Annotated in this window: 189 protein-coding genes and 1 pseudogene (2 of these 190 only partly in view); 87 read left to right on the top strand and 103 right to left on the bottom strand. The window is 73.9% G+C overall.

Annotation, left to right across the window (positions count from 1 at the left end; translation table 11 throughout):
• Positions 1 to 1276, top strand: partial view of a SpoIIE family protein phosphatase gene (locus OG802_RS32370; RefSeq protein WP_329416318.1) — the 3' portion only. It extends 443 nt beyond the left edge of the window; the window shows 1276 of its 1719 coding nt (coding positions 444–1719); its start codon lies off the left edge, out of view; its stop codon occupies positions 1274 to 1276.
• A 196-nt stretch (positions 1277 to 1472) separates the two neighbouring features.
• On the opposite strand, the gene OG802_RS32365 is transcribed toward OG802_RS32370, so the two are convergent.
• Entirely contained in the window at positions 1473 to 1964 is a 492-nt protein-coding gene (locus OG802_RS32365; protein ID WP_329416316.1) for a hemerythrin domain-containing protein, read from the bottom strand.
• Between the two features lie 238 nt (positions 1965 to 2202).
• On the opposite strand from OG802_RS32365, the gene OG802_RS32360 reads away from it, so the two are divergent.
• Positions 2203 to 2760, top strand: a complete 558-nt coding sequence (locus OG802_RS32360) for a hypothetical protein (RefSeq protein ID WP_329416314.1) — start codon at positions 2203 to 2205, stop codon at positions 2758 to 2760.
• A gap of 47 nt (positions 2761 to 2807) precedes the next feature.
• On the opposite strand, the gene OG802_RS32355 is transcribed toward OG802_RS32360, so the two are convergent.
• On the bottom strand, positions 2808 to 3569 hold the full coding sequence (locus tag OG802_RS32355; RefSeq protein ID WP_329416312.1) for a ZIP family metal transporter: 762 nt from the start codon (positions 3567 to 3569) through the stop codon (positions 2808 to 2810).
• Between the two features lie 232 nt (positions 3570 to 3801).
• Here OG802_RS32355 and ctaD point away from each other — a divergent pair, with 232 nt between their 5' ends.
• The 3 genes from ctaD to OG802_RS32340 all read left to right on the top strand — a co-directional run bounded on the left by ctaD (position 3802) and on the right by OG802_RS32340 (position 7141).
• On the top strand, positions 3802 to 5493 hold the full coding sequence (ctaD, locus tag OG802_RS32350) for an aa3-type cytochrome oxidase subunit I (protein WP_329416309.1): 1692 nt from the start codon (positions 3802 to 3804) through the stop codon (positions 5491 to 5493).
• Positions 5493 to 5879, top strand: a complete 387-nt coding sequence (locus tag OG802_RS32345; RefSeq protein WP_443055411.1) for a cytochrome C oxidase subunit I — start codon at positions 5493 to 5495, stop codon at positions 5877 to 5879. Before ctaD ends, OG802_RS32345 begins: the two co-directional genes overlap by 1 nt.
• Before the next feature lie 191 nt (positions 5880 to 6070).
• Positions 6071 to 7141 (top strand): polyprenyl synthetase family protein, encoded by a 1071-nt coding sequence (locus tag OG802_RS32340; RefSeq protein ID WP_329416306.1) that lies wholly within the window; start codon positions 6071 to 6073, stop codon positions 7139 to 7141.
• A 62-nt stretch (positions 7142 to 7203) separates the two neighbouring features.
• Here the strand turns inward: OG802_RS32340 and ligA are convergent, their stop codons facing one another.
• Positions 7204 to 9390, bottom strand: a complete 2187-nt coding sequence (gene ligA, locus OG802_RS32335; RefSeq protein WP_329416304.1) for an NAD-dependent DNA ligase LigA — start codon at positions 9388 to 9390, stop codon at positions 7204 to 7206.
• Positions 9391 to 9496: 106 nt separating this feature from the next.
• Here ligA and OG802_RS32330 point away from each other — a divergent pair, with 106 nt between their 5' ends.
• Positions 9497 to 9892 carry a TOBE domain-containing protein gene (locus OG802_RS32330; RefSeq protein WP_329416302.1) on the top strand — a complete coding sequence of 132 codons (396 nt, stop codon included), beginning with the start codon at positions 9497 to 9499 and terminating at the stop codon, positions 9890 to 9892.
• A gap of 308 nt (positions 9893 to 10200) precedes the next feature.
• Here the strand turns inward: OG802_RS32330 and OG802_RS32325 are convergent, their stop codons facing one another.
• A complete protein-coding gene (locus OG802_RS32325; protein ID WP_329416300.1) occupies positions 10201 to 11037 on the bottom strand; it encodes a 5,10-methylenetetrahydrofolate reductase in 837 nt (278 codons plus the stop codon).
• A 3-nt stretch (positions 11038 to 11040) separates the two neighbouring features.
• Positions 11041 to 12711, bottom strand: coding sequence for a choline dehydrogenase (betA, locus tag OG802_RS32320; protein ID WP_329416297.1), 1671 nt, complete (start codon positions 12709 to 12711; stop codon positions 11041 to 11043).
• Between the two features lie 202 nt (positions 12712 to 12913).
• On the opposite strand from betA, the gene OG802_RS32315 reads away from it, so the two are divergent.
• Positions 12914 to 13660, top strand: a complete 747-nt coding sequence (locus OG802_RS32315) for an IclR family transcriptional regulator (protein ID WP_329417577.1) — start codon at positions 12914 to 12916, stop codon at positions 13658 to 13660.
• On the opposite strand, the gene OG802_RS32310 is transcribed toward OG802_RS32315, so the two are convergent.
• The 3 genes from OG802_RS32310 to OG802_RS32300 form a co-directional block, all read right to left on the bottom strand.
• Positions 13632 to 14813 carry an aromatic ring-hydroxylating oxygenase subunit alpha gene (locus tag OG802_RS32310; RefSeq protein WP_329416293.1) on the bottom strand — a complete coding sequence of 394 codons (1182 nt, stop codon included), beginning with the start codon at positions 14811 to 14813 and terminating at the stop codon, positions 13632 to 13634. The two genes, OG802_RS32315 and OG802_RS32310, sit on opposite strands and share 29 nt — an antisense overlap.
• A gap of 145 nt (positions 14814 to 14958) precedes the next feature.
• A complete protein-coding gene (locus tag OG802_RS32305) occupies positions 14959 to 16119 on the bottom strand; it encodes an NAD(P)/FAD-dependent oxidoreductase (RefSeq protein WP_329416291.1) in 1161 nt (386 codons plus the stop codon).
• Positions 16116 to 16478 (bottom strand): bifunctional 3-phenylpropionate/cinnamic acid dioxygenase ferredoxin subunit, encoded by a 363-nt coding sequence (locus tag OG802_RS32300; protein WP_329416289.1) that lies wholly within the window; start codon positions 16476 to 16478, stop codon positions 16116 to 16118. Before OG802_RS32300 ends, OG802_RS32305 begins: the two co-directional genes overlap by 4 nt.
• A 434-nt stretch (positions 16479 to 16912) precedes the next feature.
• On the opposite strand from OG802_RS32300, the gene OG802_RS32295 reads away from it, so the two are divergent.
• The 10 genes from OG802_RS32295 to OG802_RS32250 all read left to right on the top strand — a co-directional run bounded on the left by OG802_RS32295 (position 16913) and on the right by OG802_RS32250 (position 27230).
• Positions 16913 to 18031, top strand: coding sequence for a sugar ABC transporter substrate-binding protein (locus tag OG802_RS32295; RefSeq protein ID WP_329416287.1), 1119 nt, complete (start codon positions 16913 to 16915; stop codon positions 18029 to 18031).
• 34 nt (positions 18032 to 18065) lie between these two features.
• Positions 18066 to 18845, top strand: coding sequence for an ATP-binding cassette domain-containing protein (locus OG802_RS32290; protein WP_329416284.1), 780 nt, complete (start codon positions 18066 to 18068; stop codon positions 18843 to 18845).
• Between the two features lie 56 nt (positions 18846 to 18901).
• A complete protein-coding gene (locus OG802_RS32285) occupies positions 18902 to 20197 on the top strand; it encodes a sugar ABC transporter permease (protein ID WP_443055471.1) in 1296 nt (431 codons plus the stop codon).
• Positions 20198 to 20473: 276 nt separating this feature from the next.
• Positions 20474 to 21697, top strand: coding sequence for a PP2C family protein-serine/threonine phosphatase (locus OG802_RS32280; RefSeq protein WP_329416282.1), 1224 nt, complete (start codon positions 20474 to 20476; stop codon positions 21695 to 21697).
• A 115-nt stretch (positions 21698 to 21812) separates the two neighbouring features.
• A complete protein-coding gene (locus OG802_RS32275; protein ID WP_329417572.1) occupies positions 21813 to 23384 on the top strand; it encodes a sensor histidine kinase in 1572 nt (523 codons plus the stop codon).
• 1 nt (position 23385) lies between these two features.
• The gene (locus tag OG802_RS32270; RefSeq protein WP_329416280.1) at positions 23386 to 23835 is read left to right on the top strand and encodes a response regulator; all 450 of its coding nucleotides are present in this window, start codon (positions 23386 to 23388) and stop codon (positions 23833 to 23835) included.
• A gap of 161 nt (positions 23836 to 23996) precedes the next feature.
• Positions 23997 to 25226, top strand: a complete 1230-nt coding sequence (locus OG802_RS32265) for a PP2C family protein-serine/threonine phosphatase (protein WP_329416278.1) — start codon at positions 23997 to 23999, stop codon at positions 25224 to 25226.
• 90 nt (positions 25227 to 25316) lie between these two features.
• Entirely contained in the window at positions 25317 to 25748 is a 432-nt protein-coding gene (locus tag OG802_RS32260) for a hypothetical protein (protein WP_329416276.1), read from the top strand.
• A 213-nt stretch (positions 25749 to 25961) separates the two neighbouring features.
• Positions 25962 to 26771 carry a hypothetical protein gene (locus tag OG802_RS32255; protein WP_329416274.1) on the top strand — a complete coding sequence of 270 codons (810 nt, stop codon included), beginning with the start codon at positions 25962 to 25964 and terminating at the stop codon, positions 26769 to 26771.
• 51 nt (positions 26772 to 26822) lie between these two features.
• On the top strand, positions 26823 to 27230 hold the full coding sequence (locus OG802_RS32250; RefSeq protein WP_329416272.1) for a DUF3224 domain-containing protein: 408 nt from the start codon (positions 26823 to 26825) through the stop codon (positions 27228 to 27230).
• Here OG802_RS32250 and OG802_RS32245 read toward each other — a convergent pair.
• Positions 27212 to 27733: a GNAT family N-acetyltransferase gene (locus OG802_RS32245; protein ID WP_329416270.1), complete on the bottom strand. Its 522-nt coding sequence runs from the start codon at positions 27731 to 27733 to the stop codon at positions 27212 to 27214. The genes OG802_RS32250 and OG802_RS32245 overlap by 19 nt on opposite strands.
• Before the next feature lie 43 nt (positions 27734 to 27776).
• Positions 27777 to 28124, bottom strand: coding sequence for a VOC family protein (locus OG802_RS32240; protein ID WP_329416267.1), 348 nt, complete (start codon positions 28122 to 28124; stop codon positions 27777 to 27779).
• 185 nt (positions 28125 to 28309) lie between these two features.
• On the opposite strand from OG802_RS32240, the gene OG802_RS32235 reads away from it, so the two are divergent.
• The 5 genes from OG802_RS32235 to OG802_RS32215 all read left to right on the top strand — a co-directional run bounded on the left by OG802_RS32235 (position 28310) and on the right by OG802_RS32215 (position 34780).
• Entirely contained in the window at positions 28310 to 30121 is a 1812-nt protein-coding gene (locus OG802_RS32235) for a methylmalonyl-CoA mutase family protein (RefSeq protein WP_329416266.1), read from the top strand.
• Positions 30121 to 32295, top strand: a complete 2175-nt coding sequence (gene scpA, locus OG802_RS32230) for a methylmalonyl-CoA mutase (protein WP_329416264.1) — start codon at positions 30121 to 30123, stop codon at positions 32293 to 32295. Before OG802_RS32235 ends, scpA begins: the two co-directional genes overlap by 1 nt.
• Positions 32296 to 32300: 5 nt before the next feature.
• Complete coding sequence (meaB, locus tag OG802_RS32225; RefSeq protein ID WP_329416262.1) at positions 32301 to 33311, top strand: methylmalonyl Co-A mutase-associated GTPase MeaB; 1011 nt, start codon at positions 32301 to 32303, stop codon at positions 33309 to 33311.
• 150 nt (positions 33312 to 33461) lie between these two features.
• Positions 33462 to 33974 carry a carboxymuconolactone decarboxylase family protein gene (locus OG802_RS32220; protein ID WP_329416260.1) on the top strand — a complete coding sequence of 171 codons (513 nt, stop codon included), beginning with the start codon at positions 33462 to 33464 and terminating at the stop codon, positions 33972 to 33974.
• Between the two features lie 83 nt (positions 33975 to 34057).
• Entirely contained in the window at positions 34058 to 34780 is a 723-nt protein-coding gene (locus OG802_RS32215) for a FadR/GntR family transcriptional regulator (protein WP_329416258.1), read from the top strand.
• Between the two features lie 73 nt (positions 34781 to 34853).
• Here OG802_RS32215 and OG802_RS32210 read toward each other — a convergent pair whose 3' ends face one another.
• The 4 genes from OG802_RS32210 to OG802_RS32195 form a co-directional block, all read right to left on the bottom strand.
• Entirely contained in the window at positions 34854 to 35723 is an 870-nt protein-coding gene (locus OG802_RS32210) for an SCO6745 family protein (protein ID WP_329416257.1), read from the bottom strand.
• Between the two features lie 96 nt (positions 35724 to 35819).
• Positions 35820 to 36845: a LacI family DNA-binding transcriptional regulator gene (locus OG802_RS32205; protein WP_329416255.1), complete on the bottom strand. Its 1026-nt coding sequence runs from the start codon at positions 36843 to 36845 to the stop codon at positions 35820 to 35822.
• A gap of 10 nt (positions 36846 to 36855) precedes the next feature.
• Positions 36856 to 38001: a zinc-dependent alcohol dehydrogenase family protein gene (locus OG802_RS32200; RefSeq protein ID WP_329416252.1), complete on the bottom strand. Its 1146-nt coding sequence runs from the start codon at positions 37999 to 38001 to the stop codon at positions 36856 to 36858.
• A gap of 70 nt (positions 38002 to 38071) precedes the next feature.
• Complete coding sequence (locus OG802_RS32195; RefSeq protein WP_329416251.1) at positions 38072 to 38425, bottom strand: ArsR/SmtB family transcription factor; 354 nt, start codon at positions 38423 to 38425, stop codon at positions 38072 to 38074.
• 136 nt (positions 38426 to 38561) lie between these two features.
• On the opposite strand from OG802_RS32195, the gene OG802_RS32190 reads away from it, so the two are divergent.
• Positions 38562 to 39542: a quinone oxidoreductase family protein gene (locus OG802_RS32190; protein ID WP_329416249.1), complete on the top strand. Its 981-nt coding sequence runs from the start codon at positions 38562 to 38564 to the stop codon at positions 39540 to 39542.
• A 73-nt stretch (positions 39543 to 39615) separates the two neighbouring features.
• On the opposite strand, the gene OG802_RS32185 is transcribed toward OG802_RS32190, so the two are convergent.
• The gene (locus OG802_RS32185; protein ID WP_329416247.1) at positions 39616 to 40116 is read right to left on the bottom strand and encodes a GNAT family N-acetyltransferase; all 501 of its coding nucleotides are present in this window, start codon (positions 40114 to 40116) and stop codon (positions 39616 to 39618) included.
• 137 nt (positions 40117 to 40253) lie between these two features.
• On the opposite strand from OG802_RS32185, the gene OG802_RS32180 reads away from it, so the two are divergent.
• Positions 40254 to 40772 carry a hypothetical protein gene (locus tag OG802_RS32180; RefSeq protein WP_329416245.1) on the top strand — a complete coding sequence of 173 codons (519 nt, stop codon included), beginning with the start codon at positions 40254 to 40256 and terminating at the stop codon, positions 40770 to 40772.
• Positions 40773 to 40862: 90 nt separating this feature from the next.
• On the opposite strand, the gene OG802_RS32175 is transcribed toward OG802_RS32180, so the two are convergent.
• Together OG802_RS32175 and OG802_RS32170 are read right to left on the bottom strand one after the other, a co-directional pair.
• On the bottom strand, positions 40863 to 42050 hold the full coding sequence (locus tag OG802_RS32175; protein WP_329416244.1) for a cytochrome P450: 1188 nt from the start codon (positions 42048 to 42050) through the stop codon (positions 40863 to 40865).
• Positions 42051 to 42214: 164 nt separating this feature from the next.
• The gene (locus tag OG802_RS32170) at positions 42215 to 43732 is read right to left on the bottom strand and encodes a hypothetical protein (RefSeq protein ID WP_329416242.1); all 1518 of its coding nucleotides are present in this window, start codon (positions 43730 to 43732) and stop codon (positions 42215 to 42217) included.
• Positions 43733 to 44186: 454 nt separating this feature from the next.
• Between OG802_RS32170 and OG802_RS32165 the strand changes: the two genes are divergently transcribed.
• On the top strand, positions 44187 to 44759 hold the full coding sequence (locus tag OG802_RS32165) for a dihydrofolate reductase family protein (RefSeq protein ID WP_329416240.1): 573 nt from the start codon (positions 44187 to 44189) through the stop codon (positions 44757 to 44759).
• Positions 44760 to 45030: 271 nt separating this feature from the next.
• On the opposite strand, the gene OG802_RS32160 is transcribed toward OG802_RS32165, so the two are convergent.
• The 3 genes from OG802_RS32160 to OG802_RS32150 are packed head-to-tail and all read right to left on the bottom strand — an operon-like array spanning position 45031 to position 47518.
• Complete coding sequence (locus tag OG802_RS32160) at positions 45031 to 45411, bottom strand: STAS domain-containing protein (protein WP_329416239.1); 381 nt, start codon at positions 45409 to 45411, stop codon at positions 45031 to 45033.
• Positions 45408 to 46715: a PP2C family protein-serine/threonine phosphatase gene (locus tag OG802_RS32155; RefSeq protein WP_329416238.1), complete on the bottom strand. Its 1308-nt coding sequence runs from the start codon at positions 46713 to 46715 to the stop codon at positions 45408 to 45410. The genes OG802_RS32160 and OG802_RS32155 overlap by 4 nt, the downstream gene beginning before the upstream one ends.
• Positions 46715 to 47518, bottom strand: coding sequence for an alpha/beta fold hydrolase (locus tag OG802_RS32150; RefSeq protein WP_329416237.1), 804 nt, complete (start codon positions 47516 to 47518; stop codon positions 46715 to 46717). Before OG802_RS32150 ends, OG802_RS32155 begins: the two co-directional genes overlap by 1 nt.
• A gap of 293 nt (positions 47519 to 47811) precedes the next feature.
• Here OG802_RS32150 and OG802_RS32145 point away from each other — a divergent pair, with 293 nt between their 5' ends.
• Both OG802_RS32145 and OG802_RS32140 read left to right on the top strand, forming a co-directional pair.
• Positions 47812 to 48288 (top strand): DUF2243 domain-containing protein, encoded by a 477-nt coding sequence (locus OG802_RS32145; RefSeq protein WP_329416235.1) that lies wholly within the window; start codon positions 47812 to 47814, stop codon positions 48286 to 48288.
• Positions 48285 to 49139: a cytochrome c oxidase assembly protein gene (locus OG802_RS32140; RefSeq protein ID WP_329416233.1), complete on the top strand. Its 855-nt coding sequence runs from the start codon at positions 48285 to 48287 to the stop codon at positions 49137 to 49139. Before OG802_RS32145 ends, OG802_RS32140 begins: the two co-directional genes overlap by 4 nt.
• A 375-nt stretch (positions 49140 to 49514) precedes the next feature.
• On the opposite strand, the gene OG802_RS32135 is transcribed toward OG802_RS32140, so the two are convergent.
• From OG802_RS32135 to OG802_RS32105, 7 genes are all read right to left on the bottom strand, one after another.
• A complete protein-coding gene (locus OG802_RS32135; RefSeq protein WP_329416232.1) occupies positions 49515 to 51824 on the bottom strand; it encodes a prolyl oligopeptidase family serine peptidase in 2310 nt (769 codons plus the stop codon).
• A complete protein-coding gene (locus tag OG802_RS32130) occupies positions 51797 to 53581 on the bottom strand; it encodes an N-acetylglutaminylglutamine amidotransferase (protein ID WP_329416231.1) in 1785 nt (594 codons plus the stop codon). Before OG802_RS32130 ends, OG802_RS32135 begins: the two co-directional genes overlap by 28 nt.
• 124 nt (positions 53582 to 53705) lie before the next feature.
• Complete coding sequence (locus OG802_RS32125) at positions 53706 to 54884, bottom strand: carboxylate-amine ligase (RefSeq protein ID WP_329417570.1); 1179 nt, start codon at positions 54882 to 54884, stop codon at positions 53706 to 53708.
• Positions 54885 to 55160: 276 nt separating this feature from the next.
• Positions 55161 to 55607, bottom strand: coding sequence for an SPW repeat protein (locus OG802_RS32120; protein WP_329416229.1), 447 nt, complete (start codon positions 55605 to 55607; stop codon positions 55161 to 55163).
• A gap of 110 nt (positions 55608 to 55717) precedes the next feature.
• The gene (locus OG802_RS32115) at positions 55718 to 57844 is read right to left on the bottom strand and encodes a SpoIIE family protein phosphatase (RefSeq protein WP_329416228.1); all 2127 of its coding nucleotides are present in this window, start codon (positions 57842 to 57844) and stop codon (positions 55718 to 55720) included.
• 230 nt (positions 57845 to 58074) lie between these two features.
• Positions 58075 to 58947, bottom strand: coding sequence for an SDR family oxidoreductase (locus OG802_RS32110; RefSeq protein WP_329416226.1), 873 nt, complete (start codon positions 58945 to 58947; stop codon positions 58075 to 58077).
• A gap of 150 nt (positions 58948 to 59097) precedes the next feature.
• The gene (locus OG802_RS32105; protein ID WP_329416224.1) at positions 59098 to 59781 is read right to left on the bottom strand and encodes a HemK2/MTQ2 family protein methyltransferase; all 684 of its coding nucleotides are present in this window, start codon (positions 59779 to 59781) and stop codon (positions 59098 to 59100) included.
• Positions 59782 to 59967: 186 nt separating this feature from the next.
• On the opposite strand from OG802_RS32105, the gene OG802_RS32100 reads away from it, so the two are divergent.
• Complete coding sequence (locus OG802_RS32100; RefSeq protein ID WP_329416222.1) at positions 59968 to 60438, top strand: DUF6098 family protein; 471 nt, start codon at positions 59968 to 59970, stop codon at positions 60436 to 60438.
• Between the two features lie 152 nt (positions 60439 to 60590).
• Here OG802_RS32100 and OG802_RS32095 read toward each other — a convergent pair whose 3' ends face one another.
• The 3 genes and pseudogenes from OG802_RS32095 to OG802_RS32085 all read right to left on the bottom strand — a co-directional run bounded on the left by OG802_RS32095 (position 60591) and on the right by OG802_RS32085 (position 65024).
• Positions 60591 to 61082, bottom strand: a complete 492-nt coding sequence (locus OG802_RS32095; RefSeq protein WP_329416220.1) for a hypothetical protein — start codon at positions 61080 to 61082, stop codon at positions 60591 to 60593.
• Positions 61079 to 63601, bottom strand: coding sequence for a molybdopterin oxidoreductase family protein (locus OG802_RS32090; protein WP_329416219.1), 2523 nt, complete (start codon positions 63599 to 63601; stop codon positions 61079 to 61081). Before OG802_RS32090 ends, OG802_RS32095 begins: the two co-directional genes overlap by 4 nt.
• 167 nt (positions 63602 to 63768) lie before the next feature.
• Positions 63769 to 65024: pseudogene (locus tag OG802_RS32085) on the bottom strand (MFS transporter).
• Positions 65025 to 65632: 608 nt separating this feature from the next.
• On the opposite strand from OG802_RS32085, the gene OG802_RS32080 reads away from it, so the two are divergent.
• The 3 genes from OG802_RS32080 to OG802_RS32070 all read left to right on the top strand — a co-directional run bounded on the left by OG802_RS32080 (position 65633) and on the right by OG802_RS32070 (position 68333).
• Positions 65633 to 67702 (top strand): SpoIIE family protein phosphatase, encoded by a 2070-nt coding sequence (locus OG802_RS32080; protein WP_329416217.1) that lies wholly within the window; start codon positions 65633 to 65635, stop codon positions 67700 to 67702.
• Between the two features lie 77 nt (positions 67703 to 67779).
• On the top strand, positions 67780 to 68136 hold the full coding sequence (locus OG802_RS32075; protein WP_329416215.1) for a PRC-barrel domain-containing protein: 357 nt from the start codon (positions 67780 to 67782) through the stop codon (positions 68134 to 68136).
• Between the two features lie 23 nt (positions 68137 to 68159).
• On the top strand, positions 68160 to 68333 hold the full coding sequence (locus tag OG802_RS32070; RefSeq protein WP_329416214.1) for a hypothetical protein: 174 nt from the start codon (positions 68160 to 68162) through the stop codon (positions 68331 to 68333).
• A gap of 133 nt (positions 68334 to 68466) precedes the next feature.
• Here OG802_RS32070 and OG802_RS32065 read toward each other — a convergent pair whose 3' ends face one another.
• Both OG802_RS32065 and OG802_RS32060 read right to left on the bottom strand, forming a co-directional pair.
• Positions 68467 to 69714 (bottom strand): cytochrome P450 family protein, encoded by a 1248-nt coding sequence (locus OG802_RS32065; RefSeq protein WP_329416211.1) that lies wholly within the window; start codon positions 69712 to 69714, stop codon positions 68467 to 68469.
• A gap of 285 nt (positions 69715 to 69999) precedes the next feature.
• The gene (locus OG802_RS32060) at positions 70000 to 70683 is read right to left on the bottom strand and encodes a ScbR family autoregulator-binding transcription factor (protein ID WP_329416208.1); all 684 of its coding nucleotides are present in this window, start codon (positions 70681 to 70683) and stop codon (positions 70000 to 70002) included.
• Between the two features lie 420 nt (positions 70684 to 71103).
• On the opposite strand from OG802_RS32060, the gene OG802_RS32055 reads away from it, so the two are divergent.
• The gene (locus OG802_RS32055) at positions 71104 to 73056 is read left to right on the top strand and encodes an acyl-CoA dehydrogenase family protein (protein WP_329416206.1); all 1953 of its coding nucleotides are present in this window, start codon (positions 71104 to 71106) and stop codon (positions 73054 to 73056) included.
• A gap of 116 nt (positions 73057 to 73172) precedes the next feature.
• Here the strand turns inward: OG802_RS32055 and OG802_RS32050 are convergent, their stop codons facing one another.
• From OG802_RS32050 to OG802_RS32015, 8 genes are all read right to left on the bottom strand, one after another.
• Positions 73173 to 73997 carry an SAM-dependent methyltransferase gene (locus OG802_RS32050; protein WP_329416205.1) on the bottom strand — a complete coding sequence of 275 codons (825 nt, stop codon included), beginning with the start codon at positions 73995 to 73997 and terminating at the stop codon, positions 73173 to 73175.
• 151 nt (positions 73998 to 74148) lie between these two features.
• Positions 74149 to 75255, bottom strand: a complete 1107-nt coding sequence (locus tag OG802_RS32045) for an NAD(P)/FAD-dependent oxidoreductase (RefSeq protein ID WP_329416204.1) — start codon at positions 75253 to 75255, stop codon at positions 74149 to 74151.
• A gap of 153 nt (positions 75256 to 75408) precedes the next feature.
• Positions 75409 to 75882 (bottom strand): carboxymuconolactone decarboxylase family protein, encoded by a 474-nt coding sequence (locus tag OG802_RS32040; RefSeq protein WP_329416202.1) that lies wholly within the window; start codon positions 75880 to 75882, stop codon positions 75409 to 75411.
• A 97-nt stretch (positions 75883 to 75979) separates the two neighbouring features.
• Positions 75980 to 78148 carry a glycoside hydrolase family 127 protein gene (locus OG802_RS32035; protein ID WP_329416200.1) on the bottom strand — a complete coding sequence of 723 codons (2169 nt, stop codon included), beginning with the start codon at positions 78146 to 78148 and terminating at the stop codon, positions 75980 to 75982.
• A 647-nt stretch (positions 78149 to 78795) separates the two neighbouring features.
• Positions 78796 to 80766: a glycoside hydrolase family 127 protein gene (locus OG802_RS32030; protein WP_329416197.1), complete on the bottom strand. Its 1971-nt coding sequence runs from the start codon at positions 80764 to 80766 to the stop codon at positions 78796 to 78798.
• Between the two features lie 117 nt (positions 80767 to 80883).
• On the bottom strand, positions 80884 to 81738 hold the full coding sequence (locus OG802_RS32025) for a carbohydrate ABC transporter permease (RefSeq protein ID WP_443055410.1): 855 nt from the start codon (positions 81736 to 81738) through the stop codon (positions 80884 to 80886).
• Positions 81735 to 82697: a carbohydrate ABC transporter permease gene (locus tag OG802_RS32020; protein WP_329416194.1), complete on the bottom strand. Its 963-nt coding sequence runs from the start codon at positions 82695 to 82697 to the stop codon at positions 81735 to 81737. The genes OG802_RS32025 and OG802_RS32020 overlap by 4 nt, the downstream gene beginning before the upstream one ends.
• Before the next feature lie 172 nt (positions 82698 to 82869).
• On the bottom strand, positions 82870 to 84189 hold the full coding sequence (locus OG802_RS32015) for an ABC transporter substrate-binding protein (protein ID WP_329416191.1): 1320 nt from the start codon (positions 84187 to 84189) through the stop codon (positions 82870 to 82872).
• A 205-nt stretch (positions 84190 to 84394) separates the two neighbouring features.
• Between OG802_RS32015 and OG802_RS32010 the strand changes: the two genes are divergently transcribed.
• The 4 genes from OG802_RS32010 (at position 84395) to OG802_RS31995 (ending at position 91514) form a co-directional block, all read left to right on the top strand.
• Positions 84395 to 85423: a LacI family DNA-binding transcriptional regulator gene (locus OG802_RS32010; protein ID WP_329416189.1), complete on the top strand. Its 1029-nt coding sequence runs from the start codon at positions 84395 to 84397 to the stop codon at positions 85421 to 85423.
• Positions 85424 to 85595: 172 nt separating this feature from the next.
• Positions 85596 to 88856: a discoidin domain-containing protein gene (locus OG802_RS32005; RefSeq protein ID WP_329416188.1), complete on the top strand. Its 3261-nt coding sequence runs from the start codon at positions 85596 to 85598 to the stop codon at positions 88854 to 88856.
• Positions 88853 to 90352: a family 43 glycosylhydrolase gene (locus OG802_RS32000; RefSeq protein ID WP_329416187.1), complete on the top strand. Its 1500-nt coding sequence runs from the start codon at positions 88853 to 88855 to the stop codon at positions 90350 to 90352. The genes OG802_RS32005 and OG802_RS32000 overlap by 4 nt, the downstream gene beginning before the upstream one ends.
• 4 nt (positions 90353 to 90356) lie before the next feature.
• Positions 90357 to 91514, top strand: coding sequence for an RICIN domain-containing protein (locus tag OG802_RS31995; protein ID WP_329416185.1), 1158 nt, complete (start codon positions 90357 to 90359; stop codon positions 91512 to 91514).
• Between the two features lie 52 nt (positions 91515 to 91566).
• On the opposite strand, the gene OG802_RS31990 is transcribed toward OG802_RS31995, so the two are convergent.
• The 3 genes from OG802_RS31990 to OG802_RS31980 form a co-directional block, all read right to left on the bottom strand.
• Positions 91567 to 92403 (bottom strand): hypothetical protein, encoded by an 837-nt coding sequence (locus tag OG802_RS31990; RefSeq protein WP_329416183.1) that lies wholly within the window; start codon positions 92401 to 92403, stop codon positions 91567 to 91569.
• A gap of 30 nt (positions 92404 to 92433) precedes the next feature.
• The gene (locus OG802_RS31985) at positions 92434 to 93588 is read right to left on the bottom strand and encodes a PP2C family protein-serine/threonine phosphatase (protein WP_329416181.1); all 1155 of its coding nucleotides are present in this window, start codon (positions 93586 to 93588) and stop codon (positions 92434 to 92436) included.
• A 109-nt stretch (positions 93589 to 93697) separates the two neighbouring features.
• The gene (locus tag OG802_RS31980) at positions 93698 to 94456 is read right to left on the bottom strand and encodes an IclR family transcriptional regulator (protein WP_329416177.1); all 759 of its coding nucleotides are present in this window, start codon (positions 94454 to 94456) and stop codon (positions 93698 to 93700) included.
• A 130-nt stretch (positions 94457 to 94586) separates the two neighbouring features.
• Here OG802_RS31980 and OG802_RS31975 point away from each other — a divergent pair, with 130 nt between their 5' ends.
• Positions 94587 to 94910: an antibiotic biosynthesis monooxygenase family protein gene (locus tag OG802_RS31975; protein WP_329416173.1), complete on the top strand. Its 324-nt coding sequence runs from the start codon at positions 94587 to 94589 to the stop codon at positions 94908 to 94910.
• 205 nt (positions 94911 to 95115) lie between these two features.
• Here OG802_RS31975 and OG802_RS31970 read toward each other — a convergent pair whose 3' ends face one another.
• Complete coding sequence (locus OG802_RS31970) at positions 95116 to 95553, bottom strand: ATP-binding protein (protein ID WP_329416171.1); 438 nt, start codon at positions 95551 to 95553, stop codon at positions 95116 to 95118.
• A gap of 315 nt (positions 95554 to 95868) precedes the next feature.
• Here OG802_RS31970 and OG802_RS31965 point away from each other — a divergent pair, with 315 nt between their 5' ends.
• The 5 genes from OG802_RS31965 to OG802_RS31945 all read left to right on the top strand — a co-directional run bounded on the left by OG802_RS31965 (position 95869) and on the right by OG802_RS31945 (position 99775).
• Positions 95869 to 96744 (top strand): helix-turn-helix domain-containing protein, encoded by an 876-nt coding sequence (locus tag OG802_RS31965; protein ID WP_329416168.1) that lies wholly within the window; start codon positions 95869 to 95871, stop codon positions 96742 to 96744.
• The gene (locus OG802_RS31960; protein WP_329416166.1) at positions 96741 to 97007 is read left to right on the top strand and encodes a DUF397 domain-containing protein; all 267 of its coding nucleotides are present in this window, start codon (positions 96741 to 96743) and stop codon (positions 97005 to 97007) included. Before OG802_RS31965 ends, OG802_RS31960 begins: the two co-directional genes overlap by 4 nt.
• An 85-nt stretch (positions 97008 to 97092) precedes the next feature.
• A complete protein-coding gene (locus OG802_RS31955; protein WP_329416164.1) occupies positions 97093 to 97899 on the top strand; it encodes an SAM-dependent methyltransferase in 807 nt (268 codons plus the stop codon).
• Positions 97900 to 98258: 359 nt separating this feature from the next.
• Positions 98259 to 98837, top strand: coding sequence for a hypothetical protein (locus tag OG802_RS31950; RefSeq protein ID WP_329416162.1), 579 nt, complete (start codon positions 98259 to 98261; stop codon positions 98835 to 98837).
• Between the two features lie 131 nt (positions 98838 to 98968).
• On the top strand, positions 98969 to 99775 hold the full coding sequence (locus OG802_RS31945; protein ID WP_329416160.1) for an SAM-dependent methyltransferase: 807 nt from the start codon (positions 98969 to 98971) through the stop codon (positions 99773 to 99775).
• A 144-nt stretch (positions 99776 to 99919) separates the two neighbouring features.
• Here OG802_RS31945 and OG802_RS31940 read toward each other — a convergent pair whose 3' ends face one another.
• The 5 genes from OG802_RS31940 to OG802_RS31920 form a co-directional block, all read right to left on the bottom strand.
• Positions 99920 to 101371 (bottom strand): WGR domain-containing protein, encoded by a 1452-nt coding sequence (locus OG802_RS31940; protein WP_329416156.1) that lies wholly within the window; start codon positions 101369 to 101371, stop codon positions 99920 to 99922.
• A gap of 163 nt (positions 101372 to 101534) precedes the next feature.
• A complete protein-coding gene (locus OG802_RS31935; RefSeq protein WP_329416153.1) occupies positions 101535 to 102638 on the bottom strand; it encodes an MASE1 domain-containing protein in 1104 nt (367 codons plus the stop codon).
• A 50-nt stretch (positions 102639 to 102688) separates the two neighbouring features.
• The gene (locus tag OG802_RS31930; RefSeq protein ID WP_329416151.1) at positions 102689 to 103537 is read right to left on the bottom strand and encodes a PP2C family protein-serine/threonine phosphatase; all 849 of its coding nucleotides are present in this window, start codon (positions 103535 to 103537) and stop codon (positions 102689 to 102691) included.
• Positions 103538 to 103796: 259 nt separating this feature from the next.
• Complete coding sequence (gene pgm / locus OG802_RS31925) at positions 103797 to 105437, bottom strand: phosphoglucomutase (alpha-D-glucose-1,6-bisphosphate-dependent) (RefSeq protein ID WP_329416148.1); 1641 nt, start codon at positions 105435 to 105437, stop codon at positions 103797 to 103799.
• 134 nt (positions 105438 to 105571) lie between these two features.
• Entirely contained in the window at positions 105572 to 105748 is a 177-nt protein-coding gene (locus tag OG802_RS31920; protein WP_329416146.1) for a hypothetical protein, read from the bottom strand.
• A gap of 397 nt (positions 105749 to 106145) precedes the next feature.
• Here OG802_RS31920 and OG802_RS31915 point away from each other — a divergent pair, with 397 nt between their 5' ends.
• A complete protein-coding gene (locus tag OG802_RS31915; protein WP_329416142.1) occupies positions 106146 to 106799 on the top strand; it encodes a lysophospholipid acyltransferase family protein in 654 nt (217 codons plus the stop codon).
• Positions 106800 to 106997: 198 nt separating this feature from the next.
• Here OG802_RS31915 and OG802_RS31910 read toward each other — a convergent pair whose 3' ends face one another.
• Positions 106998 to 108047, bottom strand: a complete 1050-nt coding sequence (locus OG802_RS31910) for a LacI family DNA-binding transcriptional regulator (RefSeq protein WP_329416141.1) — start codon at positions 108045 to 108047, stop codon at positions 106998 to 107000.
• 237 nt (positions 108048 to 108284) lie between these two features.
• Between OG802_RS31910 and OG802_RS31905 the strand changes: the two genes are divergently transcribed.
• The 5 genes from OG802_RS31905 (at position 108285) to OG802_RS31885 (ending at position 115892) form a co-directional block, all read left to right on the top strand.
• Entirely contained in the window at positions 108285 to 109211 is a 927-nt protein-coding gene (locus OG802_RS31905; protein ID WP_329416139.1) for a carbohydrate ABC transporter permease, read from the top strand.
• A 4-nt stretch (positions 109212 to 109215) separates the two neighbouring features.
• Positions 109216 to 110139, top strand: a complete 924-nt coding sequence (locus OG802_RS31900; protein WP_329416137.1) for a carbohydrate ABC transporter permease — start codon at positions 109216 to 109218, stop codon at positions 110137 to 110139.
• Between the two features lie 98 nt (positions 110140 to 110237).
• The gene (locus OG802_RS31895) at positions 110238 to 111575 is read left to right on the top strand and encodes an ABC transporter substrate-binding protein (protein ID WP_329416135.1); all 1338 of its coding nucleotides are present in this window, start codon (positions 110238 to 110240) and stop codon (positions 111573 to 111575) included.
• 117 nt (positions 111576 to 111692) lie between these two features.
• A complete protein-coding gene (locus OG802_RS31890; RefSeq protein WP_329416133.1) occupies positions 111693 to 113738 on the top strand; it encodes a beta-galactosidase in 2046 nt (681 codons plus the stop codon).
• A gap of 126 nt (positions 113739 to 113864) precedes the next feature.
• A complete protein-coding gene (locus OG802_RS31885) occupies positions 113865 to 115892 on the top strand; it encodes an RICIN domain-containing protein (protein ID WP_329416131.1) in 2028 nt (675 codons plus the stop codon).
• Between the two features lie 141 nt (positions 115893 to 116033).
• Here OG802_RS31885 and OG802_RS31880 read toward each other — a convergent pair whose 3' ends face one another.
• The 3 genes from OG802_RS31880 to OG802_RS31870 all read right to left on the bottom strand — a co-directional run bounded on the left by OG802_RS31880 (position 116034) and on the right by OG802_RS31870 (position 121748).
• Positions 116034 to 116756 carry an FAD binding domain-containing protein gene (locus OG802_RS31880; protein WP_329416129.1) on the bottom strand — a complete coding sequence of 241 codons (723 nt, stop codon included), beginning with the start codon at positions 116754 to 116756 and terminating at the stop codon, positions 116034 to 116036.
• Between the two features lie 158 nt (positions 116757 to 116914).
• Entirely contained in the window at positions 116915 to 118033 is a 1119-nt protein-coding gene (locus OG802_RS31875) for a M23 family metallopeptidase (protein ID WP_329416127.1), read from the bottom strand.
• Between the two features lie 340 nt (positions 118034 to 118373).
• Positions 118374 to 121748: a pyruvate carboxylase gene (locus OG802_RS31870; RefSeq protein WP_329417568.1), complete on the bottom strand. Its 3375-nt coding sequence runs from the start codon at positions 121746 to 121748 to the stop codon at positions 118374 to 118376.
• Positions 121749 to 122027: 279 nt separating this feature from the next.
• Between OG802_RS31870 and OG802_RS31865 the strand changes: the two genes are divergently transcribed.
• Positions 122028 to 127205, top strand: coding sequence for a family 43 glycosylhydrolase (locus tag OG802_RS31865; protein ID WP_329416125.1), 5178 nt, complete (start codon positions 122028 to 122030; stop codon positions 127203 to 127205).
• 160 nt (positions 127206 to 127365) lie between these two features.
• On the opposite strand, the gene OG802_RS31860 is transcribed toward OG802_RS31865, so the two are convergent.
• On the bottom strand, positions 127366 to 127731 hold the full coding sequence (locus OG802_RS31860; protein WP_329416123.1) for a hypothetical protein: 366 nt from the start codon (positions 127729 to 127731) through the stop codon (positions 127366 to 127368).
• Complete coding sequence (locus tag OG802_RS31855; protein ID WP_329416121.1) at positions 127728 to 128306, bottom strand: STAS domain-containing protein; 579 nt, start codon at positions 128304 to 128306, stop codon at positions 127728 to 127730. Before OG802_RS31855 ends, OG802_RS31860 begins: the two co-directional genes overlap by 4 nt.
• A 126-nt stretch (positions 128307 to 128432) precedes the next feature.
• Here OG802_RS31855 and OG802_RS31850 point away from each other — a divergent pair, with 126 nt between their 5' ends.
• Together OG802_RS31850 and OG802_RS31845 are read left to right on the top strand one after the other, a co-directional pair.
• Positions 128433 to 128780, top strand: coding sequence for a helix-turn-helix transcriptional regulator (locus tag OG802_RS31850; RefSeq protein WP_329416119.1), 348 nt, complete (start codon positions 128433 to 128435; stop codon positions 128778 to 128780).
• 232 nt (positions 128781 to 129012) lie between these two features.
• The gene (locus tag OG802_RS31845; RefSeq protein ID WP_329416117.1) at positions 129013 to 130941 is read left to right on the top strand and encodes a C40 family peptidase; all 1929 of its coding nucleotides are present in this window, start codon (positions 129013 to 129015) and stop codon (positions 130939 to 130941) included.
• A 19-nt stretch (positions 130942 to 130960) separates the two neighbouring features.
• Here OG802_RS31845 and OG802_RS31840 read toward each other — a convergent pair whose 3' ends face one another.
• Positions 130961 to 131134 carry a hypothetical protein gene (locus OG802_RS31840; protein ID WP_329416115.1) on the bottom strand — a complete coding sequence of 58 codons (174 nt, stop codon included), beginning with the start codon at positions 131132 to 131134 and terminating at the stop codon, positions 130961 to 130963.
• Positions 131135 to 131238: 104 nt separating this feature from the next.
• Between OG802_RS31840 and OG802_RS31835 the strand changes: the two genes are divergently transcribed.
• Positions 131239 to 131922 (top strand): class I SAM-dependent methyltransferase, encoded by a 684-nt coding sequence (locus tag OG802_RS31835; RefSeq protein WP_329416114.1) that lies wholly within the window; start codon positions 131239 to 131241, stop codon positions 131920 to 131922.
• A 46-nt stretch (positions 131923 to 131968) separates the two neighbouring features.
• On the opposite strand, the gene OG802_RS31830 is transcribed toward OG802_RS31835, so the two are convergent.
• The 4 genes from OG802_RS31830 to OG802_RS31815 form a co-directional block, all read right to left on the bottom strand.
• Positions 131969 to 132544: a phosphatase PAP2 family protein gene (locus OG802_RS31830; RefSeq protein ID WP_329416112.1), complete on the bottom strand. Its 576-nt coding sequence runs from the start codon at positions 132542 to 132544 to the stop codon at positions 131969 to 131971.
• Positions 132537 to 133928 (bottom strand): diacylglycerol/lipid kinase family protein, encoded by a 1392-nt coding sequence (locus OG802_RS31825; RefSeq protein ID WP_443055409.1) that lies wholly within the window; start codon positions 133926 to 133928, stop codon positions 132537 to 132539. The genes OG802_RS31830 and OG802_RS31825 overlap by 8 nt, the downstream gene beginning before the upstream one ends.
• 200 nt (positions 133929 to 134128) lie before the next feature.
• Positions 134129 to 136267: a DUF1996 domain-containing protein gene (locus OG802_RS31820; RefSeq protein ID WP_329417566.1), complete on the bottom strand. Its 2139-nt coding sequence runs from the start codon at positions 136265 to 136267 to the stop codon at positions 134129 to 134131.
• A 193-nt stretch (positions 136268 to 136460) separates the two neighbouring features.
• Positions 136461 to 137384, bottom strand: coding sequence for a hypothetical protein (locus tag OG802_RS31815; protein ID WP_443055470.1), 924 nt, complete (start codon positions 137382 to 137384; stop codon positions 136461 to 136463).
• Between OG802_RS31815 and OG802_RS36050 the strand changes: the two genes are divergently transcribed.
• Together OG802_RS36050 and OG802_RS31810 are read left to right on the top strand one after the other, a co-directional pair.
• Positions 137265 to 137612, top strand: coding sequence for a hypothetical protein (locus OG802_RS36050; protein ID WP_443055469.1), 348 nt, complete (start codon positions 137265 to 137267; stop codon positions 137610 to 137612). The genes OG802_RS31815 and OG802_RS36050 overlap by 120 nt on opposite strands.
• An 80-nt stretch (positions 137613 to 137692) precedes the next feature.
• Positions 137693 to 138400 (top strand): cupin domain-containing protein, encoded by a 708-nt coding sequence (locus OG802_RS31810; protein ID WP_329416109.1) that lies wholly within the window; start codon positions 137693 to 137695, stop codon positions 138398 to 138400.
• A 318-nt stretch (positions 138401 to 138718) separates the two neighbouring features.
• Here OG802_RS31810 and OG802_RS31805 read toward each other — a convergent pair whose 3' ends face one another.
• From OG802_RS31805 to rpmG, 3 genes are all read right to left on the bottom strand, one after another.
• On the bottom strand, positions 138719 to 140143 hold the full coding sequence (locus tag OG802_RS31805; protein ID WP_329416108.1) for an alkaline phosphatase family protein: 1425 nt from the start codon (positions 140141 to 140143) through the stop codon (positions 138719 to 138721).
• Between the two features lie 305 nt (positions 140144 to 140448).
• Positions 140449 to 140985 (bottom strand): cysteine hydrolase family protein, encoded by a 537-nt coding sequence (locus OG802_RS31800; protein ID WP_329416107.1) that lies wholly within the window; start codon positions 140983 to 140985, stop codon positions 140449 to 140451.
• Positions 140986 to 141104: 119 nt separating this feature from the next.
• Positions 141105 to 141269, bottom strand: a complete 165-nt coding sequence (gene rpmG / locus OG802_RS31795) for a 50S ribosomal protein L33 (protein WP_329416106.1) — start codon at positions 141267 to 141269, stop codon at positions 141105 to 141107.
• 242 nt (positions 141270 to 141511) lie between these two features.
• Between rpmG and OG802_RS31790 the strand changes: the two genes are divergently transcribed.
• Entirely contained in the window at positions 141512 to 142162 is a 651-nt protein-coding gene (locus OG802_RS31790; protein ID WP_329416105.1) for a lipoprotein, read from the top strand.
• 31 nt (positions 142163 to 142193) lie between these two features.
• Here OG802_RS31790 and OG802_RS31785 read toward each other — a convergent pair whose 3' ends face one another.
• Positions 142194 to 143042, bottom strand: coding sequence for a DUF72 domain-containing protein (locus OG802_RS31785; RefSeq protein WP_329416104.1), 849 nt, complete (start codon positions 143040 to 143042; stop codon positions 142194 to 142196).
• 118 nt (positions 143043 to 143160) lie between these two features.
• Here OG802_RS31785 and OG802_RS31780 point away from each other — a divergent pair, with 118 nt between their 5' ends.
• The 3 genes from OG802_RS31780 to OG802_RS31770 all read left to right on the top strand — a co-directional run bounded on the left by OG802_RS31780 (position 143161) and on the right by OG802_RS31770 (position 150091).
• A complete protein-coding gene (locus tag OG802_RS31780; protein ID WP_329416103.1) occupies positions 143161 to 145818 on the top strand; it encodes a SpoIIE family protein phosphatase in 2658 nt (885 codons plus the stop codon).
• Positions 145819 to 145885: 67 nt separating this feature from the next.
• Positions 145886 to 148582: a SpoIIE family protein phosphatase gene (locus OG802_RS31775; RefSeq protein WP_329416101.1), complete on the top strand. Its 2697-nt coding sequence runs from the start codon at positions 145886 to 145888 to the stop codon at positions 148580 to 148582.
• Positions 148583 to 148726: 144 nt separating this feature from the next.
• Complete coding sequence (locus OG802_RS31770) at positions 148727 to 150091, top strand: FAD-dependent oxidoreductase (protein ID WP_329416099.1); 1365 nt, start codon at positions 148727 to 148729, stop codon at positions 150089 to 150091.
• Positions 150092 to 150168: 77 nt separating this feature from the next.
• On the opposite strand, the gene OG802_RS31765 is transcribed toward OG802_RS31770, so the two are convergent.
• The gene (locus OG802_RS31765; RefSeq protein WP_329416097.1) at positions 150169 to 150342 is read right to left on the bottom strand and encodes a hypothetical protein; all 174 of its coding nucleotides are present in this window, start codon (positions 150340 to 150342) and stop codon (positions 150169 to 150171) included.
• 339 nt (positions 150343 to 150681) lie between these two features.
• Between OG802_RS31765 and OG802_RS31760 the strand changes: the two genes are divergently transcribed.
• Positions 150682 to 151296, top strand: coding sequence for a hypothetical protein (locus OG802_RS31760; RefSeq protein ID WP_329416095.1), 615 nt, complete (start codon positions 150682 to 150684; stop codon positions 151294 to 151296).
• A 175-nt stretch (positions 151297 to 151471) separates the two neighbouring features.
• Here OG802_RS31760 and OG802_RS31755 read toward each other — a convergent pair whose 3' ends face one another.
• The gene (locus tag OG802_RS31755) at positions 151472 to 151957 is read right to left on the bottom strand and encodes a roadblock/LC7 domain-containing protein (RefSeq protein ID WP_329416092.1); all 486 of its coding nucleotides are present in this window, start codon (positions 151955 to 151957) and stop codon (positions 151472 to 151474) included.
• A 754-nt stretch (positions 151958 to 152711) separates the two neighbouring features.
• On the opposite strand from OG802_RS31755, the gene OG802_RS31750 reads away from it, so the two are divergent.
• From OG802_RS31750 to tgmB, 7 genes are all read left to right on the top strand, one after another.
• Positions 152712 to 153935, top strand: coding sequence for a hypothetical protein (locus tag OG802_RS31750; RefSeq protein WP_329416091.1), 1224 nt, complete (start codon positions 152712 to 152714; stop codon positions 153933 to 153935).
• Positions 153936 to 154081: 146 nt separating this feature from the next.
• A complete protein-coding gene (locus OG802_RS31745; protein WP_329416090.1) occupies positions 154082 to 154651 on the top strand; it encodes a (2Fe-2S)-binding protein in 570 nt (189 codons plus the stop codon).
• 4 nt (positions 154652 to 154655) lie between these two features.
• Positions 154656 to 155654 (top strand): FAD binding domain-containing protein, encoded by a 999-nt coding sequence (locus OG802_RS31740; protein WP_329416088.1) that lies wholly within the window; start codon positions 154656 to 154658, stop codon positions 155652 to 155654.
• Positions 155651 to 157759, top strand: a complete 2109-nt coding sequence (locus OG802_RS31735; protein ID WP_329416086.1) for a xanthine dehydrogenase family protein molybdopterin-binding subunit — start codon at positions 155651 to 155653, stop codon at positions 157757 to 157759. The genes OG802_RS31740 and OG802_RS31735 overlap by 4 nt, the downstream gene beginning before the upstream one ends.
• Before the next feature lie 657 nt (positions 157760 to 158416).
• Positions 158417 to 158704, top strand: a complete 288-nt coding sequence (locus OG802_RS31730) for a YkvA family protein (RefSeq protein ID WP_329416083.1) — start codon at positions 158417 to 158419, stop codon at positions 158702 to 158704.
• Between the two features lie 223 nt (positions 158705 to 158927).
• A complete protein-coding gene (gene tgmA / locus OG802_RS31725; RefSeq protein ID WP_329416082.1) occupies positions 158928 to 159119 on the top strand; it encodes a putative ATP-grasp-modified RiPP in 192 nt (63 codons plus the stop codon).
• A gap of 17 nt (positions 159120 to 159136) precedes the next feature.
• Entirely contained in the window at positions 159137 to 160123 is a 987-nt protein-coding gene (tgmB, locus tag OG802_RS31720; protein ID WP_329416081.1) for an ATP-grasp ribosomal peptide maturase, read from the top strand.
• Positions 160124 to 160214: 91 nt separating this feature from the next.
• Here tgmB and OG802_RS31715 read toward each other — a convergent pair whose 3' ends face one another.
• The 9 genes from OG802_RS31715 to bdeA all read right to left on the bottom strand — a co-directional run bounded on the left by OG802_RS31715 (position 160215) and on the right by bdeA (position 172477).
• Positions 160215 to 160487, bottom strand: a complete 273-nt coding sequence (locus OG802_RS31715; protein WP_329416079.1) for a DUF5133 domain-containing protein — start codon at positions 160485 to 160487, stop codon at positions 160215 to 160217.
• 226 nt (positions 160488 to 160713) lie between these two features.
• The gene (locus OG802_RS31710; protein WP_329416076.1) at positions 160714 to 161988 is read right to left on the bottom strand and encodes an ABC transporter substrate-binding protein; all 1275 of its coding nucleotides are present in this window, start codon (positions 161986 to 161988) and stop codon (positions 160714 to 160716) included.
• Complete coding sequence (locus tag OG802_RS31705; protein ID WP_443055468.1) at positions 161985 to 163121, bottom strand: branched-chain amino acid ABC transporter permease; 1137 nt, start codon at positions 163119 to 163121, stop codon at positions 161985 to 161987. The genes OG802_RS31710 and OG802_RS31705 overlap by 4 nt, the downstream gene beginning before the upstream one ends.
• A gap of 34 nt (positions 163122 to 163155) precedes the next feature.
• Positions 163156 to 164052, bottom strand: a complete 897-nt coding sequence (locus OG802_RS31700) for a branched-chain amino acid ABC transporter permease (RefSeq protein WP_329416074.1) — start codon at positions 164050 to 164052, stop codon at positions 163156 to 163158.
• Positions 164049 to 164813, bottom strand: coding sequence for an ABC transporter ATP-binding protein (locus OG802_RS31695; RefSeq protein WP_329417560.1), 765 nt, complete (start codon positions 164811 to 164813; stop codon positions 164049 to 164051). The genes OG802_RS31700 and OG802_RS31695 overlap by 4 nt, the downstream gene beginning before the upstream one ends.
• Before the next feature lie 80 nt (positions 164814 to 164893).
• Complete coding sequence (locus OG802_RS31690; RefSeq protein ID WP_329416072.1) at positions 164894 to 165676, bottom strand: ABC transporter ATP-binding protein; 783 nt, start codon at positions 165674 to 165676, stop codon at positions 164894 to 164896.
• A gap of 955 nt (positions 165677 to 166631) precedes the next feature.
• On the bottom strand, positions 166632 to 167987 hold the full coding sequence (locus OG802_RS31685; protein WP_329416071.1) for a helix-turn-helix domain-containing protein: 1356 nt from the start codon (positions 167985 to 167987) through the stop codon (positions 166632 to 166634).
• A gap of 307 nt (positions 167988 to 168294) precedes the next feature.
• On the bottom strand, positions 168295 to 171342 hold the full coding sequence (locus OG802_RS31680) for a helix-turn-helix transcriptional regulator (RefSeq protein ID WP_329416069.1): 3048 nt from the start codon (positions 171340 to 171342) through the stop codon (positions 168295 to 168297).
• Positions 171343 to 171526: 184 nt separating this feature from the next.
• Positions 171527 to 172477, bottom strand: coding sequence for a bis(hydroxyethyl) terephthalate hydrolase (bdeA, locus tag OG802_RS31675; protein ID WP_329416067.1), 951 nt, complete (start codon positions 172475 to 172477; stop codon positions 171527 to 171529).
• A 368-nt stretch (positions 172478 to 172845) separates the two neighbouring features.
• Between bdeA and OG802_RS31670 the strand changes: the two genes are divergently transcribed.
• From OG802_RS31670 to OG802_RS31660, 3 genes are all read left to right on the top strand, one after another.
• Entirely contained in the window at positions 172846 to 173070 is a 225-nt protein-coding gene (locus tag OG802_RS31670; protein WP_329416066.1) for a hypothetical protein, read from the top strand.
• Positions 173071 to 173155: 85 nt separating this feature from the next.
• A complete protein-coding gene (locus OG802_RS31665; RefSeq protein WP_329416064.1) occupies positions 173156 to 174058 on the top strand; it encodes a Gfo/Idh/MocA family protein in 903 nt (300 codons plus the stop codon).
• A gap of 61 nt (positions 174059 to 174119) precedes the next feature.
• Positions 174120 to 175220, top strand: a complete 1101-nt coding sequence (locus OG802_RS31660; protein ID WP_329416063.1) for a PP2C family protein-serine/threonine phosphatase — start codon at positions 174120 to 174122, stop codon at positions 175218 to 175220.
• On the opposite strand, the gene OG802_RS31655 is transcribed toward OG802_RS31660, so the two are convergent.
• Positions 175165 to 177423: an MMPL family transporter gene (locus tag OG802_RS31655; RefSeq protein ID WP_329416061.1), complete on the bottom strand. Its 2259-nt coding sequence runs from the start codon at positions 177421 to 177423 to the stop codon at positions 175165 to 175167. The genes OG802_RS31660 and OG802_RS31655 overlap by 56 nt on opposite strands.
• A gap of 181 nt (positions 177424 to 177604) precedes the next feature.
• On the opposite strand from OG802_RS31655, the gene OG802_RS31650 reads away from it, so the two are divergent.
• A complete protein-coding gene (locus OG802_RS31650) occupies positions 177605 to 177814 on the top strand; it encodes a hypothetical protein (protein WP_329416060.1) in 210 nt (69 codons plus the stop codon).
• 48 nt (positions 177815 to 177862) lie between these two features.
• Entirely contained in the window at positions 177863 to 179266 is a 1404-nt protein-coding gene (gene sthA / locus OG802_RS31645) for a Si-specific NAD(P)(+) transhydrogenase (RefSeq protein WP_329416059.1), read from the top strand.
• Positions 179267 to 179317: 51 nt separating this feature from the next.
• On the opposite strand, the gene OG802_RS31640 is transcribed toward sthA, so the two are convergent.
• The 4 genes from OG802_RS31640 to OG802_RS31625 all read right to left on the bottom strand — a co-directional run bounded on the left by OG802_RS31640 (position 179318) and on the right by OG802_RS31625 (position 183730).
• Complete coding sequence (locus tag OG802_RS31640) at positions 179318 to 179779, bottom strand: DUF5709 domain-containing protein (RefSeq protein WP_329416058.1); 462 nt, start codon at positions 179777 to 179779, stop codon at positions 179318 to 179320.
• A 395-nt stretch (positions 179780 to 180174) separates the two neighbouring features.
• Positions 180175 to 182520 carry a glycoside hydrolase family 65 protein gene (locus OG802_RS31635; protein WP_329416057.1) on the bottom strand — a complete coding sequence of 782 codons (2346 nt, stop codon included), beginning with the start codon at positions 182518 to 182520 and terminating at the stop codon, positions 180175 to 180177.
• The gene (locus OG802_RS31630) at positions 182517 to 183269 is read right to left on the bottom strand and encodes a beta-phosphoglucomutase family hydrolase (RefSeq protein WP_329416054.1); all 753 of its coding nucleotides are present in this window, start codon (positions 183267 to 183269) and stop codon (positions 182517 to 182519) included. The genes OG802_RS31635 and OG802_RS31630 overlap by 4 nt, the downstream gene beginning before the upstream one ends.
• Positions 183270 to 183334: 65 nt before the next feature.
• Entirely contained in the window at positions 183335 to 183730 is a 396-nt protein-coding gene (locus OG802_RS31625; protein ID WP_329416052.1) for a YybH family protein, read from the bottom strand.
• A gap of 57 nt (positions 183731 to 183787) precedes the next feature.
• On the opposite strand from OG802_RS31625, the gene OG802_RS31620 reads away from it, so the two are divergent.
• Positions 183788 to 184426: a nucleoside/nucleotide kinase family protein gene (locus OG802_RS31620; RefSeq protein ID WP_329416049.1), complete on the top strand. Its 639-nt coding sequence runs from the start codon at positions 183788 to 183790 to the stop codon at positions 184424 to 184426.
• 317 nt (positions 184427 to 184743) lie between these two features.
• On the opposite strand, the gene OG802_RS31615 is transcribed toward OG802_RS31620, so the two are convergent.
• From OG802_RS31615 to OG802_RS31595, 5 genes are all read right to left on the bottom strand, one after another.
• Positions 184744 to 186474 (bottom strand): hypothetical protein, encoded by a 1731-nt coding sequence (locus OG802_RS31615; RefSeq protein ID WP_329416047.1) that lies wholly within the window; start codon positions 186472 to 186474, stop codon positions 184744 to 184746.
• 2 nt (positions 186475 to 186476) lie between these two features.
• A complete protein-coding gene (locus OG802_RS31610; protein ID WP_329416044.1) occupies positions 186477 to 187385 on the bottom strand; it encodes a carbohydrate ABC transporter permease in 909 nt (302 codons plus the stop codon).
• Complete coding sequence (locus tag OG802_RS31605) at positions 187382 to 188296, bottom strand: carbohydrate ABC transporter permease (protein WP_329416042.1); 915 nt, start codon at positions 188294 to 188296, stop codon at positions 187382 to 187384. The genes OG802_RS31610 and OG802_RS31605 overlap by 4 nt, the downstream gene beginning before the upstream one ends.
• Positions 188297 to 188413: 117 nt before the next feature.
• Positions 188414 to 189742: an ABC transporter substrate-binding protein gene (locus tag OG802_RS31600; protein ID WP_329416040.1), complete on the bottom strand. Its 1329-nt coding sequence runs from the start codon at positions 189740 to 189742 to the stop codon at positions 188414 to 188416.
• Positions 189743 to 190019: 277 nt separating this feature from the next.
• The gene (locus OG802_RS31595) at positions 190020 to 191153 is read right to left on the bottom strand and encodes an ROK family transcriptional regulator (protein ID WP_329416038.1); all 1134 of its coding nucleotides are present in this window, start codon (positions 191151 to 191153) and stop codon (positions 190020 to 190022) included.
• Positions 191154 to 191487: 334 nt separating this feature from the next.
• Here OG802_RS31595 and OG802_RS31590 point away from each other — a divergent pair, with 334 nt between their 5' ends.
• The 6 genes from OG802_RS31590 to OG802_RS31565 all read left to right on the top strand — a co-directional run bounded on the left by OG802_RS31590 (position 191488) and on the right by OG802_RS31565 (position 200635).
• Positions 191488 to 192396, top strand: coding sequence for an N-acetylglucosamine kinase (locus tag OG802_RS31590; protein WP_329416036.1), 909 nt, complete (start codon positions 191488 to 191490; stop codon positions 192394 to 192396).
• Positions 192397 to 192585: 189 nt separating this feature from the next.
• Entirely contained in the window at positions 192586 to 194502 is a 1917-nt protein-coding gene (locus OG802_RS31585; protein WP_329416034.1) for a phosphatase PAP2 family protein, read from the top strand.
• Between the two features lie 96 nt (positions 194503 to 194598).
• Positions 194599 to 196281: a phospholipid carrier-dependent glycosyltransferase gene (locus tag OG802_RS31580; protein ID WP_443055408.1), complete on the top strand. Its 1683-nt coding sequence runs from the start codon at positions 194599 to 194601 to the stop codon at positions 196279 to 196281.
• A gap of 101 nt (positions 196282 to 196382) precedes the next feature.
• A complete protein-coding gene (locus OG802_RS31575; RefSeq protein ID WP_329416032.1) occupies positions 196383 to 197306 on the top strand; it encodes a MurR/RpiR family transcriptional regulator in 924 nt (307 codons plus the stop codon).
• Between the two features lie 392 nt (positions 197307 to 197698).
• Positions 197699 to 198076: a hypothetical protein gene (locus OG802_RS31570; protein WP_329416031.1), complete on the top strand. Its 378-nt coding sequence runs from the start codon at positions 197699 to 197701 to the stop codon at positions 198074 to 198076.
• A 99-nt stretch (positions 198077 to 198175) separates the two neighbouring features.
• A complete protein-coding gene (locus tag OG802_RS31565) occupies positions 198176 to 200635 on the top strand; it encodes a SpoIIE family protein phosphatase (RefSeq protein ID WP_443055407.1) in 2460 nt (819 codons plus the stop codon).
• Positions 200636 to 200697: 62 nt separating this feature from the next.
• Here OG802_RS31565 and OG802_RS31560 read toward each other — a convergent pair whose 3' ends face one another.
• Positions 200698 to 201552, bottom strand: a complete 855-nt coding sequence (locus tag OG802_RS31560; protein WP_329416029.1) for a peptidoglycan-binding domain-containing protein — start codon at positions 201550 to 201552, stop codon at positions 200698 to 200700.
• Positions 201553 to 201664: 112 nt separating this feature from the next.
• Positions 201665 to 202492 (bottom strand): hypothetical protein, encoded by an 828-nt coding sequence (locus tag OG802_RS31555; RefSeq protein ID WP_329416027.1) that lies wholly within the window; start codon positions 202490 to 202492, stop codon positions 201665 to 201667.
• 167 nt (positions 202493 to 202659) lie between these two features.
• Here OG802_RS31555 and OG802_RS31550 point away from each other — a divergent pair, with 167 nt between their 5' ends.
• From OG802_RS31550 to OG802_RS31535, 4 genes are all read left to right on the top strand, one after another.
• Positions 202660 to 203508 carry a bifunctional methylenetetrahydrofolate dehydrogenase/methenyltetrahydrofolate cyclohydrolase gene (locus tag OG802_RS31550; protein WP_329416025.1) on the top strand — a complete coding sequence of 283 codons (849 nt, stop codon included), beginning with the start codon at positions 202660 to 202662 and terminating at the stop codon, positions 203506 to 203508.
• A gap of 142 nt (positions 203509 to 203650) precedes the next feature.
• The gene (locus tag OG802_RS31545; protein WP_329417553.1) at positions 203651 to 204385 is read left to right on the top strand and encodes a TetR family transcriptional regulator; all 735 of its coding nucleotides are present in this window, start codon (positions 203651 to 203653) and stop codon (positions 204383 to 204385) included.
• A 163-nt stretch (positions 204386 to 204548) separates the two neighbouring features.
• Positions 204549 to 204962 (top strand): Zn-ribbon domain-containing OB-fold protein, encoded by a 414-nt coding sequence (locus tag OG802_RS31540; RefSeq protein WP_329416023.1) that lies wholly within the window; start codon positions 204549 to 204551, stop codon positions 204960 to 204962.
• 211 nt (positions 204963 to 205173) lie between these two features.
• Positions 205174 to 207945 (top strand): alpha/beta hydrolase family protein, encoded by a 2772-nt coding sequence (locus OG802_RS31535; RefSeq protein ID WP_329416022.1) that lies wholly within the window; start codon positions 205174 to 205176, stop codon positions 207943 to 207945.
• Positions 207946 to 208038: 93 nt separating this feature from the next.
• Here the strand turns inward: OG802_RS31535 and OG802_RS31530 are convergent, their stop codons facing one another.
• Positions 208039 to 208419, bottom strand: coding sequence for a PPOX class F420-dependent oxidoreductase (locus tag OG802_RS31530; RefSeq protein WP_329416020.1), 381 nt, complete (start codon positions 208417 to 208419; stop codon positions 208039 to 208041).
• Positions 208420 to 208557: 138 nt separating this feature from the next.
• Between OG802_RS31530 and OG802_RS31525 the strand changes: the two genes are divergently transcribed.
• Positions 208558 to 209958 (top strand): S1 family peptidase, encoded by a 1401-nt coding sequence (locus tag OG802_RS31525; RefSeq protein ID WP_329416019.1) that lies wholly within the window; start codon positions 208558 to 208560, stop codon positions 209956 to 209958.
• Between the two features lie 162 nt (positions 209959 to 210120).
• Here OG802_RS31525 and OG802_RS31520 read toward each other — a convergent pair whose 3' ends face one another.
• The 6 genes from OG802_RS31520 to OG802_RS31495 form a co-directional block, all read right to left on the bottom strand.
• Positions 210121 to 210291 carry a hypothetical protein gene (locus tag OG802_RS31520; RefSeq protein WP_329416018.1) on the bottom strand — a complete coding sequence of 57 codons (171 nt, stop codon included), beginning with the start codon at positions 210289 to 210291 and terminating at the stop codon, positions 210121 to 210123.
• Between the two features lie 230 nt (positions 210292 to 210521).
• Positions 210522 to 211217, bottom strand: coding sequence for a L,D-transpeptidase family protein (locus OG802_RS31515; RefSeq protein WP_329416017.1), 696 nt, complete (start codon positions 211215 to 211217; stop codon positions 210522 to 210524).
• 262 nt (positions 211218 to 211479) lie between these two features.
• On the bottom strand, positions 211480 to 212394 hold the full coding sequence (locus OG802_RS31510; protein ID WP_329416015.1) for an SDR family oxidoreductase: 915 nt from the start codon (positions 212392 to 212394) through the stop codon (positions 211480 to 211482).
• A 130-nt stretch (positions 212395 to 212524) separates the two neighbouring features.
• Positions 212525 to 213154, bottom strand: coding sequence for an MBL fold metallo-hydrolase (locus tag OG802_RS31505; protein WP_329416014.1), 630 nt, complete (start codon positions 213152 to 213154; stop codon positions 212525 to 212527).
• Entirely contained in the window at positions 213154 to 214239 is a 1086-nt protein-coding gene (locus tag OG802_RS31500) for an S-(hydroxymethyl)mycothiol dehydrogenase (protein ID WP_329416012.1), read from the bottom strand. Before OG802_RS31500 ends, OG802_RS31505 begins: the two co-directional genes overlap by 1 nt.
• A gap of 188 nt (positions 214240 to 214427) precedes the next feature.
• Positions 214428 to 214715, bottom strand: coding sequence for a hypothetical protein (locus OG802_RS31495; RefSeq protein WP_329416010.1), 288 nt, complete (start codon positions 214713 to 214715; stop codon positions 214428 to 214430).
• A 174-nt stretch (positions 214716 to 214889) separates the two neighbouring features.
• On the opposite strand from OG802_RS31495, the gene OG802_RS31490 reads away from it, so the two are divergent.
• The gene (locus OG802_RS31490) at positions 214890 to 215255 is read left to right on the top strand and encodes a nuclear transport factor 2 family protein (protein ID WP_329416009.1); all 366 of its coding nucleotides are present in this window, start codon (positions 214890 to 214892) and stop codon (positions 215253 to 215255) included.
• A 291-nt stretch (positions 215256 to 215546) separates the two neighbouring features.
• Here the strand turns inward: OG802_RS31490 and OG802_RS31485 are convergent, their stop codons facing one another.
• Positions 215547 to 217505 (bottom strand): RICIN domain-containing protein, encoded by a 1959-nt coding sequence (locus tag OG802_RS31485; protein ID WP_329416007.1) that lies wholly within the window; start codon positions 217503 to 217505, stop codon positions 215547 to 215549.
• A 213-nt stretch (positions 217506 to 217718) separates the two neighbouring features.
• Here OG802_RS31485 and OG802_RS31480 point away from each other — a divergent pair, with 213 nt between their 5' ends.
• Positions 217719 to 218945 carry a glycosyltransferase gene (locus tag OG802_RS31480; protein ID WP_329417551.1) on the top strand — a complete coding sequence of 409 codons (1227 nt, stop codon included), beginning with the start codon at positions 217719 to 217721 and terminating at the stop codon, positions 218943 to 218945.
• A 61-nt stretch (positions 218946 to 219006) separates the two neighbouring features.
• On the opposite strand, the gene OG802_RS31475 is transcribed toward OG802_RS31480, so the two are convergent.
• Both OG802_RS31475 and OG802_RS31470 read right to left on the bottom strand, forming a co-directional pair.
• Positions 219007 to 221736 carry a P-loop NTPase fold protein gene (locus tag OG802_RS31475; RefSeq protein ID WP_329416005.1) on the bottom strand — a complete coding sequence of 910 codons (2730 nt, stop codon included), beginning with the start codon at positions 221734 to 221736 and terminating at the stop codon, positions 219007 to 219009.
• Positions 221737 to 221908: 172 nt separating this feature from the next.
• Complete coding sequence (locus OG802_RS31470) at positions 221909 to 222571, bottom strand: TetR/AcrR family transcriptional regulator (RefSeq protein WP_329416003.1); 663 nt, start codon at positions 222569 to 222571, stop codon at positions 221909 to 221911.
• A 179-nt stretch (positions 222572 to 222750) separates the two neighbouring features.
• Between OG802_RS31470 and OG802_RS31465 the strand changes: the two genes are divergently transcribed.
• The gene (locus tag OG802_RS31465) at positions 222751 to 224016 is read left to right on the top strand and encodes a YncE family protein (protein ID WP_329416002.1); all 1266 of its coding nucleotides are present in this window, start codon (positions 222751 to 222753) and stop codon (positions 224014 to 224016) included.
• An 84-nt stretch (positions 224017 to 224100) separates the two neighbouring features.
• Here the strand turns inward: OG802_RS31465 and OG802_RS31460 are convergent, their stop codons facing one another.
• From OG802_RS31460 to OG802_RS31450, 3 genes are all read right to left on the bottom strand, one after another.
• Entirely contained in the window at positions 224101 to 225975 is a 1875-nt protein-coding gene (locus OG802_RS31460) for an endoglycosylceramidase (RefSeq protein WP_329416000.1), read from the bottom strand.
• Between the two features lie 74 nt (positions 225976 to 226049).
• Positions 226050 to 226184: a hypothetical protein gene (locus OG802_RS31455; RefSeq protein ID WP_329415999.1), complete on the bottom strand. Its 135-nt coding sequence runs from the start codon at positions 226182 to 226184 to the stop codon at positions 226050 to 226052.
• Between the two features lie 370 nt (positions 226185 to 226554).
• Positions 226555 to 227055: a metallophosphoesterase family protein gene (locus tag OG802_RS31450; RefSeq protein WP_329415998.1), complete on the bottom strand. Its 501-nt coding sequence runs from the start codon at positions 227053 to 227055 to the stop codon at positions 226555 to 226557.
• Positions 227056 to 227192: 137 nt separating this feature from the next.
• Here OG802_RS31450 and OG802_RS31445 point away from each other — a divergent pair, with 137 nt between their 5' ends.
• Complete coding sequence (locus OG802_RS31445) at positions 227193 to 229187, top strand: glycosyltransferase family A protein (RefSeq protein ID WP_329415997.1); 1995 nt, start codon at positions 227193 to 227195, stop codon at positions 229185 to 229187.
• Between the two features lie 742 nt (positions 229188 to 229929).
• Here OG802_RS31445 and OG802_RS31440 read toward each other — a convergent pair.
• The 3 genes from OG802_RS31440 to OG802_RS31430 form a co-directional block, all read right to left on the bottom strand.
• Positions 229930 to 230121 carry a hypothetical protein gene (locus OG802_RS31440; RefSeq protein WP_329415995.1) on the bottom strand — a complete coding sequence of 64 codons (192 nt, stop codon included), beginning with the start codon at positions 230119 to 230121 and terminating at the stop codon, positions 229930 to 229932.
• A gap of 61 nt (positions 230122 to 230182) precedes the next feature.
• Positions 230183 to 230551, bottom strand: a complete 369-nt coding sequence (locus tag OG802_RS31435) for a DUF6479 family protein (protein ID WP_329415993.1) — start codon at positions 230549 to 230551, stop codon at positions 230183 to 230185.
• A gap of 89 nt (positions 230552 to 230640) precedes the next feature.
• On the bottom strand, positions 230641 to 230686 hold the final stretch of the coding sequence (locus OG802_RS31430) for a SpoIIE family protein phosphatase (RefSeq protein ID WP_329415991.1). Its footprint extends 2396 nt past the window's final position; only the last 46 of its 2442 coding nucleotides appear in the window; its start codon lies off the right edge, out of view — the gene reads right to left on this strand; its stop codon occupies positions 230641 to 230643.

The following is a 230686-nucleotide window of genomic DNA, read 5'->3' as shown; positions in this document are numbered from 1 at the left end:
CACACTGCTGCCGGAGCTCGAACGCCTCGCCCTGCTCGCCGCGACCACCACCCAGCTGACCTCCACCCTGGACGTCGACGAGGCGCTGCGGCGGCTGGTGACCCTGGTCGTGCCGCGGCTCGCGGACTGGGTCATCATCGACCTCATCACCGAGCGGGACGAGGTGTGGCGCACCGTCGTGGTCGAGTCGGACGGCGTCTCCCTGACGCGTCACGACGAACTCGAGGGGCCGATGCCGCCGATCCCCGAGGAATCCCCGATGCCCCTGTCGAGGGCGCTGCGCGGGGTGGCCTCGACACTGGCCGGCCCGCAGACCTACCAGGGGGCGCCGGACTCCGGCATCGCGGTCGAGCAGCGCCGTCTGTTCGACGCCACCGGCATCCACTCCGCGGCCATCGCCCCCATCCGCAGCACCCGCGCCGTCCTCGGGGCCCTGACCCTCGGCCGCGCCGCACAGCCGGGGAACTACAACCCCGCCGACCTCCCCCTGATCGAGGACATCGCCCGCCGCGCCGGTCTGGCCCTCGACAACGCGCGGCTCTACCAGCGTCAGCGCAAGGTCGCCGAGACGATGCAGAACCATCTGCTGCCCCAGATGCCGCGCGTGCCCGGGCTGCAGATGACGGTGCGCTACCTGCCCGCGCCCGACGCCTCTCAGGTGGGGGGCGACTGGTACGACGCCTTCCGCCTGTCCGACGGATCCACCGCGCTGGCCGTCGGCGACGTCGTCGGACACGACCTGGAGGCGGCGGCCGGGATGGCCCAGGTGCGCAACATGCTGCGCGCCTACGCCTGGGCGCTTCAGGAACCGCCCAGCGCGATCGTGGACCGCCTCGACGAGGCCGTCATGCACATCACCGACGTCGCCATGGCCACCCTCATCCTCGCCAAGATCCAGGAGGAGGACGCGGGCCGGTGGAAACTGACCTGGACCAACGCCGGGCATCCGCCGCCGCTGCTGATCAGCCACGACGGCCTGGCCGAGTACCTCACCGAGGGTCACGGCATCCTGCTGGGCACCGGGGCGCGCAGGCCCCGCGCCGACGCCACCGCCCTGCTGCCGCCCGGATCCACCCTGGTCCTGTACACGGACGGCCTCATCGAGGAGCCCGGCCACACGCTCGACGAGGGTCTCAACCGGCTGCGGCAGCACGCCGCCGCCCTCGCCCACCGGCCGCTGGCGTCCTTCACCGACCAGTTGCTGCGACGGGTCCGCCCGCAGGCCAACGACGACGACGTCGCCCTCCTCGCCCTGCGGGCTCCCGCCCGTCCCTGACCCGCACCGGCCCGGACCGCCCCGCGCACCGGGGGGTCAGGGCGTCGGAACAGGCGGCCGGAAGAGGCCGGGGGGATCCGCAGGCCGAGGGCTGCGCGGATCACGCGCGCCCGGAGCCCGTCCCTCGGTGAGTGGGACGGGCTCCGGCCATGGCGACCGTGTGCCGTGAGCGTGGCCGGGCGCGGCCGGGCGCCGCTCAGGAGTGGACGATGCGGCGCACGTTGTCCACGGCGCCGCAGCCCGCCTTCAGCTGCCGCTCCCGCTCCTCCAGGAACTCCCCGCCGAGTTCCTCGCGCCGCTCCATGGCCACGTTCTCGCGTGCGCCGTTGAGGATGGTGCGTTCCTCCTCGTCGGCGTGGTGGGTGACGGCCTCGACGAGTTCCTCCAGCTTCTCGTCCCACTCCTCGGAGCCGACCTCGTCGACCTCCAGGAGTTCGAGGAGCGCCTTGTTGCCCTCCTCGTGCTCCTCCTCGCCGTGCTCGACCTCTTCGTCCTCGATCTTCTTGTAGCGCTTGAGGGCGGGGTACACCTTCGCCTCCTCCGCCAGCGCGTGCGCGATCAGCAGGTCGGCGAACTCCTTGAGGGCGGCGGCCCGGTCCGCTTCCACACTGCGCATCAGGCGAAAGAGATCTTCCATTCTCCGGTGGTCCTGAAGAATGAGTTCGACGACGTCTCGTGTCTCGGCCATGGAACCGGCATCACTTTCGTATGAGGGGACCTTGCCGCAACCGTCTACCCCGCCCCGGCGCGTTCATCAGGTCTTTCAGGACTCCGTCGTCCTCGCTCGCACGGACGCGCCTGGGGGGCGCGCCCGGCGGTCGCACAGGGCGGCGGCGAGGCGGGCGCGGGCGCTCTCCCGCCGTTCGGCGACCGGGAGCGGGACACTTCAAGGAGCGTGCGCAGCGCTTCCTGTCCCAGGAGGAGTCATGTCCTCGACCGGTCTCCCCGCCCCCGTCCCGGCGCCGGCGCCCTCCGGCCGGAGCGGAGGCCCGCCCGGCGGCCGGCTCCTGGCGCGCCTGGGCCTGCGCCGCCGCACGCTCCCCCGGCCTCCCGTTCCGCCGCGTCCGCCGCGGGCGGCCCAGGCGGCGGCGCTGCTCGTGGTGCTGGACGAGGCGGTGGCCGCCCAGGGCGGGGCGGACGCGGCGGTGGCCGCCTGCGGCGAGCCCGGCGCCGTCCCGGACCGGGCCGCCCGGGCCTGCGGTGCCGCCGCCACGGCCCTCCTGCGGCTGCGCGCACGGCTCCTGGAACTGCCCCTCGCCGACGCCGACCTCGTAGGGGCACGGGCCCGCGCGGCACGGCTGCTCTCGTACGGTCAGTGGATGGTGCGTCAGTCGGCCGACCTCGCCTACCGGGTGCACCGGGACGCCCGCACCGAGGCGGCCCGGCTGCAACTGAACGGCCTGGGCCGGCCGGCGGACGACCTGCGGCGGCTGCGTAACGCCCTCAGGGCCGAGGTGGAGGCCGCGGCCGGGAGCGACGTCTGAGGACCGGCGGACGCCGTGCGCGTCGCCGGTCTCGGCCCGCGGGGCGGTCAGGCGTGGGAGAGGGCGAAGGAGACCAGGAAGCCGCACACGGTGATGAGCCCGATGGCCAGGTGGGCGTCGTCGAACGCCTCGGGGATCATCGTGTCGGCGATCATGGCGAGGATGGCCCCGGCCGCCACCGCCGTCACCGCGGCGATCACCGCGGGCGAGAAGGAACCGACGACGGTGTAGCCGAGGACGGCCGAGAGGGTACCGGCCGCCGCGATCGCCGCCCAGACGCCGAACACGTACCTTCCGGTGCGGCCGGCCCTCTTCATCCCGGCCGAACTGGACAGCCCCTCGGGGACGTTGCTGATGAAGACGGCGGCCACCGTCACCAGGCTGACCGCGCCCCCGTCCAGCAGGCTCACGCCGATCACCGCGGACTCCGGCACCCCGTCGAGGAGGGCGCCGAGCGCGAGCGCCGTCCCGGATCCGCTCTGCTCGCTCTCCGAGGGCTGGGCCTGCGCCCCCGCGTGTCCCGAGCGCTTGCGGTGCCGCGCGCCGCGGCGGGCCAGCCACACGTTGCCGCCCGTGTAGGCCAGCGCGCCGGCGAGGGTGCCGACGGCCGCGGGAGCTAGCCCCGCCTCGTCGTACGCCTCGCCCACCAGCTCGAAGGAGACCGCCGACAGCAGCACGCCCGCGCCGAAGGCCATCACCGTCGCGATCACCTTCTGCGGGACTCGCAGCCCGTACCCCAGCGCGGCGCCGACCAGCAGCGCCGAGCCCGCCAGCAGCCCCCACAGTCCCGCCTGCACGACTTCAGCCATGGCGACCCGTCTACCCACGTTTCCCGGTGTGGATCACCGGTCGAGCGCGCCGCGCCGCCCGGTCCCGCGGGGGACGGCGCGCCGGGGGCCGATTACGCCAACCGTGTGTGACAACCGCCCGTTCGGGCGTGTGTCGGCCCCGGCCGGGCTTCGCCCGCCGCCGCGACTCGCGAGGATGGCCCTGATTCACGCATGTGCGGGGGCGGACCGCGGAGACCTGGAGAGACTGGCTGTGACGATTCTGAACGATCCGGACCGCTCGGCTGCCGCCGCCTACGACACCGAGGTGCCGGTCAGGGGCAGGCAGCCCGGCAACGTCGTCGTGAAGTGGCTGACGACCACCGACCACAAGACCATCGGCACGATGTACCTGACCACGTCCTTCGCGTTCTTCCTCATCGGAGGCGTGATGGCCCTGCTCATCCGCGCCGAGCTGGCCCGCCCGGGGCTCCAGATCGTCTCTCCCGAGCAGTACAACCAGCTGTTCACGATGCACGGCACGGTCATGCTGCTGATGTTCGCGACGCCGCTGTTCGCCGGTTTCACGAACTGGATCATGCCGCTCCAGATCGGCGCGCCCGACGTGGCGTTCCCGCGGCTGAACATGTTCGCCTACTGGCTCTACCTGTTCGGGTCCTCCATCGCCGTGGGCGGCTTCCTCACCCCGCAGGGCGCCGCCGACTTCGGCTGGTTCGCCTACACCCCGCTGTCGGACGCCGTCCGCAGCCCCGGCCTCGGTTCCGATCTGTGGATCATGGGTCTGGCGTTCTCCGGTTTCGGCACCATCCTCGGCGCGGTCAACTTCATCACCACGATCATCTGCATGCGCGCGCCGGGCATGACGATGTTCCGCATGCCGATCTTCACCTGGAACGTGCTGCTGACGGCCGTCCTCGTCCTGTTCGCCTTCCCCGTCCTGGCGGCCGCCCTGTTCGCCCTGGAGGCGGACCGCAAGTTCGGCGCCCACATCTTCGACGCGGCCAACGGCGGCCCACTGCTGTGGCAGCACCTCTTCTGGTTCTTCGGCCATCCCGAGGTGTACATCATCGCCCTGCCGTTCTTCGGCATCGTCACCGAGGTCATCCCGGTCTTCTCCCGCAAGCCGATCTTCGGCTACATGGGGCTCGTGGCCGCGACCATCTCCATCGCCGGTCTGTCCGTGACGGTGTGGGCGCACCACATGTTCGTCACCGGCGGGGTGCTGCTGCCGTTCTTCTCCTTCATGACGTTCCTCATCGCCGTGCCGACCGGCGTGAAGTTCTTCAACTGGATCGGCACCATGTGGAAGGGGTCGGTGTCCTTCGAGACGCCGATGCTGTGGGCGACGGGGTTCCTCGTGACGTTCCTCTTCGGCGGTCTGACCGGCGTCATCCTGGCGTCGCCGCCGATGGACTTCCACGTGTCGGACTCGTACTTCGTGGTGGCGCACTTCCACTACGTCGTCTTCGGCACCGTCGTCTTCGCGATGTTCGCCGGATTCCACTTCTGGTGGCCGAAGTTCACCGGCAGGATGCTCGACGAGCGCCTCGGCAAGATCACCTTCTGGACGCTGTTCGTCGGCTTCCACGGCACCTTCCTCATCCAGCACTGGCTGGGCGCCGAGGGCATGCCGCGCCGCTACGCGGACTACCTGGCCGCGGACGGGTTCACCGCCCTGAACACCATCTCGACGATCAGTTCCTTCCTCCTCGGCCTGTCGATGCTGCCGTTCCTCTACAACGTGTGGCGAACGGGCCGGTACGGCAAGCCCGTCGGCGTCGACGACCCGTGGGGCTTCGGCCGCTCCCTGGAGTGGGCCACCTCCTGCCCGCCGCCGCGCCACAACTTCACCACCCTGCCGCGCATCCGCAGCGAGTCCCCCGCGTTCGACCTGCACCACCCCGACATCGCCATGGCCGAGGCCGAGGCGCACGGGGTCCGTTGATGATCCGCGACGATCCGCCGGAGGCGGCGATGGGCGAAGCGGCGAGACAGGGTGGCGCGCGAACCGGCGGGATCGGCGACCAGGCGGAGGGGTACCTGCTGTGGCAGGCCACCATCGCGGTGGCCGAGGAACGCGCGCAGGCCTTCGTGGAGCCCATGGAGTGGCTGACCACCTCCCAGCGGGCCGACGTCGAGCAGCGGTACGTCGCCGACAGCCTGCACCACGCGCGGCGCGACCTGGAGCGGATCGCGGCCCGCTGCCGTTCGCTGCGCGGCGAGTACGAGTCGCGCTACCGGGAGCTGCGCCGGCGCTGTGTGGCCTGGACCGTGGCCGTCGGCGCGTGCCTCGCCTCGGTGACCGCGGCCGCGCTGTCGCTGATCCGGTGAGCCCGGCGACCGGGGCGTCGCGTCCGGTCGCCGACGGTGTGTTCCACGAATGAGGGGCAGTCACGGTCGGCCGGCTGTGACTGCCCCTCACTCATGGGGCGTGCGCGACGTGCCCGGTCGGGGGACGGCGACCGGCGGATGGCAAGCTGACGTCCTCGTCCGTCTCGCCGTCCGACCAGGAAGACCCCGTCATGACCGAACAAGTCCTCCGTCGCGTCGCCGGTCACGAGAGGCGGTTCAACGCGCTGTTCGAGGAGTACTTCGATTCGCTGGGCGCCCGGCTCGACGCGCCGTCGTTCAGCCGCTTCGCCCCGGAGTGCCTGGCGCTGGTGCGCGATCTGGCCCTGCGCGGCGGCAAGCGGATGCGGGTCGTCCTGCTCCACGAGGCGGCCCGCCTGGTGTCGGAGGAGCCGGCCGAGGCGCTCGACGCGGCCGCGCTGAGCATCGAGCTGCTGCACGCCCACGGTCTGATCCACGACGACCTCATCGACGACAGCCCCACCCGCCGGGGCGGTCCCTCCACGTACTACGCCTACCGTGACCGGTTCCCCGGTCACCCGCGGACGGCCCTCGGCCTCACCGTCCTCGCGGGCGACCTGGCGCTCGCCCTGTCGTTGCGGGTCCTCCTCGACGCGCCGGCGCCGCCCGCCGTGCGGCAGGCCATGGCCGAGGCGCAGACGCGGGCGGCCGCCGACACCTTCATGGGTCAGATCGCCGATCTGGAGCGGGACTTCGGCCCCGCCCCGGACGAGGACGTCCTGCACGCGGTGGCCGACTACAAGTCCGCCCGCTACTCGATCCTCGCGCCCATGAGGCTCGGGCTGCTGGCCGCGGGCGAGCGGCCCGAGCCCTTCGAACGGGAACTGGGCGACTACGCGCGGCTGGTCGGGATCTGCGGGCAGATGCGCGACGACTACCTCGACCTGTTCGGGGACGCGGCCGTCCTGGGCAAGCCGACCGGCGGGGACCTGCGCGACGGCAAGCAGAGCTACACCGTGCGCGCCCTGCTGTCCGTGGTGAGCGGCGCCGACCGCGCCGTGGTGGAGGCCGCGCTCGGCGACCGGTCCTGCACACCGGAGACGGTGGCCGTGGTGCGGGAGATCGCCGAGAGCAGTGGTGCGGCGGACCGGATGCGCGCCGACATGCGACGGCACGCCGAACGGGCCCGCGCGCTGGCCACCGCGTGGCGCGGGCGGTGGCGCCGCGACGCCGTCGAGTTCTTCGAGCTCCTCCCGCTGTGGAGTGTGGACCGCGCCAGGTGAGCGCACCGAGGCGCCGGACCGGGTGGCCCGGCCAGGTGAGCGGACCGCGTGCGCGGTTCGGCTCAGGCGCTCTGCTCCCGGACGGCGGCCGCCGTGTCGAGGTGGTCCGCTACCAGGGCCGCGAACTCGTCGGGCGCCGCGAGCCGGACGCCGAGGGCCTCGGCCTTGGCGCGCTTGGAGCCGGCGCCCTCTCCGGCCACGACCAGGGTCGTCCGCTTCGACACGCTGGAGGACGCGCGGCCGCCGGCCCGTTCGATCAACTCGTTCATCTCGTTGCGGCTGAGCTTCTCGAGTGCGCCGGTCATCGCGCCGGTGACGACCACGGTCATCCCGGCCAGCGGCCCGCCCGCACCGGGCCCGGCTTCCCGGCCGGTCGGCGTCTCCGTGTCGGTCGCGGTGTGCGTACCGTCGCCGTCGCCGTCGCCGTCTCTCCGGGCGTCACCGTCCGCGGTGGTGGCCGGCGGGGCGGGCGGGACCGCGCCGGGCTCGGTCATGTTGACCCCGGCCGCGGCCAGTTTCTCGATGAGCGGCGCGAGTTCGGCGAGTTCGGCGACGATCGAGGGGGCCTTCTCGGCGCCGATCCCGTCGACCTGCCGGACGGCCTCGGCGTCCGCGGCGCGCAGGTGGTCCATGTCGGCGAAGTGCCGGGCGATCCGGCGGGACATGGAACGGCCCGTGCCGCGCACGCCGAGCGCGCACAGCACTCTCGACAGCGGCTGGGCCTTCGCCGCGGCGAGCGCCGCGAGCAGCTTGTCGGTGCTCGTCTCCCCCATGCGCTCCAGGCCGAGCAGTTGCTCGCGGGTGAGGGTGAACAGGTCGGCGAGGTCGGCGACGAGGCCCGCCTCGACGAGCTGGACGACGCGGGTGTGGCCGAGGCCTTCGATGTCGAGCTGGTCGCGTCCGGCGGCGTAGGAGAGGGACGCGACGAGATGGCAGTTGCGGCCGCTCTCGCAGCGCCAGCGCTGCTCGCCGGTGTCGATGCCCGATCCGCAGCGCGGGCACGTCTCGGGGAAGACGATCGGCTGTTCGTCGCCGGTGCGCAGATGGACCACGGGCGCCTCGATGCGGGGGATGACGTCGCCGGCCCGGTGAACCATCACCCGGTCCCCGAGCCGCAGGTCGCGGCGGGTGATGTCGGCCGGGTTGTGGAGCGTCGCGTAGGTGATGGTCGAGCCGTCGATCTGCACCGGTTCCAGGACGGCACGCGGGGCGATGATGCCGGTGCGGCCGACGTTCCACTCGACCGCCAGCAGCCGGGTGATCTTCTCGACGGCGCGCAGTTTGAAGGCGATCGCCCAGCGCGGGGCGCGTGAACCGGAGCCCGCGGCTCGCTGGTCCGCGGCCAGGTCGGCCTTGACGACGATCCCGTCGATCCCGAAGGGCAGCGACGGGCGCAGCGCGGCGATCTCCGACACGCGGTGCAGGACGGCCGTGACCGTGTCGGCGGTGACGCCGGGCACGGCGGTGGCGGCCGTGGTGTTCACGCCGTACGCGGCGGTCCTGCTCATCAGGTCGCTGTGCGCGCACTCCCGCAGGGTCGCGGCCAGGGCGGGCTCGGTGTCGGCGAGCGGCAGCAGTCCGTAGCCGAAGAACGTCATGGGCACGGTGTAGGCGCGTTCCTTCGCGCGCAGGGTGCCGGCGGCGGCGTTGCGCGGGTTGGCGAACGGCGCTCCGCCGTGTGCGGTGCGCACCTCGTTGGCGTGCTCGAACTGGCCGGTCGTCATCAGGACCTCGCCGCGCACCTCCACCGTGACGGGTTCGGTCAGCTCGGCGGGCAGGCCCTCGATCGTGCCGATCGCGTGCGAGACGTCCTCCCCGGCCGTCCCGTCTCCCCGGGTGACCAGCCGTGTCAGACGGCCGCCGGTGTAGCGGGCCGCGATCGCCAGGCCGTCGAGCTTGGGCTCCACGCTGTACCGCTCGACGTCCCGGCCCAGGCGGCGGGCCAGCGAGGCCGTCCAGGCCGTGAACTCCTCGGGTGAGAAGACGTTGTCCAGGCTCAGCATGGCGGCCGTGTGCGGGACGTCGCCCTCCACGGCGCCGCCGGCCACCTTGCCGGTCGGCGAGTCGGCGAGCACCTCGTCCGGGTGCTCGGCCTCCCAGGCCGCGACGGCGCGCACCAGCCGGTCGTAGGAGTCGTCGTCGAGCGCCGACGTCCCGGCCTCGTAGTAGGCGGCCGAAGCGCGCACGGCGTCCTCGACCGCCTGCGCGTAGGCGGCGGCGTCGGCGATCACTGCAACTGGTGTCGTCATGACCGACATCCTGCCCGCGACCACTGACAACGCCCTCCGCGCCGGGGGACGCCGGGGCGGGCCGCACGGGAGGGACCGGCGGCGGCGATCGCCTATCTTGACGGGTATGCAGTCCTACACGATCGGCCAGGCGGCCCGGCTCCTCGGCGTGAGTCCCGACACCGCACGGCGGTGGGCCGACGCGGGCCGGGTGGCCACCCACCGGGACGAGAGCGGACGTCGCCTCATCGACGGCAGGGACCTGGCCGCCTTCTCGGTGGAGCTGGCGGCGGGCGGCGGCGCCGGGGAGGACGTGTCGTACACGTCGGTCCGCAACGCCTTCCCCGGGATCGTGACGGCCGTGAAGCTGGGCGACGTGGCGGCCCAGGTGGAGATCCAGGCCGGGCCGCACCGGCTGGTGTCGCTGCTGACACGGGAGGCCGTCGAGGAGTTGGGGCTGGAGGTGGGGGTGGAGGCCACCGCCCGCGTCAAGTCGACGAACGTGCACATCGACCGCGCCTGACCCCTCGTCTCCGGCTGCGCGACGAAGGGCTGATCGGACTGCGCCGCGGCCGCGGGGCGACGGTTCTCGCGGGCACCGCGGCCCGCGCCCGTCTGCTGGAACGCGTGCGCTCGCTCGTGTCCCAGGTGCACGCCCTCGGGCGCTCCGAGGACGAGGTGGTCGGGCTGGTTGCGCGACGGCCTCCGGGCCGGCGGGGCCTGAGGCCGCCGCAGGGGCCGCCGACACGGCCGCACACGCGTGTGTGCCGCCGCGGGCGCACACGCGTGTGCCGGTGGACGCGGCGGGTGCCCGCCCGCGCCGGCCGTCGCTCAGCCGGCCAGCCGGTCCAGCAGCGCCCGCCGCCAGCGCTCCGTCTCGGCGATCTGGTTGAAGGTGAACAGGTGCAGTCCCGCCACCCCCGCGGAGGGCGCGGCCAGCGCCGGCCCGGCGCGGGTGAGCAGCGGCTCGGGCGAGTAGCCGCCGGGCGCGGCGAAGCGCAGGAACCAGGAGGGGTGCCTGGTCAGGAAGCGGGCCGACTCCCCCACGCCGATCTTCGTCGCCATGGCCAGCAGCTTGGCCCGCTGCACCGGCCCGGCGACGCCGAGATGGACGGGCAGGACCACGTCGCGGGCCCTGATGCGGGCGATCCACTCTCCCAGCACGCGTGGGTCGAAGCAGAGGTTGCTCACGATGTACGTGGCGTGTTCGCGCTTGTCCCACATCGCCTGGACGGTGAGGTCGTCGTGGATGAGGGGGTGGCTCTCCGGGTAGCCCGTGATGCCCACGCGGGCGAAGGGGCTGCCCAGTTCGCCCAGCCGTCGCAGCACCGGCAGGGCGCCGTGGTAGGACCCGGCGGGCGGATCGGCGTCGCCCGCCGGGACGAAGACGTCGTCCACGTCTGCCTCGCGCAGCCGGTCGACGACGTCCTTGAGGTGGACGTCGTCGCGCAGCAGCCTCGCGGGGACGTGCGGCACGACGCGGCGGCCGTGCGCGGCCAGGCGGGCGGTGAGGTCGAGGGTCGGCTCCAGGCCCTTGACCGGCGACGCCGTCACGGTGACGACGACGTCGCGCGGGACGTGGGCGAGGACCTCGTCCTCGGTGGCCTTCGCGGGCAGCACCTCGTAGCGGACGCGGCCGAGCAGCGTGCGCAGTCCTGCGGCGGCCAACGCCTACTCCGCCGGCTTGCGGGCGTCGCGGTGGCGGTAGTACGCGGCGGTGGAGGCGGGCAGCGGCTCCTTGCCGAGGATGAGGTCGGCGGCCTTCTCCGCGATCATCATGACCGGCGCGTAGATGTTGCCGTTGGTCACGTACGGCATGACCGAGGCGTCCACCACCCGCAGCCCTTCCACGCCGTGCACGCGCAGGTCGGCGGGGTCGACGACGGACATGTCGTCGGTGCCCATCTTGCAGGTGCACGACGGATGCAGCGCCGTCTCCCCGTCCTTCGCGACCCAGGCGAGGATCTCCTCGTCGGACGCGACGGACGGCCCCGGCGAGACCTCCCCGCCGTTGTAGGGCGCCAGCGCGGGCTGGTTGAGAAGCGTGCGGGCCACCCGGACCGCCTCGATCCACTCCCGGCGGTCCTGCTCGGTGGACAGGTAGTTGAAGCGCAGGGCGGGGTGTTCCCGCGGGTCCCGGCTCCTGATCTTCACCGAGCCCACCGCGTCGGAGTACATGGGACCGACGTGCACCTGGTAGCCGTGGCCGCCGGCCGGTACCGAGCCGTCGTAGCGGACCGCGATCGGCAGGAAGTGGAACATCAGGTTCGGATAGGCCACCTCCTCGTTGCTGCGGCAGAAGCCGCCGGCCTCGAAGTGGTTCGTGGCCGCGGGCCCCTTCCGCAGCAGCCACTGCAGACCGATGAAGGGGGCGCGCCATTTCGCCAGGTACGGCTGCATCGACACCGGCTGCTTGCAGGCGTACTGGATGTAGACCTCCAGGTGGTCCTGGAGGTTCTCCCCCACACCCGGCAGGTCGTGCACGACGTCGATGCCCAGGGCGCGCAGCTCGTCCGCGTTGCCGACGCCGGACAACTGGAGCAGCTGCGGGGAGTTGATCGCGCCGCCGCACAGCACGACCTCCCGTGCGCGCACCTGCTGCGGGGCGCCCCTGCCGCGCCGGTACTCGACGCCGACGGCCCGTTTGCCCTCGAAGAGGACGCGGGTGGCCAGGGCGCGGGTGCGCACGGTGAGGTTGGGGCGTTTCCTGGCGGGCTTGAGGTACGCCTTGGACGCCGACAGGCGCCGTCCGCGGTGGACGTTGCGGTCGAAGCGGGCGAAGCCCTCCTGCCGGTAGCCGTTGACGTCGTCGGTCGGGGCGTGGCCGGCTTCCTCGGTGGCCTTGAGGAACGCGCCGAAGAGCGGGTTCGTCGCCGGGCCGCGTTCCAGGACGAGGGGGCCGTCGTGGCCGCGGAACTCGTCGTCGGGATCGGCCGCGAGGCAGGTCTCCATCCGCTTGAAGTACGGCAGGCAGTGCGCGTAGTCCCAGGCCTCCATCCCCGGATCGGCGGCCCAGCGTTCGTAGTCCATGGGGTTGCCCCGCTGGAAGATCATGCCGTTGATGCTGCTGGACCCGCCCAGCACCTTGCCCCGCGCGTGGTAGACCCGCCGGCCGCCCATGTGCGGCTCGGGCTCCGACTCGTACTTCCAGTCGTAGAACCGGCTCCCGATCGGGTACGTCAGCGCGGCCGGCATGTGGATGAACACGTCCCACGGGTAGTCCGGCCGGCCCGCCTCCAGTACCAGCACCCGGTTCCCCGGATCCGCCGACAGCCTGTTCGCCAGCGCACAGCCCGCCGAACCACCGCCCACGATGACGAAGTCGTACTGCACAGGAGCCATGGAGCCTCGCCTCACTCGCGCCGTAGATACGCGACGCATGCTAACGCCAGTAGCGTCATGCGCACCAGGTTGCGTGCATCGCAACTTGTGAAAGGGTGGCGGCCCGCCCGGCACTTGCACCCGCGTTGTTTACTACGCGTATAGTTTCGTTGTGAGCAACCACAGCACAGACACCGAGACAACCCATCCGCAGGCCGGCGGAGTGCAGTCGGTGGACCGCGCCATCAGCGTCCTGGAGATCCTGGCCCAGCGGGGCGAGGCGGGCGTCAGCGAGGTCGCCGGCGAGATCGACGTTCACAAGTCCACCGCGTTCCGGCTGCTCGGCGCCCTGGAGGCCCGCGGCCTGGTCGAGCAGGCCGGCGAGCGCGGCAAGTACCGGCTGGGCTTCGGCATCGTGCGCCTGGCCGGCGCGGTCACCGGGCGCATCGACATCACGCAGCAGGGCCGCCCCGTCTGCGAGCGGCTCGCCGAGGAGATCGGCGAGACCGTCAACATCGCCGTCATGCAGGAGCAGTACGCGATCAACCTGTACGAGGTCCGCGGCCCGGGGGCCGTCACCGCGCACAACTGGGTCGGGGAGCTGACGCCGCTGCACGCCACGTCGAGCGGCAAGATCCTGCTGGCGCATCTGCCCGCCCCGGAACGCGCCGCGCTGCTGTCCGAGGCCGGACTGAAGAAGGTCACCCAGCGCACCATCACCGCGAAGGCGAAGCTGGAGAAGAACCTCGCCGACGCCCGCGAGCGGGGTTACGCCTTCACCCTGGAGGAGCTGGAGATCGGCCTGCACGCCATGGCGGCGCCGGTCCGCGACCGGGAAGGCCGGGTCATCGCCGCGCTGAGCGCCTCCGGCCCCTCCTACCGGCTCACCGAGGAACGCCTGCACGAGCTGTCGCCGGTCCTGCTGAAGGGCGCGGAGGAGATCAGCCACCGCATGGGCTACCTGGGCTGACCGTCCCGTCCGTCCGCTGCCCCGGCTGCCGTCCGCCGCCCAGGCGCTCGTTCACCCAGTCGTGGAACGCGCCGATGTGGTGCTCGCTGGGCACCAGGACACCGCCCTTGGCGTACAGCCGTGAACCCATGCCGGGCTGTGTGCGCTCGCAGGCGTCGAAGTCCTGCCGGTTGACCCGGTCGAAGAGCTCCACGGACCGGCCCACGTCCATGCCGCTCTCCACGACATGCGGCAGGTAGAGCCAGTCACACTCGACGACCGTGCGGTCGGCGGCCACCGGATACATACGGTGGAAGATCACATGATCGGGAACCAGGTTGACGAAGACCTGCGGCCGCACGGTGATCGCGTAATAGCGCCGGTCCTGCTCCTCGGACACCCCCGGAATGCGCTCCAGCCCCTCCGAGCCGTCGACGGTGAACCCCCGCACCTCCTCCCCGAACTGCGCACCGTGCCCCACGTAGTACTGAGCGGCATACCCGTCCGCGAACTCCGGCAGCACCTCCGTGAGTTCGGGATGGATCGTCGCACAGTGATAGCACTCCATGAAGTTCTCGATGATCAGCTTCCAGTTCGCCCGCACGTCGTACCTGATCCGCCGCCCCACCGAAAGCCCCTCGACGCCGTACCGCTCGATCGACCCCACGTCACCGAGCCGCTCGACCACCGCGCCCATGACCTCCTCCTCGAAGGACGGCGGCTCCTGCGCGAGGCACACCCACACATAACCCAGCCACTCCCGCACATGCACCGCCGCCAGACCGTACGCACTCCGGTCCACGTCCGGCATCGACGTCAAATTCGGCGCCGCCACCAGCCCGCCGTCCAGACCGTACGTCCACGCGTGATACGGACACTGGAACGCCCGCCTGACCTCCCCGCTCTCCTGCGTGCACAACCGCGCCCCCCGATGCCGGCAGACATTGAAGAAGGCCTTGACCGAACCGTCCCGCGCCCGGGTGACCAGGACGCTCTCCCGGCCCACGTCGACGGTCCGGAACGCGCCCGGTTTCGCCAGCTCGGAGGCACGGGTCACGCAGAACCACATGGCCTCGAAGATGTGCTCCTGCTCCTGGGCGAAGACTCCGGGGTCCGTGTAGGAGGAGCCGGGAAGGGTGGCGATCAGGCTGTCCGGCAGTCTGGTCGAGGTCACGGTGCACTCCTCGGGAAACGTCGGGGAGGGGCGGGGCCGCGCGCCTCGGGGGTGTGCGGCAGGACGGGAAGAGCGCCATCGCGGGCGCGGGACTGCGCGAGGGGTCAGCGTGGCGCGGCGGCGCCGCGACGGCCGGTCGGGGTGTTCACAGGGGAGCGCCGAGCTGCTTGCGCCAGCGGGTGAACAGCCGGGGCTGGTTCATGCCGAGCACGGCGACGGCGTGACCGGCGCGCCGGTAGACGGCCAGCACGTCGCGGTCGTCCGCGGCGCCCGCCTCGACGGTGACGCTGTCGGCCTCGGCCGCGTGGCCGGCGAACTGGATCTTCACGCCGTACTGGTCCGACCAGAAGTAGGGCGGCCTGGGCACGCCGGGTTCGACCGCGCCGCCGGCCAGCAGCGTGGCGACGGCCGCGTCGGGGCGTTCGCGCGCGCCGGTCCAGTGCTCGACGCGGCGGTGGGCCCCCGCGCGGGGGTCGTACCAGTTGGCGCAGTCGCCGACCGCGACGACGCCGGCCAGGCTGGTCCGCCCGTCCGCGCCGCACTTGACGCCGTTGTCGAGCGTGACGCCGGAGCCCTGGAGCCAATCGACGCAGGGGGACGCGCCCACGCCGACGACGACGAGGTCGGCCGGGAGCGAGCGGCCGTCCTCCAGCAGCACGGCGTCGACCCGGCGCTCGCCGCTGAGCCCCTTGACGCCGACGCCGCACAACAGGCGGACGCCGTGGTCGGTGTGCAGACCGGAGACCACGGCGCCCATGGCCCGGCCGAGCGGTCCGGCCAGGGGCGTCGGAGCCGCTTCGACGACCGTCACGTCGAGGCCGAGCGCGCGGGCGGTGGAGGCGACCTCTGCGCCGATGAACCCGCCGCCGATGACGACCAGGCGTCCGCCGCCCGCCAGTTCGTCGCGCAGGGCGCGGGCGTCGTCCAGGGTGCGCAGGGTGTGCACCCCGGCCAGGCCCTCGGAGCCGGGCAGGGTGCGCGCCGCCGCGCCGGTGGCGAGGACGATGCCGTCGGCCCGCACGCGTCGTCCGTCGGTGAGCGCGAGGGCGCGCTCCGCGCGGTCCAGGCCGACGGCGCGGGCGCCCAGCATCCACTGCGCGCCCAGATCCTCGTCCTCCGTCTCCAGGGCGAGATCCGTCTCCCCCAGGGCGCCGGAGAGGAACTCCTTGGACAGCGGGGGCCGGTCATAGGGGCGGTGGGTCTCGTCCCCGATGACGACGAGGCGTCCGTCGTAGCCCTGCTTGCGCAGGGAGCGTGCCGCCGAGAGGCCGGCGAGGGAGGCGCCGACCACGGCGACGGTTCTCACGCGGGACCCCCGGCGAGCCGGGCGGAGACGCACGGCGGCAGGTTGGGCGCCGCCGTGGAGAGCCGGACGTAGACCATGCCGTCCTCGACGAAGACCTCGTGCGTGCGGACCGGCAGCTTCGCCGGCGGCGAGTCGACCGCGCCGGTGCGCAGATCGAACGTGGAGGCATGCAGCGGGCATTCCACCTCGCAGCCCTCCAGCCAGCCGTCGGCGAGCGAGGCGTCCTGGTGGGTGCAGGTGTCGTCGATGGCGAAGACCTCGCCGTCGTCGGTGTGGAACACCGACACCGGCGGATCGACGTCGAGCCGGAAGGCCTCACCTCGCGGAAGGTCCGCGAGTCGGCACGCGGGAATCATCATGACACCTCGGTGCGTATAGCGAAACGGATTGCGGTAAGCGCAACGCCAGTCTGAGGGCGTCCCAGAACCCTTGTCAAGGCGTGCAACACCCTGCTTCACGGGCTTTCCCGGGCCCGGCCGGGCGCGGCCCGAAACGCCCGCGCCACCTGCGGGAACAGGCGGTACGGGCAGCGCGCCGGAAAGCCCTGGCGGGCGGCCGGAAGGGGCGGCCGGCGCACTCCGCACGATCCGCACGCCGCCGCCCATGCCCCTTCTCGGCCCCGTCCGGCTGGATCGCCGGCCTCGAGAAGCCCCGCCCGCCGGAGACGGGGAGCGGGGCGAAGCACCGGGCGCACCGCCCCGGACGGAACCGCAACGGGGGCTTGGCTACGCTTGGCAGCGGATACTCATTTCATGAGAGAACCGGACAATTCCCCATTCCTGAGGAAGCGACGATGGGTCTCGGTGTCGGCCTACCGGCCGTGAAGGGCAGGTTCCGCGCCCGTGCGCTCACGGCCGTGGCGATCGCCGCCGCCCTGACCCTGGCCGGGGCGTGCACCACGGGCGGCTCGGACGGCGGCGGGGGCGGTGACCGTCCCACCGTCGGCCTGCTGCTCCCCGGGGGCGGCGCCTCCCGCTTCGGCCAGTTCGACAAGCCCCTCATCGAGAAGAAGGTCAGGCAGCTGTGCCCGGACTGCCCGACGGTCGTGGCCGCCACCCCCGATCCGGCCGTGCAGCGGCAGCAGCTCGAATCCATGATCACCAGAGGGGTGGACGTCCTGATCGTCGCGGCCGTCGACCCGCAGCTGCTGCGCCCGTCGGTGGAGGCCGCCCACCGGGCCGGGATCCCGGTCGTGGCCTACGACCGGCTCGCGCAGGGCCCGATCTCCGGGTACGTCACCTTCGACGGCGCGAAGGTCGGCGAACTGCAGGGGACCGCGCTGCTCAGGGCGATGGGCGCGAAGGCCCACGGCGGCCAGATCGTCATGATGAACGGCGCCACGACCGACCCCAACGCCGGCTGGTTCGAACGCGGGGCGCTCTCCGTCCTCTCGGGCAAGGTGCGGATCGGCAAGTCCTACGACACCGTCGGCTGGCGGCCGGAGAACGCCTTCGCCGACATGCGGGCCGCCGTCGCCGCCCTGGGCGCGGACCGCATCGACGGGGTCCTGGCCGCCAACGACAGTCTCGCCGGCGCCGTGATCTCCGCGCTGCACGCCACCCAGGTCGAACCGCTGCCCCCGGTCACCGGGCAGGACGCCGACCTCGCCGCCGTGCGGCGCATCGTCGCGGGCGACCAGTACATGACCGTCTACAAGCCCTACAGGTCGGCGACGGACGCCGCCGTGCGGATGGCCGTCGCCCTGGGGCGCGGCGAGCCGGTGGACTCCATCGCCACCGGGACCGTCGACAACGCCTCCGTCAAGGACATCCCCGCCGTCCTGCTCCCGCCGGTCCCGGTGACGGCCGGTGACATCAAGGACACTCTGGTGAAGGACGGTATGTACACCATCGCTCAGATCTGCCCCCCGAACCTGCGGTCCGCGTGCGCCAGGGCCGGACTCACTCCGTGAACGGGACGCCCGGAGAGAGGAAGGAGGTGGTCCCGTGCCGGCTCCGCCCCTGCTGAGGCTGCGCGGCGTGTCCAAGCGGTTCGCCGCCGTCCAGGCGCTGGTCGACGTCGAGCTGGAGGTCAGCGGCGGCGAGGTGGTCGCCCTGATGGGCGACAACGCCGCGGGCAAGTCCACTCTGGTCAAGGTGATCTCGGGGGTCGGCCCCGCCGACCGGGGGATCATCGAGTGGCAGGGCAGGACCGCCCAGATCAGACGCCCCCAGGACGCCCATGTCCTCGGCATCGCCACCGTCTACCAGGACCTCGCGATGTGCGACAACCTGGACGTCGTCGGCAACCTCTTCCTCGGCCGGGAGATCCACCGGTTCGGCGTGCTGGACGAGGTGGAGATGGAGCGCCGCACCCGCGAACTGCTGCACACCCTGTCCATCCGCATCCCCGACGTGCGGGTTCCGGTGGCCTCCCTGTCCGGCGGCCAGCGACAGGTCGTCGCGATCACCCGCTCGCTGCTCGGCGAGCCCCGGCTGCTGCTCCTCGACGAACCCACCGCCTCCCTCGGCGTCGAGCAGACCAGCCAGCTCCTCGACCTCATCGAGGCCCTGCGCGACCAGGGCCTCGGGGTCCTCCTCATCAGCCACAACATGGGCGACATCAAGGCCGTCGCCGACCGGGTCGCCGTCCTGCGGCTGGGCCGCAACAACGGTCTCTTCGACGTGAACACGACCTCCCAGGAACAGATCATCTCCTCCATCACCGGCGCGGCGGACAACTCCGTCGCCCAGCGCGGCACCCATCCGGAAGAGACCTGGCCGTGAGGGGCGCGGGGTGGGCGCGGCGCCCCCGCAGGCACACCGCCGACCCGGCGTCCGCCGTGTCCGGCCGGCCCGGCTCCGGACGGCCCGGCTCCGGACGGCCCGGCGGTCCGCAAGCCGAGACCGCACCGTCCGGTCCGCCATCGGCCGAGGGGCCGCCGGGGCCCGGCGGGCGGATCGGGGAGCACGCCCGGACGGCGGGGCGCAGACTGCTCGAAGGCGAACTCGGCCCCGTTCCCGTCCTGCTCGCCCTGGCGGTCACCTGGGCGGTCTTCCAGGGCCTCAACCACAACTTCCTGTCGCCGCGCAACCTCTCCGTCCTCAGCGTGGACATCGTGGGGACCGGCATCATCGCCGTCGGCATCGTCTTCGTGCTGCTGATCGGCGAGATCGACCTGTCGGTGGGCTCGCTCGCCGGCCTCGCGGGCGCGGTGTTCGCGTCGCTGAACGTGAACCTCGGGATGCCCGAGTGGCTCGCCGTGCTCGTCGCGGTGGCCTGCGGCGCGGCCGCCGGGGCCCTCCACGGGTTCTCGTTCGCCAAGATCGGCGTGCCGGCGTTCGTCGTCACCCTGGCCGGCCTGCTGGCCTGGAACGGCGTGATGCTCTACCTGCTGGGGACGGAGACGTCCGTCAACTTCAGTGAGACCGGGCTGGTGGCCACGCTGACCAGCCGGTACTTCGACGCCGCCGTCGCCGGATACGGTGTCGCCGCGCTGGCCACGCTCGCGTACCTGCTCGTCTCCCTCCGCGACCGCGGGCGGCGCGCGGCGGCCGGGATGCCGTGCGGGCCCGCGAGCCGCGTGTGGGTGCGCACCGCGCTCCTGGCCGTGGCCTCGTTCACCGCCGTCGTCGTCCTCGCGCGGTTCGAGGGCGTGCCGCTGGCGCTGCTGCTCTTCCTCGCGGTGATCGTCGCCTCGGACCTCTTCCTGCGCCGCACGCCCTACGGCCGGCGGGTCCTGGCGCTCGGCAGCGGCGTCGAGGCGGCGCGGCGGGCGGGTGTCGACGTGACCCGCGTACGGATCGCGGTGTTCATGACGTCGGGGACCCTGGCGGCGGTCGGCGGCCTGTTCGTGGCCTCGCGGCTCACCTCGGCGAGCCAGGCCCCGGGCTCCGGGATGCTGCTGATCAACGCGGTCGCCGCCGCCGTCATCGGCGGCACGAGCCTGTTCGGCGGGCGCGGCTCGCCCTGGTCCGCGCTGCTGGGGGTGCTGGTCATCCAGTCGATCGCCTCGGGCATGGCGCTGCTGGGCGTCGAGTCGCCCATCCAGTTCATCGTCACGGGCGGGGTGCTGTACGTCGCGGTCGTCCTCGACTCCCTGGCGCGGCGGGCCGCGGTCGCGCGCGGACGCCCCTGACCCGCACGCCGCAGCGAGGTCGCGGCCGCGACCGAACCGGCAGCCGCGACCGCGGCCCGATCCGGTCGCCGACGCCCCGCCGGGCACGGATCCGTCCGCCGCGAACTACCCTGTGGGGCAGGGCGGTTGCCCGCCCCGGCGCCGCGGTCGCCCCGGGCCGCGACGGACCCGTGCGCCCGCGGCGGGCGGCCTCACCCGTACGGGTATCCTCTCGACTGTTGTCGTCCGACAATATCGTGGGGAAATGCGGCGCGTATGGGTGGGAAGGGCGAGGCCATGATGTCGTCGCGAGCCGGGGACGCGGAGCTGCCGTCGGACGCGCGGTGGGACGGCGTCGCCGAGTGGGAGTGGTGGGAGCCGTCCGTCCTCCTGGTCGAGGACGATCCGGGCGACGCCCTGCTGGTGGAGGAGCTGGTCGCCGACAGCGCGCTGAAGATGCGGCTGCGCTGGGTGCGCTCGATGGCGGAGGCCGTCGAGGCGCTCGCGGCCGAGACGCCCGACTGCGTGCTGCTCGACCTGCACCTGCCTGACGCCCAGGGCCTGGAGGCCGTGTCCCGCGTCAAGGCGCACGGCGACCAGGTGGCCATCGTGGTGCTCACCGGACTGGCCGAGGAACTGACCGGGCTGGCGGCGGTCGCGGGCGGCGCGCAGGACTACCTGGTCAAGGGGCGGGTGGAGCCCGAGCTGTTCGGGCGGGCCGTGCGCTACGCCATCCAGCGCAAGCACGGCGAACAGGCCGCCGTCGCGTTGCAGGCCAGCCGGATGCAGGCGCAGGAGAACGCCCGCCTGGAGCGCGGGCTGCTGCCCCGCCCCCTGCTGCGCGGCGACGACGTCGACGTCGTCGCCCGGTATCTGCCCGGACGGGCGCAGGCGCTGCTCGGCGGCGACTTCTACGACATCGTGCAGAGCCCCGACGGCACCCTGCACGCGCTGGTCGGCGACGTCTCCGGGCACGGTCCGGACGAGGCCGCCCTCGGCGTCGCACTGCGCATCGCCTGGCGCACCCTGGTGTTCTGCGGCGTCACGGGCGCCGAGCAGGTGGAACGGCTGGAGGAGATCCTGCTGGCGGAGCGCGCCCGCAGCGACGTCTTCGCCACGCTCGTCAGCCTCACCGCGACGCCGGGACAGCAGCGCGCCCGGCTGGTGCGGGCGGGCCACCACGGACTGCTGCTGCGCACCGGCCGCGGGACCGAGTGGGTGGAGCCGCCCGGCGGTCCGGCGCTGGGCGTCGTACCCGGCGGAGCGCGCCGGCCGGTGGCGGAGGTGGAGGTGCCCGCGGGCGCGGGCGTGGTGCTGTTCACGGACGGCCTCTTCGAGGGGCACGTGGGCCGCGGAGCCGAGCGGCTCGGCGAGGACGGACTGCTGGCCCTGGCCCGGGAGGGCGCGGCACTGGCGCCGGAGCCGTTCGTGGACCGGCTGATCGAGCGGGTCGGGGCCCTGGCGGAATCGCAGGGCGGCCTGGACGACGACGTGGCGCTGGTCCACCTGAGCTGGAACTGAACGAGTGGGGCGAACGGTGGCGGAACGAAGGACGGCGCACGTGACGGCGGGGACGAGGACCTGGACGGGGCGCAGGCTCACCGTGCAGAGCTGGTTCTACCTGGTCCTGGCGCTGATGATGCTGGTCGTGGTGGTCGGCACGGTGGTGGGCGCGAACATGCTGGACCGGACGGCGCAGGTGAGCGACCAGCTCCTCCAGCGCGTCCAGCCGGCCCAGACCGAGGCCTACCGCCTCCAGGCGGCGCTGGTCAACCAGGAGAGCGGGGTCCGCGGGTACGCGAGCGCGGCCGACCGGCAGTTCCTGGAGCCGTACATCAGGGGCAAGCACGACGAGACGGGGGCGGCCGCCCGGCTGCGCGCCCTCGTCGTCGGCCGGCCCGCGCTCCTCGCCGACCTGGAGGCGGTCGAGCAGGGCGCGGCCGACTGGCGGAGCGACTACGCCGAACCGCTCGCCGCCTCGATCGTCCCCGGCCGGCCCCGACCGGTCGACCAGCCCGCCGCGGACCGCGGCAAGGAGTCCTTCGACCACCTGCGCGCGCTGTGGACGAAGCAGAACGCGGACCTGGCGCGGGCCGTCCGCGACGGCCGGGCCAGGCTGGCGCACGAGCGCAAGGTGCGCAACGCGGTCCTGGGCGCGATGGTGGCCGTGTTCCTGCTGACGGGGCTGACCCTGGCCGTACTCGTCCGCATCCTCGTGACCCGGCCGCTGGAGGCGCTGCGCCGGGCGTCCCGGCAGGTGGCCGACGGCGACTTCGACCATGTCATCAGCGCGGACGGGCCGGCCGACCTGGCCGCGGTGGCCGCGGACGTGGAGGGCATGCGCCAGCAGATCGTGGCCGAGCTGGAAGCCTCCCGCGGGCAGCGGGACGCGCTCACCCGCCAGGCCGCCGACCTGGACGCGCAGGCCGTCGAACTGCGGCGCTCCAACGCGGAGTTGGAGCAGTTCGCCTATGTCGCCTCGCACGACCTCCAGGAACCGCTGCGCAAGGTCGCCTCCTTCTGCCAGCTCCTGGAGAAGCGGTACGGCGACAAGCTCGACGAGCGGGGGCTTCAGTACGTCGACTTCGCCGTCGACGGCGCCAAACGCATGCAGGTCCTCATCAACGACCTGCTCACCTTCTCCCGGGTCGGGCGCGTCAACGACGCCCAGTTGCCGGTCGCCCTCGGCCAGACCCTCGACAAGGCGCTGACGAACCTCACGACGGCCGTCGAGGAGTCCGGCGCCCGCGTCGACCGGCCGGAGCACCTGCCCGAGGTCGTCGGCGACCCGACGCTGTTCACCATGCTGTGGCAGAACCTCGTCGGCAACGCGCTCAAGTTCCGTCACCCGGACCGCACGCCCGAGGTGCGCGTCACCAGCGGGCCGGACCCGGAGGCCCCGGACACCTGGCGGCTGTCCGTCACCGACAACGGCATCGGCGTCCCGGCCCAGTTCGCGGAGAAGGTCTTCGTCATCTTCCAGCGGCTGCACAGCCGGGACGCCTACGGAGGCACCGGCATCGGCCTGGCCCTGTGCAAGAAGATCGTCGAGTACCACGGCGGCAGGATCTGGCTCGACACCGGCCACACCGAGGGCACCCGCTTCTGCTTCACCCTCCCCGTCTCCACCGCCCCGACGGCCGCACCCGCCACGGCCGCGCCCGCCACCGACGCCGCCACCGGCGCGCACACCGAGAAGAAGGCCTGACATGACCCTCCCCTCCGCCACCCCCGTCGACGTCCTCCTCGTCGAGGACGACCCCGGCGACGAGCTGATGACCCGCGAGGCGTTCGAGGACAACAAGATCGGCAACACCCTGCACGTGGTGCGCGACGGCGAGGAGGCGCTCGACTTCCTCTACCGCCGCGCCGGCCACACGGACGCGCCCCGGCCCGACCTCATCCTCCTCGACCTCAACCTGCCCAAGTACGACGGCCGCCAGGTGCTGGAGAAGATCAAGTCCGACCCGGACCTCTCGCACATCCCCGTCGTCGTCCTCACCACCTCGGCGGCCGAGGAGGACATCCTGCGCAGCTACCGCCTGCACGCCAACGCCTACGTCACCAAGCCCGTCGACCTCGACCAGTTCATCGCCGCCGTCCGCCAGATCGACGACTTCTTCGTCCAGGTCGTACGCCTGCCCCGCACCGGCGCCTGACGCGGGCCCCCGGGCGCGTGCCCGCTTCCCCCCTCCCCCGGCGGGCCGCCCCGGCGGCGCGCTCCGGGGACGCGAGCACGTCATATCCGGGTAGGACGACTTCCACCCTTCTATGGTGGAAAGGCACAGTGTCGCTCGGTACCCAGGCAGGCGGGCAGGACATGACGGAACCGCAGATCGACTACGCGGCGGTCTTCCACGCCCTGCCCGGCATGGTGGCGCTGCTGACGCCGGACCTGGTGTACGCCGACGCCAACGACGACTTCCTGCGGCTGGCCGGGCGCACCCGCGAGCAGCTGCTGGGCCGCTACATCTTCGACGTCTTCCCCGAGAACCCGAACGACCCGGCGGCGGCCGGCATGCGGGAGACCCGGGAGTCGATGCTGCGCGTGGTCGACACCGGCGAGCGCGACACCATGGCACTGCTGCGCTACGACATCGAGGACCCCCTGCGGCCCGGCGTATGGCAGGAGCACTACTGGAGCCCGGTGAACGCGCCCGTCCACGACGCGGACGGGCAGGTGGTGCTCGTGGTGCACCGGGTGGAGGAGGTCACCGAGCTCATCCACGCCCGCGGCGGCCGCGACCGCGGCGACCGGGGCCGGGTGCTGGAGGCCGAGCTGTACACCCGGGCCCGTGAACTGCAGGAGGTCAACGAGCGCCTGCGCCGGGCGCACGCCCGTGAGCGGGAGGTCGCCCTGGCGCTTCAGGCGGCGATGCTGCCCGCGCCCGGTCCGACCGGGCCGCACGAGGCGGCCGTCCGCTACAGACCCGCCGTCGGCGCGCTCAACGTCTGCGGCGACTGGTACGACCTGGTCGACCTGCCCGACGACAACCTGGCGGTCGCCGTCGGCGACGTCGTGGGCCACGGTCTCGCGGCCGCCTGCGTCATGGGTCAGCTGCGCAGCGCCCTGAGCGCCGCCTGCCGCGTGGCCGACGGCCCGGCCCGGGCCCTGGAAGCCGTCGGCCTGTACGCGCGCTTCGTCGAGGGCGCCGAGGCGACGACCGTCGTGACGACGTTCATCGACCGCGAGAGCCGCACCATCACGTACAGCTGCGCGGGCCATCCGCCGCCCGCCCTGGTGCGCCCCGACGGCGCGGTCACGTTCCTCGACCGGGCGACCGATCCCCCGCTGGCCGCCCGTCCCGAGCACCTGCCCCGGCCGCAGGCCCGGCTCGCCTTCGTCGAGGGCAGCACCCTGGTCCTGTACACCGACGGCCTCATCGAGCGCCGTGGCGAGGACATCGACAGGGGTCTGGCCCGCCTCGCCGAATCCCTCGCCCACCACCGCCACCGCGCTCCCGAGACGCTGGCGGACGCGCTTCTGGGCGACCTGCTGCCCGCCAGCGGCACCACGGACGACACCGCCCTGATCGTCCTGCGGCTGTGACCGGCCCCGCCCGCGCGAGCGGGACATGCCTGCGGGGCGCAGGGGGAAGGAGACATCCGTCCCGCCCCCGACGCCCAAGGACAGCCGGTCATGACCACTGAGCACGATCCCCTGCACCAGCCGGCCGCCCCGGTCGTCACCGAACCCACGCCGGACGTCCAACTCCAGATGCTGGTGCGCCTGATCGGGCAGGACCCGGAGGCCGCCCTGCCCGTCACGCTCACCGTGGGCGGCGGCTTCCTCCACGGCGAGCTGATCTCGCACGAGGCCTGGACCGCGGAGTGGGCGCACAGCCTGCGCACCTTCGACGGACCCGGCGCACGGCTCCTGAAGCACTTCCCCGAGGAGGTGGACCGGGCCGTCGCCGACCGCCAGGGGCACTCCGGTCCGCAACGGCTTCCCCAGTGGATCCACCTGCGCGACGCGACCGCCGTCTCCGCGGCGAGGCATCCCGTCGTCATGCCCCTGTGGCGCGGCCGGCTCGCGGACGTAGCAGGCTGGTCGCTGGGCCGGCCGTCCTGAGAGGACGCGGCCCTCGAACGGGTTGTCACCGCGGCACACCCGAGGACCATTCACTCCGGTTGTCCGTACTATCTCTCCAGCAGTGCCGCAGCCGGTCATGTGTCGCCGCCCGGCCGGGTGGACCCCGGTCCGCCGGGTCGACGTGCCGCCGGGCCGGCGACCGGGCAGGGCAGTTCGTCCGCTGCCTCCCGCCGAGGAAAGGTCGTGTGCTTCATGTCCGAGAACGCCTCCGCCAACGAACTCACCTCGCAGTACACCGCTCAGGTGACCGCCGACCTCGAGCGCAACGCCAAGGAACGGGACCGGGTCGGCGCGGAGATCACCGCCCTTCAGGAGCAGTTGGCGGCCCTCGAACGGGACCACGGCGTACTGCTCAGCATCCGGCAGGCCATCGGCGCGGCGCCGGCGCCGGCCGAAGCGGGCGAGTCCGCCGAAAGCCCTTCGGTACCCGCGCCCCGCGGCAGGTCGGCCGTCGCCTCGGGCGCCCGTAAGCGGCCGCAGTCGAAGAAGACCGCCTCGCGGTCCGCCCGTTCGCCGGAGAAGCCCGCCACCCGCAAGCGGGCCGCCGCCGGAACGGACACCGCCAAGGCGGCCGCGGTGGACACGGACGCACCGAAGACGGCGGCGGTGGAGACCGCCCCGGCGAAGAAGGCCGCGGTCAAGACGGCCACGGCGAAGAAGAGCACGGCCAAGAGGAGCACGGCCAAGAAGGACACCGGGCGCGAGGAGGCGGCGAAGTCGCCGCAGCCGACGCTGGTCGACCTGGTGCGCGCCCATCTCGCCCAGCAGCGCGAACCGCGTTCGGCCGCCGAGATCGCCACCGCCCTCGGCGACGCGCATCCGCAGCGCACCGTCAGGACCACCGTCGTGCGCACCACCCTGGAGGGCCTCGTCGCGAAGACCCAGGCGCAGCGCACCAAGCAGGGCTCCTCCGTGTTCTACACCGCCGTCGAAGCGCCGGAGGCGACGGCGCCCGCGCAGACCGCCGGAGACGAGGCCGCCCCTGCCCCCGCCGGCGCATGACTCGTGCCGCGGCCCGGCGTGACTGTCAGCGGCACCCCCTACGATCCGGGCATGCGAGCTTCAGGAACGTTCACAGTCGCCGACTTCACGCCGGCCCCGGTGCCGGGCCCCGCGGTCGAGACCGCCGCGCCGGTCGGGGTGGCCACCATGACCAAGTCGTTCGAGGGCGAGATCGCGGGCCGTTCGGCCACCTTGTTCACGGCCGCCTACGACCCGTCCACCGCCACGGGCACGTACGTCGCCATGGAGTCCTTCGAGGGGACCCTGCACGGCCGGGCGGGCTCCTTCAACTTCGCGCACGCCGCGTCCACCCTGGGTGACAGCCGGGAGAACGAGTACTTCGCCGTCGTGCCGGGCAGCGGGACCGGCGAACTGACCGGGATCACCGGCGCCGGCGGCATCGCCGTCGACGCGGACGGCACCCACCGGATCTGGTTCGACTACCGGCTCGGCCACTGACCCGGCGTCCGTGGCGCCAGATCGCGCCGGTACCAGGTGCCCGGCTTGCCGCCCACGTCCGCCGGGCCGGCCGGACCGGTCGGGACGAACCTGGCCTTGACCAGCACTTTCCGGGAAGCGGCGTTGTCGTTCGCCGCGGCCGCCCGCAGGGCGCGCAGTCCGTGCCGTGCCGCCGCCAGCCGGCACAGCTCCTCCACGGCCGCCGTCGCCACGCCCCGGCCGGCGACGCCGCGCGCGACCCGGTACCCCAGTGCGGCGACGCCGTCCTCGAGGTCGTACAGGTTGAACCGGCCCAGGACCGAGCCGTCCTCGGCCACCAGGACGTAGAACACGCAGACGCCGGCCGCCTGCTCGGCCAGCAGCGCGCGGTGACGGTCGGCGTACCGGGCGAAGAACTCGTCGCCGCGGTCGCCGACCGCGGCGGCGAAGTAGTCGCGGTTCGCCAGCTCGAAGGCCAGCACCGCGGGAGCGTGGTCGGCGTTCAGCCGCGTCAGCACGGGCACCGGCCCACGGTACCTCCGAACCCGTGGTGCCGGCCGGGCCGGATCAGCGGTGGCTGAGGACGTTGACCACCCGGCCGGCCGGGTCGCGGACGAAGAAGCGCCGGACGCCCCACTCCTCGTCCTGCAACGGGTGCACGATCTCCGCGCCGCCGGCGCGCACGAGCGCGTAGGCGGCGTCCACGTCGTCCACCTCCACGCTCAGGTCCGGTGTGACGGGCGCGGTCAGGTCGGCCGTCATGAAGCTGATCTGCGCCTGCGGCGCGGAGGGCGCGGCGAGCGTCGTGATCCAGCCGTGGTTCATGACCTCCTCGAAGCCCAGCAGCCCGTAGAACTCACGGCTCTCCTCGACCGACTCCGAGCGGAGGACGGGCACGACACGACGAACGGTCATCGAGGCTCCAAGGGGTGACGGAAGCGTGGGACGCTCCAGGCGTACGGGACTCCCCCATGAGTACTACGCCGGGCGCGTGCGCGGGGCGGGACGGCGCGGCGAGTGCCAGGTCACAATGCCCGGGAGGGAAAGGTCACAGCCATGCCCTCTGCAGTTCCTCTCCGTGTCTGGCCTAGCATCCGAGCATGACGGTCCTGCCTGACGACGGGCTTGAGCTGGCCGGCGAGTTCCCTGACGCCACCCACGAGCAGTGGCAGCGCCTCATCGCGGGCGTGCTGCGCAAGTCGGGCAAGGACGTCGGGGAAGCTCACGCCGAGGAAGCCCTGTCCACCGCGCTGGAGGACGGGCTGCGCACCCGTCCCCTCTACACCGCGCACGATCGCGCACCCGAGCCGGGCTACCCCGGGTTCGCTCCGTATGTGCGGGGCGGCAGGCCGGAGGGCAACACCGCCGGGGGGTGGGACGTGCGGCAGCGGCACGCCGCCGCCGACGGCGGCGCGGTGCTCGCGGACCTGGAGAACGGCGTCACCTCCCTGTGGCTGGTCGTGGGCGAGGGCGGCGTTCCCGTGACCTCGCTCGCGCAGGTCCTCGACGGCGTCCTTCTCGACCTGGCCCCCGTCGTGCTCGACGCCGGCGCCGAAGTCGAGCCCGCCGCACGGGAGTTCCTGCGGCTGTGTGCGGAGCGGGGCGTCGCCGCGGACGCGGTGCGCGGCAACCTGGGCGCGGATCCCCTCGGTCACGAGGCCCGCACGGGCCGGGCGGCCGACTTCGGCCCGGCGGCCGGGCTCGCCCGGCGGTGCGCCGAGGAGTATCCGGGGCTTCGGGCGCTGACGGTGGACGCGCTGCCCTACCACGAGGCGGGCGGCTCGGCGGCGCAGGAGCTGGGCGCCTCGCTGGCGACCGGTGTGGCGTACCTGCGGGAGCTGACCGCGGCCGGGCTGAGCGTCGGCCAGGCCTGCCGACAGCTGGAGTTCCGGTACGCGGCGACGGCGGACCAGTTCCTGACGATCGCGAAGCTGCGGGCCGCGCGCCGGCTGTGGGCGCGGGTCGCCGAGGTGTGCGGGGCGCCGGGCGCCGACGCACAACTGCAGCACGCCGTGACCTCTCCGGTGATGATGTCGCGCCGGGACCCGTGGGTGAACATGCTGCGCACCACGGTCGCCACCCTCGCGGCGGGCGCGGGCGGCGCGGACGCCGTCACGGTGCTGCCCTTCGACGACGCGCTGGGGCTGCCGGACGCGTTCGCCCGGCGGATCGCCCGCAACACCTCCACGATCCTCATCGAGGAGTCGCACCTGGCCCGGGTGATCGACCCGGCCGGCGGCTCCTGGTACGTGGAGCGGCTGACGGACGAACTGGCCCGTGCGGGCTGGGAGTTCTTCCAGGGGATCGAGCGCGACGGCGGTCAGGCCGCCGTGCTGCGCTCGGGGAGTCTGCCGCGGGCCCTGGCCGACACCTGGCAGGCGCGCGGCGCGGGGATCGCCGAGCGGCGCGAGCCCGTCACCGGCGTGAGCGAGTTCCCGTTCCTCGCCGAGAAGCCGGTGGTGCGCGAGAGGGGGCCCGAGCCGCGCTCCGGCGGTCTGCCGAGGGTGCGTCGTGACGAGGCCTTCGAGGCGCTGCGGGCGCGCTCCGACGCCCATCTCGCGGCGACCGGCGCACGGCCGCGGATCCACCTGGCGGCGCTCGGACCGGCCGCCGCGCACACCGCGCGGCTGACGTTCGCCGCCAACCTGTTCCAGGCGGGCGGCGTCGAGCCCGTCGTCGGGGGCGCGTTCGAGGACAGCGGCGCCACCGAGGTGTGCCTGTGCTCCAGTGACGCGCTGTACGAGGAGCAGGCCGAGGCCGAGGCCGCGCGGCTGCGGGCCGCCGGCGCCGCGCACGTGTTCCTCGCCGGGCGTCCGGCGTCGTACGCCGGCGTCGACGCGTACGTGTTCGCGGGCTGTGACGCCGTCGCGGTGCTGTCCGCCACCCTCGACCGCATGGGAGTTGTGTCCTGATGGGTATCCCCGACTTCTCCGGGATCGAGCTGGGGGCCCCGGCCGCCGGGGGCGGCGCCGACGAGTGGCGTACGGCCGTGAAGAAGGCGGCCGGTGGGGACGACCTGCTGTGGGAGACCCCGGAGGGCATCCGCGTCAAGCCGCTGTACACGGGCCAGGACCTGGAGGGCCTGGATTTCCTGGGCACCTATCCGGGCGTCGCGCCGTACCTGCGCGGGCCGTACCCGACGATGTACGTCAACCAGCCCTGGACGATCCGCCAGTACGCGGGCTTCTCCACTGCCGAGGAGTCCAACGCCTTCTACCGGCGCAACCTCGCGGCCGGCCAGAAGGGGCTGTCGGTCGCCTTCGACCTGCCCACGCACCGCGGCTACGACAGCGACCACCCGCGCGTGACCGGTGACGTCGGCATGGCGGGCGTGGCCATCGACTCGATCTACGACATGCGGCAGCTGTTCGACGGCATCCCGTTGGACAAGATGAGCGTGTCGATGACGATGAACGGCGCCGTGCTGCCGGTGCTGGCGCTGTACATCGTGGCGGCGGAGGAACAGGGCGTGCCGCCCGAGAAGCTGGCCGGGACCATCCAGAACGACATCCTCAAGGAGTTCATGGTCCGCAACACCTACATCTATCCGCCGAAGCCGTCGATGCGGATCATCTCCGACATCTTCGCCTACACCTCGCAGCGGATGCCGCGGTACAACTCCATCTCCATCTCCGGCTACCACATCCAGGAGGCGGGCGCGACGGCCGACCTGGAGCTGGCGTACACCCTCGCCGACGGCGTGGAGTACATCCGCGCGGGCCGTGAAGCGGGCCTGGACGTCGACGCGTTCGCCCCCCGGCTGTCCTTCTTCTGGGCGATCGGCATGAACTTCTTCATGGAGATCGCCAAGCTGCGGGCGGCGCGCCTGCTGTGGGCGAAGCTGGTGCGGCAGTTCGATCCGCAGAACGCCAAGTCGCTGTCGCTGCGCACCCATTCGCAGACCTCCGGCTGGTCCCTGACCGCGCAGGACGTCTTCAACAACGTCACGCGCACGTGTGTCGAGGCGATGGCGGCGACGCAGGGCCACACCCAGTCGCTGCACACCAACGCCCTCGACGAGGCGCTGGCGCTGCCGACGGACTTCTCGGCGCGCATCGCCCGCAACACCCAGCTGCTCATCCAGCAGGAGTCCGGCACCACCCGGACCATCGACCCCTGGGGCGGCAGCGCGTACGTGGAGAAGCTGACGTACGACCTGGCCCGCCGTGCCTGGCAGCACATCCAGGAGGTCGAGCAGGCGGGCGGCATGGCGAAGGCCATCGACGCGGGCATTCCGAAGCTGCGTATCGAGGAGGCCGCCGCCCGCACCCAGGCCCGCATCGACTCGGGCCGTCAGCCGGTGATCGGCGTCAACAAGTACCGGGTGGAGACCGACGAGGAGATCGACGTCCTCAAGGTCGACAACTCCTCGGTGCGCACGCAGCAGATCGAGAAGCTGCGGCGGCTGCGCGCGGAGCGGGACGACGCCGCGTGCCGGGACGCGCTCGACGCGCTGACCCGGGCCGCCGGCGGCGAGGGCAACCTGCTGGAGCTGGCCGTGAACGCGGCCCGCGCCATGGCCACCGTCGGGGAGATCTCGGACGCCCTGGAGAAGGTGTACGGGCGTCACGCGAGCCAGATCCGTACGATCTCCGGCGTGTACCGCAACGAAGCAGGCGAGTCCCCGTCCGTGGACCGCACCCGTGACCTCGTGTCCGCCTTCGAGGAGGCCGAGGGGCGCCGCCCGCGCATCCTGGTCGCCAAGATGGGCCAGGACGGGCACGACCGCGGCCAGAAGGTGATCGCGACCGCCTTCGCCGACCTCGGCTTCGACGTGGACGTCGGCCCGCTGTTCCAGACGCCGGGCGAGGTGGCCCGGCAGGCCGTCGAGGCCGACGTGCACATCGTCGGGGTGTCGTCGCTGGCCGCCGGACACCTCACGCTCGTGCCGGCGCTGCGCGAGCAACTGGCCGAGGAGGGACGCGAGGACATCATGATCGTCGTCGGCGGCGTCATCCCGCCGCAGGACGTGCCCACGCTCCTGGAGATGGGCGCCGCGGCCGTCTTCCCGCCCGGCACGGTCATCCCGGACGCGGCGTACGACCTGGTGGAGCGTCTGTCGGACGACCTCGGACACGGCCTCTGACGCCCATGGCCATCGACCTCGACACGTATGTGAAGGGTGTGCTCGACGGGAAGCGCGCGATCGTCGCGCGCGCCATCACCCTCGTCGAGTCCACCCGGCCCCAGCACCGGGCGCTGGCGCAGGAGTTGCTGACCGGGCTGCTCCCGCACAGCGGCCGGGCCCGCAGGATCGGCGTCAGCGGGGTGCCGGGCGTCGGCAAGTCGACGTTCATCGACGCGTTCGGCACCCTGCTGACGTCGCTCGGGCACCGGGTGGCGGTGCTCGCGGTGGATCCGTCGTCGAGCCGCACGGGCGGTTCGATCCTGGGCGACAAGACCCGGATGGAGCGTCTGGCCGTCGACCCGGCCGCGTTCGTACGCCCCTCCCCCACCGCGGGCACCCTCGGCGGGGTCGCCAAGGCGACACGCGAGTCGATCGTGGTGATGGAGGCGGCCGGTTTCGACGTCGTCCTCGTCGAGACGGTCGGGGTCGGGCAGTCCGAGACGGCGGTGGCGGACATGGTGGACTCCTTCCTGCTGCTGACCCTCGCCCGCACCGGCGACCAGTTGCAGGGCATCAAGAAGGGCGTCCTGGAACTGGCCGACGTGATCGCCGTCAACAAGGCGGACGGCCCGCACGAGCGTGACGCGCGCGCCGCCGCACGGGAGTTGGCGGGCGCGCTGCGTCTGATGCACGGCAGGGACGCCGTGTGGTCGCCGCCCGTGCTGAGTTGCAGCGCCCGGGAGTCCGCGGGCCTGGACACCGTGTGGGAACGCCTGGAGCAGCACCGCACGCTGCTGGACTCCACCGGCCGGCTGGCCGCCAAACGGCGCGAGCAGCAGGTCGACTGGACCTGGAGCATGGTGCGCGACGAACTCCTCGGCCGGCTGCACGCCGACCCTTCGGTGCGGGCCCTCGCACCGGTCCTCGAACAGCGGGTCAGGGACGGGGAGCTGACGGCGACGCTGGCCGCCGAACGCATCCTGGAGGCCTTCGGCGCCCTCGGCGACCGGCGTGCGGCCGGGGAGCCGCGGTGAGGGCGGCGCCGCTGTCATCATGAGGTCCGCGGCGCGTGCCAGGCGTCGCGGCCGTCCTGGTGTGCCCGTCGGCGGTCGCCCGCCCGCGTCGCCGGACCGTGCGGCGGCGGGTGGGCCGGCGGCCCCGCATCGAGGAGGAGACCCACGACCATGGACTACCCCGACCTGAGCGCGCTTCCCCCCAGGGCACGGGAGATCGCCGAGGAGCGGTCCGCCCTCAACGTGTACCGCATGGTGTTCCACTCGCCGGCGCTGGCTCCCGACCTGGTGCGGCTGGGCGACGCGATCGCCCGCGGCGCGCTCCCGCACCCCCTGCGCGAACTGGCCGTCCTGCGCGTCGGACACGTCTACGGGGCGCCGTACGAGGTCCACCACCACGAGCGGATCGGGCGCGGCCTCGGTCTCGACGAGGCCGCGGTCGCCGCCGCCGCCGGGACCGGTTCGCCGCAGGGGCTGCCGGCGGAGCAGGCGGCGGTCCTCGCGCTGACCGACCGGCTCCTGGAGCGGCACGGCCTCACCGACGCCGACCGGACGCTGGCGCTGTCCTTCCTCACCGTCGAGCAGCTCTCCGACCTGGTCCTCACGGTCGGCTTCTACCAGCTGGTCTGCACCTACCTCAACGCCTTCGAGGTCACCACCGAGGGCGAGGGCAATCCCGGCTGAGCGGCCGGGTCTGCCGCCGCCGCGCCCCCGTATCATCGAGGCCGCTCCCGAAGGTTCCGGCGGGAGCGGGTGAGGAGTACGCGGTGTCGCTGACGGACAAGGCCATCGAACGCATTCGTGAGCTGATCCGCACCGGCGCCCTGCCACCGGGGTCGAAACTGCCGCCCGAGGCGGATCTGGCCGCCCAGCTGGGCCTGTCCCGCAACCTCGCCCGCGAGGCGGTCAAGGCCCTGGCCGTGGCGCGGGTCCTGGAGGTGCGGCGGGGCGACGGCACCTACGTCACCAGCCTTCAGCCCAGCCTGCTCCTGGCGGGCCTGGGCGGGGCGGTCGAGTTGCTGCAGGGCGACTCCGCGGCGCTCCAGGACCTCATGGAGGTACGCCGGCTCCTCGAACCGGCCGCCACCGCGTTGGCCGCGGCCCGCATCTCCGACGACCAACTGGCCGAGGTCAAGAGCCACCTGGACGCCATGCGCGAGGCCCGCGACGACGTCGAACTGCTCAACGCGCACGACGCCGCGTTCCACCGCGCGGTGATCGCCGCGACGGGCAACGAGAGCCTGCTGACCCTCCTGGAGGGCATCTCCGGCCGCACGCTGCGGGCGCGGATACGGCGTGGTCTGACCGACGACGAGGCCGCGGGCCGGACGCTCGCCGAGCACGAGGCGATCTACGCGGCGCTCACCACCCGCGACGGCGCCCTCAGCCAGGCCGCCGCGCTGCTGCACGTCAGCAACACCGCGCAGGCCCTGCGGGAGCACCTGCGCTCCCGGCAGCTGGTCCCGCCGGGAGCGCCCGCCCCCGAGTGACGGGAGGGCCGCGGCCTCCCCGCCCGGCCTCCCGTGCGGCCTCGCTGCGGTCCGGCCGCGCGGCCGGACCGGGTCAGCGCTTGCCGAGGAGGTCCGCCGGGAACGCGCCCGCGGCCGCGGCGGCGCGGGCGAACGCCGAGGCGAGGTCCGTCAGGCGGGCCACGCCCTGCGCGCCCAGGTGCTCGTACGGCGCCAGGTCGACGCGGTCCGTCTCCCGCTCGACGTCCTCGCGGAGCGCGACGCCCCGCTCGGTCAGCTCGCCCTCCTCGTCCAGCAGTCCGCGCTCGCGCAGGCGGCCGGCCGCCGCGTTCCACTCGTCCTCGCTCCAGCCGCGGGTGGCCCGCACCCACTTCGGCGTCATGCCCCGGCCGGTGGAGGTGTGCGTCACCGTCGCCTCCAGCCCGTCGAGCCCCGCGGACATCAGCACGGCCAGGTGGCCGTCGCCCCGGTGCTCGCGCAGCAGGGTCGCCGCGTGCCAGTACGCGAGGTGCGGCTCACCGGGGACGGGCAGGTCGGCGTGGGCCGAGTACAGGGGCCGGGCGCCGCGTCCGCACGCCTCGGCGGCGCGCAGCGCCAGCCCGGCCGCCTCCGCCATCTCCGCGGACGCCACGGCCTCCTCCCCCAGCAGGCGGCGCAGCGTCGCGTCGACGGCGCGCAGACGGGCGGCGAGCACGTCGGCGGGGCCGGCGACCGACCACACGGCGGGCACGTGCCGGGCCACGAGGTCGTGCTTGTAGTTGTAGAAGGCCGCGGTCACGGCGCCCGCCCCGACCGGGCCGAGCGCGGCCGCTCGTGCGGCGAAGTTGACGGCCCGCGGATGGGTGATGCCCAGCGCGCCCAGTTCCCGACCCAGTTCGGGCGCGAAGTAGTGCGTCGCGTGCAGGGAGTTGAGCGGGTGGTGACAGCGTCGGCCGGCGAGCGGTCCGAGGGCGGAGGTAGTCATGCCCGGCACATTACCGACCGGTCGTTATGTCGCCGTTCCCGGGGCTCGCCCCGTCCGCCGTCCGTTGCCCGCCGTCCGGCCCGCGCCGCCGGCCGTTCAGCCGTCGGCCGTGTGTGCGGTGGCGGGGCCGGTGCTGGCGCGCAGGGAGATGGGCGGGGCGAGGAGGTGGTGGCGGGGCGGGGCGCCGGGGTGGTCGAGGCGTTCGACGAGGAGGTCGACGGCGAGGCGGCCCATCTCCTCGGCCGGCACGTCCGCCGCGGTCAGCCGCGGGGTCACCGTCTCCGCCCACCGGCCCGCCACCACGCCGGTGACCGAGAAGTCACGCGGCACGTGACGGCCCGCCTCCGCCAGAGCCCGGTACAGACCGCCCAGCGCCGCCTCGTTCAGGGTGACCACGCCCGTGGTGGCCGGATCGTCGTGCAGGATCCGCTCCATGCACGCCTGCCCCGACGCGGCGTCGTCCCCGCAGCAGTACGTCCGCACGCCCAGCCCGCGCTCGGCCGCCGCCTTCGTGAACCCCTCCAGACCACGGTGCGCCGACTCGTACCCCGCCCGCACCAACTGCTCGGGACGGTTGACGAACGCCACCCGGCGATGGCCGAGATCGGCGAGGTGGTGGACGCAGGCCGCCGCCAGCGCCGTGTGGTCCAGGCCCACCCACCAGTCACCGTCCGGCTCGGCGGTACGGCCGATCGCCACCGACGGAAACCCCAGAGCGGCCAGATGATCCACCCGGTCGTCCCGGAGCCGGATCTCCATCAGGATCGCCCCGTCCACCCGCCGCTCCCCAAGCAGCCGCTGGAACGAACGGTCGCTGTCCACACCGCTCGGCGACAGCAGCACGTCGTAGTCACAGGCCGCCGCGGCCTCCACCACACTGCCGATGAAGTCGAGCTGCATCCCGGTGTAATGGTCGCCCGCCGGCGGGAACACCAGCCCGATCGTGCTGGTCCGCCCGTTCGCCAGCGCCCGCGCACTCGCATTGGGCCGATACCCCAGCTCGTCGATCACCCGCTGGATCCTGCGACGCGTCTCCTCCGACACCGGACGCTTCCCGCTCAGGACGTACGACACGGTGCTCCGCGAGACACCGGCCCGCCGGGCGATCTCACCGATGTTCACGAAACACTCCTCACCGGGATCCGGGCCGGGCCGATTGACGACCGGGGACGGCGGAAGCGGCGCGAGGCGCCGTCGCGCCCGGCAAGGTGACGACGATCTTGCCGAAGTGGCCGCCGCCTTCGAGGTGGCGCAACGCGTCCTGAACCCGCTCGGCCGGGTGGACGGAGTCGATCACGGGCGTGATGCCGTGTTCGTCGACGAAGGCCACCAGCTCTTCGAGCATGTCCAGGGAGCCGGTCTCGATGCCGTGGACGGTGACGTTCTTGGTGACGAACCGGTAGACGTCGATGTTCGCCTCGCGTCCGGCGATGAGGCCGATGAAGCTGATGCTGCCGCCCACCTTGACCGCCTCCAGCGAGCGGTTCAGGTTGTCGCCGCCGACGGTCTCGACGACATGGTCCACACCCTCGCCGCCGGTCATCCGGAGGACCTCCGCCGCGAGGTCCTCGGTGCGCCGGTAGTTGATCGTGCGGTCGACGCCGAGCGCGCGGAGCCTGTCGAGTTTCTCGTCGCTGCCGGAGGTGACGACGGGGGTCGCCCCCAGGGCCAGCGTCAACTGCGCGGCGAACAGGGCGACTCCGCCGGTGCCGTGGACGAGCACCGTCTCGCCGGGCCGGACCCGGCTGCGGCGGCCGACGGCGTGCCAGGCGGTCACCCCGGCGACGGGCAGCGTGGCCGCGTGCACGTCGTCCAGGCTCTGTGCGGTGCGCACCGCCTCGTCCTGTTCGACGAGGACGTACTCGGCGAGCATGCCGCGGTTGACCGGCCCGCCGACCGGTGACACATAGGTGTCCTCGGTGAGCGGACCCGACCGCCACCGGGGCAGGAACCCGGCCGAGACCCGGTCGCCCGGCTGCCAGCGGGTCACCTCGGAGCCGACCGCGGCGACGGAGCCGACGCCGTCGGAGACGGGCACCACGTCCCGGTCGGGCGACCAGTGGTCGACGCCGCCCACCACCAGCAGGTCGCGGTAGTTGAGCGACACGGCCGCCGTCTTCACCAGCACCTCGGTCGGACCGGGCTCCGGTAGGGGGACGCGGACCGCGGACAGCCGGTCGATGCCGTCGCCCCGTGTCGTCCACGCCGTCATCGTCCGCGGCGTCCGGGGCGTCCCGGGTGCGGCGACGTCCGCGGGGGTGTGGGCTTGTCCAGGCACGTGTGCGTCCACCGTTCGTTCGTGTCGTCCAGGGTCGTCCGGCGCGCACCGCGCCGGTGTGGGTGTGCCGTCACCCGCGGGCGTCGGCGGCGTCGTCCGCAAGGAGCAGGGCGAGCAGTCCGGGGAAGCGCGCCTCGAACTCCTCGCGGCGCAGCCGGTTGAGCCGTTTCGGGCCCTCGTCGCGCTGCTCCACCAGGCCGGCGCCGCGCAGGACCGAGAAGTGGTGACTGAGCGCCGCCTTGCCGACGGGCACGTCGAAACTACCGCAACTGCGCGTCCAGTCAGGGGAGTTCGCCAGTTCGCGGATCAGGGTGATGCGCACGGGGTCGGAGACCGCGGACAGCGCGGTGAGCACGGACACCTCCTCGGGATCCGTGTGCACGGGGGCCGCGCGGTGCGAACCGCCCGCCGCGTCCTTCGCCATGGCCCTCCCGTCGCCGCCTGCCCCGGCCGTCCGACTCGCGGAACGGCCCGGCCGGTTGTCGAGTGTTCGATGGATATCATACAGTCCTGGTGTTCGCTTTCCATTGAACACTCATCGAAGGGTGCGGTGATCCGCCATGCGCGCGATCGAGTTCCAGGAGTACGGCGGCCCCGAGGTGCTGCGGCTCGTCCGGGCCGGGACGCCCGAGCCCGGACCCGGCCAGGTCACCGTCGACGCCGCCTACGCGGGCGTGAACTTCGCCGACCTCAAGGCACGCGCCGAGGGATACCGGGTGCCGTCGCTGCCGTTCCGGCCCGGTCTGGAGGTCTCCGGCCGGATCCGGGCCGTCGGCGAGGGCGTCCGGGGGCTGCGGCCCGGGCAGGAGGTCGCCGCGCTGGTGGAGGGCGGGGCCTACGCGGAGGTGGTCGTCGCCGACGCCGTCACCGTCTTCCCGCTCCCGGCGGGCCTGGACCTGCGCAGCGCCGCCGCCCTCCCCACGGTGGTGCCGACCGCGCACGCCCTGGTCCACGAGGTCGGGCGGCTGCGGGCCGGCGAGAGCGTGCTGGTGCAGGGCGCGGCGGGCGGCGTCGGCACGGTGGCCGGGCAGTTGGCGAGGGCGGCGGGCGCGGGCGCCGTGTACGGGGTGGTGTCCTCGGCGGCCAAGGCCGGGCACGCGCTCGCGCACGGCTATGACGAGGTGTTCACCGGCGACGCCTTCGCCGACGACGTCCGCCGCGCCACCGGCGGCCGGGGAGTCGACCTCGTCCTCGATCCGGTGGGCGGCGACACCCTGCGCCGCGGCCTGGACGCGCTGGCCGTCTTCGGACGCCTGGTGTCCTTCGGCAACGCGAGCGGGGCCGCGCCGTGGCAGGTCGGGCAGCCCGAGCTGTACGCCCGGGGCCTGTCCGTCAGCGGCTTCTCCATCCTGACGCTCGCGCGGTCCGCGCCCGACGCGCTGCGCGCGCTCGCCGAGCGCTCCTTCCGCACCGTCTCGGACGGCGGCGTGAGCCTGCCGGTCACCGCGGAGTTCGCGCTGGCGGACGCCGCCGAGGCGCACCGGCTCATGGGCGGGCGCACCTCGACGGGGAAGCTGCTGCTGCGCGTCGCCGGGGAGTGAGGGCCGACGGCCGGGGTCCGCGTCGGCCCGCCGGGGCGGCCCCCGGCCGCGCGCCCGCCCGCCGGGGCGGCGCTCAGATCACGCGCTGCATGCAGACCAGCCGCTCGCGCTCGTCCCAGGACTCGGTGACGGTGAAGCCGAGGCGCTCGTACAGCGAGACGGCCTCGGTGCGCCATGCCCACACCGAGAGCCGCACCGCGCTCGTGCCGTCGGCCGCGGCGGCCGCGAGCGCGGCGCGCAGCAGCGCGGAGGCGATGCCACGGCCCCGGTGCTCCGGGTCGGTCCACACTCGCTTGATCTCCGAGCGGCCGTCGGCGGGCGCGGTCAGCACGAGGCACCCTACGGCGACGCCGCCGTGGAGGGCCGTCAGCACGACGTCGTCGGCGAACGCGGTCCGCGGGTCGGAGATCTCCGCCCGGTAGCGGTCCGGCAGTGCGTCCACGCCGGTGACGGCCTCGCCCTTCTCGGTCTGCGTCCGCAGGTGGTAGGCCGCCAGCAACGCGGCGAACCCGTCCTCGGCGGCAGCGTCCCGGCCCGGCCGGCGGACGACGGCCACCTCGCCTCTCTCAGTCATGGCCCCAGCATCACATGCCGGCCCCGGCCCCTCCGCCGGGCGTGCGGCCCACCCGCGAGGCCACCGCGCGTCACCCGTGCCGGTGACCTGCCGCCAGGTCGGCACCGGGGAGGCCGCTCGGCCGCCACCCTGGGAGCATGCGCCGCCCTCTCGCCCTCGCCGCCGTCCTGACGGCCGTCCTCCTCGCCGGAGGCTGTGTCTCCCTCCCCGCCGGATCCCCGCCACCGCCCCGCCCGGCCCCGGCCGCCGCCCGCATGCCCTCCCCCGTGGCGGACCCCGGGCAGGCGCCCGCCCTCAGCGCCCTCGTCGACACGGCCGCCGGTGCGACACCGCGTCCGCCCGCCCGCCACCGGTCCGGCACGCCGCGTCGGCCCGCGGGCGGGAGGGACGTGGGGCGCCGGCCGCCGCGCGCCCAGTGGCCGGTCAGGCCGCGCAGCGGTGTGGCGCACGCCCGTCCCGTGCGGCCCCGGTCCGCCGCGCCGGCCGGACCGCTCCGGCACGCCGAGCGCCCGGCACGGCCCGCCCGCCCCCGCGAGGCCCGGGAGCGGCAGCGGCAGCCGCGGCCCACGTACGACCTGCGCACCGTGTGCGGCTGGTCCCACCGGTCACCCGTGCCGGCCTCCGTCCGAGGGCTGTGCGACGCCTACGTCCGCTGAGCCGGGACGACGCCCGCGCGGACCGGCCCGGCGTGGGGAGACCGGGCGTCGCGGGGCGTTCGGTGTCGCGGCGGGGCGCCGGGCCGGGCGTCAGGCGGGCTTCCTCGCCACCAGCCGGAGGGGGACCTCGGCGTACGTGTTGAGGATCGTGTTCTCGGCGATCACCGGATCGCCGGTGAGTTCGACGCGTTCGACGCAGTCCAGCAGCGCGTGGACGAAGGCGTGCAGCTCCACACGGGCGGCGCCCTGGCCGACGCAGTTGTGCACGCCGTAGCCGAATCCGAGGTGGTCGAGCGGGTTGCGGCGCAGGTCGAACTCGTCCGCGCGCTCCCACTTGCGTTCGTCGCGGTTCGCGGAGGCGAACAGGGCCCATATGCGCGCGCCCTGCGGGACGGTCACGCCGCCCAGCTCCGTGTCGCGCGACGCGACGCGGGTGAGTCCGCGTACGGGGGTCTCCAGCCTGAGCACCTCGTTGACCGCCGAGGCGACCAGCCCGGGTTCGGCGCGGAGCGCGTCCCACTGGCCGGGGTGCTCGGCGAAGGCCACGAGCAGATGTCCGATCGCCGCGGCGGTCGTCTCCAGTGACGGTCCGATGAAGTCCACCAGCAGGAGCGGGCACTTCTCCTCGGCGATGACACCCCGGTCGGCCGCCTCGAGCATGGCGGCTCCCGGACTGCCGGGCGCGAGCTCCCGGTTCGCCGCCAGCTCGTGGGCGAACGCGAACAGACGCCGGGTCATCTCCGCGTTGTGCGGGGTGCGTTCCGAGGCCGGACCCAGCAGGTCGTTGCCCACCTGCCCCCACGCGTAGAGGTGTTCACGGTTGCGTTCGGGCAGGCCGAGGTAGTCGGGGATGACGAGCATCGGCAGCGCCTGGGCCAGAGCGGTGACGCCGTCGACCTCGCCCTCGGCGACGGCCCGGGCGACCAGGTCGCGCGCCTTGCGGGCGATCTCCTCCCCGCGCGCCCGCAGCGGACCGGGGCGCAGGCCCGCGCCGACGACGGAGCGCAGCACACCGTGCTCGGGCGGATCGCTGACCAGCGTGACGCCCCGCATGAGCCGGTTGACCCCGGGATCGAATCCCACGCCCTCACCGGAGACGAAGGCCTCGTGGTCGCCGAGCGCCGCCTTCACCTCGTCGTAGCGCACCACCGCGTACACGTCGGGGTCGCGCAGCCGGACGACGCCGCCCATGTCCCGCAGGATCCGGTACTGCTCGTGGCGCGTGCGCCGGTCCGAGGTGGCGAACATGTCGATCTCCGCGATGGGGGCGACGGCCACGGGTTCCTCCTGGAGCCACTGTCGGCGCCGGCCGGTCCAGGCCGTCAACACGCCGCATGCTTTCGCTGGTTCGTCCGAACCGGCCACCTCCTGATCTTGCTCGGCGCGAGCGGCCGCAAAACCGGTGACGGCGGCCGTCGCCCCGCCGAACGCGGAGGAACCGCTCACGTCCCGGAAAGCAGACCCTCGACGACGGCGCGGGGCAGCGACGGGTTGGCGGCCGCGGCCGCCGCCACGCTCGGATCGGGGTCGTCGAGCAGTTCCACGACGACCGCCGTCGGGAGTGCCGCACGGCCGACGGCGACGGGCCTCGCCCGACTGTCCTTCAGACACGCGAGCAGGGCGCCGGGCGAGGCGTTCGGATGCGCGGCGATCTCGCGGAACACCTTCGGCACGGGCGGATCGTGGCGGACCAGATGCTCCAGCAGTGCCGGGCCGGCGCCCGGGTTGGCCGCCACCGCGACGAGGACCCGGGCCCCGTGCCGGTCCACCATGGCGCGCAGGCGCGCCTCGCCGAGGCCCGGGTGCGAGGCGACCGACCTGACCACCTTGGCGTCCGGGTCCTCGGCCAGCCCGTCACGGATCTCCGGCGGCAGATCGCGGCGTCGGGCCAGGAACATGCGGACGGCCGCGCTCGGCGAGCTCGCCAGCCGCGGGACCTCGTCGGGGGCGGCGGCCGCGATGCGCGGGAGCAGGGTCGCGCCGACCCTGACGGAGTCGGCCAGCCGCGCGAGGACGTCGAGCGGCAGTCGCGGGTTGTGGGCCAGCCCGCGCCGCACGTCGGGGTCGCGATCGCCGGCCAGGGTGCGCGTGGCGGCGTCGTCGATCGCGGGGTTCCCGGCCACGTCGGCGCGGACGCCGGGAACGGGATCCGCGGCGAGCCCGCGGTACACGGAAGCGGGCAGGCCGGGACGGGCGGCGAGCGACTGGCGCAGCAGCATCGAGGGATGGTCCGCGAAGCCGGCGACGGCCTCGGCGGGCGTCGCCGGGTTGCGCAGGGCCGCCCACCGTATGTCGTGCACGGCGGACTCGTGGGACCCGTCGCACGAGGCGCCCGACGGCAAGGTGCAGCCGGGGCGCGCGCAGTTCCGGTCGTGCACGAAGGGCGTGGCCTCCTGCTCGCAGACCGCGCAGCGGAGCACCGGCGGCAGGCCGTGTCCGGTGACGAGCGCCGCGAGCACGTCCGGCGGCGTCGCCTCGTTGGCGGCCGCCGAGCGGCGCACATCGGCGTGCGGATGGCGCGCGAGCCCGGCGATCGCCTCGGACGCGGTCCACAACGCCAGTTCGGCGACGACGCACACGTCCGGATCCGCGGCCAGCGTCTCCACGACGTCGGCCGGGAGACCGGGGCAGGCGGCCAGCTTCCCCCGGTGGGCGGGGTCCGGATCCGCCGCGAGGAGTCGCGCCCAGTGCGGCGCGCCCGCACCCTCGTCGAGCAGGGCGAGTGCGACGTCCGGCCGCGCGACGGGGTCGACGTCGGCGGCGGTCAGCCGGCCCGCGTACGCGAGCTGCACCCCGCACTCGGGCACCCGCGCGAACAGGGCGAGCGCCTGTGCGTGGCCGAGGTCCGGCCGGTCGGCCAGGCGCCAGGCGACGTCGGCGTCCGCGACCGCGATGAGCCGGTCGACGAACTCGGGCGGGAGCGCGGGGTTGGCGGCGAGACCGTACAGGACGTGATCCACACGGGGCATCATGCCCGGCCCCCGGCCCGGCCGGCTCACCTTTTCGCGACCGCCCGACGGGGCGTCGAGGTCGGCGGGTCCGGCGGATCCGGCCGGTGCGCAGGGGCGTTCTGCGGGGCCGGCGGGGCGTGGAGTCCGGCGGGGTCTGCGGGTCCGGTCCTGTCCGGTCCGGTCCGGTGTGGCCCGGCCGGCCGCGCCCGGGAATGCCGGCGCCCGCGGCCGGGTGCCGCCTTTCGCTCCGTCCCTCCGGGCCGGCCAGTCCGCCCGTCTGGCCGGTGGACGGCGCGTCGTCAGGGGGCGCGATCGGCCGGGCGTCCGACGCTCCGGGGGCGGCCGATGAGTTTCGGGCGGAGCGGGGGTCGTAGATCATGGCGGGGCGCGGCGACCGCGCGATGCGGACGCCCAGGCGCCGCCCCGTCCACCGCAGACCGAACCCGAGACCCGAGGACCCACGATGCGCACTCTGATCAGCACCGCTTTCATCTCCCTCGACGGCGTGGTGGAGGCTCCGGGCGGCGAGCCCGGCTACCGCAACTCCGGCTGGACCTTCAAGGACGTCGAGTTCCTCCCCGAGGCGTTCGAGATCAAGGGCCGCGAGCAGCAGGAGGCCACCGCGATGCTGCTGGGCCGGACGAGTTACGAGGCGTTCAGCCCGGTGTGGCCCGGCATGCCGGAGTTCGCCGACTACAAGGGGATGCCGAAGTACGTGGTCTCCACCACCCTGGGCGAGGACGACCTGGTGTCGGACTGGGGCGAGACGACGATCCTGCGCTCGCTCGACGACGTCGCCGCGCTGAAGGAGGGCGAGGGCGGCCCGATCATCGTCCACGGCAGCGCCACCCTGAACCGGGCGCTGTCGGACGCCGGCCTGATCGACCGCTACCACCTGCTCGTCTTCCCCCTCCTCCTCGGAGCGGGCAAGCGGCTCTTCAGCGACACCGACAAGGACACCCAGAAGCTGAGGCTCGTCGAGCACCAGGCGTATGCCAACGGGCTGCAGAAGAACGTCTTCGACGTCGTGCGCTGACGCGGCGCCGCCCGCCTTCCGGAGGGAGCGGGCCGTCGCCGCCCGGCACACCGTCGGCGAGGCCGTGGGCATGCTGATGGGCGGCCGTCACACCGGTGGGACGGCTCCTCCGGCACGCGGTCCGAACCAGAGAAGCCTGGGCCGGGTCAGCCCCATGGGAACGCCGCTGGCCCCGGCATGCTCTCCAAGTCCCCGGTCCCGGCCGCCTCACACCCCGTTCCGGGGACGGGCCCGCGGCGCGGCCCGCCGAGAGGCGTCCCGGACCGCCAGGTCAGGCGCCGCCCGGCCCGGCGTCCCGGAGCACCTCGGCGGAAGACGACGGCGCCGCCTCGGTCGCGGACCGCGCGTCGGGGTGGACGGCGAAGACCTGGTCGAGCCCGACGATGCGCAGGATGCGCAGGGTGTTGGCGGGGACGCCGGTCAGGGCAATGTCGGCGCCGGCGGCGGCCGCGTGGTTGCGGGCCGCGATCAGGGCGGTGATGCCGCTGGAGTCGCAGAACTCCAGCCGTGACAGGTCCAGCACCAGGCGCTGGCCGGCCCTCAGTGTCGTCCGGGAGACGCGTTCGCGCAGTTCGTGCGCCGTGCCGTAGTCGAGATCACCGACGATCTCGAGCACGGGACCGGTGGACGCGTCGCGGGCGGCGATCTTCACAGTCTTCCTCTCCGGTGGTCCGCGGCCGGGCTGGACGGCTCGGGGGTGCGGGGTACGCCGACGGCGAGCAGGGCGGTGTCGTCGTCGACCCCGTCCCCGAGGCTCTCCAGCAGGTCTGTCAGCGCGTCGACGATCCCCTTCGGCGACGCGGTCGCGTGGGCGGCGACGAAGTCGAGGAGGGCCCGGTCGCCGTACAGCTCGGCGCGGTCGGGTCCGGTGCGCGCCTCGGTCAGCCCGTCGGTGTAGAGGAGGAGCGTGTCACCGGGGCCGAGTGTGGTGGCGGCGGGGGTGAAGGACGCGTGGGGCAGCGCGCCGACCAGGAGGCCTCCGGGAGTGGGCAGGAAGTCCGTGCCGCCGTCGCCGCGGATCACCAGGGCGGGCGGATGGCCGCCGGACGCCAGGCTGACGGCGACGCGCCCGGTCCGCGGGTCGGGGGTGAGGATCCCGAAGATCGCGGTGCAGTAGCGGGGGTCCCCGCCCGTGTAGCGCTCGTGCAGCACCGTGTTCAGGGTGGTGAGCGCGGTGACCGGGTCGGGGTCGTGCAGGGCCGCGGCCCGCAGGGTGTAGCGGGTCAGGGAAGTGACCGCGGCGGCCTTGGGGCCCTTGCCGCACACGTCGCCGAGGAAGAACGCCCAGCGGGAGCCGTCGAGGGCGAAGAGGTCGTAGAAGTCGCCGCCGAGCCGGTCGGGGGCGGCGGTGTGGTAGTACGTGGCCGTTTCCACGCCCGGCACCGCCGGCAGGGCCGCGGGCAGCAGGGACCGCTGGAGCACGGCCAGGGCCTCCTGCAACCGGGCGCGGTCGGCCTCGGCCTGGCGGTGCGCCCGCTCCGCCTCCCGCTTGCGGCGCAGCAGCTCCTCCTCGTAGGCGCGGCGGTCGGAGGCGTCGAAGACGGTCGTGCGGATCAGCAGCGGCTCGCCCTCGCTGCCGTACTTGACCACGGAGGAGACCAGGACGGGCATCCGGCCGCCGTCGGCCCTGCTCATCTCGAGCGCGATGCCGCTGATCTCGCCCTTCATCTGCAGCAGCGGCGCGAAGTGCGTCTCGTGGTAGAGCTTGCCGCCCACGGTGAGCAGGTCGGCGAACCGCTTGTGGCCCACCACGTGCCGTCGCTCCAGGCCCAGCCAGCCCAGCAGCGTGGCGTTGATCTTGGCGACGGTGCCGTCCATCAGCGTCGACAGGTATCCGCACGGCGCGGACTCGTACAGGTCCTCGACGCTGTCCTCCAGCAGGGCGCTGAACGCCGCGTCGGTCGACGGGACGTCCCGCGCCTCGCAGGGCTCCGGAGGGTCTCCCGAGGGGCACATCACCGCAGGCCGCGCAGGAAGCCGAGGATGGCGGCGTTGGTCTCCCGCGGCGCCGACAGCTGGGGGCAGTGCCCGGTGGCCTGAAGCGTCACCAGGGCGGAGCCGGGGATCCGGGCGTGCACATAGGCGCCGACCTCGCGCGGGGCGATGACGTCCGAGGCGCATTCCAGGACCAGGGTCGGCACGGTGACGCTCTCGAGATCGTCGCGGGAGTCGGACAGGAACGTGGTCCGGGCGAAGACCCGGGCGATCTCGGGGTCGGTGGCGCAGAAGCTGTTGGTCAGCTCCTCGCCGAGTTCCGGCCGATCGGGGTTGCCCATGATCACCGGTGCCATGGCGGCGGACCAGCCCAGGTAGTTCGATTCCAGAGATTCCAGCAGCTCGTCGATGTCCTCCGCGCTGAAGCCGCCGCGGTAGCCGTCGGAGTCGATGTAGCACGGCGACGGGGCCACCATCACCAGCGATCCGATCCGCTCCGGCGCCGCACGCGCGGCCAGCACTCCCACCATGGCGCTGACCGAGTGCCCGACCAGGACCGCGTCACGCAGGTCCAGTTCCTCGCAGACGTCCACGACGTCCTGGGCGTAGCCCGCGAGGGACGAGTACCGCTTCTCGTCCCACGCGCTCAGCTCCGATCCGCCGGAGCCGACGTAGTCGAACAGCACGACCCGGTAGTGCTCCTCCAGGGCGGGGACGGTCAGACGCCACATGTTCTGGTCGCAGCCGAAGCCGTGCGCCAGCACCACCGTCGGTCCGTCCGGGCGGCCGGTGATCCGGATGTTGTTCCTGCGACGGATGTCCATACCAACCATCCTGCCATCCACGGCCGGGGACCTCCGCGGCCCGGTCTCGCCGCCGGCCTGCCGGGCGGCGGAGCGACGGCGGCACGGCGGCGGAGTGACCGTGGCCCGGCCGGGGTACCCGGGCCGCCCGCGGGAGCCGCCACCAGGAGAGCCTCGCGCGCACGCGACGCACCACACCCGATCCCGATGGGGAGGCCGGTCATGAGGGAACGGACGCCGTCCAGGGCCGAGCGCGCACCGCGACCCGGCGCGCGGCCTGCCGGAACGCACGGCGCGGCCGGCGCGGTGCGCGGATGAGCGGGGTGCGGGAGGCCGCGCGGGACGGTCGGGGGCGGTCGACGGCGGTGTGCGCGCTGATCGGTGCGGCGGTGATGGCCGCGGTCGACGAGATCGTCTTCCACCAGATCCTGGCCTGGCATCACTTCTACGACCGGTCCACCACGGCCGTGGGCCTGCTGTCGGACGGGTTGCTGCACACGGCGGAGCTGCTGGCGCTCGTCGCCGGGTTCTTCCTGTTCGCCGATCTGCGCCGGCGCCGGGACCTCTCGCCTCCCCACGCGTGGGCGGGGTTCTTCCTGGGGCTGGGGGCCTTCCAGCTGTTCGACGGGCTCGTGGACCACAAGGTGCTGCGGGTGCACCAGGTCCGCTACGGCGTCGACCTCGCGCCCTACGACTGGGGCTGGAACGCGGGCGGCCTGGTCCTGCTGCTCCTCGGCGGTGTGCTGGTGGTGCGGGCGAACCGCCGGAGCCGGGGCGGGCCGGCCTCGTGACCCTCGCGCACGTCCATCCGGGGACGGCTCCCGTGGCGGGCGGGGCGTCGGCCGCCCTGACCGTGCTGGCCGCACTGGTCGTACTGGCCGCCGCGGTCGCCTACACGGCGGGCGCGGCACGGCTGCGCGGCCGGGGGGACGGCTGGCCCCGGTGGCGGGACGCCCGGTTCGCAGCCGGGTGCCTCCTGCTCGTGTGGGCGGCGGTGGGCGCGCTGCCGGACGGTCCGTTCACGGGCCACATGGTCCGGCACCTGCTCGTCGGCATGGCGGCCCCGCTGCTGCTCGTGTCCGCGCGTCCGGTGACGCTCGCCCTGCGCTGTCTGTCCCCCGGTCGGGCGCGCCGGGCTCTGGTGGGTCTCACGCACACGCGGGTCGTCGGCGCGCTCGTCTTCCCGCCGGTGGCCGCGGTGGTGGACGTCGGCGGCATGTGGCTGCTGTACCGGACGGGGCTGTTCGCGGCCGTGCACGGGCGTCCGCTGTACGACGGGCTGCTGCACGCGCATCTGCTGGCGGCCGGTCTGCTCTTCTCCTTCGCCGTGTGCCAGATCGACCCGGTGCGCCGGCCCCGGAGCGTCGCCCTGCGCGGCGGCACGCTGCTGGCGGCCGGGGCCGCCCACGCGGTCCTGGCGAAGACCCTGTACGCCGCGGGACCGCCCGGCGTGCGCTTCGCGGCGGCCGATCTGCACCAGGGGGCCCGGCTGATGTACTACGGCGGCGACGTGGTCGAGGCGGCCCTGGCCCTGGTGCTCGGGGCGGTCTGGCTGCGGGCGGCGGACCGGGCGCGCCGGCGCCGCTCGCGCGCCCGCGAGTGCGGGGCGGCACGCGCCGCCGGTGGACTCACGGGCGCGTGAACGCACCGCGCCCAGTCTGGATGCGGACCCGTGGGAGACGTTGGGAGCCCTGGGAATCCCCGAAGGTTCTGGGAAACCCGTGGACGCTCCGGGGAGCCGCGGGCGCGGCGGACAGGCCGGCGCCCGTAAGCGGACGACAGTGATCGGCGGGCGGTCATCGGCGAGCGGTGGGCGGTCAATGGCGAGCGGTCGGGGGTCACTTGTCGAGCAAAGAGGAACACGTGGGAGTAGAGCGCGGATCGCGGGGTAGCCGGAGCCGGTCGGCAGGTGGCGGCGCGATGCCTGGGGAGGTCGAGCGCCGCCGCCTGCCTCTTGCCTTCCCCGCCCCGGCCCCCCTTCCTCCGGCCCCGGCCCGGCGCCGCCCGACCAACCCCCTCACCGGCGCAGATGGCGTTCCAGCCAGTCCGCGGCGCTGCGGCGGAACAGCCGGCGGTTGTCCGCCCGCAGGAAGTCGTGGCCCTCGTCGCGCAGGGTGAGCAGCTCGGCGGCGACGCCCCGCTCGCGGGCCGCGCGGACGAACTGCCGGGACTCCTGCACGGGCACGTTGGTGTCGTGCTCACCGTGCACGGCGAGCACCGGGACCCGCAGCGCGTCGACGCGGCTCATGGGCGACAGGGCGCGCAGCAGCTCGCGGTCGCGCTCAGGGTGGCCGTACTTGTGCGCCGCCGACTCCGCGAGCCAGGGCTCGGTGCCCGCGAAGAACGTCAGGAGGTCCGACATGCCGCAGACGGCGACGCCGGTGCGGAACAGTTCCGGGTGCCACACGAGTGAGGCGAACGTGAGGTAGCCGCCGTAGGAGCGGCCCATGACGGCCAGCCGCGTCGGGTCGGCGGGGCCGGCCGTCACCGCGTGGGCCGCGCAGTCGGCCACGTCGTCCAGCGCGGCGAAGCGGCCGGCGCCGAGGTCGGCGTCGACGAACGACCGGCCGTGGCCGGAGGAGCCGCGCACGTCGGGTGCGAACACGTCCAGGCCGCGCCCGGTCAGCTCGTGGTACAGCGGATGGAGGACCGGGCGTTCCTGTTCCTCGGGCCCGCCGTGCAGATGGATCACGCAGGGCGCGGGCTCGCCCGCGGGGCGTCCGGGCGCCCTGTAGTACCAGCCGCTCAGGGGCAGGCCGTCGCGGGCCGTGAGCCGCAGCGGGACGGGCCGGACGGGCGAACGGCCCGGGGCGACGGCGTCCTCGTCCTTCGACGACCAGGGCGTGCGCAGCAGGGACACGCCCCCGTGGGCCCACCACACGCCCGGCCGGCGCTGGGACCCGGACAGCGCCAGCAGGAGGCGTCCGGCGCCGGCCCCGGTGACGCGGGTGACGACCTCGTGGGGCAGCGGCACCGGTCGGGCGGGGCCGGTGGCGTCGGGGGCGGGGCGCCGCCCGGCGTGCGGTGCCGCGGAGGTCTCGACGAGTTCCAGCTCGCTCGCGCCCTGGGCGTTCCAGGCCAGGGCGACGGTGCGGCCGTCGTGGGCCACGGTCAGGAGTTCGAGGTCGCTGTCCTGCCGCTCCGCGACGACGGACGTCCCGGCCGGGGCGCCGTCGCCGTCGAGGACCACCGCGAGGAGCGCCGCGTACTCCCGGCCGGCGTTGCTGCGCAGCCACAGGGTGCGGCCGTCGGGTGAGAACCTGCCGATCCAGGGGTCTCCGTCGGCGACGGGCAGCGCGAAGGTCGTCGTGGAGTCGTCCGTGCGCCGCACCACCGCCTCGCGCCGGCCGCGCGGGCCCCGGCGCAGGAGCACGAACCGGCCGTCGCGGCTGAGGTCGCAGGCGCGCAGGGTGGCCGCGTGCGTCTCGGTGGTGAGCAGCACGGGCGAGGTGTGGCCGTCGGGGTCGATCAGGTACACCGACAGTCCGCCGTCGGCCCGTACGGCCGCTCCCGCGGCCGGGACGCCGCTCCGGCGGATCCCGTCCGGGTCCCCTCCCCCGTCCGTCTCTCCTCCCGCGGTCGGCGCTCCCGTCGCCGTCGCGGCGTCGTAGACGGCTCGGCCGAGGAGCGTGGCGTGACCGTCCCGGTCCGTCCAGCCGGCGGACGGGAGGACGGCGTCGGGGTGGCCGTCGCCCGGGGCGTGCTCCGGGGGCGGGCGCTTCTGGCCGTCGTCGAAGGGGCGTGCGGCGGGCGCGGCGACCGTGACGGCGAGGGCGGAGCCGTCGTGCGCCCAGCAGCCCAGGTGGGCGGTGCTGTCGGGGTCGGCGCCGGCCAGGACGCGCCGGCCGCTGCCGTCGGGCCGCACGCACAGCACGCGGGTGTGCTCGCCGCCGCCCGGTGCGGTGGTGTAGGCGATCCAGCGGCCGTCCGGCGACCAGGAGACCTCGGTGACCGGATCCGGCGAGGAGTCGAGCAGCCGCACCTCGCCGGCGCCGACCGGGCCCGCCCACAGCTGGGGCACGCCGCCCCGGTCGCAGATGAAGGCGGCCTCGGCGCCGTCGGCGGCGGCCGAGGGGTACCAGCAACCGTGCGAGCGCAGCCGGCTCACCGCGTCGCGCGGGCCGGCCGCGTCGGGCAGCGGCACGAGGGCCGGTGCGGCGGCGCACCCGGCGCTCCCCGCGTCGGCGTCCGGGGACGGCGGGTCCGCGGGCCGGGTGAGGGCAGGGCGGAACGTCAGCGCGCGCACGCCGCCCGGCGGGGCGGCGGGCGGCGCGCCGGTGCGGCCGGCGCGGTCGCCGCTCACCTGATTCCGTGTGTCTGAAGCCATATCTCCAGCAAAGCCGTCTGCCACAGGGCGTTCGCTCCGCGCTTGGTCCGGTGGTGGTCGGGCGCCGCGAGCAGTTCGTCGACGTAGGACTGCTGGAACAGCCCGCGTTCCTTCGCCTCGGGCGCCCGCAGCGCCTCGCGCACGCGCTCCAGGACGGGACCGGCCATGTGGCGGATCGCCGGGACCGGGAAGTAGCCCTTGGGGCGGTCGACGACCTCGCGCGGCAGGAGCTTGCGGCCGGCCTCCTTGAGGACGCCCTTGCCGCCGTCGGCGAGTTTGAGTTCAGGCGGGCAGGCGGCGGCCAGTTCCACCAGCTCGTGGTCGAGGAAGGGCACGCGGGCCTCCAGGCCCCAGGCCATGGTCATGTTGTCGACGCGCTTGACGGGGTCGTCGACCAGCATCACGTGCGTGTCGAGGCGCAGCGCCGCGTCCAGCGCGGTCTCGGCGCCGGGGACCGCCATGTGCTCGCGGACGAAGCGTCCCGAGACGTCCTCGGGGGGCAGCATGTGCGGCTGGAGGATGCGGGCGAAGTCGGCGTGCGGCCGGTCGAAGTAGGTCTCGGCGTACTGCTCGGGTTCGTCCTCGCGGGCGGCCGCGGCCAGTTCCGGGTACCAGTGGTAGCCGGCGAACACCTCGTCGGCGCCCTGTCCGCTCTGCACGACCTTGACGTCCTTCGACACCTGTTCGGACAGCAGGTAGAAGGCGACCACGTCGTGGCTGGTCATCGGCTCGCTCATGGCGGCGATCGCCCCGTCCAGGGCGGTGGAGACCCGGTCGGAGGGCACCATGAGGCGGCGGTGGTCGGTGGCGAACTCGCGGGCCACGAGGTCCGAGTAGCGGAACTCGTCGCCCTCCTCCCCGCCCTCCGACTCGAATCCCACGCTGAACGTCATCAGGTCGCGCTGTCCCTCGTCGGCGAGCAGCGCCACGATGAGGCTGGAGTCCAGTCCGCCGGAGAGCAGGACGCCGACCTGGACGTCGGAGACCATGCGCCGCCGCACGGCGGTGCGCAGCCCTTCCAGCACGGCGTCGCGCCATTCGTTGGCGCCCATGCCGGCGTGCTCGGGGCGGCGCGTGTACGAGGGCTGCCAGTAGCGGTGGTCGCGGTGGGAGCCGTCCGGCTCGACGACCCGGACGGTGGCCGGGGGCAGTTTGCGCACGCCGTTGAGCACGGTGCGCGGCGGCGCGACCGTGGCGTGCCAGCTGAGGTACTGGTGGACGGCCGTCGGGTCGAGGGAGGTGTCCACGTCCCCGGCGGCGAGGAGCGCGGGCAGCGACGAGGCGAACCGCAGGCGGTCCGGCGTCCCGGACAGGTAGAGCGGCTTGATGCCGAGCCGGTCGCGGGCCAGCACCACGCGGCCGCTGCGGTGCTCGACGAGCGCGAAGGCGAACATGCCGTGGAAGTGCTGGACGCAGTCGGTTCCCCACTGCAGGTAGGCCTTGAGGACGACTTCGGTGTCGGACGTCGACGCGAAGCGGTGGCCGAGGCCGCGCAGTTCGTCGCGCAGTTCGCGGTAGTTGTAGACGCAGCCGTTGAAGACGCCGGTGATCTCGCCGCGGGCGTCCGTCATCGGCTGGGCGCCCAGGTCGGACAGGTCGATGATCTTCAGGCGGCGGTGTCCGAGGGCCACCGCGCCCCGTGTCCAGACGCCGTGGCCGTCGGGTCCCCGGTCGGCGAGGCGTTCGCTCATGCGCTCGACGGCCGCCAGATCAGGGCGTCGGCCGTCGAAGCGGATCTCTCCGCTCAGACCGCACATGGCGTACCGCCCCCTTTCCGCGGACAGGCGTGAGCCCGGGTCGTGCTGGTGGACATGATGAAGCCCTTTCTGAGCGGTTCGGTGAGCGGGTGGGACACGGGTCCGCGTGCCGGCGGCCGGGCCGTCAGCGGCCGATGGCCTGGGTGACCTGGGGCAGCGCCCGGGGGCGGGCGGCGGAGCGGGCGCCGCCCGCGGGAACGGGTCGCGTGGCGCCGCGGTGCGCGCGTTCGCCGCGTGTCTCGGCGACGAGCATGTCGACGCAGGCCAGGAGGTCCTCCTCCTGGGCGGTGCGGCGGATGCGGCGGGCGGCGCTGCCGTCGGCGAGCGCCTGGTGCGCGAGGGTCCGCACGGTGTCCCAGTCGCCGTGGGCCTCCAGCGCGGGACGAAGCCGGGCGAGGAGCTTGCGCAGCACCTGTTCCGCGGGCGCGTCCCGGTGGGTCTCCGGGTCCACGAGCGTTCCTTCGAGGCCGGAGCGGGCGGCCCGCCAGGCGGCGCCGCGCAGCCATTCGTGCCGGCCGTCGCAGTGCGGCTCGCGGCCGGATTCCAGTCGCTCGCGCGCCTCGGTGACGAGGGCGCGGAAGAGGCCGGCGACGAGCACGACGGTCTCCGCGCGCGGGCAGGCGTCGCAGATGCGCAGTTCGAGGGTGCGCAGGTGGTCGGAGGGGCGGACGTCGTAGTAGATCATCCCGGCGTCGCTGATCACGCCGGCCCGGACGAAGTCCTGCACGGCGGCGTCGTACTCGGCGGCGTTCGCGTAGCATCCGGCCGGTCCGGCGGTGGGCCAGCGCTGCCAGAGCAGGGTGCGCCAGCTCGCGTAGCCGGTGTCGGCGCCCTGCCAGAACGGGGAGCTGGCGGAGAGGGCGAGGAGGACGGGCAGCCAGGGCGCCACCGTGCACATGGCGCGTACGGCCGTGTCCCGGTCGGGGACGTCCACGTGGACCTGTGCGCCGCAGATGAGCTGTTCGTCGGCGACCTTGCGGTATTCCTCGCTCATGTGGAGGTAGCGCGCGTCGGCGGTGGGGCGGGCGGAGGCGGCCGGGGCCAGCGGGGCGGTGCCCGCGGCCATCACGGCGAGCCCGGAGGAGGCGGCCGCCCGGTCGAGGCGCCGTCTCGTCCCGGCGAGGTCTGCGTGGAGGTCGTCGAGGGACGTGTGCACACCGCTGTTGGACTCGACCGTGGACCGGTGCAGTTCGGTGGTGAAGGTCCGTTTGGGGAGCCGTCGCAGTACGGCGTCGGCGCGCGGCACCAGGAGCCCGCTCTCCACCTCCAGGACGTGGAACTCTTCTTCCACTCCGATACGCATACTCACGTTCGCTCCTCGGGATGTGCCCGAATGCCCGCCCAGCGGTCCGTTCAGTGGTCGGATCCGTGTGCCGAGCGGATTCGGCGGCTGATTGCCCCGACCGAGTTCCCCACATACCGTCACATAATCTACGCAGCGCGCACGTCTGTCGCGACCGCTTCTCAGACGAGCATGGCGGGGCGCGCAGAACGCCGCGCCACCCCTGTCCCCGCGCACGTCCCGGCACAGGGGCAGCCCGGACCGGTTCGCGCCGGGTCCGGGCTGTCGCGGCGTGCCCTACGGCATGGACCTCCCTCGCTCGCCCCGCGAGGGACCCCGGTCGTTCGCGATCGCGCTCGCCGCCATGCCCAGCAGCAGGCCGACGATCCCGACGATCACGTTGTTCACCACCGTCCTGGTCGTGCTGACGTCACCGGCGACGACCCAGGGCGACACGATGGTCCACGCGCCCAGCGCGCAGGCCGCCCACGCCATGCTGTGGGTGCGTTCGTAGGCGCGGCCGAAGCCGCCGCTCATCAGCAGGGCGTACGCGATGCCGACGATCAGGTTGTTCACCGCGAGCGCGGACAGGTTCTGGAAGCCCGCGATCCAGGGGGAGGCCGCCAGGTAGACGCCGGTGAGCAGGGCCAGGGCCTCGACGGCCTGCGCCTTCGGCGTGCTGGTGGCCCGCTCCGCCATCTCATGACGGTTGCGCATGGCGACGATGTCGGGATGCGTTTCCATCGACGACCTGGGAGAGGTTGTCACTCCGATCACCTCCGAGTGGCTTCGGGCGGTCTGTGCGGCCCACGGGTACCCCCGACTCCGGTCGCTCCAATCGTCCCCACGCCCATTCATCGGTCCGGCTGGAGCAGAAGGAGCGCGATGTCGTCGGTGCGCTGTCCGACCGCCTTGCCCTTCCTCAGCAGGTGGTCGATGAGCAGTTCCAGGTCACGGTCGTCCGCCGAGCCGAGCAGCCGTGCCAGTTCGGCGATGGAGTCGTCGAGGTCGACGCCCGGCGTCTCGACCAGGCCGTCGGTGTAGAAGGCCAGCGTCGAGCCCGGGGGGATCGGGAACTCGGTGACGGGGAAGACGGCGTCGGGATCGATGCCGAGGAGAGGGCCCGGGACCAGGCCGACCGGCGCGGTGGCGCCGTCGGCGAGGCGGAGCAGGGGCGGCGGATGCCCGGCGCCGGCGAGGCTCACGCGGCCGCGGGCCAGGTCCAGGTGGGCGTAGAGGCAGCTGGTGAACAGGTCGGGCGCGAGGTCGGTGAGCAGCCGGTTGGTCCGGGCGAGCACCTGGTCCGGTGACGCGCCCAGGGTGGCGTGGGCGTAGACGCCGGTGCGCACCTGCCCCATCAGGGCGGCGGCGGCCACGTTGTGCCCCTGTACGTCGCCGATGACCGCGGCGGCCGCCGTGTCGCCGAGCCGGATCAGGTCGTAGAAGTCCCCGCCGATGTCCATGCCCCGGGTGGCGGGCACATAGCGGGCCGCGACCCGCAGACCGGCAAGCTGGGGAAGGGTGCGCGGGAGCAGGGCCTGCTGGAGGCCGTGGGCCAGCTCCAGCTTGGTGTCGTAGAGGCTGGCCCGGTCCAGGGCCTGGGCGACCAGCCCGGCGAGGGACGTCAGGACGGCCCGTTCCTCGGACGGGAACGCGTGCGGCCGGTCGTAGGACAGGACGCAGCAGCCCACGGGACGTCCGGAGATGATCAGCGGCAGGAACGCCCAGGCCTGCTTGCCGCTGACCAGCGGCGCCTCGGGGTAGATGCGCCGCATCTCCCCGGGATCGGCGAAGAACGCGGGAATGCCGCTGCTCAGGGCCCGGCCGGCCGGTGTGAAGTCGGTGTCGAGCGGCAGGCCGTCGAGACGCTCGACGGTCTCCCGGCTGTAACCGCGGTGGCCGGTGATCCGCAGCCGGCCGGCGTCGGCCCGGGACAGCACCAGCCCCTGCGCGCCGAAGGCGGGCATGATCTGGTCCGCGACCAGGTCGATGACGTCCTGGACGCCGACGACCTCGGTGAGGGCGGCCGCCAGGTGCGTGAGCTGGTACAGCCGTCCGGCGCGGGCCGGCGCCACGGAGCGCGAGGAGCGGACGGGCTCCGCGGGGGCCGGGGGCTGCTCACCGCTGGGCAGGATGCGGGCGCTGATGCCGCTGGCGTCGGGATACAGGTGGATGTCGAGCCAGTGGCCCGGCGGGCGGCACACGGTGAACGAGACGGGCTCACGGCTGATCACCGCCGCCCGGTAGCGGTCCTCGTAGGTCGGGTCGTCGAGCCAGCGCAGGGACTGCCACGGCAGTGTACCGAGCAGCAGTCCGGCGTCGCAGCCCAGCAGTTCGCAGGCGCCGGAGCTGAGGTAGGTGAGGCGTCCTTCCAGGTCCAGCGAGCAGCTGCCGCCGGGCAGGCGCTCGGCGAAGTCGGCGGCGGCCATCGCCGGGCCGCCCGGGCTGCCGGTCCCGGCGGTCACCACGCGCGGCCGGTCGCCGTCGGCCGGGCCGCGGGCGGCCGGGCTGCGGCCGTGCGCGTCGGCGTCGTCCAGCAGCCGGGCCAGCCGCCCGCAGCCGGACGCGATGTTGCCCCTCTCCCGCGCGGTCATGTACGGCGGCCGGGAGGCCGGCCAGATCAGCAGCAGCGAGCCCCAGCGGCGGCCGCCCGTGACCGGCGCCGCGACCAACGCCAGCGGGAAGGGCAGCACCATCGCGGTGCGCGGGTAGGAGCGGGCCATCTGCTCCTGGCTGCCCACCCACACCATCCGGTCTTCGCGGACCGCCTCGGCGACCGGCGCGGGAGCGGCCATGGAGACGTGCGTCCACGGCGCGGCGAACTCGGCCGGCGCCCCGCACAACAGGCCGAGGCGCAGCAGCCGCCCGCCGGGCTCGAGGAGGAACAGGGCGCCGATGGACGCGCCGGTGCGACGCACCGTCTCCGCGAACTCGGCGTCCAGCTCGCCGTCGCCGACGGCCGGACCGGCCGCGCTGGTCACGAGGCACCTCCAGCTTCGGGAGGGGGAGGTCCCGGAGGGCCGGCGCCGGCCCCGCGCTCCCCTCGGTGCGCGAACGGGCCCGCCGGGCGTGCCCGGTCCCCGCCCCTACAGGGACGCTACGCCCGCGGCAGGCGGTCGGCACGCCGTCCGGCACGGGCGTCCGGGCCGGGCGGGGCGCCGGGCGGGGCGCCGGGCGGCCTGCCTCGGCCGCCGCGCGGGCGGTCGCCCTGTCACGGCAGGGGGGTGCCCCCGGTGGCGTTGAGGATCTCCGCCGTGATGAAGCTCGCCCGCGAGGAGGCGAGGAAGACGTAGGCGGGCGCCATCTCGGCCGGCTGGGCGGGGCGTCCCAGCGGGGACTGCTTGCCGAACGCGGACGTGTCCGGCATCGTCGCCGGAATGAGCGGCGTCCACACCGGGCCCGGCGCGACCGCGTTGACCCGGACGCCGTCCCCGGCCACCATCTGCGCGAGCCCCTGGGTGAACGTCACGATGGCTCCCTTGGTCATCGCGTAGTCCAGCAGGTGCGGGCTGGGCTTGTAGGCCTGCACCGACGTGGTGTTGATGATCGAGCCGCCGGCGGGGATGTGCGGCAGCGCCATCTTGCACAGCCAGAACATGCCGTACAGGTTCGTCCGTACGACGCGGTCGAACTGCTCCGTCGAGATGGCGCCGATGCCGTCGGGCTGCGACATCTGGTAGGCGGCGTTGTTGACGAGGACGTCGATGCGCCCGAACTCCTCCACGGCCCGGTCCACCAGCGCCCGGCACTCGTCCTCCGAGCGGATGTCGCAGGCCACCGCGACGGCCCGGCGGCCCGCGCCCTCGACCAGGGCGGCGGTCTCCCGCGCGTCCTTCTCCTCCTCGGGCAGGTGGGTGAACAGCACGTCGGCGCCCTCCCGGGCGAACGCGAGCGCCACCGCCCGGCCGATGCCGGAGTCGCCGCCGGTCACGACCGCTTTGTGGTCGCGCAGCAGTCCGCTGCCCTCGTAGGACTCCTCGCCGTGGTCGGGCGGCGGGTCCATGGGGCCGGTCCAGCCGGGATGCTCCTGCTCCTGGTCCGGGAAGTCGGGGCGGGGATGCTTGCTGGTGGGGTCCTCGGTCACGTCTGTTCCCTCCTCGGTCCTCGGCCCTCGGTCCTCGGTTCTCGGCCCTCGGTCTTCGGTCTTCGGTCTTCGGTCGCTCGGTCTTCTTCCGGCATGCTCCGGGGCGCGTTCTCCGCGTGCTCCGGACGGGTCACGGGCGGGGTCGCCCGCTCAGGCGCGTTCGGCGCGGACGACGACCAGTTCCTCGCGGTCCTCGTCGCCGTCCAGCAGGCCCTGCTGGACGAGCCACCGCCGCCGGGAGCGCAGCACGGGCCCGTAGGGCACGGCGGCCCGGTCGGTGACCGTGGCGGTCAGCCCCGCGTCGGCCAGTCGTTCCAGGGTGGCGTCGGTGCCGCACAGGCTGGAGTGGACGAGCAGCAGAGCGCCCCCGGGGTTCAGGACCGAGGGCGCCTCCGCGCAGATCCGGTCGATGAACGCGCGGCCGTCCCGGCCCGCGTCCCACGCGCGGGCGATGCCGCGCCGCGGCAGCGTCACGTCGGGCGACGGCACGTACGGCGGATTGCTCACCACGAGGTCGTACGAGCGGCCCGGCACGGCGGTCGTGAGGTCGCCGCGGCGAAAACGGACCCGCTGGCCGGCCATCAGGGCGTTGATCCGCGCGGTCAGCACGGCGAGCCGCGAGATGTCCACCGCGGTCACCCGCGCGCCGAGCCGCGCGGCCTGCACGGCGAGGGCTCCCGAGCCCGTCCCCAGGTCCAGCACCTCGGTGGCCGCGCCGATGTCCTCGCGGGACAGGGCGCGCGTCAGCAGCCTGGTGTCCCACTGAGGGGCGTACACGCCGGGCGGGGTGAACGCCGGAACCTCGGACTGAGGCGCCCATGCATCCGCCGTCATCGCACTCTCCGTTCCGCAGGGCGCCCTCATGACGGGGCGCGGCTTTCCGAAACACTGGGTGCCCAGGCACAGGCTCTCCACACACGCCTCTCTCGTCCCACCAGGCGATCGGGTGTGAGGAACGGCGCGTGTGGGGACCTGGTGACAGCGCGCACCACCCACCGAGCGAACAGGACGGCCGGACCCATGCCAGGCACCCCGTCGATGCCCGTCTACACCTCACTGGACGAGCTGACCGAGCTGGTCACCGCCCGGCGCGGCCTGTACGTGCGCTGGTCGCTGGGCCCCGCACGCGACCTGGCCTCGGAGTCCAGCACGGACGAGTTGACCGGCGTGCCGATGCCCGGGCTCTCCGCGAACACGCTGGACGTCGAGGAGTGGTGGGGCGACCGGCCCGCCCGCGTGTGGGTGGCCCGGCGCCTGTACGACTATTCGCACCTGCCGCGGATCAAGGACGCCCGGACCCGCCCCTGGGTGCTGACGGCGCGCGAGACCGGCCGCGGGCCCGACAACGAGCCGCTGGTGGTCGACGTCCGGCCGCTGGGCTGGATCGACCGGCGGGTGATCGCGGAGGCGGACCGGGTCATCCGCGGACAGCGCGGCTCGTGGGGGCCGATGAGCCGCGAGAACGCCGCCGGGCGGCGGCCGCCGCGGTGACGGCTGCCCGAGCGGTGCGGTGACGGCCGGGCGAGCGGTGCGATCAGCGGCGTGTCACCCCGGCAGGTGACCAGCGGGAGGTGATCACCGGACTCGGCGCCGGACCGCGGCAGGATCCGGGCACCGCCAGGACGCCTGCCTTCACAGGCTCGTCACAGGCTCGTGAGGATCTGCGGGGCGAGGTTCTTGATCATGGTGTTGGTCCAACGCATCTGGCGCAGGGTCTGCGGGTGGCACTGCGAGACGAGGGCCAGCAGATCCGCGTCCCGGCCCGCCTGTGCGGCCTGCGCGAGCATCTCCCAGTGCAGGGAGTTCTCCGCCGCGCCGAGGTGGAGCTCCCGCAGGTCGCGCAGGAGCAGCAGGCCGGGCTCGGGCCGGTGGGCCATGGCCTCGGCCGTCTTCTCGCGCAGGGCGGACAGGACGCCGGCCGTGGACGCCCCGGAGGAGCCGCTCAGATGGATCCCCCGGCCGTCGGCGGCCTCGGACAGGCGGGCGACGTGTTCGCGCGACCAGGCGGCGAGGTCGGTGGCGACATGGTGGATCTCGTGCTCGGTGCGGTGGCGTTCGGCCGCCGCGGTGAGCTGCCCGGCGAGGTGCTTCTCGCCGTGGTGCAGGGTGCGCAGGGTGAGGTTGACGCCGTTCACCGGTTGCCCCTTCCACTGGTGGTGCCGGGGGTCACGTCGGCCGTCTCCGTGGCGAGGGCGGCCGCGCCGCCGACCGTGGGCGGCGCCGCGTCGGCGCGGGCGGGGGCCGAGGCCGTGGTGGTCGGGGCGGGCGCGGGGCGTCCGCCGGCGCGTTCCACCAGGCGCAGTGAGGCGGCGGCGGTCTTGAACAGGGGCTGTTTGGAGGCCGGGTCCCAGTCGGTGACGGTCGTCTCGTTGGCCGCGCGCCCGGGTTGCCCGGCGCTCGGGCCCTCGCCCGCCGCGGTGTCCCAGTATCCGTAGTGGAAGGGCACGAACAGCAGGCCCGGCCGGATGCCGGTGACGCGCAGCCGGCCGCGCAGGGCGCCGCGGGGGGTGCCGACCTCGACCAGGTCTCCTTCGGCCAGTCCGAGGTCGTCCGCGTCCGCGGCGGACGCCTCCACCCACACGTCGGGGGCGGCCGCGTTCAGCTGGGGCGCCCGGCCCGTCTTGGTGCGCGTGTGGAAGTGGTAGAGGGTGCGGCCGGTGGTCAGCTGGAAGGGGTGGTCCGCGTCGGGCGTCTCGTGCGGGGGGCTGTAGGCGGCCGCCCTGATCACGGCCTTGCCGTCCGGGTTGAGGGAGCGGTACTCGACGGGCTCGTCCGAGGCGCCGGTCTCCAGGTCCTTGCCGTAGCTCTCGCAGACGTCGGGGTGCGCCCAGGTGATGCCGTCGGTGTAGAGGCGTGGCGTGCCGTCGGGGGCCTGCTCGTTGCACGGCCACTGCACGCCGCCGGCGTCGCGCAGCTTGTCGTAGGTGATGCCGGTGTAGTCGCACGGCCGGCCGGCGCTGCACCGTTTCCACGCCTCGAAGGCCGACTCCGGGTCGTGCCAGGTGATCAGCGGGCCGCCGTCCTTGTCGCGGAAGTCCATGCGGGCTGCGTAGTCGAGGAAGACGTCCAGGTCCGGGCGGGCCTCGCCGGGCGGTTCGACGGCCTTGCCGGACAGGTGCACGGTGCGGTCGGCGTTGGTGGCGGTGCCGGTCTTCTCGGCCCAGGTGGCGGCGGGCAGCACCACGTCGGCGAGCTGGGCGGTCTCGGTGCGGAACAGGTCCTGCACGACCACGAAGAGGCGCTCCTGCCGCAGGACCGAGCGGATCCGGGACAGCTCGGGCAGCGACACCGCGGGGTTGGTGCCGCTGATCCACAGCATGCGGATCGAGCCCTGCTCGGCGTAGCGGAAGATCTGCATCGCGTGGGTCGGCGGGGCGTAGTGCGGGATGGTGTCGGGCTCGACGTTCCACACCTCGGCCAGGTCGGCGACGTGGCTGTCGTTCTGCCAGTTGCGGAATCCCGGCAGGTCGCCGTCGGCGCCGCATTCGCGGGTGTTCTGCGCGGTGGGCTGGCCGTTCATCTGGAGCACGCCGGCGCCCGGCCGCCCCAGCATGCCGCGGATCAGGTGCAGGTTGTTGACCTGTACGGCGGCGGCGGTGGCCTGGTGGGACTGGTAGACGCCCTGGAGGACCGTGGAGACCAGCCGGTCGGCCGTGCCCAGGATCTCGGCGGCCTCGACGATGCGGGCGGCGGGCACGTCGCAGACGGCGGCGGCCCACTCGGGGGTGCACTCCTTCACGCGGGACGCGAGCTCCTCGAAGCCGACCGTGTGGGCCTCGATGTAGTCGTGGTCGACCCGGTCGGTGCGGATGATCTCGTGCAGGAGCGCGTTGAGCAGGGCCACGTTGGTTCCGACGCGCGGGGCGAGGTGCACGGCCGCGCGCCCGGCCACGCGGGTGGGGCGCGGGTCGACGCAGATCAGCCGGGGCGGGTCGCCGCCCTCCAGACGGTCGAGCAGCCGCATCCACTGCACGGGCTGCGTCTCGGCGATGTTGTGCCCGAAGAGCGCGATCACGTCGGCGTGGTCGAAGTCGTCGTAGCAGCCGGGCTGGCCGTCGCAGCCGAAGGACTCCTTCAGCGCCTCGCCGGCGGTCGCGGTGCACAGGCGGGTGTTGCCGTCCAGGTGGTTGGTGCCGATGCCCGCCCGGGCCAGGACCGCCAGCGTGTAGTACTCCTCCAGGAACAGCTGACCGGAGGTGTAGAAGCCGATCGAGCCGGGTCCGCGTTCCTCCAGCAGCTCCCGCGAACGGGTCACGATCCGGTTCATCGCGGTGTCCCAGTCGCACTCCACCAGGCGGCCGCCCTCGCGGATCAGCGGCCTGGTCAGCCGGTCCCGCGACGCGTTGGCCTGCCAGCCGAACAGGTCCTTGGGGCCGAGCCGGCCGCGGTTGACGCGGTCGTCCGCGCGGCCGCGCACGCCCACCATACGGCCGTCCGCGACGGCGACGTCCATGGCGTCGCCGTCGGAGTGCAGGATCGAGGCGGCCTGGACCCACCGCTGCACCTGGTCCGGTGCGACGCCGGCTTCGAGATGGGTGTCCACGCGCGGGGGCCAGGAGCGGTGGCGGTCGTAGGGGGTGCGTCCGCCCCACGGGTTCTCGATCCGGTCGACCGAAGCGACCGTCGCGGGCTCTTCCTTGCGGGCTTCGTCCATCCCAGCCTCCTGGTACCGCCGACGACGCCCTGCGCGTCGACCGTCCCCCGGTACCCCTTGGAGCGATCACGTAACACCGCGGTGAGCGGCGGGGTCCGCGGCCGGCGTCGGCACGGGCCGGGCGGACGGGGCGACCGCCGCGGCCCCCGGACCGGTGTCCGCGCCGGTCAGGCGGCCGTGTCGAGCGCCTCGCGGCCGGCGAGCTCCCCCGGCCCGAACGGCACCGTCACCGCGGGCGGGGTGCGCCGTGCGTGCACGGCCAGTGCCGCGGTGATCGCCACGGCGGCGAGCAGTCCGCCGCCCACGAGCGCGCCGCGGGCTCCCGCGACCTCCATGAGCAGGCCCAGCACGGGCGGGCCCGCCAGGCCCCACACGGTGCCGATGGCGCTCCACACGCCCAGGACCCGCCCGCGCAGGTGCGGCGGCGGGTCGGTCTGCAGGACGGTCGTCCCGGCGGTCTCGGACACGGACTCGGCCGCCGCCATGGGCAGGACGAGCACGAGCAGGACGGCCAGCGAGGGCGACAGTCCGGCCGCCGCCTGGAGAACCGCGCCCACGGCCGCCAGCACGCCGACCAGCCGTACGGAGGGCCGCCGCAGCCGGGCGCCCAGCACGGCGCCCACGATCCCGCCGACGGCCAGGACCGTGGAGACGGCGCCGAACGAGCCCGCGCCGAGCGCGAGCGGCCCGGTGACCAGTACGGCGAGGGTCAGGCCGTAGTTCCGGCCGAGGACGGCGCTGACGCCCGCGATGCCCGCGAGGGCCACCAGCCGGGGCCGGCGGGCGAAGAACGCGAGCCCCTCCCGCACGGTCATCTCCGGCTGGTCCGGCCCCTGCGCCCGCCCGGCGGCGGGACGGGGTTCCTGGGCGGCCGGCCGGTGCACGGGCCGCAGGAAGGGGATCACCGAGGCGACGAAGAGGAACGACAGTCCGTTGGCGGCGTAGGCGGCGCCGCTGCCCAGGAGGCCGACGTCACCCCGGCCAGCGCGGTCCCGAGGAGCCGGCCCGCGCTGTGGACCAGTGCGCCCACGCCGATCGCGGAGGGGAGGTCCGCCGCCGGCACGAGGTCGTTGCCGAGCAGGGCGCAGGCCGGCGCGTCGACGGTGGCGATCGTGCCGGTGACGGCGGCCAGCACCAGCAGGGCCGTCATGTCGATCCGGTCCAGCGCCACCAGCAGGGCCGTCGCGAAGGCGACCGCGCCGAGCAGGAGCTGGCTGACGGTGGCCGTGACCCGGCGGGGCAGCCGGTCGACCGCCGCGCCGCCCGCCACGCCCGCCAGCAGCGCGGGCGCGGCCTGGACGGACATGGACAGGCCGGTGGCGGCGGCGGAGCCGGTCACCTGGAGGACGAGCAGGTTCTGCACGGTGAGCTGCATCCAGGTGCCGGTGTTGGACACGAGGTTGGCCAGCGACCACCAGCGCATGCCGCGGTGCCGCAGGGACCGCCACGGCGAGCGGGACGGGGGCGCGGCGGACGGGGGAACGGGGCGGGGGGCGCGGGACACAGGCATACCAGAGGGCGAGGCGACGGGCGGGGAGCGCGGCGAACCGAGGAACGCCGGCGGCACTGCACGGCCGCTCCACCTTGTCGGTCACGGCGCGGACCATCGTGACAGACGGCGCCCGCGAGGCGTCGCCCGTACCGCTCGGTCCGCAGGGCTTCCGGGGGGCAAGTCGCGGGGCCTGCGGGGCAGTTGCGGCCGCCCGTGCGGTTGCTCACACGGTTGCTCACACGGGTCCTCGATCCGCGCCTGCGCCGGGACCCCTCGTACCGCCGTTCGCGTGGCTGTCGGCGCTCGTCGCCCCGGGCCGCGCTGCCGGTCAGCGGCGACACCGGGCTCGCGCGTCTCGCGGTGGCGCACGCGACGCTCACAGGTCCGGCGGGCGGGGCGCAGGCGGGCACGGGCGCGCGCGGAGTCGGAGGCGCGGCCGCGCTGTCGTCGCCGTCTCGGGCGGAACACCGTCGGAACCCATTCTTCCGGATATGGTGTTTTCGTGTGCAATCCTGCCCGCCCTCTGGGGAGGTCAAGCGATGGGCGCTCCTCACCGGGCGGACCAGGCGGTCGAACAGCCCTCGGACGCGGTCGGATACGCCGGCGTGCTGCGCGAGCTGCTCCCGATCGCGCTGTGGCGGGAGGACGCGCACGGACGCATCGTCGAATGGTCGCTGGCCGCACAGGACCTGCTCGGCTTCCGGCCGCAGGACGTGCTCGGCCGTCCGGCCTCCGGCCTGCTGGTCCCGGAGGGCAATCACGAGCTGGCCGACCAGCTCACCCATCGCGTCCAGGGCGGGGAGACGGTCGTGGGCACCCTGTCGGTGCGCCATCGCGACGGCCATCCGGTCACCATGGAGACCTGGATCGTGCCGGCCGCCGACGCCCAGGGACGGCCCGGCGCCCTGCTGATCGCGGTGGAGACCTCCGAGGTCCTGCGCATGCGCGATTCGCTGGCGGCCCTGGAGAGCCTGTTCAGCCAGTCGCCCATCGGCCTGGCCACCCTCGGCACCGACCTGCGGTTCCTGCGCGTCAACGACGCGCTCGCCCGGATGAACGGGGTCTCCCCCGCCGAGCACCTCGGCAGGCGGCTGACGGAGGTCGTGCCCGGCGTCAACGCCGTGGCGTTGGAGAAGACCATGCAGGACGTGCTGGACAGCGGCAGGGCCGTCGTCGACGTCCGCCGCACCGGCCGCACCGCCTCCGACCCCGACCGGGAACGGACCTGGTCCTGCTCCTACGCCCCGCTGGTCGACGGCAGCGGCCGGACCCTGGGCGTGATCGCGTCCCTCATCGACATCACGGAGCGCCAGCGGGCCGAGCACGACGCCGAGCGCGCCCGGCGCCGCTTCGCCCTGCTCGCGGAGGCCGGCACCCGCATCGGGACGACGCTGGACCTGTGGCAGACCTGCGAGGAGATCGTGCGGATGCTGGTGCCCCAGCTCGCCGACTCCGCCGACGTGCAGCTCCTCGACGACGTGATGAGCCCCGACGAGTCGACGGAGGCCACGCGCGGGGTCATCCGCCGGATGGCCGCCCTCTTCCCCGACCCGGCCGCCCCGACGGCGCGGCTGGTGCCCGGGATGACGTCCCAGCTCGAGCGCGGCTCGCTCTACGAACGCGTCATCGCCGGCGGGCGGCCGACCAATCTGTACCGGTCCGACGTCCCGGCGCTGGTCCCCGACCCCCGCGCGGAGGAGCTGCGCGCCTACCTCATGGGGCTCGGCTCGGCGCGGCTGATCCCGCTGATAGCCCGCGGCAAGGCGCTCGGCGCGGTCGTGGTGACGCGGGTGCGCGGCCGTGAGCCCTTCGACGAGCAGGACTGCGTGCTGATCGACGAGCTGGCGGCGCGCGCCGCCCTCAACATCGACAACGCGCTCATGTACACCCGCCAGCGTGCGGCGGCCCTGACCCTGCAGCGCAGTCTGACCAACAGCGCGCTGCCCGCCGTCCCCGGCCTCGAACTGACGGGACGCTATCTGCCCGCCAGCGAACACGACGTCGGCGGCGACTGGTTCGACGTCATCGCGCTGCCCGAGGAGCGCACCGGACTCGTCATCGGGGACGTCATGGGGCACGGGATCCACGCGGCGGCGATCATGGGTCAGCTGCGTGCGGCCGTGCGCACCCTGGCCCGGCTCGGCATCGACCCCGCCGACATGCTCCGCTCGCTGGACGACCTGGTCGCCGACATGGGCGAGGACCAGCTGGCGACCTGCGTCTACGCCGTCCACGATCCCGCCTCCGGCGGATGTCTCGTGGCGAGGGCCGGTCATCCCCCGCCGGCCGTGGCGTCGCCCGACGGCGCGATCACCTTCCTCGGCGGCTCGCCGGGCACTCCGCTGGGGACCGGAGGACGGGACTTCGGGATCGAGGAGGTCCCGCTGCCGCCGGGCGGGCTGCTCGTCCTCTACACCGACGGGCTGATCGAGACCCGGGGCGCGGACCTCGACCAGAGGCTGGCCCGGCTGGCTGCGGCCCTGCGCCGCCCCGGCCGGTCGCTGAGGTCGCTCTGCGACGACGTCCTCGCGCACATGCTGCCCGTTCCGGCCCAGGACGACGTCGCCGTGCTGATGGCCCGGCCGCAGTGGCCGCGGCCGGCCGCATGACGGCCAAGACGGCCATGACGGCCACCTACGGGCATCGCGGGCGGCAACACGGGTACCCGCACGTCCGGGAGGTCCTCATGTTCGAAGCCGGTGACATCCGTGAATGGCGTGGCCACGACGTCGTCGATCCGCACGGGCACAGGATCGGCGCGCTGGAGTCGGTCTACGTGGACACCGGGACGGACAGCCCCTCCTTCGCCACGGTGACCGTCGGACTGCCCACCCGGCGCCGCCTGGTGTTCGTGCCCCTCACGGGCGCGACGGTCGGTCCGGGCTATCTGCGGGTCGTCCACGACAAGAACGCCGTGAAGAAGGCCCCGGCGATCGACGTCGACGGCGAACTGCCCGCCGAGGACGAACCGAAGGTGTTCGCGCACTACGCACTGGACTACGTGCCGGGCGCCGGCGGGGAACGACGCCTCGCCCGCCGCTGACGACGAGACCGCCGGGAGAGCCGATGAGCCTGTTCCTGTTCCTGATCCTCGCCGCCCTCGTCCTGGGCATCATCGGATTCGCGGCCCACGGGCTGTTCTACCTGCTGATCATCGGCGCGCTGGTGCTGCTGGCCGATCTGGTCTACGCCGCCGTCCGGTTCCGGCGCGGCGGACGCAGGCACCGCGTCACCCGCTGAACCCACCGCCGCGGATGCGCGAACCGGGGCCCCCTGACGCCGCCCGGACCGGCACGCCGATCCCTAGCGGCTCGCCCCCGGCCCCGAGACCCCGCTCACGCTCTCGGCCGGGTCGGGACCGAGTGGCGCTCGCTCAGCGCTCCCGCGGGGCGAGCAGGACCGGCAGTGCGCGGTGACTGTTCATCAAGAAGCTCGGCATCGGCCGCAGTTCGTCCGCCGCGCAGGCGAGCGTCAAACGGGGGAAGCGGTCGAAGAGCGCGGCGAAGGCGCTCTCGGCCTCGACCGCGGCGAGCGGAGCGCCCATGCAGCGGTGCGGTCCGTGGCCGAAGCCGAGGCTGTCACGGCCCGTGCGCAGCAGGTCGAAGCGGTCGGCGTGCGGTCCGTGGCGCTCGGGATCGCGGCCGCCTGCCGCGAAGGAGACGAGGATGGACTCGCCCTTGCGGATCAGCACACCGTCCAGATCGATGTCCTCGACGGCGAACCGCATCGGCGAGTACGCCCCGGGGGTGTGCACCCGCATCGTCTCGGACACCACGTCCTCCCAGGTCGCCCGGCCCTCCCGCACGTGGTCCAGCTGTTCGGGCGCGAGCAGGAGCGCCGCGACCGCGTTGGTGATCAGCGCGGCCGTGGTGTCCTGACCGCCGGCGATCATGAGGAAGAGGGTGCCCAGCAGCTCCTCCTCGCTGAGCCGGTCGTCCTGGTCGCGCGCCTGGATCAGCAGCGACGTGAGGTCGTCGCCGGGCTCGGCGCGCTTGGCCCGCACCAGCTCCGACAGCCGGACGAAGGCCTCCAGCCGGGCCGCCTCGACCTCCTGGCCGCTGTTGGTCGTGCCGAACACGGTGTGCAGCGCCGTGCACAGGGCGTCGGTGTCCGCGCCCTGCTCCACCCCGAACAGCTCGCAGATCACCCGCATCGGCAGCAGCTCGGCGAACCGGGCTCGCAGGTCCACCGGCGCCTCCGGCCCCTCCGGCCCGTCCGGCCGCGCGAGCGAGTCGACGAGTTCGGCGGCGATCTGCTCGACCCGCGGCCGCAGCGCCTCCGAGCGGCGGGCGGTGAACGCCCCGGCCACCAGCCTGCGCAGCCGGGCGTGCGAGGCGCCGTAGGCGAACAGCATGTTCTCGTTGGCCACCCACGGGTAGAGGGGCCACTCCTCGGTGATCCGGCCCTCGATGAAGTCGGGCCAGTGCAGGCGCGCGTCCTTCGACACCCTCGGGTCGGTCAGCAGCCGCTCCACGTACCGCTGGCGCACCACCGCCCAGGCGCCCACTCCCCCGGGCAGCTCCACGCGGACCGCCGGTCCCCCGGCGCGCAGCATCGCGGCCTCGCCCGCGAGGTCACGCCCCGTCACGTCGAGGGCGTAAGGGCACGCAGTCGCATCCATGGTCGTACTCCCCGGTTTCGTCTCGCACACGTCGGCATGGTCACGTGCCGGGAGCCCGGAGGCTTCCCCCCGCCCTCCCACGGGAGCGCACGACGGCGTCCCGGACAACGTCTCCCCTCCCCCTCCCCGCGGCATGTCCCGCTCAACCCCCTGCGCCCCACCGCCCTCGTCCGCCCCACCCGCCCCACCCGCCCCACCGCCAGCGTGCCCGCCCGGCCGTCCGGCCGTCCCGAGCGCCGCTTCAGCCCTTCCGGGGCGGCGGGCCCGGGGCGCCGTCGGCGGCCTTCACCCGGCGGCCTGGGGCTGCGCCCCGCCCCAACCGGCCTGCACGGCCTCCTCGTAGACCCGGGCGCCCCGGTCCGGAGCGGTGTCCAGCTGCAACAGCACCGCGGGCACGGCGACCCCGGCCATCAGATGGCGCTGAAGGTCCGTCACCCGCTGGGGCAGGTCCGCGTGCCCGGTCATGATCTTGGACAGCACCTGCACCCCGGTGAAGGCGCCCACGAACATCCGCGCCGCCGCGTCGACGTCGACGTGCGGCAGCAGCTCTCCCCTGTCCTTCGCCCGCCCCAGCAGCTCGGCGTTGCGCGCGATCCATCCGCGCATCGGCGCCTGCCGGTCCAGTCCGTCGCCGAGCGCGCCCTGATCGACCGTCAGGCGGATGCTGCCCCGCACCAGCGGATCGCCCACCGACAGCAGGTGGGCCAGGACGAACGCCTCGTCCAGCCCCTGTTGCAGCGTCAGCTTCCGCTGCGGCACGGCCGGAATGGCCCCCAGCTGACTGGCCAGCACGGCCTGGGCGAGGGCCTCCTTGGAGGAGAAGTGGAAGTACAGCGCCCCCTTGGTCACACCGGCCCGGGCGAGGATCTCCGAGATCGTCGCCGCTTCGTACCCGACCTCCGCGAACACCGCCGCGGCCGCGACGAGGACGGCCCGTCTCTTCCGCACGGCCCGTTCCTGGAGCGCCACGCCCTACCTCCGAGATAGCTCCCGCGATTCAGGCTCCGGAATATACCGACACGTTCGGTCCGCGCCACCTCGCCGGATCCCGGGCCCCGCACGCTCCGTGAGAGCATCGCAGCCCCGGCCCCCGGAGCGCTTCGGGAGCGCCCCCGCGCCGCGGTCCGACCGGGCGGAACCGGAAACCGGCGGTCCCCCAACGGCCGTCCCGGCCGAGGCACTCCTCCCCCGGCCTTCCCGCGACCACCAGGGACAACTGCCGTACGCCGGGCCTGCCTCCGGCGCGTTGACCCATCGGTTCACGCCATTCTCGGCACAGGTGTTTGCCGATTTCCGACTTGATGAGCAAACCGGGAGGTCCGTATCTTCTGGCTCATCGGGCATCCAGACGTCCGCGTTCCGAATCCGCGACCGACGGGGGAGAAGGTCATGGCCCTTCTGGCATTCCACGACGCAGAAGGCCCCACCGGGCCCCGCCCGGCAGAGCGCGCCCCGGGCACGGCCGCACCACGAGCGCCCTCCCCCGGGCCGACCGGCCCGTCGGCGGGCGTGCCGGACCTGTCCGCCGAGGGCACAGCGGACCCCGGGGACGCCGTCACCCGTGAGCTGACCCGGCTGCTCTTCGACGGGAACGGCGACCGTGAACGGGTCCACGCCCCCTGGCGGCGGCTCATGGCGCGGGACGCCTTCCGCCACCGGCCCGGCCTGACGCCCGCGCAGCGCGCCGCGCAGTCCTACGACCGGCTGCGTCTGGTCAACGACACGCTCGACGACCCCGTGTCCCTCGCCACCGACCCGGCCCTGCTCACCGCCCTGCACGAGTGGGCCGCCATCGTGGACGGGGGCGGCGGCCTGACCACCGTCGCGAGCATCCATTACAACCTCTTCCTCGGCAGCATCCTCGACCACGCCGATCCCGCGTCGAGGAACCTGGACGACTTCGCCTCGCTGCGCCGCGTCGGCACCTTCCTGTGCACCGAGCTGGACCACGGCAACGACGCCGCCGCGCTGGAGACGACCGCCCGGTACGAGCCCGCGACCGGCGGCTTCGTCCTGCACACCCCGCATCCGGGCGCCGCGAAGTTCATGCCCAACACCAGCGCCCTGGGCGGCCCGAAGTCGGCCGTCGTCGCCGCCCGCCTCCTCGTCGGCGAGCGGGACCAGGGCGTCTTCCTCTTCCTGACCCCGCTCACCGACCACGACGGCCCCCTCCCCCATGTCACGGTCGAGCCCCTCCCGCTCCGGCCGAACGCCCCCGTCGACCACTGCCTCACCTCCTTCGACCACTTCCCGCTGCCGGGCCGCGCCCTCCTCCAGGGCGAGCACGGCCGCCTCGACGCCGACGGCGCGTTCACCAGCAGCCTCGGCAACCGCCGCAAGCGGTTCCTCACGTCGATCGCCCGCGTGACCGCGGGGAAGCTCTGCATGAGCGCGGCGGCCGTCGGCGCCTCCCGCGCCGCGCTGGCCATCGCCGTCCGGTACGGCGACCGGCGCCACGTCAGCGGAACGCGGCCCGACCGGCGCGTCCCGGTGAACACCCACCGCACCCACCACGGCAGGCTCCTGGAGGCCGTCGCCACGACCTACGCCATGACCCTGCTCCACCGGTCCCTCACCGCCGCCTGGGCCCGCCACAGCGTCGACGACCGCGACGACCTGGAGCGCCTCATCGCCCTGGCCAAGGCCTGGACGACCTGGCAGGCGCGCACCATCGCCCTGGAAGCGCGCGAACGCTGCGGCGCCCAGGGACTGCTGCCCGCCAACCTCCTCGCCGGCTTCCCCGAGTACATCGAGGGGACCATCACCGCGGAGGGCGACAACCTGCTCATCTCCACCAAGGCGGCCGCCGAACTCCTGCACCGTCCGCCCGCCTCACCGGTCGCCGCCCCGGGCCCGCCCGACCTCGCCGACCCCCGGTTCCTGCGCGACCTGCTCGCCCACACCGAGCACGCCTTCCACGCCCAGGCGAACCGCGCGCTCCGCGGCGGGCCCGCGCACGATCCGCAGGGCCGCTGGAACACGGCCTCGGGCCCCGCCCTCCAGCGCGCACGCGTCCACACCGTCCTGGAGGCGGCCGACGTCCTGCTCGCCGCCCTGGCCGGCGCCGCCGGCGGACCCGCCCACGGCGTGCTCGGCGACCTCACGGCCCTCTTCCTGCTCGGCCAACTCGCCCCGCACACCGGCCTTCTGCTGGCCGACGGCCATATCGCCGCGCAGCACGTCCACGAGTTCCCCGTGGTGATCGACGACCTCACCCACCGCCTGCGGCCGCATCTCACCACCCTCACCCGCGCCTTCGACCACCCGCCCGAGTACCTCGACGCGCTGCCGATGCTGCGGGACGACGCCGTAGGGCGGCACGCGGCCGACGCCGTGACGTAGGCCGGGAGTTCTCCGCGCGCGAGACCGGCGGCCCGCGCGGGCCGGGCCTCGCCGACGGGGGGCCGGCCGGTGCGGGAAGGGGGGCGGAGGCGGTCAGCGGCGGGGCCGGTGGTCGGTCACGGCTTGCGGCCCACGCCGCAGTACGCGTCGACGTCGGCGGCGAAGTCGGCCGGATCGGCGTCGTCGGGCCGCCACTTCGTCACCTGGACGATCCCGGGCTCCACCAGCTCCAGCCCGTCGAAGAACGCACCGATCTCGTCGACGGAGCGCACGTGGTAGGGCACGGCGCCGCTGGCGTTGTACGCCTCCGACGCGGCGATCATGCCCTCGCTGGTGGCCGTGCTGTCGCTGATCACCAGATGGCTGCCCGACGGCAGTCCCGCCATCAGCCGGCGCACGAGTGCCCGGGCCTGCTCGTGGTCGGCGACGTGGCCCAGGGTGTTGAGGATCATCAGGGCGACCGGCCGGGACAGGTCCAGCGTGTCCGCGGCGGCCGCCAGCACGGCCTCCGGGTCGTACAGGTCGGCGTCCAGGTAGGCGGTCCTGCCCTCCCTGGTGCTGGTCAGCAGGGCGTGCGCGTGGGCGAGCACGACGGGGTCGTTGTCGACGTAGACGATCCGGGAGTCCGGTGCGACGCGCTGCGCGACCTCGTGGGTGTTGTCGGCGGTAGGCAGACCGGTGCCGACGTCCAGGAACTGGCGGATGCCCTCCTCCACGGCCAGGTGGCGCACCGCGCGCCCCAGGAAGTGCCGGCTGGTGACCGCCACGTCGACCAGACCGGGGAAGATCTCCTTGATCTCGTCGCCGATCTCCCGGTCGACCTCGTAGTTGTCCTTGCCTCCGACGAAGTAGTCCCAGAACCGCGCCGAATGCGGCTTGGACGTGTCGATCCGGCCGGGCGTCGCGGACGGAGCGGGGGTCTGGGCGGGAGATTCCGGCACGGCTAGGCCTCCTGGGGCACGTCGGTGATCAAAGCACCAACGTAGGCCGACTTTCCTTCCGCACAGGCCAGTTGACAGCGCCTCCGTCGCCCCGGAGCCATTTTTCGGCCAGTCGGCGCCCGGTCCCCCGCGGCCCGGCGGATCCGGCGGATCAGGCGGCCGTGTAGCCGAGTTGCCGCCTCATGTACGGGGTCATGAGCGTCTTCGCCTTGGCCAGCACGGAGGTCCGGCCGCCGAGCACCGCGCTCTCACCGCCCGGCACGGGCAGCAGCGTCATCCCGTCGGCCGGGCCGAAGGGCACGATGAGCGGGGTGCGCCGCAGGGGCCGGTAGAGGCGCGGCTCCCTGCGGTGCCGGCCCGAACTGTTCAGGTGGGCGCGGATGTTGTGGGCGGCGAGGTCGGCCTGGGCGAGCGCGGTCGGGGTGACCTTCAGCTCGCTCGCGTCGTTGACGTCGCCGACCGCGAAGACGTCCGGCCACCCCTGGACCCTCAGCCTGCGGTCGACCTTGACGTGGCCGCTTGCGGTGAGCCAGTCGCCGTGCCCGGCCAGGCGCAGCCAGAGCGTGTTCGGGGTGGTGCCGGTGGCCCAGAAGGAGAGGTCGGCGTGGAGGACCCCGCCGTGTGCGTCGCGGTAGGCGCCGAAGTCGTTGCCGGGCGACATGAACGAGTCGAGGCGGACCTCCACGTCGTGTGACTCCAGCCACTCGAGCGCCCTGCGGCCGGCCCGTTCGCTGCCCGTGCCGTGCAGCAGCATCGGTCCGGAGTGGGCGAGGGTGACGCGGGCGTCCGGCCGGGCCAGCCGGATCTCCGCGCTCAGTTCGACGCCCGAGGGGCCGCCGCCGACCACCAGTACGTGCCGGGCGGCGGCGACCTTGCGCTGGTGCCCGGCGAACGACTCGATCGTCTCCTCGGCGGAGACGCCGGTGAAGCGCGCCGGTTCGGGATAGTCGGCGCCCGAGGCGATGACGACCACGTCGTAAGGGAGCCGCTCGCCCGTCGCCAGGACGACCTGCCGTGCGTCGGTGTCGATGCGCACCGCCTTGCCCACGACCATCCGGCCCTCGCGCAGCAGCCTGTCGTACGGGATGAAGGGCGTGAGCGACCACTCCGGGCGCACACCGGCCCGGAGGGAGGCTATGCGGTGGAAGAAGACCTCCTTGCGGTCCACCAGGGTGACCCGCGCCGTCGCGTCGAGGCGTTTCGCCAGACGGACGCCCGCATAGCCGCCACCGATCACCACTACGTCGCCGTCGCGCACGCGCGTCTCCTGTGCAGGGGGCAGGGGGAGGACGAGCGGCGCCGCGGAGAGCCCCCGGCCGCTCGAACTGGCGACGAGCGTAGCGCTTGAATTCTAAAGTTCGCCCGGCGAGGTGTGCACGTTCCGTGAAGCCGGGCACAACGTGGTGGCGGTTCAGCCGAACTGGCCCGGCGTGTAGTCGCCCGCGGGCTGCCGGGCGATGACGTTCAGCCGGTTGAAGGCGTTGATGACGGCGATGGTCGCCACCAGCGCGGTGAGCTGCTCCTCGTCGTAGTGCTTGGCGGCGTTCGCCCACACCTCGTCGGAGACGCCGCCGGCCGCGTCCGCGATGCGGGTGCCCTCCTCCGTCAGTTCCAGGGCGGCCCGTTCGGCGTCGGTGAACACCGTGGCCTCGCGCCAGGCCGCGACCAGCGCGAGGCGCACCGGGGTCTCCCCCGCGTGGGCGGCGTCCTTGGCGTGCATGTCGGTGCAGAAGCCGCAGCCGTTGATCTGGCTCGCGCGCAGCAGCACCAGGTCGCGGGTCGTGGCCGGCAGCGTGGAGCCCGAGACGGCCTTTCCGGCCGCGGTGAAGTGCTGAAGAAGGGTGGACCCGAGCCGGCTGCCGAAGAGATTGAGACGCGCTTCCATGGTGATCTCCTTGCCGTGTGGACGGTTACACATCACTGACGGAGCGTCCGGGCGCGATGTGACAGCGGAACCGGCCGCGGGGCGTGTGACGTGCGTCTCACCGCCGCAGGCCGGACGCGGCCGCCACGACGCGGTCCCGTTCCGGCGCGGTGAACAGGCCCTGGGAGAGCCAGGCGCCGGCGAGCGCGCGCACGGCGGCGGTGAACCTGGCGGGCGTGCTGAACGGCGCCTGCTGCCACAGCACGTCGAGGAAGGTCAGGCCGTCGCCGCGGGCCCGGTTGGCGACGCCGGAGTCGGCCGTGCCGAAGACCACGGACGGCTCCGCCCGGCGGAAGTAGGCGTGGTAGCGGGCGTCGTCGGCGAGGTGGAACGGGGCCAGGGTCAGACCGTGCGTGGTGAAGTGCAGCGGGCGGCCCTCCGGCCGGACGGAGTCGGCGAGGTCGCCGCGCAGCGTGAAGTCCTTGTAGAACGAGAACTCCCGCAGTGTGCTCGCCCCGCTGCGGGCGACGAGCAGGACAGGCCCGTAGAAGAGCGACTGCACCTTCGGGTCGTCGGGCGTCCGCTCGACGCGCAGCCGGTAGGGAGCGGAGACGGTGACCCGGTCGCCTTGCCGCCAGGTCCGGCTCAGGGTGAGGTGGCTGCCGGGCACCGCTTTGACCTGCTGCGCGACCCCGTTGACGGCGACGGTGAAGCCGCCCGTCGCCCAGGTCGGCACGCGCAGCCGCAGGTCGAGTCTGCCGCCGCCCTCACGGAAGGCCAGGGTGCGCACGCCCTCGGCCGGGTAGGGGCTCGTCTGCTCGATGACGAGCCCCCGCTCCGGCCAGCGCAGCGTCGCCGCGAGCGGGAGGTTGACGTACAGCGCGTCGCCCGTGGCGGAACGGAAGAAGACCGAGTCCTGGTACTTGGTGTGGTTCTCCATGCCGGTGCCGCCGCAGCAGGTGCCGATGTTGTCGTACTCGCGCACCACGCCGGGGCCCATGCCGACGAAGTAGGTGACCTCCGGGCTGTCCGGGCTCGGGGCGTCCCGGCGCGAGGCCAGGATGTGGTTGGTGAGGGCCCGCTCGTAGTAGTCCATGTAGGCGGGGTCCGGCGTGCGGAAGAACAGCTGCCGGCTCAGCTTGAGCATGTTGTAGGTGGCGCAGGTCTCGGCGTTGTCGTCGCCCAGGGTGGCCGCGACGGCGCCGCGGGCCTTGAACATCTCGCCCTTGCCCGTGCCTCCCAGGCTGTAGGTCCGGGGGCCCACGACCATGCCCCAGAAGTTGCGGGCCGCGGCCGCGTACTCCTCCTCGCCCGTGTGGTCGAACAGCCGGGCGTAGCCGGTGAACTGGGGGATGTGCTGGTTGGCGTGCCGGCCCTCCAGCAGGTCGCGGTCGGCCGCGCAGGCCTCCAGCAGCCCGGTGTTGTCGAAGCAGCGGGCCGCGGTCAGGTGCTCCTCGCGCCCGGTGAGCGCGTACAGGTCGGCCATCACCTCGTTCATGCCGCCGTACTCGCCGGCGATGTAGATCGACCACATGCGGTCGAGCTGGGCCCTGGGCAGCCGGCCCAGGCGGCTGTGCACCCAGTCGCCCATCGCCGACGCGATGACGAGCGCCTGCGCGTTCCCGCCCAGGGTGTGCGCGTCGAGGAGGCCGCGCATGATCTTGTGGCAGGTGTAGTAGGGCGCCCAGATCGTGGGGTAGGTCGCATAGCTCTCCAGCAGGATGAACTGCGACTCCGGGTAGGCCGCGAGGTAGCCGGGGTGGCTGGGCTTGGGCGAGCCGTGCTCGGTCAGCGCCCGCTGGCACTCGCCGAGCGCGGCGACGAGTTCGTCGAGTTTGGCCTTGAGCGCGGCCTCCCGCGTGTCGGCGCAGGCCTGGGAGACGAGGGTGAGGAAGTGACCGCCGAAGTGGCCGCGCAGATTGCCGTCGGCGGTCTCCCAGCCGCCCGGCGGCCGGGCGCCCCGGGTGTCCAGTCCGGCGTTGGCCCGGAAGACGGCCAGGACGCGGTCCGCGGGATAGGCCCGGGCGAAGTCGAGCATGAGGTCGCGCTTGCGGCGGAAGACGCCGTCGCCCAGCGTGACCTGGCCGAGGGGGAACGGCTGCACCGCCCAGGTCGCGGGGACGGGCGCGGCGCCGGCGGGCGCGGGGGCCGGCCCTGTGGCCGGCGGTCGGGCGGTGGCGGCGGACGCGGGCCGGGCCGCCGCCGAGGCCGGGTGCGGCAGCGGCGCGGCAGCCGCGGTCCCGGCGGCGAGCCGCAACAGGCCGCGCCGGGTGGGGGGTTGGGACATGCTCGGGACTCCGATCGTGGGGGGCGGTGCCGGGCGGTGCGCGGTGCTGGGCAGGGAAGCGGACGGAATAGGACGGGTCACGGGGGCGGGCGGTCGGTCCGGGGCGAGGCCGGGATCTGGTCCGGGCCGGGACCTCCGGGACGGGAGGGCCCCCGCGGGCACTCGGACGCTTGCGGGTCCGCGCGGGGGGCTGCGGGGCTGCGGGGGCCGTGGCGGCGGTGCGGGCAGGGGCGGCGGAAGTGGGCGTAGGCGTAGGGCGGAACGCCGGACGCCGGGCCGGGACCTCCGAGACCTCCGAGACGGGGGGCTTCCCGGGCCGCTCGGATGCGTGCGGGCCGCGCGGGGGCTGTGGTGCTGCGGGGGGGCACGGCGGCGCACGGTGACGGCCCGGTCCACGGGGTGCGGGCAGGGGCGGCGGAAGTGGGCGTGGGCGTTGGCGGCGGAACGCCGGACGCCGGGCCGGGACCTCCGGGACGGAGGGCTTCCCGGGCCCCTCGGACGCGTGCGGGTCCGCGCGGGGGCTGCGGGGGCCGTGGCGGCGCACGGTGACGGCCCGGTCCACCCGGTGCGGGCAGGGGCGGCGGGACGTGGGCGCCGCCGGCGGGGTGTCCGCTCGGGCGTCGGCCGAGCGCCGGGCGCCGTCCCGGTCATGGCTGCTTCCCCGACGGCGGGGCCGGTGGGGGTGGTGGCGGTGCGGTGGTCGTGGGCAGCCACACGCGCATCGTCGAGGGGCCGCGGTTGGCCCACGAGTGGTACGGGACGAGGACGATGCCGGTGCGCTCGGCGACGGGTGCGGGCGCGTCCTGATCGAGCGGACGGTACGGCCAGGCGTCGTCCGCGTGTCCGTCCGGCGGGCGCGTGAGTTCACCGGCCGCGACGACGGCGCCGTCCGGTCCGTCCTCGGGCCGGGCGGACGGATCCACCCGCACGGCGTCGACCTCGCGTCCGTCGGGCAGGTCCACCGACTCGGCGCAGTAGACGAGCGGGCCGCGCTGGACGGCGACGGCGCCCCGCAGCGCGTCGATGCGCGGGTCGGGCCCGATCCAGCGCGGGGCCATGGGCAGGTCGAGCCGGACGAGGTCGCCGGGCCGGAAGAGCCGGGCGAGGGTGGCCGTGCCGGGGGCGACGGCCCGGCGTGCGCCGTCCGGGCCGGTGAGCCACGCGGTGGCGCCGCGGGTCCACTCGGGGACGCGCAGCGAGAGGGTCCACGGCCCGGGCGGGGACCGGTCGATCCGGACGGTCACGCTCGCACCGCTCGGGTAGTCGGTGCGCACGCTCAGTGCGACGGCCCGACCCGCCGTGAGGGTGGTGGCGATCTCCGCGTCGGCGTACTGGTGCAGCTGGACGCCGTCGTCGTCCGCCGTCGCCAGGTAGGCGGGCAGGACGGCGAGGGTGCGCGCCACGTTGGTCGGGCAGCAGGACACCGCGAACCAGGGGGCGCGCAGGCCGGAGTCGGCGCGGGGGCTCTGGACGTGCGCGGGCGGCGCCGATCCGCGACGGCGGCGGTGCAGGGTGTTGGTGTAGAAGAAGGCCCGGCCGTCGTCGGACGGGGAGGCGGCGACCACGTTGAACAGGGTGCGCTCGGCCAGGTCGGCGAAGCGGGGCTCGCCGGTGGCGAGGAGCAGCCGCCAGCTGAGCATCACGGAGGCGACGGCGGCGCAGGTCTCCGCGTAGGCGCGGTCGGGCGGCAGCACGAAGTCGTCGCCGAAGGACTCGTCGCGGTGGTGCGAGCCCATGCCGCCGGTGAGGTGGGTGCGCCGGGCGACCGTCGCCTCCCATTGCCGCACGACGGCCGCCAGCAGGTCGTCGTCGGCCGTCTCCACGGCCACGTCGACGGCGCCGCACGCCAGGTAGAGGGCGCGGACGGCGTGTCCGCGCAGCACGGAGGCCTCCCGCACGGGCAGGTCGTCCTGGTGGTAGGCGTGCCCGAACTCCGTCTCGGCGAGGGTGCGTTGTCCGCGGCGGCCGATGAAGAGCGACGCCTGGTCGAGATAGCGTTGCTCGCCCGTCGCCCGGGCCAGTTCGACCAGGGCCGTCTCGATCTCCGGGTGTCCGCAGACGCGTTCGATGCCGCCGGGGCCGAAGGCCGTGCACACGTGGTCGGCCGCCCGCAGCGCGGTCTTCGCCAGATCGCCCTCGCCGCGGGCCCGGGTCTGGGCGACGCCCGCCTGGATCAGATGCCCGGAGCAGTACAGCTCGTGGCCCCATTCGAGATCGCTGTAGCGGGGCTGCTGGCCGGGCCGGCCGAAGGCGGTGTTGAGGTAGCCGTCCGGTTCCTGAGCGGGGGCGATCACGGCGGTGAGCGTGTCGATCAGCGCGTCGAGGCCGCCGTCCGCGCTGTGGCCGGCCTCCCAGGCCATGGCCTCGAGCAGTTTGTAGACGTCGGAGTCGGCGAACTCGCGGCCCCGCCGGTCCCGGTGGACGCGGCCCTGCGCCGCGGCCCTGAAGTTGCCGATCCAGCCGACGCGTTCCATCCACTCGTGGCAGTGTCCGAGCGTCGCGGTCGCGTTGGTCCGCCGGCGCCGGGCCCAGAAGCCTCCGGTGACGCGGACCTCGTCGAGTCCGAGCGGCCGCAGCCGCCCCCGGGTCGGCGCCACCGGCAGGACGGATGACCGCACCGTGTTCTCCCTCACCAGTCCATGCCTTCGGTTCGTCCTCTCGGTTCTCCGGTTCCGCCGTCGCGGCGCCGTCGGGTGTCGTCGCGTGTCATCCCGGTCTCCTTCGCGTTCCGGGCCTCAGCCCTTGAGCGCGCCCGACATGAAGCCGCGCACGTAGTGGCGTTGCAGGAGCAGGAAGAGCAGCAGACAGGGCACCGCCAGGACCACGACCCCGGCTTCGGTGGCGCCGTAGTCGACGGCGCCCATGCTCTGCTGGCGCAGGTTCGCGACGGCCAGCGGCAGGGGCGCCTTCTCGCTGTCGGAGATGAGGATCAGCGGCGCGATGAAGTCGTTCCAGGCGGCGAGGAACGCGAACAGTCCCACGGTGATCAGGCCGGGCCGCACCGCCGGGAGGAGCACGCGGCGCAGCGCGCCCGCCGTGCCGCAGCCGTCGACGAGCGCCGACTCCTCCAGCTCGCGGGGCACCGACTCGAAGGAGATCCGCATCATGAAGGTGGCGAACGGCAGTTGGAACAGGGTCAGCACCAGGCTCAGACCGACCAGCGAGTTCTGCAGGTGCAGCCGTCCGAGCAGCACATAGAGCGGGATGAGGAGGGTGGCGTAGGGGACCATGAGGACGGCGAGGGTGAGCAGGAACAGCGCGTTCTTGCCGGGGAAGTCGAAGCGCGCGAAGGCGTAGCCGCCGAGCAGGGACACGCCGAGGGTGAGGGCCACGGTGAGCGTGGCGACGAGCGTGCTGTTGCCCAGGTAGCGCCACAGGCCCGCGTCGTGGTCGAGCAGGGTGCGGTAGTTGCCCAGGCCGTGGCCGGACTCCTGCGCGGTGCCCGGCTGCGCGCTGACCGAGGCCCACGCGTTCCACAGCAGGGGGAACAGGAAGACGACGGCCAGTCCGCCGGTGACGACGTGGTGGGGCGTCCGGCTGACGGCTCGGGTGGGCACCGTGGTGTCCCTTCTGCGGGAGGCGGGGGTCATGACGCGTCGGAGCGGCGCAGAGCGCGGAACTGCGCCGCGTTGAGCAGCAGCAGGGCCGCCAGCACGAGGACCGACAGGGCCGCCGCGGTGCCGAGGTTCATCCGCTGGAACGCCTCGCGGTAGATCAACTGCACGACGGTGACGGTGCTGTTGTCCGGGCCGCCCTTGGTGAGGACGAAGAACTGGTCGAAGGCGAGCAGGGATCCGGTCACGCACAGCAGCAGGGAGAGGGCGAGCGAGGGGCGCAGCAGCGGCAGGGTGATCGAGCGGAAGACCTGGCCGCGGCTCGCGCCGTCCATCCGGGCCGCCTCGTACAGCTCGTGCGGGATGCGCTGGAGGCCGACGAGCAGGATCAGCATGTAGAAGCCGGCGAACTTCCACACGACGAGGAAGACCGTCGACAGCAGCGCCGCGGTGGGCGTGCCGAGGAAGGACACGGGATCGTCGACGAGCCCGAGCCGCTCCAGGACGCGGCTGAGCGGTCCGGTGGTCGGGCTGTACATCCCCCAGAAGAGCAGTGACGCGGAGGTTAGACCGAGGGCGCCCGGCAGGAAGAAGACCGTGCGCAGGAAGCCGGCGCCGGGCCGTGACTCCTGTACGAGCAGCGCGAGGAGCAGGGCCAGACCGAGGAGGACGGCCGTGACGGTCACGGTGTAGAGGAGGGTGAAGCGGACGGCGGGCCAGAAGAGGGCGCCGTCGGTGGCGTCGGTGTAGTTCTCGGGCGCGTTGACGCCCCGGTTCCCCGTGAGCAGCGGCCAGTCGCTGAGCGACATCTGTCCGACCAGCAGCAGGGGCAGCACGAAGAGGACGGCGACGAACACGGCCGTCGGGGCGGCGTAGCAGAGGCCCTGGACCGTACGGGAGCGCAGCAGGGGTGCGCGGGCCCGGGGCCGGGCGGCCGGGAGGCGTGTCGGGGCCGGCTGTTCGGCGGTCGCCCGGTCGGGCGCCTTCACCTGCATGACTCTCCTCTGCCGTGGGGAGGCGGGGCGGGGACGTGGGGACGTGGATCCGGCGGGGCGCCGGACCTCGGGAACCGCGCCGCGCCTCGCCCTCCGCCGCCGTACCGTCCGGTCCCGTGCCGTGCGGTCCCGTGCCGTGCCGTGCCGGGTCGTGGACCCCGGGAGGGCGGGGTCAGTCGGCCAGCGAGGCGGAGACCGCCTTGTTGTCCTTCTCGACGGACGTGCCGTCGCCGAAGACGGCGTCGCGCATCAGGGTGAGCCAGGGCCCGTTGGGGTCGTTGAAGGTCTGTCCGAACTTCAGGGCGTACGGGGTGCGGCCCTGGCCCACCAGCCGGTTGATGGTGACCAGGCGCGGATCCGCCGCCGAGTACTTGTTGGCGGCGAGGTCGGTGCGCGCCACGACGTCCTTGTGCGCGGCCACCACGTCGACCTGTGCCGTGTCGCCGAGGGACCAGGCGAGGAAGTTCCAGGCCTGGTCGGCCTTCCCGCTGGTGGCGGAGATGCCGACGGCGTCGCCGCCGACGAAGGTGGAACTGCCGCCGTCGGGGCCGGGGATGGGCGCCACGCCGAGGTCGAGGCCGCGGGGCATCAGCCCCAGGGTGGTCGACGGCATGGGCATGATGCCGACCTTGCCCTTGGGGAAGACGCCGGTCCAGGTGGTCCCGGTCTCGTCCTTCGCGCCGGGGGCCACGATGCCGTCCTTCACCCAGCCCCGGTAGGTGTCGTAGACCTTCCTCGCGGTGGCGGAGGCGAGGTCGGCCGCTGTGCCGTCCTCGTCGAGCACCTCCGCGCCGCCGGCCCAGATCGACGGCCACCAGGTGAAGACGCCGCAGCCGCCGCAGTTGCCGCCGAAGAAGGTGCCGTCGACCCCACCGCCCAGCGCGTCCACCGCCCGCGCCTGGCGGTCCCATTCGGCGAGGGTGGCGGGCGGCTTCGCGGGATCCAGTCCGGCCTTGCGGTAGAGGTCCTTGTTGTAGAAGAGCACCGACAGATCGAGGGTGTGCGGGACGACGTATTTCCTGCCCTCGTACGTGCCCGCCTTGATGTGCGACTGCGCCAGGCTGCCGGCGAAGGGCAGGGCGTCGACGCGGTCGGTGATGTCGGCGAAGAGTCCGCTGGAGGTGTAGTTCGGCACGAACACCACGTCGGAGGCGAAGAGGTCGGGCAGGTCGTGCGAGCCGGCCGCCGCCCCGACCTTGGCCTGGTAGTCGTCGGTGGGGACCACCGTCAGCCGGATCTTGTTCTTGTGGCCGGCGTTGTACGCCTCGACCAGCGCCTCGCTCTGCGGCCGGGTGGCCGCCCTGGTCCACATCGTCAGCGTGGACCCGTCGTCGACGCCGTTCGCGCCGCCCGCCCGTGTCCCCTCGCCGCCGCCCTTGCCGCCGCCGTCGTCCGAGCCGCAGGCCGTGATCAGGCTCGCGGCGGCGAGGAGCGCGACGGCGCCGGCGGCGAGCCGGCGGGCGGTTCCACGTGGTCCGGTCGTGCTCCCCATGACGATCCCCCTATGGATGGGTTCTGCGACGGAAAGGAACCGAAAAGGCTTTCTGAAAAGTAGAACCCGTCTGACTGCCCGTCAATCCCCTTGTCGCAAGCGGTTTCCCGAGTGTGCCCGAAAGGCGTGAACCTCTCCCTGTCTCACCAGGACCGAAAGTTCTCGCGTACCGTTCAGGTACGCGACGCGAGACAGGAGACCCTCGATGACACCGGCCCTCGGCCCCTCTCGTTCGCAGCCCGCCACGCTCAGCGACGTCGCCCGGCTGGCCGGGGTGTCCGTCGCCACCGCGTCGAAGGCCCTCAACGGGCGCAGCCAGGTGCGGGCGGAGACCCGGCAGCGGGTCGTCGAGGCCGCCGAACGGCTGGCCTTCCGGCCGAACCAGTTGGCCCGCGGACTGCTCGCCGGGCGGTCGGGCACCGTCGGCCTGCTCACCAGCGACCTGGAGGGCCGCTTCAGCATCCCGATCCTGATGGGCGCCGAGGACGCCTTCGGGGCGGGCGAGGTCGCCGTCCTCCTGTGCGACGCCCGGGGCGACGCGATCCGCGAACAGCACCATGTGCGCGCGCTGCTGGGGCGCCGGGTGGACGGGCTGATCGTGGTGGGCAGCCGCACCGATCCCCGTCCGTCGCTCGGCCGTGACCTGCCCGTTCCGGTGGTCTACGCGTACGCGCCCTCGGAGGATCCGGCCGACCTGTCCCTCGTGCCCGACAACGTCGACGCCGGCCGGATCGCGGTCGGGCACCTGCTGGCCTGCGGCCGCACCCGGATCGCGCACATCACGGGCGACCCCGGCTACCTCGCGGCGCGGGAGCGGGCGCAGGGGGCCGCGGCCGCGCTCGCCGCCGCGGGGCTGGAGCCGGTCGGAGAACCCCGGTTCGGGGCCTGGTCGGAGGGCTGGGGGCGGGCGGCCACCGCGCTGCTGCTCGACCGGCACGCCGACGTCGACGCGGTGCTGTGCGGCAGCGACCAGATCGCCCGGGGCGTCATGGACGTCCTGCGCGAGCGCGGCCACCGGGTGCCGGAGGACGTGGCGGTGATGGGCTTCGACAACTGGCAGGTCCTGACGGCGGCCTCGCGTCCCCCGCTGACCAGCGTCGACATGAACCTGGAGCAGGTCGGCCGCGCGGCCGCGCACGCCCTGTCCGCCGCGATCGGCGGGGTGCGGCGCTCGGGCGTTGAGACCGTGCGCTGCCGTGTCGTGATCAGGGGATCGACGGCCCCGCTGTCCTGAAGCGCCGCGCCCCGGACGCCGACGACGCCGACGCAGGGCGGGAAACCGGTTTCTTCGCGCTCTCTTGACAGGCCGTCAGCTCGCTCCTACGTTGCGAAAACCTTTCAGGTCAGTTTTCTCGCACGTATGTCAGGCGCATGACATCCCCCACTGTCGTCCACCCGGAGCACCCATGAAGCGCCTCCTCGTCGCCCTCGTGCTCGTCCTGTGTTCCCTCTGCGCGGTGCGTCCGGCCGCCGCCGCGCAGACCATCGGCCTCCCCGCCTTCACCGGCCCCGCGATCCCGGCCCCGCCGGTCGCCTACACACCCGGCGACATGATGCGGAGCATCTACGACGCCGAGAGTTCCGGAACCGACTTCTGGATGGACCGGCTGCTCGCCCGTTCCGGCAACGACCCGGCCGGACCCTGGCTGATGAGCCGGGGGCGGGCGCTGTTCATGAAGACCCACGACCCCTCGGTCCTCGGCTTCGGCGGACACGTCGCCTACTGGGAGAGCATCAACGACGACAGCGCCTACACCGTCGCGATCTCCCCGGGCACGTTCACCGAGCAGGTCTCCCAGCGCCGGCAGGCGCCGAGCCACTGGAAGAGCGTGCACACCGCGGGCCAGGTCGAGGTCACGCAGACGAAGTTCATCACCGAGAACAACGTGGCCGTGACCAACCTGTCCATCAAGAACAACGGCGGCAGCGCCACCACACTGCAGTTGCGGGCCACCTCGCCGTACGCCACCTCGGGCGCCGGCAACGAGCTGACCGGGCAGGTCAACGCCTACAACAACCTCACCACCATCCGCCCGAGGCTCAGCGGCGACGGCTTCGGCGTCTCCAACGGCGGCCTGAACCGGTCCGTGACCGTGGCCGCCGGCGCCACGGTCACCGCGAAGCTGGTGATGGGCTTCGTCACCGACGAGATCCCCGCCTCGCTCACCGAGTACAACGCCTACGCGGGCTACTCGAACGCCACCGCCTTCGCCACCCATGTGCGGGCCTACAACCTCTGGTGGGCCCAGAACGTGCCCTACATCGACGTGCCCGAGCCCGCGATCAAGAAGAACATCTACTACCGCTGGTGGCTGATGCGCTTCAACAACCTCGACGCCGACATCCCCGGGCAGACCTTCCAGTTCCCGACGTCGACCGAGGGCGTCCTCGGCTACAACAACGCGATCGCGCTCACCCAGCCCATGCACATCGACGACCTCAAGTACCTGCGCAACCCCGCCTACGCCTACGGCGACTGGCTCAGCGTCGGCCAGGTGTCCAAGGGCGGCCGGTTCCTGGACAACCCCGGCGACCCGGAGAACTGGTCCAACAGCTACACCCAGTACATCGCCGAGGCGGCCTGGCGCAGCTACCAGATCCACGGCGGACAGCCGGCGATCGCCGGCAGCCTCGCCCACTACGCCGAGGGCGACGTCAAGGGGCAGCTCGCCTACTACGACCACGACCACAACAAGCTCATCGAGTACGACTGGGGCGCGCTGACCGGCAACGACGCCGACGCGGTGTCCTTCCACTGGAAGCCCGGCGCCATGGACCGCGCCGAGTCCGCCTACCAGTACAGCGGCGCGCTCGCCGCCGCCCAGGCCTACGAGGCGACCGGCAACACGGCCAAGGCCACCGAGATGCGCACGCTCGCGGCGCAGATCAAGGACGCCATCGTCAACGTGCTGTGGAACCCGAACCGGCAGCTGTTCGAGCACCGGCTGAAGTCGACCGGCGAATGGGTGCCCTGGAAGGAGATCAACAACTACTACCCGTTCTCGGTCGGCGCCGTGCCCGACACCGCGACGTACAAGCAGGCGCTGCGGCTGTTCGACGACCCGGCGCACTACCCCGTCTTCCCCTTCTACACGGCCGACCAGACCGACAAGAAGGCAGCGGCCGACGCCGGCAACCCGGGCTCCAACAACTTCTCCACCATCAACTCCACCGTCCAGTTCCGGCTCTACTCCTCGGTGTTGCGCAACTACCCCAACTCCTGGATGACCGCGGCCGACTACAAGAAGCTGCTCTACTGGAACACCTGGGCGCAGTACGTCGGCGGCAACACCCAGTGGCCCGACGCCAACGAGTTCTGGGCCGACTGGAACGGCAGCACCATCGACTACCGGTCCTGGATCCACCACAACATCCTGGGCAGCAGCAACTGGACGGTCGTCGAGGACGTCGCCGGGCTGCGTCCGCGCAACGACGCGAAGGTGGAGCTGTCCCCGATCGACATCGGCTGGGACCACTTCACCGTCAACAACCTGCGCTACCGCAACGCCGACCTGAGCATCGTCTGGGACGACCCGGCCGACGGCGTGGTGCGCTACCCGGGCGTCCCCGAGGGCTACTCGATCTACGTCAACGGCAACCGGGCCGCGACCGTCGACTCCCTGGTGCCGTTCACCTGGGACCCGGCGACCGGTCAGGTCACCACGAGCGGCACGGTCACCCACCACACGGCCGTCCCCGGTCTGCAGGCCCCCAACCAGGTCGTGCAGAACAGCCCGCGCATGGTCGACATGCTCGCCAAGGCCGGCGTCGACCTGACCGGCACCCCCACCGACCTGGCCGCCGGGGCGACGGCGACGGCGTCGTACACCGGTTCCGGAAGCACCACCGCCGGCGCCGTCGACGGGTACCCCACCAACGAGCCCTTCTGGGGTGCGGGCGGGTCCCCCAACGGCCAGGACTGGTACGAGCTGAACTTCGGCGCCGCCCGCACGCTGAACGAGGTGCGCCTGTACTTCAAGGACAGCCGTCCGGCGAGCACGACGTACCGGGCGCCCTCCGCGTACACCATCCAGTACCACGACGGCAGTTCCTGGGTGAACGTCCCCGGCCAGACGAGGAGTCCGGCCGTGCCGCGCGCCAACTACAACCTGGTGCAGTTCCCCGCGGTCAGCGCCCAGCGGGTGCGGGTCCTGGCCACCAACGCCTCCGGCGCGAAGACGGGCCTCACCGAGATCGAGGCCTTCAACCGGGGCGGGGTCCAGCCGCCCCGGCCGTCGCCCAACCTGGCGGCCTCGGCGACGGCCTCCGCGTCGTACACCTCCCCCTGGGAGAGCGTCGCCGCCGTGAACGACGGGATCGACCCGCCGTCGTCCGACGACACGGTGAACCCGCGCTGGGGCGCCTGGCCGCAGACCGGACAGCAGTGGGCCGAGCTGACCTGGCCCTCCGCGCAGACCGTGAACAAGGCCGACGTGTACTTCTTCGACGACGACGAGGGCATCGACATGCCGGCTTCCTGGAAGCTCCAGTACTGGAACGGCAGCGCCTACGTCGACGTGCCGGGCGCGAGCGGCTACCCACTGGCCAGGAACCAGTACAACACCGTCACCTTCACCGCCACGAGCACCACCCGGCTGCGGATCCTGCTCACCGGCAACGGCGCCGACTCCGTCGGCCTCCTGGAAGCGAAGGTGTACGGACCATGACCCGTCCCCGGTGCCTGCCGGCACTCGTCGCCCTGCTCACCACCGTCGCGGTCGCCCCCCTGCTCACGGCGCCGCCCGCCTCCGCCGCCGTCGCGTTCACCTCCACCGGGGTCAACCGCGACGGAGGCAACTGCCTCGACCTGCCGGGCGGTTCGACCACCGCCGGAACGCGGCTGCGCGCCTCGTCGTGCACCTCCGGCGCGAACCAGGACTTCGGCTACACCCTGGTCGCCGGCACGAGCGACACCTACACGATCACCACGCGGTCCGGCCAGTGCGTCGACGTGTACGGCGCCTCGACGGCCGACGACGCGGCGATCATCCAGTGGCCCTGCCACGGCGAGCCGAACCAGCGGTGGCGGCTCGTCCCGGTGACCGTCCCCGGCGCCGACAGGACCTTCAACCTCGTCTCCGTCGGCTCCGGCAAGTGCGTCGCGCCCGGCGGCGGGTCCCCGGCGTCCGGCACCGACCTGGTGCAGCTGCCGTGCGCCGCCGCGAACGGCAGGGTGTGGCGGCTGCCCGCCTTCTCCGGCGGCGGCACGAGCCCGCACACCTTCACCAACCCGCTCTCCCAGCACGGCCCGGACCCGTGGCTCACGTACTACAACGGGTTCTACTACCTGGCCACCACCACCTGGAACTCCACGGTCACGATGCGCAAGGCGAGCACCCTCGCCGGGCTCGCCACAGCCGCCGACCAGGTCGTCTTCCACCTCAGCCGGCCCAACGGCGCAGGGACGATGTGGGCGCCGGAGTTCCATCTCCTCGACGGGCCCGGCGGGAAGCGATGGTACTTCTACTACACGGCCGGGCGCGAGCCGTACGACCTGGGCACCCAGCGCATCCACGTGCTGGAGAGCGCCGGACTCGACCCGATGGGCCCCTACACCTTCAAGGCCGACCTGCTCGACCCGGCGCAGGACGACACCTGGGAGCTGGACCCGAGCATCCTGCGGCTCGACGGCCGGCTGTATCTCCTCGGCACCTTCTACAACGGCTCGCAGCCGATGTTCATCCGGCCGCTGTCCAACCCCTGGACGGCGAGCGGAACACGCCGGGTGCTGTCGACGCCGACATACGGCTGGGAGACGGTGGGCGGCGCGGTCAACGAGGGCGGCGAGGTGCTCCAGCACGGCGGCAGGACGTTCATCGTCTACTCCGCCGGCCACTGCTCCACGCCCGACTACAAGCTCGGCATGCTCACCTACAACGGCGGCGACCCGCTCGACTCGTCGTCCTGGGTGAAGTCGCCGAACCCGGTCTTCCAGCGCTCCAACGCCAACGGCGTCTACGGGCCCGGCCACAACGGCTTCTTCACGTCGCCCGACGGGACCGAGGACTGGATGGTCTACCACGCCAACAGCTCCGCGGGCGGTGGCTGCGACATGAACCGTACGACCAGGGCACAGAAGTTCACCTGGAAGGCCGACGGCACACCGGACTTCGGCACCCCGGCGGCCCTCGGCACCCCCCTCACCTCACCCTCAGGGGAGTAGAGCGATGACACGATCCCGGTTCCTCTCCCTCTGGCCCGCGCTGTTCGCCGTGCTGATCGGTTCCGTCACGGGCGCCGTCGCGCTCGCGCCGCCGGCCCGTGCCGCGACGGCGTTCAGCTCCACCGCCGTCAACCGCGGCGGCGGCAACTGCCTGGACGTGCCGGGCAGTTCCACCGCCGACGGCGTCCAGCTCATCCAGTGGTCCTGTCACGGCGAGGCCAACCAGACCTTCACCTTCACCCCGGTCGACGGGACCGGCGACCAGTACCGCGTCGGCACGTCGGCGGGCGGGAAGTGCGTCGAGGTCGACGGGGCCTCCACCGCCGACAACGCGACGCTCGTGCAGCGCGCCTGCGGCTCGGGCGCCGGCCAGAGGTTCCGGCTGCTGCCCGTGACGGCCGGCGGCACGGCGAACGTCTTCAGCGTCCAGTCGGTGAACTCGGGCAAGTGCGCGGCACCGGCCGCCGACTCCACCGCGTCCGGCGCCGGCCTCGTCCAACTTCCCTGCACCGGAACGGCGTCCCGGACCTGGCGGCTGCCCGGCTTCGGCGGCAGCGGCGGCGGCTCGACCCCGCCGACGAAGACCGTCCGCGTGTACTGGCTGAAGCCGTCCGACGTCGCGTTCGACCAGCGCTACCCCGACGGCATCGCCAAGGTGATGCGGGAGGCCCAGCGCTACTACCGGCAGGAACTGGGCAAGACCTTCAAGCTGAACGACACCGTGGTCGAGGTCGTCAACGGCGACCAGCCACGGAGCTGGTACGAGAACACGCCCAACGGCGGCGACCGCTACTGGTGGGCCGTCACCAACATGCAGAACGAACTGGCACGCAAGTTCGGCCTGAACAACCCCGACAGCCGGTGGCTCAACGTGGGCGAGATCAGCGCCGAGGGCGACGGCGCGGGCGGCGGCGCGAGTCCCGGCTGGGTCGTGCTGAGCGGCCACGACGCCGACGGCGCGGCCGGCACCAGTGGGCAGTCCATGAACCGCTGGTACGGCGGGATGGTGCACGAACTCGGCCATGCCTTCGGCCTGCCGGACTCCTCGTCGACGGACGGCACACCGATGTCGGCGTCCTTCTACGACTATCCCGCCACCCACTTCAGCCAGAGCCAGAAGAACCAGATCCTGAACGGCCCCTACGGGAGCTTCCTGTCCTGACACCGGGAGCGCGGCGGGCGAGGACGGCACACCTCGCCCGCCGCTGCCCGCGTCAGGCGTCGCACCCGCCCACGCGGCGGGTGCTCAGCGCGACGTCGTCCATGCGCAGGTCGTACGACGACGGTGTGGGCCCGGCCTGGTACAGCTGCCAGCCCAGCTTGAGCGTGTCGAAGCGGGGGAAGACGAAGTCGCCCGCGCCGCCGCCGTGGTCCTCGGTCGAGACGGTCAGCTCCGGGCGCCGCACGCCGTCCTGGTACACGGTGACGCGGTTGCCGCGCGCGTCGAGGTGGAACTCCACGCAGCTCCAGACGCCGGCCGCCGCGGGCGCGGAGGTCTTCCAGGCCGTCCAGTCGCCGGTGGGCCCCAGGTCGGAGCCGACACCCCAGAAGTTCGCGCCGGACGTGGGCACGTACTGGCCGCCCAGCGGGCGCACCAGGGTGGGGGCGTCGGAGCCGGAGGCCTCCGCCACGGTCCAGTGCGCCCAGTCGGGGGCCGTGGGAAAGCGGTCCACCCGCAGTCGCAGACGGGCCCAGAAGCTGTTTCCGGCGGGTGCGAGGCGGGAGAACACGACGAACGCGCGGCCGTTGCCCTCGGTGCGCAACCGCAGTTCGCGGCCGTGGCCGGTGGAGCTCGGCTCGACGGTCACCGAGCCGTCGGAGACGTCGGTGGTCCAGCCGTGTCCGGCGGTGACGGGGCCGAGCGGGAGCCGGTCGAAGCTCTCCCGGACGATGGGGGCGTGCCGGGCGGTGGCGGCCGCCGGGGTGGTGGGGCTGGCGGGGCTGGTGGGGGTGGACGCGCCGGTGGGGCCGGCCGAGGCGGTGGGGGCTGTCGCGAGCAGCGCGGCCGCGGCGGCGGCCAGCGCGGCGACGGACTTCCTCATGCGTGTCATGAGCACAGTCTGCCGCACACGCCACCGCGGTCAGCCCGCCGGCTCCGCCAACACCGTTAGAGAGGAGGGAAGTTGAGATTCCTCCGACGGAGCGGGGACCGGTTTGCGGATCAGCAGCAGCGCCGCGTCGTCGTGCAGGCGACCGCCGACATGCGCCAGCAGCTCGTCGTGGACGGCGCCGAGCGTGCGCGCGGGCTCGTCGGACAGATGACGGGCGAGTCCCTCGACGAGCGGGTAGAAGGCGCGCTCGCGGTCCCGGGCCTCGATGACGCCGTCGGTGTACAGCAGCAGCTGGTCGCCGTCCGCGAACGACAGCTCCTGAAGGCCGGGAGTCTGGTCGGTCAGGGCCCGCAGCCCGAGGGGCGGGGCGGGCGGCACGGGCTCCACCGACTCGATCCGCCTCGACGCGCGCACCAGCAGGGGCGGCGCGTGTCCGCAGTTCACCACGTGCAGCAGTCCGGGGCGCGGGAACCCGGCGATCACGGCGGTGACGAAGTCGTCGGCCCCTAGATTGCGCGCGAGACTGCGTTCGATCCGCTCGACGACGGCGAGCAGATCGGGCTCGTCGTAGGCGGCCTCGCGGAAGACGCCGAGGACGAGCGCCGCGGTGCCCACCGCCGGCAGCCCCTTGCCGCGCACGTCCCCCACGATGAGCCGTACGCCGTACGGAGTGGGCACCAGAGCGTAGAGGTCCCCGCCGATCGTGGCCTCGGCGGCCGCCGCGCTGTAGCGGACGGCCGCCTCGAAGGGGCCGACCGTCGCCGGCACCGGCTTGAGCAGCGCGTGCTGGGCGGCCTCGGCGACCGACCGGACGTCCGCGAGGACCCGTTCCCGGCGTGAGCGCAGATCGCCGGCCAGGGTGCTCGCGCAGGTGACGGCCAGCAGCGCGGCCGCCACGGCCGCCAGCTCCGCCCCCCGGGCGCCGTCGCGGGCGCCGAGCGCCACCCCGAGTCCCGCGGCGAGCAGACCCACCCCGAGGACGCCCCGCGGTCCGTGGGTGCTGGCGGCCAGCGCGGGCCCGGCCGCCAGCAGCGGCAGCCAGGCCGTCCCGGCTCCGCCGAGGAGGGTGACGGTCCCGATGACGAAAGTGATCAGCAGGGGCAGGAGCCGGCCTGCCGCCGCCGCCCTGGGTCCGAACAGCCGGGTCGGGCGGTGGTCGCCGTCATGGTTGCGGGCCTGAGTCATGCTGGTCCGTAGTCCTCACGTGTGGCGGAAAGTCCTCGAATGTCCGTTTCCCTCAGGAAACGGGTCGGCGCGGCCGCCCACAAGGATCAGATTTTCAGATAGTGAACGATCAGACGGTGAGCGAAAGACTCCTGGTCACGCGACCGGCGGTCGGCAGGAGCCGGGCCCGGACCTGCTCCAGCCGGGACAGCCGGTCCACCGGCAGGGAGACCCCGAGCGAGCCGAGGGTGTCGCCGCTGTAGACGGGCACCGCCACGCAGACCGTGCCGAGCGCGTACTCCTCCAGATCCGTGACCGCCGGAGCCACGGGAGAGGCGTCCAGCCGCCGCAGGAGTTCGCGGGGGCTGGTGATGGTCCTCGGCGTGAGGTCGGCGAGGTGGTGCCGGGAGAGGTAGTCCCTGCGGGCGTCGTCGTCCAGCTCGCGCAGCACGGACTTGCCGAGCGCGGTGGCGTGCCCCGCGTCCTCGAATCCGACCCACAGGTCCACGCGGGGCGTCCGCGGCCCGTCGACGATCTCCGCGACCCGGATCTCGCCGTCCTCGTAGAAGGTGAGGTAGGCGGGGGTCGCCAGTTCGTCGCGCAACGCGGCCAGCGTGGGGCGCACCCTGCTGAGCAGCGCCTGCGCGCGTCCCGTCGTGCGCAGCGTCTGCACCCGGTCCCCCAGGACGAACCCGCCGTCCTGGAGTTTGCGCAGGTAACCGTCGTGGACCAGGGTCCGCAGCAGGTGGTAGGCGGTGGCCAGGGGCAGCTCCGCCTCCCGCGCCAGCTGTTTCGCCGGCGCGCCGTTGTCGTGCGCGCTCACCGCCTCCAGCAGGCGGAACGCCCGCTGGACGGAGGCGATCAGCGTCGGCCCGTCCCGCGCGGTCATACGAACAGCCTGCGCCGGACGCCCGGCACAGGCAACACCCGCCCGCCGGCCCCGGCCCGCCGCGCACCGCGGCGACCCGTGCCGCGGGCCCCTCACGACGCCGTGCCGCCGGGCGCGGGAGGATGGGGCCATGAGCGTAGTCAAGATCAACGTACTGACCGTCCCGGCGGAGCAGCGGGAGACCCTCGAGAAGCGGTTCGCCGCGCGGGCCGACGCCGTCGGGGACTCCGACGGGTTCGAGTGGTTCGAGCTGCTCCGCCCGGTCGAGGGCACCGACACCTACCTCGTCTACACCCGCTGGCGGGACGAGGAGTCGTTCCAGGCGTGGCTCAAGGGCTCGATGAAGGCGGCGCACGGGGGCGGCGCGCAGGGCGAGCGCCCCAAGCCGGCTGCCTCGGGGTCCACGCTGTGGTCCTTCGAGGTGGTGCAGCAGACCGCACCCAAGGGCGAGTAGCCCGCGGAACCCGCGCCGCCGGACGCACACCGGCACCGGCCGTCCTTGCGCGTCCGGTGTCCGGCGTCCGGACGCGTCCGGCGTCGGCCTCGGCGGGCGGCGGGGTGCGGGGTGCCGGGTGCGGGCCGGTGGGCGGCCGACCGTCACGCTCGCATCCGTCGGGCCGCCGTCATTTTGCCGCCGCGTCAACGCAGTTGACGGGCCGTCAGGGTCGCAGCATCGCCCATACCGCGTTGCCGCCGGTCAGTCTGGAGCGGTCGACGCCCCAGGTCTGGGCGAGTTGCTCCACGAGGAGCAGGCCGCGGCCGCCCTCGTCGTCCGGGCCGGGCTCCCGGCGGGGCAGGGCCCGGCCCGAGCGGTCCTGGTCGTGCACCTCCAGGCGCAGGCCTCCGGCGCCGACCAGCCCGACCCCGCACAGGAACCGGGCGCCGAGCGCGTGCCGTACGGCGTTGGTGGCGAGTTCGGACACGAGCAGGACCGCGTCCGCGCACAGCTCGCCGGGCAGCCGCCACGCCGTCAGCCGGGCGTCCATCGAGCGGCGGGCCACCGAGACGCTGGAGCGGTGGGCGGGGAGTTCGAGCCAGTGCGCGCGGTCCGGACTCCAGGTGTCCAACGGCCGGGGAGAAGTCGTGTGGGGGGACACGGTGGACGCCTTCCGTGGGGGGCGGGAGCAGCAGCCGGGGGCCGGGAAGGTGAGCAAGGGACCGACGACGACGGGGGGTTCCGTACGGTCCTCTCGCGCCGCGAACGCCTGCTCGCCCCAACTCCCCTGGAAACGGGGAGGCTTGACGGAGGAACACTGGGGTTCGACGGCGCGGTTCACGTGAGTAACTATGCTCGCAACGGAGTTCAAGCTGCAACCGACCGCCTGATAATTTCAGCGGGCCGGTATACGTCCGGTGGCGCCATCAGGGCGCCGTCGGACTCGTCAGGGTGACAGCCCCTCAGGAGGCACGGCGTGAGCGAAGGCCGTTCGGGCACGGGCAGCACCAGTGCGCCCACCGTGTTGCGCATGATCCTCGGCCGGCGGCTGCAGGAACGGCGCCGGAACGCGGGCGTGTCGCTGGAGGACGCGGCCAGAACGCTGCACGTCAAACCGCTGACCATCCGCCGTCTGGAGAAGGCGGAGGTCGGTCTCAGACCGCTCTACGTGGAAATCCTGCTCGACGCCTACGGGGCCGGCCCGCGCGAGATCGAGGAGTTCGTCGCCCTCGCCGAGCGGGCCAACGAGCCGGGCTGGTGGCATCCGTACCGCGACGTGCTGCCGGGCTGGTTCAGCGGCTACGTCAGTCTGGAGACCGGGGCCAGGACGCTGCGCACCTACGAGCCGCACTACGTCACGGGCCTGCTGCAGACGCCCCGGTACGCGCGCGGAGTGCTCGGCGGCGGTTTCCCGAACGACCGCGACGAGGACCTGGCGCGCCGCGTGGACCTGCGGCTGCGCCGCCAGAGCCTGCTGGAGAGAGACGACGCCCCGACGCTGTGGACGGTGCTGGAGGAGGCGGTGCTGCACCGGATGGTGGGCGGCCCCGAGGTGATGCGGGAGCAGATCGACCGGCTGCTGGAGGTGTCGGAGCTGGAGCACGTGAGCGTCGACATCGTGCCGTTCACGGCCGGCGCGCACGTCGGCGCCTGTGCGCCGTTCACCTACTTCCGGTTCGAGGAACCGGAACTGCCCGACATCGTCTACACCGAGATCCTCTCCGGCGCCGTGTACCTGGACCAGCGCTCCGACGTCGCGGCGCATCTGGAGGCCCACAACCGCATGTCCCTGCTGACCTCGGACACGGACAGCAGGGCACTCCTGAACCGGATGCGCAAGGAGTACTCATGACCGGCATCGGCGGCGGCGGCCGCGCCCACGACGTCTACAACGGGATGCCCGCCTCCGACCTGGGCGACCACGGCTGGGAGTCCCCGTGGAGCGGCCCGAACGGGGGCCAGTGCGTGCAGACCAAGCAGCTCGCCGACGGCCGCGTGGCCCTGCGCCAGTCGACCGACCCGGCCGGGCCCGCGCTGATCTACACGCCCGAGGAGATCGCCGCGTTCGTCGCGGGAGTCAAGCGGGGCCTCGCCGACCATCTGGCGGCCGGCTGAGCCCGAGCACGACGGGCAGGACGGGCCGTCCGCGGACGGCCCGTCCTGCCCGGCACCCCCCATGCACACCACCGAAAGGCACAGGATGAGCACCTCGAACGCTCCGCGCGACATCGACACCAGCAGGCCGCACTCAGCCCGGATGTACGACTACTACCTGGGCGGCAAGGACCACTTCGAGGTGGACGAGCAGGCGGCGGAGTCCGTCGCGGGCGTCTACCCGGGCATCTTCGTGTGCGCCCGCGAGAACCGCGCCTTCATGCACCGGGCCACCCGGGTCCTCGCCCGCGAGCACGGCATCCGCCAGTGGCTGGACATCGGCACGGGCATCCCGACCGAGCCGAACCTGCACCAGGTCGCCCAGTCCGTGGTCCCCGAGGCGCGGGTCGTCTACGCCGACAACGACCCGCTCGTCCTGAAGTACGCCGAGCGCCTGATGCGCAGCACTCCCCAGGGACGCACGGCCTATGTGCACGGGGACGTCAACGACCCGGGCACGCTGCTCGCGGCGCCCGAGCTGGCCGAGGTGCTGGACCTGTCGCAGCCCGTGGCCCTGTCCCTCAACGCGCTCATGCACTTCGTCACCGACGCGCAGGACCCGTACGGCATCGTGGCGCGGCTGCTGGACGTGGTCCCCTCGGGCAGCGCCCTGGCCCTGAGCCACTGCACGCCCGACTTCGACCCGTCGACCTGGCAGAAGGTCACCGACATCTACAACGGCGCGGGCACACCGGTGCAGTTCCGCTCGCGCGACGACGTCGCCCGCTTCTTCGACGGACTGGAACTGCTCGACCCGGGCGTCTCGGTGGGCCACCGCTGGCGTCCGGACGGCCCCGTCGAGGCGACGGACGCCGAGGTCAGCCTCTGGACCGGGGTGGGCATCAAGCCGTAGCCCGGCCCACGGCGGCTCCCCGGGCCCCGGGGGCGCGCTCGTGGACGACCCGGCTGCCCGCTCGGGCGCGGGGCGGTCGAGGCAGCGCTCCTGGTAGTGCGCGTCGTACAGGCGCAGGTCGGTGACCGTCGCGCCGACCACGGCCGCGTGGAAGACGTCGGGGCGGCGCAGCGCCGCGAGGGCGGGGTGCCGGGAGCGTTGCGGCGCCGCTGCCGCGTGCCCGGCACGCCATGGCCCGGCACGGCCCGGCACGGCACGGCACGGCACACGGAAGCGTGGGCCGTGCCGGGCCGTGCCGCCGGTCCGCGTGAGTACGAGGACTCATGACGCGGCTCGGACACACGAGCGAGGATGGGCGCATGACGAAGACCGAACGCCTCACGATCCTGCGCACGGCGCCGCTGCTGGCGGCACTGGCCCTGCTGGCGGCGGGGTGCGGAACCCAGCGGGCCGGGCAGGAAGTAGGGGACGGGGGTCCGTCGCGGGCCGCCGTGGCGACGCCGGGCGCGCCGGTGGACTTCGCGTGCCCCGGCGAGAGCGCCGCGCCGGCCCCCACCCCGAGTGCGGCCCCCTCCACGCCCGCCACGCCGCCCACCGACCACTACGCCGAGAACCACGGCTTCAGGGTTCCCCTCCAGCTCCACGGCCGGAGCCGCTGCGACGGGCTGGCGGCCGCCCGGCGGATCGAGCGGGCGCTCGAACCGCTGCGCCGACGCGGCGACTTCAGCCCGCAGAGCACCCGCGCCGCACTCACCGGCCTCGGGTACGCCGACGGGGACGTGCAGTCGTCCCAGAGCGGTCCGACCGGGGTGAGCTTCCTCGTCGTCGCCCGCCCCCTGTGCCTGGAGGGCGGCATCGACCGCGAGAAGACGCGGGTGGACGCCTTCGGCGGCTATCCCGACGGCACCGACTGCGAGCCGCCCGCCGGCGGCCACTGACGAGGGGGGCCGTTCCGGCGAAGTGAACGTTCGGACGACCGGATAGGTGAACTGATGTACGGAAACCGGTCGTTGGGACGTAAGTTGTGGCCAGCACTGCTCACGACTCGGCTGAAAGACGGACGACGACCATGACCGACCCTGAGACCTCGTCAGCGGCACACACCATCGACACGTCGGTGCCGCACTCGGCGCGCATCTGGAACTACTGGTTGGGAGGCAAGGACAACTACCCCGTCGACGAACAGGCCGGCGACGCGTACACGGCCGTCTTCCCCGGCATCGTCACCATCGCCCGCAGCAGCCGCGCCTTCCTGCGCCGGACCATCACACACCTGGTGACGGAGGCGGGCATCCGGCAGTTCCTCGACGTCGGCACCGGTCTGCCGACCGCCGAGAACACCCACGAGGTCGCCCAGCGGCTCGCCCCCGAGTCGCGGATCGTCTACGTCGACAACGACCCCCTGGTCCTGGCCCATGCGCGCGCCCTGCTCACCTCGACCCCCGAGGGCGCGACCGCGTACGTCGACGCCGACGTCCTGGACCCCAAGCGCATCCTGGCCGCGGCAGCCGAGACGCTGGACCTCGGCCGCCCCACCGCGCTCATCCTCAGCAACATCCTCGGCCACGTCGCCGATCACGCGACGGCCCGCGCCATCGTCACCGATCTGATGGCCGCACTGCCGTCCGGGAGCTACCTGGCCGTCAACGACGGCTCACGAGGCGTCGACCCGGTCTTCGAGCAGGCCCAGGACGCCTACAACGAGAGCGGCGCCGTCCCGTACAACCTGCGCTCCATCGAGGAGATCACGGCGTACTTCGACGGGCTCGAACTGCTGGAGCCGGGCGTCGTCTCGGTGCCGCTGTGGCGTCCCGAGGCCGGTTCCCCGGCCCCGGACATGATCGGCGAGCACGGCGGCGTGGGCCGCAAGCCGTGACACCGGGCCGTCCGGGCCGCTCCTGACCCGGCCCGCCGCCGCGCCGGCCCGCGAGGGCCTGTGCGGCGGCACGGGCGCCGGACGGCTCGGACGGCGAGTACGGCGGGCGCGCCGGGCTGCTGCACGGAACGACGCAGGCTGTCGTCACAGGAGGCGCCGGATGTCGCCGCGGACCCGGTAGAAACCGCCGGCCGCCGGGTGCAGGGCGTCGACGACGTAACGCGCCCCGGGCTCCCGTATCTCGCGCGGGAACTGGACGTTCCACGACGCGTCGTAGCCGTCGGAGACCACGTGCACCCGCACCCGGCCGGCCCGCTGCACGCACTCGACGACGATGGCGCCGGCCGGTGCCTGCGCCACCGTGGCCACGCTCGTCGCCGTGGCGGGGGCGTAGGTCGGCAGGGCGGCGGCGAGCTTGACGTCCCGCACCACCGGAACCGTGCCCTGCTGGGCGGCCTCGACCGCCGCGTCGCTCGCGTCCACGCACACCAGTGAGCCGTCCGTGGTGACCAGGTACAGCCGTTCGTCGCGGTACTGCATCGACAGGGCGGATCCGCCGCCGGTGCCGAGCTTCCACAGACGCGTGCCGTCCCGGTCGAAGCAGTAGACGGACGACGACGCGTCGCCCGCGAACACGAACCGCCCGCTCGGCGAGGTGGCGCACGAGTACACGGCGCTGTCGCAGCCGTACGTGGCCTCCACCGCCCCGGTGGCCTTGGACAGCCGCTGCACGACCCGGTGCGCCGTTCCCGCGTACACCGCGTCCGCCTCCTGCCAGCCGAACAGGACGCCGCCCCGGGTCGGGGTGTGCCAGAGCTCGCCGCCACCGTCGGGCGCGTAGGCCGTGACGCCCCGGTGGTGACCGTGGTAGACGGCCCGGTCGTCGGCGCGCACCATCCAGGCGTGCTCGCCCTGACTGCGCCGGGCCCACTGGTGCTCGTCCTCGTGGTCGATGACGGTGAGCCGGCCGCCCCGGTCGGAGACGTTGAGGACGCCCTCGTGGATGTCCAGCCAGAAGATGTCCACGTCGGCCGTGATGTCGTACGCGGCGAACGGCAGTTTCGAGGACAGGTCGTAGACCTTGCCGTCGTCACAGCCCGCGTAGATCCAGAAGTCGTCGGCGACCAGGCACTTGACGCCGTCCGGCAGGGTGAAACGGGCCAGGACGCCGCCGTCGCGGTCCAGCGTGTAGACGTCGCCGGACTGGTTGCCGACCCAGCAGCGGTCGTCGTCGACATGGATGCCGAACGCCGAGGAGCCGGTGCGGAACCGCCACAGCACCGGCGCCACGGCGCGCGCCGTCGACGGGGCCGACGCGACCTGACGGCGGGTCACCGGCCGGGCGGCGCGCTGTCCCGCGACGGCCGGGGCGTATCCCTTGCGGACCTTCTCGCCGACCTTCTTCGCGGCGGCGGCCCGTGCCTTGTCGGCGGTGGGGAACGTGGTCGACTGCACCTGGCCCGAGGCGCCGATCCGCCCGTAGCGGACCGTCACCACCGTGCCGTCGACGGCCACTTCGTAGAACTTGTGCGCGCTGCCGTCGTCCTGCGACAGCTCCAGATAGGTCGTCGACGCACTGCTGGACCCCGTAGACATGACACACCCCTCCCCAGGGTGGACCCGCGGCCGTTCCGGCGGATCCCACTGACGAAACCGTAGGCGCAGGCACTGACAATCGGGCGGCGCGGGCGATCGGGCTGCGCGGGCGGAAGCGCTTCGGGCCCCACGCGGAGGAAGGAAGTCACCGGCGACGGCCCGCTCAGGGTTCCCCGCCCCTGCCCCTGCCTTCGCTGTCTCCCCTCCCCTCGGCACCGCCGCCCTCGGAACCGCCGCCCCCGGGACTCCCGCCCCCGGGCTCCCCGCCCTCGGCATCCCCGGACCCGCTGTCCTTGAGGGGCCGGCCGGGTGGCGCGTCGCCCGCGGTGAGGTGTTCCAGCACCTCGACCAGTTCCTGGCAGGCCTGTTCCACGGAGCGCCGGGTGTTGCGCTGCTCCGCGATCACCGCGGAGAGCAGGAGCGCGGTGAGGGCCATCGTCCCGTTGAACGCCTGTAGCTTGATCATCACCTCGATGCGGGTCAGGCGTCCGAAGGGTCCTGCCCGGTCGGTGGCCGCGATCGTGGCGAGGACGGAGGTGAACAGGGCGCACACCATGCTCCCGCCGAGCTGGAACCGCAGGGCGGCCCAGATCAGCAGCGGATAGACGAGGAAGAGCAGGCTGACGTGGCTGTGCGTGGCCGCCGGGACGACGGCGCAGGCGATGAGCGCCAGTCCCGTGGCCTCCTTCCAGCGGGTGAGGTGCAGGGGCCGTCGGAGCGTGTGGAGCACCAGCAGGACGGGCGTGACGATGAGCACGCCCATGGCGTCGCCGACCCACCAGGCCAGCCAGACGGCCCAGAAGCTGTGCGCGTCGATCTTGTCGGTGAGGAGCAGGACTCCCACGCCGACGGTCGCGCTGATGAGCATGGCGGTGAGGGCCCCCAGGAAGACCAGGGCGAGGCCGTCCCGTAACCGGGCCAGGTCGGTGCGGAAACCGACCCTGCGGAGCATGAGGTACGCGCAGACGGGGGCGGCGGTGTTGCCGACCAGGTTGCCGACGACGGCGGGGCGCAGGGACGTCAGCGACATGATGACGAGGAGGGCCCCGAGCGCGATGCCGGCCCAGGAGCGGATCCCGAGGATCAGCAGGCAGGCGACCGCCACGCCCGTGGGCGGCCAGATGGGGGTGAACACCGCGCCTTCGACGACCAACTCCCGCGTCAGGCCGAGCAGCCCCGCCGCGTAGTAGCAGAGGGCGACCGCCAGCGTCTGGATGACGAAGACGGCTGTCCGGCGCAGCTCGGGGGTACCCACCACAGCTGTCATCAGACACCGGTGGAGCGCTCACGGCGAGGCGGGGGGCGCGGCGACCGGCCCTATGGCTGAATCCGGGGACGTCGCGGTCCGGCCAGTCCGTCGTGGCGCACGACGAGGACGGCCGCGTCGTCCTCGTGGCCGATCAGCTCGGCACGCCTGATGACCGCGGCGGCGAGCGAGTCCGCCGTCATGCCGGCGACGGCGGCGATGCCCGCGAGCCGCACGACCTGGTCCAGGCCCTCCTCGACGCTGAGCGTCGGCCCTTCCACCACCCCGTCGGTGAGCAGCACGAAGACCCCGCCCTTGGTGAGCCGGTAGCGGGTCACGGGGTACTCCATGCCGTCCTGGACGCCGAGCGGCGGCCCGCCCTCGTCCTCGGCGACGCCGGACTTGCCGTCGGCGGTGGCCCACACGCACGGGATGTGCCCGGCGCGCGCGCTCTCCAGGACGCCGGTGGCGGGGTCGAGGCGCATGAAGACGCAGGTGGCGAAGAGGTCGCCGCCGAGGGAGAGGAGGAGTTCGTTGGTCCGGGCGAGGAGCTCGCCGGGCTCGCCGGTGACGGAGGCCAGGGCGCGCAGGCCGACCCGGACCTGTCCCATGAACGCGGTCGCCTCTATGTTGTGGCCCTGGACGTCGCCGATCGACAGGCCGATGCGCCCGTCCGGCATGGCGAAGACGTCGTACCAGTCGCCGCCCACGTTGAGGCCGTGGCAGGCGGGCGCGTACTTGACCGCGAGCCGGAATCCCGGCGCCGCCGGCAGGTCGCGGGGCAGCATGCCGCGTTGCAGGGCCAGGGCCAGCTCGACGCGGGAGCGTTGCAGTTCCGCGCGTTCGCGCGCCTGGGCGGTCAGCGAGCCGAGTCTGGCCAGCAGCTCGTCGCCGTCGTCCGTGGGGCGCTTGCGGGACATCGATCACTCCGGCGGAACGGCAGCTCATCGGCGGGGGGAGGTGAGAACGCCCTGTTGATTCGAGCGGACAAAACCCACATTTTACCTTTATAGGATGATAGCGGTCCATACCTCGTCCGCCCGCGGCCCCGCCCCGGCCGGCCCTGCGTGCCCCGCAGCGGCCCCCCGGAAATGCGCATGTCGCAGCCCCGGAATGCGCAGGCCGCGGCCCCGGAGATCCGCGTGCCGCGGCCCCGGGGCCCCTGGCGCCGCGCCGGGCTCAGCCCGCCAGCGCCGCGTCGACGACCTCCTTGGCCTCCTCCTGCACCCGGCGCAGGTGGTCCGGGCCGAGGAAGGACTCGCCGTAGATCTTGTACACGTCCTCCGTGCCCGACGGCCGGGCGGCGAACCAGGCGTTGGCCGTGGTCACCTTGATGCCGCCGATGGCCGCTCCGTTGCCCGGGGCCTCCGTGAGCACGCCGGTGACGGCCTCGCCGGCCAGGGTGTCGGCCGTGACCTGCGCGGGCGAGAGCTTGGCGAGCAGCGCCTTCTCCTCGCGGGTGGCCGGCGCGTCGATACGGGCGTAGGCGGGCGCGCCGAACCGTTCCGTCAGCGCGGTGTAGTGCTCGGACGGGGTCTTGCCGGTGACCGCCGTGATCTCGGAGGCCAGCAGCGCCAGGATGATGCCGTCCTTGTCCGTGGTCCAGACCGAGCCGTCGCGGCGCAGGAAGGACGCACCCGCCGACTCCTCCCCGCCGAAGCCCAGCGAACCGTCCACCAGGCCGTCCACGAACCACTTGAAGCCGACGGGCACCTCGACCAGCCGGCGCCCGAGGTCCGCGGCCACCCGGTCGATCATCGAGGACGACACCAGCGTCTTGCCGATCCCCGCGTCCGCGGGCCACTGCTCGCGGTGCGCGTAGAGATAGCCGATGGCGGCGGCCAGGTAGTGGTTGGGGTTCATCAGGCCCGCGTCCGGGGTGACGATGCCGTGCCGGTCGGCGTCGGCGTCGTTGCCGGTCGCGATCCGGAACCGGTCGCGCTGGTCGATGAGCGAGGCCATCGCGTACGGCGACGAGCAGTCCATGCGGATCTTGCCGTCCCAGTCGAGCGTCATGAAACGCCAGGTCGGGTCGGTGAGCGGGTTGACGACGGTCAGGTCGATCCGGTGCTGCTCGGCGATACGCCCCCAGTAGGCCACGGAGGCCCCGCCCAGCGGGTCGGCGCCGATGCGGACCCCGGCGGCGCGGATGGCGTCCAGGTCGACGACGTTCGGCAGGTCCGCGACGTAGGCGCCGAGGAAGTCGTGGCGGGCGGTGGTGGAGGCGGCGAGGGCCCGCGCGTACGGGACGCGCCGCACCTCCTTGAGACCGGCGGCGATGATGTCGTTGGCGCGGTCCTGGATCCAGGACGTGGCGTCCGAGCCGGCCGGGCCGCCGCTGGGCGGGTTGTACTTGAAGCCGCCGTCGGCGGGCGGATTGTGCGAGGGCGTGACCACCACCCCGTCGGCGAGGCCCGCCGTACGGCCCCGGTTGTGGGTGAGGATCGCGTGGGAGACGGCGGGCGTCGGGGTGTAGCCGTCGGCGTCGTCGATGAGCACGCTCACGCCGTTGGCCGCGAACACCTCCAGCGCCGTGACCCGAGCGGGCTCGGACAGGGCGTGGCTGTCGGCGCCGAGGAAGAGGGGCCCCTCGGTGCCCTGGGCCGCGCGGTACTCGCAGATGGCCTGGCTGGTCGCGGCGATGTGGTCCTCGTTGAACGCCGTGTTCAGCGACGACCCGCGGTGCCCCGAGGTGCCGAACGCCACGCGCTGGGCCGGGTCGGCCGGATCCGGGTGCAGCGCGTAGTACGCGGTGACCAGCCGGGCGACGTCGACGAGATCCTCGGGGCCGGCCGTCCGGCCCGCTCGCTCGTGCTGCATGTGCCCGCTCCTCCACATCGGTTGACCAATGGCTTGCGGTCCCATCTTTCCCCGTGGAGGCACCCGCACGCGACCACGGGCCGGCCGGCCGTCTCCGGATTCCCTCCGGTCCGGCTGGTCCGGCCCGTGCGCGGTCAGCGCCGGCGGCCGCGGGCGGCCCAGCCGCTGCCGATGCCCCCGACGTGGAGCGCGAGCAGGGTCAGCCCGATGAGCATGAAGTTCGTCGAGGTGAAGGTGTCGTTGGTGGAGATGTCCGCCGCGTTGATCAGGAACGCGATGAAGAACAGCACTGCCGAGACGATGGCGAGCACGGGGTCCGTCCTTTCGGGGAGGGGACTTCGCTGGACGTGTGGTTCCGGTGGCTGGTGGTCGTTCACGGCGGCGTCACGGCGGGCCGTCCGGCGGGCCGGTCCCCCGCGGGGTCGGTCCCGCCGAGTCGTTCCGGCGCCTCGCGGCGGTGCGTGTGACGTCCGTCCGCATGTGGTGCTTCGGTGTGCGGTGTCGGGATCCGGTGCGGCTTCGGTGTCGCCGCCCCTTCGGTGTGACCGTTCGATGCGGCTGTTCTCCGCATGCCCCCGACCGCTCGTCGAACACCGGCCCGTTTCACCGGTGTTCGACGAGCGGCCCGCATCTGAGTAGCCGTACTCAGGCGTGGTCGCCGCGCCACCGGGAGACTGGGACCCCGACCGCCCAGCCCGGAGGCCTCTCGTGTTCAGCCGTGCCGTCTACGCCCTGACGCCGCTCTTCGGGCGGCTCACCGTCACCAGCGAGATCAAGCTGCGCCTGCCCGCGGGGACCATATTCGTGGCCAACCACGACTCGATGGCCGACCCCGCCGTGGTCATGACCGCCCTGCGGCGGTTCGAGCTGGAGCCGGTGGTCATGGCGACCGCCGGGCTGTGGCGCGTCCCCCTGCTCGGCAGGGCGCTGACGCGCGAGGGACACATCCCCGTCCACCGCCGCTCGGCGCGCGCGGCGCTCGCTCTCGACGCCGCCGCCGAGGCGCTGGCCGGGGGCCGGCATGTGCTGCTCTACGGCGAGGGCGGGCTGCCGCGCCGCAAGGACGCGGGGATCTCGGCGCCCGAGCCCTTCCGCACGGGACTGGCCCGGCTGGCGCAGGCCACCGGATCCCTGGTCGTGCCGGTGGGCCATGCGGGCGCCCGCCGGATCGCCTCGGGGTCCGCCGCCAAACAGCTGGCCGGCACGCTCACCGCGCCCGTACGGCGCCCCCGCTGCCACGTCCACCTGGGCGCGCCGCTGCGCCTGCCCGCGGAGACGGAGCGCGGCACGACGGCCGCCCGGCTCGCGGTCACCACGGCCTGGCGGACCGCGGCCCGCGCCGTCGGCGAGCACCCGAGCTGACCCACCCACCACGCTGCCCCACCTGACCGGCCGGCCGGGTCACCCCCACGAGCCCCGTGCGCGCCACCCCACGCCGTCGCGCACGGCGCGGCGCACTCCACCCGCAGCCGTCGGCCGGAGCAGCCGTCAGTCACAGGCGTCGGGCGCAGACGTCAGGCGTCAGGCGTCAGCCAGCGCCCCGCAGGCGTCGTGCAACGGCTATCGTCCGGCCGGCGGCGGGGCCGTGCTGTCGCGCAGGACCAGCCGCGTCGGCACCAGCGTCGTGCTGCCGCGCTCGGAGCCGTCCGGGCGCATCTTGCGCAGCACGGCCTGCACGCACAGGCGGCCGACCTGGGCGAAGTCCTGGTGCAGAGTGGTGAGCGGCGGCAGGAAGGAGCTCGACTCGGGGATGTCGTCGAAGCCGATGACGCTGACGTCCTCGGGCACCCGGCGGCCGCGTTCGTGCAGGGCGCGCAGCAGGCCGAGGGCCATCTGGTCGTTGGCGGCGAAGACGGCGGTGCACTCCTCGCGGGCCGCGAGTTCGAGGCCGGCCCGGTAGCCGGACTCCGCCGACCAGTCGCCCCGGACCAGCGGCGGGGGTGTGCGGCCCGCCTCGGTGAGGGCGGCGCGCCAGGCGTCCGCGCGGCGCTGGGCGGCGAAGGAGCCCTCGGGTCCGCCGAGATGCCACACGGTCTCGTGTCCGAGGTCGAGGAGATGCTGGACGGCGGTGCGGGTGCCGCCCGCCTGGTCGGTGTCGACGACGGTGTAGTGGTCGCCGGCGTCGGAGTCGACCACCACCACCTGCACGTGCGGCGGCAGTTTGACGGTCGCCGCGTCCAGCAGGTGCACTTCCATGATCACGACGACCGCGTCGACGGCCAGTTCCTCGAGCCGGGAGAACGCGCCGCGCACCTCGTCGGTGGTGGGCACGGCGACCGGGAGCAGCGTGACCGCGTAGCCCTCCTCGGCCGCCGAGGTGGCGATCGCCTCCAGCGTGCGCACGTTGCCGGTGGTGGAGAGCGTGAACGTGATGACGCCGATGGTACGGAACTCGCCGCGCTTGAGGGCGCGGGCGGCGCTGTTGGGCCGGTAGCCGAGTTCGGCCATGGCGGCGAGGACCTGCTGCCGGGTCTCCTCGTTCACGCCGGCGTAACCGTTGGACACGCGCGAGACGGTCTGCGACGACACGCCGGCGAGCCGGGCGACGTCGGCCATGGAGGCGGTGGCCCGGGCGCGTCTCGGCACGTCGGCCGGTGTTCTTCGAGCCATGTCCACTCGGTGTCCCCACCTCTCTGTCGGCGCAGGTGCCACGGTTCCCCCAGACGACCCTTGACCATCGTTATCGGGGCAGTGTAGACATGCCGCCATCAGATGTTTACGTAAACATAACAGCTTGCCCGGCCTCTTGCGTGGCCGATGTTTACGTAAACATCATGGTGGCGGCAGGGCGTCGGGACATCTCCGCGCCACACCGCCTGCTCCAGTTCTGGACGAGCGAGGAACGACATGACGACGCTGCAACCGCCGGTGGCCGCCGAGCCGCGGCCGGCTCCGCCTCCGGCGAAACGGGACCGCCGCTCCTGGACGGGATGGGGTTTCATCGGTCCCTTCGTGGTGGTCTTCGCGCTGGTCTTCCTGGCTCCGATCGCCTACTCGGTCTACCTGAGCCTCTTCCGCGACCAGCTCATCGGCGGCAACCAGTTCGTCGGCCTGGACAACTACACGCGGGCCCTCCAGGACGACGCGTTCTGGTCGGCCGTCGGGCGGGTGGCGCTCTTCCTCGTCATCCAGGTGCCGATCATGCTGGGCATCGCCCTGCTGGTGGCGCTCGCGCTGGACAGCGGCCGCCTCTACGGCAAGAGCTTCTTCCGGATCACGATCTTCCTGCCGTACGCCGTGCCCGCCGTGGTCGCCACCCTCATGTGGGGCTTCATGTACGGCACCAAGTACGGCCTGGTGGGCGACATCGACTCCGCGTTCGGCGTCACCCTGCCCGACCTGCTCTCCCCCGACTGGGTGCTCGCCTCCATCGGCAACATCGTGACCTGGGAGTTCGTCGGCTACAACATGCTGATCTTCTACTCGGCGCTGCGCGTCGTGCCGACCTCGCTGTACGAGGCGGCGGAGATCGACGGCGCCGGCCAGTGGCGGATCATCACCGCGATCAAGCTGCCCGCGATTCGCGGCGCGCTCGTGATCGCGACGATCTTCTCGATCATCGGCAGCTTCCAGCTCTTCAACGAGCCGAGCATCCTGCGTCCGCTGGCGCTGAACTCGATCACCACGGACTTCACGCCGAACTACTACACGTACTCGCTGTCCTTCAACGGCCAGCAGCACAACTACTCCGCGACGGTGGCCATCATCATGGGCGTCATCACGATGATCGTCGCCTACGCCGTCCAGCTGCGCGGCATGCGCAAGGGAGCGTGACCCGATGAGCACCTCTGTCACCGCCTCCCCCGCGAAGAGCGCCGCCCCCCGGCTGCGCACTCCCCGCAGGAAGCACACGCCGGGCAAGCCGAAGCGCAACATGCTGCTGACGGTGCTGATGGGCCTGATGGTCCTCTACACCGTGGTGCCGCTGATCTGGCTGGTCATCAACTCCACGAAGACCCAGTCGGGCCTCGCCGACTCCAACGGCCTGTGGTTCGCCCACGACTTCGCGCTGTGGGACAACGTCCGGGACACCTTCACCTACCACGACGGCATCTTCGGACGCTGGCTGCTGAACACCCTGCTGTACGTGGTGCTCGGCGCGGGCGGCGCGACCCTGCTGGCCGTGCTCGGCGGCTACGCGCTGGCGAAGTTCCAGTTCCCCGGCAAGCGCGCGATCTTCGCCGTGGTGATCGGAGCGGTCGCCGTGCCGGCCACCGCGCTGGCCGTGCCCACCTTCCTGATGTTCAGCAAGATGGGCCTGACCGACACCCCCTGGGCGGTCATCATCCCGTCGCTGGTGTCGCCGTTCGGCCTCTACCTCATGTGGGTGTTCGCGGCCGAGGCGATCCCGACCGAGCTGCTGGAGGCGGCCCGCATGGACGGGGCGGGCGAGGTGCGGACCTTCTTCCGGGTCGCGCTGCCGCTGCTGGCCCCCGGCATCGTGACCGTGCTGCTGTTCACCACGGTCGCCACCTGGAACAACTACTTCCTCCCGCTGATCATGCTGAAGGACCCGGACTGGTACCCGCTGACGCTGGGTCTGAGCGCCTGGAGCAACCAGGCGCAGACCATCGGCGGTGACGTGATCTTCAACCTGGTGATCACCGGATCCCTGCTCACGATCGTCCCCCTCATCGCCGCGTTCCTGTTCCTCCAGAAGTACTGGCAGTCCGGCCTCGCCGCCGGAAGCGTCAAGGAGTGACACGGACGGCGGCCCCCAAGCCCCACATGTGAGCACCACCGCACCACCCGCACCACCCCCACCCTCACCTGTCCCACCCACGCAGAAGTGGAAGCCCCATGCGCAGAACAACGAGCCGCATCCTGCGCGGCATCGCCCTCGTCTCCACCCTGGCCCTGGGCGTGACCGCCTGCGGCGGCTCGGACGACGACTCCGACACCAAGGCCGTCTCCGCCGGCGACCTCCAGGCCGCACTGGACAAGGGCGGCGACATCACGGTCTGGGCCTGGGAGCCCACGCTGAAGACGGTGGCCGCCGACTTCCAGAAGAAGTACCCCAAGGTCAAGGTCAACCTGGTCAGCGAGCGCTCCGGCGACAAGCACTACACCGCGCTGTCCAACGCCATCTCGGCCGGCAAGGGCGTCCCGGACGTCGCCCAGGTCGAGTACTTCGCGCTCGGCCAGTACTCCCTCACCAAGGGCCTGACCGACCTGGCCCCGTACGGCGCCGCCAAGCTCGCCTCCAAGTACACGCCGGGCCCGTGGAACGCGGTCAGCGACGGCGCCAAGGTCTACGGCCTGCCGATGGACTCGGGCCCGATGGCGCTCTTCTACAACAAGACGGTCTTCGACAAGTACAAGATCGCCGTCCCGACCACCTGGGACGAGTACCTGGACGCGGCCCGCAAGCTCCACAAGGCCGACCCGAAGGCCTACATCACCAGCGACCTCGGTGACGCGGGCCTCACCACCTCCCTGCTGTGGCAGGCCGGTTCGCGCCCCTACAAGGTCGACGGCACCAAGCTCGGCGTCAACTTCGACGACGCGGGCGCCAAGAAGTACGAGACGGTCTGGCAGCAGCTGATCAGCGAGAAGCTGGTCGCCCCGGTCAACGGCTGGACCGACGACTGGTACAAGGGCCTGGGCGACGGCACCATCGCCACCCTGCCCACCGGCGCCTGGATGCCCGCCAACTTCGCCACCGGCGTCCCGAACGCCAAGGGCCAGTGGCGCGCGGCGGCGATGCCGGCCTGGACCAAGGGCGACAAGGCGAGCGCGGAGAACGGCGGCAGCTCGCTGGCCGTCCCGGCGCTGGCCAAGAACAAGGAACTCGCCTACGCCTTCACCGAGTACGCCAACTCCGGCGCCGGTGTCGCCACCCGCGTCGGCGAGGGCGCCTTCCCCGCCACCAAGGCGGAGCTGGAGTCCCCCGCGTTCCAGGGCAAGAAGTTCGACTACTTCGGCGGCCAGGAAGCCAACAAGATCTTCGCCGAGTCCGCCGCCAACGTGGCGAGCGACTGGTCGTACCTGCCGTTCCAGCCGTACGCGAACTCGATCTTCAACGACACGGTCGGCAAGGCCTACGTCTCCGGCACCAAGCTGGCGGACGCTCTGAAGGCCTGGCAGGACGCCTCGGTCAAGTACGGCCAGGAGCAGGGCTTCACGATCGAGAAGTGAACCCGTCGGCGATCGGTCCCCACTGACCGGCAGCCGGACATCCCCACGCAGTGAAACGCCGGGCGGCGCGGCTCCCGGGCCGCGCCGCCCCCGTGCACCACCTTCGGAAGGACCGCCATGATCTCCACCCTCCAGTCCCGCATGCTGCGCGGGGCGGACGGTGACCCCGCCCCGCGTCTGGCCTACGGCGCCGACTACAACCCCGAGCAGTGGCCCCGGGACGTGTGGGAGGAGGACGTCCGGCTGATGCGGGAGGCCGGCGTCACCGTCGTCTCCGTGGGGATCTTCTCCTGGGCCCGCATCCAGCCGGGCCCGGACACCTGGGACTTCGGCTGGCTCGACGAGGTCATGGACCTGCTCCACGCGGGCGGCATAGGCGTCGACCTGGCCACCGCCACCGCCTCCCCGCCGCCGTGGCTCACCACCGCGCACCCGGAGATCCTGCCGGTCACGGCCAACGGCGAGACCCTCTGGCCGGGCGCCCGCCAGCACTGGCGGCCCACCTCGCCCGTCTTCCGCGAGCACGCCCTGCGCCTGGTGCGCGAGATCGCCGGCCGCTACAAGGACCACCCGGCGCTGGTCGCCTGGCACGTCTCCAACGAGCTGGGCTGCCACAACGTCTACGACCACTCCGACGACGCGGCCCGCGCCTTCCGCGTCTGGCTGCGCGCCCGCTACGGCACGCTCGACGCCCTCAACCACGCCTGGGGCACGGCCTTCTGGTCGCAGCGCTACAGCGACTGGGAGCAGATCCTGCCGCCGCGGCTGGCCGCCTCCCACCCCAACCCCACCCAGCAGCTGGACTTCAAGCGGTTCTCCTCGGACGCGCTGAAGGACCACCTCGTCGCGGAGCGCGAGATCCTGCGGGAGATCACGCCCGGCGTCCCGGTCACCACCAACTTCATGGTGATGGGCGGCACGAAGGGCATGAACTACCCCGACTGGGCGGGCGAGATCGACTTCGTCTCCAACGACCACTACGTGCACCCCGGCCCGCAGGACCGCGACGAGCTGTCCTTCTCCGCCAACCTGGTCAGCGGCATCGCGGGCGGCAAGCCCTGGTTCCTCATGGAGCACTCCACCAGCGCCGTCAACTGGCAGCCCGTGAACGTGGCCAAGCGCCCCGGCGACCTCGCGCGCGACTCGCTGCTGCACGTGGCGCACGGCGCCGACGCGGTCTGCTTCTTCCAGTGGCGGCAGTCCGCGGCCGGCGCCGAGAAGTACCACTCGGCGATGGTCCCGCACGCCGGCGCGGACAGCGACCTGTTCCGCGCGGTCGCCGGCCTCGGCGCCACCCTCAAGTCCCTCGCCCCCGTGGCCGGTTCGGAGCGGGAGGCGGCGGCCGTCGGCATCCTCTACGACTGGGAGTCGTGGTGGGCCGCCGAGCAGGACTCGCACCCCACGGCCCTGCTCGACTACCGGCAGGAGGCGCTCGACTGGTACTCGGCGCTCCTCGCCCTGGGCGTGCGCGCCGACCTGGTGACCACCGGCGCCGACCTCTCCCGGCACCGGGTCCTCGTCGCGCCCGTCCTGCACATGGTGCCGGCCGAGCTGGCCAAGGACCTCACCCGCTACGTCGAGCAGGGCGGCCACCTGGTCACCACGTACTTCTCCGGGATCGTCGACGAGAACGACCACGTGTGGCTCGGCGGCTACCCCGGTGCGCTGCGCGACCTGCTCGGCATCCGCATCGAGGAGTTCGGACCGCTGCTCGCGGGGGTAAGCGTGGAGCTGGACGACTCCGTCACGGGCAGCCTGTGGACCGACCGGATCACCCTCGCCGACGGCGACACGGAGGTCCTGGCGCACTACCGCGACGGTGTGCACGCCGGCAGGCCCGCGGTCACCCGCCGGCCCACGGGCGAAGGCTCCGCCTCGTACGTCTCGACCCGGCTCGGCGTCGACGGGCTGCGCACGCTGCTGCCGCGCCTGCTGGAGCCGGCCGGCGTCAGCAGCGAACTTCCCGCGCAGGCCCGCGGACGGGTCGAGCTGACCGTCCGCCGCGGGCCCTCGGAGCGGTTCGTGTTCCTGGTCAACCGGACCGACGACACGGTGCCGGTGCCCGGCCTCGACGGCGAGGTGCTGCTCGGCGCCCGCGACGCGGAGGGCTCCCTCGTCCTCGGCCCCCGGGAGGTCGCCGTCCTGCGCGGCCCCGCCGTCTGAGGTCCCCCGTCCGCACCCCCCACGACTCCCCGGGCACGGCCTGACCCGTGCCCGGGGGCCATCCCCACCCGCCCGCACGGCGGGAGGGGGCCCACCACAGCGACCGCACCGCAGTTGGGAGCTTCCATGGCACGCCGCACCCGCAGCAGACGGACCCTCGGGGCCGCCGCACTCACCGCACTGGCCACCGGGGCCGCGCTCTTGAGCGTCCCCGTGCAGGCGCACGCCGAGGCCGCCGTCACGGTGACGCCGGACCCCTCGTACCAGCAGGAGAAGTTCGAGGGCTGGGGCACCAGCCTGGTCTGGTTCGCCAACGCGACCGGCGACTACCCGCCGGCAGTCCGCGAGAAGCTCGCCGGTCTGCTCTTCGGTGACGACGGCCTGGCGCTGAACATCGCCCGCTACAACATCGGCGGCGGCAACGCTCCGGACGTCAAGGACTACCTGCGGGCCGGCGGCGCCGTGCAGGGCTGGTGGAAGGCGCCCGCGGGCACCACCCGCGAGGACACCGACTGGTGGAGCGCCGACGACCCGGCCGACTGGAACCCGAAGGCCGACGCCACCCAGCGCTGGTGGGTGAACCGCATCAAGAAGGACATCACCCACTGGGAGGCGTTCAGCAACTCCCCGCCGTGGTTCATGACGGAGAGCGGCTACGTGTCCGGCGGGTTCGACGCCAACACCGACCAGCTGAAGGCCGACTCGGTCGACGACTTCGCCGCCTACCTGGCGGGTGCGACGAAGCGGCTGGAGAAGGCCGAGGGCATCGAGGTCGACACCCTCGACCCCTTCAACGAGCCCAACACCGGCTACTGGGGCACCCGCCTCGACGCGAACGGCGTACCGGTCAGCGGCCGCCAGGAGGGCGCCCACATCGGCCCCGCGCTCCAGCAGAAGGTGCTCGCCGCGCTGGCGCCCGCGCTGAAGAAGGCGAAGGTCAAGGCCGGGATATCGGCCATGGACGAGACCAACCCGTCCCTCTTCGCGACCAACTGGAACTCCTACTCGCAAGGCTCCAAGGACCTCGTCGACCAGATGAACGTCCACACCTACGGCACCGGTCAGCGCACCACCGTGCGCGACCTCGCCAAGGCCGCCGACAAGCCGCTGTGGATGAGCGAGGTCGAAGGCGACTGGGGCGACGGGCAGAGCTTCACCGACATGCGTCCGGGCCTCGGGCTGGCCCAGCAGATGGTGAACGACCTGCGCGAACTGGAGCCCTCCGCCTGGGTGTTCTGGCAGCCGGTCGAGGACTACGACAACATGAAGCCGGGCGGCGAGTCCGCCAAGGGCGGCAACTGGGGCGAGATCCAGCTCCCGTTCAGCTGCACCAAGTCGGACACCCTGAAGTCGTGCCCGGTCTTCACGAACACCAAGTTCGACACGGCCCGCAACTTCACCCACTTCATCAAGCCCGGCGACAAGCTCGTCAAGGTGGACGACACCTCCAGCGCCGCGGCCGTCACCAAGGACGGCAAAGGGCTCTCCCTCGTCCACGTCAACTCCACCACCGCGGCCCGCACGGTCACCATCGACCTGTCCCGGTTCCGCGACGTCAAGCGCAACGCGACCGTCACGCCGACCGTGACCAGCGCCGACGGCAAGCTGAAGCGGCAGGCCCCGGTCAAGGTCGTCGACGGCAGGGCCACCTACACCGTCCCCGCGCAGTCCGTGACCTCCTTCGCCGTCAAGGGCGTATCGGGAGTCGCGAAGAACGCGGGCCTGTTCAGCAAGGGCCACTCCTACACGCTGACCGGCGTGCAGAGCGGCAAGGCGGTCACCGTCGCCGCCAACGGCACGAGCCTGGCGATCCGTTCGGCCGACGGCAGCACGGCGCAGCAGTGGCAGCTGGACGCCCGGCACGGCGACAAGGGCGCCCGCCAGCGCTACGTCTTCGCCAACCCGGCCGAGGGCAAGCGCCTCGCCGTCCGCAACGACGTGCCGGTGGTCGAGCCGGACACCGGCAGGCGCGACCCCGCCACCGAGTGGATCATGTCGACCACCGGTGACGGCACGTGGACGCTGATCAACGTGGCCACCGGACGTCTCCTCGAGGTCGGCGGCCAGGCGACCAACGAGGGCGCGGCCGTCACCACCTGGCAGGCCAACTCCGGCTCCAACCAGCGCTGGAGGGTCACGGACGTGACCCCGTAGCGCCCTGCCGCTCAGCCGTCTCCGCCCGTGTCGCGCTCGCCGCGGCACGGGCGGAGCGCTGAGCGCGCGCGAAGGGCTGACGCCATGCGCCCGTGGCACGGACCTCGCGCGTCCGGGCGTCCGGCGTCCTGCCGGGAGGCCTCAGGCGGCGGCGCGGGCCAGTACGTCGACGATCTCGTGGCGCAGGGCGTCCCGCGCCGGGGCCGGCAGGGACGCGGCCGTCATGGTCTCCAGGTCGCGCAGGACGTGTTCGGCGTCGGCCCGGCAGGGCGCGCTGTCGCCGAGCACCTCGTAGCCGTCGCGCACGGCCACGCGCACCGTGCCGGGGCCGTCGCCGCCGTCCCGGTGGACCGCCACGGCGACCACGAGCGGCGGCGGGCCGCCCGCCTCGCCGGGAAGTTTGCGGTAGCCGCTGGCCAGGGGCGTGCGCCAGCGCAGGGCGAGCAGCACATGGCGTTTCGCGACCAGTTCGGCCAGGTCGGTCTCGTACACGCCGTCGGCCGTGAGGACGGTGGCGCGGGCGTCGAGCACGAGGGCCGCGGGGAGCAGACAGCGCAGGGTGCTGCCGACGATGTTGCCGCCGACGGTGGCCGCCCGGCGCACCGCGCCCGTGCCCACCCCGGACGCCGCCCGGTGGAGCGCCTCGGGCACGGTCGCGTCGACGCGGTGCAGCGGCACGGCCCCGCCGAGTTCCTCGGGGCCGAACGCATTGGCCTCGGGCAGGTCGCGCAGCGACACGGCCTGCTCGGGGAAGCCGTCGCGCTGCCAGCCGGCCCACACCAGGGTGGCGCCGCCGATCGGCACCGCCCCTTCGGCCAGACAGCGCTGTGCTTCGGACACCGAGGAGGGAAGACGCAACTGCACGACGACCGACCTGCCTTCCCTGGGAGTTCGGGGGCGGACCTCGTCCGGGTCCGCTCCGCGTGATCAGTGGCAGAACGGATTCTGCCCAGTGGCACGGGGGCGCATACAGGGCTCATCGCCGCACCGCGCGCCACCGCGGCTCCCGCGTCCCGCGGTCGTCAGGCGGTCGGCGTCAGCCAGGGCAGCGGGTCGGTGTAGTAGCCGTCGTAGATCACCTCGAAGTGCAGATGCGGGCCGGTTGACAGGCCGGTGGAGCCGACCTGCCCGACCGGGTCGCCGGTGCGCACCGTCTGCCCGGCCGTGACCTGGAGTAGGGAGAGGTGGCTGTACGTCGTCTCCAGGCGTTTGCCGTCGATGAGTCCGTGGTCGACGACGACGCGGTTGCCGTACGCCTTGGTCATGGCCGCGAACACCACCCGGCCGTCGCGGGCGGCGGACGCCCGGGCGCCCCGGGGCGCGCCGAAGTCCACGCCGGTGTGGAGCTTGGTGACGCCGGTGAGCGGGTGGGTGCGGGAGCCGTAGGGCGAGGTGACCGTGAGGGTGGTGGTGGGGGCCGCGAGGATCGTGTTCGCCGGGGCGGGGGCGCCGCCGCTCGGGTCCTCCCGGTCGAAGTCCGCGTAGACCGCGAGCCGTGACGTCACCTCGTCGAGGTAGGTCCTGGCGGCGGCCGGGACCTTGCCCGCGTCGGCCACGGCGTCCGCGCCGACCGCGTAGGCGGCCAGAGTGAGGTCGGCGAGGTCGCCGTTGACCTTGCCGTCGGTCCTGAGTTCGGTCAACCTGCGGGCCAGGGAGCAGTCCTGGCGGCCGAGCGCCATGATCGCGTCGGCGGGGTCGTGCGGCGAGGAGCGCCCGTTGCCGTCGTCGTCCCTGCCCCAGGTGCGCCAGGCGGCGGCGGTGAAGGCGGCGATCCCCTGTTCGCCGGAGGCGGCGGTCTCGTCGCTGAAGCCGGTGAGCTGGTCGATCTGGGCGGCGAGGAGGGACGGGGTGACGACCGGGCAGGCTCCGGCGGATGTGCGCAGCCAGGGGCCGTAGGTCGCGTTGACGCCGCCGGCCGCGTCGTCCTGGGAGGTCACCCCGGTGTCCTCGTCGCCGGGGAGTCCGCCGGTCAGCGCGAGGAAGCCGGCCACGGCGGAGAGGGTGAGCAGCGCGGGCAGCACCACGACGGTGAAGAGGCCGGGCCCGCGTCGGCGGGGTGCGGGCGCGACCGTGCGGCCGGCCGGTCGGGAAGCGCCCGCCACCTGCTCCGGGGGCGCCTCGACTGCCTGGTCGTCGCTCATGCGGCACGCCCCTGACGACGTGTCACCGGCCGCTGCGGGAAAGTGCGGTTGTTCACGAACGGACGGTAGCCGCGGTCCCGCCGTCCGTCACCGGCCGCAGGGGCAGACCTGCTGCCCCTGCGGGCAACGGCCGTCGCGGCGCGTCCCGTTCGGGGCGACGGAAGGCGCGGAGACGGCACATGCCGACGACCGGCGCCCTCCGCGGACCGGCCCCGCCCGCCCGGCCGGAAGGCCGGGAGACGGCCGCTCACGAGCAGCAACCGTCCCGCGCAGGTCCGTTCAGTCCCGCGGCAGGGCAGGGGGCGGTGCCGCCGGCGGTCGGTCGCCGACGGCGCTCGGTTCAGTCCACGACGACGAGCAGGTCGCCGCCCTCCACCTGCTGGATGCGGTTGATGGCGAGCCGGCCGACGCGGCCGGCCTTCGGCGCGGTGATCGTGGCCTCCATCTTCATCGCCTCGATGGTGGCGATCGTCGCGCCGACCTCCACCTCGTCGCCCTCGGCGACCGCCAGGGTGACCACGCCGGCGAACGGTGCGGCGACGTGCCCGGCGTTGCCCCGGTCGGCCTTCTCGGTGACCGGCACGTCGGAGGCGGCCGCCTTGTCGCGGACCTGGATGGGCCGCAACTGGCCGTTGAGGGACGACATCACGGTGCGCATGCCCCGTTCGTCGGCCTCGCCGACGGCCTGGAGCTCGATCAGGAGCCGCACGCCGGGCTCCAGGTCGACGGCGTACTCCTTGCCCGGGCGCAGACCGTAGAAGAAGTCCTTGCTGTCGAGGACGCTGGTGTCGCCGTAGGCCTGGCGGTGGTTGTCGAAGTCGCGCGTCGGGCCGGGGAAGAGCAGCCGGTTGAGGGTGGCGCGGGGGGTCTTCTCGAGGCCCTCGCGGTCCTCGGCGCTCAGCTCCTGGACGGGCTTGGCGTCCGCGCGGCCCTGGAGCGCCTTGCTGCGGAAGGGCTCGGGCCAGCCGCCGGGCGGGGTGCCGAGTTCGCCGCGCAGGAAGCCGATGACGGAGTCGGGGATGTCGTAGCGGTCGGGCGCCGCCTCGAAGTCGTGCGGGTCGACTCCGGCGCCGACCAGGTGCAGGGCGAGGTCGCCGACGACCTTGGAGGACGGGGTGACCTTGACCAGGTGGCCGAGGATGCGGTCGGCGGCGGCGTACATGGCCTCGATGTCCTCGAAGCGGTCGCCGAGGCCGAGCGCGACGGCCTGGGTGCGCAGGTTGGAGAGCTGCCCGCCGGGGATCTCGTGGTGGTAGACGCGCCCGGTCGGGGAGGCGAGGCCCGCCTCGAAGGGCGCGTAGATGCGGCGCACGCCCTCCCAGTACGGTTCCAGGTCGCCGACGGCCTGGAGGTCGAGGCCGGTGGGCCGCTCGGAGTGGTCGGTCGCGGCGACGAGCGCCGACAGGGAGGGCTGTGAGGTCGTGCCCGCCATGGAGGCCACGGCGCCGTCGACGGCGTCCGCGCCCGCCTGGATCGCGGCGAGGTAGGTGGCGAGCTGGCCGCCCGCGGTGTCGTGGGTGTGCAGGTGCACCGGCAGGTCGAACTCGCGGCGCAGCGCCGAGACGAGCTTCGCGGCGGCCGGGGCGCGCAGCAGGCCCGCCATGTCCTTGACGGCCAGGACGTGCGCGCCGGCCTCGACGATCTGCTCGGCGAGCCGCAGGTAGTAGTCGAGGGTGTACAGGCGCTCGTTCGGGTCGGACAGGTCGGAGGTGTAGCACAGGGCGACCTCGGCGACCGCCGTGCCCGTCTCCCGGACGGCGTCGATGGCGGGCCGCATCTGGCCGACGTCGTTGAGCGCGTCGAAGATGCGGAAGACGTCGATGCCGGTGGCGGCGGCCTCGTGGACGAAGGCGTCGGTCACCTCGGTCGGGTAGGGCGTGTAGCCGACGGTGTTGCGGCCGCGCAGCAGCATCTGGAGGCAGATGTTGGGGACGGCCTCGCGCAGGGCGGCGAGCCGCTCCCAGGGGTCCTCGGCGAGGAAGCGCAGGGCGACGTCGTAGGTGGCGCCGCCCCAGCATTCCAGGGACAGCAGCTGGGGCAGGGTGTGGGCGACCAGGGGGGCGGAGGCGAGCAGGTCCTTGGTGCGCACGCGGGTGGCGAGCAGGGACTGGTGGGCGTCGCGGAAGGTGGTGTCGGTGACGCCGATGGTGGGCGACTCGCGCAGCCAGCGGGCGAAGCCCTCGGGGCCGAGGTGGACCAGGCGCTGGCGGGAGCCGGCGGGCGGCTCGCCCGCGGGCGTCGCGGGCAGCTTGGCGGCCGGGTCGATCAGCTCGGGCCGCTCGCCGTGGGGCTTGTTGACCGTGACGTCGGCGAGGTAGGTGAGCAGCTTGGTGCCGCGGTCGGCCGAGGAGCGGGCGGTCAGCAGGTGGGGCCGCTGTTCGATGAACGACGTGGTGACGCGTCCGGCCTGGAAGTCGGCGTCGTCGAGGACGGCCTGGAGGAAGGGGATGTTGGTGGCCACGCCGCGGATGCGGAACTCGGCGACGGCGCGCCGGGCCCGGCCGATGGCGGTGGGGAAGTCGCGGCCCCGGCAGGTGAGTTTGACGAGCATGGAGTCGAAGTGGGCGCTGATCTCCGTGCCGGCGTGGGTGGTGCCGCCGTCGAGGCGGATGCCGGAGCCGCCCGGGGAGCGGTAGGCGCTGATGCGGCCGGTGTCGGGGCGGAACCCGTTGGCGGGGTCCTCGGTGGTGATACGGCACTGAAGGGCCGCGCCGTGCAGGGTGACCGTCTCCTGCGACAGGCCGAGGTCGGCGAGCGTCTCGCCGGCGGCGATGCGCAGCTGGGCCTGGACGAGGTCGACGTCGGTGACCTCCTCGGTCACCGTGTGCTCGACCTGGATGCGGGGGTTCATCTCGATGAAGACGTGGTTGCCGGCGGGGTCGAGGAGGAACTCGACGGTGCCGGCGTTGCGGTAGCCGATCTGGCGGGCGAAGCGCACCGCGTCGGCGCAGATGCGGTCGCGCAGCTCCGGGTCGAGGTCGGGCGCGGGGGCCATCTCGATGACCTTCTGATGGCGGCGCTGGAGGGAGCAGTCGCGCTCGAAGAGGTGGATGACGTCGCCCTCGCCGTCGGCGAGGATCTGCACCTCGATGTGGCGGGGGTCGACGACGGCCTTCTCGAGGAAGACGGTGGGGTCGCCGAACGCGGAGGCCGCCTCGCGGGAGGCCGCCTCGATGGACTCGCGCAGCTGGGCCGGGTCCGCGACCCGGCGCATGCCGCGTCCGCCGCCGCCCGCGACCGCCTTCACGAACACGGGGAAGCCGATGTCCTCGGCGGCCCGGACGAGTTCGTCGACGTCGTTGGAGGGCGCGGAGGAGCCGAGGACGGGCACGCCGGCCGCGCGGGCCGCGGCCACCGCGCTGGCCTTGTTGCCGGTCAGTTCGAGCGTGCGGGCGTCGGGGCCCACGAAGGTGATGCCCGCCTCCTCGCACGCCCGGGCGAGTTCGGGGTTCTCCGAGAGGAACCCGTAGCCCGGGTAGACGGCGTCCGCGCCCGCCCGCCGGGCGGCGGCCACGATCTCCTCGACGGAGAGGTACGCCCGGACGGGATGGCCCGGCTCTCCGATCTCGTACGCCTCGTCGGCTTTGAGCCGGTGCAGCGAATTGCGGTCCTCGTGGGGGAAGACGGCGACCGTGCGCGCGCCCAGCTCATAGCCGGCGCGAAACGCACGGATCGCGATCTCACCACGGTTGGCGACCAGCACCTTGCGGAACATCGTGGACCCCTTCAGCCTGCCGGTGACGGGACCCATCGTGGCGGTGGGTGACCGTGTTGGCCATGTGAGTCGGGCCACTCACGCCATGTTCCCCTCGATCGGACCGTACCGGCCGGTCGGGGCGGGCCCGCGTCCTTCCTTCGGCCGGCGCCGGTACGGGCCGAACGGATCCTCAATGTTCGGCCTGTCGGACGTCGTTCGAAAAGTATTGACGCGGGCATGTACACCGTTTGACACTCCTGCAACATCACGTCACACGGCTGAAACGGCGGTCCCCCCATGGCGCACAGACATCGACTCCGCGGCCGGACGCGACACGGGACGGGACAGCTCGCCGCACTTACCGCCGTGGCCCTGCTCGTGGGCCTGGCCGGCACGGCGGTTCCCGCGGGGGCCACGGAGGCCGCCGACGTGACCGAGGGTCTGGCCCTCTGGTACAAGTTCGACGGCGCCTCGGGCACGACGGTCCCCGACGCCTCGGGCCACGGACTGAACGGCACGGTCAACGGGACCGCCGACTTCTCCTCGTCCGGCCAGGGCCTCTCCTTCAACGGCTCCGACACCTACGTCAAGATGCCGAACGACGTGATGAAGGGCATGACGTCCATCAGCGTCGCGATGGACGTGAAGATGGACACCGCGCAGGCCACGCCGTACTTCCTCTACGGGTTCGGCAACACCAGCGGCGGCAACGGCAACGGCTACCTGTTCGCCACGGGCAATTCCCTTCGCGCCTCGATCGCGACCGGCAACTGGTCGACCGAGCAGAACATCAAGCCCGCCGACTCCCACAACCTGGCGCGCGGCGTGTGGAAGCACCTCACGTACACCCAGGCCGGCACCACGGGCGTGCTGTACGAGGACGGCGTCGAGGTCGCCCGCAACACGTCGGTGACCATCACCCCCGGCGCGATCGGCTCGGGCACGACCACGGCCAACGCCGTCGGCAAGTCCGTCTACTCGGGCGACCGCCTGTTCAAGGGCAGCATGCGCGACTTCCGCGTGTACAACCGCGCCCTGGACGCCGGCGAGGTCGAGCAGCTCTCCCTGCCGGTCGCCACCCAGGGCGTCGCGGACGACAAGGCCGCGCTGACCCTCGGCGACACGAGCGCCGTCACCGCCGACCTGACCCTGCCGACGACCGGCCCGGCCGGCGGCTCCCTCATCACCTGGTCCAGCGACCACCCCGGCGTGGTGTCCGACGCGGGCAAGGTGACCCGCCCGGCCGCGGGTGAGCCCGACGGTCACGCCACCCTCACCGCGACCCTGAAGAAGGGCTCCGTCTCCGCCACCCGGGCCTTCGACGTCACGGTCCTGCCGGCCCTCGACGACAAGGGCGCCACCGAGCAGGCCGCCGAGGCCCTCACCGTCCACAACCTGGACGACGCGCGCGGCAACCTCACCCTTCCCGCGACGGGCGCGTACGGGACCACCGTGACCTGGTCCTCCGCCGCGCAGGACGTCGTGTCCGCCGACGGCGTGGTGCACCGCCCCGCGCACGGGGCCGGCGCCGCCACGGCCGCCCTGACCGCGACGGTCGCCAAGGGCGAGGCGCGGACCACCCGCACGTTCACCGCGAAGGTCCCCGAACTCCCCGTGAAGGAAGCCCTCAAGGGCTACATGTTCAGCTACTTCACCGGCGAGGGCACCGCGGACGGCGAGCAGCTCTACGCGGCCCTCAGCAAGGGCGACGACCCGCTGAAGTGGCGTGAGCTGAACGACGGCAAGCCCGTCCTGACCTCCACGCTCGGCGAGAAGGGCCTGCGCGACCCGTTCATCATCCGCTCCCCCGAGGGCGACAAGTTCTACCAGATCGCCACGGACCTCAGGATCTACGGCAACGGCGACTGGGACCGCTCGCAGCGCTCCGGCAGCAAGTCCATCATGGTGTGGGAGTCCACCGACCTCGTGCACTGGACGGACCAGCGCCTGGTGAAGGTCTCCCCGGACAGCGCCGGCAACACCTGGGCGCCGGAGGCGTTCTACGACTCCAAGCTCGGCCAGTACGTGGTGTTCTGGGCGTCGAAGCTGTACGACAACCCCGCGCACTCCGGTGACACCTACAACCGGATGATGTACGCCACCACCCGCGACTTCTACACCTTCAGCGAGCCCAAGGTCTGGATCGACCGCGGCTACTCGGTCATCGACTCCACCGTCATCCAGCACGACGGCACCTACTTCCGCCTGTCGAAGGACGAGCGCAACAACAGCTCCTCCACCCCCAACAGCAAGTTCGTCTTCGAGGAGAAGAGCGACTCGCTGCTCAACCCGTCCTGGACCGCGGTCGCCGAGGGCATCGGCAAGGGCGCGATGAACGCGGCCGAGGGGCCGCTGGTGTTCAAGTCCAACAGCGAGGAGAAGTGGTACGCCTTCCTCGACGAGTTCGGCGGCCGCGGCTACATCCCGTTCGAGACGACGGACCTCGCCTCGGGCAACTGGACTCCGTCCACCGGCTACGACCTGCCGTCGAAGCCGCGCCACGGGACCGTCCTGCCGGTGACGCAGGCAGAGTACGACCGACTGCTGCGCGCCTACCAGCCGGACCAGATCGTCACCGCCGTCGAGGACGTGCCGGTGAAGACGCGGATCGGCGAGGCGCCGGTGCTGCCGGCCACCGTCATCGCCACCTACGCCGACGGCGCGAAGCGGCCCGTCACCGTCACCTGGGAGAAGGTCGACCCGTCGCGGTACGCGCAGGCCGGCTCCTTCACGGTGAAGGGCGACCTGCCGGGCGACGCGGCGATCGACGTCCACGCCGACGTGACGGTCTCCGCCGAGGGCCCGGACGTGCCCGCCGACCTGCTCCTGCACTACGGCTTCGACGAGAGCGGCGGCAGCATCGTCCGTGACTCCAGCGGCCACGGCTACCACGGCACCTACGTCCGCACGCCCGCCTTCGGGACCGGCGTCGACGGCGGCTCGTTCAAGATGTCCGGCGGCTCCAGCACCTCCGACTCGCCGTACGTGAAGATTCCGAACGGAGTGCTCAAGGACGTCGGCAGCGTCACCGTCTCCACGTACGTCAAGTGGAAGGGCGGCGACAACTTCCAGTGGCTGTTCGGGCTCGGCCCCGACAGCGACAGGTACCTCTTCGCCACCCCCTCCAACGGCAGCGGCAAGCTGTTCTCCGCGATCACCAAGGCCACCTGGTCCGGTGAGAAGCAGATGATCGGCGGCGCGCAGCTCACCCCGGGCGAGTGGAAGCACCTCACCGTCACCCTCGACGGCGCGACCCAGACGGCGGTCCTCTACGTGGACGGCGCCGAAGCCGCCCGCGTGAACGGCGTCGCCGTCAAGCCGTCCGAGCTGTACGACGCGGCGAAGGACGCCTCGGGCTACATCGGCAAGTCCCTGTACTCGCCGGACCCGTACTTCGCGGGCGAGGTCGACGACTTCCGGATCTACAACCGGGCCCTGACGCCCGCCGAGGTCCTGGAACTCGCCGGCAACACCACCGGCATCGCCGCGGCGACCCACCCGGCGCTCAAGGTGGACGCGCTGATCGACGACAAGAACAGCACGATCGTCCTGCCGCTGACCCAGGGCAGCGACGTCACCGCCCTGGCCCCGCAGTTCACCCTGGCCCACGGCGCGGGCATCACCCCGGCCTCCGGCGCCCTGCGCGACTTCAGCAAGCCGCAGACCTACGAGGTGACCGGCTCCGACGGCGCGAAGCGCACCTGGACGGTGTCCGCGCTCATCATGAAGAGCCCGGTCCTGCCGGGCCTGAACGCCGACCCGAACATCGTCCGCTTCGGCGACACCTTCTACATGTACCCGACCACCGACGGCTTCGACGGCTGGAGCGGCACGCAGTTCAAGGCCTGGTCCTCCACCGACCTGTTGCACTGGACCGACCACGGCGTCATCCTCGACCTGGGGCCGGACGTGAGCTGGGCGGACAGCAGGGCCTGGGCGCCGACCATCGCCGAGAAGAACGGCAAGTACTACTTCTACTTCTGCGCCGACGCCAACATCGGCGTCGCCGTCTCCGACTCCCCCACCGGTCCCTTCAAGGACGCCCTCGGCAAGCCCCTGCTGAAGGCGGGCCAGTTCCCCGGTCAGATGATCGACCCGGCGGCCTTCACCGACGACGACGGCCAGTCGTACCTCTACTTCGGCAACGGCCACGGGTACGTCGTCCCGCTGAACGCCGACATGACGTCGATCGACACCGCGAAGGTCCAGGACATCACCCCGAGCGGCTACAACGAGGGCGCGTTCGTCGTCAAGCGCAGGGGCGTCTACTACTTCATGTGGTCGGAGAACGACACCCGGGACGAGAACTACCAGGTTGCCTACGCCACCGGTCCCTCCCCCAGCGGCCCGTGGACCAAGCGGGGCGTCATCCTGGAGAAGGACCTGTCCCTGGGCATCAAGGGCACCGGCCACCACTCGGTGGTCCAGGTCCCGGGCACGGACGACTGGTACATCGCCTACCACCGCTTCGCGATCCCCGGCGGTGACGGCACCCACCGTGAGACCACCGTCGACAAGCTGGAGTTCGACGCCGACGGGCTCATCAGGAAGGTCGTGCCCACGCTCACGAGCGTCGACCCGGTCGCCGTCGTGCACGCCGGCCCGGACGTCAAGGGCGCGGAGGGCGACCGGATCGCCCTGAACGGCACGCTCTCCGGGACGGGCAGCCCGAAGTGGACGGTCGAGAAGGGCGCGCCCTGCACGGTCGCCGCCCCGACGGCCGCCCGCACGACGGTCACCTGCACCGACGACGGCACGTTCACCCTCACCCTGACCGGTGGCCGCAGCACCGACACGGCCGTCGTCACGGTGGCCAACGCGGCGCCCTCGATCACCTCGGCCACCGGCCCCAAGTCGCCGGTGTCGGCCGGACGGCCGGCGGTCGTCACCGTCAGGTTCTCCGACGCGGGCGCCCGTGACACGCACACCTGCGTGGTCGACTTCAAGGACGGCGGCAAGCCGGCCAAGGGGGTCGTCACGGGGTCCGGCTGCCGGGCCGAGCACGTCTACTCCAGGGCGGGCCTCTTCCGTCCGGTGATCACCGTCAAGGACGACGACGGCGGCACGGCCGCGCTGACGCTGCCCGAGGTCGTCGTGTACGACCGGGCCGCCGGGCCGGTGGTGGGCTCGGGCCTGTCGGCGTCCCGCGGCAAGCCGTTCTTCTCCGTCTCGGCCGGGTACCTGCCCGGGGCCACCGCCCCGGCGGGCGTGGTCACCTTCAGCCTGAAGCAGGCGAAGCTGACGTTCCGGTCCGGTCATCTCGACTGGCTGGTCGTGTCCGGCAAGCAGGCGCTCCTCCAGGGCTCCGGCACCGTCAACGGCAAGAGCGGATACGGCTTCCGCGTCACCGCCACCGACAACCCGGACACCTTCCACATCAGGATCTGGAAGACGTCCGACGGGAAGGTCGTCCACGACACGGGCGTCATGACCCGGATCGCCGGCGTGATCAAGGTCGGGCCGGGCCACCACTGAGAAAGCCCCCGGCGCGTGAGCGCGCCGGGCGGTCAGCGTCACGGTTCATGGGCCTCCTGCCACCGCAGGGGGCCCATGCCCGTGCCGGGAACGCAACGGTGGACGGGCGGGGTGTGTGGGCCGCCGTCGGCCCTCCGTGCCGGGCCGGGCCGCTGGCGCGTCAGCGCGGGGTGCGGCTCCGGTCCGACGCGCGCGTGCGGAGCAGGACCGCTCCGGCGACCGCGGCCGCCGCCGCGCCGGCCGCGCACACGCCGCCGCGGGAGCGCCAGGACAGCACGGAGCCGACCGAGGCGGCGGACAGCACCGAGCCGGCGCTGAGCCAGGAGCCCACCGCGGCCACGGACGCGGCGGAGCCGACGGACCCCACCGACAGGAAGCTGCCGACCGAGCCGATCGAGAGGCAACTGCCCACGGAGCCGATCGACAGGAACGAGCCGACCGAGCCGACCGACAGCGTGGAGTCCCTCGACCACAGGGAACGCCGGGAAGCCCCGGCGCCCGCATGCTTCGCCCCAGATCTCCTCATGGCCCGAGCACAGGTCCGCGGGCCCCGGGACGACGGCCGGTCGCGTCGCCCGGCAGCCGGGCCCCGACGGTCACGGGGCCGGCCCCGGTCCGGTCGGCGGCGTCGGTCGGCGGCGCGCTCGGGCCCGCCGGCGCGGACGGCGGCGGGAGGACGGTGTCCGGGGTGTCGGGGGTGTCGTAGGGGTCGAACAGCGGGGCGGTGCCGGTCAGGTCCAGCAGGCGGGCCACCGGTGGACTCACCGTGCGCACGGCGACCGTCTTGCCCTCGCGCAGGCCGTCCTCCCGCGCGCCGAGCAGCACGTTCAGGGCGGAGCAGTCGCAGAAGGCGACCGCGTCGAGTTCGAGGTCGATCCCGTCGGCCGCGGCGCCGAGCGCTCCGTGCAGCGCCCGTTCCAGCCGCCCGGTCGTGTCCAGGTCGAGCTCTCCGCGCACGGTGACGACGACACGGCCGCCCGCGGGACGCACGCCGATCACGACACCGGCGTGCGGCGGACGGGGGCGGGCGGCGCCGTCCGCCCCGGCTGCCGTGCGGGCGTCCACGCCTGCGGCGTTCGCGTCATGGGCTGATTCCGGCATGACCGCCTCCCCGGTCACTCCACATGTCACCACCAGGGTCGCTCCCCATCCCGTCATACGTCAACCAATACACGAAATATAGTTCCGGTATTTGTATGCGTGAAGTCATGGACATAGGATTGCCCCATGGAAGGGGTGCCCGAGCCACACAACGGATGGACGTTTCTCACCAACCACGCGCGCGTGCTCGCCGTCATCGCGGACGACAACAGCGCCCGCATCCGGGACATCGCCGCGCACTGCCGGCTCACCGAACGCGCCGTGCAGAAGATCATCGCGGACCTGGAGCAGGACGGCTATCTCTCCCACACGCGGGAGGGGCGCGGCAACACCTACCGGATCGAGCCCGACCGGGTGCTGCGCCATCCCGCCGAGGCGGGGCTGAGCGTGGCGGCGCTGCTCTCCCTGCTGGCCCGGGACGAGGCGGCCCGCAACCGCCGCCCCGTGGCCGAGGCGAGCCGCCGACGGTCGTGACGGGCCCGCCCCCGACGCCCGGACCAGCGGCGCGAGGGCGGGCGAGAGACGAAGGTCACGACTGCGTATCGGACATTTAAGACCTCAATCTTCACGCCAGGCACACAAGTTGGCTAAGTTGACGCCAGGCCGTTCGACTGCCCGTCAGGGCAGGGGGCTTGAGGCGCCCGCAACAGGGGTCGCCCCGATTCCGCCGCCCAACCGCGGCGGGCACGGAAGGAGTACGTCTTCCATGGCGACGGATCGCAGCCCGCGCTCCCCAGGCAGCAGCGACGAGCCGAGTCGGGCGGAGATCCAGCAGCGGGTCAGTTCGCTCTACGACCGGGCCGAGAGCGACACGGGCACCTACAACGCGACACGCGCCATGTCGGGCCGCTCCCGCAAGGCGTCCCCTCCCGCCCCCGGCAACGGACGCCGCTCGGGCGATCCTTCGCTCGACGCGGTGGCCAGGCAGTGGTTCGACCGGGCCCGCGACCGGGTCGGGCCCACCGTCCCCGCCGTGCTGCCGACCGATCGGCTGCCGACCCCCGCACCCCGGCGGGCCCCGGCCGCGGAGCGCCCCGGTGACAGCGCCGTCGTGCGCGAGCTCGAGGCCGGGGTCCGACGGACGCCCGAGCTGACCGGGCGCGCGGTCGCCGCCCTGCCCGCGGTGCCCGAGCCCCGTCAGGGCGAGCCCAAGGCGCCGGCGCCGGCCGCCCTCCCCGCGCTCACGGCCGGGCCCGCCGCCCCCGCCCCTGCCGCCGCCGCGCCCGCGGACCGGCAGGCCTCGCTGAAGAGCACCAAGGAGCGCAACGGGCGCAAGCTCGCCACGGCCCGGGACATCCTGGCCCGCGCCGTGGGCCGCCCCGCTCCGGCCCTGCCCGCGGCCGCCCCGGCCCCGCTCCCGGCAGCCGCCCCCACGGCCGTCCTGCCGGTGCCCGACGCCCAAGCGGTCGCGGCCCAGCCGGTTCAGCAACCCTGGGACACCGCCGAACAGCAGGCCTTCCGGGCGGAGATCACGGCCGCGTGGGCGGGCCGCCCCGCCGCCGGTCCGCCCGACCCCACCGGCGCCGACGCGCTCCTCACCGCGACGGGCCCGCTCGCCGCCGTCACCACGACGTCGGGCTTCCCGGCGCGGACGGCGGACTTCGGCACCCAGGCACCGGCCTTCGCCGCCCCGGCCCCCGGCTTCGGCGCCCAGGCGCCGGCCGCCGCGCCCGCGTCGAATTTCGCCCCGTCCGAGGCCGCTCTCGTCGCGCCCGCCGCCTCGGGCCCCGACCCGCTCATGCCGCAACCGGCGTCCTTCGCGGCGCAGACCGGCGCCGCCCTGCCCGAACCGGGCCCGCGCGCATGGGAGTCCGGCATCCTCACGCCCGACGGCGGGACCGGCGGCCTCGCGGTCGCGAACGGCCACCCGGTCCCCGAACCGGCCTTCGCCGCCGCCCCGTCCGGCTACCCCGTGCCCGACTTCGGTCTCCCCATGGCGAATACGGGTCTCCAGGCGTCCGTCGCCGATGCGCTGACGGGCGGTTTCGGACAGCCGGCCGCCGGCCCGGTGGTCGCCGGGCCCCCGCCGGGCCAGGCCGCGGCCGAACTCCTGCCGACGGGACCCGAGTACGGCTTCGCCCCGGCGGCCGACGCGCTCACCATGGACCGGCCCGGCGTCACCGTCCCCGCGTGGGACGTGATCACCGTCGGCTCGGGGTACCCCGCCGTCGCGACCCCCGCGACCCCCGCGGCCCCCGCCGTTCCGCTCGCCGCCACCGTGGCGCCGGTCGCGGGCCCGGCCGACGCGACGTCCCGCACCACCGGCACGGCGTACCTGGGGAAGGCGGACAAGGCGCTCGCCTTCGCCCGCGCCCAGGTGGGCAGACCGTGCGTGTGGGGAGCCACCGGCCCCGAGTCCTACGACTGCTCCAGCCTCACCCAGGCCGCCTGGCGGGCCGCCGGGGTGACCCTGCCGCGGTCCGCCATCGACCAGGCGAAGGCCTTCACGCGGGTCAGCCTGGCCGATCTGCGCCCGGGCGACCTCGTCTTCTTCTTCGACGACCTCCGCCACACGGGCCTGTGCACGGGCGACGGCATGATGATCCACGCACCGGGCCCGGGCGCGTCCATCCGCGAGGAGGCGATCCTCCCGTTCGGCGAGGGCGCGCTGCGCGGCGCCGTCCGGCCCGCGTGAGGACGCGGGCGCCGCTGGCTCAGCCCACCGCGGATCCGGCCCGCACCTGGGCCCTTCTGGCGTTGTTGTAGGCGCGCAGGAGGAGTTTGGACACGGCGCAGGGCGACCTGTCGAAGTGACACTGGCGGCAGGTGCGCGCGTGCTCCTCGTAAGCGGCGCGGGACTCCTGCAGGGCGTCCTCGGGAGTGGTCATGGGGGTCCTCCGAACGGAACGACGGTGTGCCGGGGCGTGGCTACTCGCGAGTAGGTTCCACGTCAAGAGGATTGGATCATGTTACTTACGGTAGTGAAAAACGCATGACCGGAACCGCACGTCACGACAGGGGGACCGACTTGACGGACCACGACGGACGGCGCGCGGCGCGGGTGTTCGACGCGCTGGGACCGGCCTACGAGACGGCGTTCGCTCACTCGCGGGCGCACCGCGCCTCGCTGGACTGGCTGCTCGGGCGGCTCGCGCCCGGCAGCCGCGTGCTGGACGTGGGCAGCGGGACCGGACGGCCGACGGCCGAGACCCTCGCCCGTGCGGGCCACGAGGTGCTGGGCGTCGACGTCTCCCCCGTCATGGTGGAGCTGGCGGCCCGGCAGGTGCCCGAGGCGCGGTTCCGCTGCGCCGACGCACGCGAACTCCCGTTGCCGGAGAACTCGTGGGACGCCGTCTGCGTCTACTTCTCCCTGCTGCAACTGGACCGCGCGCAGCAGGCGGAACTGGTCGGCAGGCTGGCGCGGGCCGTGCGGCCGGGGGGCAGCCTGGTGCTGGCGACCGTGCCGCTCGACGTCGAGGGCGTCGACGCCGTCTTCATGGGGCAGCCGGTGCGGGTGACCAGCTTCGCGGGCGAGGCGCTCGTCGAGCTGGTCACCCGGGCGGGTCTGACCGTGCTGGCCGAGGAGAACGTGCTGTTCACCCCCGACCATCCCGAGGCCGTGGCCGAGCCGCACCTCTTCCTTCACTGCGGCCGCCCCGAGACGGCCGCGGGGTAGGCGGGCAGAAGAGCGGGCGGCGGGCCGGCCCGGACGGCGGGGCCGCTCAGCTCCTCGCCGCGCGGGCCGCCAGCCCGACGACCAGCGCCGCCGAGCCCGTGCCCAGCAGGGCGCCGGCCACCACGTCACCGGGGTAGTGCACGCCGGTGTGGACCCGCGAATAGCCGACCGCGCAGGCCAGCAGCCCCAGCGGGACGGCGGCGACCGGCAGGGTGGGGCCCACGGCGGCCGCGAACGCCACGGCCGACGCCGTGTGCCCGGACGGGAACGACGCCGAGTGCGGCATCGGCACGTGCCGCCCCGGGAACGGTGAGTCCTCGGCACGGTGCGGACGCGGGCGGCGCACCAGCTTCTTGCCGAGGAGGTTGGCGGACGCCGAGGCCACGCCGATGGCGGCCACGCCCAGCACGGCGGCCCGGCGCGGGCGGCCCCGGCGCAGCGACAGCGCGGTCGCGACGGCGAAGGACAGCTTGGAGTGGTCGGCCGCCGCCGACAGCCGGCGCAGGGCGCTGTCCAGGGTGGGCGTCCTGGTCACGGTGACCGCCTCGTACAGGGCCTGGTCCAGCGTGACGAGGTCGGTGACCAGGCTCCGGGCGGAAAGCTTCGGGCGGCGGTCAGACATCGTAGGCCTCCTTGACGGTGCGGGGGTCGGGACGGCCGAGGGCCAGGCGGACGATCCGCCGCCAGTCGACCGTGGGGGGAGCGTAGGCGGCGCCCGGCCGGTGCCGGGGCACCCTGACCCGCAGCGCGGCGGGCCGTACCGTGCAGACGACGGGGGTGGCCAGTTCGAGGGCCTCGCCGTCGACGGCGACCGCTATGCGCTCCCGGTCGGCCTCGACGACGACGCGCCGGGAGGTCACGGAGGTGATGCCGCCCGCCCGCTCGCCCAGCAGCGCGATCTCGGCGGCCTGCGCCGCGCCCTCGACCCGCACGCCGATCACCCCGAGCAGGCCGGCGTCCAGCCGGGGGCGGCGGCCGCCGCCCAGCGGATCGGCGCGCGCGTACGCGTTGTTGCTGACCAGCAGGGCCTGCGGGGCGTGCAGCTCGGTGTCGTCCGTGCGGACGTGCAGGACCGGCGCCGCGTCGCCCTGGAGCAGGTCCGGCAGATGGTCGAGGGCGGTCGCGGCCTTGGCGTCGCGGTAGTCGGGGCTCTGCACTATCTCCGCGTACGCGCCGAAGGAGACGGTGTTGACGAAGGCGCGCCCGCTGACGTCGCCGAGGTCCACGCGCAGTTCGACGCCGCTGGTGAGGGCGTCCAGGCTGAGCACGGGATCGGTGCGGTCGAGGCCGAGGTCCATCGCGAAGTGGTTGCGGGTGCCGGCGGCGACCACCAGGAACGGCACGTCGTGTTCGGCGGCCACGGCCGCGACCAGCGCCTGCGTGCCGTCGCCGCCCGCGACGCCGAGCAGGTCCGCGCCGTCGGCGACGGCCCGGCGGGCCTCCTCCGCCGGATCGGTGTAGGTGTCGTCGGCCCCGAGCACGATCACCCGGGCGCCGAGCGCCTCGGCGCGCTCGACCAGACGGTGCTTGACCACCTTGCCGCCGCCCGAGCGCACGTTCATGATCAGCACCGGGCGGCGCGGCGGCGGGGTCCTGCGGCCGTGGGTGCCCTTGGGGCGGCGCACGCTGCGCAGCGAGGCGCGGGCCGAGGCCAGCGCGCCGGCCCACAGGGCGAGCGCGCCCACGGCCACCGGCCACAGCCCGGACAGCGCGTACAGCACCATGACGCCCACGGGCGCGGCGAGGGCCACCACGGCCCCGAACAGGCGGGCTCCGCCCCGGTGCGCCAGCATCCACCACACGCCGGCCCCGGCCACGGCGAGCAGCGCGAACCCGGAGAGCAGGATCAGCCAGCCGCCCGCGCCCGCGCCCGCCAGCACCACGGCCGCGCACCCGGTGACCAGGAACAGCGCGAGCCGGGCCCAGCCCCGCGCGCGGGCGACGGCGTCCCGCCGCAACGGGCCGATGTGCGCCAGCGCCCACTTCGTCGTACGTGTCTCGTTCACCGTGCGCCCGCCATGCTCCGTGGCTCCTCGTTGTGCGTCGACAGCGCTGACGATCTCGGTCAATTGTCCATGGCCGGGCGGCATGGTGTGACCGGGCTCCCGCGGTCGGGTGCGGCGGTGCGACGGGCCCGCCCCGGACGGAAGCACACGAGCAGGGGCCCGTCGGCGGTCCGACGGGCCCCTGCTCGTGCGTTTCGGGGTCAGGCGCGCCTGGTGCTGCGGCGCAGGACGACGAAGCCGCCGATCACCAGCAGGGCTCCCAGCGCGCCGGGCCACAGGTTGGCGCCGGTCTCGGCGAGGCCGCCCTGGACCGCCTGGGGCTCGGTGCCGCCGACGGCGGAGCCGGAGCCCGTGTCGGCCGGGGGCGTGGAGTCGCCGGACGAGGGCGTGGGGGCGGCGGACTCCGGAGCGGTCGCCGGGGCGCCGATCTCACTGCCCGAGCCCGCGGCGGGCGCCGACGCGGGGGCCGAGACGGCCGCCTTGGGCGAGGGCTTGGTGTAGACGCGCGGCGCGGTGCTCGCCTTCGCGGGCGCTCGGGGCGACTCGGGAGCCTGGGACTGCTGCGCGCCCCCCTGCCCCTTACCCTCGTCACCGCTGCCGTTGCCGGCACCGGAGCCGTTGTTGCCGTCGTTGCCGCCGTTGGCGGAACCGTCGTTCCCGGAGCCGCCGCCGGCGGTGCCGTTGTCTCCGGTGTTGCCGCCGTTGCCGGTGTTCCCGCCGTTGCCGGTGTTCCCGCCGTTCCCGGTGTTCCCGCCGTTCCCGGTGTTCCCGCCGTTGCCGTCGCCGGTGCCGGCGTTCGCGGACCCGTCGTCACCGCCGTTGCCGTTCCCGGCGCCGTTGTCGCCGCCCTGGTCGCCGCCGTTGCCGCCGCCGTCGCCCGGCTTCGCGCCGGCGCCGCAGGTGCGGCCCTGGTTGATGCAGTCGACCATGTCCCGCATCAGCTTGTCGTCGAAGACGTTGATGAAGTCGCCGTGGTCCGTCACCGGCTTGTGCAGCTGCTCGGGGAAGGAGTCCACCGCGAACAGCGGGGTCGTCCTGCCGCCGTCCTGGAGGCTCGGCGCGTCGACGTCGTACACGATGCGCTGGACCAGCTGCGGCACCGCCTTGAAACCGTTGGGGCAGGAGCCGTCGGCGGCGGCGAAGGCCACGTGGGTGCGGTGGTTGGCGCTGTCGATGTTGGCGCCGTCCCAGCAGCTCTGGAAGCGGAAGGTGCGCACCACGTCGCTGCCGGCCGGGCAGAGCGGGTACTTGTCCTTGAGCTGGCGGTCCTCGAACCCGGTGCAGCTCCACGAGGCGTTGGCGTTGGCCGTGCCGTTGACGAAGGCCTTGGCGTCGCCGGTGATGATGCGCAGCAGCCGGGGCATGGCGGTGACCCGGGAGCGCGGGTTGCCGACGAAGGTCAGCGTGACGTCCTTGGCGGTGACGATCTTGCCGGCGTTGCCCTCGACCCCGCCGCCGGGGCTGCCCGCGTCCCGCTCCTGGTCGCCGTTCTGCAGGCGCAGGACGGGCCAGTAGTAGGTCGACTTGTCGCCCTGGTCGACGCAGCTCGTCTCGGCCTTCGCCAGATCGTCGTCGGAGGCGAAGGCGCTGTTGGACTGGTTGCCGATGTAGTCGTGGAAGTGGTGGGCGCCGTTGGAGACGCCCGGCGCGACGATCACGTTGTCCGAGTTGAACAACCCGTTGGCGTTGACTCCGCAGTTGCTCGTGAACGTGCCGCGGGAGGGGCCGGACGCCGGGTCCGGGGTCTGCGAGGGCTGGACGGACTTGATGTCCGCGTAGTCCGCGGCCACCGGCCCGTTGCCGGCCTGGCCGCCGTTGCCCTGCTGGCCCTCGCCGCCCTGCTGGCCGTCGCCGTTCTGGCCGTCGTCGCCGTTCTGGCCCTGGTCGCCGTTCTGGTCGCCGTTCTGGCCGCCGTCCTGGTTCTCGTCGCCGTTGCCGTCGGCGCCCCCGTCGGCCTGGTCGTTCGAGGCGCGCAGGGTGCAGGCGGCGAGGGACTCCAGGCCCTCCGGGCGGTCGCCGACGCGGTCGATGGCGACCGCGATGCGTTCGAGGGTCGCGCCGCGCTTCTCCTTCAGCGGGTTCATCACCGCGTTGTCGGCGAAGCCGGCATCCTGCTGCACGGCCTGCGCCGAGTCCTGGAGTTGGCGGTAGGCCGCGGCGATCTGCTCGTCGAGCCGGGCGAGTTCGCGGTCGACGTCGGCGGACGCCGCTTCGGGCACGTCGGTGAGTTTGCTGCCCACGTCCGGACAGTCCACGGTGACGGCGCTGTTGCCGGCCCGCCGGGTCGTGTTGCCGTCGGAGCCGTCCTCGGTGGCCGAGGCGTACACGTTCGCCGCCATCAGGCCGCCGCCGCCCAGCATGAGGGCCGCGGCCAGGAAGGTCGCGCGTCGTCCGCCCGTCGGGCGTCTGCGCCTGTTGTGTACCAAGGAGTGCTCCTACGCGTCGTGGGCGGCCATGGACAGGAAATCCCCCGGCTCAATACGCGGCCGGACCCAGAAGTGTTCAACCGCACCACGCATTCATAGCAACATCTCAGACACGCCCGGCGGCGCGCCCCTTCACCGCCGCCTCCGGACCGTCCCCCGCAGGCAGGGCGGAGCCCGGGGACGGCGATCGCCCCCGGCGGCGGGCGCGTTCGTGCAGCAGGCCCATGACGAGGGCCGCGGCCACCGCGAGCAGATGCTCGCGACCGGCCAGGTTCGGCTTGGCGATCGACTCCAGCACCATCGAACCGCCGGTGAGCAGGAAGACGACGGGCGCGCGGCGCACGACCGAGAGGAAGGTGAACAGTCCGACGACGGCCGCGGACGGACCGGTGTCGAGCACGTGGCCCGCCTCGGGCGGCAGGCCGAACCCCCACCAGCCCGGCCCCATCGCGAGCATCACCCGTACCGAGAGCGTGCCCGCCAGGGTGGACGCGTAGGCGACGAGCAGGGTCCGGCGGCGGCCGAGGGCGAGTTCGGCGAGGGCGAAGGCGAGGAAGAGCTGGGTGAGGCCGGCCCACACGGGCAGGTCGAGCGCGGGCACGTAGAGGGACACCGGGGTGCGCAGCAGGGCCAGCCACAGGGGCACGTCGCCCTGGACGCCGCCGACGGCGCGCACGGCCGTCGCGCCCGCGGGGTGCTGGGCCAGGGCGTGGAAGAAGATCACGCCGAGGCACGCCACTACGGCCAGCAGCAGCGCGCCGGGACCGCGCCGGCGCAGCTCGCGCAGCGGGCCGGCCACGATGCCGTGCCACTCGTTCCGCAGGGTGCGGCCGGCGAACCGGGCGGCGCGGGACGGCGCACCGTCGCGCGGCGCGTCCCGGCCGCCGCGCCGCGGCCGCCGCCCGGCGCGATCCTCCAGGGCGCGGTCCTTCGGGGCGCGGTCCTCCGGGGCGCGGTGGTGTCCGGCGCGGTCCTCGCGGGCGCGGTCGGGCGCGGCGCGGTCGCGAGGCCGTTCCACTTCGGGACGCAGGATGCTCAAGGTCTCCCCCACACACTCGTCGCGCGACGCTTCGCGCGAGTCACGTTCTGGAGGACGCAAAGACGTGGCCGGAGGCTTACTCGTGTGCCGGGCGTCTCTCTCGCATCGCGGAGCGGAGCGGCGCGGGCACCGTCGGTGAGGCCTGACTGCCGGTCACCGCGCTGTCACACGGGTGGGCTACTGTCACGTCCGTGGAACGCACTGACCAGCGGAACATGACCCCGGCCAGGTTACGTCGTCCGGTGGGCCCGACCGGCCCCGGCGCCCCGGCCGCCCACCCTCTCCCGAGCGATCGCCGCGTGACCCGCCGCCCGCCCGCGGAAGCCAGACCCGCCGCCGGACCCGCGCACCGCGCGGAGGCCGGCCCTCGTGACGGCCCGGCGCCCGTGCTGCTGGCCGACGGCCTCCTCACCGAGCGGCTCGCCCTGGAGGCGCCGCGGGAGACCAGGGTCGTCGTGACGGACTACGAGATCCCGCCGGGCGGGTCGCTGCCCTGGCACTACCACGAGGGCCGGGTGGTGGCCGTGGTGACGGCCGGCGTGCTGACCCGGACCCTGGCGGACGGCTCCGAGTGCGTGACGCCCGCGGGCGGATGCATCGTCGAGCCGGTCGGACCGCAGGGCGTGCACATGGCGGAGAACCGGGAGCCGGATCCGCTGCGGATCTGCGCCATGTTCTTCCTGCCACGAGGCGCCGCGCTGTCTACGCGCGCAGCCCCCCGCTCTCGGCCGGCAACGACTGACCCGCGCGCCGACCGGGACGGCGGGCACCGCGTACGGCGGGGGCCCGCGTACGGCCGCGCGTCGCGGGGACGCGCCGGGGTGTGCCGGCCGTCGTGGCGCTGCGGAAGCCGGGCGGCGGCGCGGTGCGGGCGGGCCGGGTCGCGCCGCCGCGCCGAGCGACGCGGGGCCGTGCCACGTACGGCCTGCGCGTCGCCGGGCACGCGGAGCCGTGCCGCGTGCGGTCGGCGCGACGCGGGCGCGCAGGGCGGGCCGCAGCGGCGCTGAGGCCAGGCGGCGGCGCGGCCCGACCGAGTCGCGCCGCCGCGCCGAGCGACGCGGGGCCGTGCCACGTACGGCCTGCGCGTTGCCGGGCACGCGCTGGCCGTGCCGCGTACGGCCGGCGCTACGCGTGGCGCGCGGGGCAGGCCCGCAACGGCGCTGAAGCCGGGCGGCGGCGCGGCGCGGGCGGGCCGGGTCGCGCCGCGCGACGGGGGGCCGTGCCGCGTACGCCTGCGCGTCGCGGGGGTGTGCCGTCGTGGCGCTGCGGAAGCCGGGCGGCGGCGCGGCGCGGGCGGGCCGGGTCGCGACGTCGGGTCGCGCGGTTCAGGTGTGCGGGCGGCGGCCCGGCTCCTGGGCGGGGAAGCTCTGCTCGGCGCCCGGCAGCGCGGGCCTCGGCAGGGTGGCGACCTCTTCCTGCGCCCTGAGCAGTTGCTCGGCCGTGTCGTCGGGCAGCGCGGGCGCGAGCGGCTCGGGCGCGTCGAAGCGGAAGACCGAGGTGAGGTCGCCGAACGCGCCGCGCCGCCAGGCGCTGATGTTGGGCTCCCCGACGCCCGTGACGGTTTCGAGGAATCGCAGGGTGGAGGTGTGGTCGAAGGCCTCGGAGGCGACCCAGCCGCCGACGGTCCAGGGCGAGACGATGATCGCCGGGACCCGGAAGCCTCCCCCCACGGGTGCTCCCGCGACGAACTCGCCGGGGGTGCCGGCCGGCGGGGTCGGCGGTGGGACGTGGTCGAACAGCCCGTCGTTCTCGTCGTAGTTCAGGATGAACGCGGTCTTGGCCCAGACGGCCGGGTCGGCGGCGACCGCCTCGATCTTGGAGGCGACGAAGGCCGCGCCGGCCGCCGGCAGGAAGTCCGGGTGCTCCGACTGGTGGCCGGGCGGGATGATCCAGGACACCGTCGGCAGCCGGTCGTTGCGGGCGTCGTCCTCGAACGTGCCCTCCGGCTGGGGCCGGACGCCGCGCTCGTACAGGTCGGAGCCGGGCAGGGCGTCCCGGAACGCGGCGAACTGCTCCAGCAGGTTGCAGCCGTAGTCGTCCTCCTGCTGGTACACCTTCCAGCTCACCCCGGCCGCCTGGAGCCGTTCCGCGTAGGTCGTCCAGCCGAACGGCGTGGGGGCGGAGTTGCGGATGACCGGGCCGCCCTCCCGGCCGTCCGGGTCGATGCTGCCGGTCATCCACATCAGGCGGTTGGGCCACGTCGGGCCGAGGACCGAGCAGAAGTAGTGGTCGCAGACGGTGAAGGTCTCGGCGAGGGCGAACTGGAAGGGGATGTCCTCGCGCGTGTAGTAGCCCATGACGTACGGGCCGTCGGCGCCGTCGGCCGTGCGGTGGGCCGGCATCCAGCGGTCCATCCGGCCCCCGTTCCACGCCTCGTGCTGCACGGACCAGGCGTGGCTGGTGGACGGGATGGCCTGGGCGCTGGAGGTACGGGTGTCCAGGTGGAAGGGGAGGAGGTAGCCCTTCGGGTTCTGGGGGTCGGGCTGGTGGAAGACGGAGCGTCCGGTGTCGAGGGTGAGCGCTTGGGGGTCGGCGAAGCCGCGCACCCCGGACAGGGTGCCGAAGTAGTGGTCGAAGGAGCGGTTCTCCTGCATCAGCAGGACGACGTGTTCGACGTCGGCGAGGGATCCGCGGTCGGGGCGTCCGGCGGCGACGGCCTTCTGGACGCTCGGCGGGAGGAGGGAGAGGGCCGCGGCGCCCAGCGCGCCCGCGGCCGAGCCCAGCAGTCTTCGGCGGGTCAACTCGGCCATGTGTCGTGCCCCTTGCTGCGCGGAGGTGCCGATGGGAGAGCGGGCCCGTGCCCGCACCGGGCGGGCGCCTGCTCGCTTCGCGCCCGGGCCGGGGACACGCAGGCGGGGGAGCGGCGCCGCCGGTCCGGTGCGGGTGTGGAGCGCCGTCCAAGCGTGTGCGGCGCGCGTGCGGGCCGCGGTGGGCCCGTGCGCGGCCGCCGGTGCGGGTGACGCGCACGTCCGCCGGAACCCGGCCTCACGAGGATGCGGGGGCGGACGGCGGGGAGCGGCGCGTGCGGGTCAGCGGCGGTGCGGCGCGCGGGCGTTCAGGTCCACAGCTCCGAGCTGTCGCACACCCGGGCGCCCATGTTGCGCTCCATCATCTCCAGCGCGGCGTCCGCGAGGTCGGCGTGGATGTGGGCGACGGCGTCGCGCGGGACGGTGACGTCCAGGTGCCGGATGTGGGCGTCGAGGGCCGAGTACAGGATGCACTGCTCGGTGACCTGGCCGCACAGGACGAGGTGGTCGACGCCCTCCTGGTCGAGCAGGTAGGACAGCGGGGTCTCGAAGAAGACCGAGTGGCGTGCCTTGACGACGAAGAGCGACTCCTCGTCGGGGCGCAGCGGCTCGACGAGGTCGGCGTGCGGGCCCGCGAGGGCGGTGTCGAGCAGTTCGCCGTGGTGCGAGCGCCACTGACCGAAGTTGTCGTTGACGTAGACGACGGGGACGCCTGCGCGGCGGGCCCGCTCCAGCAGTCCGGTGGCCACCGGGACCACTCGGCGGGCCGAGGGCAGGAGCAGGTCGGCGTCGGGATGGTCGTAGGTGTTGATCATGTCGATGACGATCAGCGCGGTCTTGCTCATGCCGCTATGGGTTCCCGGTGGGGCGGGAATATGACGGCACATCACTCGTCCGCGCCGGGGACCGGCCGGGGTCCCGTTGCGGAACCCCGGCCGCCGTGGCCCGGTGGGCCGTCAGGGCGTCACCTCTCCTCGCGGAAGGAGACGTGCCGTCCGGCGACGGGGTCGTACTTGCGCAGGACCAGACGGTCGGCGTCGTTGCGGCGGTTCTTGCGCGTCGCGTAGGAGACGCCGGTGCCGGCGGTGGACCTGAGGGTGATGACGGGGCGCGCTGTGCTGCGGGCCATGGGGACCTCCTCTCACCGGCTCACACCTTTGAGCGGTGCATGCCAGTCACGCGGTTCAACGCGGGCGGTGTCCCGCGCATTCCCCGGCGGCGGCGGACGAGCGGGTTCCGGTTCCGGACGCGGAATTCCGGTGGCGGGGCCCACGGTCCCCTCGGTTACAGTGCTCCGCCGGCGTGGCGCCGGCGTCGAGAGGAGATTCAGCGGTGCGCTGTGGGGCGGGGAACGTGCGGAGCGGGCGGAACGTGCGGCGGGGACTGGTGCTGACGGCCCTGTTGACGGGGTTGCTGACGGGCTGTGCGGACGCGGAGGGCGGGAGCAGGGCGGCGGGCGCCGCGGGGGCGTCGGCCGCGGCGGGCGCGAAGACGGCCGCGCGCGGGGGGTCCGTGGGGGCCGCGGGGTCCGCCTGCGAGCTTCCGGTCGCCTTCGACGTCGCCGAGTTCTGGAAGGCCAAGGCCGTCGACGCGAAGGAGGCGTCCGCCGCCACCGGCGACCTGGCCGAACTGGCGGACGCGCTGCTGCGCCAGGGGCCCGTGACCATGGCCTGCGAGATCGACGCCAAGCCCGCGGGGAAGATCGGGTTCCTGCGCGTGTGGACCGGCGAGCCGGGCGACGCGGACGCCCGGACCGTGCTGGAGGGCTTCGTCGGAGCCGAGAAGGGGGCGAGCAAGGCCGTGTACCGCGCCTTCGCCTCGGGTGACGTCAAGGGCGCCGAGGTCGAGTACGTCACCACGAGCGAGCTGCTGGAGGAGAGCAAGACGGAGCGCGCGCTCGCCGTCACCACCCCCAGGGGGCCCGTGGTGCTGCATCTCGGCGGGATGGACACCCAGGAGCACGAGGCGATGCTCCCGGCGTACCGGCTGGCCAAGAGCACCCTGCGCGTCACCGCCGGCTGACGGGCGCCGGCGCCGGTTCCGGCCGGGCCGGTCAGCCGTCGAGCAGGGTGCGCATCCTCGCCGCGGCGCGCACGGCCGCCTCGCCGCAGCAGTTGTTGAACAGCACGTGCACCTGCTCGGCCCGCCCGGCCAGCTCGTGCACCCTCGGCGTCCACTCGTGCAGTTCCGCGTCGGTGTACTCGTGCCGGAAGCGGTCCTCCTTGCTGCCGGCGCCCCACGACCGGCTGCGGCCGTGCAGGCGGACGACGGCGAGCCGCTCGCAGGTCACGGGCGTGACGGGCGGTATCGCCGACGCCAGGGACTGCTCCATGTCGACGGCGACGGCGGCGAACCCGTGCGACCGCAGCAGGTCGGCGGTGATCCGCCGCTGCTCGGCGCCCCGCCACCAGTCCGGATGCCGGAACTCCACGCAGACCGGCCAGCCGGCGGTGCGCTCGGCGCACTGCGCGAGGAACGCGCGGGCGCGCACGCCGGGGCGGAACCACGGCGGGAACTGGAAGAGGACGGCGCCCAGCCGACCGGTCTCCCGCAGCGGGGCGATGCCGTCCGCGAACCTGCGCCACACCTCGTCCAGCGCCTTCGGGCCGCGCACGTCGTCGGGCAGCCCGGGCGGCAGCACCGCGGACCGGGTGGGGTGCCCGGTCAGCAGCGAGAAGGCCTTCACGTCGAACACGAAGCGCTCCGGTGTCCGCTGCGCCCACAGCCCGCTCGTGCGCTCCGTGGGCAGCGCGTAATAGGTCGCGTCGACCTCGACGACCGGGAAGCGTTCGGCGTAATGGCGCAACCGGCCCTCCGCGTCACGCCGGCCGGGGGGATACCAGCCGCTGGACACCAGGGCCCGGTCCGTCCACGAGCACGCGCCCACCAGAATCTCGCCCATGGCGGGGCGGATACCCCGCCCGGAGCGGTTCTCCCGGCCCGCGCGAGGATGCGCGTCCGGCCGGATGTGGCGCATTCTTGCTGTGTCGCCCACGCGCGGCACGGACGAGGTAGGGCCGATGACTGGGAGCGCCGGGGACGAGCGGAAGCCGTCCGGACCGCCGCCCGCGCTGCTGACCGGAACCGTGGCGGAGGCGCTGCGGACGGCGGAGGGCAGCGCCGGGGGCGTGTACCTGTGCGCCCGCACGCCCGGCCTGCTGCGGCTGGCCGTGCTGACCGGGCTGCCGGGCCCGCTGTTCCGCCCCTGGTGGCGGGTGAGCGTCGACCGGCCCTTCCCCGTGACCGAGGTGCACCGCACGGGCGTCCCGGTGGTCCTGGCCAACGCGGCGGAGTCGATGCGCCGCTATCCGCAGTTCGCCGCGGGCCTGCCGTTCCAGTTCGGCTCCCTGCACGTGCCCGTCACCGCGGGCGGGCGCTCCTTCGGAGTGCTGACCGTGCTGCGCCCCGCCGTCGCGGACGCGGCCGAGGCGCTGGCCGGGCGCGAGCGGCTGACGGAGGTGGCCGACGCCCTGGGGGCGGCCCTGCTGCGGCTGTCGGCCGACGGCCGGACCGTCACCTGGGACGACGAGCCGCTGTGCGTGCGGCCGCCGGCCGCGGGGCCCGCGCCCGGGCGCATCGGGCGGTTCTCCTGGGATCCGGCGACCGGCGCCGTCGCCGTGGACCGTCACGCGCGCGTGCTCCTCGGGCTGCCCGGCGGCGACTTCCCCGGCACGCTGGAAGCGCTGGTCCGGGCCGTCGACCCCACGGACGCCCTGCGGCTGCCCGGCCTGTTCACCCGCACGGCGCAGGGCGACCCGCCGCCGCTGCCGGTGCGGCTGCGCACCGTCGAGGGCGGTCTGCGGCTGCTGGAGCTGTGGGAGGCGGCGGGCGACGAGGGCCCGGCCGGCGCCCCCGCCGCGACCGTCGCCGCGCCGTCGCGCGTCGCCGGGGTGCTCCTCGACCCCGGTCCCGGCGCCCTCGCCGACGGAGCCGCCGACCTGCTCCCGGAGGGCGTGTTCTGCCTGGACCGGATGGGGTTCGTCGTCTACGCCAACCCGCGCGCCGGGCAGCTCCTGGGCGTGCCGCGCGACGTGCTGGTCGGCCGGTCCCTGTGGGACTCCGCGCCCTGGCTGAACCAGCCCACCTGCGAGGAACACCTGCGCAGCGTCCTGCTGGATCCCGAGCCGGCGCACTTCCATGTGCGCCGCCCCTCCCCCGGCGGCCGGCCACCGCGGGGAAGCCTCTACGAGGGGGACTGGCTGCGCGTCTCGCTGTATCCCGGCGCCGACCTCGTCACCTGCACCGCGATCCCGGCGAACCGGGTGCCGGACGACGGGGCTCCCGATCCCGCGGACACCGACGCCCCCGCGCCCGACATCGCCGCGTCGACCGCCCCCTTCTACCGGCCCATCGTGCTGGCCATCGCGCTGACGGAGGCGGTCACCGCCCGCCAGGTGTCGGCGGTGGTGATGCAGGAGCTGCTGCCGGCGTTCGGGAGCCGCATGCTGGCCATCTACCTGCTCCAGGAGCGCCACCTGTACCTGGCCTGGGAGTCCGGCTTCCCCAAGGGCTTCCTCGCGCCCTTCGAAGGGGTGGGCCTGGACGCCCGGCTGCCGGGGGTCGAGACGCTCACCACGGGCCGGCCGCTGTTCTTCGACTCGATGCAGCAGCTGGCGGACGCCTATCCGGGCATCGCCCTGGACGCGGAGGAGGGCGCCCGGGCCTTCCTCCCGCTGATCGCCTCCGGCCGTCCGGTCGGCTCGTGCATCCTCGGCTTCGACCGCTCGCGCGGCTTCAGCTCCGAGGAGCGCACCGTGCTCACCGCGCTCGCCGGACTGATCGCCCACGCGATGGAGAAGGCCCAGCGCTACGACACCGAGGCCGCCCTCGCCCGCGGACTCCAGCAGGCGCTGCTCCCGCGGCGGCTGTCGCAGCACCCGCGCGTGGAGACCGCCGGCCGCTACCTGCCGGGCACCGAGGGCATGGACGTGGGCGGCGACTGGTACGACGTCGTGGAGGCCGGGGACGGCCTCGCCCTGGTCATCGGCGACGTGCAGGGGCACGGGGTGCAGGCGGCGGCCACCATGGGGCAGCTGCGCAGCGCGGTGCGGGCCTTCGCGCTCTCCGACCGGCCCCCGCAGGAGGTCATGGGCGGCACCAACCGGCTGCTCATCGACCTCGACCCGGGCCAGTTCGCGAGCTGCTGCTACGTCCGGCTCGATCCGGCCACGGGCCTGGCCCGGGCCGCGCGCGCCGGGCACCTGCCGCCGCTGCTGCGCCACCCGGACGGCCGGACCGAGGTCGTGGAGCTGCCCGGCGGGGTGGTCCTCGGAGTGGATCCGCGGGCCGACTACCCGGTCACGGAGCTGCGGTTGGAGCCGGGCGCCATCCTCGCCCTGTACACGGACGGGCTGGTCGAGCAGCCCGGACACGACATCGACGAGGGCATCGCCGTGCTGCGCAGGGCCCTGGCCGAGGCCGGCGGGCCGGCGGAGCGGTCCCGGCCCGCCGGCCCCGCGCGCACCGTCCCGGCCGCCGGGTCCGGCGTCCCCGGCAGCGGCGCTCCCCTCGACGGGCCTCCCGGCCCGGCGGCCGACGGCGCTCCCGGACGCGTGCTCGGGGCCGTCGCCGACCGGCTCACCGCGCTGGCCCGGCAGACCGCCGACCGGCCCGACGACATCGCCCTGCTCCTGGCCACCCGGCGCGACGGCCCGGAGGATCATCCACGGCGCGTGTGAGAGACGCGTCCTGTGACCCTGTGTGACGCCTCTCGCCTCATCCGGCCGGGCAGTGTAGACATGGCACATGGTCCGACTCCTGGGGCGCACGGATGCCCGGCCGGCCCGTCGTCCCCGGGATCCGGGGACCCGGCGTACGCCCGAGTCCTCGCTCGGCGGGCGCAGTCTCGCCGCGCAGGTGTTCGTCCTGCAAGTGGTCATCGTGCTGCTGCTGGTGGTGGCCGCCGTGGTCGCGCTGCTGCTCCAGGTGCGGCACGACACGACGCAGGAGGCCCGCAACCGGTCGCTCGCCGTCGCCGAGGCGTTCGCCAACTCGCCGGGCATGGTCGCGGCCCTGGACAGCCCCGATCCGACGGCGGTCCTCCAGCCCCGGGCCGAAGCGGCCCGCAAGGCCTCGGACATGGACTTCATCGTCGTCATGAACACCGACGGCATCCGCTACACGCATCCCAAGCCGGACCGCATCGGGAAGAAGTTCGTCGGGACCATCCAGCCCGCGCTGGACGGCGGAGTCGTGGTCGAGGAGGTCGACGGGACGATCGGCCGGCTGGTCCAGGCGGTGGTTCCGGTGCGCGCGCCCGACGGGAAGGTCGTCGGGCTGGTGTCGTCCGGCATCACCACGGCGCACGTCGGCGGCACCGCCGACCGCCAGCTGCCGCTGCTGCTGGCCAGCGCGGCCGCCGCCCTCGCCCTCGCCACGGCGAGCACGGCCCTGGTCAGCCGGCGGCTGCTGCGCCAGACCCACGGCCTCGGGCCGCGCGAGATGACCCGCATGTACGAGCACCACGACGCGGTGCTGCACGCCGTGCGCGAGGGCGTCATCATCGTCGGCGGCGAGGGCGACCTGCTGCTCGCCAACGACGAGGCGCAGCGCCTGCTCGACCTGCCCCCGGACGCCGAGCGCCGGCAGGTCCTCGACCTGGGGCTGGACCGCGACACCGCGGAACTGCTCGCCTCCGGGCGGATGGTGACCGACGAGGTGCATCTGGTCGGCGAGCGGCTGCTGGCCATCAACCAGCGGCCCACCGACCTCGCGGGCGGCCCGGCGGGCAGCGTGGCCACCCTGCGCGACTCCACCGAACTGCGCGCCCTGTCGGGCCGGGCGGAGGCGGCCCGCGAGCGCCTCGACATGCTGTACGCGGCCGGGGTCGGCATCGGCACGAGCCTGGACGTGACCCGTACCGCCGAGGAGCTGACGGAGCTGGCCGTGCCGAGGTTCGCGGACTTCGCGACCGTCGACCTCTTCGACGCCGTGCTGGAGGGCGAGGAGCCGGAGGCGCGGGGCGCCCTGCGGCGCACGGCGGTCAGCGCGATCCGCAAGGGGGCGCCGCTGTACGCGGTGGGCGAGCGGATCCGGTTCGTGGACAGTTCGCCGCAGGGCCGCAGTCTGCGCGAGGCGCGCGCCGTCCTGGAGGCCCGTCTCGCCCATGCGCCGGGCTGGCGCGCCCAGGACCTGGAACGCACCGAGCAGGTCGTGGAGTTCGGCATCCACTCGCTGATCACCGTGCCCGTGCGGACCGGGGCCCTGATCCTGGGCGTGGTCAGTTTCTGGCGCTCGGAGCGGCCGGACCCGTTCGACCCGGACGAGCTGGTGCTCGCCGAGGAGCTGGTGGCGCGGGCCGCGATCTCCATCGACAACGCGCGCCGCTTCACGCGTGAGCACGGCATGGCGGTCACGTTGCAGCGCAGTCTGCTGCCGCGCACCCTGCCGGAGCAGAACGCCCTGGACATCGCCTACCGGTATCTGCCCGCGCAGGCGGGGGTGGGCGGCGACTGGTTCGACGTGCTGCCGCTGTCGGGGGCCCGGGTGGCGCTGGTGGTGGGCGACGTGGTGGGTCACGGGCTGCACGCGGCGGCGACCATGGGCCGGCTGCGCACCGCGGTCCACAACTTCTCCGCCCTGGACCTGGACCCGGAGGAACTCCTCGGGCTGCTGGACGAGTTGGTGGCGCGCATCGACCAGGACGAGTCGGACGACAGCGCCAACGCGCCGGTGACGGGGGCGACCTGTCTGTACGCCATCTACGATCCGGTCTCCCGGCGCTGCACGATCGCCCGGGCCGGCCATCCGCCGCCCGCGCTGGTCCACCCCGACGGGCGGGTGGAGTACGTCGAGGTCCCGGCCGGGCTGCCGCTGGGGCTGGGCGGGCTGCCGTTCGAGACGGTGGACCTGGAACTGGCCGAGGGCAGCCGGCTGGTGCTGTACACGGACGGGCTGGTCGAGGACCGGGAACGGGACATCGACGCGGGGCTGGAGCTGTTGCGCGCCTCTTTGGAGCGGGGCGCCGGGGGATCGCCGGAGCAGATCTGCCGGGGCGTCCTGGACGAGCTGCTGCCGGCCCGCCCCAGCGACGACATCGCGCTGATCGTCGCGCGCACCCGGGAGCTGGGCGCCGACCGGGTCGCGGAGTGGGACGTGCCGCTGGATCCGGCGGCGGTCGGCGAGGTGCGCGCCGCGGTGGTCCGGCAGCTGGCGCGCTGGGACCTGGAGGAACTGTCCTTCACGACGGAACTGATCCTCAGCGAGCTGGTGACGAACGCGATCCGTTACGGCAGCGCGCCGGTGGGCGTGCGGCTGCTGCGCGACCGCACCCTGATCTGCGAGGTCTCCGACAGCAGCAGCACCTCGCCGCATCTGCGGTACGCGGCCATGACGGACGAGGGCGGGCGCGGGCTGTTCCTGGTGGCGCAGCTCACCGACCGCTGGGGCACCCGCTACACGCCCAAGGGCAAGGTCATCTGGGCCGAACAGCCCCTGCCGTGAGGGCGGTCGGCCGTCGAGGCGGCGACCGCACCGCTCATAAGGGATGCTTATGAGTCCATAGACCGGACCCGCGTACCGGGTTAGGCATACCTCAGTTTAGGCTTCCCCCGAGTCGATCCACCGCCACTCGAAGGGAACCTGATCATGCCCCGCCCCCTGCGGGTAGCCATTGTCGGAGCCGGCCCCGCCGGGATCTACGCCGCCGACGCGCTGCTCAAGTCCGCTGTGGCCGCCGACCCGGGTGTCTCCGTCGACCTCTTCGAGCGCATGCCCGCCCCGTTCGGCCTGATCCGCTACGGCGTCGCCCCGGACCACCCGCGCATCAAGGGCATCATCACGGCCCTGCACCAGGTCCTCGACAAGCCGCAGATCCGCCTCTTCGGCAACGTCGACTACCCGGGCGACATCAGCCTGGACGACCTGCGCGCCTTCTACGACGCGGTGATCTTCTCGACCGGCGCGACGGCCGACCGCGAGATGTCGGTCCCCGGCATCGACCTGGACGGCTCGTACGGCGCCGCCGACTTCGTCTCCTGGTACGACGGCCACCCGGACGTGCCGCGCACCTGGCCGCTGGAGGCCGAGAAGGTGGCGGTCCTGGGCGTCGGCAACGTCGCCCTCGACGTGGCCCGGATCCTGGCCAAGACGGCGGAAGAGCTGCTGCCGACGGAGATCCCGCCCAACGTCCACGAGGGCCTGAAGGCCAACAGGGCGCGGGAGATCCACGTGTTCGGCCGGCGCGGCCCGGCGCAGGCGAAGTTCTCCCCGATGGAGCTGCGGGAACTGGACCACTCCCCCACCATCGAGGTCATCGTCGACCCCGAGGACATCGACTACGACGAGGGCTCGATCGCGACCCGGCGCGGCAACAAGCAGGCCGACATGGTCGCCAAGACGCTGGAGAACTGGGCGATCCGCGACGTGGGCGAGCGCCCGCACAAGCTGTTCCTGCACTTCTTCGAGTCGCCGGCCGAGATCCTCGGCGCGGACGGCAGGGTCGTCGGGCTGCGCACCGAGCGCACCGCCCTGGACGGCACGGGCAACGTCAAGGGCACCGGCGAGTTCAAGGACTGGGACGTCAGCGCGGTCTACCGTGCGGTCGGCTACCTCTCCGACAAGCTGCCGAAGCTGCCGTGGGACCTCGACTCGGGCACGGTCCCGGACGAGGGCGGCCGCGTCATCGAGGAGTCGGGCCGCCACCTTCAGTCCACGTACGTGACGGGCTGGATCCGGCGCGGCCCCATCGGCCTGATCGGCCACACCAAGGGCGACGCCAACGAGACGGTGGCCAACCTGCTGGACGACCACGCGAACGGCCGTCTGCACACGCCCGTCGCCCCCGAGCCCGAGGCCGTGGACGCGTTCCTCGCCGAGCGCGAGGTCCGCTTCACCACCTGGGAGGGCTGGTACCGGCTGGACGCCGCCGAGAAGGCGCTGGGCGAGCCGCAGGACCGCGAGCGCGTGAAGATCGTCGAGCGTGAGGACATGCTGCGCGCAAGCGGCGCGTGAGCACGGGCAAGCGCACGAAGCGCGGGGAGAGGGGTTCGGCGGACGTCCGCCGGGCCCCTCTCCCCGCGTTATGCACTTCAGCGGGGGGCGAGGTCCCGGCCGACGGCGAGGGCCGCCGTCAGCGGCAGCGCGGCCGTGCCCTGGAGGACGAAGGCGACCAGGATGCCGGCGGGCATGGGCATCCCGCGCCACGGAAACAGCGCGCCGAGCCGCAGCGCGAGGACCCGTCTGTGGGGTTCCCCAGTGCTCATGGGGGGGGAGCGCAGGAGCACCGGCCGACCGCGGGTGCGCCGACCGGAGGGGCACAGCGCGAATGACCGGCGGAGCGACGGGCATGCTGTGAGCGAGGTCACTTCCGGCGAGCCGTAGCGGACCGCACGGGACCCGCCCAGGGACCGCCTTCCACCTCCCGTCCCCCTGACTGTCCCCGCCCTCCCTCGTCTCCGGCCCGGTCGCCCGATCGGCCGGTCGCCCTCTCACCCCGTCGCCCTCTCGCCCTGCCGCTCTTCCCGCGAAGGACATGTGCCGTGGTTCTCATGCCCCCTGACGCCCCGTCGTCCCGACGCCCGGGCCGCTGCTGGACCATCCGTGTGGTCGGACACCGGGACCGCACGGCGTCGGTCACCTGCTCGTCGCCGTGCGCGATGCCGCCGCGCTCCCGGGACCTCGCGGCCCTGCGGCGCTTCGCGGAGGCCCACGCGGCCGCGCACGCCAGGGCCGCGGCGGTGCACCACGACGCCGCCTGCTGGTGCCGCCGTCAGCGGTGCGCGCTGCACGAGGACACCCGGGTCGCCTGCGCGGGGTCGGTCGTCCTCGTCCTGCGGCACGACCCGGCGGTCGGCCAGGTGTGGACCCTCACCGAAGTCTGCGCCGCGTGCGCCTCGTTGCTGCCGCACGCACGCGTGCTGAGCCGGTCGGCGGCGGCCCCTCCGCCGCCCCGCAGCGCGGGCCACGGCGCAGGGCTCCACGAGGGGGCGGGTGCGGGCGCGGGTGCGGGTGCGGGTCCGGGTGCGGGTGCGGGCCTGGAGGCCGTCGGACGCCCGGCGCCGTCCGGACCGCCGCTCCCGACCGCGGGACCGTCGCGACTGGTCCCGGGCGGCTTCAGCGCGCCTTCGCCGGGCACGGGGCCGGACCGCGCCGACGCCCGTCGGCGCGGTCCCGGCAGCCGGCGGGGGCGCGGACGCAGGGAGACCGGGAGCGGCTGAGTGTGCCCCGGCCCGCCGCGTCCCGCCTGGCCGCCGTTGAGGCCGGGGCTCCGCCGGGCCGCCGTTACGGAACGGCGGAGCCCCCCCCCGCTCGCGGCGGCAGATTTCAGCGGCCGTGGGCTTCGGAACGGTGGCGGGCCTCAGGGCGCGGCGGGCCTTGGGGCCGCGGCAGGCGTCAAGGGCGGTGACGGGACTGCGGTGGGATGCGGACCGGCAGCGCGCCGGGTCCGCGCGCCCCGGGCGGACGCCCGTTCGGCTTTCCGCCGCCGCCCGGGGATCGCTCGCCGGTGGTCCGGGTCGCCATGAGCGCGCCGATGCGCGCGCCGCTGCGCCGTCCCTCCAGATGCAGGCGCCCGACGTTGACGCGGTCGCCGGCGACCAGCGTCAGGACGGCGGACGGACCCGCCGCGTAGGTCGCGAGGCACCCCCCGGCCCCGCGCACCAGGAGTTCGCAGAACTCGCCGCCGACCGAGAGGTCGACCATGCGGCGTCCGACGCCGAGCGCCGCGGCGGTGAGCGCGGCCAGCCCTTCGGGCTGCACGTCAGGCATGTCCTGGGCGAGGACCAGACCGTCGGTGCTCGCCGCCAGCGCCCCCGTCAGCTGCGGCACCCGGGCGCGCAGCCGGTGCAGTTCGTTCAGAACCTCGGTCTCGACGGCCATGACCGTTGTCCCTTCGGCGCGTTGACTCGGCGCGTTGACGACGGAAGCGGATCAAGTGCGGTGCGGCGCAAGGTGGTTCAGGTTCCCCTGAGGCTACGGAAACCTGCGGCCGAAAGCGATGGCTTCGGCATTTTCCCCTGGCATGCCCATCCCCGGGCCCGAGGGTTCGTCGGGCGGGCGACAGGAGCGGCAGGAGTGAGGCACCGGCCCCCAGGGGCGCGAGACCGACGGCTTCGTGGATCCGTCCCGGCCGGGGACCGGCCCCGGCCTCCGCTCCGGCCCGGCCCGCTCCGGCGGAAGTGCGGTCTCGGCCACGAACCGCGCCCGGCCGCGCGCTGCGGTGTGCGTGGCGTGGCCGCGCATCGCGGTGCACGGTCGTGCGGGCCGACGCCGTGCGCGCCCGCGTGCGGCGCCGTGTGCGCCCGCGCGTATTCCGGTCGGGGGCGCGCGGACAGGGCTCGCCCCTACGCGGATGGATGGGCGGGCCCTGTCCACAGGATGCGATTCTGCGGGGGCCGGGCCCCGCGCGCCCATGGGTGCGGGGCCGTCGGCCGTGGTGCGCGGCGCACTCCCGGCACGGTCGCCGCACACCCCGCGCGCGGTCGCCCGGATCCGGACGCGTGACGCGTCGCGCGGTGGGGAAGGCGCACCCCCGGCACAGGCGGTGCCGCTTCCGCGCCGCCCGCTTGATCGCGCACCCCCCGCGGCGGGCGATACTGGCCTTCGCATCCAGGACCTGTCGTCGCTCGCCCTCATGAATGGAGTCACGCACATCTCCGCGACCGTTCCACCCACGACCGCCTCCACGGTGTGGCAGTCCCGTGGCCGCCACACCGGCCCCGCCGCGCCCGACGTCCTGCGCAAGAACCTCCAGGCGCGCAAGGACGCCGGGATCCTCCAGGACTTCAAGGAGCTCACCGACGCCGGCGCCCCCGGGGCGGAGCTGGCCTTCGAGGCCCGCTGGCCGGTGGACGAGGACGTGACCGTCCGCGCCCGGCTCACCCTCGCCGAGTGGTCGGGCCGGGGACAGGAGTGGACGCTGACGGCGGAGGCGGAGCGGCCCTGGGACCTGCGCTGGCCGTCGCCCGCCGCCATGTTCTGGCCGTGGGAGGCGGACGCCCTGTGGGGGCACGAGACCGTCACCGGCGAGCACTACCTCGACGTCAACCCGCTGCCCGCGGACGACAAGGAGCTGCGGCGCACGCTGCGCAACGCCCTGCGGGACACCTGGACGGTGCACGTCGTCGTCCACGAGGCCATGACGCCCGACGAGCGCGGCCGGCGTTCGCTGGTGCCCCTGCTCCCGCCCGGTCTGCTGCACCGGGTCGTCGAGCACCGGGCCGCCCCGCACCAGCTGCGCACCCTGAACTGGGCCCTCAAGGAGACGGGGGTGGAGGTGCCGCGCGGAGGCGCTCTGGTGCTGCCCGGCTCGCCCGCCCCGGCGGACTACGACGCCGCCGACTTCTCGGTGCGCACCGTGTTCCTGGACGGGACGCACCCCACCGAGCTGCTCGACGCGATCCAGCGCTTCGCCGCGCTGCCCCGGCCGCTCCCGGAGGGCGCCGAGGAAGCCCTCACCGCCCTGCGCGAGCAGTGGCAGCTGCTGACGCTGGAGGAGGAGCTGGCCCGGGAACGCGGGCTCGTCGCCATGTACAAGGAGGCGCTGGAGGCGATGACGCAGTCCCGCGACCTGTACCGGGAGGCTGCCGAGCACGCCCACGAGGCGCTGGCGGCGTACCGGGAGGCGGCCGCCGAGGCGGGGGAGGCCGGGGAGTCCCGCCCGGCGCCGGCCCGGCGCTCCGGCTCGCCCTTCCAGCAGCTGGGCCGCACGCTGGAACGCTTCAGGGAGTCGACCAGGAGTCTGCGCCCGTCGCCGACGGGGTCCGCGTCCCCCGCGGAGCCCGGCGCCCTGTCCGCGGAACCGCGCGGGGACCGCTCCGGGGACGAGGAGGGCGGCTCCGGCGGGAACGCCCGATAGGGGCCGCCGCGGGCGCCCGCGGCGGGCGGGCGCGGGAAGCGGGCGCGGGGGTCCCGCGCGAATCGCCGTCCGTCCGCACGTGTCAGGCGCGCCGCTGTGGATACGCGGTCCCCACGGCATACGCACCGCCCGGAAGGGACCAGGACATGGGCACCGAGCACGGCCCCCGGTCATCGCCCCACCGCTCCGACACGACGCTGCGCGTCAACGGCAAGCCCCACACCCTCTCCGTCGACCACCGGCGCGTCCTGCTGGACCTGCTGCGCGAGGACCTCGACCTCACCGGGGCGAAGAAGGGCTGCGACCACGGGCAGTGCGGCGCCTGCACGGTCCTCGTCGACGGCCGCCGCGTCAACAGCTGCCTGCTGCTCGCCGTCACCCTGGACGGCTGCGACGTGACGACCGTCGAGGGCCTCTCCGGGGACGGCGAGGGCCCTCACCCGCTGCAACGGGCCTTCCTGGAACGCGACGCCTTCCAGTGCGGCTACTGCACGCCCGGACAGATCTGCTCGGCGGTCGGCATGCTCGCCGAGGCGGAGGCCGGGCACCCCTCCCGCGTCACGCACCCGTCCGCGCCGTCCGGCCGGCCCGTCCCCCTGGACCGCGACGAGATCCGCGAGCGGCTCAGCGGCAACCTGTGCCGGTGCGGCGCGTACCCCCGCATCGTCGACGCGGTCGAGGACGTGAACCCGGCCGGCCACCACCCGAGGACGTGATCCGGTGGAATCCTTCGCCTACGTACGGGCCGGCAGTCTCGCGGAGGCCGCCGAGGCCTTCGCCGAACACCCCGGCGCGCGCTATCTCGGCGGCGGCACCAACCTCGTCGACCTGATGAAGCTCGGGGTGGAACGCCCCACCGCGCTCGTCGACGTCACCCGGCTCCCGCTGGACGGCGTCACGGAGCTGCCGGACGGCTCGCTGCGCGTCGGGGCCCTGGTGCGCAACAGCGACCTGGCGGCCCACCCGCGCGTCCGTGACGGCTGGCCGGCCCTGTCCCAGTCGCTGCTGGCGGGCGCGTCGGGCCAGCTGCGCAACGCCGCCACCACCGGCGGCAACCTGCTCCAGCGCACCCGCTGCCCGTACTTCCAGGACGTGTCCAAGCCGTGCAACAAACGGCGGCCGGGCAGCGGCTGCGGCGCCCGCGACGGCGTCCACCGCGACCACGCGGTGCTCGGGCACTCCGACCAGTGCATCGCCACCCATCCGTCGGACATGGCCGTGGCCCTCGCCGCGCTGGACGCCGAGGTCGAGCTGTACGGCACGGCCGGGGTGCGCAGGGTGGCGGCGGCCGACTTCCACCGGCTGCCCGGCGCGCAACCGGAGCGGGACACCGTGATCGAGCCGGGCGAGCTGGTCACCGCCGTCCTGCTGCCGGCCGCGTCGGCCGGTGTGCCGTCCGCGTACCGCAAGGCCCGCGACCGGGCCTCGTACGCCTTCGCGCTGGCCTCCGTCGCGGCCGTTCTGGAGGTCGCGGACGGCGTCGTCGCGCGGGTCGGGATCGCCTTCGGGGCGCTGGCCCACCGGCCCTGGCGGGCGAGGCTGGCCGAGGAGGCGCTGCTGGGCGCGGCGCCCACGCGGGCCGCGTTCGAGCGGGCCGCCGACCTGGAGCTGGCCGAGGCCCGGCCGCTGCGCGACAACGCCTACAAACTGCCGCTGGCCCGCAACCTGGCCATCGACGTCCTGTCGCGGCTCGTCCCCGCCGAGGAGGAGGCCGCATGACCGCCCTGGGCGCCCCGGCCGAGCGGCGCGAAGGCCCGGACAAGGTCACCGGCGCCGCCCGCTACGCCGCCGAACACCACCTGCCCGGGCGGCTGTTCGCCCGTCCGGTGCCCGCGACGGTGGCGCGCGGCCGGGTGACCGGCTTCGACGTCTCGGCGGCGCTGGCGCTGCCCGGCGTCGTCGCCGTCCTCACGCCCGACGACGCCCCCCGGCTGGCCGACCCGGACGACGCCACCCTCACCGTGCTCCAGGACCGGGAGGTGCCGCACCGGGGCTGGTTCGTCGCCCTGGTGGTGGCCGACAGCCCGGAGGCGGCGCGGGCCGGGGCCGGCGCGGTCCGCGTGGACTACGCGGTGGAGGCCCACGACGTCGTGCTGCGCGAGGGGCACCCGCGCGCGTACGTCCCGGAGGAGCTGAACGGCACGTATCCGGGCGAGCGCCGCAAGGGCGACGCGGAGGGCGCGTTCGCCGCCGCGGACGTACGGGTCGACGTCGGCTACCGGGTGCCGCCGCTGCACAACCACCCCATGGAGCCGCACGCCAGCACCGCGCACTGGGACGGCGAGCGGCTCACCGTCCACACCTCCAGCCAGGGGACCACCGCCGTGCGCGCCACGCTCGCCCGGATGTTCGGGCTCGCGCAGGAGCGGGTCACGGTGACCGCCGAGCACGTCGGCGGCGGCTTCGGCTCCAAGGGCACGCCCCGGCCGGACGTGGTGCTCGCCGCGCTGGCCTCGCGGCACACCGGCCGCCCGGTCACCGTCGTGCTGCCCCGGCGGGTGATGCCCACCTCCGTCGGCCACCGGGCGCCCACGCTGCACCGGCTGCGGCTGGGCGCGGACCACGACGGCCGGCTGACGTCCCTCACCCACGAGGTGACCACGCACACGTCGCGGATCAAGGAGTTCGTCGAGTACGCGGCCGTCCCCGCCGGCGTCATGTACGCCGCCCCGCACCGGCACACCGTGCACCGCGTGGTCCGCCTGGACGTCCCGACGCCGTCGTGGATGCGCGCTCCCGGCGAGGCGCCCGGCATGTACGCCCTGGAGTCGGCCATGGACGAACTGGCCGACGCGCTGGGCATGGACCCGGTCGAACTACGCGTGCGCAACGAGCCGGACGCCGAACCCGACAGCGGCAGACCGTTCAGCAGCCGTCATCTCGTCGAATGCCTGCGCGAGGGCGCCCGCCGGTTCGGCTGGGAGGGCCGCGACCCCCGGCCCCGGGCGCGCGCCGACGGGCCGTGGCTGCTCGGGACGGGCGTGGCCGCCGCCACCTATCCCGTGCAGGTGTACCCGTCGACCGCCGCCGCGCGGGCGCTGCCCGACGGATCCTTCCTCGTCGAGGTGAACGCCGCCGACATCGGCACCGGCGCCCGCACGGTCCTGGCGCAGGTCGCGGCCGACGCCCTGGACGCGCCCCTGGACCGGGTGCGGATCCGGGTGGGCAGCAGCGACCTGCCGTCGGCGCCGGTGGCGGGCGGCTCCTCGGGCACCGCCTCCTGGGGCTGGGCCGTCCACGAGGCCTGCGCCCGGCTCGCCGCCCGACTCGCCGCGCACGGGGGCCCGTTGCCCGAGCAGGGGCTGCGGGAACGCGCCGACACCGAGGGGACGGCCGACGCCGAGAGCGATTTCGCACGGCACGCCTTCGGCGCGCACTTCGCCGAGGCCGCCGTGGACACGGTGACGGGTGAGGTGCGGGTGCGCAGGCTGCTCGGCGTGTACGCGGCCGGGCGCATCCTCAACCCGCGCACGGCGCGCTCCCAGTTCGTCGGCGGCATGACCATGGGCCTGGGCATGGCGCTGACCGAGGGCAGCACCATGGACGCCGCCTTCGGCGACTTCCCCGAGTCCGACCTCGCCGGCTATCACGTGCCCGCGCACGCCGACGTGCCCGACATCGAGGCGCACTGGATCGACGAACACGATCCGCACCTCAACCCCGTGGGCGGCAAGGGCATCGGCGAGATCGGCATCGTGGGCACGGCGGCCGCCGTCGGCAACGCCGTGCACCACGCCACGGGCGTCCGCTTCCGCGAACTGCCCCTGACCCCCGACCGCGTCCTGACAGCCCTGCTGGAGCCCGGCCGCCCCGGCACCGCCTGACGAGCGTCCGACGCCCTGTCCGCGCCGGGGCGGCCCGGCCGCGGTCGCCCCGGCCGGGCCGGGCCGCGCGGGACCGGCCGGGCGCCGCTCAGCCCGCCGTGTGCGAGGAGTGGCCGGGGTGGGACGGGGCGGAGGTGTGAGCCGGGGCGGTCGTCGGGTCCGGAGGTGTTCCCGGGGCCGGGCGAGGGTCGCCCAGCGGTCGGGCGAGGCCTACGAAGAGGGCGGCGAACAGCGTCAGCACGGCGGCCCCGCCGCCGGGGGGCCAGCCACGTCGGGGCCAGGGTCCCCTCCGTGGCTCTGGACAGTTCCGCCACGCCGATGCGCGGCGGCGAGCAGCTGGGCGCCCGCCAGGGCCGCCGGCACCGGCACCGCCGCCATGAGCGGGACCAGGGCGGGCCGGCGGACCAGCGGCAGCGCCGACGGCAGGCACGGGCCGGCCGCGGCCGACGCCGCGGCGAGCACCGCGACGGAGAGGCCGTCCCGGCGCGCCCGTGCGGGACGCGCGCCCTGCGGGACGCGTCCGATGCGGTAATCCCGGCCGCAGCGGGAATCCGGGAACGGAAAGCGGGGAATCCGACTCTCAGGGACCACGCGCCAAGGTCCGACAGAGCAGGACAAAGAGAGCAGACGCCGCGCGACGGACCACCGGGAGGGCCCGTGGATGCGCCAACCACGCTCGTCGTCGTCGCGGCGGTGGCCGCCGCGGCCCTGTTCGCCGTGGCCGCCACGGTGCTGGTGCGCCTGGTCCGGGCCCGACGCGGCCTGAGGCGGGCGGGACTGCCCACCGGCCCGCGCTGGGTCTTCTGGGGGGCGGTCCTGTACTTCGTGCTCCCCACCGACCTCCTCCCGGACCCCGTGTACCTCGACGACATCGGCGTCCTCCTGCTGGCCCTGCGCACCCTGCGCCGCGCGCCCGGGAACAGCCCCGAACAGCTCGCCGACTGACCGTCCGGGAAGACGTTTTCACCCCCGCTCGACCCGATCTCCCCTGCTCCGCGCCCTGCTCGGCGCCCAACTCCCCGATGAACACGGAGAGTAAGGAAACCAACCACCCGTTCGATTCGTATAAGTGACTGAAGGTCGCACGTATCCAGCACCACGCAGCGGGCCCGAGTGACGTCGCACAGCGGCACCGCTTGATCGAAGCAGTACCGACGAGGGAGAGACGATGAAACCGTTCACGCTCAACTACGCACGCCCTGCGGCGGAGTTGGAGTTCGCCACTCCGTACGCCTACGATCACGGACTGCAGTTGAACGTACTCTTCGACGGTCGGATCGCCGCGCGCGACCACGCCCTTCTGAGAGAACTCGGGACCACGACCTCGACGGCGGGCTCCAAGACCCACTTCGACGACTGAACACGGGCCGAAGCGAAATGACCGTGCTCATTCTGACCTGTGAAGAAGACGTCACGGCGGACATGGTGGTCGTGCACCTGAACGCCGCCGGCGTCCCGGTCGTCCGGTTCGACCCCGCCGACCTGACCCATTCCGTCGCGCTGTCCGGCGAGTTCGTGCACGGGGCCTTCCGCGGCCACCTGTCGTCCGCCGGCCGGCTGCTGAGCCTCGAGGGGCTCAGGTCGGTGTGGGTGCGCCGGCCCGGCGTCCCCGCGTCCCGGGCGCCCGAGCCGTCGGCGTGGCTCACGGAGGAGTCCTCACAGGCGCTCTACGGCATGCTCCGAGGTACCGGGGCGCGCTGGATGAACCACCCGGACGCGTCGCTGCGCGCCCGGCACAAGCCCTGGCAGCTCCGGCTGGCGCAGCGCAGCGGCCTTCCGGTGCCCGCCACGCTCATCACCACGTTCCCGCAGGCGGCGCGCGAGTTCGCGGACCGCTACCCGGATCTGGTGGTCAAGCCGGTGTCCGGGGCGCATCCGCAGGATCCGCCCCGCGCGGTGCCCACCACCCGGGTGCCGCCGGGCGCGGACTTCGCCGCCGTGGCCTACGGCCCGACGCTGCTCCAGCGCCGGGTGGCCAAGCGGGCCGACATACGGCTGACGGCCGTCGGCGACCGGCTGCTGGCCGCCCGCAAGGAGACGGTCCCCGGCGGCGATCCCGACGTGGTGGACGTGCGCTTCTCGCCGTCGACCACGCCCTGGCGCCCCGTCGAGGTCCCGCCGCGGCTCGCGGAAGGCGTGCACAGATATCTGCGGGAGGCGGAACTGGCTTACGGCGCCTTCGACTTCGCGGAGGACGCCGACGGCATGTGGTGGTTCCTGGAGTGCAACCAGTCGGGGCAGTTCGGCTTCGTGGAGGTGGACACCGGCCAGCCGATCGCCCGCGCCATCGCGCAGTGGCTGTCCGGGCCGCCCGCGGAGCCCGGCCGCCGGCACGCCGACCGGTGCGGCTCGACCGTCTCGTGACGGACCCGGGCGCGGCGTTGGCCCGAAATCGAGCATCGCCGCGCCCGGGCCGGTCGACGCCTGGCGGCGTCGCGTCGTCCGCGTGCCGCGGTCACACCGCCAGGGACAGTCCGTTCCCGGCGTTCGCGGTGGCGTCGGCGTGCTCGGCTTCCTGCGCGGGCGTCGCCGCCGCCGACTCCAGCAGGGCGTCCGCCGCGGCGACCGCCTCCCGGACGTCGGGCGTGCCCATCAGCACGCACAAGGTGTATGTCACGTCCTGAAGCTCTCGAGCCGCCTGTGGCGTCTCCCGCTCCGCCTGAGCGATCCTCAGCGTGGCGTAGCGGGTCAGCAGCGTCCTGGCGACCTTCGGGTCCGGAACGATCACGAGCGCCCCTCTCTCCTGTATTGCGCTGCGTGTGCCCGGACCTGGGCGGTTCATGCCTGTCGGTGGCTCATGTCACTCGCCGGGGTCGGAATCCGGCCATGACCGTCCGCGGGATCCGCCCGCGGTGCGGGGCGGGCGGCGGGGCGGGCGAAGGCGGCCGGGGCGCGCCCGCCGAACGCGGTCCGGGCCGGCCGCGCGGGGGGCGGCCGGCCCGTCCGCGGGCGGATCAGGAGCGGTTCGCCAGGTACTCCGTGACGCCCGGCGCCCGGTGCGCGTCCTCGACGCCGACCAGGCCGCCGACCGCCTTCGCGTCCGGCTTGAGGACGTAGGACGCCAGGGCGGCGGGCCGGTCGACGTCGGAGAAGTCCTGCGGGGAGCCGAGCCCGGTGTCGGCGCTCTTCTGCGAGCGGTGCGCCTTCACCACGTCCTCGCGCGCGAGGCTGCCCGCCGCGCAGGCCTTCTTCAGGTCGGCGCCCAGCAGTTCGGCGGCGTTGTAGCCGGACAGCACGCCCGAGTCGACCGGGGAGCCGGGGTACTTCTTCGCGTACGCGGCGGCCATCGCCTTGACGCCGGGCAGGTCCGAGCTGACGGCGGGGGCCGCGCTGACCACGTCCAGCATGGCGGCCAGCGCCGGCGCGGCGGGGGTCTTCATCAGCTGCGGCGCGAAGCCGGGCGCGCTGCTGACCACGGGCACGCGCAGGCCCCGTGAGGCGGCGACGCCGACCAGGGAGGCGGTCTGGGCGGGGCCCGCGCTGATCAGGACGGCCTTCACGCCCGCCTTGCGCAACGCCGACACCTGCGCGGTGAGGTCGGTGTCGGTCGCCTTGATCTTCTGCGGGACGATCTTCAGGCCGGCGCGCTGGGCCGCCCAGGTGGAGCCCTGGAGGGCGTTGGCGCCGTAGTCGCCCTCGAAGTAGACGTGCCCGACCGCGTCGCCCGCGGCGAGCCCCTTGGTCCGGGTGAGGAAGTCGACGGCGGCGATCATGTCGACGTCGTAGGTGGTGCCGATGACCTGGACGGAGTCGTGGCCCAGCAGGGAGGCCGCCCAGGCCTGCGGGAAGGTCAGCAGGTGGTCGCGCTCGATGTCGTCGAGGAGGGCCGCGACCACGGGCGATCCGATGACCTGCGGCAGCGCCACCACGTCGGGGGCGAGGTCGGCGTAGGCGGTGACCGCCTTCTGGACGTCGTAGCCGTGGTCCTTGACCACGATCTCGACCTTGCGTCCGCAGACGCCGCCGGCGGCGTTGGTCTCGTCGGCCCACATCTGCTGCGCCTGCACGATGGACTTGCCGAGGGTGGCGTAGGGGCCGGTGAGGTCGGTGAGGGCGCCGAGTCTGAGGGTCTTCGCGGTGACGCCGGGGCCGGTCCTGACGCCGTCGGCGTCCTCGGAGGCGCCGCCGCCGTCCGCCTTGGAGCTACAGCCGGTGGCCGTGACGAGCAGGGCCGCGAGCGCGGCGGCGAGGACGGCGGGGGTGCGGTGTCGGTGGTGCGTGCGGTTCACGGGGTGGGCTCCTTGGCTCGGACGGCGGAGGCTGAGGCGGAGGGGCTCGGGTTCGGCGGGACGGGCGGGGAGGCCGGGCGCAGGCGCGCGCCCAGCCGGCGCACGAGACCGTGCAGTCCGTCGGGGGCGTACAGCAGGACCAGGACGATCGCCGCGCCGTAGAGGTAGCGGGCCGCCTCGGTGGGTCCGACCCCGGCGTCGGCGGCCCCTGGCGCGGTGACCAGGGGCAGTTGGTCGGCGTAGCGGGTCATGAGCAGGGGCAGCGCGGTGACGAAGGCGGCGCCGGCGACGGCTCCGGCGACCGAGCCCAGACCGCCGATGACGATCATGGCCAGGTAGTCGACGGAGAGCGCCAGTCCGAAGTAGTCGGGCACGACCCGGCGGAAGACCAGCGCGAGCAGCACTCCGGCCAGGCCGGCGTACATCGACGACACCACGAAGGCCGCCGACCGGTACCGGGCGACGTCGACGCCCATGACGGAGGCCGCGGTCTCGCTGTCGCGGAGCGCGGCCAGGGCGCGGCCGGGGCGTCCGCGCAGCAGTCCGCGGGCGGTCCACCAGGTGGCCGCCACCAGGGCCAGGCCCAGGAACCACAGGCGTTCCTCCGCGCCGAACGGCACTCCGAGGACGGCGAGGGGCGGGGCGTCGGCGGCGAAGGAGAACCCGCCGACGGTCAGCGGCGGCACCGAGCGGCCGTTGAAGCCGCCGGTGACGGAGTCGGCGGTGAGCAGCACATGGTGGCCCAGGAAGACCAGGGCGAGGGTCGCGACGCCCAGGTAGATGCCGCGCACCCGCCCGGCGACGGGGCTGAACAGCCCGCCGGCCGCTCCGGCGAGCAGCACGGCGAGGAGGGCCGCGAGCGCGGGCGGGAGGCCGGGCCCGGGCTCTCCCGCCAGCCACGTGTAGCCGTAGGCGCCCACGGCGAGGAAGAAGGCGTGCCCGAGGGAGAGCTGGCCCGCGGTGCCCGCGAGGAGGCCGAGGCCGACGGCGCCGATCGCGGCGGCCATGGCGAACAGGCCGGTGCGCAGCCAGAAGGCGTCCAGGTAGAAGGGCGGCGCGCAGAGCAGGAGCGCGGTCAGCAGGGCCGCCGCCCCCCTGCGGACCGCGCCGGCGGGGAGGCCGCTCCTGGGCAGGGCGCGCAGGGGTGCGGCGCGCTCGGGGGTGCGGTCAGACACGGGTGGCCTCCTTCGCGCCGAACAGCCCGGTGGGCCGCACCAGCAACACGGCCACCATCACCGCGTAGGGGGCCACGTCGCCGAACCCGTCGCCCAGGACGTGCAGTTCGGACTGGTAGCCCGCCGCGAGGGCTTCGGTCAGGCCGATGATCAGGCTGCCCGCCAGGGCGCCGGGCGGGGAGGCGAGGCCGCCGAGGATCGCCGCGGGGAAGGCCTTGAGGGCGATCTGCCCGGTGGTGCGCTCCAGTCCGGGAGCCGGGAACGCGGCGAGGAACACGGCGGCCAGTGCGGCGAGGGCGCCGGCCAGGCACCAGGCGAGCATCCGCACCCGGCTCAGCCGCACCCCCATGAGGGCGGCCGCTTCCCGGTCCTCGGCGGCGGCGCGCAGCGCCAGGCCCCAGGGCGTGAACCGGAACAGGGCGAACACGGCCGCGATGGCGAGTGCGGCGACGGCGATCGCGGCGAGCCGGCTGTCGGCGACGGTCACGGGTCCCAGCCGGGTCACCGAGTCGCCCCAGGGGTCGCCGAGGGTGAGCAGGTCGCCGCCGATGCGCCGGGACAGGTCGGTGAGCAGCACGATGTCCACGCCGATGGTGACGATCGTCTGGACGTGGGCGGCCCTGGGGTCGGGGTCGCCGCGTTGCAGCAGCAGCCGGTCCAGGGCGCCGGCGAGGGCGGCGGTCGCCAGGACGGACACCGCGAGGGCGCCCGCGAAGCCGAGGTCGTCGTGGAGGACGGCGATCAGGTAGCCGCCGAACAGCAGCAGCGAGCCGTGGGCGAAGTCGAGCACCCCGGACGCCTTGAAGATGACGACGAAGCCGAGCGCGACCAGGGCGTACACCGCGCCCAGGGCCAGGCCGGCGAGGACGCTGTCGAGGAGGGCGGTCATGCGGGGTCCTCTCCGGGCGTGCCGAGGTAGGCGCGCAGCACGTCGGGATGGCGGCGGATCTCGTCGGGGGCGCCGTGGGCGATGCGGCGGCCGAAGTCGAGGACGGTGACCTCGTCGGCGAGGCGCATCACCAGTCCCATGTCGTGCTCGACCAGCACGACGGACAGGCCGAGTTCGGCGCGCACGGCGTCCACCGTCTCTGCGGTGCGGGCGCGTTCGGCGCCGTTCATGCCGGCGACGGGCTCGTCGAGCAGCAGGACGCGCGGCTCCAGGCACAGGGCGCGGGCGAGTTCGACGCGCTTGCGGTCGCCGTACGAGAGCAGGCCGACGGGGGTGTCGAAGTGGCCCCCGAGGCCGGTGAGTTCGGCGATCTCGCGGGCCCGCTCGCGGTGGGCGCGCTGCTCGCGCGAGACGCCGGGCAGGCGCAGCGCGCTCGCCGCGAAGCCCGCACGGGACAGGACGTGCCGGCCGAGCATCAGGTTGTCGGCCACGGTGCCCTCGGTGGTGACGATGTTCTGGAAGGTGCGGGCCACGCCGAGGGCGGCGACGCGGTGGGGTGCGAGCCCGGTGAGGGGGGTGCCGCCGAGCGTGACCTGGCCGGACGCCGGGCGGTACAGGCCCGACAGGACGTTGAAGCAGGTGGACTTGCCCGCGCCGTTGGGGCCGATCAGGGCGTGCACGGTACCCGGGGCGACGGTGAAGGACACCGTGTCCAGGGCGGTCAGGCCGGCGAAGCGCACGGTCACGTCCCGCACGCTCAGTTCGGGCGGCGGCCCCTGCGGGCGTCCGGGAGCGGGACCGGCGGCAGGGCGGGTGGTGGGACCGGCGGCGGCGCGGAGCTTCACGCGGCCCCCTGGTCGCCGGCCGGGTCGCCGAGGTAGAGGCGGCGTACCGCGTCGGTGCGGGCGAGGTCGTCGGCCGGTCCGGAGAGCCGGATCTCCCCCACCTCCAGGACGTGGGCGTGGCTGGCGAGCGACAGGGCCATGCCCGCGTTCTGCTCGACCAGCAGGACGGCCGTGCCCTGGGCGTTGATCTCGCGGATCACCTCGGCGATCCGGAACACCATGCGCGGCGCGAGGCCCAGGGAGGGCTCGTCGAGCAGCAGCAGCCGGGGCGCCGCCATCAGGGCCCGGCCGATGGCGAGCATCTGCTGCTCGCCGCCGGACAGCAGCCCCGCCTGCTGGCGTCCGCGCTCGGCGAGCACGGGGAAGAGCGTGTACACGCGGTCCCGGGCCTCGCGGACCTGCGCGGGGGCCCGCCGTCCGAGGCCGAGTCCGCCGGAGCGCAGGTTCTCCTCGACGGTCAGACCGGCGAAGACACGGCGCCCTTCCGGGACCTGGACGACGCCGGCCCGCACCGCCGCGACCGGGTCGCGGCCGTCCAGGACGGTCTCCCCGTAGCGGACGAGGCCGGCGGTGACGGCGCCGCGGTGCAGACGCAGGGTGCCCGACACCGCCCGCAGCAGCGTGGACTTGCCGGCGCCGTTGGCGCCGAGCAGCGCCACCACCGCGCCGTGCGGGACGCTCAGGGACACGGAACGCAGGGCCGACAAGGCCCTCCCGTACGTCACGTCGAGACCTTCGACGTGCAGCGCGGGCCGCTCCTGTGGGGGTGCTTCGGGCATCGCGGCTCCTCGGGGCCGTGCCGACGGGCACGGCGTTTCGGGGGAAGGGAGCCCACGACAGCACGGGCGGCGCCCGCCGGTACAGGCACGGAGCCGGGGTCGCTGCGCCGCCCCAACGGGAGGTCGGACGGCTTGTGCGGCTGCCCAGACGCCACGCGGGGGCGGGTGGACGGCGGGAGGGCCGGGCGACGGCCCGGCCGGGGGCGGGCGCGGGCGGGTGGGCGGCGGGAGGGTCGGGCGACGGCCCGGCGGGGGCCGGCGCGGGCGGGAACCGGCGCGGGCGGATGGGCGGCGCAGGCAGGTGGGCGGCGCGGCAGGTGGGCGGCGCGGGCAAGCGGGCGGCGCGGGCAAGCGGGCGGCGGGCGGCGGATGGGCGGGGCCGGCGCGGGCGGGTGGGCGGCGCAGGCAGGTGGGCGGCGCGGCAGGTGGGCGGCGCGGGCAAGCGGGCGGCGGGCGGCGGATGGGCGGGGCCGGCGCGGGCGGGTGGGCGGCGCAGGCAGGTGGGCGGCGCGGCAGGTGGGCGGCGCGGGCAAGCGGGCGGCGGGCGGCGGGCGGCGGATGGGCGGGGCCGGCGCGGGCGGGTGGGCGGCGCAGGCAGGTGGGCGGCGCGGCAGGTGGGCGGCGCGGGCAAGCGGGCGGCGGGCGGCGGATGGGCGGGGCCGGCGCGGGCGGATGGGCGGCGCAGGCAGGTGGGCGGCGCGGCAGGTGGGCGGCGCGGGCAAGTGGGCGGCGGATGGGCGGGGCCGGCGCGGGCGGGTGGGCGGCGGGAGGGCCGGGCGACGGCCCGGCCTGGGACCGGCGGGAACCGGCGCGGGCGGGCGGGAACCGGCGCGGGCGGGTGGGAACCGGCGCGGGCGGGTGGGCAACGGACCGGCCGGGTGGGCAACGGACCGGCCGGGGGCCGGCACATACGGGGACCGGTGCTGCCGGAGACCGGTTCGGGCGGGGGCGTCTCTCAGCCGGTGGGCAGGCCGCGGGCCGTCAGGGCGAGGCTGATCTCGACCAGGTCGGCCGGCCGGGACAGGGAACGTCCCGTGAGCTGCTCGTAGCGGCGCAGCCGGTTCAGGACGGTGTTGCGGTGGCAGTACAGCCGCTCCCCCGCCCGCTGGGCGGAGCCGTCGCAGGCGAGCCAGGCCGCCAGGGTGTCGAGGAGGAGGGCCTCGTCGGCCGGTTCCAGTGCGCCGAGCGGCCCGAGTACCCGCTGGACCAGCGCCGCGCCCAGGTCGGGGGCGGAGAGGACCAGCGCGGCGGGAAGACGGTCCGTCAGCCGGACGACGCCGCCGCCGTCCGGGCACATGCGCAGCGCGACGTCGGCGAGACGGCGGGCGTCGCCGACGGCGGCCAGGCCGGACACCGCGGTGCTGACACCCGCCCGGGCGCCCCCGCCCGGCCCGCCGGCCCCGCCCACGCCCACACCCACGCCCCCGGAAGTCCCCTCGGCAGTGACGTGGGCGTCGGCGTCGATGTCGGAGTCGTCGGCGTCGGAGTCGGTGGTCTCGTGCCCGGCGAGCAGCACGATGCCGTAGTCCACCTCCACGCCGGTGTGCCAGTACACCCGGCGGCCGCGGGCCAGGGCGGCCCGGGCGGCCGCCGCGGCGGAGGGGTCGCCGCCGGTGACCGCCACGACCGTGTACCGGCCCTCTTCGGGCAGGTCCAGCGCGTGGGAGGTGTCCGGCAGGTCGGCGATCCGGCAGGCGCCGTCGAGGAGCGCGCCCGCGAGCAGCCGCAGCCGGTTCTCCCGCCGCCAGGCGAGCTGCCGCTCGGTCTGCCGGTAGGCGTCGGCGACGAGGGCGCAGTGCTCGTCGACGAAGTCCCACACGTCGGAGGCGACGTGGACGAGCAGCCGTACGTCCTCGGGAGCGGAGCGGGAGGTCTCCTCGATGAGGCCCTGCCACACCAGGGACCCGCCGAGCCGGAACGCGTGCAGCAGGGCGTCCAGCGGAAGCCCCTGCTCCGCGCGGGTCGCGCCGATCTTCCACGAACAGCGGCGGGCGGCGTCCCGGCTGCCGCGCGGGTCGAGGAGCGAGGACACGCTGTGCCGCAGCGAGCGGTGCACCTCCTGCCAGGTCGCTCCCGGATCGCTGGTCACGGTCGCGCGGTAGGCGGGCTCCTGCTCCTGGAGCGCGGCGACCAGCCGGTCGGTGAGGTCGGGCAGGTCCGCCAGGAGCACGCGGGCCGCGCGGTGCAGGACCCGCAGGGCGTCGGCGTCGATCAGCGAGCGGCCGGGCCGCGGGTGCTGCCGCAGGGCGGGCGCCGACGGCGCGGCCGGTGCGGGACGGAACGCGGTCCGTGACCGTAGGGCGTGATGCATCGCGGGTCCTCCCCCGGGGCTGTGTCCCGCCGTCGGCTCGTCCTGCCCCGAAGGATGGCATACCGTCCGGTCGGTCCCCAGGGGGTGAGCACGATTGATTTCGGCGCGAACGCTCCGCCGCGCGGCCGCGGCCGGGCCGGAGCGGCCCGAGCGGCCGGGTCCGGGGTGCGTCCTGGACGGCTCTCGGACGCGTCCAGGGCACGTCCTGGGCACGGGGCACGTCCCTGTGAGGCGTGACGGTCGGGCCGGCGTACGGGTGCCCGCTTCGTCGGCGCGCGGGGGGAAGGGGGTGAGCCGGACGTCGCGTCTAGCGTGCCCTGTCGACCAGGCGCGCCAGTTCGACGCGGGAGCGCACGCCCAGCGCCGCGAAGACCTTCCGCAGGTGGTAGTCCACGGTGCGGGTGCTGACGGAGAGGGTGAGGGCCACCTCACGGTTGGTCGCGCCGTCGGCGACGAAGTGGGCGATCCGCAGTTGCTGCGGCGTCAGCGCGGACAGGGCCCCGGCGCCCGCCCGGCCCGCGGGGGCCGCGCCTCCCGCCCGCAGTTCGGCGCGCGCCTGGTCGGCCCACACGCGGGCGCCGCAGCGCTCGAACCCCACCAGTGCGGCCCCGAGACGGTCGCGGGCCTCGCGCAGGCGGCGGCGCCGACGGAGCCATTTGCCGTGGAGCAGTTCGGTGCGGGCGCGTTCGAAGTCGCCGCCGCCGGTCGCGTCGTGCAGGTCGACGGCGGCACGGTAGAGGGCGTCGGCCCGGTCCGCCGGGGCCAGCAGGGCACGGCAGCGCAGCAGTTGGGCGGGGGCCTGGGGGTCGGCGCCGAACCCGGCCCAGCGGGCGAACTCCTCCACGACGGCGGCGGCGACCGCGACGGCCTCGGACGCGCCGGGCGTGCCGGTCGCGTCGCCGGCTGCGGGGACGTGCCCGGTCCCGTCGGCGGCGGGCGGCCCGGCGAGCGGCCGGCCCGCGGTGGCCGCCACCGCCTCGACGAAGCAGGGAACCGCGAGCATCCACACCGCGAAGTGCCCCCGGCGCGTCCCGGGGCGCACCAGCGGTGCGAGCCGGTCGGCGGCCTCACGGGGCCGGCCGCGGGCCAGGTCGGCCCGGGCCGTCGCCCACTCGGCCATCGTCGCGGCCTGGACCAGGCCGTGCTGCCGGGCGGTCTCCAGCGCGTCGCCCGCGTACCGGGCGACGAGGTCCGGCCCGGACTCGATGGAGGCCGCCAGGGCCAGCACCGCGCGGTACTGGGCGGCCTTGTTGCCCTGTCCGGTCCGCAGGGCCGTCCGCAGCCCCTCCTCGGCGTAGGTCCTGGCCAACGCGTGCCGTCCGGAGCGCAGTTCGGCGTAGGCGAGATACTCCCGCGCCCGTGCGAGCGCCGTGGTTGCGCCGACGGTCCGGGCGACGGTCAGGGCTCGCGCGCCGGTACGGCGTGCGGCCCCGAGGTCGCCCAGCAGCAGCGCCGCGGCAGCCGCGCGCAGGGCCGTTTCCGCGTCGTCGGCCGTCCGCGCGTGGTCGGCGCCCGACACCAGACGCCGCAACGGTCCCGCCGCCTCCGCGAACCGTCCTTCGAGCAGGGCCCCCAGTCCGGCGCGGTACACCGGCAGCAGGGCGCCCTCGTCCTCGCCCCGGTGCGCGGACAGGCCGGATCCCGCGGCCGCGCCCGCGATTCCGGCCGTCCGCCCTCCCCCGAGCCGGACCAGCGTCCTGCGCCCGGCCGAAACCGGTTGCGCGCAGGGGCTGTTCGGGGCGAACGGGTCAGCGCGGACGGCGCTCTCCCCGCCCCCGCTCAACGCGTGCAGGCAGCCGACGGCGTCGCCCGCGGCCCACGCGGCGTCCGAGGCGGCCAGCAGCGCGTTCTGCGCCTGCCGAGGGTCCGTCGCGGCCAGGAGGCGGGCGGCCAGCAGCAGGGACGCCCGGGCCTCGTCCACCGGCCCGTCGCACAGCAGCGTCATGCCGCGCACGTACTCGACGCGCCCGCGCACCGCCGCGGCCGCCGCCCCGTCCGGGCACGGGTGGTCCGGGCACGGGTCGAGAGGGCACGGGTCGAGAGGGCCTGAGCCGGGCGGGCCCGGAGCGAGGAAGGCCGAGTCGAGCAGTCGCAGGGCCCGGTGGGTGCGTCCGCCGAGCAGGGCCTGTTCCGCGGCGGCCGTGCACCACTCGGCGCGCCGCACCTGGTCCCCGGCCAGTTCCGCGGCGCGGGCGAACGCCGCGCCGCGCAGGCCGGGCGAGGCCGCGCGCACCGGATCACCGGCGGCGAGGGCCAGCCGCAGGGCCGTCGCGGGCCGGGGCGCGGGAGTGCCACGCGCGCGGTGGAGCAGCACGGGCAGCCCGGCGTATCCCGCGTCCGCCAGCGCCCCGGCCAGCGCGCGGTGCGCGGCGCGTCGCCGCTCCGGCCGCGCGGCGGCGTACACGGCGCGGCGCAACAGGCCGCTGTGGAAACCGACTTCGCCGTCGGCCAGGACGAGCGCCTCGGGCAGCGCGCGTCTTCCGGGCGGCGCGGTGTGCGGCGGTGTGCCGTCCCGGCCGGGCGTCGTGGTCGCGAGGCGTTCCGCCGCCCGCAGAGCGAGGGTGATGTCGACGCGGGCGTCGCGGGGATCGTCCGCGTCCCCGTCGCGCAGGGCCGCCGCGACCGTGAGGAGCAGGTCCTCCTGGTCGGGCGGGCAGCGGGTCAGCAGGTCGCCCACCGGGCCGCCCAGCAGTTCGGCGTCGGCCGGCGGGGGCAGCGGCGCGCCGTGGCCGCGCAGCCGGGCGGGCGACAGCCGCCGGACCATGGCCAGCAGCAGCGCCGGGTTCCCGTCCGCGGCGTCCACGAGTGCGTCGCGGACCGCGCGGTCGACGGCCCCGCCCGCGGCCTCCTCCACCAGGGCGGCCGCCTCCGCCGGCGGGAGCGGGGCGACGCGGACCACCGGCAGTCCGGCGAACTCTGCGTCGACGGCACGGTGTCCCGCCACGCTGAGCAGCACGCGGACCGGGCCGTCGGCGCGCAGGCGTCGGGCGGCACGACCCACCGCGGCACGGGTGGCCGCGTCCCACAGATGCGCGTCGTCGGCGCACACCAGCAGGGGCGCTTCGGCCGACGCGGCGCGCAACGCCGTGAGGAGGACCGCGCCGGGCGCGTCCGGGGCGTCCGCGTCCGGACGCCCTTCGGCCGGTGCGCCGAGGGCCCGCAGCAGTGCGCGCAGCCCGCTCAGCGGCGCGGCCGACGCCGCCGGGTCGCCCGCGACGCGGACCACGGCCGGGGCCGGGGACGAGCGGGCGGCGCGGGCGGCGCGGGCGGCGTTCTCCAGGAAGGACGTACGGCCGCCGCCGGGTTCGCCGGTCACCACCCACGCCCCGCCGCCCGTGCCCGTGTCTGCGGTCATTGCCGGGACGTTACGGACGCGCACCGTACGGCGGAAGGGCCGTGACGGCGCCGACTGCCGGGCCGGCGTGGGCCGTTCGCGCCCGCGACCAGGCGTTTCGCCCTCGACGGCCGGAAGTCTCCCTGTGCGCGCGCCCAACGGCCGCCGCCGTGCCGCGGGCACCGGCACAGCGGCGGCCGCCCGTTCAGGACGTGTGCGGGCAGTTGCCCCGGTACTCCTCGATCGTCAGGCCCGGCCGCGGCAGCGGGCACAGGAACTGCTCGTAGCGGGTGTCGTCGTCGATGAAGCGCTTCAGCCACGACACGCTGTACTTCGCGATCGTCGTGTTGGACGAGTTGGGGGTGAAGTGGGTGGCGTTGTTCAGTTCCAGGTACGCCCGGTCCAGGGAGGACGGCAGGGTGGAGTAGAACGGCTCGGCGTGGGTGGCGACGGGGGCGATCGTGTCGCCGTCGGCGCCGAAGACCAGGGTCGGCGTCCTGACCTCGGGCCAGGTCTTGTCGAGGTTCCACGGGGTGAGCGGGATCGCGGCCCGCAGCGAGGGACGGCTCTTGGCGGCCTCCAGGGTGCCGCCGCCGCCCATCGAGTGGCCCATGACCCCGAGCCGGCCGCTGTCGACGCGGTTGCGCACGGAGCTGACCCGCGTGAGGTGGTCCAGGGCGGCGAGCAGTTGGCGTCCGCGCGAGTCGGGCTGGTCCAGTGTGGTGAGGGTGTCGATGGTGAAGACGACGAAGCCCTGCGAGGCCAGCCGCGGGCCGAGCCAGGCGATGGAGGACTGGGTGCCGGTGTAGCCGGGCGCGACGGCGACCGCGCCGAAGGCGCCGTCGGCGGTGCTGGTCGGGTAGTAGATCGTGCCGCCGCCGAAGCCGGTGACGGCGAGCGGGGAGACGGTGGTCCGGGAGACGGCGTAGGGGCCGCGCACCGCTTCGATGCTCGCCGTGGTCGGCGCGGGGCCGCGTTCGTAGGGGTTGTCCGCCGCGTGCGCTCCGGGGCCGCCGAGGGCGGTGAGTCCGACGACGGCCGCGACCGCGGTGGTGAGGGCGGCGAGGCGGCCGGGCCGGCGGTGGGGGCCGCCGGTGGCGGCGGCGGTCCGGCCCGCACGGGGCCGGACCGCACCGGTGTCTGCTGACTGCTGCACGAGGAGTCGTCCTCTCTCGGGTCTGCCAGGGTCGGCGAGGGGGCCGTCCGAGGTCCGTCGGAGGTCTGCCGCCGGTTGGCCGGTCTGCCGGCCGGCCGGCGGTGTGGGGTCCGTCGGGGCGGGCTCCGCTCCGCCTGGCGCGTGGGGTGTGCCGGTCCGGGGCGCGGGCCGGCGGAGTCAACTGTCCGGCCGGGACGGCTCTTCGGGGACCGGCGAAGTCACCGGTCTTCGGCCCCTGCCCCGGGCTCCCCCGCCGCGGTGTGCACGGGCCGCGCGCCGGCATCAGCCGGGACATGCATCAGCCGGCCGATTCGGAGCACTCGGCAGGCTGTCGCCTGACGGAGAGAGCCTGACGAAAAGAGAACGCCGTGCTCTGGGTCGCCGTACTTCTGCTGCCGCTGGTGTCCGTCCTGCTGGTCTTCATGGACCGGGTGGAGGAGCGCCTGCTCACCCCGGTCACGGCCAAGCGCCGTCACGCGGGCCGCCGACGGCATCTGCGGCTGATCCCCGGCGGCGCCGCGGACGCGAAGGCCGTCCGGGCGCGCGACGCGGCGAAGGACCCGGCGGCGGCGGAAGAGGTCCGGGCGGCCTGAGAGCCGGACGGGATGTACGCGCCGCTCCCGGTGTGCGAGGCTCGCCGGGGGGCGTCGGTCGGCAACGGCAGGGAGAGTCAGCGGTATGCGCATCGGTCTGCTCGGCACCGGACCCTGGGCGGGCATGGTGCACGCACCCGTCCTCGCCTCCCACGAGGAGCTCGACTTCGTCGGCGTCTGGGGCCGTCGCCCGCAGGCCGCCGGGGAACTGGCGGACCGCCACGGCACGCGCGCCTACGACGACGTCGACGCCCTCCTCGCGGACGTCGACGCGGTGGCCGTCGCCCTGCCGCCGGACGTGCAGGCGCGCCTCGCGGTGCGCGCCGCCGAGGCCGGCCGTCACCTCCTGCTGGACAAGCCCGTCGCCGCGACGGTGACGGGCGCGGGGGCCGTGGCGCGGGCCGTCCGGGAGGCGCGGGTGGCCTCGGTCGTCTTCTTCACCACCCGTTTCGTGTCCGGGCCCCGGGCCTGGATCGTCGAACAGGCGGAGGCCGGGGGCTGGTTCACGGCGCACGCCCAGTGGCTCGGGGACGTCTTCCACGAGGAGAGCGACAGCCCGTTCGCCACACCCTGGCGCGGGGAGAAGGGGGCCCTGTGGGACGTGGGCCCGCACGCCCTGTCCGTGCTGCTGCCGGTGCTCGGCGACGTCCGCCGGGTGACGGCCGCGGCCCACGGTCCCGGCGACACCGTCCTGGCGGTCCTGGACCACGCGAACGGCGCCTCCAGCACGCTGACGCTCAGCCTGACGGCCCCGCCCGCGGCGGCCGGGGCGGCCGTCGAGCTGCGCGGCGCCGCCGGGGTGACGCGGCTGCCGCACGGCAGGGCGGACGCCGCCGACGCCCTCGCCCGCGCCGCGGACGAGTTGCTCGCCTCGGCCCGCGACGGCCGCCCGCACCCCTGCGACGCCGCCTTCGGGCTGCGCGTCACGGAGGTGCTGGCCGACGTCGAGGCCGTGCTGGACGAGGGAACGCGCCGGCCCGGCGGCTGAGCCCCGCCCCGGCCGGACGTCCCGGCGTGCGCCGGCCCGCGCCGGGGTGGAGCGTGGGGGTGTGGGACGACCGGACGGCGAACGGCGGGGCTGGCTGCGGGGCGCGCCGCCGCCGCCCTGGGTGCGGGCGCTGCCCCTCGCGCTGGCGGCGGGCGTCTGCGTGGCCGCGCTGGTCAGTCCCGAGCCGCTGGACATCGGCTTCCTGCTGGGCGCGATCCCGCCGCTGGCCGTGCTGTCGTACGGTCCGGCGGTCACCGCGGTGCTGGGCGTGGCCGTCGTCGTGATGCTGAACGTGCCCGCGTTCCAGCTCGACCGGCCGGGCCAGACCGATGTGCTGACGGTGTCGTTCGTGGCGCTGCTGAGCGTGTTCGTGGCGTTCGTGCGCCACCGGCGCGACCAGCAGCTGGACCTCGAGCGCACGGTCGCCGAGGCGGCGCAGCGGGCCGTGGCGCCGCCGGTGCCGGAGCGGGTCGGGCCGCTGCGGTGCGCGGGTCTGTACCGGGCGGCGCAGCGCGGGACGCTGGTCGGCGGCGACTTCTTCGACGTGCGCGAGAGCCCCCACGGGGTGCGGGCGGTGCTGGGGGACGTGCAGGGGCACGGGCTGGCGGCGGTGGCGACGGTGTCCTCGCTGCTCGGAGCGTTCCGGGAGGCGGTGCTGGACCAGGCGGACCTGGAGGCGGTGGCGGGCCGTCTGGACCGGCGGCTGGTGGTCGACTCGGCGCGGGACGCGGTCGCCGAGCTGTTCGCGACGGCCGTCCTGGTGGAGTTCACGCCCGACGCCGGCGCGGTGCGCATCGTCGTCTGCGGGCATCCGCCGCCGGTGCTGCTGCGCGACGGCGCGGCCACGGAGGTGGACGCGGTGCCGTGGACGCCGCTGGGGCTGGGTCTGCCGGGGGCCGCGCCGACCGCCGTCCGGCTGGCGCTGCGCCCCGGCGACCGGCTGTTCCTCGCCTCGGACGGCGTCTCGGAGGCGCGGGACGCCGGCGGTGTGTTCTACCCCTTGCTGGAGCGGCTGCCCGCGCTCGCCGCCGGCGCCGGTCCGGCGGCGACCGCGGACCGGGTCTGGGCGGACGTGCGGCGGTACGCCCCCGCGATCCGCGACGACGTCACGATGCTGGTCCTGGCCCCGCTGAGCGCGGCGGACCGTCGCGAGGGCCGCTGAGGTCCTCCGCGTCGCCCTCGGCGTCGATGTGCGGCAGGATCCGGTCCAGCCACCGGGGCGTCCACCAGGCGTGGGAGCCCAGCAGCGTCATCACGGCGGGCACCATGAGGAGCCGGACGACCGTCGCGTCGATCAGCACGCTGACCGCGAGGCCCAGGCCGAGCATCTTGACGACGATGCTGTCGCTGATGATGAACGCCGAGAACACGCTCACCATGATCAGGGCCGCGCAGGTGATGACGCGGGCGGTGATCTCCAGGGCGTGGGCGACGGAGTCCTTGGCGTCGCCGGTGCGCAGCCACGCCTCGTGGACGCGGGAGAGCAGGAAGATCTCGTAGTCCATGCTGAGGCCGAAGATGATCGCGAACATCATCATCGGCACATAGCTCTCGATGGGCACGTCGCCGTTGACGCCGAGTGCGGGCCCGCCCCAGCCCCACTGGAAGACGGCGACGACGACGCCGTAGGAGGCGGTGATGGACAGGACGTTGAGGACGGCGGCCTTGACGGCGACGAGGAGGCCGCGGAAGACGGCGAGGATGATCAGGAACGCGAGGCCGACGACCACGCAGATGATCAGCGGGAGCCGGGCGGCGACGATGTCGCGGAAGTCGACCTGGGCGGCCGTGGTGCCGGTGACGTAGCCCTTGGCGTCGTAGCCGGAGACGGCGTCGGGCAGGGTGGTGTCCTTGAGCCGGTTCACCAGGTTCGTGGTGGTGGCGTCCTGCGGGGCCCGCGCGGAGTAGACGGTGCCGATCAGCACGTCGCCGTCCTGGGTGGCCGTCAGCGGGGTGACGGTGGCCGCGCCGGACACGCCGTTCAGCGTCTTCTGCGCCTGGGACTGCAGGTCGGAGCGTTTGTCGGTGGGGACGGACGTCTGGTCGACGACGACGGTGAGGGGTCCGTTGGAGCCGGGGCCGAAGGCGTCGGTCATCAGGTCGTAGGCGCGCCGGTCGGTGAAGGAGGTCGGGTCGGCGCCGTCGCCGATGTGGCCGAGCTGGATGGAGAAGACGGGGATGGCGAGGATCGCGATGACGGCGACTCCGCCGGCGAGGTACTGCCAGGGCCTGCGTTCGACGCGTTTGGCGTAGCGGTGCCAGGTGCCGTGCGGGGTGGCGCCCGGTGCGGCGTCGGTCTCGGCGACGGGTCTGCGCACGTGCCAGCGGTCGATGCCGCGCCCGATGAGTCCGAGCATGGCGGGCACGAGGGTGAGGGCGGCGGCGACGGCGGAGACGACGGTGACGGCGGCGGCGACGCCGAGTTTGCCGATGAAGGACACCCCGGACGCGTACAGGCCGGCCAGCGCGATGATCACGGTGGTGCCGGAGACCAGGACGGCGCGGCCGCTGGTGGCGGTGGCGTGGCCGGCCGCCTCGGCGGGATCGGCGCCGTCGACCAGGTTCTGCCGGTGCCGGGTGATCAGGAACAGCGCGTAGTCGATGCCGACGCCGAGGCCGATCATGGTGGCGAGGGTCGGCGAGACGGTCGCGAAGGTGAACGCGGCGGCGAGCAGCCCGAGGATCGCCAGCCCGCCGACGACCCCGATCAGGGCGGTGACCAGGGGAAGTCCGGCGGCGATGACACTGCCGAAGCCGATGAGCAGGACGACGATCGCGACCGCGAATCCGATTGCCTCGCTGATCAAGTCGTTGGCCTTGGGCCGGGCGAGTTCGCCGAGCGAGCCGCCGTACTCGACGTCGGCGCCCGCCGCCCGCAGCGGCTGGACGGCCTGGTCGACGCCGTCCAGGTAGGCGTCGCCGAGGGTGTTGGGCTGCTCGTCGAAGCGGATGGTGATGTAGCCCGTCTTGCCGTCGTTCGACACCGGGCCGACCTTCGTCGGGCTCTGCGAGAGGGGGTTCTGCACCGACAGCACGTGGGGCAGCTTCTGGAGGTCGCCGACGGTGGTGGACATCTGCGAACTCAGCGCGCTCAAGGCCTTCTGGTCGTCGCGCATGACGATCTGGGCGCTGTAGCCGCCGGCCTGCGGGTCGTGCTCCTGGAGGACGTCCAGGCCCTTCTGCGACTGGGTGTCCGACAGCGCGAAGTCGTCCTCGAACATGCCGCCGACGGCGCGGTCGGTGACCTGGAGCGCCACGAGGGCGACCAGCCAGGCCAGGATGACGAGGAGGAAGTGACGGGCACACCAGGCGCCGAGCCTGCGCAGTCCCCCGCGAGAGGGCTTCCCGGCAGCGGTGGGTTCCATGAGCTGGGCCTTCCTGCCGTGCGGCGGGACCGTCGCACAGGGGTGGGGACGCCCCGACACAGCTCATTACACCCCTGACCGATCATCGCGGCATCTCGGCCGGCCGGTGATCGCGATTGCGGGGTGCGGCTCCAGGATGAATGGTGTTAGTACATTCCTTCGGACGCGAGGAGCCGACACCATGCCGACGTCACAGCCCGGCGCCGCCCGACCCTCCCCGGACGACCGCGCCACCCCGGACGACCTGCTCCACACCCGCACCGGCACCGAGGTCTCCGCGGAGGACATGGTCCTCGCCACGGGACGCGACCTGACGCCGCGCACGCTCGCGTGGGCGCGGCGCAAACTGGACGAGGAGGGGCCCGGCGCGATCGAGAAGCTGCTGCCGTAGCTGTCGCCGCCCTTTCCCGGCCGCCCCCGCCCTGCCAGACTGCGGAGGGTGCCCGACTTCGACATGCTCGTCATCGGATCAGGTCCCGGCGGCCAGAAGGCCGCCATAGCCGCGGCCAAACTGGGCCGGCGGGTGGCCGTTGTCGACCGCCCCGACATGGTCGGCGGGGTCTCCCTCCACACCGGAACCATTCCCTCCAAGACCTTGCGCGAGGCGGTGCTCTATCTCACCGGCCTCACGCAGCGCGACCTGTACGGACAGAGCTACCGGCTCAAGGAGAACATCACCGTCGCCGACCTGACCGCGCGCACCCAGCACGTGGTCGGGCGCGAGATCGACGTCATCCGCAGCCAGTTGACCCGCAACCACGTCGCCCTGTTCGCCGGCACCGGGCGCTTCGTCGACGACCACACGATCGCCCTGCGCGAGATCACCGGGCAGGAGCGGCTGATCAGCGCCGAGCACATCGTGATCGCCACCGGGACCCGGCCGGCCCGGCCGGACAGCGTGGAGTTCGACGGGCGGACCATCCTCGACTCCGACAACGTGCTGACCGTCGAGCGGGTGCCGCAGTCGATGGTCATCGTCGGCGCCGGCGTGATCGGCATGGAGTACGCCAGCATGTTCGCCGCGCTCGGCAGCAAGGTGACGGTGGTGGAGAAGCGGGCCGGGATGCTCGACATGTGCGACGTCGAGATCGTCGAGTCGCTCAAGTACCACCTGCGCGATCTCGCGGTGGCGTTCCGCTTCGGGGAGACCGTGGCGGCCGTGGAGCGGCATCCGCGGGGCACGCTGACCGTGCTGGAGAGCGGCAAGAAGATCCCGGCCGACGCGGTGATGTACTCGGCGGGCCGCCAGGGCCTGACCGACGGACTCGACCTCGACAAGGCCGGGCTGACGGCCGACCGGCGCGGGCGCATCGAGGTGGACGAGCACTACCGCACGCCGGTCGGGCACATCTACGCCGTCGGTGACGTCATCGGCTTCCCGGCGCTCGCGGCGACGGCGATGGAGCAGGGCCGCGCCGCCGCCTACCACGCCTGCGGCGAGCCCGTCGGGCAGATGCACCACCTCCAGCCGATCGGGATCTACACGATCCCGGAGATCAGCTTCGTGGGGCGCACCGAGGACCAGCTCACCGAGGAGCGCGTGCCGTTCGAGGTGGGTGTGGCCCGCTACCGCGAGCTGGCCCGCGGGCAGATCATCGGCGACGCGCACGGCATGCTCAAACTGCTGGTCTCGCCCGAGGACCGCACGCTGCTGGGCGTGCACTGCTTCGGCAGCGGGGCGACCGAGCTGATCCACATCGGGCAGTCCGTGATGGGCTGCGGCGGCACCGTGGACTACCTCGTGGACGCCGTGTTCAACTACCCGACGCTCGCGGAGTCGTACAAGGTCGCCGCGCTCGACGCCACCAACCGGCTACGGCAGTTGGACCGGATCGGGGACTGACCGGCCCTCCGGGGACGGGCCGCTCACTCCTCGACGGTCTCACTCCCCGACTCACTCCTCGACGATGTGGACGGCGGCCTCCTCGGCGCCCGCCGCCCCGCCGTCCACGCCCACGTCCCGGGCCACCTCCTCCTTGACGGCGTCGGGGTGGGCGCCCTCGTCGGGGGCGACGAGCCGGCCCGCGCGCCGGTCGCCCGCCTCGGGGTCGAGGGGCTCGCCCTCGCCGCCGGGAAGGTCCCCTACGCCGTCGCCGGCCGGCGCGGTCGTGTCCGGGGCCTCCTGGGCGAGCCGCTGGTCCAGGCTCTCGCCCTCGTGCTGCTCGGCGGCGGTGGTGCCGTACTTGGTCACCCCGAGCGGCTTCTCCGGCGGGGAGTAGCCCTCGTCGAGGGTGTCGTCGTAGGTGCGTTCGTCGAGGGCGTCCTGGAGGTCGAGCGGTGCGCCGTCCTCCTGCTCCTCGTTGGATCCGGTGGGCTGGTAGACGTCGTCGCCCATCGCCTCGGACTCCGTGCCCATGGTGCCTCCTCGCTGGTCGGGCCACTGTGTTCCCCGTCCGCGTTTCCCGTGCGGCCCGGTCCAATCGCGACACATCTCACCTGCGCGAACGAGGGCGCACCTCGCCCGCTCGGGCTTCGGACCGTAGCCACTCGCACACTCGGTGCGACCGCGGGCAGACCCGGACGCCGTGGGTCCCGCCGGCGGGCGACGGGGACGTGTCGGCGCCGGTGCGGCTGCTGCCGCCGCTGTTTGCGCCGCTGTCGGGCACGGTCGAACGGAGGGCGACGCGCCTCGGCCGCTCCCTGGTCGCGCCCCGCACGATCCGGCCGGCGGATCGTGCGGTGGCGCGGGGAGCGGGACGTCCGCGACCGAGCCCGCGGCGCGCGCGGGGCGGGGGCGGGGCCAGGACCCGGCTAGGACCGGGTGTGGGGCGCGCGGTGCAGGGGCTGGCGGGGCGTGGTGCGCACCGGGACGGGCGGCAGGGCCCGCACGACGGGTCCGTCGCCGTTCACCCGTAGCGGCTCGCCGTGGTGATGGAGTGTCAGCGGCGGTCCGGACAGCAGGGTGTAGGTGGCCTTGTCGGGCCCTATCTCCACGTGCAGGCGGCGGCCGAGGAACTGGACGCTGAAGGCCAGCCGGCTCAGCCGCTGCGGCAGCCGGGGCGCGAAGCGCAGGCCTTCGGCGTCGCGGCGCAGCCCGCCGAACCCCGCGACCAGGGCCGTCCAGGTGCCGGCCAGCGAGGCGATGTGCAGTCCGTCGCGGGTGTTGTGCTCCAGGTCGGCCAGGTCCATCAGCGCCGCCTCGGTCGTGTAGTCGAAGGCCAGGTCGAGATGGCCGGCCTGGGCGGCGATCACGGCCTGGCAGCACGCCGAGAGGGAGGAGTCGCGGACCGTCAGCGGCTCGTAGTAGGCGAAGTTGCGGGCGACCTGCTCGTCGTCGAAGTGGCTGGCGCAGGTGTACATCGCCAGCACCAGGTCGGCCTGCTTGACGACCTGCTTGCGGTACAGGTCGAAGTAGGGGAAGTGCAGGAGCAGGGGGTACTGGTCGGCCCGGGTGCCGGAGAAGTCCCACTGCTGGTAGCGGGTGAAGCCGGCGTGCTGCTCGTGGACGCCGAGGTCCCGGTTGTAGGGCAGGTGCACCGCCTGCGCGGCGTCGCGCCAGGCCGCGCTCTCCTCCTCGTCGACGCCGAGGCGGCCCGCCTCCTCCGGATGGCGTTCGACGGCGTCGGCGGCGGCGAGGAGGTTCGCCCGGGCCATGAGGTTGGTGTACGTGTTGTCGTCGGCGACCGCGCTGTACTCGTCGGGCCCGGTGACGCCGTCGATGTGGAACGCGCCGTGTGCGTCGTGGTGGCCGAGCGAGCGCCACAACCGGGCGGTCTCCACGAGCAGTTCGACGCCGGTGGAGCGCTCGAAGTCGGTGTCGCCGGTCGCCGCGACGTAGCCCACCACGGCGTGGGCGATGTCGGCGTTGACGTGGAAGGCGGCGGTCCCGGCCGGCCAGTACGCCGAGCCCTCCGACCCCTCGATCGTGCGCCAGGGGAACGCGGCGCCGCGCAGCCCGAGCTGGACGGCCCGCTCGCGGGCGGCGGGCAGCGTGTTCTGACGCCAGCGCAGGGCTTCCGCGACGGCGTGGGGGGCGGTGTACGTGAGCAGCGGCAGGACGAACGTCTCGGTGTCCCAGAAGGCGTGGCCGTCGTATCCGGAACCGGTCAGGCCCTTGGCGGGGATGGCCCGCTGCTCGGCGCGGGCCCCGGCCTGCAACACGTGGAAGAGGGCGAAGCGGACGGCCTGCTGGATCTCCTCGTCGCCGTCGACCTCGACGTCCGCGCGGGACCAGAAGTCGTCGAGGTAGGCGCGCTGTTCGTCGAGCAGGCCGTCCCAGCCGCTGTGCCCGGCCGCGGCGAGGGCCGCCTCCACCTGGTCGCTCATCGCCGGCCGCGAGCGGGCGCCGGACCAGCCGTGGGCGACCAGCTTCTCCACGCGCAGCCGTTCGCCGGGCTCCAGCACGGAGGTGACGGTGAGCCGGGCGACGTCGACGTTGCTCTCGGCGCTGAGGGTGGTGCGCTCCGGGCCGGTGACGGTGTGGTCGGCGGCGACGGCCACCCGCAGTCCGCTGCGCTTCGTGCGGTGCACGAGCCGCAGGCGGCGGTCGACCGCCACGTCCTCCTCCGGCTCCAGGGGGGACCTCAGGGCGCGGGCCGCGCGCGGGTCGCCGTTCGGGTCGGGCAGGCTCTCGTTGGTGACCAGTTCGGACTGGATCACCACCCGGGAGCGGCTGCCGACGGCCTCCACCTCGTAGGCGACGGCGGCGACGGCCCGCTGGGAGAGCGAGACCAGCCGCGTCGAGCGGACCCGCACGGTGGATCCGGCCGGGGAGGTCCACTCGCAGGTCCGCTCCAGGACGCCCCGGCGCAGGTCGAGCACGCGCTCGTGGCTGACGAGCCGTCCGTAGCGCAGGTCGAACGGCTCGTCGTCGACCAGCAGCCGCAGGATCTTGCCGTTGGTGACGTTGATGACCGTCTGCCCGGACTCCGGGTAGCCGTAGCCGGCCTCGGCGTAGGGCAGCGGGTGCAGTTCGTGGACGCCGTTGAGGTAGGCGCCGGGCAGGCCGTGCGGCTCGCCCTCGTCGAGGTTGCCGCGCCAGCCGACGTGCCCGTTGGACAGCGCGAACACCGACTCGCTCTGGGCGAGGACGTCGAGGTTCAGCTCCGTCTCGCGCACGCACCACGGTTCGACGGCGTAGGACCGTTGGGTGATCACGCGCGCCCTCCCTGCCCGAGGAGGTCCTCGAGATCCTTCACCACGACGTCCGCGCCGTGCGCGTACAGCGCGTCGGTCTGTCCGACCCGGTCAACGCCGACCACGTAGCCGAAGTTCCCGGAGCGGCCCGCGTCCATCCCGGCCAGCGCGTCCTCGAAGACGGCCGCGGCCGCCGGGTCGACGTCCAGGTCGCGGGCGGCGGCGAGGAAGGTGTCGGGGTGCGGCTTGCCGGGCAGGTCCCGCTCCGCGGCGACGACGCCGTCGACGCGTACGTCGAAGAGGTCCTCGGCGCCGATCGAGCGCAGCACGTCGCGTGCGTTGGCGCTGGAGGAGACGATCGCCGTGCGCAGGCCCCGCGCGCGGGCGGCTTCGAGGTAGCGCAGCGTGCCGTCGTAGGCCTGGACGCCCTGCGTGCGGATCTTCTCCAGGAGCAGTTCGTTCTTGCGGTTGCCGAGGCCGTGGACGGTCGGTGCGTCGGGCGGGTCGTCGGGGCCGCCCTCCGGCAGGCGGATGTCCCGGGAGGCCAGGAAGGCGCGCACGCCGTCCGCGCGCGGGCGGCCGTCGACGTACTCGTCGTAGTCGTCGCCCGCGTCGAACGGCCGGTAGCCGTCCCCGTCGCGTTCGCGCAGGAAGGCGTCGAACATCTCCTTCCAGGCGGCCGCGTGGACGACGGCCGTGCGGGTGACGACCCCGTCGAGGTCGAAGAGACAGGCCTGGATGGCTTCGGGGAGCCCGAGCGTCGTCGTCATACAGGGCCGGTTCCCCGCGATCGCCTCCCTCAACAGTGTGGCGCCCGCCACACCGTTGGGGTTGCTCACTCGTGCGGGAACGAGTGGTGCTCGTGCGCGATGAGCCAGCGGCCGCCCTCCTTGCGCAGTCCGAAGGTGAGGCGCAGCCGCAGCGTGGGGTTCTCGGCCAGTTCCTCGGGAGTGCCGCAGCGCAACAGCGCGTGGGCGTAGGCGACGTCGTGTCCGGCGGTGACGTCGAGGGTGTCGATGTCGAAGCGCGCGCCCTGGGCCTGCCAGGCGAAGAAGGGCGGCCACAGCGCGCGGTAGGCGGCCAGGCCCCGCAGTCCGGCGTGCGGGGGCGGCACGTAGTACAGGACCAGGTCGTCGGCGTGGCCGGCGAGGACGGTCTCGAGGTCTCCGCGGCGGACGGCGTCGGCCCAGCGGTCGATCAGGGTGCGGATCTGCGTCTCGTCGTCGGGCAAAGGTGCGTCCTCCTCTCCCTGCGGGTCTCCTCCGGGGAGACTGCGACACTTCGGTGTGTGCTCACTTTCGATGATCTGCTGTGCCGGGCCCGTTCTCTCGCCGGGGGAGGCGGACGCGCTCTGCTCGGCGTCGCGGGCAGTCCCGGCGCGGGCAAGACGACCCTGGCGCGGCGTCTGGTGCGGGAGCTGAACGGGACGGGCGAGCCGTGGGCCGTGCAGGTCCCGATGGACGGGTTCCACCTGGCCGACGCCGAGCTGGACCGGCTCGGCCTGCGGGACCGCAAGGGGGCGCCGGACACCTTCGACGCGGCCGGGTACGCGGCGCTGCTGCGGCGGCTGCGGGAGGAGGCGGGCGGCGAGGACACCGTGTACGCGCCGGGTTTCGAGCGGGTGCTGGAGCAGCCGCTCGCGGGGGCGGTGCCCGTCGCCCCCGCCGTCCGGCTGGTGGTGACCGAGGGCAACTACCTTCTGCTGGGCACGGGCGCGTGGCGGCGGGTGCGGGCCGCGCTGGACGAGGTGTGGTTCTGCGAGAGCGACGAGACGGAGCGGGTGCGGCGGCTGGTCGCCCGGCACGAGGAGTTCGGCAAGGCGCACGAGGAGGCGGTGGCCTGGGTGCTGCGGAGCGACCAGCGCAACGCCGAGCTGGTGGCGGCGACGCGAGAGCGGGCGGACCTGGTGGTGCCGCTGCCCCTGTGACGGGCGGGCCGCGCCCGCGGCGGCCGGTGTGGTGCGGGCGGCGGTCCGCCGCTCCCCCGCGGCCCCCGGCCGCTGACGGCGTTCGGCGGGGTGCGGCGCGCAGCTCCGGCTCCGGCTCCGGCTCGCCGCGGGCGTCGTCCGGTCCGGGGACGGCGGTGAAGGCGTCCGGGCGCACGGTCAGGCCTGCGGCGCCGTGTTCCGCCGACGCGGTGAACGGCTCCTCGGATCCGTGGCGCACCGCGAAGGCGTACAGGTCACCGACCAGGTGGCGGCCCTCGCCCGGGTCCCGGTGATCGTCGCCGTAGCCGTAGCGGGAGTCACGCGGGGGGTGCGGGCCGGCGGGCGCGGAGGGCGACGGTCAGGGTGTGCGGGCCCAGTCCGCCGAGGTAGACGCGGTTGCCGGTCGTCGCGTCGGTGCCGCGCACCACGGTGTGGTCCTGGCCCGGGTCGTAGCGCAGCACGTCGCCGCGGTCCGGCCCGGCGAGCGGTTCGCCCGCCTCGACCCGGACCTCGATCCCGATCTCGTCGTCGCCGGCCCGGTAGGCCGCCGTTCCGCTCGTCAGGCACCAGCGCCCGTCGCCGATCGGCACGGCTCCCTGCGGCACGCCGCCCGGCCGGAAGGCCAGTTCGAGGGCCCACGGGACCGGTGGTCCGCCGATTTCGATCAGCAGGTCGGCGCCGTCCTCCCGGACGTCCACCGCGACGCGGGTCGTGTGGGTGACCTCGTCACGGGGGCGGTCCGGGAAGGCCATCGCGGCGGAGAAGCGTCCCTCGTCCCCCATGCGGTAGTCGCCGTCGTCGCATCGCCGGTCCGGTGGCAGCGGCTGGTAGTAGGCGGCCGTGAGGGTCTCGGTGAGCAGGTACCGGTCGGCCGCGGGCCGTTCCACGGCGGCGGCGCGGAACGGGCCCAGGTCGAAGAACCCGCGTGAGAGGCGGACCGCGTCGAGGACCGCCTCGCCCGCGAAGAGCCGCAGGAAGGTGGGGTTGCAGGCGAGGCCGGAGCGGACGCGCCGGTGGCCGGGCACGTCGGAGCCGCCGTACACGACCGTGCGCGCGGTGGCCGAGGTGTGCGCGGCGAGGCGCGCGGTGGTGAGGTAGCGGGCGCGCGGCAGCGTCTGCGGGACCGGCTCGGGCAGGACGCGGCACAGGTCCGGGGTGAGGAGCGTCTCGGCGAGCAGGTCGGGGTCGATGCCGCCGGCCTGCGCGAGACGGGCCGCCCGGCTGAAGTCGCCGCGGCCGGTGCGGACCGCCAGGAGCCGGTAGTGCGGCAGGTAGGGGGCCAGCGGGAACGGGCCGTGCTGGTCCTGCCGGCGCGAGTGGACGGTCTCCACCGTGCCGTCCGGCCCGATGAGGTCCAGGGTGGCGGTGAGATGGCGTTCGACGGCGTCGCCGAGATCGGTGCGGCCCAGCACCTCGGCCAGCAGGAGAAGCGAGGGGTTGGACACGTGGGCCGCGTAGTTGGCGCTGCGTTCCGCGTACAGGCCGTCCGGGTCGATGTCGACGCCCTCGGCGAGCCACTGCTCGATGCGGGCGAGCAGCCGGTCGTCGGGGAACGACCGGTGCAGCCGGGCCAGGGCCGCGCACAGTTCCCACCGGTGGTTCGGGGTGTGCACGCCGCCCGTGAGGAGGGGCGCGCGGGCCGCGTCGGCGATGTCGGCGAGCGCGGCCGTGACGTCGCGCAGTCCCGGTCCCGCGCCGACGGCGAGGACGTGCGCGTCGCACACGTCGTTGACGGTGAACGCGGAGTCCGGCGGCGACTGCACGTTGTCGCCGCCGGCGAAGAGGCCGGTGGCGGTCTGCGCGGCCCGCAGGGCGCGCAGGTGGGCGGTCGCGGCGGCGGCTGCCCACGGGCTGCCGTGCAGGGCCGAGTCCGGGGAGCGGTAGGCCGCCACCAGGGTCTTCACCCGGCGCGCCAGCACGCGGTGGGTGACGCCGGCGGGCGCGTCGTCGGGGCCGGCCGCCAGGGGGGCGGCCGCGAGGGGGGCGGCCGTCCGGTCGGCGGCGCGGGCCGCCGCGCGGGCGAACTCGCGGTCGAGGGCTGTGGACACGGTCAGTCCTTCAGTCCGGCGTTGATGTCGGCGCCCATGACGTAGCGCTGGAAGACCAGGAAGACGGCGATCAGCGGGATCATGGAGATGACGGAGGCGCCCAGGAGCACCGACCAGTTGATGTTCTGCGCGCCGACGATGCTCTGGATGCCGATCTGCACGGTGAACTTGTCGGGGTCGTTGAGCATGAGCAGCGGCCAGATGTAGTCGTTCCACCGCCACTGGAAGGACAGGATGGCGAGGGTCAGCATGATGGGCCGGGACAGCGGCACCATGATCCGCAGGAAGATGGACAGTTCGCGGGCGCCGTCGATGCGCGCGGCCTCCACGAGTTCGTCGGGAACCGTCAGGAAGAACTGGCGGAACATGAAGCATCCGGTGGCGGTGAGCACGGCCGGGAGGATGATGCCGGCGAAGGAGTTGTAGAGGCCGAGGTTGCGCACGACCAGGAACTCGGGGGCGAGCATGACCTCGCTCGGCAGCATCGTGGTGGCCAGGATGCAGAGGAAGAACGCCTTGAGCCACCGGTTGTCGTACTTGGCCAGGGCGTAGCCGGTGCAGCAGCTGACTCCCACCGTGAGGATCGTGGTGATCACGCACACGAGGGCGGTGTTGATGAAGTACTGGGAGAAGTTGGCGCTCTCCCACGCGGCCTTGAATCCCGACAGGGTGGGGTCGTGCGGGACGAGCGTGAGCGGATAGGAGAACAGTTCGCTGGCGGGCTTGAGGGAACTGAGGATGAACCACAGCACCGGCAGCCCGTACAGGCAGGCCAGGATCCACAGCAGTGTCGTCGCGGGCACCGCGCGCCGGAGCCCGCCGCTGCCCGGTGTGCGCGGCCGCTTCCTGTCCTTGGAGACGGACGGTCCGGGATCGGAGCCGACCGGGCGGGGCGTGTCTGTGGTTGTCATCGGTTCTCCACCCGCCGGTTGACGAAGAGCTGGACCAGCGCGACGGTCATCAGGATGAGCATGAGCACGAACGACGCGGCGCTCGCGTAGCCGATCTGGCCACGCTTGAAGCCGGTCTCGTAGATGTACTGGACGAGGAGGTTGTTGGACGTTCCGGGCCCGCCGTTGTTGAGGGCGACGAACACCGGGTACTCCTTCATCGCGTTGATCGTGTTGAGCAGGATCACGATGAACGAGGTGGGCGCGATGCTCGGCAGCGTGATGCTGACGAACTGGCGCCACGGGCCGGCGCCGTCGAGCGCGGCAGCCTCGTAGTACGACACCGGCACGTTCTTGATCGCCGCGATGAACAGCAGCATCGAGAAGCCGGTCCAGGCCCAGGAGGCCGCCATCACCACCACGATCAGCGACAGGTCCGCGTTTGACTGCCAGGGGACGGCGCTGCCGCCGAGCTTCTCGATGACGTAGTTGACCAGGCCGAAGTTCTCGCCGAAGAGCCAGCGCCACAGGACGCCGACGACGATGGGCGACAGCAGCCACGGGACGAAGAAGACGACGCGCGCCACGGACGCGCCCTTGGCGTGCTTGTTCACCACCAGGTTGGCGGCGAGCAGCGACAGCCCGAAGTTCAGCGGCACGAAGAGCACGGCGTACAGCAGGGTCCGGGTGAGCGCGCCGTAGAAGGCGGAGTCCTCGATGAGGTGCTGGTAGTTGTCCAGTCCGGTGAACTGGAACGCTCCGACGCCCGTGTAGTTCGTGAAGGAGTAGACGAGCCCGATCGCCGCCGGCCAGACGAAGAACAGCGAGAAGAGCACGACGTTGGCCGCGATGAGGACGAGCGGCGCGAAGACGTAGGTGCCGCGTCGTCGCCTGGGCGGGCTCACGGACACGTCCGGGGCGCGTTTGGTCATCTTCCTGACTCCGTGCTGGTGGGAGGGATCTCGGTGGGCTCGTGCGGTGAGCCCGGCATCAGGCAGGCGCCGGGGCCGGGGCGGCGGCGGTTCGATCCCGCCGCCCGGCCCCGCGGCCTACGATCCGCCGCCGACCTGCTGGTTGTAGCCGGCCACGATGTTCTCCAGGGCCTTGTCGGCCGACTGCTGGCCGTTGATCGCCTTGCCGAGTTCCGTCTTGGTCGGGTCCTCGGTGAGGCTCTTGCCCTTCAGCACCCAGTTGGTCTGCGCGCCGTTGAAGTAGCCGGAGATCGGGGCGTAGAGCGGGATCTCCTCGTTGTACAGCTTGAACGCCGCCTGCGCCGCCTCGGAGGTGAAGGGGTACTTCGGGTTCAGTCCGCTCTCGACGGGCAGGAAGCCGGACGTCTCGCACAGCGCGCGGTAGTGGTCCGGCTCGTACAGCCAGGACATGAACTTGGTCGCGGCGGTCGCGGCGTCGCCGTTGTTGTTGAAGCCGACCATCATGCCGCCGCTGTTGACGTCGCTGGCCTGCACGGGCTGCGCGGGGGTCGGGACGCTGGCCCAGTCGAACTTCTTGATGCCGTCCGCGAAGTTGGCGACCTGCCACACGCCGGACCAGAAGGCGACCACGTCACCGCTCTGGAACATGGCCGACGGGTCGGCGCCGCTGGTCCACACCGACTTCGGCATGGTCTTGTCGTCGTTCAGCCCGACGAAGTAGTTCACGGCCTTCTTGGTCGGCTCGTCCACCGAGAACTTGCCGGAGTCGTCGGCGTGGACGTACTTGCCGCCCATCTCGTACACCATGGCGCGCAGCCGGGAGGGCGACTGGTCGAAGGTGAGGGAGTACTTGGCGCCGGTCTTCTCGCGGACCTTGTTGGCCGCAGCGATGAACTCGGTCCAGGTCCAGGTCTTCGAGGGCGACGTCGGGAAGGGCACCTTGGCCTTCTCGAACAGCGACTTGTTGATGAACATGCCGGACGCGGTGACGTCCGAGGGGATGGCCAGCACCTTGCCGGAGGAGTCCTTGGCGAGGAAGTTGGCGTTGATCTTGTTGGTCTTGTCGCCGGCGATGGAGCTGAGGTCGATGAGCTTGGACGACCAGATGGGGTCCAGCGCCGGCACGGCCGCCACGTCGGGCAGGGAGTTGGCCTGGGCGGCGTTCTTCAGCTTCGTCGTGTAGCCGTCGTAGGGGATGTTGACCAGCTTGACGTCGACGCCGGCTTCCTTCTTGTACTGCGCCACCATCTTCTTCCAGCCCGCGTCCTGTCCCGGAACCGTGGAGATCCAGAACGTCAGCGACTTGGAGGTGCCGCCGGAGCCGCCGTCCGAACCGCAGGCGGTCAGCAGCAGGGCTCCTGCCGAGGCCACGGCAGCGAGGGGGACAAGGCGGCGTATGCCGCCGCGGCCGAGTCGGCGGGAGCGCCGCACACCCACAATGGTCATCTTCGATCCCTTTTTTTCGTCATAGGGGACGGAGCACGGCGCCGACCCAGCGGCACGGGTGCATTGTGCAGGAGGTTCGCTCTCCGGGGGCGCGGCCTCGCCCGGCCGCGTCGCCTGTGCGGGTGCGTTCCCCGGCCTGCGGGCCGTCACCGTACGAGCACGCCCTCGTGCGGCTGCCGTGCCTCATGGGGCACGGGCGGGACGCTCACCCCAAGCCGGTGTCCCGACCGACTTAGAAAGCGCTTGTCCGGACATTGGCAGACCGAGTCGGAAACCGTCAATCCTCAGCCCGCGCGGTCTGGGTCACGGTTTGGACTCCCCGGGCGACCGCGAGCCGTGCCGCGCCCGCCACGGTGCCGGAATCCCCGACCGTGCTGCTGACCACCTCGGTGGGCCAGCTCAGCCGTGCCAGTTCGGTCCGCACCCCGGGCAGGAGCTGGGGATCCGCGCCGGTGGAGCCCCCCAGCACGATCAGTCCGGGGTCCAGCACGGCGGTCACGGCGGCGGCCAGCCGGCCGACGTCCACCGCGTGCCGCGCGACCACGTCACGGGCCGGCCGCACACCCTGTCCGGCGAGGGCGAACAGCCGGTCGGTGGTGCGCGGGCAGGGGCCGTCGGAGGGCTGCCAGGCCGCGCCGGCCCGGCGCAGCAGGGAGCGGGCGCCGATGTACTCCTCCAGGGCCTCCTGGCGCGGTTCACGGCCGTCGTCCCAGGGGTAGGGCAGCCGCGCCAGCTCGCCGGCGGCGCCGTTGGAGCCGCGCAGCACCTGCCCCGCGACGACGATGCCCAGACCGACGCCGACGCCGATCCGCAGATAGCCGAACGTGTGGCGGCCCCGGGCGGCGCCCTCGTGCAGTTCCGCGAGCGCCGCGCAGTTGACGTTGTTCTCCAGATGGACGGGGACGCCGGGCGGCAGCGCCACGGCCATGGCGTCGAAGACCGGTCCCGCCTTGGCGGTGGCGGGCCGCATGCCGCTGCCCCGCCGGTCGGGCGCGAGGACGTCGCCCACCGCGACGACGATGGAGCGCAGCGGAACGCCCTCGGGCAGCGCGCCGAGAGCCTCGCGCACGGCGTCGGCGGCGTCCTCGCGGGAGGCCGTGGCCTCGGCGAGGGGGGTTCCGTCCAGGGCGCTGCCCCGGACCCGGGTGAGGGCGGGACCGAGGTCGACGGCGAGCACGGCGCCGGCGGCCGGGCCGAGGCAGTAGACGGCGGCGGAGCGGCCGGTGCCGCTGGAGGCGGTGCCGGAGTGGGCGGCGAGCCGGGCGCCCTCCAGCTCGGCGACGGCGGAGGACACCGTCGGTTTGGACAGTCCCGCCAGGCTCGCGAGCTGGGGCCGGGTCGCGCTGCCCGCCTGGGCCAGCACGGCGAACACGGCGCTCGCGCTCTCGGTCAGGCGGGGGGCTTCAACCACGTCGAGTTCCACAGATTCCCCCAGCGGGTACGGGGCCGCGCGCCCGGCCGAGGGTCTCGGCGGGCCGGCGGCGATGGGATGCACCGACGTCGCGCGTTCCCGCCCCGCGGCCGCCGCGTAAGGCTGCCCGGTGGTCGAGCGCGCGATTCCTCTTGACGCACTGTACTTCGTTAGTTAACTTCCTAACGAACTTCACGGTATACGCCTGCCGTGCTTCGTCAGAGGCCCGTCCCGGGGCTTCCCTAGTTCATCAGGTCAGCAGTTCAGGTCACTCCCGCGTGGTCACGGTTCGCCCGCCGTCGCAGCTTTCCGGCGTATCGACGAAAGAGGATCCGTGCAGGACTCTCCCCCTTCGGGCCCCCTCGTGGTCGGCATCGACGTGGGCGGCACCAAGACGCGTCTGCGCGCCGTCACGGGCGTCGACGTCGTGGCCGACCACGTCCGCGCCACCAGCGGCTGGCGGCCGCACGAGCCGGCGGCCGCGGCGGACCGGCTGGCCGCTCTCGTCCGCGAGGTCCTTCCCCCGGGCGTGCTCCCCTCGGCGGTCGCGGTGGGGGCGCACGCCTGTGAGACGCCCCCGCAGTGCGCGCGGCTCCGCGTCGCGCTGAGGGAACGGCTCGGGGTCCCCGTGCGGGTCGTGGGCGACGCCGAGCTGCTCGTTCCGGCCGCGGGCCTGGACAAGGGCGTCGGCCTGGTGGCCGGCACCGGTTCGGTGGCGGTGGGCACGCTGCCCGACGGCACGGTCGTCCAGGTGGGCGGCTGGGGCGCGGTCCTCGGCGACGAGGGCGGCGGCGCCGGTCTCGTCCGCGAGGCGGCCCGCGCCGTGTGGGCCGCGCACGACCGGGGCGAGGAACCCGACGCCCTCGCGCTCGGCCTGCTCGACTCGTTCGGCGTGCCCGAGGTGCCGGCGCTGGGCGCGGCGCTGGAGAGCGCCACGGACGTCTCCGCCGAGTGGGGGCGGCACGCTCCCGTCGTCTTCACGGCGGCCGCCGAGGGCTCCGCGCTCGCCGCCGCCGTGATCGGCGACGCCGCCCGTGCGCTCGCCGCGCTCGTCGCCGGACTCGCCGCGCGCGGGGTCCCGGTCGACGACGTGGTCGTGGCGGGCGGCACCGTCCTCGGCCGGCCCGCACTGTACGACGCGTTCAGCGCGGCCCTCGCCGACGCCCTGCCGGGAGCACGGCCCCGGCCGCTGACCGCGCCGCCCGTCGAGGGCGCGGTGGCGCTGGCCCGTTCGCTGCTGTGAGCGGACATCCGCACGTTCACCTCGGCGACACGCACCGGTCGCCGGGTCCTCGCGCAGGCGACGCGACCCGGCCGTAGATCTTCGCTCAGGCGCGTCATGCGGCTCACCGGCCGGCACCGGCCGGACGGGCGCACGCGCGCACCTCCTTCCTCCGGCCGCGCGGCCGGAGAACTCGAGAGAGGCACATCCATGCCGTCCTCCGCCGGGCTCCCCACCCCCTCGGCCGTGAACCGCAGGCGCTTTCTGAAGACCTCCCTGGGAGGCTCGGCGGCCCTGGTCGCCGCCCCGACGCTGGTGTCGTGGCTGGGAGCCGCCGACGCCAAGGCCGCCACCGCCCCGCTCGCGTTCGTCGACGACTACAAGACGAACGTCTCCGCCAACCTCACGCCCGAGACCAACGCCGTGGTGCGCGCCCTCGGCGGCTTCGCGCGGGTGTGGAAGACCGGCTCCGCCTGGAACACGGGCACGCCCCTGCGGCCCGACATCCTGCGCGCCAACGTGCGCTACTGCGTCGCGGTCACGCGGGCCCGCACCGAGGCGCAGGGCAGGGAGGCCTTCGTCTACGACCGCCAGCACCAGAGCTACGCGATGATCGGCGGCCTGGGCCCGCTGGCGGACCTCTACCGGACCGGCGCCAAGGCGGTCACGTCCATCACCCGCGCGCCGGACACCGTCCCCGCCACCAAGATCGACGACGCCGTGCCCGCCGACGCGCCCGCCGGCTCCGCGCTGGGCGCCGGCTCGTACGACTCCGAACTCGGCCTGGTGGCCAAGCTCGTGGACACCGTGCGGGGCAGCTTCGCCTCGGGCAACCCGAGCAAGTACGCCTACCAGTACCCGCGGCCGTGGCGCATGAACGAGCACAGCCAGGTCGTCGACACCGGCAGGACGGACGCGCTCGGCTACCCCGTCTACGACTCCCAGGTGGTCGTCGTCCCGCAGCTGCTGCGCCAGCGCGGCACCTCCCCCGCCGACGACGGCGGTTTCCCGAGCGGGCACACCAACGCCTTCCACCTGGCGTCGCTGGCCTACGCGTACGCCGTCCCCGAGCGGTTCCAGGAGCTGGTGACGCGCGCCCTGCACCTCAGCCACACCCGGATCGTCTCCGGCATGCACTCGACCGTCGACGTGCTGGGCGGGCGCGTCATGGCCACCGCGCTGGCCGCCGCCGCGCTCGCCGACCCGGCCAACGCCGAACTGAAGGCGGCCGCGCGGGCCCAGGCCCTGGCCTACTTCACGCGGACGACCGGCACGACCCCGGACACCCTGTTCGCTTATGGGCACTCCGACGCCGGGGACGAGTACGGCGACCGCGAGGCCAACGCCCGCGCGATCGCGCCCCGGCTCACCTACGTCCTGCCGCGGGAGGGACGCAAGGAGCCCCTGACCGTGCCCAAGGGCGCCGAGGTGCTGCTGGAGACGCGGCAGCCCTACCTCAGCGCGGCCCAGCGCCGTGACGTGCTGCGCACGACGGCGCTGCCCTCCGGCTACGTCCTGCTGGACGGCTTCGAGCAGTGGGGGCGGCTCGACCTGTTCGCGGCGGCCGACGGCTACGGCTCCTTCGAGCGCGACGTGACGGTCACCCTGGACGCGGCCCGGGGCGGCTTCCACGCGGCCGACGCCTGGCGCAACGACATCGACGGCCGGGGCGGTCTGACCAAGCGCGGGTCCGGCACGCTCACCCTGACCGGCCACAACCGCTACCACGGCGGCACCGTGCTGGAGGCGGGCGTGCTCGTCGCCGGGCACCCGAACGCGCTCGGCCAGGGCGATGTGCGGCTCACCGGCGGCACGCTGCGCGCGCAGACGCCCGTGCGGGCGTGCGGCGCGTGGGTGCAGGAGGCCGGCGCGGTGCTGGACCTGACGCTGCGCGGACACCACGGGCCCGCCGTCACCGTCTCCGGCCGGGTGCGGCTGGACCGCGGCGCGGTGCTGTCGCTGCGGCTGGACGACGAACGGCCCCCGGCCGCGGGAACGCTCGTCCCGGTGATCGCCGCCTCGGCGTTGCGCGGGCAGTTCGACCGTGTTGAGCTGAACTCCGACCGGCTGCGGGCCGTACCCGTGTACACGGCGGACGGTCTGTCGGTACGACTTCTGAAGCGGTGACGCCCCGCGCGGCGGGAGCCGGCGTGCGGCGGGCCCCGGCGGGCCCGCCGGGCGGCGCTCCCGCCGCCGCCCGGCGGTGCGACCGCGGGGCGGACGATGGCGCGCACACACGCACCGCACAGGGACGAGGAGAGCACGTCCGGCGCGAGGGCGAGGCCGCCCGCGCCGGCGGGCCGCCGACGGCTGCTCGTCCCGCTCCTCGCGGCCGTGCTGCTCGCCCAGATGGCGTTCGCGATGGTCACGGCCGCGGTACAGCAGACGCCGACCGTCGACGAACCGGTGTACGTGGCCACGGCGGCCGAGTACCTGCACGAGCACCGGGTGCGCCACAACCCTGAGCACCCGCCGCTCGGCAAGCTCGTCGTCGCGGCGGGCGTCGCCCTCGCCCGCCCGCACGTCGGCGCCCCCTTCACCGGCGCCCAGGAGGACGCGGGCCGCCGTCTGCTGTACGAGTCAGGCAACGATCCCGGACGGCTGATGCTGTGGGCCAGACTGCCCGTGATCGCCCTGACCCTGGCGTTCGGCCTGGTGGTGTTCGCCTTCGCCCGCGACCTGGCCAGCCCCGTCGCGGCGCTCACCGCGCTCGCCCTGTACACCCTCTCCCCCGACGTCGTCGCCCACGGCTCGCTGGCCACGCTGGACGTGCCCGCCGCGGGCTTCCTGCTGACCTCGGCGTGGCTCCTGTGGCGGGCCCGGCACGGCAGGCCGCGCCTGTGCCTCGCGGCGGCGGGCGTCGCGTTGGGCGCGGCGCTGGCCACGAAGATGAGCACCCTGCCCGCGGTCCCGGTGCTGGCCGCCCTGGCGGCGCTGTCGGTGTGGGCCCGCCGCCCGCGCGACGTCCGCAGGGCCCTGCTGGGGGCGGGGGTCGTGACGGTGGCCGCGGTGGCCGTCGTCTGGGCGGCGTACCTCGCGGTGGACCCGCGGCTGCGGTGGGACCCGCACGCGACGCACGTGCCCGTGGTGCACGGCGTGCGCGGGCTCGTCGTCCGGGCGCTGCCGTTCCCGGCGGCGTACCGGGACGGCATGCGGGTCCAGTTCGGCCTGGAGAACCAGGCCTGGCAGGGCTTCCTGTTCGGGCGCCTGTACTCCGGGGCCCGGTGGTACTACCTGCCGGTCGCGCTCGTCGTGAAGACCCCGCTCGGCATGCTCGCCCTGTGGGCGGCCGGGGCCGTCGCGACGGTCGCGGTGCGCCGGCTGCGGCCCGCGGCGCCGTACGTGCTGGCGCCGGCCGCCGTGCTGCTCGCCTCGGCCATGTCCGGCTCCCGGGACCTGGGCACCCGGTACGCCGTCTTCCTGCCGATGTTCCTCGCGGTGGCCGCGGGCTGCGTCCCGACGGTGCGCCGGCGGTGGACGCCGGCGGCGACGGCGGCGACGGCGGCGACGGCGGCCCTGGTCGCGTTCGTCGCCGTCAGTTCCCTGCGGACGTTTCCCTACTACCTGCCGTACTCCAACGAGGCGTTCGGCGGGCCGGCCGGGACGCATCTGCGGCTGCACGACTCCAACGTGGACTGGGGCCAGGACCTGGGACGGCTGGCGGACCGGCTGCGCGAGCGGTATCCGGGCGAGCGGGTGTGGCTCGTGTACAAGGGCAGCGGGCTGCCCGGCCACTACGGCATCGAGGCCTCCGATCCGCGCCGGGCGCCCGCGCGCGAGGTGCACGGACTGCTGGTCGTCTCGGACTCGGCCGCCGCCACGGCGCGGGGCCGGCTGGCGGCGCTGCTCCGCTCCAGCACGGCGGTCGACGAGGTCGGGCACTCGATCACCCTGTACCGGCGGTAAGCCGCGTTCAGCGGGGGTGCGCGGAGGGCGACTTCGTCCTCCCTGCCGGGCTCGCGCGCTGAGCTATGTTGAGCCTCGTGGAAGACAAAGGAGGCGCACCGGTGCCATCGCCGCAGCAGGCACGCGCACAGGCGTCAGCGATCACCTCGGGCAGAACCGGTCCGCAGACGGAGGTGTCCCCGACCTCCCGGCTCAGGACCCTCTTCGACGGCCCGCGGCTGTCTCCGGGACAACGGCGGATCGCCCAGTACCTGATCGAGAACATCACCGAGGCGGCGTTCCTGTCGATCACCGACCTCGCGGAGCGGGTCGGCGTCAGCCAGCCCTCGGTGACCCGGTTCGCCGCGGCGGTCGGGTTCAGCGGGTACCCCGCGCTGCGCGAGAGGCTCCAGTCGATCGCCCTGGGCGCGCTGGCCGGCGGCCCTGCGGCGGCCGAGGTGAACCGGAGCAACGAGCTTCAGGCGGCGGTGGACGCCGAGATCGAGAACCTGGAGAACCTGCGGCGCGACTTCGCCGACCCGGACCGGGTCATCGACATGGGCCGCCAGTTGTCCCGGTCGACGCCGCTGACCGTGCTGGGGCTGCGCATCTCGGCCTCGCTGGCCGAGTACTTCGCCTATGCCGCCCGCCGGGTCCATCCGGACGTCCGGCTGGTGACCCGGGGCGGCAGCGTCGCCTACGACGCGCTGCTCCAGTCCCGGGAGGCGGGCGGCACCTGGGTGCTGGCGTTCTCGATGCCCCGGCACGCGCAGGAGACGCTGACGGCGGTGCGGGTCGCGCACAGCGCGGGTCTCAAGGTCGCGCTGGTCACGGACCTGGCGCTGGGGCCGATGGCCGACGAGGCCGACGCCACGTTCGCCACCGGGACCGGCTCCCGGCTGGTCTTCGACTCCTACGCCGCGCCCGGCGTGATGGCGGCCGCCCTGCTCCAGGCCATGACGGACGCGGGCCCGGAGCGCACCCAGGCCCGGCTGGAGGAGTACGAGCAGATCGCCGAGCAGCACCAGTTCTTCCTGAGGGAATGACCGAGGGAACACCGAGGGAATGACCGCCCGACACCCCCGGCGCCCCCTGCGAGTCCCGCACCCCGGCTGATCGCCCGCGGTCACCCGAGACCAAGCGCGACCACCCCCCCTGTCAAGAAAAACACCAAAGGGATCACTGCGGACATTTCGCGCATGAATGTTTTCATACGTCTTGCAAAGGAGACGGCATATATAAATACTGCAGACGGCCGCACCCGCCCGCCAAGGGCTCCTGTACGGGCACCCGAAAGCCGCCGTCCCCTACCCACGTCGGCGCCCAGGGTGTTCGGGGCATCGCTTGCGCGAGCGCCCGCGGCGGCCCCGGTCTTCCCCTGGACCGGGGCCGCCCCGAACCGTCGGACCACCGTCACGACGCCACACACCCGGAAGCGATGATCATGACCCTGACGACGACGCGCATCGGCTCGGACTGGCCGTGCCAGGTGAAGACCCCCGGCAGCTACGACTGGGAACGCTCGGCCGCCAAGTGGCTGCGCGAGCTGGTGCCCGCGCGCTACGCGAGCTACCCCGCGCTGCTGCGCCACCCGGTCCTGCTCGCCCGCCACGCGCAGATCCAGGTCCAGAACGAGGTCCGGGTGGCCCGCACCGCCCTCCAGACGGCCCGAGCCGACCTGCCCCGGCTGGGCTTGCCCGAATCGGTGATCGAGCACACCATCAAGATGTACGCCGCCGAGGTGATGCAGTTGCAGCACATCGCCCGCAGCGTCCGCGCCGTCACCCAGGCCCTGGTCGACCAGAACGGCCGCTGAGCAGGGCCGTCCGCTCCCCCGCCGGGGACACATCGCTCCAGGCGGGGGCGTTGCCGCAAGACCCCGATCGAATCCACGTCCGTGTGCCATGCTCGAGGCGTGACGAGCGAACCCGCCCTGCCGCCGGAGTCCGGCGGGGCGCCCGACGTGGCCGCGCTGACCCGGGTGGTGGCACGCCAGCGCGCGGAGATGGACCGCCTACAGGAACTGGCGGCGGCCTCGGCCGTGATGGAGCGCGCCAAGGGCGCGCTGATGGCGCAGCGCGGCTGCACGCCGGACGCCGCCCAGGAGGAACTGCAGCGGCGGGCCAGAGCCGGCCGGCGCACGCTGCTGGAGGAGTGCTGGATCACCCTCGGAGCCCTCGCCTGCCCGCCCGGCGCCGAACCGGCCCCCGCGGCGGCCGACGCCCCGACCGGGAACCCCGCGTCGCCCCAGAACTCCACGCCGTCCGACGCCCCCGCTGCGTCCGGCTCCCCCACGCCGGGGCCCGCTGCGGCCACACCGTTCGCCGACGAGGTCGACGCCACCGCCCTGGGCCGGCTGAACCGCTCCCTGGTCCGGGTCGGCACCCCGCAGGACCTCGCCCTGCGCCTGCTGGCCCACCTCTCCCCCGACGTGGGCGCCGACGCCGTGATGATCTACGCCCGCACCTCCAGCGGCGGACTCGAGCTCCTCGGGCACGCCTGCGTCGACGCCGCCGTGGCCGACCAGTGGAGCCGGGTGCCCCCCATGAGCGGGCTCGCCGCGCTCGACGCCCTGCGCGCCGACGAGCCCCGCTGGCTGGAGGACCCGCGCAAGGACGCCGAGCGGTACCTGCTCATCGGCGGCCGGCCGCAGCTCTGGCAGTCGCGGGCCTGGCTGCCGGTGCGGACCGGCGGCTCAGCGGACGTCGCACTCGGCGTCCTGCGCCGGTCCGAGGGCGCCTTCACCCCGCGGGTGCGCGAACACCTCCTCGCCGTCGCCCAGCTGTGCGCGGGCCCGCTGCGCGCCTTCGTGGCCCGCAGGGCCCCCGCCCTCGGCACCGTCGCCGACGCCGACGCCGTGCAGAGCGTGTTCGACCGGCTGTCCGTCGCCGCGGTGCTGCTCGCCCCGCAGATCTGCGACGACGCGGAGGGCGTGGAGGACTTCCGGATCGACGCCGCGACCGGCGGGGCCGTCGACGCCCTGGGCCGCAGCGGACGCGACCTGGTCGGACTGCGCTTCCTGGAGTGCTGGCCGGAGTTCGCCGCCGAACCGCTGTGGCAGGGCTGCCTGCGTGCCCTCGGCGGCGAGGAAGCCTACGAGAGCGAGCCGTTCGCCGGGCAGCAGCTCGTGGCCGGCTCCAGCGAACTGGCCGTCCACACGGCCCGGGCGGCGCGGCTCGGGGACGGCCTGGTCGTCAGCTGGGCCCGCTACGACCCCTCCGACCGGCAGCAGCAGCGCCTCGCCGACGTACAGCGGCTGGGCAACCTCGGCTGGGCGACCTGGAACCTGGTCACCGGCGAGGGCGACTGGTCCTCGCAGGTCTTCGCCATCCTCGACCGCGATCCCGCCGAGGGCGTCGTCCCGTTGCAGGCGCTCCCCCGCCTCGGCCTGTCCGAGGACGTGCCCGTGCTGGCCCGCGCGGTCGGCGAGCTGATGCGCCACGGCCGGCCCTGCGACGTCCCGTTCCGGATCGCCACCCGGGAGGGCGTCCGCCATCTGCGGATGGTCGCCGAGGCGATGCCGGACGCCCAGGGCGTCCCCGCCGAGGTGCACTGCTTCGTGCAGGACCTCACCGCACAGCGCAACGCCGAACTCGCGCTGATCGCCAGCGAGCGGGCGATGCTCACCCAGCACGGTGCGCTCCAGGCCGAACGCACCGTGGCCGCCCGCCTCCAGGACGCGCTGCTCCCCCTGCCCAAACAGCCCGTCGAGCTGGCCGGGCTGCGCGTCGACATCACCTACCTCCCGGCGCAGGCGGGCCTCAACGTCGGCGGCGACTGGTTCAGCGCCATCGAACTGCCCGACGGCGACGCCCTGTTCGTGGTGGGCGACGTGGCCGGGCACGGCATGGGCGCCGTCGCCGCGATGGCCCTGCTGCGCTTCACCGCCAAGGGCATGATCATCACCGGGTCCTCGCTGACCGGAGCGCTCTCCCGGCTCAACGCCCTGCTGCTGCACTCCCGCGACCCGCACGGCTCGGCGACCATGGTCCTGGCCCGCTACAGCCCGCGCGAGCACCGGCTGTTGTGGGCGCAGGCCGGGCATCCGCCGCCGCTGCTGGTGCGCGACGGCAAGGCGCGCTACCTGGAGCGGCCCTACGGCATGCTCCTCGGCGCGACCGACACGCCCCGCTACGAGGAGGCGGAGGTCGTCCTGCGGCCGGGCGACCGGCTGCTCCTCTACACCGACGGCCTGGTCGAACGGCCCGGGGAGAGCATCGACCGGGGCCTGGAGCGGCTGGCCGGCGCGGCCGGTCCGGACGGCTCCCCGGTACCGGCCCCGCTGGAGCGCCTGCTCGGCGCGCTGCTGGAACCCGACGGCCGCGACGACGTCTGCGTGTGCGACATCCAGGTCCCCGGCGACGACGCACCGTAGGACGACGCGCGGCTCGCCGGACCCGCGTCCGCCGTCCGCGCTCCGGCGGCCGGAGGCCGGGGTCATCCGGCGGGCGAGGCGGTGCGCGACTCCAGGTCGCGGCGGGTGTCGTCGCCGTAGACCCCGCTCTCGTCGCCGCGGATGCCGTACCAGAGCTGGAACCGCGCCACGGCCGCGGCGAGGGCGGTGTCGTAGCGGCCGTCGGCCGTGCCGTGGCCGTAGACGTCGGGGATGCGCAGCAGCCGCCGCTGGAGGTCGGTCACCGCGGGACCGCTGTCGCCCTCCCGCAGCGTGCCCGCGCCGTCGGGGTCGGCGGAGGCGGTCGCGGCGGCCGAGGGAACGGGCGGGGCCGCGGCCGCCGGCGGGGGCGTCTCGGCGGCGGCCTCGCCGCCCCGGCCCGGCAGCAGGAGCGCGCCCGCGAAACCCACCAGGGCCGCCGCGCACACGCCCACCGCGATCGCGCCGCGCCGCAGCCCCTCGTCGGAGCCCGCCCCGGCGGGACGGGCGCGTGCCCGTCCGCCGCCCGCCGCCGCGGCGGCTCCCGGCGCGCTCCGCCCCCGTGCCGCCGGGCCCGCGCCCCGGCCGTCCGGTCCGCGCCGGACGCCGGTTCCCCTCCGGGCGCCGGCGGGCAGGGGACCCGGGCGGTCGCGCTCACTCGTCCAGTCCGAGCCGCCCGGGGGCCCTGTCGCGGCCGTCGTGCGCGCGGCGGCCGGGGCGACGGGCGGGAGTTCCTCCGTCCGCGCCCCGTCCCCGGCCGGCGGCAGCGGGACCGCCTCATAGGCGTCGGCGTCCCGGCCCGGCCCGGCCATCTCGCGGATCAGCTCCGCGAGGGCGTCGGTGTTGCGCGGTCGCAGGACCCGGATGGGTTCCAGGACCGGGCGTTCGTGCGGCTGCCCGGTTTCCTCCGGTGTCGGCACGCTCTTCTCCTCCCGTGGGTCCCCCGGAAGGGATACGGGCGGACGCGCCCCGTAGTTCACCGGACGCGGCGACGCCCCGGCCCGTTCCCCGCCCGCACCCGGCCGACGGCGCTCACCCGGCGAGGAAGCGGCGCAGGGAGCGGATCGTCGCGGCGACGAAGGCGTCGCGTCCGGCGTCGTCGAGGGCGTCCAGCGACAGATACGGGTTGAGGTCCTCCAGCTCCACCAGGAGCAGCTCCCCGTCGGGGGCGCGGCAGGCGTCGACGCGCTGGATGCCGTGGGCGAGGTCGTTCCAGTCGACGAAGCGGTGGGCGAACTCCAGGTCCCGCACGGTCGGCTCGTACGGTTCGAGCTGCCAGCGGCGGTCCGGGTCCGGCGCGTACAGGGCGTACTGGAAGTCGTGGTCGACGTAGGTGAAGGAGACCTCGTAGCGGAAGTCGACGCACGGCTGGACGAGCGTGGCGCCGTCGGCGAGCGCGGGCAGGTCGTCGGCGCCGACGATCCGCAGGCCCAGCGAGTCGGCGCCCAGCTTGGGCTTGACCACGTACCGGTCGGCCGGGGGCAGCAGGTGGAGGTCCTCGGCGCGGTCGACCGTCGGTATCACCGGGTGGCCCTCGGCGCTCAGGTCGAGGAGGTACTGCTTGCCGAGCATGTCGGCGCGGCCGGTCAGCGGGTTGTACACGCGTACGCCCTCGCGCAGCGCCCGCTCCCGGAAGGCGTCGTACTGGGCCCGGTAGCCGAGGACCGGGCCGCTGTTGCGGACGATCACGCCGTCGAAGGCGCCCATCAGCGCGGCCGCGTCCAGCGGGTGGCACAGGGCGAGATCGAACTCCTCGCGCAGCCGGGAGGCGAGGAACACGTCCTCGTCGCCGTAGCGGCGCCCGCGTGCCCGGTAGGCGAGGTCGGTGACATAGAGGAGACGGGAGCGGGCGGCGGGCATGGGCGGGTCTCCTGAGGGGCTGCGAAACGGTGCGGAAAGGTTACGTCAGGGGGTGCCGGCGGTCCGGGCGGGGCGGCCGCGGCGGACGGGACTCCTGACCGGCCGGGGGCGGGCGGGCCGTACGATGAAAGGACCGTCGTCTTCTCCCGAAGGGCTCGTCGACTCCCGTGACCACCGCAACACTTCTCGACGGCAAGGCCGCCGCGGCCGACATCAAGAGCGAACTCGCCCTGCGCGTGCAGGCGTTGAAGGAGCGCGGGATCACCCCGGGGCTCGGCACCATCCTGGTCGGCGACGACGCGGGCAGCCGGTCCTACGTCGGCGGCAAGCACCGCGACTGCGCGCAGGTCGGCATCGCCTCCCTCCGGGTCGAGCTGCCGGCCGACGCCTCTCAGGCCGATGTGGAGGCCGCCGTGCTGCGGCTGAACGCCGACCCGGCGTGCACCGGCTTCATCGTGCAGCTCCCGCTGCCCGGCCACATCGACACCCATGCCGTGCTGGAGCTGATCGACCCGGTCAAGGACGCGGACGGCCTCCACCCGACGAACCTGGGCCGGCTGGTGCTGGGCAGCCCCGGCCCGCTGCCCTGCACCCCGCGCGGGATCATCGACCTGCTGCGCCGCAACCACGTGCCGATCACCGGCCAGCAGTTCTGCGTCATCGGCTGCGGGGTGACCGTGGGCCGGCCGCTGGGCCTGATGCTGACCCGCAGCACCGAGCACGCCACGGTGACCCTGTGCCACGAGGCCACCCAGGACACGGCCGCGCACGCCCGGGAGGCGGACGTCGTGGTGGCCGCAGCCGGCGTCGCGCACCTGGTCAGGCCCGACTGGATCAAGCCGGGCGCGACGGTGCTGAGCGTGGGCCTGACCCGCACGGTCGAGGGCATCCTCGGCGACGTGCATCCCGACGTGAGCGACGTCGCCGGGTCGTTCGCCCCGCCGATCGGCGGGGTCGGACCGATGACCCGGGCGATGCTGCTGACCAACGTCGTCGAGGCGGCGGAGCGCGGCTGATGCTCACGGCCCGGCCCCACGGGCAGGGCCGTGAACCGGCAGGCACTCGGTTCCCCCCGGAGGGAACCGAGTGCCATGGCGCCGGCGCGGGTGTTACGTTCCGTGCATGAGCGCCACTGAGAAGGCGGAGACCAAGCCGCCGATGCGGGACGCCCTGATCGCGGCGGCCTTCCGGCTGTTCCTGGAGCGGGGCTACGAGCAGACCACCGTCGAGGACATCGTGACGCTCGCGGGGGTCGGCCGGCGGTCGTTCTTCCGCTACTTCCCCTCCAAGGAGGACGTGGTCTTCCCCGACCACGAGCGTTGCCTGGCCGACATGACCGCCTTCCTCGCCGCGAGCGGGCCCCGGCACGAGCCGGTGCGCCGCGTGTGCGACGCCGCCCGGCTGGTCCTGCTCATGTACGCGGAGAACCCCTCGTTCTCGGTGCAGCGCTACCGGCTCACCAAGCAGGTGCCCGGGCTGCGCGCCTATGAGCTGTCGGTGGTCTGGCGGTACGAGCGCGCCCTCGCCGAGTACCTGCGGGGCCGCTTCTCCGGACGGCCCGACGGCGACCTGCGGGCCGACGTGATCGCCGCCGCGGTCGTCGCCGCCCACAACAACGCGCTGCGCTCCTGGCTGCGTTCGGACGGCCAGGGCGAGGCGACCGCCACCGTGGACCACGCGCTGGCGTACGTGCGGGCCGCGTTCGGCCCGGACCCGGCTCCGGCTCCGGCACCGGCACCGTCCCCGCTCACCGACGAACGGCCGGAAGAGCACGGCGATCCCGCCCGGTGCGCCGTCGAACGCCCCGACGACGTCGTGGTCGTCGTCTCGCGGCGCGGGGCCCCGCTGTGGCGGGTGGTGCAGGAGATCGAGACGGCCCTGCGACGCGACTGACCTCCCTCGATCCCCTCATTTTTTGGGGGTACGCAGTGCCTTTACGAGTGGCACTGAGTGCCATACTCTGTGGGGCGTGCACGGCGGCACGGCCGACCGGGCACGTCCGTGCACGGGTGAGCCGCGCACGTGGATTCCGGCCGAGTGCAGGGAGTTGACCCGCGTGTACCACCACTCAGGAAACGTCGTCCAGCAGGCCGCCGGCTCCGCGGCGGGCCTCCTCGACCGCGCGAGCGCGGACGGCGACACGATCCTCTTCCAGCGCTGCACCTGGTGCGGCACCGCCATGTACCACCGTCTCCTGTGTCCGGTCTGCCAGGGCAGCGACCTGCGCACGGAGCGCAGCGAGGGCACCGGCACGGTGCGCCACGCCACCGTGGTGCACCGCAACACCCCCGCCGCGCGCAACGTGTCGCTCGTCGAGATGGCCGAGGGGTTCGTCGTCCGCGGCCGGGTCATGGGCCCGCTCATCGGCATCCACAGCGGCGACCGCGTCCGCCTGTCGACCGTCAAGGACCCGGTGCGCGGCGAGCCGGTCTTCCAGCTCCTCGACGAGCCGTACCGAGCCTGGCACTAGCCTCCCCGGCCTCACGGCCACACGTCGGTCACGGCCTCATGTCCTCGCAGACTTCCCGGTGTCCCGTTCTCCGGATGTCCGGATCCGTGTCCTGACGCGGGCGGAATCCGTCGTCACAGGCAACCCCCAGGTCCCGCTTCACTTCCTCCGAACCGCGAGGGGCTCCCGGTACGGACGGGGCTCCCGCGCTCCGAGTGGTGAGGAGTGGACCTTGAACCGTGCCCGGCGAATAGGCGTCACCGCCGTGGCCGCGCTCGCGGCCCTGGCGGGAACACCCGGACTGGCACAAGCCCGACCACCGTCCCAGGCGAGGCCGCCCGCCGCGCCCGCCGACAGTGCGCTGCCCCCGGGCTGGCGCGTGGCCGGCGAAGGCGCCGCCCGTCAGCTGGTGTGGCGCTCGCCCCGGCCCGTGCCGCCCGGCGACGCCCGGGTGGAGTTCCATGCGGGCGGCAGGCTGCTCGGGGCTCCGCGGCCGGGCAGCGACGGCCGCACGTTCCGGCTGCCGCTCGACGCGGCCGGCGGCGCCCCCCTGAAGGACCTGCGGGTGCTCGCGAGCGGACGACGGCTGGACGCGCCCGCCGCCGAGGCCGCCCCCGGGCACCGGCGTTCGCGCACCGCGCCGCGGCTCCCCGCCCGGCCCGCGGCGAACGCCGTGGACCCCGGCAGACCGGGCCCGTACCGCACGCTGTCCGGCGAGTACGACCTGGCCCCGGTGCGGCTGCCGGGCTACGACCGGCCCGTCGAGATGCGGGCCGTCGTCGTCGCGCCGAAGGGCGCCACCGGCAGGCGGCCGCTCGCGCTGTTCCTGCACGGCCGTCACGCGACCTGCTACAAGCCGGGCGCCGAGGACGACGTGAACATCGACTGGCCCTGCCCCGCGGGAACGAAGGAGATCCCCAGCCACAAGGGCTATCTCAAGGACCAGCGGCTGCTCGCCTCCCAGGGGTACGTCACCGTCTCGATCTCGGCCAACGGCGTCAACGGGCAGGACTGGGCGGCCGAGGACGCCGGCGCGCAGGGCCGTTCCTCCCTGGTCCGCCGTCATCTCGCCCGCTGGGCCGACTGGGCCGCCCACCCGGGCAAGGCCCCGGCCGTGGTGCGCGAAGCACCCCGGGCCGACCTCTCCAGGGTGCTGCTCGTCGGGCACTCGCGCGGCGGCGAGGGCGTCAACCGGGCGGCCATGGACAGCCTGTACCCGCCGCCGCCCGCCCAGGACGGCTACCGCGGCCCGGTCCGCTGGAAGATCCGCGGGACGGTGCTCATCGGACCGACGATCTTCGGCCAGAATCCGGTCGCCGACGTCCCCTCGACGACCATCCTGCCCGGCTGCGACGGCGACGTCTCCGACCTCGAGGGCGAGACCTACCTCGACGGGACGCGCGGCGTCAGCCGGGGAACCGCCCTGCACAGCGCCGTCTACGTGGTCGGCGCCAACCACAACTTCTTCAACAGCGAGTGGACCCCCGGACAGTCCGAGGCCCCGGCCTCGGACGACTTCTACGACGAGCCGGATTCCCCGGACCCGGTCTGCTCGGCGGGTGCCCCGACCCGGCTGAGCGCCGACGCGCAGCACCAGGCCGGCGCGACCTACATCGCGGCCGCCGCCCGGCTGTTCGTCGGCGGCGACGACCGGGTGCGGCCCTTGCTGGACGGCACCGGACGGAGCGCGCCCTCCGCGGGACCGGCCCGCGTCCTGACGCACGCGGTCGGCGCCCGGCGCACGGGCGGCTTCCTGCCCGACGACGGGGTGAAGGTGACGGGCGCACGCGTGTGCCGGGCCGACTCCGACCCGGCGAAAGCCTGTCTGGGCGAGGACGCCCTGGGCATGTCCCCCCACTTCGGGTGGTGGGACCTGGAGACGGACAGCGCCAAGCGCGCGGTCGCCCTGCGCTGGTCCGCGCCGGGCGGGCCGACGAGGATCACGCCCGCCGCCCCGGTCTCCCTCGCGGGCGCGAAGAGCCTGGCGCTGCGCGTGTTCGTGCCGCCGAACAGCGTCGGCACCGCGCTGGACGTGGCCGTCACCGACGCCTCCGGCCGCCGCGCCGACCTCGGCCGGATCACCGCCGACGGGCTGCCCGGCTCGTCCCGTACGGCCTCGTACTGGGCGCGTGAACTGCGGGTGCCGCTGACCGCCGCGACCCGCGCCGGGCTCGACCTGCGGCACGTCAGGTCGCTGTCCCTCACGCCGCGTTCCGCGTCCGGGCAGGCGTGGTTCATGGACGCCTGGGGCTGGGCTCCCGGCACGCCCGCGGTGAAGGCGGCGGCGCTGCCGCGCATCGATGTCGGGCGGCTCACGGTGCGTGAGGGCGACTCCGGCGCCCGCGCCTACCACGTGCCGGTCCGGGTCTCCGGGCACGGCGCCGGCACGGCCCGCTTCTACGTGGTCGATCCCCTGACCGGCACGGCGACGGAGAAGGTGGTGAGGGTCCGGCCCGGCGCCACTGCCGTCGACGTGCGGGTCGAGGTGCGGGGCGACACGCTCTTCGGGGCCGACGAGGAGCACAACCTGCTGGTGAAGGCCGTGCGCGGCACGGTCGTCGGCTCCCACCGGGGCGGGGTCACGGCGCGCAACGACGACCCGGCGCCGGCGGTGACCCTGACGCCCGCCGTCCTGGCGGCCGAGGGCGAGCCGCTGACCTGGCGGGTCTCGCTCTCCGCGCCCGCCGAGGTCCCCCTGTGGTATCCGGTACGGCTCCTGCCCGTCGTAAACGGGGCCGAGCTGTCCACCAAGGACGTGGACCCGCGCTGGCTGGAGGACGTCTCCGGACACCGGCCCGACCCCGAACTCCCGCTGTCCCAGGTGGAGTTGTACACCGGGCCCGATCTGCCGGCCGGCGCCACGAGCGCGGAGTTCACCGTTCCGACGGTGCGGGACCAGGTCGCCGAACCCGAGGAGTCGGTGCGCCTGACGCTGACGGACGAGTCGGGCGAGCCGCTGCCGGACGCCCCGACCGCGACCGGAACGGTCGTGGACGCGCCGTAACGCACACCGCCCGCGCACACCGCCCGCACACAGGGCGGCGGCGCAGGGGCGCGGGGGGCACGGGCCGCGTGGTCCGTGCCCCCCGCGCGCGTCTCACAGCGTGATGCGGATGCCCACGGTCCCGTCCGCGCCGCGGCGCAGCCGGCTGCCGAACAGGGTGAGCCGGCCCACGACGCCGTACTTGCGGGCCAGCAGGGTGCGGTAGCGGGCGGTGGTGTGCGCGTCGCAGATCTCCGCCCGCCCCGGCACCTGTTCGCCGGTGGGCCGCCCGCGGACGTCGCACGGGCCGACCAGCACGTCGCCGCGGGCCCGGATGCGCTTGACCTTCCAGGCGTCGGCGGCCGACCAGGCCCCGAGGGCGTCGCCGTCGCGCACCACCCACACGGGGGTGGCGACCCCGGTGCCGTTCTTCCGGTAGCTGGTGATCAGCAGGTACTTGCCCGCGGCCAGCCGCTCGATCGCCTTGTCGTCCATGCCCGCAGTGTAGGCGCGAGGTGATCGCTTCCCCGCTGAACGCTGCGCCGACCCGGCACGTATCCAGGGTGAGGGCGCTCAACGACCGGAGTGCCCCGCGGTGTTGAGACCGCGCGTTGAGGGTTTCGGGAGCCATGCATGAGGCACGTACGACGACGGACCGTCCGGCGAGTGACCCGGCTGGCGGCGGTCGGCGGACTCCTCCTGGGAGGGGCCATGGTCACGCAGGCGGCCATGGCGAGCGAACCGCCCGCCGCCACGGCGACGGTGCGCAGCGCCGCCGAGCCCGTCGTCAGCAATCCGGGGGCGGCGCTCGTCGGCAAGCTCGGCACCGCGCGCACCGCGGGAACCTGGATCGCGGACGACGGACGGCCGGTGGTCGCGGTCACCGACAAGGAGACGGCGGACGCGGTCCGCGCGGCGGGCGTCGAGGCGAAGGTCGTCGCGCACAGCATGAACGAGCTCAAGTCGGCCACGGCGACCCTGCGGTCCGCGCCCAAGGTGCCGGGCACCGCCTGGGTGATGGACTACCGGACCAACCAGGTCGTCGTGCGGGCCGACAGCACGGTGTCGGCCGCCGACTGGTCGCGGCTGACGGACACGGCCGCCGGCATCGGCAGTTTCGTGCGCATGGAGCGCACCGCCGGCACGTTCACCACCCGGATCAACGGCGCGCAGCCCATCCTGTCGACCGGCGGACGCTGCTCGGCCGGCTTCAACGTGACGGACGGCAAGAGCGACTACATCCTCACCGCCGGGCACTGCGGGCCCACCGGTTCGACCTGGTTCGCCGACAACCAGGCCGAGCGGCAGGTGGGCCGGACGGTGAACTCGAACTTCCCCGGCAGCGACTTCTCCCTGGTGCAGTACGCGAACGGCAAGGCGGGCGACGGCGCGGACGTCGTGGCCATCGGCAACGGCAACGGGGTGCGCATCACGGGCGCCGGTGACGCGGCCGTGGGCCAGCGGGTGTTCCGCAGCGGCAGCACCAGCGGGCTGCACGACGGTCAGGTCACCGGCCTGGACGCGACGGTGAACTACCCGGAGGGCACGGTCGGCGGGCTCATCGAGACCAACGTGTGCGCCGAACCGGGCGACAGCGGCGGCCCGATGTTCTCCGACGGCATCGCCCTCGGCGTCACCTCCGGCGGCAGCGGCGACTGCCGGACGGGCGGCACGACGTTCTTCCAGCCGGTCACGAACGCGCTGGCCCAGCTCGGCGGCGTCCAGCTGATCGTGGCCGCGCCCTCCGCGGGGGCCCAGGGCGGCAACCAGGCGCCGGCGGGCGGTCCCTCGCCCGCCTCCTCCCCCACCCAGGCGGCGATCGCGCCGGGTTCCGCCTCTCCCGGCACGACGACGCCGGTGACGGGCGGCGCGGGCGCCGTGTCCCTGGCCGCGCGGCTGACGGATCCGAGGAACATCGGTCCGGGGCTGCTGGTCATCGCCGGCAGCATGGTCGCCCTCGTCGCGACCCGGTACTTCCGCGCCGAGCAGGACCGCAAGGCCTACCAGCGCTACTACTCGGCGACCTGGGGGTAAAAACGGGTGAGCCCCGCCACAGTCACGGGCGGGGCCGATGCGAGGGGCGCTCGCGGGTCCGGGTTCGTTCCCGGGGACGGGTTCCCGGGGGATTCGTTCAGGGCGTGGTCGCGAGGAGGGGCCCCGCGGTCGGGCGGCCGGGCCGGCCCGAGGGATCGGCCGTCAGGCCGCTTCGGCGGACTGGGGAGCGGCGGCCCACTCCAGGACGAGCCGCTGGTACTCCTCGCGCTGCTCGACGCTCAGTGTCCCGCCCGACCGGAACCACAGGGCCCGGATCTCCTCGTTGACCTCGGCCGCCGATCGCTCGGAGCGGGTTTCAACAGTGGTGGACATGGTGTGAATCTTAGGGCGTCCGGCGTGAAGGCCACGTGAGTTATCCCGAACGAACCGGACAAATCGGACGTGTTACTGATCACGTCCCCATCTGTCAACCCCTTGAGCGCAGTTATCCGTACGTGGTCCGGACGACTGGCCCGCCCCACGCATGCGCCGCCCGGCGCCACCCGCGCCGCGGCGGTCCGGGTCGCCGTGGCGCCCGGGCCGCCGCGGGAGCGCCCGCGCTGTCAGGTTCCCGGCTTGCGGCCGTAGACGAAGACGTCGTCGCCGGTCTTCAGCAGGGACCAGTACTTCTTGGCGGCCGTCGACGTCATGTTGACGCAGCCGTGGGAGCCCGGCGGGTTCCACATGCTCACGCCGACCGAGTGGAAGGCCTGTCCGCCGTCGAAGAACTGGCTGTACGGCATCGACACGTTGTAGATGGTCGACACGTGGTTGAGGTGGCGCCAGTAGATCTTCTTCAGACCGGTGCGCGTCTCGTACCCGTCGCGGCCGGTGCGGACGGGGACGGGCCCGTAGACGAGCCGGCTGCCGTCCTGGATCCAGCTGATCTGCAGGGTGAGGTTCACACAGGCGATTCGGCCCTTGTTGGTCGGGCAGGCGCCCGCCTTGTTGGGCTTGTTGCCGACCGCCTTCTGCTTGTTCATGAGGTTCATCACGCCCCAGGTGACCGGCCCGGCGTAGCCGATGTTGGGCGTGATGCCGTGCTTGTTCTGGAAGGCGCGGACGGCACTGCAGTCGGCGCCGGACTGCTTGCCGTCGACGGGCCGGCCGAGGAACTTCTCCACCTGCTTCTGGTACGGCCCGGCCTGCGTCGTACAGCTCGCGGCCTGCGCCGGCGCCGCGCCCAGCGCGAGCGTGAGCGGCGCTACGAGTCCCGTGACCCCCAGCGCGACGATCCCTCGTCTGCGTATGTCCCCCATGGCTGCCCTCTCCCTGGCATGGTGTGTCGTTCTCGCAGTCGTAGACAGCCGTGCGCGGGCGGCGGTTGTACGCCGGCGCCGGCTGTGACGAAACGGTGAACTTCACCACCCCGCCCCACCCCGCCCCGCCCCGCCGCGCCTGCCGCCTCTGCCCCGCCCCGCCTGCCGGCGCGGCTGCGTACCGCGTCCGCCGCGCAGCCTACGGCGGGCCCCCGCCGCCGTCACCGCCGGGCCCCCGGCGGCTAGGACGGCTCGGACGGCGTCAGCGGTAGCCGGTGACGTCCGCCGGCTTCCCCGCGTCCTGGACCTCGACCAGATAGCGCCAGGCGTCCGGGCGGCTCCCGTCGAGATCGGTGAAGCCGTACTCCCGCGCGAGGCCGCCGCTGGAGAGGGAGCGCCCGTTGAACCGGGCGACACCGGGGTCGGCGGCGAGGGCGGCGACGGCCCGGCCGACGAAGCGGGGCGTCTCGGAGATCGCGAAGTGGGGGACGCGGTCGAGGGCGTCGGGCCAGTTGTCCTCGCGGACGCCGAAGTGGTCGAGCATCAGCTCCGAGCGCATCCAGCCCGGCGTGAGCGCGACGGCGGTGGCCTCGCGCGGCCCGATCTCGTGGGCGAGGGCGAACGCCATGCGCAGGACGGACGTCTTGGCGAGGTCGTAGAAGAGGTTCACGCGGTAGGTGTCGCGGTTGTACTCGGCGGTGCCGTCGGTCATCTCGACCACCAGGCCGCCCGGCCGGCGCAGCAGCAGCGGGAGCGCGTGGTGGCTGGTGACGGCGTGGGTCTCCACGGCGAGGCGGAGCAGCCGCAGTCCGTTGTCGAGGTCGTGCTCCCAGACCGGGGTGTCCCACTCGAAGAGGTGCTCGGCGCCCCAGATGTCGTTGACGAGGACGTCGAGGCGGTCCTGTTCCCGGGCGATGCGGTCGACGAGGGCGCGGACCCGGACGGGGTCGAGGTGGTCGGTGGGGACGGCGACGCCCCGGCCGCCCGCCTCGGTGACCAGGTCGGCGGTGTCCTCGATCGTCTCGGGGCGGTCGTACTCCGAGCGCCTCTCGCGGGTGGTGCGGCCGGTGACGTACACGGTGGCGCCGGCCGCCCCCAGTTCCACGGCGATGCCCCGTCCCGCACCCCGGGTGGCCCCCGCCACCAGTGCGACCTTGCCTTGCAGCGGCCCAGACATGTCCGGCCTCCCTGTTCCCGTGTCCTCGCGGCAGTGGTGTCGCCTCGATGGTCCAGGGAAAGCCGGACGTCTTCTGTCGCCTTTCGCGGCGCTCACCCGGTCGGGCACGGGCCGCGTGGCGCGCCGTGGGTCAGTGCCCCCGGGCGATCCACTCGTCCAGGTGCGGCGCCTCGGCCCCGACGGTGGTCTCGTCCCCGTGTCCGGTCAGCACGCGCGTCTCGGGCGGGAGGGCGAGCAGCCGCTCCCTGATGGACGTGATGATCGTCGGGAAGTGGGAGTAGGAGCGGCCGGTGGCGCCGGGGCCGCCCTGGAACAGGGTGTCGCCGCTGAACAGGACCCCCAGTCCCGGGTCGTACAGGCACACCGCGCCGGGCGCGTGCCCGGGCGTGTGCAGGACGGTGAGGTCGGCGCCGGCCGCCTCGATGACCTGGCCGTCGGCGAGGTGGGCGTCCGGCTCCCGGTCGGGGTGGGTGAGCTTCCACAGCGGGAGGTCGTCGGGGTGCAGCCAGATGGTCGCGCCGGTCAGGTCCGCGAGGGCGGGCGCCGCGCCGACGTGGTCGTTGTGGGCGTGGGTGCAGACGATGGCGGTCAGCCGCCGGTCGCCCACGGCCTCGGCGATGGCGGCGGCGTCGTGGGCGGCGTCGATGACGACGGCCTCGTGGTCGTCGCCGACGATCCAGACGTTGTTGTCCACGTCCCAGGTGCCGCCGTCGAGGGTGAACCGGCCCGAGGTGACGAGACGTTCGATGCGCGCGGCCATCACAGCACCACCACCGAGCGCAGGACGTCTCCCCGGTGCATCCGCTCGAACGCCTTCTCGATCTCGTCCAGGGCGATCGTCTCGGTGACGAACGCGTCCAGGGGCAGACGGCCCTGGAGATGCAGGTCGATCAGCATCGGGAAGTCGCGGGAGGGCAGGCAGTCGCCGTACCAGGACGACTTCAGCGCACCGCCGCGCCCGAACACGTCCAGCAGGGGCAGTTCGAGCTTCATCTCCGGGGTGGGCACGCCCACCAGGACGACCGTTCCGGCGAGGTCGCGGGCGTAGAAGGCCTGTTTGTAGGTCTCCGGGCGGCCCACCGCCTCGATCACCACGTCCGCGCCGAACCCGCCGGTCAGCTCGCGGATCGCCTCGACCGCGTCCGCCGACCGCGAGTTCACGGTGTGCGTGGCGCCCATGGCGCGCGCCGTCTCCAGCTTGCGGTCGTCGACGTCCACGGCGATGATCCTCGCCGCACCCGCCAGCCGTGACCCCGCGATCGCCGCGTCGCCCACACCGCCGCAGCCGATGACCGCGACCGAGTCGCCCCGGCCGACGTTGCCGGTGTTGATCGCCGCACCGATCCCGGCCATCACCCCGCAGCCCAGCAGACCCGCCACCGCCGGCGACACCGACGCGTCCACCTTGGTGCACTGCCCCGCCGCCACGAGCGTCTTCTCCGCGAACGCGCCGATGCCCAGCGCCGGTGACAGCTCCGTGCCGTCGACGAGCGTCATCCGCTGTTCGGCGTTGTGGGTGTCGAAGCAGTACCAGGGACGCCCTCGCAGGCACGCCCGGCACCGCCCGCACACGGCACGCCAGTTGAGGACGACGAAGTCCCCGGGCGCGACGTCGGTGACGCCGTCGCCGACCGACTCCACGACCCCGGCCGCCTCATGACCGAGCAGGAAGGGGAACTCGTCGTTGATCCCGCCCTGCTTGTAGTGCAGGTCGGTGTGGCACACCCCGCAGGCCTGGATCTTCACCACGGCCTCGCCCGGACCGGGGTCCGGGATCACGATCGTCTCCACGCGCACCGGCTCGTCCCGGCCCGGCGCGATCACTCCGCGCACTTCCTGCGGCATGCTTCAGCCCTTTCTTCGTCGGACGTCCGTCCCGGTGCCGACCCTACGCGTGCGGGATCGTTCCGGGCACGGGCGACGTGGCGGGAGCGGCCGCGCGCGGTGCGCGGGCGGCGCCGCGCGGGCCTGCGGGGGAACGGGTGCGGGGGCCGTCCGGTGGTCCGGACGGCCCCCGCGGGGAGGTGCGTCGCTCAGGTCAGCAGCCCGGTCACCGGGGCGACGAGGTCGGTGACCTGGTGCAGTTCGTTCAGCTGCTGGAGCTGGGTCACCTTGTTCAGTTCGCCGAGCTGGCGGGAGACCGGCGGGAGTTCGGCCCGGTGCTCCGCCGGGATCTGGTCCGCGACGACCGTGTCGAGCACGGTCATCGGGTTGAGCTGTCCGGCGGCCGGGGCGTCGGCCGCGCTCGCCATGGGCGCCGCGAGGCCCGTGACTCCTGCGGCGAGGGCGGCGATTGCGGCGATGCGTCGAGTGGAGATCATGCCCTCAGCAACGGCGTGGAGGCCGTCGGGGTCACGGGCGGGGGCGCGCGCTCACCCGACAGGCGCAGACGCCCGGCCCCGCTTGCCGAGCCCGGCGGGCGGGAGGAGTCTCGAAGGTGAGGGTCCGGCGGTCCGCCCCTTCCACCCGGGCCACGGCCCTCGGAGGAGGTCACCATGGGCACCGCGGCAGGCTCCGCCTTCGACACCGAGACCCTGCGCAGGGGCATCGAAGGACGGACCCCGACGACATTGCTGTCGCTCTACGCCGACGACGCGGAGATCCGCGTCGTCGACCACCAGGCGCAACCGAGCCACCCCAGGACGCTGCACGGCCGGGACGAGATCGCCCGCATGCTCGACGACGTCTACAGCCGGGACATGACCCACAAGCTGGAGGACTGCGTCGTCCAGGGCGACCGGGCCGCCTACAGCGAGTCCTGCCGGTACGCGGACGGCGTGCGTGTGCTGTCCGAGTCGATGATCACGCTGCGGGACGGCAAGATCGTCGAGCAGACGATGATCCAGGCATGGGACGAGTAGGGAGGAAGACCGCGACGGTCCAGGTCACCTCTCGGCTGACCTGGACCTTTTCGGCGACGGCGCGGCTGGGGAGGTCGCGCGCGGCCGGCTCGCGGCCGCCCGCCCCGGTTGCGGTGGCTTCGGCGGCTTCGGCGGCGGGCCGGCGCGTCGGCGCCGTCCTGCTGTGGACGGCGTTGCGGGCGGCGCGCCACCGGCGTTGTGCGCCTGCCGCGTCCCCGCGCGCCGTCCGGGCGCGCCGCGGCCGCCGCCGCTGAGCCGCGCAGCCCCGCCTCGCCCCGCTTCAGGCGGGGTTCAGCCGAGGGTCCACTTCTGGTTGTCGGCGCCGGCGCACGACCACAGCACGATGGGCGTGCGGTTGGCCGTGGCCGCCCCGTTCGCGTCGAGGCACAGACCGGCGTTGACGTTGGTGATCGTGCCGTCGCCGTTGACGTTCCACTTCTGGTTGCTCTGCCCGGTGCAGTCCCAGATCACGACCTTGGTGCCGTTGGCGGTGCCGTGGTCGTAGGCGTCGAGGCACTTGTTGCCGTACACCACGAGTTCCTTGCGGGAGGTGTACGTCCAGGCCTGGTTGGAGCCGCCGTTGCAGTCCCAGATCTCGGCCTGCGTGCCGTTGGCGATGGTGGAGTCGAACATGTCCAGGCAGCGGCCGGACTGCTTGCCGACGACGAGGCTGCCGTTCGCGCCGGGCAGGGGCCTGACCGTGATGTCCGCGAGGGCGGGCGCGCCGGTGAAGGCGAGCGTGTTGGCCGAGCCCTTGGACAGGGCGACCTGCACGGAGATCGTGCCCTGGGCGGATCCCGTCGGCGGGAACGAGACGGTCGTCGCGGTCTGGCCGTTGACCTTCAGGGTCGCGGTGCGGGGGGTGGCGGCGGTGTTGGTGTAGGCGACGTCGACGACCTTCAGGCCGGTGCTGCCGGCGACCACGCCGGAGAAGGCCGACGTGCCGGTGTAGGTGCTGCCGGACGCCTCCGTGCCGCCGCTCACGGTGAGCAGGACCGAACCGCCCGCCGGCACGTTGGCCGTGTACCCCGTGGCGTACGAGCCGACGTCGGCGCGGGCCCACGGGTCGCGGACGGCGGCGGAGGCGGCGGTCAGGCCCAGGTCGGTCCAGCGGGCGGTGATGTTCGCGGCGGCGGAGGTGCGGTTGAGCAGCACGACGGCTCGTCTGCCGGAACCGGCGAGGACCTTGCCGTAGACCTGGAGCCCGCCGGCGTCCTCGGCGACCTTGACTCCCTGGAGACCGCGGGCGTCCTGGTCGACGGCGACGACCTCGGGGTTCTTCAGGATGTCCGCCGTCTGCGCCGTCATCGTGGTGAGGTCGTTGCCGGCGAGGAGCGGCGCGCCGGAGATCGCCCACAGGTTCATGTGGGTGCGGTTCTGGGCGGCGGTGAAGCCGTCCATGCCGACCATCAGCATGTCCGGGTCGTTGTAGTAGCCGGTGTGCTGGGCGGTGGGGTGCACGTTGCGGTCGTAGTTGGTCAGCAGGTTGGTCATGGAGGGCTTGTTGCCGAACAGGATGATGTCGTCGTTGGTCCGCCACATCGCCCCCTGTCCCGGCGCCCAGTTCCACGGGTTCTGCCGGCCCCAGTTGCACAGCGAGAGGGTCATCGGGCGGCCGGTGGCGGCCGTGGCCGTCGCGATCGCGTCGCTGATGGCCCGGTACGTCGTCGCCGCGTCGAGCTTCTCGGCGTCGCCGCCGCACCAGTCGACCTTGACGAAGTCGAAGCCCCACTGCGAGAAGCGGAGCATGTCCTGGTCGTAGTGGCCCTCGCTGCCGCTGCCCGGGGCGGCGGGGCGGCCGGTCGGGTAGTAGTAGCCGCAGCCGTCCTTGCCGGCGTCGGTGTAGATGCCGGCCTTCAGGCCCTTGCCGTGGATGTAGTCGGCGATGGCCTTCATGCCGCCGGGCCACTCGGACTCGTCGACGGTGATGTTGCCGGCGCTGTCGCGGGTGCCCTGCCACCAGCCCTCGTCGATGTTCACGTACCGGTATCCGGCCGCCGGCAGGCCCGAGGCGACGAAGGCGTCGACCTGCCGTTTGATGACGTTGTAGTCGATCTTCGCGGCGAAGCTGTTCCAGGAGGCCCAGCCCATCGGGGCGGCCGGCACGGCGATCTGGCGGGAGGTCGCGGCCTGCGCCGGGCCGGGCTGGGCGAACAGCAGGGCGGCGGTCGCCGTCAACAGGAGGGCGAGGACCCGCGCGAGGGCGGACCGGACGCGTGGGAGGAGGCGGGAGCGGGGTGGGGGAAACATGCGGCGACTCCGTCGTCAAGCTTCGATATATCGAACGAGGATCGGCTAACCGAACATAGTGCGGGCCGAAAGTAGGGCCGCCCGAGAGTGAAGTCAACCGGTGCGACAGAAGTGACGCGCCATCAGATCGGGCTCCCCGAGCGGGCATTCGCCGGATGTCGCGGTCCACGGCGGCTTCGCGCCGCCATACTGTCCGACGTGCGACTGGTCATCATGACGGCGGGATCCCGGGGCGACGTGGCCCCCTTCACGGGGCTGGGCCATGCGCTGGTGCGCGCCGGCCACCAGGTCACCCTGGTCACCCATGCGCGGTTCGCGCCGCTGGTGTCCGGCTCGGGGGTGGACTTCCACGCGCTGCCGCTGGATCCGCGCGCCGAGCTGGAGTCCGAGCGGGGCCGGGGACTGCACCGCAGCGCGACCGGCATCGGCAAGCTGCTGCGGGTCGGCCGGATGGCCCGGTCGCTGGTCGGCGCGATGACCGACGACCTGCTCACCGCCGCCCACGGCGGCGACGCCCTGCTGGTGTCCGCCTCGCTGGCCCCGCTGGGGCACACCATCGCCGAGGGCCTGTCCCTGCCCGGCCTCGAGCTCTGCCTCCAGCCCTTCGCCCCGACCCGTGAGTTCGCGCCGCCGATGCTGGGCGGAGGCTCCTGGGGGCCGGTCGGCAACAGACTGGCCGCGCACGGCGTCGGCCTGGCCGTCGAGCAGATCTTCGCCCCGGTCGTGCCGGCGGTGCGGGCCCGGCTGGGCCTGCCCGCCGCGCCCCGCGTCCCGTGGGCCCGGCGCCGGACGGCCAGGCCCGCCCTGCACGGCTTCAGCCCGCTGGTGGTCCCCCGCCCCCTGGACTGGCGCAGGGAACTGGACGTCACCGGGTACTGGTGGCCGTACGACCGCGCGACGCGCCTGCCGGCCGCGCTCCGGGAGTTCCTCGACGCCGGACCGCCGCCGGTCTTCGTCGGCCTGGGCAGCGCGACCGTGCCCGACCCGCGGCGGCTCAGCGCCGAGATCGTCCGCGCGCTGCGGCGGGCGGGGCTGCGCGGGGTCATCCAGCGGGGCTGGGCCGGCCTCGCGGCCGACGGCGACGACATGCTGACGGTCGACGACGTCCCGCACGCGCTGCTCTTCCCGGAGACGGCCGCGGTGGTCCATCACTGCGGGGCGGGCACCACGGCGGCCGGCGTACGGGCCGGGGTGCCGGCGGTGCCCGTGCCGATCCAGTTCGACGAGGCCTTCTGGGCCGGCCGCCTGGTCGCGCTCGGCGTGGCCCCGGCCGCACTCCCCCTGCGCCGCCTGACCGCCGACGCCCTCACCGCCGCGCTGATCCGCGCCACCCGCACCCCCGCACACCGCGAGCGCGCCCGCGCACTGGGGACCCTGGTACGCGCGGAGGACGGCACGGGACCCGTGCTGGAGGCGGTGGGCCGCTGGGCGGGCCGATGAGGCCGGGTGCCACCGGCCGGGTGCCACCGGTTGTCACCCGCCAAACGCCACTCACCGGATGTCACTCGGTGTAGTGCCGACAGGTCATGCGGACGGCGTCGACGATCTCCGGCAGGTCGGGCGCGGGTACCTCCGGCAGTCCCCATGCCGCTCTGGTGTCCTCGATCAGCCGCCGGGCACTGGGCGGTGAGACCGACAGCTCCGCCCGCACGACGGCCAGCCGTTCCAGGCTTCCGTTCGGCCGGTTCACCTGCGCCTGGATGCGGCGGCGCCCGAACCCGGGGGCCGAGAACACGTCGAGGAGGGTGACGCAGAAGTACGCGTAGGCGGCGACCTCCTCCAGTCGCTCCAGGACGTCGGAGGGCAGTTCCGCCGTCAGCTCGGCGGTGCCGGGACCGTCGGCCCAGCGCGCGAACCGTCCGATCTGCTCCCTCATCCTCCCCAGCTCGCACAGGCAGTCGGCGTGCAGCAGCTCCGCGAGCCGCCGCGTCGCTCCGAACACCACGTCGATGCTCCGGGTGGGCAGCGTGCCCTCCTTCACCCCGCCCCGGAAGGCGTCCACCGTCTCCCGCATCGCCCGGATGATCAACCAGGCGCCCACGTTGCGCAGTTCGACCTCCCCGCGGGCCGTGCGCAGTGACACCATCTCGCGGGAGAACCGGATCAGGTCGCGGGGCACGCCGCCGGCCAGGGCGTGCGCGAGTGCCACGAACGGCTCCGAGAACCCTTCGGCGCGCCGGTGCAGTATCGCCTTCGACTCCTCCAGGGAGCAGGGCCGCACATGGACCACGTCGTCGAAGGTGCTGTCCGCCACGTCGCGTCCGGGCAGTCCCCGGCGAACGAACGACGCCCCCACGTCCTCCGACACCGAGATCAGGAAGTGGACGCCGGGGACGCCGAGGATGGCCTTGATCTCCCCGAGGAACTCCAGGGCCTCGGCGGTGGATCCGAGCCGGTCGATCTCGTCGATGGTGACCACCAGGCGCCGGCGTCGCGGCCGCAGTTCCTCGGCGACGTCGGCCAGGGCGCGTCTGAGCCGCTGGACGAGTTCGGGCAGGGTGAGGGGCGACGCGGTGAAGGACGTGCCGTAGGAGGAGCCGAGACCGAGCAGGCCGCCGGTCGGGGCCCCGCTGGTCCCGTAGCTGACGCTCTGGACGGTCTGCAGCCGGTAGAGGTGGTCGCGGCAGCGCCGGACGAGGGCCGGCTCGCGCTGCCCGCGCGTCCAGCGGGACGCCCTGACCAGGATGACGCCCACGGCCACGACGACCACCCGCTCGGACAGATCCCAGCCCAGGGCCGCCTGCCGCGGCCGGTCGTCGAGGAACGTCCATCCGAGACCGACGACGAGGACCAGCAGCGCCATCCGTTGTGCGGCGTCCCGGAAGTACTCCCAGAACGGGGTGACCGCGACCCACACGGCGACGAACCCGAGCGCCCCCACGACCGCCACGGTCGGGTAGAACAGCACCGGGTCGTCGCGCCGCCAGTCGCCGAACCACGCGACCACCGGGTGCGGCGACCACAGGGTCGCCGGCGCCAGCACGACCAGCAGCGTGCCGGCGGGCAGCAGGAACGTCTCGCGCGCCAGGTGCGAGACGTCGGCCAGCCGCCACCGTCCGGCGTACCTGTGGACGACGACGGCCAGCACCACCGCGCCCAGCGCCCACCACGGGCGCGTCCCCCGCGCGACCGCTGTCACGGCGTCGCGCAGGTGCCGCGCCCCGTCGTCGCCGGCACGGGCGAAGGCCCCGCCGAGGTCCTCGGCGAAGCCGCGCGCGGCGGCGAAGACGCCCAGCACGAACAGTCCCAGCGCGAGCAGGTTCCACAGGAACGACCGCGCGCCCGCCCGGACGGCCGCGCCGATCCTGCGCAACCCGGAGCGCAGCGGGCTCAGCCGGCGGAACTCCGGGAAGCGGGCCCCGCGATCCGCCATGTACGTCTCGCACAGGTCGACGAACAGCGAGGTGAGGAACTCCAGGGGCGCGTACGAAGCGGGGGCCTGGACCCCGACCTTCAGATCGCCCGGGGCGCAGGTCTCCAGCAGGGTGGTCTTGCCCGAGCCGCGCGGCCCGCAGACGGCGATGGTTCCGTCGACCAGGGAGTCGAGCTTCAGCGCGATCTCCGCCCTGGCCTGGTTGTCCACCGTGTAGTTGCGGTCCCGGTGGTCCCTGATGCCCTCGTAGCGGGTGGCGACGAGGAGGCAGTCGTGGTCCTCGCCGAGGAGTTCGGACACGACGCTCCGCACGACGGCGGGCATGACGTCCCGTGTCATGGCCTCGGCGAGGTCACCGGTCCGACGCCGTACCGCGCGCGACCGCGCCGCCCTGGCCACGAGGGCGGCGAGCAGCCCCAGGGCGGCGCCCGCCCGGTTCCGCGCGGCGGGCCGGCTCAGGAGCCATGCATGGGCCCCGGCGAAAGCGGCGACGGCGGGCCACGGGCCGGCCCCGGCCGCCCACAGCACGACCGGGGCGGCCGCCGCCAGGACCGCCGCCGCGGGGAGGTCCCAGGACAGCCGGGGCCGCAAGCGGGTGATCCGGTCCTGCGCCCGGTTCCACGCTTCGCACGCCTCCTCGCAGGCCCGCCACGCTTCCTCGCAGGCGCGCCGCGCGTCCTGCCGGAGCGCCCGACGCACCCGGGCGACGTTCTCCGGGCGGAGCATCGCGGATCTGACGTTCTCCGGGAGGGTGCCGGGGCGGTGACCCAGACGGCAGGCGACCTCGGGGTCCCTCAGGGTGCGGTCGAGGGCCTGTTCGTAGGCGATCTCCTGCGCACGGTCGACACCGGTCCGCACCCGGCCGTCCCCGTCGTCCCCGCCGTTCCCGTCATTCCCGGGGTTCCCGTCGTCCCCGCCGTTCCGGCCGTTCCCAACGTTCCGCAACGCGCCCCCGCCCCGTCCTCGTCGTCGTCATCTGCCCCGCCCCGCCCCGCCCGGCCCCGGTCCGGTCCCGTGTGCTCCGGTCCTCCTACCGTGGCGGGCCCGGCCATCCCGGCGGGCGCAAGGTGCCCAGCAGCTGGCGGACCAGTTCGTCGACCACCTCGTCCAGCGTCGCGTCCACCCAGCCCGCGCTCCAGTCGTGCAGCAGGCCGTTGACGCTGCCGATGAAGGCGGCGGCGGCCAGGCGGTAGTCGCGGGGGGCCGCCTCGCCGCGCTCGGCGGCGGCGGTCGCCTCGGCGCAGATCAGGTCGACCCAGCGGGCGCGCCTGGCCAGGCGCTGCTCCTCCAGGCGGGGGCTGACGCCGACGATCTCGACGAAGGTGATCCGGATCCGGTGCGGGTCGGTGGTGACGTCGGCCGCGTAGGCGCGGAAGATCGCGGTGACGCGCTCGGCGAGCGGAAGGCCCTGGGCCTCGGCGAAGGCGGCCAGGACCGCCTGCTCGGCCCAGTCGTTGACCTGGAGGTGCAGCGCCGCGAGGACGTCCTCGAGGGTGCGGAACTCCTCGTAGAACTGGCGCGTCGACAGGCCGGCGGCCTCGCTGAGCGACGCGACGGTGGTGCCGCGGTAGCCGGGCCCGCCGCCGAACAGCCGCAGGGCCGCCTCCAGGAATCGTCCCCGGCGTTCGGCCTGCCGCTGCTCGGCGGACTTGCCGCCGTAACGGCCGGTCGGCGCTCTGAGCCTGCCCGTCACTGGCCCTCCCTCGTCGCTTCGTGCTCCCCCTCCGCCAATTTTGTCGTGCACGGAGTCTTGTGGCGAAGGGCACCCCTTCCTTACTTTCCAGTAAGTCAACTCTGAACGCATCGGTGTTCAGATTCGGGCGGCCCTTCCGCCCTGCCCCCACGCTTCAGCCACCCAGAGGAGAGAGCAGCATGCCTGCCTTCAGATCCAGGCACCTTTGCTCCGTAGCCGCCGCCCTCGTCCTGACCGTCGCCGCCCCGGCGACCGCCGCTTCCGCCGCTTCCGCCGACTCGGACGCATCGACCGCCGCCGCCCTGCGCGAGGTGTTCTTCGTCGGCAACAACTGGGAGGGGACCGCGGACGTCGTCAAGTCCAGCGGGGACTTCGCGAAGATCGGGCGGATCAACGTCATCCCCGACAAGGACGCGCGGATGGCGGCGATCAACGCCGACCCCATCAAGTGGATCTACTTCATGGCCATCCGCAACGGGGTCGGCGAGGGTCACGACCAGTTCGTCGACGACATGTACACCACGCCGGACGGCGCGTCGGTGGTCGTCTCCCGGCCGAGCTTCGCCGACGTCGTCTCCCTCGACCTGGCCACCGGGAAGATCAACTGGCGCTTCCCGGTGTCCGGTTACCGCTCGGACCACATGGCCGTGTCTCCCGACGGCAAGCGGGTCGCGGTCTCGGCGTCGATCTCGAACACCGTGCATGTCCTGGACATCGCCACCGGCAAGCAGGTCGGCTCCTTCAAGACCGGCGACAAGCCGCACGAGAACATCTTCACCAAGGACGGCAAGTACATCTACAACATGTCGATCGGGGACGTGAACACCTCGATGGACGCGCCCTGGCAGGACTTCACCAAGGGCGACCGGCGCATCACCGTCGTCGACGCGACGACGTACCAGCAGGTCAAGGTCATCGACATGCGCCAGCGGCTGGACGCGATCGGGCTCAAGGACTACTCCGACGCGGTGCGTCCCGCGGTGTTCTCGCCGGACGAGTCCAAGCTGTACTTCCAGGTCTCGTTCTTCAACGGGTTCTTCGAGTACGACCTCGCCTCGGACCGGATCACCCGGACGAAGACCCTGCCGAAGAACCCGGCGACCAGCGACGACCGCACCACCTTCGTCAACGACTCGCGCCATCACGGCCTCTCGATGAGCCCGGACGGCGGCAAGCTGTGCGTGGCCGGCACGATGGACGACTACGCGACGGTCGTCGACCGCGCCACCCTCCAGGAAGGCCCGCTGGTCACCGCCTCCAAGCCCTACTGGGCCACGGTCAGCGGCGACGGCAAGGACTGCGTCATCTCCGAGAGCGGCGCCGACCAGATCACGGCGATCGACTTCGCCACCGGCAAGAAGGTCGTCTCGGTGGCGGTGGGCGACCACCCGCAGCGGGTCCGGCTCGGCCACGTGGCGGCGGACTGGACCGGCATCGGCGGCTGACGGCCTCCCGGCACAAGGTCTCCGGCACGGCGAAGGGGTGGGCGGCGGTCACCGCGGCCCACCCCTTCGTGGTGTCCGGCGCTCTCACCCCGCCTTCGTCGCCGCCCACGCCGACAGTTCCGTGCGGGCGGCGGCCAGCAGGGCCGCGGACGGTGCGGCAGAGGCTCCGTTGGTCACCAGCGCGTAGTGCAGGACGCCCGAGTCGGGCGCGTCGAGCAGCAGGCGTCGGCTGCCCGTGCCGCCGGGCTCGGCCGCCGCGGCGATCCTCGCGCCCGTGGAGTACGCGGGCGGGGCGTACACGGCGCCGAGGTCGGAGACGACGGTGGTCGTGGCGGTCGGGAAGGAGGCCGGCAGATGCAACTCGGTGGGCGCGGCGCCGCCGTTCGAACGCCACACCAGCAGCCCGTACTGGCCGGAGCCGACGAGCTGTTTCGTGTGGGGCAGGGAGCTGGGCACGGGGTTCCAGGTGAGCGTGGCGGAGCCGTCGCGGGAGCGGTCCTCGTAGGTGAAGGCGACGGTGGTGCCGGAGGTGGCGCTCGGGTAGACCCGGTCCAGCAGCCGGGCGTCCTGACGGAGTGTCACCGCCCCGCCGTCGTCCAGGCGTACGGCGGAGAGGTCCTCGTCGTTCCAGGCGTCGCCGGTCGTGCGCACCTTGTCGGGGTTGTCGTTCATCAGCTCGTGGTGGCGGCCGTTGTAGATGTCCCACTGCCACTGGGAGCCGGACAGCACCGGTCCGGAGGCGGCCCGCGAGGTCCACCAGTCGGCGCCCTTCACGCGGGAGTCGAGGCCCTGGTACATCGCCTTCAGGACGGTCGGCGCCTTTCCGGCGGTACTGCCGTTCAGCGGGTGGCCGAACTCGCTGACGAGCGCCGCCGTACCGGCCGCGGCGGCGCGGTCGCGGACCGTGCCGAGGTCGCTCACGTACTGGCCGTCCGCCGCGTTGCCCCACATGAGGATGCCGGAGATGGCCTTCTGGTCGTAGAAGTGGGTGTTGAAGACGTAGCGGGAGCCGAGCGTGCCCGCGTCCAGGAGTCCGCCCTCCTCCTTGCTGACGTTGCCGTTCCAGAAGAGGTTGGGCTCCACGAGGGCGGGTTTGCCGGTCCACCCGGCGGCGTCCATCCGGGCCCGGAAGCGCACGTAGAAGGGCCACAGCAGATCGCGTTCCCACATGCGGCTGGCCTGCCCGGAGTCGTAGGCGCCGGCGTAGGGCTCGTTGTAGGGGTCGAAGCCGACGATGCCGGCGAACTCCTCGGCGGTGAGGTTCGCCCTGACGTACGCCATGGTCTTCTCGGCGGTGTCCAGGAAGGAGTCCTGGAGGCCGTGGTCGTTGTGCCAGAAGTCGTGCTGGGCGGCCTTGACCGCGCCGTTCTGGGTGATGTTCTGCCCCCAGAGCAGGCAGATGCCGCAGGACTCGTTCGGGTAACCGCCCAGCTCCACGGCCCACTTGGGCGCGCCGTCGCCGGTGTACCAGCTGCCCGGGTTGAACAGCCAGCGGGAGTAGAGGTCCTGGTGGAAGTCGGGGTAGACGCGGACGCCGGCGTCGAGGAAGGCGCGCATCTGGTCGGTGGCGGCGGCCAGGTAGGCGGTGTCGACCTGGCCGCGCACCGGTTCGGCGTAGGCCCAGGAGAGCAGAAAGCGCACGGAGTTGCCGCCGCCGAGGGCGCGCAGGGCGGTCGCCGACTTCCTGGCGTCGGCGACGGAGGCGAAGGGCAGGCCCCTGTTCTCGGCGAGCTTGGTCTCGCCGGAGACGTTGTAGCCGCGCAGCACGACCTCGCGGCCGTGGGCGTCGACGAAGCGGCCGCCCGACACGGTGAGCGCCGTGCCGTCGAAGGGGAGGGAGTCGGGGATCGTGGTGGCGGCCGTGGCGGTGGCGGCCGTGGGGCCCGCCACCGTCAGGAAGCCGCAGAGTCCACAGAGGACAACCAGAACAGCGAGCAGACGAGCCCGGATATTCGGCATGTCCACTACAGTCCGGTGATTTCCGGACACCGTCAATACCTTCTGACCCACGAGTAAGTTCCTTGTCAGTCAGCTCAGTTGGCCACCCGGCCCATCACGCGCATCAGGTACTCCTCGCGGTTGAGCGGATTGCCGTCGGTGCGCGGCAGCCCGGCGGGTGCGCCGGGGGCCGCGCGTGCGTAGTGACCGAAGCCGCTCTCCGCTCGCACTCCCCCCGGGCCAGCGCGGGGAGCCGCTGTTCGAGGCGGTGCACCCGGGCGGCGGGCACGGCGCCCTCCAGCACGCACCGCGCCCCTTGGATGTCCGTCGTCCGGGGCACGGCGCTCCCTTTCCGGGCGTGATGCGGGAACGCGCGACATTAATCCTGAAAACATATGATTGGTCCGTTACAGGGTCTCCTGGGGTGGGTAGGCGACCAGCACGGACAGGGATGAACGTCCTCTGCCCTTCGTCCAGCGAAGGAAGGAGGTCCGTTGAAGCAACGCACACCCGCAAGTACCGGGCCGCCCCCGACCTGCTCGGCCGGGAGCGGCCCGATCCTCTGTCCGGCTCGGTGTCCGGCCCGGCGAGACCCCCTGGTCAGCGCGGCGGCAGCCGGTGCAGCACGAGGTCCGTGAGGCGGCCGCCGGACGCCGTGACGGTGAGGTAGGTGCAGTGCGGCTGGCGGCGGCGGTCCGTCGGCGAGCCCGGGTTCAGCAGACGGAGTCCGCCCGGGGCGGTGGTGTCCCACGGGATGTGGCTGTGGCCGAAGACGAGGACGTCCAGGTCCGGGAAGCGGGCGGCGCAGCGGGCCTCGCGGCCCTGGGCCGGGCCGGTCTCGTGGACCACCCCGAAACGCAGGCCGCCCAGCTCCGCGCGGGCCACCTCGGGCAGCCGCTCCCGCAGCTCGGGGCCGTCGTTGTTGCCGTACACGCCCACCAGCGCGCGGCTGCGACTCTCCAGCAGGTCGAGGGTGGCCGTGTCGACCCAGTCCCCGGCGTGGATCACCACGTCCGCCCGCGGGAGCTCCTCCAGCAGCTCGGCGGGGAGCGTCTTGGCGCGCTTGGGCAGGTGGGTGTCGGACATCAGCAGGAGGCGCACGGCGTCAGGATACGACCGGCGCCGGGGGGACGGATCAGGACAGGTGGGGCGCCGGCGGCCGGGTTAGCATCGGGCCACGCGCACCCCCGCCGTCCCGCGCGCGGCGAAGCGATCCAGCAAAGGGGGCCAGGATCCCGATGCCGGTCAAGGTCAGCGTCATCGTCCCCGTCCACGACCCGGGTCCTCGGACCGAGGCGTGCGTGGCCTCGCTGCTCGGCCAGTCGCTCGCACCGGACGAGTACGAGGTCGTCTTCGTCGACGACGGCTCCGGCGACACCGCCCCCGCCCCGCTCTACGCGCTCGCCGCCCGGGACGCACGGGTCCGCGTCGTCGGCCGGGAGGACTCCGGCGGACCGGGAGAGCCCCGCAACGCGGGCATCGACGCCGCTCGCGGCGAGTACGTGATGTTCGTCGACGACGGCGACCGGCTCGGCGCCGAGGCCCTGGAGCGGATGCACTCCTACGGCGTCGCGAACGACGCGGACGTCGTCGTCGGCAGAACGGCCGCGCCGGGACGCGCTGCGCCGGTGGAGCTGTTCCGCGCGAACCGCCCGCGCGCCGGCCTGGCGGACGCGCCGCTCCTCGACAGCCTCACCCCGCACCAGATGTTCCGCCGGGCGTTCCTGGAACGGACCGGCCTGCGCTTCGCCGAGGGGCGTCACCGCGCGGGGGACGAGGTCTTCGTCACCGAGGCCTATCTGCGCGCGGACAACGTCTGCGTGCTCGCCGACTACGTGTGCTGTCACCAGGTGCGACGCGACGACGCCCGGCCCCCGGACCCGCGGCGGACCGGCCCGGCGGACGTCGATCTCACGAGCGTGCGCGAGGCCCTCGACGTCGTCGAGCGGTACACCGCGCCGGGCCCGCTGCGCGACAGCCTGTTCCGGCGCTGGCTGCGCGTGGGGCTGGTCGAGCCGCTGCGCGGCCGGCGCTTCCTGGATCTGCCCGAGGAGCGCCGACGGGAGCTGTTCACGCAGGTCCACGCGGTGATCGTCGAGCGGTTCGGGTCCGGGGCGGGGGCCTCGCTGCGGGCCGCGCAGCGGGTCGTCGCCGCGCTGGCCGCCGAGGGCCGCTACGACGACGTCGTCGCGTTCGCGCGGTGGGAGACCGGCGTCGCGCTCGCCGTCCGCCCCGAGGACGTCGCCTGGCGCGACGGCGTGCTGCGGATCGCCTTCACCGCCGAGCTGACGCACGACGGCGGACCCATGGCCTTCCCGTCCGCCGCCCGCTCTCCGGGCGGGCCGCCGCGGGACCTCGCCGATGCGGTCCGCCGGGTGGGCGCGGACACCGTCGAGCAGTTCGAGCACGCCGTTCCCGACCTGCTGCTGCGCGAGCGGACCGGCGCGGCGCAGCACCTACAGCCGGTGGCGGTCGTCCGGGAGACCGTGCCGGCCGACGGCGGCGACAGCGACGGCGACAGCGACGGCGACGGCGACGGCGACGGCGACGGCGACGGCGACGGCGAGAGGGTGCGGCTCGTCCTGCGGGCCGCGGCCGTCCTCGATCCGGCCACCGCCGTCAGCGGCGACGCGCCCGGCGAGGGCCTGTGGGACATATGGGTGCGCGTGAGCCTGGGCGGGTGGACCGGGGAGGTGCGGCTGGGCCCGGCGGCGCGTCACGGGCGGCCCGTCCCGCCCGCCGCGGTGGTGGCGGGCCGGGTGGTGCTGCCGTACTGGACGGAGCGGTACGCGAGTCTCGCGCTGGACGTCGGCCACGCCACGACGCGGCTCGGCCTGGGCCGGGTGGCGGCCGGGGACGTGGGCGTCGAGGACGGCTGGCTGCACGTGGACCTTCCCCTGCACGTCCCGGAGAGCGCCGACGCCGTGCTCCGGCTCGTGCCGGGGAAACCGGGCGACACCTGGGAGGTGATTGCCGAGCTGGGCCCGGGCGGACGGCTGACGGCCGGCCTGCCGGTCGACGGCCTCAGGGGCGGGACCTGGTCGGCGTCGGTGTGCCTGTCCCCCGACACGGACGGGACGCGCTTCCACCCGCTGCCCTTCGCGCTGCACGTCGACCAGGACGGTGTGCTGGTCGTTCCCGCGCCGCAGCCGGGCGGCGCGCGCCACCTGGCCCGCAAGATGCGCCGCACGCTCTACCGGGTGCTCGGAAGGGGGACGCCGCACGGCGGGTGACTCCGCGTCGGCCGGGGCGGGGGCGCGCCATGAGGCGCGGGGGGCGTGACTGGGCGAGCGGGAGGGCCCGTCGGGGTTCCCGAGGGCCCGGCGCGGGAGTCACGCGGGCTCAGGGACGTCCGCCCTCGCGGTACGCCTGCGCCGTCGGGGGTCGCGTCATAGGGGGCCAGGGGGCGTAACCAGGACGGTTGGAGGGCCCGGCGCGGGAGTCACGCAGGCTCAGGGACGTCCGCCCTTGCGGTACGCGCCTGCGCCGTCGGGGGCGGCGCGTCATGGGGGGCCAGGGGGCGTAACCAGGACGGTTGGAGGGCCCGGCGCGGGAGTCACGCAGGCTCAGGGACGTCCGCCCTTGCGGTACGCCTGCGCCGTCGGGGGCGCGTCAGGGAGGGGCAGAGGGCGTGACCAGGACGGCGCGGCGCGGGCTCACCGCGGGCTCGGGCGTCCGCCCTCGCGGTACGCCTGCGCTTGGGCGGCGCGTCATAAGAGGCCGGGGGCGTGACCGGGCGAGCGGGAGGGCCCGGCGCGGGCTCACCGCGGCTCGGGGCGTCCGCCCTCGCGGCATGCCTACACCGTGGCGGCACCATCAGGCGTGCTCCCCGCACGGTCGTGGTCGTCCGGCGGACCGGCGTTCGCGCGGGCCGGTCCGGGACGGTGCTGGCCACGTGACGGTCCGGGACTCGGGCCTGTCCTTCTGAGTCTCGGGGGCGGCCGGGGCCCCCAGCCGGTCCGGGTCTCGGGGCGGTCAGTCCTCGCCGCGGATGATGTTGTCCTCCGGGCCGGGCTGGGCGCCGGGCGCCGCCACCGCCGCCAGGCAGGTGCGCGGCGCCGCCGGGGCGCGGCGCACGCGACGGGCCCTGGCCCAACCCGTCTCGGCCCTGCGGGCCGCGGGTTTCTCCTCGGTCGGCGCGGTCACGGCGGTGGTCTGCGCGGTCACGACGGTTCAACACCCTTCTGTTCCTTCGAGGCCCCGTCGGCGACGGGGCCGGTTCCGCGGCTCAGCCCGCTCCCGGGCCGCCGCTGCCGAACGAGCCGCCGGAGCCCTGCTCCCAGCGCGGGCGGCGCTGGTCGGCGCTCTCCCGGCTGCCGGTGGTCCGCAGTTCGTGGGGCGTGAGACGCTCGCCGTCCGTGGACCGCGGCATCTCGTTCGGTTCGCGGGTCCGGCTCTCGTGGGTCCGGCCGGAAGCGGGCATCCGCGGTTGCTCGTGCGGCTTCGGCGGCGCGGGCTCGCGCGTGCGGATCTTGTGGCCTAGCCGGAAGGCCCAGATCAGGCCGCCCACGAGTACGAGTCCTACGACGATGAAGGCGACGGTGGCCAGGGCTGATCTTCCGGATGCCGCGAGATGGGCCGAGGCGATGATGTCCATGGCCGCCGGGTACCCGCGCCCGGCCCGCGGACACCTGGCCGGCGGGCCGGCAGGGCCCCGCACCGCCCCCGGTGGTGGGCGCGGGCGGTTCAGCCGCGCAGGACCACCTCGCTCCACACCTGCTTGCCGCCGCTC

It is taken from the genome of Streptomyces sp. NBC_00704, from assembly GCF_036226605.1.
Classification (GTDB): domain Bacteria; phylum Actinomycetota; class Actinomycetes; order Streptomycetales; family Streptomycetaceae; genus Streptomyces.
The sequence above is the reverse complement of the archived record's forward strand: the minus strand, read 5'-3'. Positions and strand labels throughout refer to the sequence as shown.

Excerpts from the sequence above, each read along its gene's own strand:
- OG802_RS31545 (WP_329417553.1), top strand. The coding sequence starts at position 203,651 with ATGCGGGACGCCCTGATCGCGGCGGCCTTCCGGCTGTTCCTGGAGCGG.
- OG802_RS32360 (WP_329416314.1), top strand. The coding sequence starts at position 2,203 with ATGTCCTCGACCGGTCTCCCCGCCCCCGTCCCGGCGCCGGCGCCCTCC.
- OG802_RS31845 (WP_329416117.1), top strand. The coding sequence starts at position 129,013 with ATGGCGACGGATCGCAGCCCGCGCTCCCCAGGCAGCAGCGACGAGCCG.
- OG802_RS31870 (WP_329417568.1), bottom strand. The coding sequence starts at position 121,748 with ATGTTCCGCAAGGTGCTGGTCGCCAACCGTGGTGAGATCGCGATCCGT.
- OG802_RS31610 (WP_329416044.1), bottom strand. The coding sequence starts at position 187,385 with ATGACAACCACAGACACGCCCCGCCCGGTCGGCTCCGATCCCGGACCG.
- OG802_RS32235 (WP_329416266.1), top strand. The coding sequence starts at position 28,310 with ATGACGGTCCTGCCTGACGACGGGCTTGAGCTGGCCGGCGAGTTCCCT.
- OG802_RS32035 (WP_329416200.1), bottom strand. The coding sequence starts at position 78,148 with ATGTCCCAACCCCCCACCCGGCGCGGCCTGTTGCGGCTCGCCGCCGGG.
- OG802_RS31885 (WP_329416131.1), top strand. The coding sequence starts at position 113,865 with ATGGCACGCCGCACCCGCAGCAGACGGACCCTCGGGGCCGCCGCACTC.
- OG802_RS32150 (WP_329416237.1), bottom strand. The coding sequence starts at position 47,518 with ATGGACATCCGTCGCAGGAACAACATCCGGATCACCGGCCGCCCGGAC.
- OG802_RS31605 (WP_329416042.1), bottom strand. The coding sequence starts at position 188,296 with ATGACCAAACGCGCCCCGGACGTGTCCGTGAGCCCGCCCAGGCGACGA.
- OG802_RS31765 (WP_329416097.1), bottom strand. The coding sequence starts at position 150,342 with ATGAGCACTGGGGAACCCCACAGACGGGTCCTCGCGCTGCGGCTCGGC.
- OG802_RS31785 (WP_329416104.1), bottom strand. The coding sequence starts at position 143,042 with ATGGGCGAGATTCTGGTGGGCGCGTGCTCGTGGACGGACCGGGCCCTG.
- OG802_RS31650 (WP_329416060.1), top strand. The coding sequence starts at position 177,605 with ATGCCGACGTCACAGCCCGGCGCCGCCCGACCCTCCCCGGACGACCGC.
- pgm (WP_329416148.1), bottom strand. The coding sequence starts at position 105,437 with ATGCAGCACGAGCGAGCGGGCCGGACGGCCGGCCCCGAGGATCTCGTC.
- OG802_RS32100 (WP_329416222.1), top strand. The coding sequence starts at position 59,968 with ATGCCAGGCACCCCGTCGATGCCCGTCTACACCTCACTGGACGAGCTG.
- ligA (WP_329416304.1), bottom strand. The coding sequence starts at position 9,390 with ATGACGACACCAGTTGCAGTGATCGCCGACGCCGCCGCCTACGCGCAG.
- OG802_RS31580 (WP_443055408.1), top strand. The coding sequence starts at position 194,599 with ATGGCGCGCACACACGCACCGCACAGGGACGAGGAGAGCACGTCCGGC.
- OG802_RS31690 (WP_329416072.1), bottom strand. The coding sequence starts at position 165,676 with ATGCCCGAAGCACCCCCACAGGAGCGGCCCGCGCTGCACGTCGAAGGT.
- OG802_RS31975 (WP_329416173.1), top strand. The coding sequence starts at position 94,587 with ATGAGCGTAGTCAAGATCAACGTACTGACCGTCCCGGCGGAGCAGCGG.
- OG802_RS32240 (WP_329416267.1), bottom strand. The coding sequence starts at position 28,124 with ATGACCGTTCGTCGTGTCGTGCCCGTCCTCCGCTCGGAGTCGGTCGAG.
- OG802_RS31505 (WP_329416014.1), bottom strand. The coding sequence starts at position 213,154 with ATGGCCGCGCGCATCGAACGTCTCGTCACCTCGGGCCGGTTCACCCTC.
- OG802_RS32365 (WP_329416316.1), bottom strand. The coding sequence starts at position 1,964 with ATGGCCGAGACACGAGACGTCGTCGAACTCATTCTTCAGGACCACCGG.
- OG802_RS32190 (WP_329416249.1), top strand. The coding sequence starts at position 38,562 with ATGCGCGCGATCGAGTTCCAGGAGTACGGCGGCCCCGAGGTGCTGCGG.
- OG802_RS31950 (WP_329416162.1), top strand. The coding sequence starts at position 98,259 with ATGACGAAGACCGAACGCCTCACGATCCTGCGCACGGCGCCGCTGCTG.
- OG802_RS31910 (WP_329416141.1), bottom strand. The coding sequence starts at position 108,047 with ATGGCTCGAAGAACACCGGCCGACGTGCCGAGACGCGCCCGGGCCACC.
- OG802_RS31500 (WP_329416012.1), bottom strand. The coding sequence starts at position 214,239 with ATGCCGCAGGAAGTGCGCGGAGTGATCGCGCCGGGCCGGGACGAGCCG.
- OG802_RS31930 (WP_329416151.1), bottom strand. The coding sequence starts at position 103,537 with ATGTCCCGCAAGCGCCCCACGGACGACGGCGACGAGCTGCTGGCCAGA.
- OG802_RS31835 (WP_329416114.1), top strand. The coding sequence starts at position 131,239 with ATGACCGGAACCGCACGTCACGACAGGGGGACCGACTTGACGGACCAC.
- OG802_RS31945 (WP_329416160.1), top strand. The coding sequence starts at position 98,969 with ATGACCGACCCTGAGACCTCGTCAGCGGCACACACCATCGACACGTCG.
- OG802_RS32155 (WP_329416238.1), bottom strand. The coding sequence starts at position 46,715 with ATGTGCCCCTCGGGAGACCCTCCGGAGCCCTGCGAGGCGCGGGACGTC.
- OG802_RS32075 (WP_329416215.1), top strand. The coding sequence starts at position 67,780 with ATGTTCGAAGCCGGTGACATCCGTGAATGGCGTGGCCACGACGTCGTC.
- OG802_RS31480 (WP_329417551.1), top strand. The coding sequence starts at position 217,719 with ATGACGGCGGGATCCCGGGGCGACGTGGCCCCCTTCACGGGGCTGGGC.
- OG802_RS31895 (WP_329416135.1), top strand. The coding sequence starts at position 110,238 with ATGCGCAGAACAACGAGCCGCATCCTGCGCGGCATCGCCCTCGTCTCC.
- OG802_RS31700 (WP_329416074.1), bottom strand. The coding sequence starts at position 164,052 with ATGACCGCCCTCCTCGACAGCGTCCTCGCCGGCCTGGCCCTGGGCGCG.
- OG802_RS32090 (WP_329416219.1), bottom strand. The coding sequence starts at position 63,601 with ATGGACGAAGCCCGCAAGGAAGAGCCCGCGACGGTCGCTTCGGTCGAC.
- OG802_RS32355 (WP_329416312.1), bottom strand. The coding sequence starts at position 3,569 with ATGGCTGAAGTCGTGCAGGCGGGACTGTGGGGGCTGCTGGCGGGCTCG.
- OG802_RS31520 (WP_329416018.1), bottom strand. The coding sequence starts at position 210,291 with ATGTCCACCACTGTTGAAACCCGCTCCGAGCGATCGGCGGCCGAGGTC.
- OG802_RS32250 (WP_329416272.1), top strand. The coding sequence starts at position 26,823 with ATGCGAGCTTCAGGAACGTTCACAGTCGCCGACTTCACGCCGGCCCCG.
- OG802_RS31755 (WP_329416092.1), bottom strand. The coding sequence starts at position 151,957 with ATGGCCGTCGAGACCGAGGTTCTGAACGAACTGCACCGGCTGCGCGCC.
- OG802_RS31935 (WP_329416153.1), bottom strand. The coding sequence starts at position 102,638 with ATGACAGCTGTGGTGGGTACCCCCGAGCTGCGCCGGACAGCCGTCTTC.
- OG802_RS31900 (WP_329416137.1), top strand. The coding sequence starts at position 109,216 with ATGAGCACCTCTGTCACCGCCTCCCCCGCGAAGAGCGCCGCCCCCCGG.
- OG802_RS31770 (WP_329416099.1), top strand. The coding sequence starts at position 148,727 with ATGCCCCGCCCCCTGCGGGTAGCCATTGTCGGAGCCGGCCCCGCCGGG.
- OG802_RS31485 (WP_329416007.1), bottom strand. The coding sequence starts at position 217,505 with ATGTTTCCCCCACCCCGCTCCCGCCTCCTCCCACGCGTCCGGTCCGCC.
- OG802_RS31990 (WP_329416183.1), bottom strand. The coding sequence starts at position 92,403 with ATGACACGCATGAGGAAGTCCGTCGCCGCGCTGGCCGCCGCCGCGGCC.
- OG802_RS31680 (WP_329416069.1), bottom strand. The coding sequence starts at position 171,342 with ATGACCGCAGACACGGGCACGGGCGGCGGGGCGTGGGTGGTGACCGGC.
- betA (WP_329416297.1), bottom strand. The coding sequence starts at position 12,711 with ATGGCTCCTGTGCAGTACGACTTCGTCATCGTGGGCGGTGGTTCGGCG.
- OG802_RS31585 (WP_329416034.1), top strand. The coding sequence starts at position 192,586 with ATGCCGTCCTCCGCCGGGCTCCCCACCCCCTCGGCCGTGAACCGCAGG.
- OG802_RS31655 (WP_329416061.1), bottom strand. The coding sequence starts at position 177,423 with ATGGAACCCACCGCTGCCGGGAAGCCCTCTCGCGGGGGACTGCGCAGG.
- OG802_RS32000 (WP_329416187.1), top strand. The coding sequence starts at position 88,853 with ATGACCCGTCCCCGGTGCCTGCCGGCACTCGTCGCCCTGCTCACCACC.
- OG802_RS32020 (WP_329416194.1), bottom strand. The coding sequence starts at position 82,697 with ATGCAGGTGAAGGCGCCCGACCGGGCGACCGCCGAACAGCCGGCCCCG.
- OG802_RS32105 (WP_329416224.1), bottom strand. The coding sequence starts at position 59,781 with ATGACGGCGGATGCATGGGCGCCTCAGTCCGAGGTTCCGGCGTTCACC.
- rpmG (WP_329416106.1), bottom strand. The coding sequence starts at position 141,269 with ATGGCCCGCAGCACAGCGCGCCCCGTCATCACCCTCAGGTCCACCGCC.
- OG802_RS32165 (WP_329416240.1), top strand. The coding sequence starts at position 44,187 with ATGCGCACTCTGATCAGCACCGCTTTCATCTCCCTCGACGGCGTGGTG.
- OG802_RS31780 (WP_329416103.1), top strand. The coding sequence starts at position 143,161 with ATGACTGGGAGCGCCGGGGACGAGCGGAAGCCGTCCGGACCGCCGCCC.
- OG802_RS31830 (WP_329416112.1), bottom strand. The coding sequence starts at position 132,544 with ATGTCTGACCGCCGCCCGAAGCTTTCCGCCCGGAGCCTGGTCACCGAC.
- OG802_RS31685 (WP_329416071.1), bottom strand. The coding sequence starts at position 167,987 with ATGCATCACGCCCTACGGTCACGGACCGCGTTCCGTCCCGCACCGGCC.
- OG802_RS31525 (WP_329416019.1), top strand. The coding sequence starts at position 208,558 with ATGAGGCACGTACGACGACGGACCGTCCGGCGAGTGACCCGGCTGGCG.
- OG802_RS32065 (WP_329416211.1), bottom strand. The coding sequence starts at position 69,714 with ATGGATGCGACTGCGTGCCCTTACGCCCTCGACGTGACGGGGCGTGAC.
- OG802_RS32270 (WP_329416280.1), top strand. The coding sequence starts at position 23,386 with ATGACCCTCCCCTCCGCCACCCCCGTCGACGTCCTCCTCGTCGAGGAC.
- OG802_RS32055 (WP_329416206.1), top strand. The coding sequence starts at position 71,104 with ATGGCCCTTCTGGCATTCCACGACGCAGAAGGCCCCACCGGGCCCCGC.
- OG802_RS31665 (WP_329416064.1), top strand. The coding sequence starts at position 173,156 with ATGCGCATCGGTCTGCTCGGCACCGGACCCTGGGCGGGCATGGTGCAC.
- OG802_RS31995 (WP_329416185.1), top strand. The coding sequence starts at position 90,357 with ATGACACGATCCCGGTTCCTCTCCCTCTGGCCCGCGCTGTTCGCCGTG.
- OG802_RS31445 (WP_329415997.1), top strand. The coding sequence starts at position 227,193 with ATGCCGGTCAAGGTCAGCGTCATCGTCCCCGTCCACGACCCGGGTCCT.
- OG802_RS31775 (WP_329416101.1), top strand. The coding sequence starts at position 145,886 with ATGGTCCGACTCCTGGGGCGCACGGATGCCCGGCCGGCCCGTCGTCCC.
- OG802_RS32015 (WP_329416191.1), bottom strand. The coding sequence starts at position 84,189 with ATGGGGAGCACGACCGGACCACGTGGAACCGCCCGCCGGCTCGCCGCC.
- OG802_RS31805 (WP_329416108.1), bottom strand. The coding sequence starts at position 140,143 with ATGGCCGAGTTGACCCGCCGAAGACTGCTGGGCTCGGCCGCGGGCGCG.
- OG802_RS31735 (WP_329416086.1), top strand. The coding sequence starts at position 155,651 with ATGACCGCCCTGGGCGCCCCGGCCGAGCGGCGCGAAGGCCCGGACAAG.
- OG802_RS31855 (WP_329416121.1), bottom strand. The coding sequence starts at position 128,306 with ATGCCGGAATCAGCCCATGACGCGAACGCCGCAGGCGTGGACGCCCGC.
- OG802_RS32195 (WP_329416251.1), bottom strand. The coding sequence starts at position 38,425 with ATGGCGAAGGACGCGGCGGGCGGTTCGCACCGCGCGGCCCCCGTGCAC.
- OG802_RS31860 (WP_329416123.1), bottom strand. The coding sequence starts at position 127,731 with ATGAGGAGATCTGGGGCGAAGCATGCGGGCGCCGGGGCTTCCCGGCGT.
- OG802_RS31750 (WP_329416091.1), top strand. The coding sequence starts at position 152,712 with ATGAATGGAGTCACGCACATCTCCGCGACCGTTCCACCCACGACCGCC.
- tgmB (WP_329416081.1), top strand. The coding sequence starts at position 159,137 with ATGACCGTGCTCATTCTGACCTGTGAAGAAGACGTCACGGCGGACATG.
- OG802_RS31570 (WP_329416031.1), top strand. The coding sequence starts at position 197,699 with ATGATCATGACCCTGACGACGACGCGCATCGGCTCGGACTGGCCGTGC.
- OG802_RS32265 (WP_329416278.1), top strand. The coding sequence starts at position 23,997 with ATGACGGAACCGCAGATCGACTACGCGGCGGTCTTCCACGCCCTGCCC.
- OG802_RS31515 (WP_329416017.1), bottom strand. The coding sequence starts at position 211,217 with ATGGGGGACATACGCAGACGAGGGATCGTCGCGCTGGGGGTCACGGGA.
- tgmA (WP_329416082.1), top strand. The coding sequence starts at position 158,928 with ATGAAACCGTTCACGCTCAACTACGCACGCCCTGCGGCGGAGTTGGAG.
- OG802_RS32345 (WP_443055411.1), top strand. The coding sequence starts at position 5,493 with ATGATCCGCGACGATCCGCCGGAGGCGGCGATGGGCGAAGCGGCGAGA.
- OG802_RS32145 (WP_329416235.1), top strand. The coding sequence starts at position 47,812 with ATGAGCGGGGTGCGGGAGGCCGCGCGGGACGGTCGGGGGCGGTCGACG.
- OG802_RS31850 (WP_329416119.1), top strand. The coding sequence starts at position 128,433 with ATGGAAGGGGTGCCCGAGCCACACAACGGATGGACGTTTCTCACCAAC.
- OG802_RS32340 (WP_329416306.1), top strand. The coding sequence starts at position 6,071 with ATGACCGAACAAGTCCTCCGTCGCGTCGCCGGTCACGAGAGGCGGTTC.
- OG802_RS31875 (WP_329416127.1), bottom strand. The coding sequence starts at position 118,033 with ATGAGCGACGACCAGGCAGTCGAGGCGCCCCCGGAGCAGGTGGCGGGC.
- OG802_RS32135 (WP_329416232.1), bottom strand. The coding sequence starts at position 51,824 with ATGGCTTCAGACACACGGAATCAGGTGAGCGGCGACCGCGCCGGCCGC.
- OG802_RS31865 (WP_329416125.1), top strand. The coding sequence starts at position 122,028 with ATGGCGCACAGACATCGACTCCGCGGCCGGACGCGACACGGGACGGGA.
- OG802_RS31435 (WP_329415993.1), bottom strand. The coding sequence starts at position 230,551 with ATGGACATCATCGCCTCGGCCCATCTCGCGGCATCCGGAAGATCAGCC.
- OG802_RS32040 (WP_329416202.1), bottom strand. The coding sequence starts at position 75,882 with ATGGAAGCGCGTCTCAATCTCTTCGGCAGCCGGCTCGGGTCCACCCTT.
- OG802_RS32025 (WP_443055410.1), bottom strand. The coding sequence starts at position 81,738 with ATGACCCCCGCCTCCCGCAGAAGGGACACCACGGTGCCCACCCGAGCC.
- OG802_RS31800 (WP_329416107.1), bottom strand. The coding sequence starts at position 140,985 with ATGAGCAAGACCGCGCTGATCGTCATCGACATGATCAACACCTACGAC.
- OG802_RS31465 (WP_329416002.1), top strand. The coding sequence starts at position 222,751 with ATGCCTGCCTTCAGATCCAGGCACCTTTGCTCCGTAGCCGCCGCCCTC.
- OG802_RS31840 (WP_329416115.1), bottom strand. The coding sequence starts at position 131,134 with ATGACCACTCCCGAGGACGCCCTGCAGGAGTCCCGCGCCGCTTACGAG.
- OG802_RS32180 (WP_329416245.1), top strand. The coding sequence starts at position 40,254 with ATGCGCCGCCCTCTCGCCCTCGCCGCCGTCCTGACGGCCGTCCTCCTC.
- OG802_RS31510 (WP_329416015.1), bottom strand. The coding sequence starts at position 212,394 with ATGTCTGGGCCGCTGCAAGGCAAGGTCGCACTGGTGGCGGGGGCCACC.
- scpA (WP_329416264.1), top strand. The coding sequence starts at position 30,121 with ATGGGTATCCCCGACTTCTCCGGGATCGAGCTGGGGGCCCCGGCCGCC.
- OG802_RS32330 (WP_329416302.1), top strand. The coding sequence starts at position 9,497 with ATGCAGTCCTACACGATCGGCCAGGCGGCCCGGCTCCTCGGCGTGAGT.
- OG802_RS32300 (WP_329416289.1), bottom strand. The coding sequence starts at position 16,478 with ATGATGATTCCCGCGTGCCGACTCGCGGACCTTCCGCGAGGTGAGGCC.
- OG802_RS32295 (WP_329416287.1), top strand. The coding sequence starts at position 16,913 with ATGGGTCTCGGTGTCGGCCTACCGGCCGTGAAGGGCAGGTTCCGCGCC.
- OG802_RS31960 (WP_329416166.1), top strand. The coding sequence starts at position 96,741 with ATGACCGGCATCGGCGGCGGCGGCCGCGCCCACGACGTCTACAACGGG.
- OG802_RS31530 (WP_329416020.1), bottom strand. The coding sequence starts at position 208,419 with ATGGACGACAAGGCGATCGAGCGGCTGGCCGCGGGCAAGTACCTGCTG.
- OG802_RS31600 (WP_329416040.1), bottom strand. The coding sequence starts at position 189,742 with ATGACCATTGTGGGTGTGCGGCGCTCCCGCCGACTCGGCCGCGGCGGC.
- OG802_RS32255 (WP_329416274.1), top strand. The coding sequence starts at position 25,962 with ATGTCCGAGAACGCCTCCGCCAACGAACTCACCTCGCAGTACACCGCT.
- OG802_RS32125 (WP_329417570.1), bottom strand. The coding sequence starts at position 54,884 with ATGCGTATCGGAGTGGAAGAAGAGTTCCACGTCCTGGAGGTGGAGAGC.
- OG802_RS32185 (WP_329416247.1), bottom strand. The coding sequence starts at position 40,116 with ATGACTGAGAGAGGCGAGGTGGCCGTCGTCCGCCGGCCGGGCCGGGAC.
- OG802_RS32220 (WP_329416260.1), top strand. The coding sequence starts at position 33,462 with ATGGACTACCCCGACCTGAGCGCGCTTCCCCCCAGGGCACGGGAGATC.
- OG802_RS31555 (WP_329416027.1), bottom strand. The coding sequence starts at position 202,492 with ATGCCCGCCGCCCGCTCCCGTCTCCTCTATGTCACCGACCTCGCCTAC.
- OG802_RS31630 (WP_329416054.1), bottom strand. The coding sequence starts at position 183,269 with ATGACGACGACGCTCGGGCTCCCCGAAGCCATCCAGGCCTGTCTCTTC.
- meaB (WP_329416262.1), top strand. The coding sequence starts at position 32,301 with ATGGCCATCGACCTCGACACGTATGTGAAGGGTGTGCTCGACGGGAAG.
- OG802_RS31745 (WP_329416090.1), top strand. The coding sequence starts at position 154,082 with ATGGGCACCGAGCACGGCCCCCGGTCATCGCCCCACCGCTCCGACACG.
- OG802_RS31640 (WP_329416058.1), bottom strand. The coding sequence starts at position 179,779 with ATGGGCACGGAGTCCGAGGCGATGGGCGACGACGTCTACCAGCCCACC.
- OG802_RS31985 (WP_329416181.1), bottom strand. The coding sequence starts at position 93,588 with ATGACTCAGGCCCGCAACCATGACGGCGACCACCGCCCGACCCGGCTG.
- OG802_RS31955 (WP_329416164.1), top strand. The coding sequence starts at position 97,093 with ATGAGCACCTCGAACGCTCCGCGCGACATCGACACCAGCAGGCCGCAC.
- OG802_RS31820 (WP_329417566.1), bottom strand. The coding sequence starts at position 136,267 with ATGGCGGCGAACGTGTACGCCTCGGCCACCGAGGACGGCTCCGACGGC.
- OG802_RS32130 (WP_329416231.1), bottom strand. The coding sequence starts at position 53,581 with ATGTGCGGTCTGAGCGGAGAGATCCGCTTCGACGGCCGACGCCCTGAT.
- OG802_RS32260 (WP_329416276.1), top strand. The coding sequence starts at position 25,317 with ATGACCACTGAGCACGATCCCCTGCACCAGCCGGCCGCCCCGGTCGTC.
- OG802_RS32070 (WP_329416214.1), top strand. The coding sequence starts at position 68,160 with ATGAGCCTGTTCCTGTTCCTGATCCTCGCCGCCCTCGTCCTGGGCATC.
- OG802_RS32280 (WP_329416282.1), top strand. The coding sequence starts at position 20,474 with ATGATGTCGTCGCGAGCCGGGGACGCGGAGCTGCCGTCGGACGCGCGG.
- OG802_RS31940 (WP_329416156.1), bottom strand. The coding sequence starts at position 101,371 with ATGTCTACGGGGTCCAGCAGTGCGTCGACGACCTATCTGGAGCTGTCG.
- OG802_RS31905 (WP_329416139.1), top strand. The coding sequence starts at position 108,285 with ATGACGACGCTGCAACCGCCGGTGGCCGCCGAGCCGCGGCCGGCTCCG.
- OG802_RS31495 (WP_329416010.1), bottom strand. The coding sequence starts at position 214,715 with ATGATCTCCACTCGACGCATCGCCGCAATCGCCGCCCTCGCCGCAGGA.
- OG802_RS32275 (WP_329417572.1), top strand. The coding sequence starts at position 21,813 with ATGATGCTGGTCGTGGTGGTCGGCACGGTGGTGGGCGCGAACATGCTG.
- OG802_RS32120 (WP_329416229.1), bottom strand. The coding sequence starts at position 55,607 with ATGGAAACGCATCCCGACATCGTCGCCATGCGCAACCGTCATGAGATG.
- OG802_RS31890 (WP_329416133.1), top strand. The coding sequence starts at position 111,693 with ATGATCTCCACCCTCCAGTCCCGCATGCTGCGCGGGGCGGACGGTGAC.
- OG802_RS31980 (WP_329416177.1), bottom strand. The coding sequence starts at position 94,456 with ATGACCGCGCGGGACGGGCCGACGCTGATCGCCTCCGTCCAGCGGGCG.
- OG802_RS32210 (WP_329416257.1), bottom strand. The coding sequence starts at position 35,723 with ATGACTACCTCCGCCCTCGGACCGCTCGCCGGCCGACGCTGTCACCAC.
- OG802_RS32005 (WP_329416188.1), top strand. The coding sequence starts at position 85,596 with ATGAAGCGCCTCCTCGTCGCCCTCGTGCTCGTCCTGTGTTCCCTCTGC.
- OG802_RS31460 (WP_329416000.1), bottom strand. The coding sequence starts at position 225,975 with ATGCCGAATATCCGGGCTCGTCTGCTCGCTGTTCTGGTTGTCCTCTGT.
- OG802_RS32010 (WP_329416189.1), top strand. The coding sequence starts at position 84,395 with ATGACACCGGCCCTCGGCCCCTCTCGTTCGCAGCCCGCCACGCTCAGC.
- OG802_RS32080 (WP_329416217.1), top strand. The coding sequence starts at position 65,633 with ATGGGCGCTCCTCACCGGGCGGACCAGGCGGTCGAACAGCCCTCGGAC.
- OG802_RS31490 (WP_329416009.1), top strand. The coding sequence starts at position 214,890 with ATGGGCACCGCGGCAGGCTCCGCCTTCGACACCGAGACCCTGCGCAGG.